This is a genomic window from Achromobacter sp. 77, assembly GCF_020541125.1.
GTDB classification, from domain to species: Bacteria; Pseudomonadota; Gammaproteobacteria; order Burkholderiales; family Burkholderiaceae_B; genus Achromobacter; species Achromobacter mucicolens.
On sequence record NZ_CP059848.1, the window covers coordinates 4407233 to 4633584 of the forward strand.

The following is a 226352-nucleotide window of genomic DNA, read 5'->3' on the forward strand; positions in this document are numbered from 1 at the left end:
GATGCCCTGGAAGTTGGCCAGGCCAGGAATGACGCGAAGGTTCATGGTGCAGCAGGACGACCTGAAAAAAGGACTCCCACACGACGCGGGACGACCACCAAGCCTAAACCAACTCGCTCAAGGGCGGTGCAAGGTAAATCAATCCGGGTGTCTGACACCTGCCGGCCGTCAGACACCCGTCACACCGCGGGATCAGCCCGCGGCGCGGTCTTGCAGCACTGCCACGGCGGGCAGGGTCTTGCCTTCCAGGAATTCCAGGAACGCGCCGCCGCCGGTCGAGATGTAGCCGACCTGCTCGCCGATCTTGTACTTGGCGATGGCGGCCAGGGTGTCGCCGCCGCCGGCGATCGAGAAGCCTTCGGAGTCGGCGATGGCGCGGGCGACCACTTCCGTGCCATTGGCGAACTGGTCGAATTCGAACACGCCCACCGGGCCGTTCCAGACGATGGTGCCGGCCTTCTTGAGGATCTCGGCCAGTTGCGCCGCGGTCTGCGGGCCGATGTCCAGGATCATGTCGTCGTCGGCCACGTCGGTGGCCGCCTTCACGGTGGCCTCGGCGTCGGCGCCGAACGACTTGGCGCACACCACGTCAACGGGAATCGGCACGGCCGCGCCGCGCTTTTTCATGATGTCGATGACGGCGCGGGCCTGTTCGACCTGATCGGGCTCGGCCAGCGACTTGCCGATGGACAGGCCGGCGGCCAGCATGAACGTATTGGCAATGCCGCCGCCCACGACCAGCTGGTCGACCTTGTCGGCCAGCGATTGCAGGATGGACAGCTTGGTAGACACCTTGGAGCCGCCCACGATCGCGACCAGCGGACGCTTCGGTTCGTGCAGCGCGCGGCCCAGGGCATCCAGTTCGGCTTCCAGCAGCGGGCCGGCGCAGGCCACGGGGGCAAAGCGCGCGATGCCGTGCGTGGTGGCTTCAGCGCGATGCGCCGTGCCGAAGGCGTCGTTGACGTACACGTCGCACAGCGCGGCCATCTTCTTGGCAAGCGCCTCGTCGTCCTTCTTTTCGCCGACGTTCACGCGGCAGTTTTCCAGCAGCACGACCTGCCCGTGATCGACCTTCACGCCATCGACCCAATCGCGCACCAGCGGCACGGGCATGCCCAGCAGTTCGGACAGGCGCTGGCCGACCTTGGCAAGCGAATCGGCGTCAGTCAAGACGCCTTCTTTGGGGCGGCCCAGGTGGGACGTGACCATCACGGCGGCGCCGGCGTCCAGCGCCAGGCGGATGCCGGGCACCGAGGCGCGGATGCGGGTGTCTTCGCTGATGCGGCCGGCGTCATCGAACGGGACGTTCAGGTCGGCGCGGATGAACACACGCTTGCCGGACAGGGCGCCGGCCTTGGCCAGCGCGGACAGGGTTTGGACCTTGGACATAGTTGGATTCCTTCGGTAGGCGAACAAAGGGGACGAACCCATTTTCCGCAATGGCGGAAAACAAATCCGTCCCCTTATGGACTGGCGGCGTGCTTACTTGGCCGACATCAGCGCGACAGTGGTGTCGAGCATGCGGTTCGAGAAGCCCCACTCGTTGTCGTACCAGGACGAGACCTTGACCAGACGGCCCGAGACCTTGGTCAGCGACGCGTCAACGGTGCTGGAGGCCGGGTTGTGGTTGTAGTCGACCGAGACCAGGGGTTCGGTGTTGTAGTCCAGGATGCCCTTGAGCTCGCCTTCCGAGGCGGCTTTCAGGATGCCGTTCACTTCTTCGGCGGTCGTGTCGCGGCTGGCCACGAACGACAGGTCGACCAGCGACACGTTGATGGTCGGGACGCGAATGGCGTAGCCGTCCAGCTTGCCGTTCAGTTCCGGCAGGACCAGACCCACGGCGGCGGCGGCGCCGGTCTTGGTGGGGATCATGCTCATCGTGGCCGAACGGGCGCGGCGCAGGTCTTCGTGGTAGACGTCGGTCAGGACCTGGTCGTTCGTGTAGGCGTGAACGGTGGTCATCAGGCCGTTTTCCAGACCCAGCTTGTCGTTCAGCGGCTTGACCAGGGGGGCCAGGCAGTTGGTGGTGCACGACGCGTTGGAGATGACGGTGTCGGTCGACTTCAGCACGCCGTGGTTGACGCCGTAGACGATGGTGGCGTCGACATCCTTGCCGCCGGGGGCCGAGATGATGACTTTCTTGGCGCCGCCCTTGATGTGCGCGCCGGCCTTTTCCTTGGTGGTGAAAAAGCCCGTGCATTCCAGGACGACGTCGACCTTCAGGTCGCCCCACGGCAGTTCGGCCGGGTTGCGGTTGGCCAGCACGCGGATCTTGTCGCCGTTGACGACCATGAACTCGCCGTCGACTTCGACGGTGCCCGGGAACTTGCCGTGGGCGGTGTCGTAGCGCGTCAGGTGCGCGTTCGTCTTGGGATCGCCCAGATCGTTGATGGCGACGATTTCGATATCGTGCTTCTTGCCACCTTCGTAGTGGGCACGCAGGATGTTGCGGCCGATGCGACCGTAACCGTTGATGGCGACGCGAATGGTCATGACTAAGCTCCTTTTTTACAAAACTTGCTTGACGGTCTCGGCCACCTTGTCGGCGGTCAGCCCGAAGAACTTGAACAGGGCGCCGGCCGGCGCGGACTCGCCGTAGCGGTCGATGCCGACCACGGCGCCTTCCAGGCCCACGTACTTGTGCCAGAAGGCGGTGACGCCGGCCTCGACGGCCACGCGCGGCAGGCCCTTGGGCAGCACGGATTGCTTCCAGGCAGCGTCCTGCTTGTCGAAGACGTCGGTGCTGGGCATGGAGACCACGCGCACGGCGATGCCTTCCTTGGCCAGCTGCGCCTGCGCGTCCAGCGCGATGGCGACTTCAGAGCCGGTGGCGATGATGACGGCGCGGGCGCCTTCGGCGTCGCGCAGCACGTAGCCGCCGCGGGCGATGGCGTCGACGGTGGCCGCGTCGCGCTGCACGAAGGGCAGGTTCTGGCGCGACAGCAAGAGGGCCGTCGGGCCGCCGTCATGCACGTCCATGCCGATGCTGGCCGGACGCGTCACGGCGGCGTTCCAGGCCACGGCGGTCTCGGCCGTATCGCAAGGACGCCACAGCGACAGGTTGGGGATGAGGCGCAGGCTGGCCGCGTGCTCGATCGACTGGTGGGTCGGGCCGTCTTCGCCCAGGCCGATGGAGTCGTGCGTGAACACGTGGACGACGCGCTGCTTCATCAGCGCGGCCATGCGGATGGCGTTGCGCGAGTAGTCCGAGAACGTGAGGAACGTGCCGCCGAACGGCAGGTAGCCGCCATGCAGCGCGATGCCGTTCATGATGGCGGCCATGCCGAATTCGCGCACGCCGTAGTTGATGTGGCGGCCGAACTGGATGCCCTTGTCGCCGGCGCGAACGGCGCCAACGCCCTTCCAGTCGGTGAAGTTCGAGCCGGTCAGGTCGGCCGAGCCGCCCAGCATTTCCGGCAGCATCGGCGCCAGCGCGGCGATGGCGAATTGCGAGGCCTTGCGGGTGGCGACGGTCTCGCCCTTTTCCAGCGTGGCCGACAGGAAGGCCTTGAACTGGGCCGCGTAGCCCTGGGGCATCTCGCCCTTCATGCGGCGCGTGAATTCGGCGGCTTCGGCGGGGAATTCGGCGGCGTAGGCATCAAAGCGCTTCTGCCATTCGCCCTGGGCTTCGGCGCCCTGCTTGCGGCCGTCCCAGCCGTCGTAGATGTCTTGCGGAATCTGGAAGGGTTCGGACGACCAGCCCAGCGCGGCGCGCGTGGCGGCGATTTCGTCCTTGCCGAGCGGCGCGCCGTGCACGTTGTGCGTGCCGGCCATGTTGGGCGAACCCTTGCCGATCACGGTACGGCAGACGATCAGCGTGGGCTTGTCCGACTGCGCACGTGCGGCCTTGATGGCGGCGTCCACGGCAGCCACGTCATGACCGTCCACGCCGCGGATGACGTTCCAGCCGTAGCCTTCGAAACGCTTGGCGGTGTCGTCGGCGAACCAGTGCTCGACGTGGCCGTCGATGGAAATGCCGTTGTCGTCGTACAGCACGACCAGCTTGCCCAGCTTGAGCGTGCCGGCCAGCGAGCACACTTCATGCGAGATGCCTTCCATCAGGCAGCCGTCGCCGGTGAACGCGTAGGTGTGGTGATCGACGAGCGTGTGGCCCGGCTTGTTGAATTCGGCGGCGAGCAGCGCTTCGGCGAGCGCCATGCCCACGGCGTTGCCCAGGCCCTGGCCCAGCGGACCGGTGGTCGTTTCCACGCCCGGGGTGATGCCCACTTCGGGGTGACCCGGCGTCTTGGAATGCAACTGGCGGAAATTCTTGAGTTCTTCGATCGGCAGGTCGTAGCCCGTCAGGTGCAGCAGGGCGTAGATCAGCATCGAACCGTGGCCGTTGGACAGCACGAAGCGGTCGCGGTTGGCCCAGGCGGGATCCTTGGGATTGTGGCGCAGGTTGCCGGCCCACAAGGCTTGGGCGATTTCCGCCATGCCCATGGGAGCACCCGGATGCCCGGAGTTCGCTTGTTGCACGGCATCCATCGCGAGGGCGCGGATGGCATCCGCCAAGGCAAGTTTAGGGGCGGTCGGATTGCTCATTCGGAAGGCTCTTTGAAACTGGCGCGCCTAAGAAGAAATAGGGCCAGTTGAGTAGGTTGCGAAGCAGGTGATTTTAGCATCAGGGGATTTCCCGGAGGCCATCGGCCGGATGCCCTATGTAATCGCGGGTTTCAGGGCGATCGGCAAGCAATGGTAGGCTACGCGTACTCCGTCAGTCCCCTGTCATTTCGAGTCCCCTTCCCCATGCCCGCCCCCCGTTTCTACTGCGACGCCCCGCTGGCCGCCGGCGCCCGCATCGCCCTGCCGGAAGCGCTTGCCCATCACGCGCTGCGCGTGCTGCGCCTGCGCGCCGGCGAAACCGTCACCCTGTTCAATGGCCAGGGCGGCGAATACCCCGCGGTGCTGGAGGTCGAGGGCAAGGCCGGCTTTGCCCAGCTGGGCGACTTCAACCCTCGCGAAGCCGAACTGGGCGGACGCATCACGCTGGCCCAGGGCCTGCCCTCGGGCGACAAGATGGATTGGGTGGTGGAAAAGGCCGTGGAACTGGGCGCGGCCCGGGTCAGCCCGATCGCGGCGCAGCGCAGCGTGCTGCAGTTGTCGGGCGCGAGGCTGGAAAAGCGTGTCGGGCACTGGCAGCGCATCGCGCAATCGGCCGCCGAACAATGCGGCCGCAACCGCCTGATGGCCGTGGATGCGCCGCAGTCGCTGGACGATTGGCTGGGCCAACCCGCTGACGGATTGCGCGTGCTGTGCCACCCGGAAGCCACCGACGACCTGGCCACGGCGCTGCAAGGCGCATCGGATCAGACGTCCATCACCCTGCTGGTCGGCCCGGAAGGCGGCTGGTCGGACAAGGAACTGGAAGCGGCCCGCAAGGCCGGCGTGCGCGCCGTGCGCTTTGGCCCCCGGGTGCTGCGCACCGAGACGGCCGGCCTGGCGCTGCTGTCGGCGGTCAGCGCCCTGCGCGGTTGGTAGGTCAGTCGTTTTCGCCGTAGGGCGCCGCGGCCACGCCGGGCTCGGGATCGGGATGCTTGCCGGCGTGCTCGATCACATACGCAAACACGCGGCCGTTTTCATGCGCGAAATCCGCCGCGTCGGAGCAGACGGTTTCGATGCGGCCGGCGTCTTCCGCCAAGGCCGGGTCGCCGGAATGCAGGCGATACAGCCACAGCACCACGCCGGATTTGTGGTCCAGCACCGTGTCGCACAGGCAATCGTAGAGCGCGTCCAGGTTGCCGCCGAAGTATTCCGGGAAATCCACCGCCTTGACGATGGCGCGCAAGACCGCCGAGCGGCTGCGGCAGGGGTCGCAATTGGCAACAAACAAGGACAGGCCAAGCTCATGCGCGGCGTCCACCACGGCCTTCTTGTCCAGCCCGTCGTGAGCCAGCGCTCCGCCGCGCATCAGCTGCCGCTGCAAACTCGATTGGCCATTGCGCGTCATGCCTGAGCCTCCCTGAAAAAGGCGATCACTTCGTCGTTACGTCGCATCGTATCGGCATAACCCAGTTCGATCAATCGCTTGGTGTAGCCGGCTTCGAACAGCAGGTAGGACATCAGCGCCCCTCCCCCCGGACGGTGTGGATCGGACGATACACCGAGTACGCGGAAAAGCGCACGCGCCTGTGCCGGCATGTCGTGCAAATGCTCAAGCGCCATCAGATCCAGCGACTGGCTGGGGGTGATGGTCAGCACCTCGATGCGGCGCACGGCGGGCGGCACGCCCTTCGGGTCCGCGTGGTCCATCAGGTAGTTGATGCGTTCCAGGCGCTCGACATCCGCCGACAGGCCGTCAAGGAAGATGCTGGACAACGCATGTCCGCCCACCTGCGCCAGCGACGGATACGGGGGCGAATCCTCGCGATTTTCCGGATGGGTGTCGTCGCGGTAGCCGGTGCCGATCACCAGCACTCGGTGCGCGCCCAGGTGGATCGCCGGACTGATCGGCGCCAGCTGGCGCATCGAGCCGTCGCCGCACCATTCGCCCTTGCCGTGAACCTGCACCTGACGCGCCGGAAAGACGAAGGGAATGGCCGACGACGCCATCAGGTGCTCGATGCCGATGGGCGTGGGGATCGCCAGCCGCAGGTAGCGGTGCCAGGGCTCGATGGGGGTGTGCGCCTGATAGAACGTCAGGTGCTCGCCGCTGGTGTAGCCCGACGCGGTGATGGCCAGCGCGGACAGCGACCCGCCTTCCAGGTTGGCGCGCAGGTTGTGAAAGTCGAGCACCCGCTCCAGCAGCCCTTGCATGGGGGCATTGTCCAGCAGCGAGTGCGGGCGCTTGCGCGTCAGGCCTGAATACATCCAGCCCAGCGACAAGAGGCCCAGCCATCGCACGCCGGTGCGGATGAGGCCCGGCGCGTCGGCCCGGTAGATCATGTCGGTGTTCAGCGACGACCACAGGCGGCGGATGCGCCGCACACCCAGATGCGGCCGGTCGGCGCGGCAGGCCAGCGCGGCGGCGTTGATCGCGCCGGCCGAGGTGCCGCAGATGATGTCGAAGGGGTTCTGAAAACGGGAGTGCCAGTCGGGGTCCAGCAGCTCCATGATGGCGCTGAGCACCCCCACCTGGTACGCGGCGCGTGCGCCGCCGCCCGTCAGGACCAGGCCGGTGGGCGTGCGCGGGCACGACCCGCCGGCCGGCTTGACTTCAACGCGGTGTATTGACATCGACCACCGTCATCGCGGTCATGTTGACGATGCGGCGCACGGTGGAGCTGGAGGTCAGAATGTGCACGGGCGCGTTGGCGCCCAGCAGGAACGGCCCCACCGCCACGTTGCCGCCCGCGGCCGTCTTGAGCAGGTTGTACGCGATGTTGCCCGAGTCCACGTTCGGACACACCAGCAGGTTGGCTTCGCCCTTGAGCGTGGAGGACGGCAGGATGCGCATGCGCAGCGCCTCGTCCAGCGCGCAGTCGCCGTGCATCTCGCCGTCGATTTCCAGGTCGGGATCCATCTGGCGCACCAGCTCCAGCGCGCGGCGCATCTTGGCGCCCGATGCCGAACTGCCCGATCCGAAATTGCTGCGCGACAGCAGCGCGGCCTTGGGCGCCAGGTACATGCGGCGCATCTCGCGCGCGGCGGCCACGGTGAATTCGGCGATTTGCTCGGCCGTCGGTTCGTCGTTCACGTGCGTATCCACCAGCACCACCGTGCGCTCGTTGAGCAGCAGGATGTTCATGGCGGCGTACACGTTGTGGCCGGGACGGCGGCCGATCACTTCGTCCACGAAACGCAGGTGGTCGTGATACGCGCCGACGGACCCGCAGACCATGCCGTCGGCATCGCCCAGGTGCACCATCATTGCGCCGATCAGCGTCATGCGGCGGCGCATTTCCACACGCGCCATTTCCTTGGTGATGCCACGGCGGCACATGCGTTCCCAATACGTCGTCCAGTATTGGTGGAAGCGCTCGTCGTATTCGGGGTTGGTGACTTCGACGTCCTCGCCCAGGCGCAGGCGAAGGCCCAGCTTTTCGATGCGGGTCAAGAGCACCGAAGGGCGGCCCACCAGGATCGGACGGGCCAGGCCCTCATCCACCACCACCTGCACGGCGCGCAGCACGCGCTCGTCTTCGCCTTCGGCGAACACGATGCGGGCGGGCCCGCCTTCGCGCACGATGCGCTTGGCCGCCGAGAACAGCGGCTTCATGAACGCGCCGGAGTGGTACACGAACTGCTGCAGCTGTTCCTCGTAGGCTTCCAGGTCGGCCAGCGGACGGGTGGCGACGCCGCCTTCCATCGCGGCCTTGGCCACCGCCGGCGCGATGCGCACGATGAGGCGCGGATCGAACGGCTTGGGGATCAGGTATTCGGGGCCGAACGAAATGTCGAACGTGCCGTAGGCCGCGGCCACGACTTCGTTCTGCTCTTCTTCGGCCAGGTCGGCAATGGCATGCACCGCCGCCATTTCCATCTCGCGCGTGATGGTCGTGGCGCCCACGTCCAGCGCGCCGCGGAAGATGTACGGAAAGCACAGCACGTTGTTGACCTGGTTCGGGTAATCCGACCGGCCCGTGGCCATCACCACGTCGTCGCGCACGCCGTGCGCCACTTCCGGCAGGATTTCCGGCGTGGGGTTGGCCAGCGCCAGGATCAGCGGACGCGGGCCCATGGCGGCCACCATTTCCGGCTTGAGTACGCCGCCGGCCGACAGGCCCAGGAACACGTCGGCGTCCTGGATCACTTCGGCCAGCTTGCGGGCGTCGGTCTTTTGCGCAAAGCGCGCCTTGTCCGGGTCCATCAGCGTAGTGCGGCCTTCATAGACTACGCCTTCGATGTCGGTCACCCAGATGTTTTCCAGCGGCAGGCCCAGGTCCACCATCAGGTCCAGGCACGCCAGCGCCGCAGCGCCCGCGCCGGACGTGACGACCTTCACCTGCTTGATGTCCTTGCCCACGACCTTCAGGCCGTTGATGAAGGCCGCCGACACGCAGATCGCCGTGCCGTGCTGGTCGTCGTGAAAGACCGGAATGTTCATGCGCTCGCGCAGCTTGCGTTCGACGGTAAAGCATTCCGGCGCCTTGATGTCTTCAAGGTTGATGCCGCCGAAGGTGGCTTCCAGGCCGGCGATGATCTCGACCAGCTTGTCCGGGTCGGTTTCGTTGATTTCGATGTCAAAGACATCCAGGCCGGCGAACTTCTTGAACAGCACGGCCTTGCCTTCCATGACCGGCTTGGAGGCCAGCGCGCCGATGTTGCCCAGGCCCAGCACCGCGGTGCCGTTGGTGATGACGCCCACCAGATTGCCGCGGGCGGTGTAGCGGTACACGTTGGCCGGGTCGGCCACGATTTCCTCACAGGCCGCCGCGACGCCGGGCGAATACGCCAGCGCCAGATCGCGCTGGTTCGTCAGTTGCTTGGTCGGCGTGACCGAGATTTTGCCGGGGCGCCCGTGCTCGTGATATTCAAGGGCGGCTTTGCGAAGGTTGGCATCCATAGGGCGGCTACTGGCTAGAGTGTGTGACACGAAAGAGGGAGGAATTCTATTCCCATGCCGGGCGGCGCGATACGCGGGCCTCGCGCTTTCTTGAGGTCGAGCGCCGAAATCTTACAGTAAGCTGAACGTTTTTCAGACGTCCGGCCACTGGAATTCCGGGAAGCAGCCGTCCGGATCGAACAACGTCTTGACCCGTCCGTCCAGCCGGACAGTGGCCAGCCCAGGGGCCGCCGGCCCGGGGCGGGAAGCGGGCTCGTCCGCCGCCTGAACGTCGTTGCCAGGCGGCACGTCGGTCAACATCGCGCCTTGCAACCAGGCGAGCGTGCCACCGTGGCCCAACAGCAATTGCGCCAGATTGACGGTGGCCGGCGCCTCGGGCTTGAGCGCATCCAGCCGGTAGCGGCCCAGCCAGTGATAGCCGTCATTGGTGGCGAACGCGTCGCCGCCGGAGGCCAGCTGGAACAGCGCGGGCACCAGGCGCTGGACGGTGGCCGAGCGCAGCGGCTGGACATCTGCCTCGCCAAACGCCCCCAGCGTTTCCTCGACGCCATCGGCCAGCAGCACGTCCGCCGCCGCCAAGCCCGAGGCCGCGCAATGGCCCGCCGGCCAGGCAGCCGGCGCCGCCACCCATTGAGCCAGCGTCAGGTCGCCCGGCAGTCCGGCAAATTGCCGCAGGCCGGCGCTGGCCAGCTCGGCCAAGGTCACGCCCGGCTGCGCGTGCCAGCGAGGCGTGTCGCCCGCCAGCCGCGTCAACCCGGTCAGCAGCACGGGATCGACCCGCAGGCGAGGCCGGGCCGAGGGCGCGAACGGTCCCGCCGCGCCCTCCAGTTCCAGGACGACCCGGTATTCGGCGCACAATTCGCGGGCCTGCACGACGTCGGCGTCGCGAACGGGCGTCAAGACGGCGCACGTGCCGTCTGCGCCGCCCTCGCCCAGATTGCGGACCTTGCCCTGGCACACCAGCGCCAGGCGTTGCACGAAGGCCGCCCACGGCGTCTGGACGGGCCGACGTCCCAGGAGGAAGGCGCGCCGGGATGGCTGCATGACTACAATTCCTTTTTTGCTAGATGACGCTTTCGAGATTCCGATGCCCCGCCTTGCCACCCGCACTCACGATTTCCTGACATTCCAGGTGATGGAACTGTTCAAGCAGGCGCAGGCGCTGCAGGCGGCCGGAAGAGACATTATCAGCCTGGGCATCGGCGAACCGGACTTTACCGCGCCCCCTCAGGTCGTGGAAGCGCTGGACCGTGCCGCGCGCGCAGGCCTGAGCGGCTACAGTCCGGGCGCGGGGATCGCCCCGCTGCGCGAAGCCATCGCGCAGTTCTACCGCGACCAGTTCGGCGCCGCCATCGATCCACGCCGCGTCATCGTCACCGCGGGCGCCTCCGGCGCCCTGACGCTGGCTTGCGCGGCGCTGGTCAACACGGGCGGCGAGGTGCTGATGCCCGATCCGTCCTATCCCGCCAACAGCAATTTCGTGCTGGCCGCGGGCGGCGTGCCCCGCCTGATTCCCAGCACGGCCGACAAGCGCTTCCAGTTGTCCGCCGACGACGTCGCGCGCCACTGGACGCCGGCCACGCAGGGCGTGATGGTGGCCTCGCCCAGCAATCCCACCGGCACCTCGATCGCCCACGGCGAACTGGCCGAGCTGCTGGCGCAGGTGCGTGCCCGCGACGGCTTTGCCATCGTCGACGAAATCTATCTGGGGCTGTCGTACGACGGCCAGCCCCGCTCGGCCCTGACGCTGGACGACGACGTCATCGTCATCAACAGCTTTTCCAAGTACTTCCACATGACCGGCTGGCGCCTGGGCTGGATGATCGTGCCGGACGACATGGTCGCGCCGGTGGAAAAGATTGCCTCCAGCCTGGCGATCTGCGCGCCCACGCTGGCCCAGCACGCCGCGCTCGCCTGCTTTACTCCCGCCGCGCTGAAGATCTTCGAGCACCGGCGCGAGGCATTCAAGCAGCGCCGCGACTACCTGCTGCCGCAATTCGAACGCCTGGGCATCGACGTGCCGGTCAAGCCGGATGGCGCCTTCTATATCTATGCGGATATCAGCAGCCTGGGCATGGACAGCGCCGCGTTCTCGCAACGCCTGTTGCTGGAAGCGGGCGTGGCCGCGGTGCCGGGCCTGGACTTCGGACCGGCGCACGCCGCCCACACCATGCGTTTTTCCTACGCCACCGGACTGGATCGCCTGGAAGAGGCGGTGGCCCGGATGGGCGTGCTGCTGCAACGCTGACCGGACGAAATAAAGCGCGCCCCAATGGGGCGCGCCTGTTGCCGGAGCAGGACGCAGGATCAGTCGCGCGCCAGCGCGATGCCCGAGGCGAGCGCCAGGCGGCGGCGTTCCGCCTGCACCTTTGCCCCGTAGCCGTTGTCGTCCGGACCGGTGGACCCCACGTAACACGCCAGGCCGCCGTCCACGGAACCGCGGCGGTTGATGCAGTCGCGCAGGATCGTGGCGCCCACGCCGATGTTGGCAACCGGGTCGAGCGGGTTCTTGCCGACCGCGTCGAACTTGTCCTGGTGCACGCTGGTCATGACCTGCATCAGGCCCTGCGCGCCCACGTGGCTTTCGGCCAGGGGGTTGTAGCGCGATTCGATGGCGATCACGGCCAGGACCAGCAAGGGATCAAGCTGCTTTTCGCGGCTGACCTTGTACACGGTGTTCAACAGCGGGCCGGTCGCGTCATACGCGACCTTGTATTTGCGCGAGATATAGTTGCGCAGTGCCTCCGCCTGTGGCCCCGTGGCCGCCGAAGCGGTCTTCTTGGGCGCGGGCGGCGCGAGTCGGGCCGGTCCCAGCATGCCGGTGGCGTTGCTGATAGGGGCGGCGGGTACGGCCATGGCAATTGCCGACGACGTGTCGGCACCCAGTTCGGAGCCGGCTTCGGATTCGGAGCTGGCCTGCATGGATGAAGGCGCGAGGGCGGTCAACAAGGCTTTGTGCACTTGCAATGCCTGGTCGCGCAAACCAGGCAGGGCGAATCCCATGCTTACCGTCACAATGACCGCAATGCCCAGATAGACAGAGCAAATGCGCAGGGATTCGGCAAGATATTGGTGCACTCCTTGGGCCATGTTCCTGAACAGGCTGGCCACTGACGCATCGGGCATAAAACCTCCTGCGTAAAAAAGAGGGAGTCAATGTTAACCTCTCTTTGAACCTGAAATGTAACCAAATCGCTGGGATCTGTAGTGAAATACCGCGACCTTAGAGACTTCATCGCCCAACTTGAACGCATGGGCGAGCTCAAACGCATTGCTGCGCCGGTGTCGACGCAGCTTGAAATGACGGAGATTTCCGACCGCGTGCTGCGGGCCGAAGGCCCCGCCCTGCTGTTCGAAAACGCCCGCCACAATGGCCAGCCCGCGCAGATGCCGGTGCTGGCCAATCTGTTCGGCACCCCCGCGCGCGTGGCGCGCGGTATGGGCGCCGACGACGTCAGCGCGCTGCGCGACATCGGAGAGCTGCTGGCCTCGCTGCGCGAGCCCGAAGCGCCCAAGGGCCTGCGCGATGCGCTGGCCAAGGTGTCGATGCTGAAGTCCGCGCTGTGGGACATGAGCCCCAAGAACGTCAAGAGCCCCGCCTGCCAGGAAATCGTCTGGGAAGGCAAGGACGTGGACTTGACGCGCCTGCCCATCCAGACCTGCTGGCCGGGCGACGTGGCGCCGCTCTTGACCTGGGGCCTGGTGATCACGCGCGGCCCCAATGCCAAGCGCCAGAACCTGGGCATCTACCGCCAGCAGCTGCTGGGGCCGAACAAGCTCATCATGCGCTGGCTGTCGCATCGCGGCGGCGCGCTGGATTTCCGCGACCACGCGATCGCCAACCCCGGCACGCCCTTCCCCATCGCAGTGGCGCTGGGCGCCGATCCGGCCACCACGCTGGGCGCCGTCACGCCGGTGCCGGACAGCCTGTCCGAATACCAGTTCGCAGGTCTGCTGCGCGGCTCGCGCACCGAAGTCGCGCAGGCGCTGGGCAGCAACCTGTCCGTGCCGGCCTGGGCCGAGATCGTGCTGGAAGGCCATCTGCTGCCCTCCTCGGACCCGCGCGCCAACAAGCCCGTCGTCCCCGAAGGCGTCAATCCGCCGCCCGACACCGGCTACGAAATGGCGCTGGAAGGCCCGTACGGTGACCATACCGGTTACTACAACGAGCAGGATTGGTTCCCGGTCTTCACGGTCGAGCGCATCACGATGCGCCGCAATCCCATCTATCACTCCACCTACACCGGCAAGCCGCCCGACGAGCCCGCCGTGCTGGGCGTGGCGTTGAACGAGGTCTTCGTGCCGCTGCTGCGCCGCCAGCTGCCGGAAATCGTGGACTTCTATCTGCCGCCCGAAGGCTGCAGCTACCGCCTGGCCGTGGTGTCGATCCGCAAACAATACGCGGGCCACGCCAAGCGCGTCATGTTCGGCCTGTGGAGCATCCTGCGCCAGTTCATGTACACCAAGTTCATCGTGGTGGTGGACGAAGACATCAACCCGCGCGACTGGAAGGAAGTGGTCTGGGCGATGACCACCCGCATGGACCCGGTGCGCGACACGCTGCTGGTGGAGAACACGCCGATCGACTATCTGGATTTCGCCTCGCCGGTGTCCGGCCTGGGCGGCAAGATGGGTCTGGACGCCACCAACAAGTGGCCGGGCGAAACCAACCGGGAATGGGGCACGCCCATCACGATGGACGCCGACGTCAAGAAACGCGTGGACGACATGTGGGGGCAGTTGGGGCTGTAGCCAACTGCACCGCGCGCAAATAACAAAGCCCCGTCAACGGGGCTTTGTCTTTTCAGCTGGCGTCAGTTCAATCGCGTTCCGGATCATCATCCTGGCGCATGCCGCGCACGGCCTTCAGGATCTGCCAGCCCACGAACGCGCCGCCGGCAAGTTTGAGCAGTTTGCCGCGCTTGCCGCCACGCATGAACATGGCGGACAGCGACGAACTGATGATGGGATAGCGCCGCGCCAGCGTGATGGCCTGCAAGGCCCAGCGGGACGCGCCGCCCGATGCCAGGCCCGGCAGCATGCCGCGGATGAGCGCGCTGGGTTCCAGCCTGCGCCCGGCCGACACGATGTTCTGCGCCAGCGACTCGCGCTCGATTGCCGCGCGGGCGCGCAAGAGTTCGATGCGCACGGCGCGGTCGACGGTGGGAGATCGTTTGTGCATGACTCAGAACCCCTCGCGCCGGCGCACCGCCGTCTCGTCGTCGGCTTGGGCTTCGCGCACCCTGTCCAGCAACTCCGCATCGCGGCCCAGCTCTTCGAGCGTGGCCGAAAACGGCGCCGGTCCGTAGACGAGTCCGTGGCGCACCACCAGCAGCAGCACCACGCCAGCAACACCATAGAACCCCGCCAGCAGGCCAAGGGCCAGATAGCGGTCTTCCGTGGGCCAGAACGCCACGGCGATGGTGATGGTGGCCACCAGCACCGCCAGCGTCAGAAATAGCAGGGCCGCAAACGCCAGGCCCAGCAGCTTGAGCAGGCGCGCCTTTTCGTCCGCGGCTTCAAGAGCCAGCAGCTCCAACCGCGTGCGCATCAGCCCGACCAGGCTGGAGGCAACACCGAATACAGTTTTTCTTAGACCCATGGCTGAAAGAACGCCGGGCGGCAGGCAGCGGCGTGTCGCCGTGCCTGCCGCCCGGACATCCTGCCCTGTCAGCGGCGGCTGATCAGCAAGCCGAGCAGCAGGCCGGTCACGCCTGCCACCCCGATGGCTTGCCAGGGATTGTCGTGCACGTAGTCATCCGTCGCGCGGGCAGCCTTGCGGCCGCGTTCGAGAACGGCATCCTGCGCTTCGTACAGCGCCTCACGCGTGCGCCGCAGCGACGTCAGGGCGCGGTCGCGCAGTTCGTTGGCCTTGTCGCCGGTGCTGCTGGCGGCTTCGCGCAGCAGGCTTTCGGCGTCGTTCAGGCTGGTCTTGACACTGTCGATCAGTTTTTCTTTTGCGACGTCTTCGGATTTTCTCGTTGCCATTTTCTGAGCTCCTGTTGTGTGTCCATGACGAGACGATGATACCAGCGGCCAAGCGGGCGCAAACGCCCGCTTGCTACCGGGTGCTACTTGATCTGCGTAATCTCAACGGCGGACTTCACGCCGCCCTGGTCGATGTCCTGCTTCATCACCAGATTCACGGCCGGGCAATACCAGTCCGTGACCGTCGTGTTCATGCCGGGAATGGGAATGGTCAGGCCCTGGAACGTGGCCATCGTGGGATCCGAATTGCGGGTATAGGTGATCGGGTGGCAGGACTGCTTGCCCAGCGCCGTGGTCAGCGCAGTCTTTTGGCCGACGGTTTTTTCGCCGATGCGCACCGTGGTGCTGGGCTGGCCGCCAACGGGCGCTTCCTTGCCGATCTTCAGGCGAAACGACGAGCCGGGCAGCTTCTGACCCGAAGCCAGTTTGCCGTCGTAGGCAAAGAGGCCGAGCATGCGCAGGTCGAACTGGCCTTCCGAGGGTTTGGGCGCTTCGCCGGCGGTGGCGTAGCGCAGGAAGGTGGCCTGGCCGCCCTTGACCGTCATCAGGTAATCGAGCTTGGATTTGCCGGGCGGCAGGCCTGCGTAGCTGAACGTGGCCAGGCCCTGCACGCGCGCGCGGCAGTTGTCGCCATTGCTTTTTGTAACCTCGGCAAAAGTCAGGTCGGCGCCCAGCGCCAGATTGCCCGTGCCGGTCAGTTGGACCGCGCCGCCGTCGTGCATGAATTGCGCGTCGCACACGCCGGCCTGCACCGAGGCGGCCGCGCCCAACGCGCCGGCCGCTAGAACCAGGGATGCCATTTTTCGCATCGTCGTCACAAGCCACTCCAGAAAACGGAAAATGCCGTCCCCGCCTTGAGGGACGGCTGGCTTGATACTACACCGGTTGCCGCGCGCGGCGTATGTCCGAACGTGTCGTCACGCAAGCGCCGCCGCCGGGGCGCGCGTCATCAGCGACCTGATCTCCGGCACACACGAGCCGCAACCGGTACCGCAGCCCAGCGTGTCCTTCAGCGCCGCCAGATCGCAACCCTGCTCGATGCCCTTCAGGATGGCCGCTTCGCTCACGCCGTTGCAGACGCAAACCGTCCGGGAGCGCGCCGCGCCCGCGACGCGTCCCATCAGCAGCGCCGCGGCGCTTGCGGGCGCCTCACCGCCTGCCGCCCAGGCCAGCAACGCTTCTTGCGCGCGCAGGTCGCCCGTCAGCAAAAAGGCGCGCAACACGCCCTGCCCGGCCGCGACACGGCGCAGGCAGCCGCGCGCGGGATCGTCGTACGCGACCTCCGGGCGCCGCAGGTCCAGCGCGTCGGCCAGCTCATGCAGCACGGCGGCATCCGGCACGACGCGGCTCGCCAGCCGTAGCCGCACGCCCCCGGCGCCCGCCGGCAGCACGACGGCGTAGTCGAAACGGCGCAGCCACGGCGCAAGCCGGGCCCGCAACGCCACGGCGTCGCCCTGCCGCCAGGCCGCGGCCTGCCACGCAAGCCCGGCCGGTTCCGCGCGTAATGCCGTGAACTTGAGCTCCGGCTGGCGCGAGACGGGATCGGACGCAGGATTGGTCAGGGCGTTCACGCCCAACCCGGCCAAGAAGGCGCTGCCCCAGTGCATCGGCACAAAAGCGTGCCCCGGCCGCAGCGTGTCGTCCGCCTGCACCGGCAGCACCAGACCGCCGCGCCGCGAGTCCAGCCGGGCCAGGTCGCCGGCCGCAAGGCCAAGGCGGCGCATGTCGTCCGGATGCAGCGACACCCAGGGCTCCTCGACGTGCTGGATCAGCGCCCGGGCAAGCGAGGTGCGCGCCATGGTGTGCCAGTGATCGCGCAACCGGCCGGTGGTGAGCTGCAGCGGATAGTCTTCCGAGACCGTTTCGGCCGTCGGCCGCCACGACACGTCGCAGAATCGGGCCCGGCCGCTCGCCGTGGGAAAGACGCCGTCGGCATAGAGGCGCGGCGTGCCCTGTCCGGCGCGATACGGCCACTGCTGCGGTCCGCCCGCTTCCAGAGCGGCGTAGTCCAGCGTGCTGTAGTCCAGGTCCCGGCCGGCGGTCATGCGCGCGTGTTCGGCAAAGACCTCGCTTTCATCGCGATAGTCGAAGAGGACCGTCTTGTGCGGCGCGATGCGCGAGGCCAGCCGTAGGGCGACCGCCTGCGCCAGCCGCCAGTCCGGCTGCGCGTCGCCGGGCGGCGCGATCGCCGCGCGGACCCGGCTGATGCGCCGTTCGGAATTGGTCACGGTGCCGGACTTCTCGGGCCAGGTCGCCGCCGGCAACACCAGGTCGGCATGGGCCAGCGTCTCGGTGCCGGCATACGCCTCCTGCACGATCACGAATTCGGCGCGCGCCAACGCGGCCCGCACGCGCGCCTGATCGGGCAGCGACTGCGCCGGGTTGGTCGCGGCAATCCACAGGACCTTGATGCGCCCGTCCGCCACCGCGTCAAACATATCGAGCGCCGTGGCGCCCGGCACGTCGGGCAGGCTGTCCACCCCCCACAGCCGCGCGACCTCGGCGCGGTGCGCGGCGGACGCCGGATCGCGATGGCCCGGCAGCAGCGTCGCCATGCCGCCGGCCTCTCGGCCGCCCATGGCATTGGGCTGTCCGGTCAGCGAAAACGGCCCCGCGCCGGGACGCCCGATCTGCCCCGTGGCCAGATGCAGGTGAATCAGCGCCGCGTTCTTGTCGGTGCCCGCGACCGACTGGTTCAAGCCCATCGTGTACAGCGACAACGCCGCGCCCGCCTGGCCGAACCAGCGCGCAGCCCGGACGATGTCGTCTGCCGGCACGCCGCAGAGGCGTTGCGCCGCCTCGGGCGTGACGGTCTGCACGCGCGCCCGCAGCGCCTCGAAGCCCTCCGTATGGCGCGCAATGTAGTCCTCGTCGGCCAAGCCTTCGCGCAGCATCACGTGCAGCATGGCATTGAAGAGCGCCACGTCCGACCCCGGCGCAATCGGCAGATGCAGGTCGGCAAACGCGGCCGTGTCCGTGCGGCGCGGATCGGCCACGATCACCTTCATGTCCGGACGCTGCGCGCGTGCGGCTTCCAGCCGCCGGAACAGCACCGGATGCGCGTAGGCCATGTTGGACCCGGCGATCAGCACCGTGTCGGCCAGCTCCAGGTCTTCATAGCAGGCGGGCGGCGCGTCCGCGCCCAGCGTGCGCTTGTAGCCCGACACCGCGCTCGACATGCAGAGCCGGGAATTGGTGTCGATGTTGTTGGTGCCCGCCAGCGCGCGCGCCAACTTGTTGAAGACCGCGTAGTCTTCCGTCAGCAACTGGCCCGACAGATAAAAGCCCACCGAATCGGGCCCATGCTTGGCGATCGCTTCTGCCAGCCGGTCCGCGGCCATGTCCAGCGCGGGCGTCAGCCCGATTTCCCGCAGCGGCTCGCCACGGGCCTCGCGCCATTGCGCCGACAGCACGCGCGCGCCATCGCGCCGCACGGTGTCGCCAAGCGCCAGGCCCTTGCTGCACAGGCGCCCGCGATTCGCCGGATGCGAGTCGTCGCCGCGCACGCCCGCCACCGCGCCGCCGCGCACCTGCACGCGCACCCCGCAGCCCGTGCCGCAATAGCAGCAGATGGACGCGACCTCATGCGCCGCCTCACTGACGATTTCAATCCGTCGCGCCATCGGCATGTCCATGTCCTACTCCCTTGCCGCGCCTTCGCCAAGCATGAGCTGCTCGCGCAGCACGCCGATGCCGGCTCCTTCACGGATGAGCCGCATGTACCACGCGCTGTCCGCCGTATCGCCGTACAGGCAGGCGCCCACCAGCCGGTCGTTCTGTATCACTAGCTTCTTGTAGACGCCGCCCGGCATGTCGGCCAGCGTGATGGTCTCGGTCTGCGCGCCGCCCGCGAAATCGCCCGCGGAAAACAGGTCGATGCCGGTGACCTTGAGCTTGGTCGACGTGACGCTGCCTTCGTATCGGCCGATGCCATGTTGCGCAAGGTGATTGGCCGCGACCTTGGCCTGCTCGAAAAGCGGCGCCACCAGGCCGTATGCCGTGCCGCGATGGCTGACGCATTCGCCCACCGCGTAGATGCGGGGGTCGAACGTCTGCAAGGTGTCGCTGACCACGACGCCGCGATCCACATGCAGGCCGCAGCGTTGCGCCAGCTCGGTGTTGGGTCGCACGCCCGCGGCCATCACCACCAGGTCGGCGGAGACTTCGGAGCCATCCGCGAAGCGCACCGCGCGCACGCGCCCGTCCGGCCCGCCGAGGATCGCCTCGGTCTGGTGCTGAAGCAGGAACGTCAGGCCGCGGGCCTCCAGGCTTTCGCGCAGCAGCGCGGCGGCCTCGCCGTCCAGTTGGCGGTCCAGCAACGCCGCGCCCAGATGCACCACCGACACGGCCATCCCACGCGCCGCCAGGCCGTTGGCGGCCTCAAGCCCCAGCAAGCCGCCCCCGATCACCACGGCGTGGCGGTATCGCGAGGCGGCGTCGATCATCAGGTTGACGTCGCCAATGTCGCGAAACGCCACCACGCCCGCCAGGTCGTGACCCGGCACCGGCAGGATGAAAGGCTTGGACCCGGTGGCCAGCAACAGCCGGTCGTAAGGCGTGCGGGTGCCGTCGTCGGCCACGACCATCCGCCGCGCGCGGTCGATGCCGGTCACCGTGCACTGGCGCCGCAGGCGGATGCCGTGGCTGGCATACCAAGCCTCGTCGTTCAGCACGATGTCCTGCAGCGTGCGCTCGCCGGTCAATACCGGCGACAGCAGGATGCGGTTGTAGTTGGTGTGGGGCTCGGCGCCGAACACCGTGATGTCGTAAAGATCGGGCGCGAGCTTGAGCAGCTCCTCCACGGTCCGGATGCCGGCCATGCCGTTGCCGACCACGACCAGCTTCTGTCTGGCTTGCATGACCGCCCCCTTACGCGGCGGCGCGCGCCGCTGCTGCGCCGGCTTCCTGCAACGGCGCGGCCACGACGGCAAGCGCGGCGTTGGCCTGGACCGCGGTCTGGGAACGCTCGGGATTGCCGTGCCGGCGATGCAGGAAGTCCACCACGCCCGCGCGGCAAGCCAGGTACGTCGGATCGTTGGCCAGCCGCACGCGGTCGCGCGGCCGGGGCAGCGGCACCGGCAGGATCTCGCCGATGGTCGCGGCCGGGCCATTGGTCAGCATGACGATGCGGTCCGACAGCAGCACGGCCTCGTCCACATCGTGCGTGACCATGATGGTGGTCGTGCGGGTCTTGGCCACGATCTTGAGCAGCTCGTCCTGCAGATGCGCGCGCGTCAGCGCATCCAGCGCGCCGAACGGCTCGTCCATCAGCAGCACGCCGGGTTCGATCGCCAGCGCGCGCGCGATGCCCACGCGCTGCTTCATGCCGCCGGAGATCTCGCGCGGCAGCTTGTTCTGCGCCGGCAGCAGGCCCACCAAGTCCAGGGCGGCGCGCGTGCGCTCGGCCAGCTGGGCGCGCTTTTCCGTGGCGCCGAACACCCGCTCGACCGCCAGGTGCACGTTCTGGAAACACGTCAGCCAAGGCAGCAGCGAATGGTTCTGGAACACCACCGCCCGGTCCGGACCCGGGCCGGTGATCTCGCGTTCGGCGCACAGCAGCACGCCGCTCGTCGGCCGGGTCAGGCCGGCGATCAGGTTGAGCAGGGTGGACTTGCCGCAGCCGGAGTGGCCGATCAGCGTGATGAACTCGCCCTGCTCGACCGTCAGGTCGATGTCGCGCAGCGCCACGAAGGCGCCCTTGCGGGTGTCAAAGGTCTGTCCCACGCGCTCGATGCGTACGAATTTCTTCATGGCGCTATTCCTCGGTGTAGGTGAAACGGCGGGCCAGCGCGACCAGCAGGGTCTCCAGCAGCAGCCCCACGATGCCGATCACGAAAATGGCGATGACGATGTGCTCGACCTTCAGGTTGTTCCACTCGTCCCACAACCAGAAGCCGATGCCCGTGCCGCCCGTCAGCATTTCGGCGGCCACGATCACCAGCCATGCGGTGCCGATGGACAGCCGCACGCCGGTCAGCATGTAGGGCAGCACCGCGGGCAAGAGCACCTTGGTCGTGACCTTCCATTCGGACAGGTTCAGCACGCGCGCCACGTTCAGGTAATCCTGCGGCACGCGCGACACGCCCACCGCGGTGTTGATGATCATCGGCCAGATCGAACAGATGAAGATGGCCCAGATCGCGGCTGGATTGGCCGCCTTGAACAGCAGCAGCCCAAGCGGCAGCCACGCCAGCGGCGACACGGGCCGCAACAGGCTGACGATGGGCGAGAACATCGCGCGCACCGCGGCGTAGCGGCCGATCGCAAAGCCCACGGGGATGCCGACCAGCGCCGCCAGCCCGAATCCCGCCGCCACGCGTTCCAGCGAGGCCAGCAGGTTCCAGCCGATGCCCTTGTCGTTCGGGCCGTTGTCATAGAACGGATCGGCGAACAGTTCCACGGCCGCATGCCACGTGACCCCGGGCGTCGGAATCTCCGGGATGCGCATCGCCACCACCTGCCAGACCAGCACAAAGAGCGCAAAGCCGGCAACCGGCCCCACCACGGCCTTCAACGCCGATTCCAGGCGTTCCCGCCACAGCGCGGCAAATTCGGTGCCGCGGCTTGTCATCGTTACGGTAGACATCGCCAGTCCCCTTCTCGTAGCGGCCGTTAGGCCTTGACCTTGAAACCGTCGGCATAGGCCGCGGGATTGCTGCCGTCCCACACCACGCCGTCGATCAGCGTGGACGTGCGCGATTCACTGGCAGGCAGCGCCACGCCCGCGGCCTGCGCCGCCTGCTTGTAGAGGTCGATGCGGTTGATCTGCGTGGCGACCGCCTGGTAGTCCGGGTGTTCCTTGAGCAAGCCCCAGCGCTTGTGCTGCGTCAGGAACCACATACCGTCGCTCAGGTACGGAAAGTTGGCGGCGCCGTCGGCGTAAAAGCGCATGGCGTGCGCGTCCGACCATTTCTTGCCCAGGCCGTCGTCGTACTGCCCCAGCATGCGGTCCACGATGCCGCTGGCGTCCGTGTTGACGTAGGACTTGGCGGCGATGGTCTCGGCCGTCTTGCGGCGGTTTTCGGGCGACGCGTCGATCCACTTGCCGGCTTCCAGGATCGCGGCCGTGACGGCGCGCGCGGTGTTCGGGTTGCGGTTCACGAAATCGGCGCTGGCGCCCAGGACCTTCTCGGGATGGTCCGTCCAGATGCCCTGCGACGTCACCGTGGTGAAGCCGATCTTGTCCATGATGGCGCGCGCGCCCCACGGCTCGCCCACGCAGTAGCCATCCATGTTGCCCACCCGCATGTTGGCCACCATCTGCGGCGGCGGCACGGTGATCACCTTGGCGTCCTTCATGGGATTGATGCCATGTGCCGCCAGCCAGTAATACAGCCACATCGCGTGCGTGCCGGTCGGAAAGGTCTGCGCGAACGTGTATTCGCGCTTGTCCGCGGCCATCAGCTTGGCGAGCGATTCGCCGTCGCGCGCCCCGGCTTCCAGCAGCTTGTTCGATAGGGTGATGGCCTGTCCGTTCTGGTTCAGGCTCATCAGCACGGCCATGTCCTTCTTCGGTCCGCCGATGCCCAGGTGCACGCCGTAGACCAGGCCATACAGCACGTGCGCCATGTCCAGCTCGCCGTTCATGAGCTTGTCGCGCACGGCGGCCCACGAGGCTTCCTTGGAGGGCGTGATCTTGACGCCGTATTTCTTGTCGATACCCAGCACCGACGCCATCACCACCGATGCGCAGTCGGTCAGCGGGATGAAGCCGATCTTCACCTCGGTCTTTTCCGGCGCGTCGGTGCCCGCCGCCCACGCGCCGGCGCGCACCAGCGGGTCGACCAATGAAAGCAGACCGGCGCCAGCCACCGCGCGCGCCGTGCCGCTGAGCCATTTGCGGCGGCCGGCATTGGCGGTCATGTCGGCGCGGGCGGCGTCGGTCGAGGGACTGCGGGTCATAGGCGTCATGCGAGGCTCCTTGCGGGTGGCGGCAAAAAAAAACGTTCCGCGCGCCACGGATCTCTATCCAGTGGCGCAGCGGAACGTCGTTGTCCCTGGCCGCGTGATGCGGCGCGTTGCGTCGGGCGACCGCCGTTGGCCGCCCCGACTTCACTCAAGCAATCGCCGTGCCAGATTTCTGACGGTCTGCGCAAACCGCGCCGCAGCCCGCGCCAGCGCTTGCGATGCGCCCAACCCGCGCGGGTCTGGCGTCGCCGGGCTGAATCAGGGGCGGAGCCAACTTGGTGCGCAGTACGATGCCGCACCGCACCATCGCTGTGCGGCGCGCGCCCCGCCATCGTGCGCGCGCGCCCCGCGCCGCGCGCGGCGACGATGGCATGGAACTTGCATCAGTCATCGCACAGGGGGTGTTTCATGTTGAAGGTCATGCTGCTCAACGATGGCGAGGGACGCGCGGCGTCGCTGCGGCAAACGCTTGCCGCGGCGGGCGTGCACGTCGTGGCCGAGGTGGCGCCCGGCACGGACCTGGCCGCCAGCATCGCGCAGTCCGCCGCCGACGTGGTGCTGATCGACAGCGATGCCCCCGGCCGCGACACGCTGGAGAACATCTGTGTGGCCAGTTCGCACAGCGACCGCCCGGTCGTGATGTTCACCGACGACGGCAATCGCGAAACCATCCGCACGGCCTTGCGCGCAGGCGTTGCCGCCTACGTGGTCGGGGACGTGCCGGCCGCCCGCATCGAACCCCTGCTGACCGTGGCGATCGAGCGCTTCGCCATGGAAAAAACCCGGCGCGAGGAATTGCGCGAGGCGCAACTGCGGCTGGCGGACCGGCAGTGGGTGGAAAAAGCCAAGGGTATCCTGATGAAGACGCGCGCCGTGACCGAGGACGAGGCCCACCGGCTGCTGCGCGAGCGCGCCATGCAGAGCCAGAAGCGGCTGGGCGAGGTCGCCCGCGAGGTCGTCGAGATGAGCCAATGGCTGGGCAGCGCCTGACGGGCCGCCAAATAAGTTATGGCTATATGAATTAAAGAAATCAAAAGTTGTGGGGATGAGAGCCCGTCCCTATCATCGACCCACATTGAGCCGGGTGCGCCCGAGGCTGGCATACATGAAGCTTTTCCCGATTTTTGCCGATCTGACAGACCGGCTGGTACTCGTTGTTGGCGGCGGCGCGGTCGCCGAGCGCAAGACCCTGGCCCTGCTGGAAGCCAGCGCAAACGTGGTCGTGGGCGCGCCGGCACTGACGCCCGCGCTGGCGGCGCTTGTGTCCGAGGGCCGCGTGCGCCACCTGCCCGGGACGTTCAACCCCGATTGGCTGCAAGACGTCTGGCTGGTGGTGGCCGCCACCGACGATCGGTCGGTCAATGCCGCGGTGTCCCAGGCCGCCGAGGCGCGACGTATTTTCAGCAACGTGGTGGACGACCCCGAACTGTCGTCCTTCCAGGTGCCGTCCATCGTCGACCGCTCCCCCGTCATCGTCGCCATTTCGTCGTCGGGCGTGGCGCCCGTGCTGGCGCGCCGCATCCGCGAACGCATCGAGTCGCTGTTCGACCACACGCTGGGCCAGCTGGCCGGCCTGGCCGCCGTCTACCGCAAGCGCATTCGCGCCAGCCATCCCGACCTGGGCGCGCGCCGACTCTTCTACGACTGGCTGCTGGACGGCCCGGTGGCGGGTTTTCTGCGCCAGCAGCAGCCGGCGCAGGCCGAGGCCGCGCTGGCCGACGCGTTGGCCGCGCCGATTGCGCCCGCCGAGGGCAGCGTCGTGCTGGTGGGCGCGGGGCCGGGCGATCCGGGCCTCTTGACGCTCAAGGCCTTGCGCGCGCTGAACGAAGCCGATGTCATCCTTTACGACCGTCTGGTCAGCGACGAGGTCATGTCGCTGGCCCGGCGCGACGCCGAACGCGTGCCCGTGGGCAAGCTGCCCGGCGAAAACCACCACGCCACGCAGGCGCGCATCCATGGTCTGCTGGTGGAATACGCGCAGGCGGGCCGCCGCGTGGTGCGGCTCAAGGGCGGCGACGCCTTCATTTTTGGGCGCGGCGGCGAGGAACTGGAGTTTTTGCGCGCGCATGGGGTGCGCTATGAGGTGGTGCCCGGCATCACCGCGGCGCTGGCCTGTGCGGCCTATGCCGGCATCCCGCTGACGCACCGCGAACACGCCCAATCGGTGCGCCTCATCACCGCGCATTGCCGCGAAGACGAAGACAACCTGGATTGGCCCGCGCTGGCGCGCGAAAAGCAGACCTTGGCGTTCTACATGGGGGTGGGCCAGCTTGATCTGCTGACGCAGCGCCTGCTGCGCCACGGCCGCTCGCCTGACACGCCGTTCGCGCTGGTCGAGAACGGCAGCCGGCCCGAACAGCGCGTGGTGTCGGGACGGCTCGCGCAACTGCCGGAACTGGCCCGCGACCATGCCGTCCGCTCTCCCGCCCTGCTGATCGTGGGCGAGGTCGCCGGCCTGGCGCCCCAATTGCACTGGTTCGGCCAGCATCTGGGGCAGCCGGCGCTGACGGCCTAGAACCGCCGTCCGGCGCGGCATCGGCGCGGCGCCGGTTCTTCACGGCCGATGTCCCTGGCGGGCACGGCCGCATGGGGCTTCAGCCCTTTTGCTGCGTGCCGAAGATGCGGTCGCCGGCGTCGCCCAGGCCCGGCATGATGTAGCCGTGCTCATTCAGACCCTCGTCGATGGACGCCGTGTAGATATGCACGTCCGGGTGCTTGTTGAGCACCGCGTCGATGCCCACGGGCGCCGCCACCAGCACCAGCGCGCGGATCTCCTTGCAGCCGGCGCGCTTGAGCAGATCGATGGCGGCAACCATCGAACCGCCGGTGGCCAGCATCGGATCGACGATCAGCGCCAGGCGCTGGTCGAGTTCGCCCACCAGGCGTTCCAGATAGGTGTGCGCTTCCAGCGTCTCTTCATTGCGGGCCACGCCCACGACGCTGACCTTGGCGCCCGGAATCAGGCTCAGCACGCCATCCAGCATGCCGATGCCGGCGCGCAGGATGGGCACCACGGTGACCTTCTTGCCGGCGATCTTCTCGACTTCGACCTGCCCGCACCAGCCCTCGACCGTGGCGGGCGCCAGCGGCAGGTCCTTGGACGCTTCGTACGTCAGCAGCGCGCCCACTTCCTGCGACAGTTCACGGAAGCTCTTGGTACTGAGGTCGGCGCGCCGCATGATCCCGAGCTTGTGGCGGATCAGCGGATGGCGGATTTCGTGCACGGGCATGTGCGTAACTCTCCAGAGTATTTGTTGGTCAGAATGCTTTCGGCCTCAGGCGGACCCGGCGCGGCGCAGCGCACCTGCGCCGCCCGCTCGCGAGCCACACGAGAGGATCGTAATCGTTTTAAGCCCGCCCCGCCGCCGGGCCGCCCCAAGGCGGGGCAGCCCCCTTGGGGGGCAGCTAGCGCATGAAATGCGCGCGGCGTGGGGGCCTTTCCTCCGGGCCGCCCCAAGGCGGGGCAGCCCCCTCGGGGGGCAGCTAGCGCATGAAATGCGCGCGGCGTGGGGGCTCACATTCATTGTTCGGCGAGCCAGGAGATCAAGGCGTCGTCAAAGGCGCGGACGGCGCCTGCCTGCTCGTGGTTCACGATGCTGACGACCACGTAGCGCTTGCCGCTGGCCCCCAGCACGTAACCGGCGATCGAGCGCACGTCGCGCAGCGAGCCGGTCTTCAGGTGGGCCATGCCGAGCGTGCCGTTGCCCTTCAGGCGGCGGCGCACGGTGCCGTCCACGCCGGCGATGGCGAAGGACGAAATGTATTCCGGCATCACCGGCGAATTCCAGGCCACGGTCAGCATCGACGCCAGGCTGTCCGCCGACACGCGGGCGTCGCGCGACAAGCCCGCGCCGTTGTCGATGACCAGCTCGGGCATATCCAGTCCCTGCTTGGCCAGCAGCTGCTTGGCCACTTCCTCGCTGCTGCCGACGGTGGCCGGACGGCGGCCCCGCTCGGCGCCCAGCGTCAGCAGCAGGGTGCGCGCCATGACGTTGTTGCTGCGCTTGTTGATCTGGCGGATCGCCTCGGCCAGCGTGGGCGAGTCGTGCGAGGCCAGCACCACCGCGTCGGCCGGCACCATGCCGGACCGGACCTGTCCCTTGAACGTGCCGCCCAGCTCCTTCCAGAGCATGCGGAAGACCTCGGTGGCGTATTCGGGCTGCGACAGCGCCAGGCGATACAGGCTGAATTCGCCGCAGGAACCGGCCACCTTGCCGTTGACGCGGATGGTGACGCCCTGCTGGGTGATGAGCGGGTCGGTCGTGACCACCGGCGGGCCCGGACAGCGCACATCGCTCCATTCGACCTGGCCTTCGATTTTCAGGCCCGGCAGCGGCGGGTCAATCAGCGGCACCCACTTGTTGGCGACAGGGTCCGGCGTGAACAGCAGCCGCAGCGCGCCAAAGCCCACCATCAGCGCGTCCGGGCTGGCGTTGTAGGCCCGGTCGGGCGCGCCGTCGAATGCGCCCGGGTCGGTCGCGACCTGGCCGAAGATGCTGCGGTCGATCACGAGATCGTTGATCTGCTTGACCCCGCGCAGGCGCAATTCGCGCAGCAGCGTCCACAGGTCCTGCATCAGGAATTGGGGATCGCCGCCAGCCCGCAGGTACAGCGGCCCGGCCAGCACGCCCTTGGCGTCGGGACGCGCGCCGGGCGCCGTCATGAATTCGGTGCGCCAGACGTAATTGGGGCCCAGCTCGGACAGCGCCGCCCAGGTCGTGACCAGTTTCATCACCGATGCGGGATTGCGGGCTTCCTTCGCGTTGAGCGCCACGAGCCGCGGCCCCCCGACCTCCTGGACCACCAGGGACAGCGAGCTGTCCGGCAGCTTGCTCGCCTTCCAGGCCTTGACCACATCGGGGGGCAATCCCGGGACCTGCGCAAAGACGGCGTGCGCGGCCAGGGCCAGGACACCGCCGGCCAGCCATTGCTTCAGTCCGCCCACCCGCCTGATCACTTGTCCCGTCATGCCACGCCCACCCGGTTGCTCGTCCAGCAAAACCGAGAGCATACAAAACCTGGGCGGGTTGCGGGCGGCGCGAGGCCGCCCTGAGCGGCGGAGAAGACGCATTTATTTGCGCCAGCCCCTGTTCCGCCCCTATTAACCGTCCCCATTACAATAGCCGGTTGCCCCAGACCCGCCCGACGGGTCCCACTCATCCCGATACCCGCGTGACCCAGTCCTTCACCGTTTCCGATTTCGACTACGAACTGCCGCCCGAGCTCATTGCGCAGACGCCCGCCGCCCAGCGCACGGGCAGCCGCCTGCTGCACCTGGATGCCGCCAGCCAGCTCCATGACCGCCAGTTCGCCGACCTGACCTCCCTGCTGCGTCCGAACGACCTGCTGGTGTTCAACGACACCCGCGTCATCAAGGCGCGCCTGCCCGGCCACAAGATCACCGGCGGCAAGATCGAGGTGCTGGTCGAACGCATCACCGAGCCCGACCGCGTCCTGGCGCACGTGCGCGCCAGCAAGTCGCCGGGCCCCGGCATGGTCCTGCGCCTGGCCGACGCTTTCGAGGGCACCGTGCTGGGCCGCGAGGGCGAACTTTTCGACATCCGTTTTCCGGGCCCCGTGCTCGACCTGCTGGACGCGCACGGCGCCACGCCGCTGCCGCCCTACATCACGCATGCGGCGGACGCGGGCGACGACGACCGCTACCAGACGGTCTACGCGCGCGAACCCGGCGCGGTCGCCGCGCCCACGGCCGGCCTGCACTTTGACCAGCCGACGCTGGATCGCCTGGCCGGGCTGGGCGTGGCCCGCGCCTTCGTGACGCTGCACGTGGGCGCCGGCACCTTCCAGCCAGTGCGCGTGGACAACCTGGCCGACCACGTCATGCACGCGGAATGGTTCACGGTGCCCCAAGCCACCGTGGACGCCATTGCCGCGGCCCGCGCCCAGGGCGGACGCGTGATCGCCGTCGGCACCACCAGCGTGCGCGCCCTGGAATCGGCCGCCGCGCAGACCGAGGGCCAAACCGCCCCCGGCGTCCCGCTGGCCACCGCCCAGGGCGACACGCGCCTGTTCATCACCCCGGGCTACGCGTACCGTGTGGTGGACGCGCTGGTCACCAACTTCCATCTTCCCCAGTCGACCCTGCTGATGCTGGTGTCGGCGCTGGCCGGCGTCGAGCCCATCCGCCGCGCCTACGCCCATGCCGTCGCCGCGCGCTACCGCTTCTTCAGCTATGGCGACGCCATGTTCATCGAAACCCCTGCCTCATGACCGGACTCCACTTCGAACTGCTCGCCACCGACGGCGGCGCCCGCCGCGGCCGCATCACGCTGAACCACGGCGTGGTCGAGACCCCCATCTTCATGCCGGTGGGCACCTACGGCAGCGTCAAGGCGATGATGCCGCACGAGCTCAAGGAAATCGGCTCGCAGATCGTGCTGGGCAACACCTTCCACCTGTGGTTGCGCCCGGGCACCGAAATCATGGAAAAGCATGGCGGCCTGCATGGCTTCATGCAGTGGGACAAGCCCATCCTGACCGACTCGGGCGGCTTCCAGGTGTTCAGCCTGCAGGGCATGCGCAAGATCACCGAGGAAGGCGTCAAGTTCGCCTCTCCCATCGACGGCGCGCGTCTGTTCCTCACGCCCGAAGAATCGATGCGCATCCAGCGCTCGCTCAACTCCGACATCGTCATGGTGTTCGACGAGTGCACGCCCTATGAAATCGATGGCCGCCCCGCCACCGTCGAAGAGGCCGCCCGGTCGATGCGCATGTCGCTGCGCTGGGCGCGCCGCTCGCGCGACGAATTCGACCGCCTGGGCAACCCGAACGCCCTCTTTGGCATCGTGCAAGGCGGCATGTACGAGTCGCTGCGCGACGAATCGCTGGCTGGCTTGCAGGAAATCGGCTTTCACGGCTACGCGATCGGCGGGCTGTCGGTAGGCGAGCCCAAGGAAGACATGATGCGCATCCTGGCGCATGTCACGCCCAAGCTGCCCGCGCAGGCGCCGCGTTACCTGATGGGCGTCGGCACCCCCGAAGACCTCGTCGAGGGAGTGAGCCGCGGCGTCGACATGTTCGACTGCGTAATGCCGACCCGCAATGCGCGCAACGGCTGGCTGTTCACGCGCTTTGGCGACGTCAAGATCCGCAACGCCAAATACCGCGACGATACCCGTCCGCTGGACCCGAGCTGCAGCTGCCATACCTGCGGCAATTTCTCGCGCGCGTACCTGCACCACCTGCAGCGGGCCAATGAAATCACCGGCGCGCGCCTGAACACGCTGCACAACCTGCACTTCTATCTGACTATCATGAAGGAAATGCGCGAGGCCATTGCAGAAGGCCGTTTTGACGCCTGGCGCGCCCAGTTCGCCGCGGACCGTGCCCGCGGCATCGAGTAGCCGGATAAAAAAGCCCCGCCAGGGGCTTTTGCCGGCGGGTTTCGCCCCCATTTGACCGGGCAGCCGCCGCTGCAAGCGGAAGCCGCCTTGTCGCCTGGGATGACACCCTAGTTAAAGGCTGGCGATAACCTATATACAATAGTCGGCTTGCCCTATCCATGGCTCGCGCGGGGATGGGCGCATCAAAAACATAGCGATAAACCCAAACAGACTCAAACGCAGGAGAATTCAATGTCCGTTATCGATACCGCCAGCCTCGTCGTGGCCCAGGCCGCCGCTCCCGAAGGCAATGCGCTGATGGGCATGCTGCCCATCATCCTGATGTTCGTGATCCTCTACTTCCTGATGATCCGTCCGCAGATGAAGCGCCAGAAGGAACACCGCAACCTGATCGCGGCCCTGGCCAAGGGCGACGAAGTCGTCACCGCCGGCGGCCTGCTCGGCAAGGTCACCAAGGTCAACGACAGCTACGTCACCGTCGAAGTCTCCGAACTGGCCGACAAGCCCGTCGAAGTCATCATGCAGAAGTCGTCGGTGTCGACCGTCCTGCCCAAGGGAACCATCAAGGCCCTGTAAGCGTCCCAGAAGAGCCCCATCGGGGCTCTTGTCCTAGAAGGCGCCTACCGCCGCCCGCCGCGTTTCGCCCGGGCGGCCCTTTCATCTCTTTCAATGAAGTAGCCGGCAATGAACCGCTATCCCCTCTGGAAGTACATTACGGTCCTGGTCGCGGTCCTCATTGGCCTGCTGTACACGCTGCCCAATTTCTACGGCGAGTCACCCGCCGTTCAGGTGTCCAGCGCCAAGGCCACGGTCAAGGTCGACACGACCGTGTTGGCGCGCGTGGAACAGATCCTGGCCGATGCCAAGATTCCCAACGACGGCGCCTATTTCGAACTGAACGGCACGCTCGGCACGGTTCGCGCCCGCTTCCCGTCGACCGACGTGCAGCTGCAGGCCCGCGACCTGATCGAAAAATCGCTCAACACCGTTCCCGGCGACCCGCAATACACCGTGGCGCTGAACCTCTTGCCCGCCTCGCCGCCCTGGATGCGCGCGCTGGGCTGGTTCGCCCCCAAGCCCATGTACCTGGGCCTGGACTTGCGCGGTGGCGTGCACTTCCTGCTGCAGGTCGACATGCAGGGCGCCCTGACCGCCCGCTATGATTCCCTGGCTGCCGACGTGCGCTCGGTGCTGCGCGACCAGAAGATCCCCGTGGCCGGCGTCGAACGCTCCGGCATGGGCATTGCCGCCACCTTCGCCACTACCGACGACCGCGACCGCGCCATCTCGACGCTGCGCTCGCGCCTGCCCGATCTGGAATTCACCGAACGCGAAGAAAACGGCAAGCAGCTGCTGATGGCCGCCCTGAACCCGGCCGCCGTCACGCGCGTGCAGGATTCCGCGCTCAAGCAGAACATCAACACGCTGCACAACCGCATCAACGAGCTGGGCGTGGCCGAACCGGTCATCCAGCAGCAGGGTTCGGACCGCATCGTGGTGCAGTTGCCCGGCGTGCAGGACGTGGCCAAGGCCAAGGAACTGCTGGGCCGCACCGCCACGCTGGAAATCCGCATGGTCGACGACTCCCCCGCCGCGCAGGCCGCGTTGCTGGGCGGCAGCGTCCCGTTTGGTCTTGAGCGCTACAACGACCGTGACGGCCGTCCGATCCTGGTCCGCCGCCAGGTCATCCTGACCGGTGAAAACCTGCAGGACGCCCAGCCCGGCCGCGATTCGCAGACCCAGCAGGCCGCCGTCCACCTGACACTCGATTCCAAGGGCGCCCGCATCTTCCGCGACGTCACCCGCGACAACATCAACAAGCGCATGGCCATCCTGCTGTTTGAAAACGGCAAGGGCGAAGTGGTCACCGCGCCCGTCATCCGCGGCGAAATCGCGGGCGGCCAGGTGCAGATCTCGGGCAGCATGACCTCCGAGGAAGCCGCCGACACCGCCCTGCTGCTGCGCGCCGGCGCGCTGGCCGCGCCGATGTCCATCATCGAGGAACGCACCATCGGCCCGAGCCTTGGCGCCGACAACATTTCCAAGGGCTTTTACTCGACGCTGTACGGCTTCCTGGCGATCGCCGCGTTCATCATCATCTACTACCACCTGTTCGGCGTGTTCTCCACGATCGGCCTGACGCTCAACGTGCTGCTGCTGCTTGCGCTCCTGTCCATGCTGCAGGCCACGCTGACGCTGCCCGGCATCGCGGCCATTGCGCTGACACTGGGCATGGCCATTGACTCAAACGTGCTGATCAACGAGCGCATACGCGAAGAACTGCGTGCGGGGGCCACACCCCAGCAGGCCATCCATCACGGTTTCGAACGCGCGTGGGGCACCATTCTCGACTCGAACCTGACCACGCTGATCGTGGGCCTGGCGCTGCTGGCGTTCGGTTCGGGCCCGATCCGGGGCTTCGCGGTGGTTCACTGCCTGGGCATCCTGACCTCGATGTTCTCGTCGGTCGTGGGCGTGCGCGCGCTGGCCAATCTGTACTACGGCCGCAAGAAGAAGCTCACCTCGATCTCCATCGGCGAAGTCTGGAAGCCGAAGGCAAACTGAAAATAAGGCGGACGGCCCCGGCCGTCCGCCACAGAAAAGAACCGAAGGCGAAAAATGGAATTTTTCCGGATTCACCGCACCATCCCGTTCATGCGCCATGCGCTGGTGCTGAACATCATCAGTCTCGTCACCTTCCTGCTGGCGGTCTTTTTCATCGTCACCCGCGGCTTTCACCTGTCGATCGAGTTCACCGGCGGCACGGTCATGGAAGTCAACTACGCCCAGACGGCGCAGCTTGAAAACGTGCGCGGCGTGGTGTCCAAACTGGGCTACACCGACTTCCAGGTCCAGAACTTCGGCACGTCGCACGACGTCATGATCCGCCTGCCCCTGCAGGAAGGCCAGACGTCCGCCACGCAAAGCGAAACCGTCATGGCCGCGCTGAAGGCCGCCGATTCGGGCGTGGAATTGCGCCGCGTCGAATTCGTGGGCCCGCAGGTCGGCCAGGAACTGCTGCACAACGGCCTCATGGCGCTGCTGGTCGTGGTGATCGGCATCATGGTCTACCTGGGCTTCCGCTTCGAATGGAAGTTCGCGGTGGCCGGCGTGATCGCCAACCTGCACGACGTGGTCATCATCCTGGGCTTCTTCGCGTTCTTCCAGTGGGAGTTCTCGCTGGCGGTGCTGGCCGGCGTGCTGGCCGTGCTGGGCTACTCCGTGAACGAATCCGTGGTCATCATGGACCGGATCCGCGAAAACTTCCGCAAGTACCGCAAGGCGGACGTGCACGAAGTCATCAACAGCGCGATCACCCAGACCATCTCGCGGACCATCATCACCCACGGTTCGACCCAGATGATGGTGCTGGCCATGCTGTTCTTCGGCGGCCCCACCCTGCACTACTTCGCCATGGCCCTGACCATCGGCATCTGGTTCGGCATCTACTCGTCGGTGTTCGTCGCCGCCGCGCTGGCCATGTGGATGGGCGTCAAGCGCGAAGACCTGATCAAGCCGGTCAAGAAGGAAGGCGAAGAAGGCGAAGTCGCCTGATTGCCCCGGCCCTGACACCAAGAACCCGTCGCTTGCGACGGGTTTTTCTTTTGGGGCACGGGCAGGTGCGGCGAGCACGAATAGTCCACCCCACCGTTTTTGGTTAGTTTGTCCGATCCCCCGCCACGGCGGTTGATTTGTATATCCGAACAGGTATATCGTGTGGACAGAAAAACCCAAGCTTCTCTACTGGGAAGGATCTTCCAGAAAGGACTTCAAGGCGTTCCCGCTCCCCGTGCAAAAGCGAATGGGAATGTCGCTGTACACCCTGCAATGCGGCCGTTGGCCCGATGCTGCAAAAGCCATGAAAGGGCTGGGGCCGGGCGTTTATCAGCTTGCCGAAACCGAGCGAGGCAATGCGTATCGGACTGCCTACGCAATGAAGATCGACACCGCCATCCATGTACTGCATGCATTTCAGAAAAAATCCAAGTCGGGCATCAGCACGCCCCAGGCCGACCTTGATCTCATATCAAGCCGGCTGAAGCGTGCAATGGTTCGGCAACATCCCCACCGGAGCGCTCCATGACCCGCACGCCCCATCCCGGCACGCAAAATGTGCTCTATGACCTTGGCTTTGACGACGCGGCCGAGTTGACCGCAAAGGTCCAGCTGGCCATCAGGTTCAACGATTTGATCGATCAGCGTGCCCTGAGCCAGCGGGAGGTCGCTGCGCTGACCGGAATGACGCAACCCAAAATCTCTCAAATGCGGCGGTACAAGCTCCAGAACATTTCCTTGGAACGGGTGATGCAGGCGCTGGTATCGCTGGATCAGCATGTTGAAATCCGTGTGCGCAAAGCCCGCCGATCTGACGCGGCCGGCATCTCCGTCGCGGCTTGACACCAACACCGAACCGGACGAACGAGCGCGCATTCGTTACCATGCCCCTCATGAAACTCACCATCGACCACCTCGTCATCGCCGCCGCGGACCTCGCCAGCGGTACCGAATATGTCGCCGGACTGCTGGGCATCGCACCGCAGGGCGGCGGCGCGCATCTGCGCATGGGCACCCATAACCGGGTGCTGGGCATGGCGGACGGCGTGTATCTGGAAGTCATCGCGATCGATCCCGACGCGCCGGCGCCCGAGCGCCCCCGCTGGTTCGGGCTGGACCAGGGCGACGTGCGCGCGCGTCTCGAACAGGGACCGTTCCTGGCGCACTGGGCCGCGCGTGTCGAGGCGCCGCTGGACCTGACGCGCATGCAGGCCGAGCACCCCGACCGGCTGCCGCCCGCCATCGCCATGACGCGCGGCGACCTGCGCTGGCGCCTGACCGTGCCGGAAGACGGCAGCCTGCCGGCGTGGCGCGAGGCCGGCTACGAAGCTGGCGAAGGCCTGCTACCCACGCTGATCCAATGGGACGTCGAGAATCCGCCCGGTGCGACCCTGCCGCGCCAGCCGCTGCGCTTGCTCCGCCTGACCGGCTGCCATCCCCGCGCCTCGCTGCTGCGCCAGGGGTTGGCCTGGATGGGCGCGGATAGCCTGATCGACGTCGAGCAGGCCGACGGCCCGCCCCGCCTGCGTGCGCGGATCGAAACGCCGTCCGGGGTCAAAGTGCTGGCCTGACACGCGCGCGCCGGCCCCGTTTTAAACCGGCATTCCGTCACTGGACGCCGTCACCGGACGCCGTCCCCGGCCCCCGTCACCGGACGAAAAAAAGGCCGCGGATTCCGCGGCCTTGTCTGCTTCACAAGCCCTGCCTCAGGCCTTCTTCCACCAGCGCCACGGGGTGCGCAGCGGCCATTGGTACTTGCTGCCGAGCACCCGGGGGGCCAGATAGTGGCCGACCAGCACGGCGATGCCGCCGGCCGTCATCACGTCCGACAGATAGTGATCCAGGTTCACCAGCCGGCTGATCGCCACCAGCGCCGCCAGCAGCAGGAAAATCCAGCGCCAGCGGGGCGCCAGGATGCCCAGCACCACCGCCACGGCAAAGGCGGCGTAGGTGTGGCTGGAAGGAAAGGAATTGAACTGCTGGGCACGGGAAAACGATTCGCCCAGGCCGTAGATACCCTGTTCGAAATACAGCTCGGGGCGCGCGCGGGCCACGGAGCGCTTGAGCACCAGCACCACCAGCCCGCCCACCGCCATCGTCGAGAGCATCAGAAGGCTGCCGCGCGCCATGGCGGCGTAGCTGACACGCAGCGGATTGCGCCACCCGCGCGACAGTCCCACCAGGCCGATCACATAGAACGCCAGCGCCATGGCGATGTAATGGCCGCTCTCGCCCAGCTCGCCCACCCATTCAAACGACTGGTCCACGCCAGCCGACACCGATTGCTGGATCCAGATTGCAAGCGGCAGGTCGACCCACAGCGCGCAGGCAGCCGCGGCCAGCGCCAGCGCGCCTGCCAGCAGCGCCCACACCGACGTGGGATAGGGATTTCGGTATTCGTCCTGGACGGCGGAACCGGCGCCGCCATCGAGGGACGGAGTGGCTGCCGCAGGCGTGAGGCGATTGGAATTCATCGGTTCCGCACGAGCATAAAAAGGAGATCTTGCCGGCGCCACCCGGCGCTCGGACCGCTATCGTAACGGCCAACGCGCGCCCGACCAAGAAACAATTTTTGGGCAAGGGTTAAAATTCCGCCTTTCCCCTCTTTCCAGCCCCCGGGATCTACACCCGTCACGGCGATCATCATGCAAGAAACTTCTCTCAAGCGCGCGGGCAATGTCCCCGGCGAAACCCGCGACGGCGGCTCCCCCGTCCTGCCTTCGGCCGTTCCCGGCGCCGGCTCCCCCCGCAAGCTGTACATCCGCACCTTCGGCTGCCAGATGAACGAGTACGACTCGGACAAGATGGCAGACGTGCTGCGCGAGGATCAGGGCGGGCTCGAACTGACCGACAACCCCGAAGAGGCCGACGTCATCCTGTTCAACACCTGTTCGGTGCGCGAAAAGGCGCAGGAAAAGGTGTTTTCGGACCTGGGCCGCGTGCAGCACCTGAAAAAGACCAATCCGAACCTGGTCATCGGCGTGGGCGGCTGCGTGGCCAGCCAGGAAGGCGAAGCCATCGTCAAGCGCGCGCCGTACGTCGACGTGGTGTTCGGCCCGCAGACGCTGCACCGCCTGCCCGACCTGATCAAGCGCCGCCGCGACGAAGGCCGCTCGCAGGTCGACATCAGCTTTCCCGAGATCGAGAAATTCGACAACATGCCGCCGCCGCGCGTCGACGGCGCCACGGCGTTCGTGTCCATCATGGAAGGCTGTAGCAAGTACTGCAGCTTCTGCGTCGTGCCTTACACGCGCGGCGAAGAGGTCTCGCGTCCGTTCGACGACGTGCTGATCGAAGTGGCCGACCTGGCCGACCAGGGCGTCAAGGAAGTGACGTTGCTGGGCCAGAACGTGAACGCCTACCGCGGCCGCATGACCGATTCCGACGAGATCGCGGACTTTGCGATGCTGCTGGAATACGTGCACGAGATCCCCGGCATCGAGCGCATCCGCTACACGACCTCTCACCCCAAGGAAATGACCCAGCGCATGGTTGACGCCTACGCCCGCCTGCCCAAGCTGGTCTCGTTCCTGCATCTGCCGGTGCAAGCCGGCAGCGACCGCGTGCTGGCCAGCATGAAGCGCGGCTATACCACGCTGGAATTCAAGTCGGTCGTGCGCCGCCTGCGCGCCGCCCGCCCGAATCTCACGCTGTCCTCCGACTTCATCGTGGGCTTTCCCGGCGAGACCGAGGAAGACTTCGAAAAGACGCTCAAGCTGATCGAGGACGTCGGCTTCGATACGTCGTTCTCGTTCGTGTATTCGCGCCGCCCGGGCACCCCCGCCGCCGACCTGACGGACGACACGCCCCAGGACGTGAAGCTGCGCCGCCTGCAGCGCCTGCAGGCGCTCATCAACGAACAGGCGGCAACCATTGCCCGCAACATGGTGGGCACGCGCCAGCGCCTGCTGGTGGAAGGTCCCTCGCGCCGCGACCCGAACGAACTCATGGGCCGCACCGAAAACAACCGCATCGTCAATTTCCCCGCGCCCGCGCGGCTCATCGGACAAATGGTCGACGTCATCATCACCGAGGCGCACACGAACTCCCTGCGCGCCCGGGTTGCCGACGTGGACCGCACATCGCAAGAGGCTGAATGACCACTCCCCGCTCCCGCGCGCGTCGCAGCATGCCCGTCATCGTCACCCTGGACGGCGACAACACCCACCTGGCCAACCTCTGCGGCCCCCTGGACGAAAACCTGCGGCAGCTTGCCGACGGCATGACGGTCAAGCTGTCGCGCCGCGGCAGCCGCGTCACCATCGAAGGCGAGCGGGCCGAACTGGCCGGCCGCATCCTGCGCCGGTTCCACGAACAGGCCGTGCACCGCGCCCTGTCCATCGACGACATCCAGCTGGGATTGGTCGAGATCGGCGTGGGCCGCCAGGAAGACAAGCTCAAGGAAGAGCAGGCCCAGGAACTCGATGCCCTGCCCGCCCTGGACGACGAAAGCGACGGCATCGCACTGCGCACCAAGCGCAGCGACCTGCGTCCGCGCACGCCGCGCCAGCGCGACTACCTGAACAACATCCTCAAGCACGACATCACGTTCGGCGTCGGCCCCGCCGGCACGGGCAAGACCTGGCTGGCCGTGGCCTGCGCCATCGACGCCATGGAGCGCGACACGGTGCAGCGCCTGGTGCTGACCCGCCCCGCCGTCGAAGCCGGCGAACGCCTGGGCTTTCTGCCCGGCGACCTGGCGCAGAAGGTCGACCCGTACCTGCGCCCGCTGTATGACGCGCTGTACGACCTGATGGGCTTCGAAAAGGTGCAGCGCCTGTTCGAAAAGCAGACCATCGAGATCGCCCCCCTGGCCTACATGCGCGGGCGCACGCTGAACCACGCCTTCGTCATCCTGGACGAGGCGCAGAACACGACGCCCGAGCAGATGAAGATGTTCCTTACGCGCATCGGCTTTGGCAGCAAGGCGGTCATCACCGGCGACCCCTCGCAGGTCGACCTGCCGCGCGGTCAGGTCAGCGGGCTGGCGCATGCGGTGAAAGTGCTGCATGACGTCCAGGGCATCGCCACCACCAAGTTCACCAGCCGCGATGTCGTGCGCCACCCCCTGGTCGCCCGCATCGTCGACGCCTACGACCGCGCCGCCGAAGATGAAGCCTGAGCTGTCCCTGTCCGTGCAGTACGGGGTCGAGGAAGCTCGCCTGCCCCGCTGGCGCCTGCGCCGCTGGGCCGAACGCGCGCTGGGCGCCGCCCATGAAGACGGCCTGGTCGCGTTCTCGGCCGCCGAACTCAGCCTGCGGCTGGTCGGCGCGGCCGAGGGCCGCCGCCTGAACCGCGACTTCCGCGGCCGCGACTACGCCACCAACGTGCTGACCTTCGAGTACGGCGTCGACCCGCTGGGCGTGGCCCGCGGCGACATCGTCATGTGCGTGCCCGTGCTGGTGCGCGAGGCCCGCGAACAGCGCAAGCCCTTGCTGGACCACGCCGCCCACCTCACCATCCACGGGGTGCTGCATTCGCTGGGCTACGACCACATCAAGGCGCGCGAGGCCAAGCGCATGGAAGCCCTGGAAACCGCCACCCTCGCGCAAATGGGCATTGCCGACCCCTACGTCGCCGCCTGAGCGCGGCGGCTCCGGGTCAACCCTGAGAAATTGCCGGAAAATGGCGTGCAGCAAGGCGCAGATCGCGTCCAATGCACCCATTTTCCCGGCTGGCGTTACAAACGATGGGCCAGTATCGGTTATGCTGGCTCCTCCATAACTTGTCCTCCCGGACGATGTCTGACCCTTACCCTGCTCCCGAAGCGACTTCTGCTCGCTCTGCCAAACCCGCCACCAAATCCCTCCTAGACCGCCTGCTTTCCCTTGTGCGCCGAGAGCCCGAGGACCGCGAAGGCATCAAGGCCGTCCTCGAAGCCGCGCACGAGCGCGATCTGCTCGACGCGGAGTCGTACAAGATGATCAAGGGCGCGCTAGCCGTGTCCGAGGGCACTGTCGGCGACATCATGGTCCCGCGCTCGCGCATGGATCTGCTCGATGTCACGCAGCCCATTCCCTACCTGGTGGCCTCGGTGATCGAAACCGCGCATTCGCGGTTCCCCGTCTACGAGGGCGATCGCGACAACATCATCGGCATCCTGCTCGCCAAGGATCTGCTGCGCTGCATGCTGGAACCCAACATCGACGTGCGCTCGCTGGTCCGCCCGGCCGTTTTCATTCCCGAATCCAAGCGCCTGAACGTGCTGCTGCATGAGTTCCGCGCCAGCCGCAACCACCAGGCCATCGTCATCGACGAGCACGGCGGCATTTCCGGGCTGGTCACGATGGAAGACGTGCTGGAACAGATCGTCGGCGACATCGAAGACGAGTTCGACGAAACCGAGGAAGACTCCATCTTCCCTGAAGGCGAAAACCAGTGGCGCGTGCTCGCGGCCACCGACATCTCGCACTTCAATGAAGTATTCGGCTGCCAGTTGCCCGACGACGAGTACGACAGCGTCGGCGGCTGGATGGGCGGTCAGCTCGGCCGCATCCCGCGCCGCGGCGACCACGCCGACATCGAAGGCCTGCGCCTGGAAGTGGCGCGCGGCGATGCCCGCCGGGCCATCTGGCTGCGCGTCAAGCGCCTTGCCGCTCCGCAGTCCGCAGCACCCGCCAACGACGCATGACCAGCACTGCGCGCAGCCGACTCCTGCGCGGCGCCGCCGGCCTCGTGCTGGCGGGCGCCGTCCACGCCCTGACCTTTGCCCCCGGCCCGCTGCCCGGATGGGCGCTGGCGTTCACCCAGATCGCCGCGCTGGCGGTGCTGGCCCGCGTCACGCTGTACGCCCCGTCTGCCCGTCAGGCTTGGCTGCGCGGCTGGCTGTTCAGCTTCGCCAGCTATGCGCTGGGGCTGTACTGGATCTTCATCAGCCTGCACCGCTACGGCGATCTGGCCGCGCCGCTGGCGGTTGCAGCGGTGCTGGCGCTGTCGGCCTTCCTGGCCCTGTTTCCCGCCACCGCCAACGCGCTGGCGCGCCGCTACGCGCCGCTGGCCCCGGACGCCACGCCGTCCCGCATCCTGACCGCCACACTGGCCTGGGCCGCGATGTGGGCCGCGTTCGAATGGCTGCGCGCGGTGTTCCTGACCGGCTTTCCGTGGCTGAACATCGGCTACGCGCAGGTCGACAGCCCCATCGCGGGCTGGGCGCCGCTCGTCGGCGTGCACGGCATGGCGTTCCTGGCCGCGTTTATCGCAGCCGCCGCCGCGAGCCTCTGGCAGCCCTCCCGCAAGGCCGGCGTGGCCCCGCGCCACGCGCTGGCCGCCGGCATCGCACTGGCGCTGGCCGGGGCGGGCTGGCCGCTGTCGCGCATCGACTGGTCGGCGCCCGTGGGCGACCCGCTGAACGTGCGCCTCGTGCAGGGCAACATCGGACAATCCCAGAAATTCGATCCGGCTCTTCTCGAGCAGAGCGTGCGGCGCCACCTTGATCTGACGGCCATGCCGCCCGCGCCCGGCGTGCCCGCGTCGCAACTGATCATCCTGCCCGAAACCGTGCTGCCCATCTTCCAGGATCAGCTCGATCCGCGGGTCTGGGAGGTCTGGCGCGACCTGGCCCGCCAGCGCAACACCGTCATCGCGATGGGCGTGCCGCTGCACGATCGCGTGGACGGCCGCGAACGCTACACCAACAGCGTCATCGGCTTTGACGGCGCCACGCCGGTCGAACAGCTGCTGGGCGGCAATACCGCCATGCGCTACGACAAACGCCATCTCGTGCCCTGGGGCGAGTACGTGCCCCCCGGCTTTCACTGGTTCGTCGAGATGCTCAACATTCCGCTGGGCGACTTCGACCGGGGCGGCGAACGCCAGACGCCCTTTGCCGTCGGCGGCCAGCACATCGCCTTCAACATCTGCTACGAAGACCTCTTCGGCCCCGACCTGCTGCCCGCCTTGCAGCCCGGTACCAACGGCGAGCCGGGTGCGACCATCCTGGTCAACGTCAGCAACCTGGGCTGGTTCGGCGACAGCTGGGCGCTGCGCCAGCACTTGCAGATCGGCCGGCTACGCACCATCGAAACCGCGCGTCCGATGCTGACCGCCACCAATACGGGCATCACCGCGGCCATCGATGCGAAGGGCCACGTTGCCGCCCAACTCGCGCCGCTGCAGGCGGGCGTGCTGCCCGTCTCCGTCCAAGGTATGACGGGGCTGACGCCCTACGCGCGTTTTGGGGACAAGACCGCGCTCGCGCTGATCGGCCTGGCCCTCATTGCCGCGGTGGGCAGCGCCCGCCGCCCGCGCCGCGGCTGATCCCGGCTCACGCAAACAGGTTCGCGGGCAGCGAGCCTGTTTCGTCGGGCGGCGCCAACGGTCCGCTTCCCGCTCCCGTGGTTTCGATCGCCTCGGCAATGGCTTGCATGTCCTCGGCGTCCAATTCCAGCTCGGCCGCGCCGATCACGCCATCCACCTGCGATGCGCTGCGCGCCCCCACAATGGCGCCCGTCACGCCCGGCCACGCCAACGTCCAGGCCGCTGCCGCGGCAGCGACGGTGGCGCCATGCCGTTCCGCGATCGGCTTGAAGGCATCGGCCAGGGCCAGATTGCGTTCCAGGTCCGGTGAGCGGAAATCCGCGTGCCGGGACCGCCAATCGTCCGGCGGCAAGGCCCGTGCACGCGCGGCGCTGAACTTGCCGGTCAGCAGGCCCGAATGCATGGGGCTGTACACGATCACACCCGTGCCGTGTGACGCGCACCAGGGAATCAGGTCGCTGGCCGCAGTACGCTGGATCGCCGAAAACGGGGGTTGCAGCGTGTCCACGTGTCCCAGGTATTCGGCGGCGCACAACTGCGCCAGGTTGTGGTTGGATAGTCCGACAGCCCGGACCTTGCCCGCCTGCTTGAGGTCCAGCAACTCCTGCCAGTACGCCTCCAGCGGTGTGCCGTCGCCCGCAGGCCAGTGCATCTGGTAGAGGTCGATGCGCTCGACGCCCAGCCGCCGCAGCGACCCCTCCAGCTCGCGCCGGATGCTGGACGGGGCGCCGGTGCGCCGCGGCATGGCCTGCGGCTGCGCCGCCGACCACGTCAGGCCGCACTTCGTGAAGACATAAGGGCGCTCGGCGGCCGGCATCTGGGCCAGCGCCTGGCGCACGATGTCCTCGGAATGGCCCAGCCCATACACCGCAGCGGTATCGATCCAGTTGATACCGCGGTCGACCGCATGCCGGATCGCCTTGATGGATTCGGTGTCTTCCTGCGGCCCCCAGCCCACCGCCCATCCATTGCCGCCCATCGCCCAGGCGCCCAGGCCGATGCGCGTGATCTCCATGTCCGTGCGGCCCAGCGCGACGGTGGGAAAGGCGGTGCTGCTCATGGAGAAGTGCTCATGTGTCGATGTCCTTGCCGGTCTGCGGCAGCTTTTCGTGCGGCTCGCCATAGGGCGATCACGTATAAAAAACGCGTGCCTCGCAAAAAAATCAGCCGGGTACGATAGCCCTTGCACAAGCCGTTGATTTTATTGATTTCTGCCTCAATCGACCACGGCTTGCCGCGTGGTTTTCGCGCAAAACAATGCCCTTCCAACGGCTATCCATCCCTCTTTTTTCGCAACTTTTTTGTTTTTTGCCATGAAGCGACTTGCACACCAAATTTAGTTCGTGCATAATCTCGTTTCTTCGCCAACGGCACTAAACAAAACCGGCAACGAAACAGCAAAAAACGCGCTTTAAACAGCAAGTTTCTAGCAAAAACGTTGAACGGATTGATTAGCGGAACGGGGGTATAGCTCAGCTGGGAGAGCGCTTGCATGGCATGCAAGAGGTCAGCGGTTCGATCCCGCTTACCTCCACCAGTCCAAAGCGAAGAGTAGTACAGCAAGTCCAAGTCCCCTTCGTCTAGAGGCCTAGGACATCACCCTTTCACGGTGAGTACAGGGGTTCGAATCCCCTAGGGGACGCCAGTCTTCTGGCATGCAGTAGAAGTGATGCAGTTGAAGTGACAATGTAGTTGAGTTAAGCCGCTGCGGAGCGGTAGTTCAGTTGGTTAGAATACCGGCCTGTCACGCCGGGGGTCGCGGGTTCGAGCCCCGTCCGCTCCGCCAAAAGCTCTCTCGCTCAGAGTCTTTCAAGAGCTCCGTTTTCGGGGCTTTTTTGTTTTATAAGTGTGAGACCTTGTTGTTTGAAGTTTGGGACAGCAGGACGCCCTGGGGGTATAGCTCAGCTGGGAGAGCGCTTGCATGGCATGCAAGAGGTCAGCGGTTCGATCCCGCTTACCTCCACCAGTCGCAGTACAGTAGTAAAGTTGTTAGTTCCGGGTCCCCTTCGTCTAGAGGCCTAGGACATCACCCTTTCACGGTGAGTACAGGGGTTCGAATCCCCTAGGGGACGCCAGCTTGCGCTGGCAAGCAGTACAAGCTGTCTTGACACCACAGCCGCAGTAAAGAAGTTTGAAGACATCAGTAAGCCGCTGCGGAGCGGTAGTTCAGTTGGTTAGAATACCGGCCTGTCACGCCGGGGGTCGCGGGTTCGAGCCCCGTCCGCTCCGCCAAGCACATTGCGCTTACCAAACGCTGCTCGCAGCACGCATCGAAAGCTCCGGATTCCGGAGCTTTTTGCTTTTGCGGATCTGCTTCAAGGCGATGCGTTCGCGGAGCAATCCCCTCCCGCTGTACCCCTTCCGCGAGACTCGTCCGTTTTGACCTCTGGACAGCACCGGCGCGCGGCTTCATGCTTGCGCGTACACGCCATGCGAAGAGAAAAGAGGCCTACGTGACCCCCAACGACGCCGCACCCCAAGCACATCGCCAACACCTGCAAAGCATCATTGCGGGCCTGAACGAGGGCATCATCCTGCTTGAGGCCGACGGCTCGATCGCCTGGGCCAACGCCAGCGCACTCGCGCTGCACGGCGCCAACGCCATCGAAGAGCTGGGCGGCACGCCCGCCGGCTACCGCAAGCGGTATACGCTTACCTACCGCAATCATCACCGCGTGCCGGCCCGCCAGTATCCAATGGACCGCCTTGCGGCGGGCGAAGAGTTCGAAGACCTGCTGCTGGATCTGGGCCGCAAGGACGACGACGAATTCACGCGCAACCTGATGGCGCGCGGGCTGGACCTGGATGACGGCGGCCCCATTCCGTACCGCGTGCTTATCCTTCACGACCAGACGGCCCAGGTCAATGCCGAGGAACGCTTCGAGCGCACCTTCTCCGCCAATCCGGCGCCAGCGCTGATCTGCCGGCTTTCCGACCTGCGCTACGTCAAGGTGAACCAGGGGTTCCTGGAGATGACGGGCTATTCGCGCGACACGGTGCTGGGCAAATCGGCCTACGAACTGGACGTGCTGGACGGCAGCGACGACAAGGAAACCGCCGTGGCGCGGCTCAACGAAGGACAGACCATTCCGCAGCGCGAAGGCGTGCTGAAACTGCCGGATGGCACCAGCAAGTTCGTCATGGTGGCGGGCCAGCCCATCGACATGCACGACGAACCGTGCATGCTGTTCACCTTCATCGACCTGGAAGGCCGCAAGCGTACCGAAGAAGCCTTGCGGGAAAGCGAAGAGCGCTTTTCCAAGGCGTTCCAGCTGGCGCCCGTGCCGATGGCGGTCTGTGACGGCGACACCCTGAACGTGCTGAACCTGAATGACGCCTTCGCGGCGGCCACCGGCCTGTCGCTGGACGACAAGGCGGAACAGGACCTCGTCGAACTGGGGCTGCGTCCGTACGAAGGCATGCTGGCCGGCCTGAAGCGCGGCGAAAGCGTCCGCAACCGCGAAGCCGTGATGATTGCGCGCGACGGCGGCGAGCTGGACTGCCTGGTGTCGGCCGAACCGGTCATGATCGGCGGGCTGCGCCGCGTGCTGATCGTCATGCAGGACATCACCGAGCGCAAGCGATCCGAGATCGAACTGCTGACCGCGATCGAGGCAGTGATGCAGGACACTTCCTGGTTCAGCCGCGGCATCATCGAGAAACTGGCGCAACTGCGCCAGCCCGCCCCCGCCACGCGCGACGTGGCCGAACTGGCGCAGCTCACCTCGCGCGAGCGCGAAGTCCTTGGGCTGTTGTGCCAGGGGCATGACGACGACGGCATCGCCAAGGCGCTCAAGCTGTCGCGCAACACCGTGCGCAATCACGTCGCCACGATCTACAGCAAGATCGGCGTGCATCGGCGCAGCGCCGCCATTGTCTGGGCACGCGACCGCGGCATCACCGGACACGAAAGCGCTCGCAACCGCGATAAGCAGACGAAGTCCTGAGACCGGCGGAGGGCGATTTACAATTTGAATCAAAATATTCACCCCCTCGGCGTCCCCGAAGATGCCATCGCTTTAGAACTCGTGGCCGCCCAAAAGCGGCCATTTTCATTGATCGCCCTGCCAACCCGCCCCTAAATCCGCGCTTATCACCCGCATTGCGCAAATCGGCCGCCCCTTCTTACGATCCGCCGATCCAGCCCCTGGCCCACTGGCCACCGGGGCGAGATCCGGCCACGAACGAAGGAGCCCCCGATCATGCAGACTGCGACCATTCCCGTTCCAACGGTGCCCAAGCGCCCGCCCGCCTCGGCATGGAGCACCGACGCCATCATGGCGCTCTACGAGCTGCCGTTCATGGATTTGATGCACCGGGCGCAGCAGACGCACCGCGCCCATTTCGATCCGAACGTCATCCAGCTGTCCAGCCTGCTGTCGATCAAGACCGGCGGCTGTCCCGAGGATTGCGCGTATTGCCCTCAGTCCTCGCACTACGACACCGGCGTGGACGCCGACAAGCTGATGCCCCTTGAGGACGTGGTCGCCGCGGCGCGCGCGGCGCAGGCGGGCGGCGCCCAACGATTCTGCATGGGCGCAGCGTGGCGCAGTCCCAAGCCGCATCACCTGGATGCCGTGGCCGAGATGGTCAGCGCCGTCAAGGCGCTGGGCCTGGAGACCTGCGTGACGCTGGGCATGCTGAAAGACGGCCAGGCCGAGCAGTTGAAGGACGCCGGTCTGGACTACTACAACCACAACCTGGATACCTCGCCGGCGTTCTACGGCAAGATCATCTCCACGCGCACCTACCAGGACCGCCTGGACACGCTGGACCGCGTTCGCGACGCCGGCATCAGCGTATGCTGCGGCGGCATCGTCGGCATGGGCGAATCGCGCCGCGAGCGCGCCGGCCTGATCGCCCAGCTCGCCAGCATGGAGCCCTACCCCGAGTCCGTGCCGATCAATAACCTGGTTCAGGTCGAAGGCACGCCGCTGTCCGCCGTGGAGGCGCTGGATCCGTTCGAGTTCGTCCGCACCATCGCGGTGGCGCGCATTGCAATGCCGCGCGCCGCGGTCCGCCTGTCGGCCGGACGCGAGGCCATGGACGACGCGCTGCAGGCGCTGTGTTTTCTGGCGGGCGCCAATTCCATGTTCTACGGCGACGCGCTGCTGACCACCGCCAACCCGCAGATGGCCGCCGACCAGCGCCTGCTCGATCGCCTGGGCATGCGGGTCGACGCGGCCGCCCACGCCCACCACGAGGGGCCGGCATGCCCCTGACCCCAGGCCTTCTCTATCTCGCGGCCAGCGTCGCCTGCAGCGTCACGGTGGCCGTCATGCTGAAACTGGCACGGCGTTGGCAGGTGGACGTGCGCCAGGCGATCGCCATGAACTACGCCGTGGCCGCCCTGCTCTGCTGGCTGGTACTGCGCCCCGACCCGGCGCGCCTGCTGGCGCCGCAAACGCCGTGGCTGGTGCTGGCGGCGCTGGGCGTGCTGTTGCCCAGTGTCTTTCTGGCGATGGCCGCGGCGCTGCGGCATGCGGGCATCGTGCGCAGCGATGCCGCGCAGCGCCTGTCGCTCTTCATTCCGCTGCTGGCCGCGTTCGTGCTGTTTGGCGAGCCAGTCACGGGCCGCAAGCTGGCCGCGATCCTGCTGGCGTTCACCGCCCTCTTCTGCCTGTTGCGCCAGCCGCCGCGCATCCGCCTGTCCGAGCGCACGGCTGCGGGCGACAACCGCGCCATGTGGCTCTGGCCGCTGGTGGTGTGGGCGGGCTATGGCGTGATCGACATCCTGTTCAAGCAGGTTGCGCGCACCGGCACCGCGTTTGCGGGCGGCCTGCTGCTCGCCTTCCTGATGGCGGGCGCGCTGATGCTGGCGTATCTGCTGTGCCGCCGCGTGCGCTGGCAGGCGCGGCATCTGGCCGCGGGCGTGGCGCTGGGGCTGGCCAACTTCGGCAACATCCTGACCTACGTGCGCGCACACCAGTCGCTGCCCGAGCATCCCGCGCTGGTGTTCGCGTCCATGAACATGGGGGTGATCACGCTGGGCACCCTGGTCGGCGCCCTGGCGTTTCGTGAACCGCTCACGCGTCTGAACCTGCTGGGCATCGCGCTGGCGTTGTCCGCCATCGTGCTGATGACGCCCTGGTAGGCGGGATTCAGGTGCCCGTGCGCCGCTGGCGTTCGGGCTCGGCCTCAGGGGTTGCATCCGGAGTTGAATCGCCTGCCGCACCTTGCGTGGCATTCGCCCCGGCGTCCGGTCCCGCCACCGGATCTGCAAAGGCGCCCATTGGCGCGTCGGCAGCAAGGGGGTCGGCTGGGGCGGGTTCCGCCGCGGCCTCGGGCGGCGCCGGCGCCGCGGACGGATCGGGCTGCACCATTTCCATGGCGATGTCGTTCTCGGGGTCCACCCGCGGATCCAGCACCGCCGCCGCCGGCGAGCTTTGCAGGGTGTCGGGCATCGGCACGAAATGCGTCGGCGCCTCGTCGACCTGGTGCGCGCCCGTGACGCGCGTCGGCCGCACCTGCCAGACCAGAATCACGGCGCAAGCCGAGATGAACACGTAATACATGGCGGGGCCGCCCAGCGACATCATCCAGCCGGCGATCATGGGTCCGACGCAGGCGCCCAGGCCGTACGTCATGAGCAGCACCGCCGACAGGCTGACGCGGCGCTCGGACTCCACGTGGTCGTTGGCAAACGCCGCGCCCAGCGGATACAGCGTGAACTGCAGGATGCCGAAGATGCAGGACATGGCGACCAGCGCCCAGAACGGCAACGCGATCCAGCCCCACATGACGGCGGGCAGCAGGACCAGCAGCAAGGCGTTGAACCGGATGAGACCGGCGCGATTGATGCGGTCGGACAGCCAGCCCATCGGCCATTGCGACAAGAGGCCCGCCGTGACGGCGGCGGCAACGAAGATGGCAGCCTGCGAGGTGGACAGGCCGTTCTTGGCGCCGTAGACCGCCGCCAGGCCATAGAACGCGCCGGACAGGTTGCCCGCCACGAAAAGGACAGTCATGGACAGCGGCACGCGCCGCATGAAGAACCGCACGTCCAGCGGCGCGGGCAGCGGCGTGGGCGGGTGCGAGCGCGCCGTGACCGCGAGCGGCACCAGGCACAGCACCAGGCACATCGCAACCAGGGTGAGCGGACGCAGGTCGAGCGTGGCGTAGGCGGTGAGCGCCAATTGGCCGAGCACGGTGCCCAGGCCGGAAACGACCATATACACGGAGAACACGCGGCCGCGCTGGTGGTTTTCGGTCTGCTCATTGAGCCAGCTCTCGATCACCATGAACTCGGTCACCATCACGATGCCGGAGATGACGCGGAACACCAGCCACAGCGGCATGGAATCGACCAGCGTCTGCGCCAGGATCATGCTGGTGGCGATGGCCGCACAGGCAACGAAGGCGCGGATGTGACCGACGCGGATGATGAGCTTGTGTCCCAGCCGCGCGCCGCAGACAAGACCCAGGTAGTAGCCGGCGATCAAGGTGCCGATCCACACCTCGCTGACGGACTGCGCAGTCAGGCGCAGACCCATGTAGGTATTGAACAGACCCGTGCCGATGAGCATCAGCAAGGTCGCAAAATAAAGCGACGAGAACGATGAGATCGTGGAGAGCATGGCGTGGACAACCGCTGCTGGCTTTCAGCGCCGCGGGCCGCCGGGGCGGCCCGCAACACTGGCGGTAAAACAGGAACCTGCGGGGATCAGGCTTGCGAGAGCATGGTGGCCGCGTCGCTGACTTCGAACTTGCCAGGCGCTTCCACGTTCAGTTGCTTCACGACGCCGTCGACGATCAGGGCGGAGTAGCGCTGCGAGCGCACGCCCATGCCGCGCTGGACCAGGTCCAGTTCGAGGCCGAGTTCCTTGGTCCACAGCGCGGAGCCGTCGGCCAGCATGCGGACCTTGCCGTCGGTCTTCTGTTCGCGGCCCCAGGCGCCCATGACGAAGGCGTCGTTGACGGACACGCACCAGATCTCATCGATGCCCTTGGCCTTGAGGGCGGCGGCCTGTTCGACGTAGCCCGGCAGGTGCTTGGCCGAGCAGGTGGGCGTGAAGGCGCCCGGCACGGCAAACAGCGCGATGGTCTTGCCGCGGGTCAGGTCGGCGACCTGGAACGCGTTGGGGCCGAGCGAGCAGCCGGCGGTTTCGGTTTCGATGAATTCGGTCAACGTGCCATCGGGCACGCGGTCGCCGACTTTGATCGTCATGTAGATCTCCAGGATGAAAGGGGGCAATGCATTGAGGCAGGATCGCCTCACAGCCCCCATCATAGTTCGTGCGCGGCCGGCTTGCTGCCTTTGGCGTAAGCACGAAAAGAAGATGAACAGTTCGAAACGACTCCACACGGCAGCCTCACGGAGAGGAAACGCGCGCTTGCCATAATGCCGTGGTAATGACATCGCCCGCCGCGGCCATGAGAGGCACTGCGCCGCGAATCGGGCCTTACAGGGAGATTTCGATGCGAAGATTCCTGACCGCCCTGACCTTGACCCTGGCGGCAGCCGCCCCCGTGATGGCGGCCCCCGACGCCGCCGAGCAGGCCCAATACGATTCGTTTGTCGTGGCCGCCGGCGCATCAAACGGCGCCGCGCGCGCGTGCGGCGCGTCCGAACCCGACCTGGCGCAGCACCAGGACACGGCGCGCAAGAATCTCACGCGCTATGCCGAGGAGTATGGATTTGCCGCCAGCGGGTATGACGCCGAGTTTGCCAAGGGGCAGGCCGAGGGCAAGACAATGATGGAAGACATGAAGCGGTCCGGCGTCGATGGCTGCCGGGGCGTGCTGGGCGGGTTTCAGACCGAACGGGTGATGAAGTACGAGGATATGAAGCGCGCGCTGGCAGAGGTCAGCGACGGGCTGCCGGGGGAGAAGGCGCGGTAGCCCGTGGGCTCAGCCCGCGCCGCCCTTCCCTTACAACCCGTTCTGCTTGAACCAATCCAGCATCCGCGTCCACGCCTGCTCCGCTTCTGCCTTGCGATAGGACGGGCGGTAGTCCGCGTGGAAGGCGTGGCCGGCTTCGGGGTAGATATCGATGCGGGAGGCCTTGGCGGCGGCGGAGCCCTTGGCCAGTTCTACGCGCATGCGGTCGACGTCAGTTTGCGAGATGCCGGCGTCCTTGCCGCCGTAGGCGCCCAGGACGGGGGCCTTCAGGTCATTGACGATGGCCAGGGCAGACTTGGGCTTGAGTTCGGAGGGGTCGCCCGCCAGTTGGCCGTACCAGGCGGCGCCGGCCTTGAGTTTGGGGTTGTGGGCGGCGTAGAGCCAGACCTGGCGGCCGCCCCAGCAGAAGCCGACGATGCCCAGGCGGTCCGGGTTGCCGCCATGCGCCGCCGCCCAGGCGGCGGTGGCGTCCAGGTCGGCGGTGACCTGTTTATCCGGGACCTTGCTGACGACCTCGGCCTGCAGTTTGGGGATTTCGGTGTACTTGGACGGGTCGCCCTGGCGCACGTAAAGTTCCGGCGCGACGGCGAGGTAGCCCAGGTGCGCCAGGCGCCGGCAGACGTCCTGGATGTATTCGTGCACGCCGAAGATTTCCTGGACGACGAGGATCGTGGGCAGGTTCTTCTTGCCTTCCGGCGCGGCGCGGTAAGCGGGGATCTTGCCGTCGGAAGTGGGGATCTCGACCTTGCCGGCCACGAGGCCCTTGGCGTCCGTGGCGATGGCAGTCTGTGCCGCCACCGGGCCTGCCGCCAGCGAGAAACCCGCCGCCGCGGTGGTAGCGAGAAAGCCTCGGCGGTCCAGCCGCAAGGGCGGAAGCAGGCTGTCGAAGTGCGCGTCCTGGTCTTTCATCGAAAAATCTCCGGGTAAAAGACGGGCACGGCGGGACGCGCCTCGCGTCCCTGCCGGGGCCTGCCGAGTTCACTTCAGGGAGAAGTCCACGCGCGAGGGTTGCCCCTCGTCCTTGATGCCATCGGCGTCCAGCTGCGGCGCGACGATGAACACGCGATCCGCGAGTCCTTCCTGGGCTTGCAACTTCTCATAAACCGCCTGCGCGCGGGCATCGGCCAATTGGCGCAGCTGATCCTCGCCGACGGGGGCCGCCGCGCGCAGCATCGCTTCCATCTGCGCGGCCGGAATGGTTTTGGCCATGCCGATGAAATTGCGCGGCTTGTCCTTGAGGTCGGTGTCATCGTAGACGGCTTCAAGGTATTTGGCACGTTCCGCCCCGGAGACCTCAACGCCCTTGGGGTCGGGCTTCTTGCCGCGCGGCGCGACGTCTGCGGCCTTGGCGGCGCGGATCTTGGCGTCGACCCAGGCCTGGCGCAGGCCTTCCGTGTCGGTCTTGGGATCGGCGCGGCCGCTGATGTCCAGCTTCAGGGCCGGACGGTCGGCAAGCGCCTTGGTGAGGGTCTCGATGCGCTGCAGCGAGTCTTCGGTCAGCACGGCGCTGCCCGGCGCGAATTCGACATAGGACAGCTCTTCGCCGCCGCCGAACGCGGACGCGAGCAGGCTGAAGGGCGAGGTCACCGCCTTGACCACCAGGTTCATCAGCACGCGCACGACGATGCCGCCGACCGAGAACTCGGGGTCGTCGAGCGAGCCGGAGATCGGCAGGTTGATGTCGATGTTGCCGCGCGAGTCCTTCAGCAGCGCAACGGCCAGCAGCACGGGCAGCTTGGTGGCGTCCGGGCTGTTGGTCTTGTCGCCGAAGGTGAGCTGGTTGAGCACGACGTGATTGGTCGCCTGCAAGGCCCGGTTCTTGATCTTGTATTCCAGGTCGACCGACAGCTTGCCGCGCTTGATCGGATAGCCCACGTACTTGGCCGAATAGGTGTTAAAGCGCGGCAGGTCGACGCCCTTGGCCGAGGCCTTCAGGTCCAGCGTCAGGAACTTGGCGAAAGGCTGCACGATGCCGCTGATCGAAAGCGGCGCGGTCGTGTACACGCGCCCCGTGACCTTGACCTTGGCGGGCTGGGGATTGGTGGAGGAAACGGCGGTGATGTCGCCCTCGATGCTGGACAGTTCAGCGACGTAGTTCGGCTTGACGAAGCGGTCGGTGAAGGTCATGCGGCCGCGGGTCAGCGTGACGCTGTTGACCGAAATGTCCGGCATGGCGGCCGCGCCGCTGCCCTTGGCCGGCGCAGTGGCCGCGGGCAGCGGGGCCGGGGGCTCGGCGCTGCGGCCGGGTGTCTGGGTGTCTTGCGTGATCGAGCCGCCGGCCTGTCCGGGCGCGGCCACCAGATCCATGACGTTGAGCCGGCCCTGCGCGTTGAGCAGGATGCGGCCGTAGAAATCTTCCAGGGCGATATCGCCCAACCGCGCGCCGATCTTGTCGCCCGCCACGGAGATGTCCATGCCGGTAAAGCCCAGGCGCTTCCAGTTCAGGAAGTCGTCCTTGTTGACGCGGTCCTGCAGGTCCAGGTCGGTGATGTCGACGCCGCCCTTCCAGCCGGCCTTCATTGGCGCACTGCCGGCGGCGGCGGTGAATTCGGCGTTGCCCTTGGCGCTTAGCGTGACGGCGCGGACGGTGGCGTTCAGGCTGGAGGCGAAGTACGGCGCGAAGCTGGCGACGTTCAGGTTGGACAGGTCGACCGCGGTCTTGAGCGTGAGCGGCTGCGGCGTGAAGACCCCTTTGAGGTCCAGCTTGCCGTCGCCCTGGACGCCGGCTGCGGCCACCGTGAAGTTGCTGGGGCCCGGCCCCAGGGCTAGACGATCGGCCGTGATGCGAAGGGACTGCATGGCGATGTCCAGCACCGGCTTGAGCGATTCGTCGCGGGCCTTGAACTGCGTCAGGTCGGCCTGCACGGCGGTGGCGGACGCATCGATCGCACCGCCCTTCTCGCGCACGTGCAGCTGCGCGGTGGCGCCCAGCCGGCCGTCGAGCAGGGTGATGGGCGCCGCGCTGCGCACGGCCGGCGCCAAGGGCGCCAGCGCGATGTTGCCCAGACGCACGTTCATGTCGAGCGACAGCGGCTTGATGACCAGCGGCCCCTTGGCGCGCAGCCAGCCGCCGTCGGTGCTGTTATCCATGGTCAGCCACAGGTTGATGGGCTGGTCCGGCGGCTGCGGCAGCGCCACGCCTTCGACGGTGGCGGCCAGGCCCGCCATCACATAGTCCAGCTTGCTGACCGCATCGGTGACGTAGACCTCGCCTTCATGCAGGTTGAAGGCGTCGAGCACGACCTTCCATTCGGCGGGCGCGGGGGGTTGCCCGGGGGCCGGCGTGGCGGACGCTTGATCGGCGGGCGCCGTGGCTGCCTGGTCTGGGCGCGGTGCCGGGGCTTGAGCGGCCGGCGTGGTGGGCGCTTGAGCGGCCGGCGCGGCGGGCGCTTGACCGGCTGGCGCAGGAACCGGCTCAGGCGCGCCGGCCGCGCCCGGCGCAACCTGCGGCCCGCTTGCGGCGCGCGGCTTCAGGCCGCTGGCCTTGCGCATCTCGTCCCGCACGGGCGTGGCCGTCGGTTCCACGCCGCCCAGCGCCTTCAATCCCGCGACGACGTCCTGCCAGTTCAGGTGTTCGTTGGCGTGACGACGCACATGGATTTGCGGCGCCCAGAGGCCGACCTCGCCGATATACACCTGGCGGGCAATGGGCTCCAGTTCCAGCCGGCTGACGGTCAATGCGCTCCAGGCGGCCAGATTGCCGCCGGACGGGTCGCGCACGTCCAGGCGGCGCAACCCCAGGTCGCCGACGATGCGGATCTTGGGCGGCGCGTCCTTGGGCTGTTCGAAGACGACCTGCAGATTCGAGTCGAGCAGCGCGCGCTCGACCTTGAAGGGAAGCGGCATGGGCCAGACGTCGGCCCACTTCTCGAGCTGCAGGCCGTCGAAGGCCACGCGGAGCGTGGACGAGGGAACCACATCGAACGGCCGCGCCACGCCGGTCAGGTCGAAGGGGCTGCCGTTGATGCGCAGGTGCAGGCGCGGCTGCACGTCGATGTCGGTGGCGTAGCCGAAGGTCGAGATGAACGGCACGCCGATGGTGAACTCGTCCACGACCTGCTTGCGGCCGGTGACCTTGTCGTCCAGCGTGATGGCGCCGTCCTCGATCACCATGTTGTTGAGCGAAAAGCGCGGCAACCCTTCGTCCGGCTTGGGCGGCTCTTGGGGCTTGGCGGCGGCCAATTCGGCCACGCGTTGTTCTATGTCAGAGAAATTGAAGCGCAGGACGTCTTCGCGGACGATGGCGATGTTAGGCTGCCGAAACGTCAGACGGTCGACCACCGGCGCGAACCAGAACAGCGATGTCCACGACGCGCTGGCATCCAGTTCAGCCAAGGTCAACAGCGGCGTCTGCGAGCCAGGCTGCGCCACGGTCAGGTCTTGCGCGCGGACGGTCAGCGTGAACGGATTGAAGGTGATCTTGCCCACGGAAACGTCGCGCCCGATCATCTTCGCGACGTCATCGGTCAGCACGCCGTGCAGCACTTTCGGCACCTGCCACGCTGCCACGCCAAACAGAATCAGCACGAACGCCACAATACCCAGGAGAATCTTGCCGGCGCGTCGGGTGAACCGTAGCTTGGGCATCCGCACGGGCATTGAAAGTCTCCTGATACACATTGAAGGCGATCCAACCTTCCTCTGACTGCTGGCGCGATTATCGCGCCCCCTTAACTGCTCGTCTATCATAGGCGGAACAGCGGACCCCGCCGGCCAGCCCGGCCCCGCTCTTTTCATTCATTAACAATTCTTGATCCCGATTTCCATGTCCGAGACCACCCCCACCTTGAGTCACCTGGACGAAGCCGGCCAGGTCCGCATGGTCGACGTCATCGCCAAGACGGACACCGAGCGCGTGGCGGTCGCCGCCGGCAGCATCCGCATGAACGCCGTCGCCTATGGCCTCTTGACCCAACCCGGCCAGGGCAAGGGCGAGGTGCTCAACACGGCGCGCGTGGCCGCGATCCTGGCCGCCAAGCGCTGCGCCGACATGATTCCCCTGTGCCACAGCCTGCCGCTCGCGTTCGTCGGCGTGGAATTCGCCTTGAACGACGCCGAGCATCGCATCGACATCCTGGCCACCTGCCGCACCAGCTACAAGACGGGCGTCGAAATGGAAGCCATGATGGCGTGCAGCGTGGCCGCGCTGACCATCTACGACATGTGCAAGGCTGCCGACAAAGGCATCGTGATCGAACAAGTTCGCCTCAAGTACAAGGCGGGAGGTAAAAGCGGTGAATGGCGCAACGATTAATCTTCTGTACTTCGCGCGCGTTGCCGAACTGGTCGGCAAGCGCACCGAAACCTGGCCCCTCGCGGGCGAATCCACCGGCGCGCAGTTGCTGGCCGCGTTGGGCGAACGCTATCCCCAATTGGAACCGGCCACGCGCCTGAAGCTGGCCATCAACCAGACGCACGCCAAGCCCACCGCCCCGATCCGCGCGGGCGACGAGGTCGCGGTGTTCGAACCGGTCACCGGAGGCTGACGCCATGATCCGCATCCAGGAAGCCGACTTCGACGGCGCGGCGCTGACCGCCGCGCTGCGGGAATCCGCCGGCCCCGGCGTGGGCGGCATCGTGACGTTCGTGGGCTACGTGCGCGACTACGCGCCCGATAGCCCCACCGACACGCTTTTTCTCGAACACTATCCGGGCATGTGCGAGCGCGAGCTCGAAGACATCGCCGCCACGGCCCGCGCGCGCTGGAATCTGGCTGGCACGGTCATCGTGCACCGCGTCGGCGCGCTGCACCGCAACGCGCAGATCGTCTTCGTGGCGGCAGCAAGCGCCCATCGCGGCGACGCCTTCCGCGGCTGCGAATACATCATCGACGCGCTCAAGACGCGCGCGCCCTTCTGGAAGCGCGAGACCCTCGCCGGCGGCGACAGCTTCTGGGTGGAACAGCGCCAATCCGACCAGGACCGCACGGACGCCTGGGATGAAGACACTGCCGACAATAAGGAAAATCCATGAGCGAAGCCACCCCGGTCCCGCTGGGCTGCGGCGTACTGACCATTAGCGACACCCGCAGCGCAGGTGACGACACGTCCGGCAATCTGCTGGCGCACAGCCTGGCGCATGCCGGCCATCAGTGCGTGCGCCGCGACATCGTGCGCGACGACATCTACCAGATCCGCCGCGTCATCAGCGACTGGATCGCCGACCCCGAGGTGCAGGTCATCCTGACTACCGGCGGCACGGGCTTCTCGCATCGCGACCACACGCCGCAGGCCATCCTGCCGCTGCTGGATCGCGAGATTCCGGGTTTCGGCGAACTCTTCCGCCAGATTTCCTACACCGAGATCGGCAGCTCCACGATCCAGTCGCGCGCGTTTGCCGGGTCGGCCAACCAGACCCTGATCTTCTGCCTGCCGGGCTCGAACAACGCGTGCGAGACCGCCTGGACCAAGATTCTGCGCGAGCAGCTCGACAGCGGCCACGGCCCCTGCAATTTCGCCTCGCAATTTTCGAAACGCGAACAAGAAGCCTGACCCATGCTGGATTTCGATCAAGCCCAGACCCTGCTGGCCAACGCCGCCGCCCCCCTTCAACGCACCGAGCACGTCGAACTGGCACAGGCCAGCGGCCGCGTTCTGGCCGCGCACCTTGACGCCACCGTGGACATTCCACCGGCCGACAACAGCGCCATGGACGGCTATGCCCTGCGCCTGGCCGACTGGCACCCGCAAGCGCGCCTGCCGATTCAGCAGCGCTGCTACGCGGGCGACGTGCCCGAACCGCTCAAGCCAGGCCAGGCCATTCGTCTATTTACCGGCAGCGTGATACCGGCGGGCGCCGATGTGGTCGTCATGCAGGAAGACACCACCGAAGCCGACAACCACGTCCAGATTTCGCGCGAACCCCGGCTGGGCCAGCACATTCGCCGCCGCGGCGAAGACACGATGGCGGGCGCCGCGCTGCTGCCGGCGGGCACGCTGCTGCAGGCCGCGCACGTGGCGCTGCTGGCCTCGCAAGGCATGGCAACGATTCCCGTCTACGGTCAGCTTCGCGTCGGCATCCTGACCACGGGCGACGAGCTCGTCCTGCCGGGCCAGCCGCGCGCCACCGAACAGATCTACAACTCCAACGGGCCGATGCTGGCCGCGATGGTGCGCGGCATGGGCGCCCTGCCCGTTCACGTGCTGCACGCCCGCGATACCGAAGCCGATCTGCTGGACGCCTTCAAGACCCTGCTGGCCGATTGCGACCTCGTGCTGAGCGTGGGCGGCGTGTCGGTGGGCGAACGTGACCTCGTCAAACCGGCGCTGGCCGCGCTGGGCGGCGAACTATCGCTGTGGAAGGTGCGCATGAAGCCCGGCAAGCCGGTGGCCCTGGCGCAGATCGACGGCAAGCCGGTGGTCAGCCTGCCTGGCAATCCGGTGTCGGCCTATGCCGTGTTCGCCACGCTGGTGACGCCGCTGATGCGCCGCATGCAGGGCCGCGAAGACATCTTCCCGCCGGTCAGCCAGTTGCCGCTGCGCACCGCGCAGCCGCGCCAGGACAGCCGCGAGGAATTCCTGCGCGTGCAATGCCGCGTGGCCGACGAAGGCGGCAGCGAACTCGTGCCGTACGGCCATCAGGGATCGGGCGTGATCAGCTCATTGCCGTGGTCCACCGGCTTGGCGCGCCTGCCGGCCGACGTGCTGGTGCAGGACAGGGACACGGTTTCGTATTACGACCTGCGTCACTGGCTGGCGTAGCGCTCGGCCAGCGCCAGGTCTTCTGGGGTGTTGACGTTCATGAAGGCATGCGGCGGGCAATCGTCGAACACCGCTTCGACCGCGCCCGCCCTCGCCTGCCAGAGACCCACCTTGCGGTCGCCCGACCGCAGATATTCCAGCAGGTTCGGCAGCAACGACGTGCGCAGCGCCATGCAGGCCGAATGGCGCTGGCCGTTGGCTGCGGCATAGGCCAGCGGCGCATCGGCCGCGGCAGCCGCGGCGATCAGGCGCGCGGCCAGATCTTCCGGCAGGAAGGGCGTATCGCAGGGCACCACCACCAGCCACTGCGCGGCGGATTCGGGCGGCGCTGCAGCCGACGCCTGCAGCGTCTGCAGCGCCGTCGCGATACCCACCAGCGGACCCTGCCAGGCGCCCAGTTCGCGTTCGCCATCGGCAACGACGTCGCCATACTGCGCGTAACGTTCCGGGTGCCGGTTGGCGCTGATGATGAGGCGGCCGACCTGCGGCGCAAGCCGGCGCGCGATGTGCGCGACCATGGGTTCGCCGTGCAGCGCGACCAGTCCCTTGTCCTGATGATTCATGCGGGAACCCTGCCCGCCGGCGAGGATCAGGCCGGCAAGCCCGTCGCGTTGAAATTCAGCCACCGATGTAGCTCATCTCGATCTTGCGCGATGGGTCCGCCATGTTCTGGCCGCGCAGTTCGGAATAGTTGTCGCCGCGCGCCGACCAGATGCCCGCCAGGATGCGCGCCAGTTCCTCGTCCGTCGCGCCATCGCGTAGCGGCGCGCGCAGGTCGTGGCCTTCGTGGGCGAAGAGGCACAGGTAGAGCTTGCCTTCGGGCGACAGGCGCGCCCGCGTACAGCCGCCGCAGAAGGCGTGCGTGACGCTGGAGATGACGCCGATCTCGCCGCCGCCGTCCACGTAGCGCCAGCGTTCGGCGACGCGCCCCATTTCGACCGATTCCACGGGTTCCAGCGGATACACGGCGCCGATGCGATCCAGCACTTCGCGCGATGGCACCACTTCGGCGAGATTCCAGCCGTTGCTGTTGCCCACGTCCATGTATTCGATGAAGCGCAGGACGTGGCCGCTGTGGCGAAAGCGTTCGGCCATGGGCAGGATCTGCCCGTCGTTCAGTCCCTTGCGCACCACCATGTTGACCTTGACGGGCGCCAGGCCCGCGTCCGCCGCGGCGTCGATGCCGCGCAGCACGTCGTCCGGCGTGAAGCCGCTGTCGCTCATGCCCTGGAACATGGCGGCGTCCAGCGCGTCCAGGCTGACAGTCACGCGCGTGAGCCCGGCGCTTTTCAGCGCGGCGGCCTTGCGCGCGAGGACGCTACCGTTGGTGGTGAGGGTGAGGTCAAGCGGCCGGCCTTGCGGCGTGCGCAGTTCGGCCAGCATGCCGACCAGGTTTTCGATGTGCTTGCGCAGCAGCGGCTCGCCGCCGGTCAGGCGGATCTTTTCGACGCCCAACTGCGTGAAGATGCCGGCCAGCCGGCTGATTTCTTCGAACGACAGCAGCGCCGAATGCGGCATGAAGCTGTAGCTGCTGTCAAAGACCTCGCGCGGCATGCAATAGGTGCAGCGGAAGTTGCAGCGGTCAGTGACGGAAATGCGCAGGTCGCGCAGCGGACGCGCGCGCTGGTCCAGCGCGGGCTGCCCGTGCGGCGGAAGTTCGCCGGACGCGAGGGAAGCCCGTGGCGAACTCCGGTGATCGGCAAGGATTATCACTTTGCTCATTGGCACATCATATCCCGGCGGATCGCGGTGCGCGTCCTCGCGGAAAGGCCTCTTCCAGGGTCTGCAGCCGGCCGGTGTCGCGGGCGTCGTAGCCGACAAGCTGGCCCACGTAACCGACATAGTCCGGGCCGCGCATGATGGACAGCAGGTCCTGCATGGCGGGCGTGTCCAGCGACGCCTTGCGGATGGCAAAGAAATAGCGCTCACGCACCAGCGGAATGAAGTCCAGCCCGAAGCGGCAGGCGGCCGTCTCCACGCCGACCCCTGTGTCCGCCATGCCGCTGGCAATGTGCGCCGCGATTGCCATGTGGGTGAATTCGTTGGTTTCGTAGCCCTGCACTTCGCCGATGGACACGCCGGCGCGCTGCAACATCAGGCCGACCAGATAACGCGTGCTGGAGCCGATCTGCCGGTTCACGAAGCGCACGTCGCTGCGGGCCAGGTCCGCCATGCCGCGGATCTGCTTGGGATTGCCGGCCGTGACGAACAACCCCGTATTGCGCACGGCCAGGTGGATGAGCATGTATTCGTCGGCGTTGAGCCACTGCGCATAGCGTTCCATGATGGGGGATTCGAAATCGCCCAGCGGCACCTGAAAGCCCGCGAGGTCGCATTCGTGCCGTTCCAGCGACGCCAGGGCCTCGATTGCGGTGCGATAGCGCAGTTCCAGGCCGGGCGTGCGGTTGCCCATGTGCTGCATCAGGGATTCCACGGCAAAACCGTGGCTGGCGTGCAGGCGCAGGTGCGGGCCGCTTTCGGGCAATAGGCGTTCAAGCTCTTCCTGCAATTCGGAGGCCATGCTGTCCAGCGTGGGCATCAGCCGCGCCTCGATGCGGCGGTTGGCCCATAGCAGCCGCTGCGCAAAGGGCGACAACTGCGTGCCCTGGCGGCGGTTGGTGATGAGCAACTGCGTGCCGAAGATGGACTCGAAGCGCCGCAACACGCCCCACGCGTGCCGGTAGGACAGGCCGCAGGCGCGGCAGGCGCCCGCGATGTTGCCGGTGGCGTCGATGGCCGCCAGGAGCGCAAGCATGTCCTGCAACGGCACGGGCGTCGCCTCGTCGTCTCCGCCCAATGTCCATTGCGGCCGCAGGCCGATTCGGAACTTATATGTCATTTATTTCTTATTGAAGGCGTTCAAGTACCTCGTTAGAGTACACAAATAACGCGGCGGACGGGCAATTAATATGTTTTTTAAAGCATATTATCTGCTGACAGGTCCAGACCGGCACAAGCCCCCGTTGATGGGGTCACGCAACACAGGAGGAGACCGACGTGCACCTGCGCGAGGCAAAATCCGATCTGGCATCCAGCGGTGGCGCCCGGGGCGGCAAGCTGGCCCTGGACGCCGCCCAGGCATCCACCACCCCGGCCATCGCGGCCACGGCCCGCATCCTTGCCCGGCTGAAAGACCAGCCCGGCCCGCTGCTGCCGGTGCTGCATGCGGTGCAGCACGAACTGGGCTGTATTCCAGCCGAGGCGGTGCAGACCATCGCCGAGGCCCTGAACCTCTCCCGCGCCGAAGTCCACGGGGTCATCACGTTCTACCCCCATTTCCGCACCGAGCCGGCCGCGCGCCACACGCTGGAGGTCTGCCGCGCCGAAGCCTGCCAATCCATGGGCGGCGAACGCCTGGCCGCCCATGCGCGCGCCGCGCTGGGCTGTGATTTCCACGCCAGCACCCCGGACGGCAACTTCACGCTGGAGCCCGTGTATTGCCTGGGCCTGTGCGCGCAGTCGCCCGCCGTCATGATCGACGGCCAGCCCCACGCCCGCGTTACCGAAGCCAAGCTGGACCGCCTGCTGGCCCGCACGCTGGAGGACACGCCATGAGCGCCCCCGTCGTCATCTACGTGCCGCGCGACGCCGCGGCGCTGGCCATGGACGCCGATACCGTTGCCCGCGACATCGAGCGCATGGCCGATCAGCGCGGCCTGTCCGTGCAGGTGGTGCGCAATGGTTCGCGCGGCCTGCTGTGGCTGGAACCCCTGGTTGAGATCGCCACGCCGCAAGGCCGCATCGCCTATGGGCCCGTGCAGCCGGAAGACGTGGCCTCGCTGTTCGACGCCGGCTGGCTGACGGGCGGCGAACACGCGTTGCGCCTGGGCCTGACCGAGGAAATCCCCTACCTCAAGCACCAGGAGCGCCTGACCTTCGCCCGCGTCGGCGTGATCGATCCGCTGTCCCTGCAGGACTACGCCGCGCATGGCGGGTTGCAAGGCTTGAAGCGCGCGCTGGCCATGGCGCCGGCGCAGATCGTCGACGAAATGGTGGAATCCGGCCTGCGCGGCCGCGGCGGCGCGGCGTTTCCCACCGGCATCAAATGGAAGACCGTGGCGGGCACGCCCGGCGACACCAAGTACATCGTCTGCAACGCCGACGAAGGCGACTCGGGAACCTTTGCCGACCGCCTGCTGATGGAAGGCGACCCCTACGTCCTGATCGAAGGCATGACGATCGCGGGCCTGGCGGTCGGCGCGACCTACGGCTACATCTACGTCCGCTCCGAATACCCCCACGCCATCGCCACGCTTGAAGCCGCCATCGCGCGTGCCCGCAGCGTCGGCTGGCTGGGCGACGACGTGCACGGCAGCGGCCGCCGCTTCGACCTGGAAGTGCGCAAGGGCGCCGGCGCCTACATCTGCGGCGAAGAAACCTCGCTGCTGGAAAGCCTGGAGGGCAAGCGCGGCGTGGTGCGCGCCAAGCCGCCGCTGCCCGCCATCTCGGGCCTGTTCGGCAAACCCACCGTCATCAACAACGTCATCTCGCTGGCCACCGTGCCGATCATCCTGGCCAAGGGCGCGGCGTATTACCGCGACTACGGCGTGGGCCGTTCGCACGGCACGCTGCCCTTCCAGCTGGCCGGCAACCTCAAGCAAGGCGGGCTGGTGGAAAAGGCCTTTGGGCTCAGCCTGCGCGACCTGCTCTACGAATTCGGCGGCGGCAGCGCGTCCGGCCGGCCGCTGCGCGCGGTGCAGGTGGGCGGTCCGCTGGGCGCCTACCTGCCCGAGTCGCAATGGGACGTGCCGCTGGACTACGAAGCCTACATCCAGATCTCGGCCATGATCGGCCACGGCGGCCTCGTCGCTTTCGACGACACCGTGGACATGGCGCGCATGGCGCGTTACGCCATGGAGTTCTGCGCCATCGAGTCCTGTGGCAAGTGCACGCCGTGCCGCATCGGTTCCACGCGCGGCATGGAAACCATCGACAAGATCGCGGCCGGCAGCCAGAGCCGCGAACAGCGCGAACAGCAGGTGCATCTGCTGCGCGACCTGTGCGACACGATGCTTGGCGGTTCGCTGTGCGCGCTGGGGGGCATGGCGCCCTACCCGGTGCTGTCCGCGCTGAACCATTTTCCGCAGGACTTCGGCATCGAGTCCTCCCTGTCTGCCGCCCACGCGGCCTGAACCCGAGACCGCCATGCTAGAAACCGTCATCAAGCGCGATCGCGACATGGGCACGCCGGCGCGCGTGTCCGAAAAGACAGTCACCCTGATCATCGACGGCCAGGAAGTCACCGTTCCCGAAGGCACGTCGCTGATGCGCGCGGCCGCGGACGCCGGCATCAACATCCCCAAGCTCTGCGCCACCGACAGCCTCGAACCGTTCGGATCGTGCCGCCTGTGCCTTGTGCAGATCGAAGGCCGCCGCGGCTATCCCGCGTCCTGTACGACGCCCGCCGAGAACGGCATGGTCGTCTTTACCGAAACGCCAAAGCTGCACGACCTGCGCCGCGGCGTGATGGAGCTGTACATCTCGGACCATCCGCTCGATTGCCTGACCTGCCCGGCCAACGGCGATTGCGAACTGCAGGACATGGCCGGCGTCGTGGGCCTGCGCAACGTGCGCTACGGCCAGGACGGCGCCAACCATCTGAAGGCCGAGAAGGACGAGTCCAACCCCTACTTCACGTTCGACGCATCCAAGTGCATCGTCTGCAACCGCTGCGTGCGCGCCTGCGAGGAAACCCAGGGCACATTCGCGCTGACGATCTCGGGCAAGGGTTTCGACTCGCACGTATCGGCCGGCCAGGACCAGCCGTTCCTGGATAGCGAATGCGTATCCTGCGGCGCCTGCGTGCAGGCCTGCCCCACCGCCACCCTGCAGGAAAAGACCGTCATCATGATGGGCCAGGCCGAGCACTCGGTCGTGACGACCTGCGCCTACTGCGGCGTGGGTTGCGGCTTCAAGGCCGAAATGAAGGGCCAGGAAGTGGTGCGCATGGTGCCGTGGAAGGACGGCCAGGCCAACCGCGGCCATTCCTGCGTGAAGGGCCGTTTTGCCTGGGGCTACGCCACGCACAAGGAACGCGTGCTCAAACCCATGATCCGCAAGCACATCACCGATTCTTGGAAGGAAGTGTCCTGGGACGAGGCGATCAACTATGCGGCCTCCGAATTCCGCCGCATCCAGGGCCAGTACGGACGCGATGCGGTCGGCGGCATCACGTCCTCGCGCTGCACCAACGAGGAAACCTGGCTGGTGCAGAAGCTGGTGCGCGCCGCCTTCGGCACCAACAACGTCGACACCTGCGCGCGCGTGTGCCATTCGCCCACCGGCTATGGCCTGAAGCAGACGCTGGGCGAATCGGCCGGCACGCAGACGTTTGACTCCGTCATGCACACCGACGTGGTCATCGTGATGGGGGCCAACCCCAGCAGCGGCCATCCCGTCTTCGCGTCGCGCTTGAAGCGCCGGCTGCGCGAAGGCGCACGGCTCATCGTCATCGATCCGCGCCGCATCGAACTGGTCAGCTCGCCGCACATCAAGGCCGACTTCCACCTGCAGGTGCGGCCGGGCACCAACACGGCGCTGCTGTCCTCGCTGGCGCATGTCATCGCCACCGAGGGCCTGGTCGCCGAGGACTTCGTGGCCGAGCGCTGCGAAGAAAAGGCCTTCAAGGAATGGCGCGACTTCGTGTCGCTGCCCGAGAACTCGCCGGAAGCCATGGAAGAAATCACCGGCGTGCCCGCGCAGGCGGTGCGCGGCGCGGCGCGCCTGTTTGCCACCGGCGGCAATGGCTCCATCTACTACGGCCTGGGCGTCACCGAGCACAGCCAGGGCTCGACCACCGTCATGGCCATTGCCAACCTGGCGATGGCCACCGGCAATATCGGCCGCGAAGGCGTGGGTGTGAATCCGCTGCGCGGCCAGAACAACGTGCAGGGATCGTGCGACATGGGCTCGTTCCCGCACGAACTGCCCGGCTACCGCCACATCTCGGACAACGCCGTGCGCGCCCAGTTTGAAAAGGACTGGGGCGTCACGCTGCAGCCCGAACCAGGCTTGCGCATCCCCAACATGTTCGAAGCCGCGCTGGGCGGGTCTTTCAAGGGCCTGTACTGCCAGGGCGAAGACATCGTGCAGTCCGATCCCAACACGCAGCACGTGGCGGCATCGCTGGCGGCCATGGAGTGCATCGTCGTGCAGGACCTGTTCCTGAACGAGACCGCCAAGTACGCACACGTGTTCCTGCCGGGTTCCTCGTTCCTGGAAAAGGACGGCACCTTCACCAACGCCGAACGCCGCATCTCGCGCGTGCGCAAGGTGATGGAACCCAAGAACGGCAAGTCCGACTGGGAAGTGACGGTGGCGCTGTCCAACGCGCTGGGCTACCCGATGAACTACAAGCACCCGCGCGAAATCATGGAAGAGATCGCGCGGCTGACGCCCACGTTTGCCGGCGTCACGTACGACAAGCTGGACAAGCTGGGCAGCCTGCAATGGCCGTGCAACGACGACGCGCCGGAAGGCACGCCGATCATGCACATCGACCAGTTCGTGCGCGGCAAGGGCCGCTTCATGATCACCAAGTACGTGCCCACCGACGAGCGCAGCACGCGCCGCTTCCCGCTGCTCCTGACCACGGGACGCATCCTGTCGCAATACAACGTGGGCGCGCAGACCCGCCGCACCCCCAACGTGATGTGGCACGGCGAGGACGTGCTGGAAATCCATCCGCAGGACGCCGAGGACCGCGGCGTGGCCGAAGGCGACTGGGTGGGCATCCAGAGCCGCGCCGGGGAAACCGTGCTGCGCGCCACGCTGACCGACCGCGTGCAGCCGGGCGTGGTATACACCACGTTCCACTTTCCCGAGTCCGGCGCCAACGTCGTCACCACCGACAGCTCCGACTGGGCGACCAACTGCCCCGAATACAAGGTCACGGCCGTGCAGGTGACGCGCGTGTCGCAACTATCGGAATGGCAGCGGCAATGGTCGCGATTTGCGGACATCCAGCAAAAGCTCCTGCGCGAACGCTCGCGCGAGAGCGAGGCCGCGCTGACCGGGAAGTAACCGACAGCCAGCCAGGGATCCCATGCCTACGCCGACCACCGCCCGCCCCGACTGCACGCCGACCCAGGTCATCCGCGTGCACTCGGGGGTCATCGCCCCCGACGCCGAGACCGATTACGTGGCCGAGGAAACGCCGGTGGCGCTGGAATTCAATGGCATCAGTCACGCCACCATGCTGGCCACGCCCGCAGACCTGGAAGACTTTGCCGTCGGGTTCTCGCTGTCCGAAGGCATCATCGGCAGCGTGAGCGACGTGCGCGGCATCGACCTGCTGCCGCAATGCGGCGGCATCGTCGTGCAGCTGGAGATCTCGTCCGCCTGTGAAATGCGCCTGAAGACGCGGCGCCGCGCCATGGCTGGGCGCACCGGCTGCGGCCTGTGCGGCGTGGAAACCCTGCCCGAGGTGCTGCGGCCCGTGGCGCCGGTCGCCAATGGGGCGCCGGTGCGCATCAAGTCGGTGCTGGCCGCCATGCGCGACATGCGCGGCCGCCAGACGCTGCACGACATCACGGGCGCCACGCACGCCGCGGGCTGGGCGGGCGCCGACGGCGCCGTGGCGCTGGTCCGCGAAGACGTGGGCCGCCACAACGCGCTGGACAAGCTGGCCGGCGCGCTGGCGCGCCAGGCGGTCAACGGCGCCGACGGCATCGTCGTGGTGTCCAGCCGCGCCAGCTTCGAGATGGTGCAGAAGACGGCCGCGGCCGGGGTTGCGGTGTTGGCTTCGGTATCCGCGCCCACCGCGCTGGCCATCCGTCTGGCCACCGACGCCAACGTCACCCTGCTGGGCTTCACGCGCGATGGCGACGCCGCCATCTACACCCACCCCAAACGCATCCTTACCTGAACCGGACGCAAGACAGCAATGGAAATCGTCAACCTGATCCGCATGGCCAACCGCATCGGCCAGTTCTTCGACGCCATGCCGGACCGGCCCGAGGCGCTGGAAGGCGTCACCAACCACATCCAGAAATTCTGGGAACCGCGCATGCGCACCGAACTGCTGGATTTCCTGGCGCGCAGCCCGGACGGCGACGCCGGCGAGGAACAGCTGCACCCGCTGGTGCTGCAGGCGGTCACCCAGCATCGCGAGCGGCTGACGCCGCTTGCGCGCGTCGCATAGCGCACCCGGACCGCCCGCGCGGCGGATCACCCGCAGTGGCAGGACAGCAACAGATCCATAAAAGAGGCGGCGGGACCGGGCACTTCCGGCCCACGCACGCTATAAAGCCGCACCCCTGAGGAGACATCATGGAAAGTAGCGCCACCCTGGACCTGCCGGGCTCCCGGCCGGGATTTTTCGGCAAAGAACGCACCATCGCGGGACCGGGCTTCTCGCGCTGGCTGGTGCCCCCCGCCGCGCTGGCCATCCACCTTTGCATCGGCATGGCCTACGGCTTTTCGGTGTTCTGGCTGCCGCTGTCCAAGGTGGTGGGCGGGGCCAAGCCGCTGGCCTGCCCGCCCGACATGAGCCTCGTGGCCGAACTGTTCACCACGAGCTGCGACTGGAAGATCTCGACCATGGGGTGGATGTACACCCTGTTCTTCGTGCTGCTGGGATGTTCGGCCGCGTTGTGGGGCGGCTGGCTGGAACGGGCCGGCCCGCGCAAGGCCGGCGTCGTGTCGGCGCTGTGCTGGTGCGGCGGCCTGGTCATCTCGGCCATCGGCATCTACCTGCACCAGATGTGGATGCTGTGGCTGGGCTCTGGCGTCATTGGCGGTATAGGGCTGGGCCTGGGGTATATCTCGCCGGTGAGCACGCTGATCAAGTGGTTTCCGGACCGCCGCGGCATGGCGACGGGCATGGCCATCATGGGCTTTGGCGGCGGCGCCATGATCGGCGCGCCGCTGGCCGACATGCTGATGCGCCACTTTGCCACCCCGACCTCGCCGGGCGTCTGGCAGACCTTCCTGACCATGGCACTCGTGTACTTCATCTTCATGATGTCCGGCGCGCTGGGCTACCGCGTGCCGCCCACCGGCTGGAAGCCCGCCGGCTGGACGCCGCCCGCCAAGCAGGTCAACAACGTCATGATCACGCAGCGCCACGTGCACGTGAAGCGCGTCTGGGGCGTGCCGCAGTTCTGGCTCGTGTGGTGGGCGCTGTGCCTGAACGTCACGGCGGGCATCGGCATCCTGGGGATGGCTTCGCCGCTGCTGCAGGAAGTGTTTGGCGGCGGTCTGATCGACAAACCCGAACTGGGCTTCGGCCAGCTCGACAAGGACCAGCTCGCGGCCATCGCCGCGATTGCCGCCGGCTTTACCGGTCTGCTCAGCCTGTTCAACATCGGCGGCCGCTTCTTCTGGGCCAGCCTGTCCGACAAACTGGGCCGCAAGATGACGTACTTCGTCTTCTTCGTCCTGGGCTTCGTGCTGTACGCCGCCATTCCGTGGACCGCGCACATGGGCGCGCTGGCGCTTTTTGTGGCGGCGTTCTGCGTGATCCTGTCGATGTACGGCGGCGGCTTTGCCACGGTGCCCGCCTACCTGGCCGACCTGTTTGGCACCCAGATGGTCGGCGCCATCCACGGCCGGTTGCTGACCGCATGGTCCGCGGCGGGCATCTTCGGGCCGGTTCTCGTCAACTACATCCGCGAATACCAGCTGTCCATCGGCGTGCCGCGCGCCCAGGTGTATGACATCACCATGTACATCCTGGCCGGCATGCTGGTCGTGGGCTTCCTGTGCAACCTTGCCATCCGCCCGGTCAACGCCAAGTACTTCATGACCGACGAGGAACTGGCCAAGGAAAAAGCGCTGGCGCACGAGCGCGCCGTGGCCTCCGAAACCCACGGCGTGGGCAGGTCGAACTTCCGCACGCCGCCCGCGCTGATCGCCTTTGCATGGGCTTGCGTCGGCATTCCGCTGGCCTGGGGCATCTGGATCACGCTGCAAAAGGCCGTCGTGCTGTTCCACTGACCCCGCCATGCCGCGGCGCCCGGTGCGCCGCGCGACGGCCCCAGGGCGCGAAGCTGCTACATTGGCAGCCCGCGCCCTTCTCTTTTATGTGCCTTTCCCCATGATCCTGCCCTTCCCCCCATTCCCCGCCGGAGCGACCTCTTGAACGCGCCCGAACTGCACTGGGAAGAAAACGGCGTCGCCCGCTCGGCGCGCTGGCACTCGGAAACCGGCGCCACGCCGCCCAAACGCGTCATCGTCGCCGACGACACCCTGACCGCGGACATGGCCTACCGCCACGCGTGCGAGGGCGTGGGCCTGCTGTGGCGCGGCGACTTCCAGAACGCGCGCCAGCTGTTGCAGGCCATCACCCGCCGCGTCGACAAGCGTCCGCGCAAACCGGTAGAAACCCAACTTGAGGCCTTCAACCAGCATCGTCAGGTCCAGTCGCAGCGCGCCCGCATCCTGGGCATGCTGCTGATTCCCTTCGACGCCGGTCATACCATCCCCCTGCGCCGCGCGCCCGACGCGCATCTGGCCTGCGAAGCCGCGAACGTGCCGGGCGATACGCCCTACGTCGCGTCGCTGCGCGAACTGCTGGGCCTGATCGGCGCCTACGAATGGCGCAGGAAGGGCGTGGAGATTCCCGCCCTGAACAACCGCATCCACCCGCACTACGGCGTGTTCTCGCCGGTGCGCGGCGAATACGTGGACCTGATCGCCAACACGCCGATGCCGCGCGGCAGCGTGGCCTTCGATATCGGCACGGGCACGGGCGTGCTCGCCGCCGTCATCGCCCGCCGCGGCGGCAAACGCGTCGTCGCCACCGACATGGATCCCCGCGCGATTGCCTGCGCGCGCGAGAACCTGGAACGCCTGGGGTTGTCCGGGCAGGTCGAGGTCGAACAGACCGACCTCTTCCCCGAAGGCCGCGTGTCGCTCATCGTCTGCAACCCGCCCTGGCTGCCCGCGCGGCCCAGCTCGCCGCTGGAACATGCCGTGTACGACCCGGACAGCCGCATGCTGCGTGGCTTCCTGAATGGATTGAAGGACCATCTGACGCCGAACGGCGAAGGATGGCTGATCCTGTCGGATCTGGCCGAACATCTGAGGCTGCGCACACGCGAGCAACTGCTCGCGATGATCGAGGCCGCCGGCCTGCGCGTGATCGAAAAACTGGACACGCGGCCCGTGCATGGCAAGGCCCGCGACGCGAACGATCCGCTGCATGCGGCGCGGTCCCGGGAGATGACATCGCTGTGGCGATTGGGCGCGGCGTGAGCCTGACGGCTCAGCCTGCGCGCATCAACGAAAGAGGTGCAGCGCGCCCAGCGCCAGAATCAGCGCCGGCGGCATGACCACGATGCCCAGCCGCAGGAAACTGAGCGCGCTGATGTGCATGCCCTCGCGGCGCACCGCCAGCAGCCACAGCAGGGTCGCAAGCGATCCGCTGACGGACAGGTTGGGGCCCAGGTCGATCCCGATCAGCAGCGCCGCGGTGGTGGCGCTGGGCAGGTCGGCCATGCGCGCCAGCGTGCCCGCCATCAGCCCGGCCGGCAGATTGTTGATGACGTTGCCCGACAGCGCGGCGCCCACGCCGCCCGCCCATAGCGCCGCGTCCGCGGACAGGCTGCGCATCAGGTTAGCCAGGTCTTGCAGCACGCCGCTGGCGGCCATGCCCTCGACCAGCACGAAAAGACCCGCCACCAACGGCAGCACGCCCCACGCCACGCCTTTGATGAGGCGAATCGGGCTGGATCGCGTGACCGCCAGCACCAGCGCCGCCGACACGCAACCGGCGATCAGCGTGGGCAAGCCCAGCCGCTGGCCAAGCGCCGAGGTGATGAGCAGCGTGCCTGCGGTGATGGCCACGCCCAGCGCAGCCATACGCAGCGGCAAGGTCATGGGCGGCAGCGGCGGCGACGGCTTCAAGGGCTGGCGCAGGTCATGGCGAAACACCAGCCGCAACGTCACGTAGGTGGCGCCGATGGCCAGTGCGGACGGCAGGGCAAAGTGCGCCAGCCACGGCCCCAACGCAGGCATGCGGTCGCCGAAGACGACCAGGTTGGCCGGATTCGAGATCGGCAGCACGAAGCTGGCTGCATTGGCGATAAAGGCGCAGACATACAGATACGGCAACGGCGGCGCACCGACGACACGCGTCACCGCATAGACCGCGGGCGTCAGCACGACGGCCGTGGCGTCGTTGGACAGCAGCACGGTAACCCCGGTGCCCACCAGGAACACCAGGTCGAACAGCCGCCGCGCTGACCCGGCGGCGTGATCGGCCGCCAGCACGGCCACCCAGTCGAACAGGCCTGCCTGCCGGGCGACCTCCGCCACCAGCATCATGCCGATCAGGAACAGATAGACGTCGGTGCCTTCCAGAATGGCGCCGCCGGCCTGCCGCGCAGGCAGCAAGCCCAGCACCACCAGGGCGACCGCGCCGGCCGTTGCCCACACGTACTCGGGCAGCCGCCAGGGACGAAAGAGAATGGCCATGGTGGTCGCGGCGGCAATCAACCAGATCACGGCATTGGATAGCGACATGCTTTCAGGAATGCATCAAGGAAGTGAAGAGGAAGCCGGCGCGGGGGCCGATGTGGCGGACGCGCGCGTCTCCGGCAAGACCAGCAGGGTCACGCAGGCCAGCGCGGCAATGCCGGCCAGCGCAAGAAACGCTGCACTGTAACCCGCGTGCTGAACGATCACGCCAGCGAGCCCGTTGCTCAGTGCGGCGCCGATGCCGAATACCGTGGTGACGGCGCCCAGGCTGGCGTTGAAGCGGCCCGTGCCCTGCGTCAGGTCCAGCACCATCAAGGGCAGGACGGCGCCGAAGATACCCGCGCCAATGCCGTCGAGCAACTGCACGCCCACCAGCCACGCGGTGTCGTCGGAAAACGTGTACAGCACCCCACGCAGCGGCAGGATGAGAAACCCGATCAGCAGCAGCGGCTTGCGTCCCCATTGGTCTGCGTACCGCCCGACGGCCATCGCGGCGGGAATCATCACGAACTGCGCCGCGACGATGCAGACGGCGGTCAGCGGCGTGGCGAGCGCCGGGTTTGCCAGGGCGAGCTTCTGCCCGACCAGCGGCAGCATGGCCGCATTGGCCAGGTGAAACAGCGCGCAGCTCAAGGCCAGCAGCAGGAGCGGCCGGTTCGAGAGCAACTGGCGCAGCGGCACGGGCTGCGCATGCGCCTCCGCATTGGCGCTCTCGGCCAGGCCGCGCGCCTTGTCCGGATCGATATGCGCGGGGATGCGCAGGGTGGCCGCCAGGCTGGCCAGCGCCATCGCTGCCATCAGGTAGAACACCGCGACCGGTCCCCAGACGTACGCCAGTCCGCCCGCCAGCAGCGCCGCGAATCCGTTGCCGGCGTGATTGAACGATTCGTTGCGCGCGATGCGCGCCGTGAAGGCGCGGGCCGTGGTCAACCCGAGCGTGATGCCGGCAATGGCGGGCGCGAACACCGACGACGCGACGCCGGCGACCGCTTGCGTCAACGTGACCCAGGCGAAGTTCGGGCTGGCCAGGACGGCCATGCTGGCCACCGTCACCAGCACGGCGGCGGCGATCAGCAGCGCGCGCTTGTTCGACGCGCGGTCCACCAGCGCGCCCGCCGGCGTCTGCGCCGCCAGCGCGGCCAGCCCGGAGATCGTCATGACAAGCCCGATGCTGTCGGGCCGCCAATGGTGGACGGCGAGCAGGTAGATTGCCAGGTAAGGCCCAAGTCCATCCCGCACATCGGCCACGAAAAAATTCAGCCAATCGAGAGGACGCGTCGCGGGTGATGGAGAGTGCAAGGCAACCGTGTGAACGTGGATACCGCATGCGCGGCTAGCGGGAATGGCGCATGTTAGATCACAACGATCCGGGAGTCAGCGACATTGCGCTACGGCGCTCGCGCGTTCAACTCAGTGACAGTTTCACGGCGGCGGCGCGTCATCCGGCGCGGTCATTCGTCCCGCGCGCCGCACCCCGCTGGGCGGCTGGCCATAGGCGCGCAGGAACGCCCGCCGCATGCGGTTGCGGTCGGCAAAGCCGGTGTCCCGCGCCACGATGTCCAGCGAATGCCGTCCGGCTTCGAGCATGGCGCGAGCCGCTTCCAGCCGCAGCAGCTCCACCACCTTGGCGGGGGAATGCCCCGTCTCCTCGCGGAACACACGGCTGAACTGCCGCGGCGACAGGCGCGCCGCCTCGGCCAACTCGTCCACCGTCAAGGGATTACGCAGGTGTTCCTTGGCATAGACCAGCGCCCGTTGCACCCGGTCGGAGCGCGGTTCCAGTTCCAGCAAGGCGGAAAACTGGGATTGGCCGCCCGGGCGCCGGTGATAGACGACCAGCCGCCGTGCCACATCGCGGGCTAGCGCCGCGCCGTGGTCGTCTTCGATCAGCGCCAGGGCGAGATCGATGGCGGCCGACATGCCGGCGGACGTCCAGATGTTGCCGTCACGCACGAAAATGCGGTCGGGGTCGACGCGCACCTCGGGAAAACGGTCCTGAAGAGTGCGCGCATGCGCCCAATGGGTGGTGGCCGTACGGCCATTCAAGAGACCCGACTCGGCCAAGACAAAGGCGCCCGTGCACACGCCCGCGACCCGCCGCGCTTCGGTGGCGGCGCGCGCCACGTAGCGCGCCAGGCCGGGCGTGATTGGCCGGGGCATCAACTCGCCCGCCACGATCAGGGTGTCGGGCATGACGCCCAGGGCCACCGTCTCGATGCCCGCGTTCATGGTCGAGCGGATGATGCCGCCGCCTTCCGACAGGATGGTCACGCGGTATCCGTCGCGCTCCAGCGCGATGTTGGCGAACTCGAAGGCCGCCAGCGCGGCCAGGCCCATCACCTGGAAACCGTCTTCGAGAATGAGGCCGATCTGGCGCATGAGCGTATCCGTGACAGGAAATGACGGATATAGGCTATTAAAGCCATCGGCAGACGTCAATGAGCGAATCGTTTCTAAGGCGACAACCGCCCCATTCCACGGGAAGCTTTTCAGTCCGGCCGCCAGGCTGGACCAAGCCTCGCAGAACCTTATGTCTTAAATCGACGCTTTATTGACATTTGAGCCAAAACCGATCTGCCGCATAGTGGCTGCACCGCGATCTGATTCCAATGCAGACGCTCCCCCCACCGAGGCACCCGCATGCAACTGACCCAGAACACCATCTTCATCACCGGCGGCACCTCCGGCATCGGCCGCGCGCTGGCCGTCGCCCTTCACGACCTGGGCAACAAGGTCATTGTCGCCGGCCGCCGGCAGGCGCTGCTGGACGACATCGCCGCAGCGCATCCGGGCATTGACGGCATCGCGCTGGATATCTCCGACGCCCAGGACATCGAGCGCGTCGCCAAGACGCTGATCGCAACATATCCGTCGCTGAACGTGCTGATCAATAACGCCGGCATCATGCCGTTCGACGACCCCTCGTCCACGATCGACGACGCCGTGTCGCAGCGGATCCTGGAAACGAACCTGCTGGGTCCGATCCGCCTCACGTCCGCGCTCATCGAGCATCTGAAGGGCCAGCCGCGCGCGACGATCATTCACAACACGTCGATCCTCGCCTACGTGCCGATCGCCTCGAACGCGGTGTATTCCGCCTCCAAGGCCGCGCTGCATTCGTACGCGCTGTCGCAACGGTTCATGCTGCGCGACACCAACGTCACGGTGCAGGAAATTGCGCCGCCGTGGGTCGATACGGACCTCATCAAGAAAAGCGGCGATCCGCGCGCCATGCCGCTGGATGCGTTCATCGCCGAGACGATGCAAGGGCTGGGGTCCGACGCGCCCGAGGTGCTGGTCCAGGCCATTCGCCCGCTGCGCGACAACCCTGGGTCGAATGAGCACGCCTTCGTGCATGCGTTCAACCAAAGCCTGGTGGACGAACCGATTCCGGTCTGACGCGGCCGGCACGCGGCGCCCCCGTGGGCGCCGCCCCCTCTGGAAAGATCCCATGACAACAAAATTGGATATCGCAAGCTCCGGGCCGGCGGGCACAGCCGCGGCAGCGAGCCGCAGCGCAGAACTGCTGCCGGCCGGCTTTCTGGCGCTCGGCACCTTCGCCATCGGCACGGAAGGTTTCATGATTGCACCGCTTTTGCCGACGATGGCGGCGGATTTCCGTATGACGGTCCCGCAGATGGCGTCGCTCATCGTGGTGTTCACGCTGACGCTGGCGGTCAGCTCGCCCATCATGACCGTCCTGACCGCACGTTGGAATCGCCGCGCGGCCCTGCAGCTCGCCATGGGATTGTTCGCTTTGGGCAACGTGCTTGCTGCCTGGTCGCCCACCTTCTGGACGCTGATGACGGCGCGGGTCGTCATGGCGGTGGCAGCTGGCTTGTACGTGCCCGGCGCAAATGCGCTGGCCGGCGTAATCGTAGCGCCTGAAAGGCGGGGCAAGGCGCTGGCCATCGTCAGCGCCGGCATGACGTTGGCCATTGCGCTAGGCCTGCCGCTGGGCGCGGTGGCCGGTCACTTTCTGGGCTGGCGCGCCACATTCTCCATCGTCGCGGTGATGAGCCTGGTGGCCATCGCCGGCATCGGGGTGGGCATCGCCGCCGATGCAGGAACAGGTATTGCGGTCGCAACGTTTCGGCAGCGTCTTGCAGTCGTGCGCCAACCGTCGATACTGCGATTGCTGTCGGTCAGCCTTTTCTGGGCGATTGGCGCGTTCACGGCATACCCGTTCCTCGCACCGTACTTGGCAAGCGTGCTGGGATTTCGAGACGCCGCCATCAGCGCGACGATATCGCTCTGGGGCGTGGCGGCCGCGCTCGGCGTGACAACGGGCGGTGCGCTGACCGACAGGCTGGGCGCAAATCGCGTGGTACAGGTGTCGCTGACCATGCTGGGACTGGCGTTCCTGGGATTGTCGCTGGCAACGGCGCTGCCTGCGTCCGCCGCGCGAGCCCCCGTGTTGATCGCCGTGTTCCTGTGGGGCTTCACAGTCTGGTCATTCTTTCCCGCGCAGATGGCACGCCTTATCGGCGCGGGGGCCCCGGGACAGGCGCCGGTTGCACTGGCGTTGAATACGTCGACGATGTATTTCGGCTTTTCGGTGGGCAGCGGGCTGGGCGCCGCCATCCTTGGCGCCGGTGCAATTTGGGCAATTGGACTGGTGGCCGCGATGGCGCAGGCCGCGGCGTTTGTGTGGGATAAGCGCCGCCAGATTCCGGGGCAGGACGCAGCACCCCTCGATCCTACGCCCGCCCCGCCGCCACGTTCACGCTGATCGCGATGATGAACACGTTGAAGAAGAACGCGATGACGCCGTGCGTCATCGCCATGCGGCGACACCGGCGGTTGACGATCTGCACGTCTGAAACCTGGAAGGTCATGCCCAGCACCAGCGAGAAATACGCGAAGTCCCAGTAGTCGGGCTCGTCCGTGCCCGGAAAATCCAGGCCCTTGTGCATGGCGTTTTCATGCCCGTAATACCCGTGCGCATAGTGCAGCGCGAAGATCATGTTCATGTAGAGCCACGACAGCACGATGGTCACGGCCGCGGCCAGCATGTCGACCACCGCGCCCACATTGTTCTGCGCGCGCATTTCCACCCACAACGAGACCAGCACCATGCAGGACAGCGCGACGCTGCTCCAGAGGACGCCGCCGCGCCCGACGTCGTGCTGGCGGGCGTGCCGGCGCATGGCGGCGGCGCTGGTGCGTCCGAACACACGGGCGGTCAGGATCAGGAAGATCAGCGCCCCGGCGTCAAAGCCCAGCAGGATGGCCAGACTGGGCGGCAGGCCGGCTGCGTACAGCCCGCCCGCGACCGCGAGCAGCAGGCCGGCGCACAGCATCAGCCGGCGATGGGCATGGAAGAACGGCAGCCGGTCGGCGTTCGAGGCGTTTCCGGCGCTGTCATCTTTGAGCGGCTGCATGGCGGGCTCCTGTCTGCGCCGCGGGGCCGGGGCGTGTTGCCCGTGGCGGTCCCGCGATAGGTCCCTACGCTAACCGATACCCAGCAAACCGGCCAGCGCGCCGCCGAACAGCAGCCACAGCGGATGTATGCGCGTGCCGCTGCCCAGGATGGCGACGACGGCGGTGATCGCGCCCAGCAGCCAGGTGTGCACGGACGCCTCGGTGATGAGCGAGGCGCTGGCGGCGACCAGCCCCACGGTCATGGGGAAGATGCCCGCCTGGATGACGCCGCGCCACGGGCGGTCCTTGAATTTTTCCCACAGGCCCAGCGCGAGGACGGTAATGAGGGACGACGGGCCGAACTTGGCGATGGTCGTGGCCAGCAGGCCCGGCAGGCCGGCGACGTGCCAGCCCACCAGCGTGACGACCATCAGGTTGGGCCCCGGCGCGGCCTGGCCCAGCGCGAAGAGCGCGGAGAAGTCGGCGGCCGTCATCCAGCCGTGGACCTCGACGACCTGGCGCTGCATCTCGGGCAGGATGGTGTTGCCTCCGCCGAAGGCCAGCACGGACAGTTCGGAAAAAATGAGGACAAGGGCGACAAGGGTATGGATCATCGGCGTTGCCTCCAGACCATCAGGATGCTGAGCGGCGTCAGCACCAGCATCGTGGGCAGAAGCGGGATGCGCAGGACGGCGATGGCGATGAAACAGGCGGTGGCGACCACACCCGCAAGCCAGTCGCGGCGCTTGACGACCGGCATGCCGATCTTGACCGCCATGGAGATCAGCAGCCCGGCGGCGGCCGCCGCCAGGCCGGCGAACAGATGCTGGATGTCGGGATCGTTCTGGAAACGGTCATAGACCATGCCTAGCATGACGACGATGATGGACGGCGCGAGGATCAGGCCCATCAGCGCGGCGAACGCGCCGCGCGGGCCGCGGAATTTCATGCCCAGGGCGACGGACAGGTTGATGATGTTGCCGCCCGGCAAGAATTGGCACAGGCCCAGCAGTTCGGTGAACTCGGCGCCGGTCAGCCAGCGGTGCTTTTCGACGACCATGCGCCGCGCCAGGGGCAAGGCGCCGCCGAAGGCGGTCAGGCCCAGCATCAGAAAACCGTGGAACAGCTGGCCGCAAGTGGGGGGAGGCCGTAAATCGGCCTCGTCGGTGGAGAGTGCTGCGTTCGTCATTGTTGTGGCCGGCGCGGAACCGGCTAAGGGAGCTGGCGCGGGGAACGCGCCAGGGGTGGATCACGAGATTGCAGGCTACTCCTCGCGTCAGATAATGTCTAATATATGACTCGTCAAATACTCATATCTACAAAATATGGCAAGCGTTGATTTGCGGCTGTTGCGGTACTTCCTGGCCGTCGCCGAGGAATCCCATCTGACCAAGGCGGCGGCCCGGCTGGGCATCCGCCAGCCGCCGCTCAGCCAGCAGATCCGCGTGCTGGAGGCGGAGCTGGGCGTGACGCTCTTTCACCGGCTGCCGCGCGGCATGGAGCTCACCGAAAGCGGGCGCGCGCTGCTGGAAGACGCGCGCAACATCATCGCCCTGGTGGACCAGGCCGTTGACGGCGTGCGGCGCGTGTCGCAGGGCGAGGCGGGCCGCTTGACCGTGGGGTTCACGGGCTCGGCGGCGTTTCATCCGTTCGTGCCGTCGGTCATCCGGCGTTTCCGCGAAAGCGCGCCGCACGTGCATCTGGTGCTTGAAGAAAGCAGCACGGGCGAGCTGCGCGAGGCGGTCGCCGAGGGGCGCATCGATGTCGCGTTCATCCGCGGCGCGCATGGCGCGGACCCCGGCGTGCAGATGGAAACCGTGCTCGAGGAAGCCATGCTGGCGGCCTTTCCGGCCGACCACCCGGCCGTCAGGGGCCGCGCGCGCAAGCGCATCTCGCTGTCGGAGCTGGCGGACGAATCGCTGATCCTGTACCGGCGTCACAGCGGCCCGGGGCTGTACGACGCCATCATCAGCGCATGCCGCGCCGAAGGCTTCAGCCCCCGGGTCACGCAGGAAGCGCCGCGCATGCTTTCCACCCTGAGTTTTGTCGCCGCGGGACTGGGCGTGTCGCTGGTGCCCGCGTCGCTGCGCCGCGTGAACATCGAGGGTGTGGTGTACGTCAGCGTCACCCATCCGGCGGCGCTGCGCGCGCCGCTGAACCTGATCTGGCGCGACGCGCCCCTATCCGGCGCCGCCCGCAAGCTGATCGACGAAGCGCGGCGCCAGCGGGACGAATCCCGGGCGGGCAAAAGCCCCTGACGCGGGGCCCGCCTTTGGCCACCCCTTTGGCCCCCCCTGCCCCGGCGCTACACTTGCCGCCACCGCATCCTGCAATGACCCACGGCTTTCCATGCATTCCGAATCCCCCATCGGCGTATATGACTCCGGCGTCGGCGGGCTGAGCGTCGTCCGGGCGATCCGCGACCTGCTGCCCCACGAACCGCTACTCTACGTGGCGGACTCCGCCCATGTGCCCTACGGGGAAAAGACCCAGGCCTTCGTCGAGCAACGCGCCTGCGCCATCGCGGACTATTTCGTGTCGCAGCGCGCCCGCGCCATGGTGGTGGCCTGCAACACCGCCACGGCCGCGGCGATCGCGCTGCTGCGCCAGCGCCATCCGGCGCTCATCATCATCGGCGTCGAACCGGCCATCAAGCCCGCCGCGCACCTGACGCACACGGGCGTGGTGGGCGTCTTCGCCACGACCGGGACGCTGGCCAGCCCCAAGTTCGCCGCGCTGGTACAACGCGAGGCGCCCGAGGTTCGCATCGTGCTGCGGCCCTGCCCGCAATGGGTGCGGCTGGTCGAGCAAGGCGTGCTCTCGGGCCCCGAAGCCGCCGAGGCCGTGCGCGGGCCGGTCGCCGAACTGCGCGAGGCCGGGGCTGACGTCCTGGTGTTGGGCTGCACGCACTTTCCCTTCCTGCGCGACGTGATCCAGGACGCCGCCGGCCCCGGCGTGCCGCTCTTGGAGACGGGCGCCCCGGTGGCGCGCTGGCTGCGCCACCAGCTGCATGAACGCGGCCTGCTGGCGACCCAAGGCCCGGGCGCCCTGCAGTTGCAGACCACGGGCGAGGCCGACGCGCTGGCGCAGCTGGCAAGCCGCCTGCTGGGTACGCCCATGCCGGCCGGCACGGTGCCCGACGCGTGGCGGGGACTGCGCCCCGTTTGATCTGCCGCAGCGCCGGGAGGCGCCGGCGGGGCGAATGTGAGATACAGTGGAACGCACGCCCCCACGGCCCGCAAGGAGACGCCATGAAACGCATCCTGATTCCCGTCGATGGTTCGGAAACTTCCCTGAACGCGGTCAAGGCGCTGCTCGATGCGCGCCGCTACGACCCGGTCGAACGCGTGGACCTGCTCACGGTCCAGATGCCCTTGAAGGCCGGCGCGTTCGGCAGCGGCCTGTCGCAGGAAGAGATCGATGCCTATCACCACGAGGAAGGCGAGGCCGCGGTGCAGGCCGCCAGCGCGCTGCTGACGCAGGCCGGCGTGCCGTTCGACGTACACATCGAGGCCGGCGCGGCTGCCGAGACCATTACGCGCGTGGCCGATGAAACCGGCGCCCACGAGATCTTCATGGGGACGCGCGGCCTGGGTTCGGTGTCGGCGCTTTTCATGGGGTCGGTCGCCACGGGCGTGCTGTCCCTGACCGAACTGCCCGTCACACTGGTCAAGTAAGGAGCCGCCATGCTGAACATTCTGGTTCCCGTCGACGGCTCCGACAACGCGGACCGCGCCGTCGACTATGCCCGCCGCCTGGCGCAGGGCGCAACATCCGCGCGCATCCACCTCATCAACATCCAGACGCCGCCGCGCGGGCGCGCCGGGTTGTCGCGCCTGATCACGCAGGACATGATCGACGACTTCTATGCCCGCGAAGGCCGCGAAGCCACGGAAGCCGCGCGCAAGCTGCTGGACACGGCCGGCGTGGACTACGTCAGCCACGTGGTCTTTGGCAACGCGCCCGCCGAAATCGCCGGCTATGCGCAGGACCACCGCTGCGCCCGCATCGTCATGGGCACGCGCGGCAACGGCAAGCTGACCAACATCCTGATCGGCTCGGTGGCCAATCAGGTGGTGCAGCTGGCGCAGGTGCCGGTCACGCTGGTGAAGTAAGCCCGCCTGGGTATGATGGGGCGACTTGCAAGCCCTGGAGTCCCCATCATGGTCAACCTGCGTTTCGCGCTGGCGGCCGCCCTGGCGCTGACGTTGCTCAGCGCCTGCGGCGAGGTCGCCAAGCTGCCCGTCGAAGCCGGCATGGGGCCCGCGCCTCAGCTGCCGCCCCCCAGCACCACGCTCATCCCCACGGTGAACACGGCCAAGGCCGTGGGCTGGAAACCGGGCGCGCAGCCGCAGCCCGCGGACGGCCTGACCGTGACGGCGTTCGCCGCCGGGCTGGATCATCCGCGCTGGCTGTACGTGCTGCCCAATGGCGACGTGCTGGTCGCCGAGACCAACGCGCCGCCCAAGCCCGAAGACGCGCCGGGCGGCATCAAGCAATGGGCCGCCGGCCTGGTAATGAAACGCGCGGGCGCCAAGACCGACAGCGCAAACCGAATCACGCTGCTGCGCGATGCCGATCACGACGGCGTGGCGGAAACGCGCACGACGCTGCTGGAAGGATTGAATTCGCCGTTCGGCATGGCGCTCGTCGGCAACCAGCTGTACGTGGCGAATGCCGACGCCGTCGTGCGCTTTCCCGTCGAACCGGGCCAGACGCGCATCACGGCGCCGGGCGTCAAGGTCACCGACCTGCCCGCCGGCCTGAACCACCACTGGACCAAGAACCTCATCGCCAGCCCGGACGGCTCCCGGCTGTATGTGTCCGTGGGGTCCAACAGCAACGTGGGCGAGAACGGCATGGACATCGAGGAAGGCCGCGCCGCCATTTGGGAGCTGGACGTGGCCAGCGGGCAAAAGCGGCGCTACGCCACGGGGCTGCGCAATCCGGTCGGCATGGCCTGGGCGCCGGACGGCAAGACGCTGTGGACGGCCGTCAACGAGCGCGACGAGCTGGGCAGCGACCTCGTGCCGGACTACATGACCTCGGTGCGCGACGGCGGCTTCTATGGCTGGCCGTACAGCTACTTCGGCCAGCACGTCGATACGCGCGTGCAGCCGCCGCGGCCCGATCTCGTCGCGCAGGCCATCGTGCCCGATTACGCGCTGGGCCCGCACACCGCATCGCTCGGCCTGGCGTGGTCGGGCGGGACCACGTTGCCCGAGCCCTATGCCCACGGCATGTTCGTGGGCCAGCACGGCTCGTGGAACCGCGATCCGCGCAGCGGCTACAAGGTGATCTTCGTGCCCTTCGATCAGAACCAGCCCGGCGGGCCGGCCAGGGACGTACTCACCGGCTTTCTGGACGAGAACGGCCAGGCGCAGGGCCGGCCGGTGGGCGTGGCGATCGACAAGCAGGGCGGCCTGCTGGTGGCGGACGACGTTGGCAATGTGGTCTGGCGCGTGGCCGCCAAACCGTAGACGGGCCCCCGCGCAGGTGCTGCGCGCAGCACCTGCCCGCCCCTACAATGGCCGATCCCGAATTCCAGACTGGAGCGAGCATGAGCACGGAAAAAGTGGCGATCCTCACGGCGGCCGGCAGCGGCATGGGTGCGGCGGCGGCGCGCAAGCTGGCGGCGGACGGATACCGCGTGGCCATCCTGTCGTCGTCCGGCAAGGGCGCGGCACTGGCGCAGGAACTGGGCGGCCTGGGCGTCACCGGGTCGAACCGCTCGCCGGAAGACCTGTCGCGCCTGGTGGACGCCACCCTGCAAAAGTGGGGCCGCGTGGACGCGGTGGTCAATAGCGCCGGACACGGCCCCAAGGGCCCGCTGCTGGAACTGAGCGACGACGACTGGCACCTGGGCATGGAGTTCTACCTGCTGAACGTGGTGCGCATCACCCGCCTGGTGGCGCCGGTGATGAAACAGCAGCAATCCGGGGCCATCGTCAACATCTCCACCTACGCCACCTTCGAGCCGGAAGCGCTGTTTCCGACGTCGGGCGTGTTCCGCGCCGGGCTGGCCGCCTTCACCAAGGTGTTCACGGACGAGTACGCGCAGTACAACGTGCGCATGAACAACGTGCTCCCGGGCTTCATCGACAGCCTGCCCGAAAAGGAAGACCGCCGCGTGCGCATCCCGATGGGCCGCTACGGCACGGCGCAGGAAGTGGCGGACCTGATCGCGTTCCTGGCGTCGAGCGCATCGTCCTACATCACTGGCCAGAACATCCGCATCGACGGCGGCATCACGCGCTCCGTGTGACGCGCGCAGGATCGCCGGCCTCATGCGTTTGGCGTAGTCCCTCGTCCGAATGACGGTATTGAAGGCCCCGGCGGGCTTTTAGTACCGTAGGTTTTCACATTCGACGAGGTGTTTGGCGCATGTCCGCTACATCGTCAGCGGCTGCGCCGCAGTCCGCCCCCCCGACTCCCGGCCAAGCCTCGCGCTTTCTGGCGCAGGCCACCTTCGGCCCCACGCCGGCCGACATCGACGCCGTCGTGCGGGTCGGCTATGCCGCCTGGCTGGACGCCCAGCTCGACATGCCGCCATCGCAGACGCATTTCGACTGGCTGCTCCAGAAGAACCGCAACACCGAGGCCTTCAAGGGCAACGGCATCAATGCGCCGCTGGAATCCACGCTGTGGCGCAAGTTCATCAGCGCGCCCGATCAGGTGCGCACGCGGGTCGCGTTTTCGCTGTCGGAGATCTTCGTCGTCGGCGTGTCCGCCATCACGGCGTCGTGGCCGCTCTTCGGCGCGGCCGGTTTCATGGATCTGCTGGCCAGGCACGCCCTGGGCAATTACCAGGACCTGCTGACCGCGGTGACGCAGAACCTGTCGATGGGCTGCATGCTGACCTATCGCGGCAACCGCAAGGAAGACCCCAGGACGGGCCGCCATCCCGACGAAAACTACGCGCGCGAGGTGATGCAGCTGTTCAGCATCGGCCTGCTGGTGCTGGAGCAGGACGGCACGGTCAAGCTCGTCAACGGCGCGCCCGTGGAAACCTACACCAATGCCGACGTGCAGGGGCTGGCCAAGGTCTTTACCGGCTGGGACATCAACGGCCCGGAAACGGACGTGGAGTTTCACCGCCGCCCCATGGCGCTGAACAACGCGCTGCACTCGATGTCGGAGAAGCGCTTCCTGGGCGCGGTCATCCCGCCCGGCACGGATGGCCACCTGTCGCTCAAGCGCGCCATGGAGGTCATCAGCGCCCATCCCAACGTGGGGCCCTTCATCGGCATGCAGCTCATCCAGCGCATGGTGACCAGCAATCCCAGTCCGGCGTACGTGGGCCGCGTGTCAGCCATGTTCGATGACGACGGGAAGGGCCAGCGCGGCAACCTGAAGGCCGTGGTGCGCGCGATCCTGCTGGACCCGGAGGCGCGCCAGCCAGACCTGAGCTCGCCCTATTGGGGCAAGGTGCGCGAACCGATCCTGCGCTTTTCGGGATGGGCCCGCGCCTTCGGGGCGGATTCGACCAACGGGGAATGGGCCATGCCCGACACCACCGACAACACGATCCGGCTGGCGCAGAGCCCGATGCGGTCGCCGTCGGTGTTCAACTTCTTCCGGCCCCGCTACGTGCCGCCCGTCACCGAGCTTGCGCGCAGCCACCTGGTTGCGCCGGAGCTGCAGATCACCGACGAGACCAGCATCGCGGGCTATTTGAATTTCCTGGCCATCTACGTGGACCGCGGTTGGGAGGACCTGCAGACCGCCTACACACCCGAGATCGCGCTGGCCAAGGACCCCGAGGCGCTGGTGGCGCGCGTGGTGCTGCTGCTGGCGGGCGACGCCTTCAGCGCGCGCACGGCGGCCACCATTGCCAAGGCCGTGGCCACGTTGCCGCCGGACCGCCCGCGCGACCGAGTCCGCGCCGCCATCATGCTGGTGGCCGCCACCCCGGAATACCTGGTGCAGAAATGACAGACCGCCAAGGCCTCGACCGCCGCAACTTTCTCCTGCGCGCCATGGCGCTGGGCGCAACCCGCGGCGCCGCTCCGCTGGCGCTGAACCTGGCCGCGATCGGCGCCGCCGCGGCGCAATCCGCCCCGCCCGCATACAAGGCGTTGGTCTGCGTCTTCCTGTACGGCGGCAACGATCCGTACAACACGCTGGTCCCCTACGATCCGTCGTCGTATCGCGCCTACGCCGCCGCGCGCGGCGACATCGCGCTGCCGCGCGACGCGCTGCGCGCCACCGTGCTGCGCGGCAAGGCGGACACGCAGGGCGGCATGCAGTTCGCCCTGGCCCCCGCGCTGGCGCCGCTGGCCCCGCTGTACGAACGCGGCGAGCTGGCCGCGCTACTGAACGTCGGTCCGCTGATCGTGCCCACCACCAAGGCCGAATACATCGGCGCGCGCGTGCCGCTGCCGCCCAAGCTGTTCTCGCACAACGACCAGCAGTCGGTCTGGCAGGCGCTGGCGCCCGAGGGCGCGTCCTCGGGCTGGGCGGGCCGGCTGACCGATCTTTTCGCGGGCGCGAACGCACACCGCACCTTCACCGGCATCACGGCGGGCGGCAGCACGGTGCTGCTGGCCGGCCGCAAGGTAGCGGGCTATCGCGTGGGCATCAACGGTTCCACGCAGATCGACCTGCTGCATCGCGACATGTATGGCTCCAGCGCCTGCACCGCCCTGCTGCGCGAACTGATCACCGAGCGGCGCGAACACCTGATGGAGCGCGAGATGTCGCGCATCGCCACCCAGTCCATCTCAGCCGACACGCGCCTGCGCGCCGCCTTGGCCGACGTCGCCGTGCCCGGCGACTTTTCGTCGCCGCTCGCGCAGCAGCTGCGCATCGTGGCGCGCATCATCGCGGCCCGCGACACGCTGGGCGCGCGGCGGCAGGTGTTCTTCGTCTCGCAGAACGGCTATGACAACCACACGGGCCTGTCCGACACGCACCCGGCGTTGTTGAAGGAACTGGGCCAGGCGCTGGCGGCATTCCAGAACGCCCTGTCGGACATGGGCGTGGCCGATCAGGTCACCACCTTCACGGCCTCCGAATTCGGCCGCACGCTGGGATCCAACGGCAACGGCTCGGACCACGGCTGGGGCGGGCACCACTTCGTGCTGGGCGGCGCGGTCAACGGCGGGCGCTGCTACGGCGCCCACCCGGAAATCGCACTGAACGGCCCGGGATTCGTGGACAACGGCCGCCTGCTGCCCACGACAGCAGTGGATCAGCTGGGCGCGGATTTGGGCGCCTGGTTCGGCGCCAGCCGGGACGATCTGCGCACGGTGTTTCCGAACCTGCGGCACTTCGGGCCGGAGCCGTTGGGGATGTTGACGTCTGCGCCGGTCAAGTCTGAAGCTTAGGAGCAAGAGAGTAAGCGCATTGCACCAGCTTCTTCGCAACCGCCTCATCCACCGGTTTCATGCCATACGACCAGAGCTCGAGCATCCGGCCAATATTGCGCACCGCCTCCTGATCTTGATTGACGGACACGAACGCCTCCGCGCAATCAGCGGTCTTGAGCAGCGCCGCGCCAAGATGCTTTCGCCAGTGATTCTGTCTTGCAGACGAAACGTCGCAGACCAAGCCTAACCGCTTCAAGGCGTCGGCGGTTGGCCATCGCTTCGTTCCTCCCAGCGTAAGCGCCATGCCGTCGTTGGCGTCGCCGTGGTTATCGCGAGGCGCGTACACCGACATCGTCAACATGTCATATACGGGGGCCAACGTGGGTATCGCGCCGGGTTCGTACAACAGTCCAAAATTCTTCAGGTGCGCATCGCCGTTTCTGATGGACGCGGCCAGCAGGTACTGCGCATAGAACTGATCGCAAGCAAGTTGTCCCGCAAGTCCAGGACAAAACGCGCGGATGGTCCGCACGATACGCTCTGCAGAGCCACTGAACTTATCCCGGGCCGGCTGGCCGGTCAGTGCGCACATATCCTCAAAGCCAAGCGCTTTTCCCGCGGCATCAACATCAAAACGTCTAACCAAGAGGCGGCTGAAGTCCGACGCAAGATGGGTTTCGGGCACGTTAAGTCCCATCTCTCGCGCCGCCATCATCCCAAAATGTTCCATCAAAACGATATCTGCGCGATCGGGATCATTCAATTTGACGATCCACTGGTCGACGGCGATGGTGCGCTTGACGCCATCCTCGCCGACAGGACTGCGGGCGAGGAACTTCAAAAATCCTCCGGACACACCCGGGCCGTGACGGTCCTCGCCCAAGTAATGGCGCACGATGCCTTTCAAGTCCGACGACAACAGGCTTTGCAGCGACTCGTGGACGCTTCTTCGCGAAGGCTTGCCGCCTGCAGGCACGGCTTTGAGCTGTCCTATCAGGTTCTCGCCAACAATCGACAACAACTCCATGTCGCCAAAACTCGAAAAGTTCTTGGCGAAGAACCGTTCGAGTGTTTGCCGCAATGCCCCTTCGGGCAACGAGACCTGAAACACAGGAAACAGAAACGGGCTTGTCCAGCTTTCCGTGCGCGGAGGCATCAGTAACGAGACGGCCAACTCTCTGGGCGTATCGGGCAAATAGGTAAACACGAAGGAAGTGATGCCGGTTTGGTCCAGCACCCCTACCTTCGTCTCCTGTACGTAGATATCCAACGTCATGATTCACGCCCTTCGCGCGAGCGGCGATACGCCATTTCATTTTCGGCGAACACGTCTTCCAGCGTGGGCGGCGCGTATTCTGCCGGGACGACCTTCAACTCCAGGTCCAGGACGCGCATAAGGCGGCGCAACGTCGAGACATTGCAATCGCCACCGCCTTCGATGGCTACCAGTGCCCGTCGGCTGATGCCTGCCAGCTCGGCGAGACGCGCCTGGGTGTACTTGCGGTCCCGCCGGGCCTTGACCAGCGCGCCAATCAGCGGGTCCTTCATGTCAGCAGTCATAGGTCACCGGAAATGTGAAGTATAGGTATCAATTTATCGCTAATGGGCACGTTTGTGAAGCGTACTACCCATTTCACACCCCTTCCCTCGCATCGGAACATTCCAGGACCAAATAACCCCGGCGCCTGGCGCGCCGCCGCGCAACGGCTAGCGTCCCCCCCACTTCCGATCTATAACCTCAGACACCCCGCTCCGCCATTCGGCGGCGCGCGCGTTTCCACGGTCCTTGCGCATCGCACCATGAACTTGCCTCCCGATCTGGCGCTCCAGCCCGCCACCGAAGAAGACGTGCCGTTCCTGCTGGCCCTGCGCAAGCGCACGATGACGGCGCATCTGGAGCGTGCAGGCGTGTCGCTGGACGATGCCGGGCACCTGGCGCGCATCCAGTACCACTTCGATGACGCCCAGATCGTCTGGCTGGGCGGGCGGCCCGCGGGGCTGTTCAAGCATTACCGCGATGCCGCCGGCTGGCGCATCGTGCAGATCCAGATCGATCCGGATTTTCAGGGCCAGGGGCTGGGCCGCCGGCTGGTGGCCGGCGTGCTGGACCGCGCGGACCAGGAAGGGGCGCCCGTCACGTTGAGCGTCCTGAAAGGCAATCCCGCCCGGCGGCTGTACGAGGCGTTGGGCTTTACCCCTGTCATGGAGACCGAGCTGGAGCACGAAATGCGGTATGACCCCGGCGCCGTCCGGCCGGGTGGTTGAGCCCTTTGCGGCACATTTTTTCCGGACCGCGGGAATAAAGCGGCTCCGGCTGGCGTCCGTAGAGGGCAGTCCCCCACAATCCTCCCCACCTACGAGGCACACCATGCGCAAACACACCGCCGCGGCCCTGGCTCTCGCCTGCGCCGCCCTGTTCTCGGCCGGCGCCCACGCCCAGGCCGTCAAGACCCAGGACGGCATCCTGGTCAATAGCGCCGGCATGACGCTGTACACCTTCGACAAGGACTCCGCGGGCAAGAGCGCCTGCGTCGACGCGTGCGCGAAGGCCTGGCCGCCCGCCATGGCCGCCGCCGACGCCAAGCCGATGGGCGACCTGACGGTTATCACCCGCGACGACGGCAGCAAGCAATGGGCCTTCAAGGGCAAGCCGCTGTATCTGTTCGCCAAGGACACCAAGCCGGGCGACAAGACTGGCGACAACTTCAAGGAAATCTGGCACGTCGTCAAACCCTGATCCGGACACCTGCCTGATCAGCCCATGCGCGCCGAAGACGAAGCCCAGATCCTGGCCTGCATCCCCAGCCTGCGCCGCTATGCGCGCGGGCTGACGGGCGACCCGGATCGCGCCGACGATCTGGTGCAGGACACGCTGGAGCGCGCATGGAGCCGCTATTCCCGCTGGCAGCGGCGCGGCGAGCTGCGTGCCTGGATGTTCGGCATCATGCACAACCATTTCATCGACGGCGTGCGCGCCGCGGGCCGGCGCACCGACCAGACGGCGCCCGGCGACCTGCCCGATGCGCCAGTGCGCGCCACCCAGACCGACCAGCTCGAAGTGCGGGACCTGGACCGCTGCCTGCTGGCTCTGCCGGCGGAGCAGCGCGAGGTCCTCTTGCTGATCGCCGTCGAAGACCTGTCCTACCAGGAGACCGCACGCATCCTGTCGGTGCCGATCGGCACCGTCATGTCGCGGCTCTCGCGCGCCCGCGAAAAGCTCGGCGCGCTGATGCAGGGCCGCGAACCCGCCAGACGGCTGCGGCCCGTTCCCTCCCCGCGTGAAATGCCATGACCGACAAACGCCTCCATCCGGTTCCCGCCGCGGGCACGCCCATCACGGAAGCCGACCTGCATGGCTATGCCGACGGCCAGTTGTCCGCCACGCGCCGCGCGGAAGTGGCCGCATTCCTGGCCGCGCACCCGCAGGACCAGACCCGGGTGGACGAGTGGCAGGCGCAGCGCCGCGCGCTGCACGCCCTGCTGGACCCCGTGCTGGACGAACCCCTTCCCTTGCGCTTGCCGCTGCGCGCGCCGGCTCGGACCTGGCCGTGGCGCGCGTTGGCGGCCAGCGTGGCCGTCGCCGTGGTCAGCGCCAGCGCGGCCTGGATGCTGCGCGGCGCCGTGGATGCGCGCCATCTGCAGACGGTGCTGGCCACCGCCAGCCCGGAGCGGGCGGCTGGCGGCTATGCCCAACGCGCCGCCATCGCCCACGCGGTGTATGCGCCCGACATGGGCCGGCCCGTCGAAGTCAGCGGCGAAAACGAGAAGGCGCTGGTGACGTGGCTGACCAAGCGAATGGGCGCGCCGATGCGCGCGCCGTCGCTGTCGAAAACGGGTTATGAACTCATCGGCGGACGGCTGCTGCCGGGCGGCGCCGGTCCGGTGGCGCAGTTCATGTATGGCGCGGCCGATGGCCAGCGCCTGACGCTGTACGTCACCCGCGAAGCTGCGGGCGGACAGACCGCCTTCCAGTTCACGCAGGAAGGCCCCGTGCGGGTGTTCTATTGGGTCGAAGGCGAGTTCGGCTACGCGCTCTCGGGCGCCGTCAGCCGCGACGAACTGCAGCGCGTGTCGCAAGAGGTCTACCGCCAGTTGCAGGGCTAGGCGAGCGGTGGGCGGTGACCTGCGGGCTGCCGCTCAGCCCGCGCTGGCGCGCGCCTCGTGCAGCATGTGCAGCGTGATCTTGCGCACCTCGGCCTTGCTCATGTCGATGTGCGACCGCAGCATGCGCGCGGCCTCCTCCGCCCGGCGCGCCAGGATCGCCCGCAGGATGGCCGCGTGTTCGTCGTAGGTGGCGTCCACGCGGAAGTCCTTGGTGAAGTCCAGCCGCCTGACGATGCGGATCTTCTCCGTGACGTCGCGGTGGATCTGCGCCATCTCCGGATTGCCTGCCGCGGCCACCAGCGAGCAGTGGAAAGCTTCATCCAGCTGCGCCACCAGCCGGCCGTCCAGGATGCGCTGCGGCGCCGGCACCAGCCAGACGTCCGTCAGCGCGCCCAGAATGCCGGCCGGATCCATGTGTTCGCGGGCGCACAGCTTTTCCACGGCCGCCTGCTCCAGCACCACGCGCACGTCGTACAACGCCTCGAAGCGTTCGAAGTCGAACGGCCGCACCTGCCAGCCGCTGCGCGGCCGGGCCAACACGAAGCCTTCGCGTTCCAGCCGCGCCAGGCCCAGCCGAACCGGGGTGCGGCTCACGCCCAGGCGCGCCACCAGGTCGGCCTCGGTGAAGCGTTCGCCGGGCAGCATCCGAAAGCCGAACAGGTCATCCTTGATGCGCTGGTAGACCTGATCGGCCAGCGAGCCGGCAAGGGCCGGCGCGGGGCGGAGGGCGGGCCCGGCCTGGACGGCTTCCAGCCGCATCATCCGGTCACGACGCACGTGGCGTCTTCGGTGATCACGACCAGCGGATCGCCCGCGTTGACGGGCTTGCCGGGCACGCAGCGGATGGCGGACACCGTGCCCGACGCCGGCGCGATGACGGACAGCTCCATCTTCATGGCCTCGACCACCACCAGCGTGTCGCCGGCCGACACGCTCTGCCCCACCTGGACCGGAATCTTCCAGATGTTGCCGCACATGTCGGCGCTGACCAGCCGCTCGCCTTCGCGCAGCACGGTCTCGGCCTCGGGTTCGGCGGCAGGCGGTTCGGCCGCCACGTCCTCGGTCTTCCAGAGCGCCACTTCGGCATCGAACGCCGTCTTCTGGCGCGCCTGGAAGGCGGCGATGCTGTCCGCCTGCTCGGCCAGGAAGCGGCGATGCGCGGCGAAGTCGAACACTTCTTCCTCGATGCGGACGGTGGCACGGCCTTCGCGGAAGTCCTCGCGCAGGACATCCAGTTCCGCCTCGGTGACGGGATAGAAGCGCACCTGGTCGAAGAACCGCAGCAGCCACGGCTTGCCGTCCTGGAACACCGGGTTCTTCAGGAACTTGTTCCAGATGGGCAGCGTGCGGCCCACGAGTTGATAGCCCCCGGGCGAGTCCATGCCGTAGATGCACATGTACACCCCCCCGATGCCCACCGTGCCTTCGGCGGTGAAGGTGCGCGCGGGGTTGTACTTGGACGTCAGCAGGCGGTGACGCGGGTCGATGGGCACCGCGCACGGCGCGCCCAGATACACGTCGCCCAGGCCCATGATGAGATAGCTGGCGTCAAAAACAATGCGGCGCACCTCGTCGCGCGCGTCCAGCCCGTTGATGCGCTGGATGAAGTCGACGTTGTTCGGCAGCCAGGGCGCGCTGGCGCGCACCGTTTCCTGATAGCGCTGCACCGCGCCCAGCGTGGCGGAATCCTCGAAGGCCATCGGCAGGTACACGACGCGCGTGGGCACCTTCAGCGTGGCCACATCGGCCAGCCCTTGTTCGATCTCCAGCAGCTTCGCAATCAGCGCGCCCTGCAGGATGACGCGGCTGTCGTAGCGGATCTGCAGCGAGCGCACGCCGGGCGACAGCTCCAGCACGCCGTCAACCGGATCCGCATTGAGCGCTTCCATCAGCAGGTGGATGCGCATGCGCAGCGCCAGGTCCAGCACGTTGTCGCCGTATTCCAGCAGCAGATAGCCGTCGCCGGCTTGCCGGTACGACACCGACGGGCGCGCCCCGTCGGCGGGCAGCGCGGCGATGATGGTCTCCGAGACCGTCGCCGGCACGGGTGCGGGCTCGGTCGCGGCGGGCGCCGCGGGCGCCAGTTCGGCGATGCGGCGGTCCTGCGCGGCTTCCAGTGCCACGGCCTGCGGGTAATCGATGCGCACGAAGCGGATGCGGTCGCCGGGCTTGACCTGCCCCACCTTCCACAGCTCGGCACGCGCGATGGTGACGGGACACACGAAGCCGCCCAGGCTGGGGCCGTCGCGCGTCAGGATCACGGGACTGTCGCCGGTGAAATTGATGCTGCCAATTGCGTATTCGCAATCGTGGATGTTGGACGGATGCAGGCCGGCCTCGCCGCCGTTTTCCCGCGCCCACGTGGGCTTGGGACCGATCAGCCGGACACCCAGGCGATTGGAGTTGTAGTGCACCTCCCAGTCGGCCGCAAAGAAGGCGTCGATGGCGTCGGGCTGAAAAAAGTCGGGCGCGCCATGCGGGCCGTACAGCACGCCGATCTCCCAGGTGTTGCCGTATTCGGGGATCAGCGCGGCGGGTGCGGCCTGCGGCAGCGTCTCGGGCGGCGCGGCCGTGGCGCCCGCCAGTTCGGGACGCACGACGGGCAGCATGTCGCCCACGCGCAGCGTGCGGCCGGCATGGCCGCCAAACTGGCCCAGCGCAAAGGTGGACCGGCTGCCCAGGTACACCGGCACGTCCAGCCCGTTGCGCACCGCCAGGTAGCTGCGGCAGCCGGACAGCGCGCGGCCGGTGGCCAGCACCTGTCCGGAAGTGACAAAGATGGGCTGCCACATCGGCACCGGCTCGCCATCCAGCGTGGCCGCGCACGCCGCGCCCGTCAGCGCCACGACGGCATCGCCGTGAAAGCGCAGCGTCGGGCCGATCAGCGTGGTCTCGATGCCGGCCGCGTCCGGCGCGTTGCCAACGATGCGGTTGGCCACGCGAAACGCGTAATCGTCCATGGGGCCGGAGGGCGGCACGCCGATGTCCCAGTAGCCCGCGCGGCCGGGATAGTCCTGCACGCTGGTGTAGGTGCCCGCTTCGAGGACCTCGATGGCCGCGGGGCGGTACGCAAAGCCTTCCAGAAACCGCGTGGACAGCTGGCCGGCGCGAAAGCGCGCATCGGCCACGATCTGGCGCAGGTAATCCAGGTTGGTCGCAATGCCGTGCAGGCGCGTGCGCGCCAGCGCGTCGGCCAGCTTGTCCAGCGCGGCCTCGCGCGTTTCCGCATGCACGATCAGCTTGGCCAGCATCGGGTCGTAGAACGCGGGCACGTCGGTGCCGGTCTCGACCCAGCCATCGACCCGCACGCCGTCCGGGAACGACACGTCGGTCAGCACGCCGGGCGATGGCTGGAACTGGCGCAGCGGATCCTCGGCGTACAGGCGCACTTCGATCGACGCGCCTTGCGGGGCGCGCGACATGGCGGCGTAATCCAGCGGCTCGCCCGCGGCAACGCGCAGCATGCACTCCACCAGGTCCAGACCGGTCACGGCCTCGGTCACCGGGTGCTCGACCTGCAGCCGCGTGTTGACTTCCAGGAAGTAGAAGCTGTCGCGCGCCGGATCGTAGATGAACTCCACCGTGCCGGCCGAACGGTAGTTCACGGATTCACCCAGCTTGACGGCGGCATCCAGCAGCGCGGCGCGCGTGGCGGCAGGCAGCAACGGCGCCGGGGTTTCCTCGATGACCTTCTGGTTGCGGCGCTGCACCGAGCAGTCGCGTTCGCCCAGCGCCAGCACGCGGCCCGCGCCGTCGCCAAAGATCTGCACCTCCACATGCCGCGCGTTGTCCACATAGCGCTCGATGAACGCACCGCCGTCGCGAAAGAAGTGTTCGCCCATGCGCTGCACGCTGTCGAACGCGACGGTCAGTTCCGCCTCGTTCTCGCAGCGCGACAAGCCGATGCCGCCGCCGCCCGCCGTGCTTTTCAGCATGACCGGATAGCCGATGCGTTCGGCCTGCGACAGCGCCTCGCCCAGGCTGGACAAGAGACCGGTGCCCGGCGTCATCGGCACGCCCGCGTCAGCCGCCAGTTCGCGCGATCGGTGCTTCAGGCCGAATTCGCGAATCTGCAGCGGCGTGGGGCCGACGAAGGCAATGCCGGCGGCCTCGCAGGCTTCGGCGAAGTCGGCGCTCTCGGACAGAAAGCCGTAGCCGGGGTAGATCGCCTGCGCGCCGTGCGCGCGCGCCGCCTCCAGCAACAGATCCATGCGCAGGTAGCTGTCGGCGGCCTTCTCACCGCCCAGCGCCACGGCCACGTCGGCCTCGCGCACATGCGCGGCATTGCGGTCCGGATCGGAATAGACGGCCACGCTGCGGATGCCCAGCCGCTTGAGGGTGCGGATGGCGCGGACGGCGATCTCGCCGCGGTTTGCAATCAGAACGGTATCGAACACGATGCGACTCCCTGGGGTGAGGCGGGTTATCGGGTGGCGGCGTTCAGGCTGGCCAGGTAGGCGCGCCAGCCGCCGAATTCGGTGATGTCCCGCGCCCCGTCCAGGCCGCGCGGTTCGCAGATGAAGCCCTTGACCAGGCGCCCGTCGGCCAGCTCCAGCGTGCCGATGCCCAGCGGCGCGGGAATCTCGGCCACGAACGCGCCAAAGGCCGTCACGGGCACGTCCCACAGCTCGACTTCGATGGCAGCGCCGCTGTCCATCTTCACCAGGCCCGGCTTGGGCGGCGTGGTGTTGGCCAGCGCGAAGAGCCGGTAGTCGCCAGCCGTTGAGGTCTTCTCCACGAACACCGCGTGGCGCGAGGTGAGCTGATGATTCAGCGGCATGCCGGTCAGGTGGGCGCCCACCACCGCGACGCGCACGGTGTCCGCGGACGGCGCGCCATCGGCCGCCAGCGCAGGCAGCGGCGCGCCCGTCGCGCCCAGCGGCAGTCCGCGGCGCGCCTGCCATTGCCTGCCGAACTGCGCCAGCGCGCGATCCTGCCACGCCAATCCGATCAGCGTGATGCCCGAGGGCAGGCCATCGGCGCGCATGCCGGCGGGCACCGCCAGCGCGGACAGGTCGGCCAGATTGGCGAAGTTGGTGTAGACGCCCAGGCGGGAATTGAGCGTGACGGGGTCCGCTTCCAGCTGGGCGATCGTGTAGATGGACGGCGAGGTCGGCACGACCAGCGCGTCAAAGCCTTCGAGCGCGCGGTGAATCTGGCGGGTCAGCTCGGCGCGGCGGTACTCGGCCTTGAACGCGTCCAGCGCGCTGTAGTTCGCGGCCTGCTCGACGATGCCGCGCACGACCGGATTGATGGCGTCGGGGTCCTCGTTCCACAACGCCTGGACCGCGGCAAAGCGTTCGGCCACCCACGGTCCCTGGTACAGCAATGCCGCCAGTTCGCTGAACGGCGCGAAGTCGATGGCTTCGACCTGGGCGCCATCGGCGCGCAGCGCGCGCACGGCGTCCTCGAACACGGCGGCGGCTTGCGTGTCGCCAAAGAATTCCAGCGACGCCGGCACGGCCAGCCGCGGCGCCTTGGGCCACGGGCGCGCCGCGCCCGCCGGCACGCTGCGCGAATAGGGATCGGCGTCGTCATACCCGCCGGCCACCTGCGCAACCTTGTCGGCGTCGTCCACGGTCAGCGCGAAGATCGACACGCAGTCCAGCGTGCGGCACGCCGGCACCACGCCCGCGGTGCTGAGCCAGCCCTTGGTGGGCTTGAGCCCGACGATATTGTTGAAGCCCGCCGGCACGCGGCCCGAGCCCGCCGTATCCGTGCCCAACGAGAACGCCGCGATGCCGCGCGCAACCACCGACGCTGAGCCCGAACTGGAGCCGCCGCTTACGTAATCGGGATTGAACGTGTTGGCCACGGCGCCGTGCGGCGAGCGCGTGCCCACCAGGCCGGTCGCAAACTGGTCCAGATTGGTCTTGCCGATAAGGATGGCGCCGGCTGCGCGCAGGCGGCGCACGACGGTCGCGTCTTCTTGCGGCGTGTAGGCGAACGCGGGGCACGCCGCGGTGGTGGGCCAGCCCGCCGCATCGATGTTGTCCTTGATGGCAAACGGCACGCCATACAGCGGCAGGCGCGAGATGTCGCCGCCCGCCGCGGCCAGCAAGAGACGCAGGCCGTCGAGCTGCTCATCGAGCTGAATGCGGTCCACGCGCCGGATCCAGGCGTTGTCCTTGTCTGCGGCGCCGCCGGGCTCGGCGGCGTAGCCGGCCAACAGCGCCTCGGGCTGCGCCCCGCCGCGATAGGCGGCCTGCCATTGCGCGATGGTCCAACCGGCGGGTTGCTTCTGCGTTGCTGCGGCATTCATGCTGGAATCCTTTCTTGTATACAAGTACGGATTCCCAAGCAATCTGCGTGCCATGTTGGCCGCGCGCGTCGCTTTCCCTCTGACGCGCGGCCAGACCGCCCGCAAGCCGCCGATGCCGGTTCCAGCATCGGGGCACGCGCCGCACCGGGATCGGGCGCATCGCGCACCGGTTTTGTGCAGACGGCACCGTTCTGATCGCACGCGCGCCACGCCCCGGCCGCCACGCGTCTTCGCGTAAACCCACCCCCTTCATACAGCAGCGTGCAGCGTTGCCAGCACTTGGCACACGTTTTGCTTTTGACTCCTGTGCGACTGCTTTTTCTGAACGTTCTCGCCGGCCCGGCCGGCCTATTCCATCCAGGAGCCACCATGAAACGCAGACTAGCCCTTAAGCAACTGACCGCCGTGAGCCTGTTGGCCATGACCGGATGGATGCCGCAGGTTCACGCCGCCGAGGACACCATCAAGGTCGGCATCCTGCATTCGCTCTCGGGCACCATGGCCATCTCGGAAACGTCGCTCAAGGACGTGGCCCTGATGACCATCGACGAGATCAACGCCAACGGCGGCGTGATGGGCAAGAAGCTCGAAGCCGTGGTCGTCGACCCCGCGTCGAACTGGCCGCTGTTCGCCGAGAAGTCGCGCCAGCTACTGTCGCAGGACAAGGTGGCCGTGGTCTTCGGCTGCTGGACCTCGGTATCGCGCAAGTCGGTGCTGCCGGTGTTCAAGGAACTGAACGGCCTGCTGTTCTACCCCGTGCAATACGAAGGCGAAGAGCTGGAGAAGAACGTGTTCTACACGGGCGCCGCGCCCAACCAGCAAGCCATTCCCGCCGTCGAATACCTGATGAGCGAAGACGGCGGCGGCGCCAAGCGTTTCGTGCTGCTGGGCACCGACTACGTCTACCCCCGCACCACCAACAAGATCCTGCGCGCCTTCCTGCATTCCAAGGGCGTGAAGGACAGCGACATCGACGAGGTCTACACCCCGTTCGGCCATTCCGACTACCAGACCATCGTCGCCAACATCAAGAAGTTCGCCACCGGCGGCAAGACCGCGGTCATCTCCACGATCAACGGTGACTCGAACGTGCCCTTCTACAAGGAACTGGGCAACGCGGGGCTGAAGGCCACCGACGTGCCGGTCGTCGCGTTCTCGGTGGGCGAAGAGGAACTGCGCGGCGTGGACACCAAGCCGCTGGTTGGCCACCTGGCCGCCTGGAACTACTTCCAGTCCGTCAAGAACCCCGTCAACGACGCGTTCATTGCCAAGTGGAAGGCCTACGCCAAGGCCAAGAACCTGCCCAACGCCAACACCGTCGTGACGAACGATCCGATGGAAGCCACCTACATCGGCATCCACATGTGGAAGCAGGCCGTCGAACAGGCCAAGACGACCGACGTCGACAAGGTGATCGCGGCGATGGGCGGCCAGAAGTTCAACGCGCCGGACGGCTACACCATCGAGATGGACAAGACCAACCACCACCTGCACAAGCCCGTCTACATCGGTGAGATCAAGGCGGACGGCCAGTTCAGCGTGGTCTGGAAGAGCAAGGGCCCGATCCGTGCCCAGCCGTGGAGCCCGTACATCCCGGGCAACGAAGGCAAGCAAGGCCTTTAGTCTCAACATCAAGGAAAAGGCAGCCATGCGCATCGCGGCAATCGCACACTTCTTGCGTCGTTTCCTTCTGGCATGGCTGCTGGCCGTGCCGGCGCTGGCCGCACCCGCGGCCGCCGCCGGCGTGGACCAGACCCTGCTTGCGCCGCTGGCCGGCGACGACACCGACGCCAGGCTGCAAGCGATTGCCGCGCTGGGCCAACTGCCCGATCCGGGCGCCGCGGCGGTGCTGCAGGCGCTGGGTAGCGACCAGCTCTACGCCACCGCCGACGGCCGCGTGCTGATCGGCAAGAGCGGCACGCGCGCCATCGACCCCGCCACGGGCACGGCCGTGGACCTGCCTGCGGATGCGGGCACGATTTCCATCAACAACCGTCTACGCCGCGCCATCGAGGCCGCGCTGGCGGGATCGCGTCTGTTCTCCGACGACGCCAACGAACGGCTCGCCGCGGCCCGGCGGCTGCAGCAGACGGGCGACCCCGCGCGCCTGCCCATGCTGGAAAAAGCGCTGGCGGCGGAAAAGAACGAGGCCGTGCGCGATGCGCTGCTGATCGCGCAGGCCAATCTGGAATTGAAAAGCGAAGACCCCGCAAAGCGCCGCCACGCGGTGCAGGTGCTGGGCGACACCCGAAACGCCGCCTTCCGGCCCACGCTGGCCGCCCTGACGCAGGAGCGCGACGGCACGTATGCGGAGCCCGACGCCGGCGTGCGCGAGGCGGCGGCCACGGCCCTCAAGCAGATCGACCGGCACCTGGCCACGATCGAATGGGCCGGCAATCTGTTTTACGGCGTCAGCCTGGGCAGCGTCCTGCTGCTGGCAGCGCTGGGTCTTGCCATCACCTTCGGCCTGATGGGCGTCATCAACATGGCGCACGGCGAGCTGCTGATGATTGGCGCCTACGTGACGTATGTCGTGCAGACGCTCTTTCGCGCGTGGCTGCCGGGCTGGCTGGACTGGTATGTGGTGGCCGCCCTGCCGCTCGCGTTCGTCGTGACGGCGCTGGTCGGCATGGCGCTGGAGCGCACCGTGATCCGCTGGCTGTATGGCCGTCCGCTGGAGACGCTGCTGGCCACCTGGGGCATCAGTCTGATGCTGATGCAGGGCGTGCGGTCGCTCTTCGGCGCGCAGAACGTCGAGGTCGGCAATCCCAGCTGGATGTCCGGCGGCGTGACCGTGCTGGGCGGGCTGGTGCTGACGTACAACCGGATCGTCATCATCGGCTTCGCATTCTTTGTGGTCTTTCTGGTGTGGGCGCTCTTGAACCACACGCGGCTGGGCCTCTTTGTGCGCGCCATCACGCAGAACCGGCGAATGGCCGACTGCGTGGGCGTGCCGACCGGCCGCATCGACATGCTGGCCTTCGGCCTGGGCTCGGGCATCGCCGGGCTGGCGGGCGTGGCGCTCTCGCAACTGGGCAACGTGGGGCCCGACCTGGGCCGCGGCTACATCGTGGACTCGTTCATGGTGGTGGTGCTGGGCGGCGTGGGCCAGCTGGCCGGCACGGTCATCGCCGCGCTGGGCCTGGGCGGCGTGAATAAATTCCTGGAGCCTTACGCGGGAGCTGTCATGGCCAAGATCACCATCCTGGTGCTCATCGTGCTGTTCGTCCAAAAGCGGCCGCAAGGCCTGTTCGCCCCCAAGGGCCGGAGCGTCGAATGAAACAGACCGCGCTGACCGACCTGAACCTGCTGGCGCGCCGCCCGCTCTTCTCGAGCCGGGTGTGGGCCGCGCTGGCTGCGGGTGTTGTCCTGCTGGCCCTCCTGCCGCTGATGAATCTGTGGTTTCCGCCGGGCCATACGCTGCACGTGTCGGCCTATGCCGTGGCTTTGCTCGGCAAGTTCATGTGCTACGCCATGGCGGCGCTGGCGCTGGACCTGGTGTGGGGCTATGCGGGCATCCTGTCGCTGGGCCATGGCCTGTTCTTCGCGCTGGGCGGCTATGCGCACGGCATGTACCTGATGCGCGCCATCGGCCGCGACGGCGTCTACCAGAGCGACCTGCCCGACTTCATGGTGTTCCTGGACTGGAAGACCTACCCCTGGTACTGGTCTTTCACCGAGCACTTCTGGTACGCGATGCTGCTGGTGGTGCTGGTGCCCGGCGTGCTGGCCTTCGTGTTCGGCTACTTTGCGTTCCGTTCGCGCATCAAGGGCGTGTACTTCTCGATCATCACGCAGGCGCTGACCTTTGCCGCGATGCTGCTGTTCTTTCGCAACGACACGGGCTTTGGCGGCAACAACGGCTTTACCGACTTCAAGCGCATCCTGGGCTTTGACATCACCGCGCCGGGCACGCGCGCCACGCTTTACTGGGTGACGCTTGCGGCGCTGGCGGGCGCGCTGATCCTGGCGCGCGCGGTCACGCAAAGCAAGCTGGGCCGCGTGCTGACCGCCGTGCGCGACGCCGAGAGCCGCGTGCGCTTCATCGGCTACGACCCGCTGGGCTTCAAGCTGTTCGTGTGGACGCTGTCGGCCGTGCTGTGCGGCATCGCGGGCGCGCTGTACGTGCCGCAGGTGGGCATCATCAACCCGGGCGAAATGTCCACCGAGAACTCCATCGAAATGGTGATCTGGGTGGCCACGGGCGGGCGCGGCACGCTGATCGGCCCCATCATCGGCGCGGGCGCCGTCAACGGACTGAAGACCTGGTTCACCAGCGTGCTGCCGGAATACTGGCTGTACGCGCTGGGCCTCATCTTCGTGCTGGTGACCCTGTTCCTGCCCACCGGCATCGTCGGTCTTGCCCGCCGCATCGCGGCCCGCATCCAGGAGAAGAAGGCATGACCACCACGCACACCGAATCGGCCATGCTGGACGGCGGCCCCAGCGGCGACGCCGGCTACGGCCGCGTCAGCCCCAAGGGCCTGGACACCAGCCACGGCGCGATCCTGTACCTGGAAGGCATCACGGTCAGCTTCGACGGCTTCAAGGCGCTGAACGACCTGACGCTGGACATCGGCGTGGGCGAGTTGCGCTGCATCATTGGCCCCAATGGCGCGGGCAAGACCACGATGATGGACGTGATCACCGGCAAGACGCGGCCCACGTCCGGCACAGCCTACTTTGGCCAGAGCATCGACCTGACCACGCTGAGCGAGGCGCAGATCGCGCACGCCGGCATCGGCCGCAAGTTCCAGCGCCCCACGGTGTTCGAGCAGCACACCGTGTTCGAGAACCTGGAGCTGGCCATGAAGACGGACAAGCGCGTGCGCCCCACCCTGTTCTCGCGGCTGACCAGCGAACAGGCCGACCGGATCGGCGAAATACTGGACCTGATCCGGCTGCGGCCCGAGGTCTGGCGCCCCGCGGGCCTGCTGTCGCACGGGCAGAAGCAGTGGCTGGAGATCGGCATGCTGCTGATGCAGGAACCGCAGCTGTTGCTGCTGGACGAACCGGTGGCGGGCATGACCGACGCCGAAACCGAACGCACCGGCGAACTCTTGAACGAACTGCGGGGCCGCCATTCCCTGATGGTGGTGGAACACGACATGGACTTCGTCAACCAGATCGCCGGCGACGGCAAGGTCACCGTGCTGCACGAAGGGTCCGTGCTGGCCGAGGGGCCGATGAGCCGCGTGCAGGCCGACCCGCGCGTGATCGAAGTCTATCTGGGGCGCTGAACATGCTGGACGTAAGCACGATCGACCAATACTACGGCGGCAGCCACACCCTGCGCGGGGTGTCGCTGTCGGTGCGCCAAGGCGAATGCCTGGCGCTGCTGGGCCGCAATGGCGTGGGCAAGACCACGCTGCTCAAGTGCGTGATGGGCGTGTTGCCCGTGGCGCGCGGCGGCATCACGTTCGACGGCGCCGACATCACCCGCCTGGCGCCGCACCAGCGCGCCGCGCGCGGCATGGCGTATGTGCCGCAGGGCCGCGACATCTTTGCGCGGCTGACGGTCGAAGAGAACATTCTGATGGGCATGGCGACCCAACCCGCGGCCCGGGCCCGCCGCATCAAGGAAGAAGTCTTCGAGCTTTTTCCCGTGCTGAAAAGCATGCTGTCGCGGCGCGGCGGCGACCTGTCGGGCGGGCAACAGCAGCAGCTGGCCATCGCGCGGGCGTTGGTGGCCGAGCCCAAGCTCATCATCCTGGATGAGCCCACGGAAGGCATCCAGCCGTCCATCATCAAGGACATCGCGCGCGTCATCCACATGCTGCGCCAGCGCGGCGACATCGCGATCCTGCTGTGCGAACAGTATTTCGACTTCGCGCGCGAATTGGCCGACCAGTTCGTGGTGCTGTCGCGCGGCGAGGTGGTGGCCCGCGGCGGGCGCGACACGATCGACGGCGAGGACGTGCGGCGGCATCTGTCGGTTTGAGGGGCGCCGCGGCGCTAATCGTTTGGCGCCGCGGATGGACTATGCTCCGGGTCTGCTGGCGCGCATTTGCATCACGCATTGGCATCGCGCATTGGCATTACGCAACACCCGAACAGGAGCTCTCATGTCCGACGTCACCATCTACCACAACCCCAAGTGCGGCACCTCGCGCAACACGCTGGGCCTGATCCGCAACGCAGGCATCGAGCCGCAGGTCGTGCTGTACCTGGAAACCCCGCCTTCCCGCGACACGCTCAAGGCGCTGTTCAAGCAGGCTGGCATCGGCGTGCGCGATGCGCTGCGCGAAAAGGGCACGCCGTATGCGGAACTGGGGCTGGACGACACGTCGCTGTCGGACGACGCGCTGCTCGATGCGATTGAACAGCATCCCATTCTTTTGAACCGCCCGTTTGTGTCGACGCCGCTGGGCGCGAAGCTCTGCCGGCCATGCGAAGGGGTGCTGGACATTCTTCCGTCCCCGCAGCAGGGCGCGTTCGCCAAGGAAAGCGGCGAGCCCGTCATCGACGCGCAAGGCAATCGCATCCAGAAGTAAAAACGGCCGCATCGAAGCGCTTTGCAAGGGAACTGACGGGTACGGTCATTACCATCGCGGCAACCGAATTATTACGCCGCGATGACGTGTCATGGATTTCCTGGAAAGCCTCAATCAGTCCCTTTTTCTTTCGATCAATGCCGACCCCGCCACGCCCGCGTGGCGGATCCACGCCGCCATGCTGGTGGCAAACAAGCTCATCCTGCTGGTTCCGGGCGTCATGGCCGCCGTGTGGCTGTGGGGCAGACAAGCCCAGCGCAGCCTGATGCTCAAGGCGCTGGCCAGCGTCGCCGTGGCCCTGGGGCTCAGCTACGTGTGCGGCGCGCTATGGCCGCATCCGCGTCCCTTCGTGATCGGCCTGGGCCACGTCTTTTTCGCGCACAAGCCCACATCGTCGTTCCCCAGCAATCACACGATCATCATCGCCGCCTTCGCCTTCGCGCTGATCCTGGACCGGCGCTGGGCGGGATGGGGCTGGCTCGCGTTGGCGGGCGCCTTGCTGGTGGGGACGTCGCGCGTGTATCTGGGCGTGCATTTCCCGCTGGATATCGCGGGCGGGTTGCTGCTGGCGCCCCTGGCTGCGGCCATCACGGTGCCGGTGTGGCAACGCGCGGGCGAACCGCTGACGGGCGTGGCGCAGGCGGTGTACCGCAAGGTGCTGGCCCTGCCGATTGCGCGCGGATGGATCCGGGCGTAACGGGGGCCGCGACAGCCGTCGCGGCCACCCTGCCGCTTAATTGATCGCGACCTTGGCTTCCTTGACCAGCTTCGCGTAATTGGTGGTGTCGGCGCCGATGCGCGCCTTCATCTCGGCGGGCGTGTCGCCGATCGGCACCGCGCCGATCTCGGCCATGCGCCGCGTGAAGTCCGGCGAACGGATGATCTTCACCATCTCGGCATTGAGCCTGTCGACCACGTCCTTGGGCGCCGCCGCGGGCGCCAGCACGCCGAACCACGTGCCCATGTTGAACGGCTTCAGGCCCGCCTCTTCCATTGTCGGCACGTCCGGCAGCGCGGCCGAACGCTGGTTGGTGGTCACGGCCAGCGCGCGCAGCTTGCCGCTCTGGATGTGCGCAAGCACCGGGGTGATGGTGTCGAACGACATGTCGATCTGGCCGCCCAGCAGGTCGGTCGTCAGCGGCCCGCTGCCCTTGTACGGCACATGCAACAGCTGCACGTTGCCTGCGCGCTCGAATTGCGCGCCGATCAGGTGCTGGCCCGTGCCCATGCCGTTGGACCCGTAGGTCAGCTTGCCGGGCGAGGCCTGCGCCAGCTTCAGCAGCGAAGCCACGTCCTTGGCCTGCAGTTTGGGATTGACGACCAGCACATTCGGCACGAGCGCCACGGTGGTGACCGGTGCGAAGTCCTTCTGGAAGTCGTAGTTCAGGTTCTTGTACACGCTGGTGGCGATGGTGTGATGCACCGCTCCCATCAGCAGCGTGTAGCCGTCCGGCGCGGCCTTGGCCACGTAGTCGGCGCCCAGCGTCGACCCCGCGCCCGGCTTGTTCTCCACCACCACCGGCTGACCCAGGCTTTTGGCCAGCTCCTGCCCCAGCGCGCGCGCCAGCACATCCGTCGTGCCGCCGGCCGGAAACGGCACGACCAGGTTCACCGGGCGCGTCGGATAGGACTGCGCCTGCGCGCCGCCCGCGAGTGAAACGCCGATCAGGCAGGCGAACGCCAAGGCGCGCGCCGTCATCGCTTTCTTTTGCATGAGTTGTCTCCTGACTACGAATGAGCTTCGCTTGTTGTTGTATTGGCCGCCGCAGGCGTCGGATCTGATGTCCTCGTACCTGCACCCGGAATCCCGCTACGCCGCCTTGGCCTGCGCCGATTCGGACAGCTTTTTGCATACTGCGTTGGTCACCTGCTCGGTCGTCGCGCGGCCGCCCAGGTCGCCGGTGTGCAGCGCGGGATCGGCGGTGACGCTTTCGATGGCCTGCATCAGCCGTGCAGCCGCTTCGGTTTCGCCCAGGTGCTCCAGCAGCATCACCACCGACCAGAATGTTCCGACCGGATTGGCCAGGCCCTTGCCCATGATGTCGAAGGCCGAGCCGTGGATGGGTTCGAACATCGACGGATAGCGCCGCTCGGGATCGATGTTGCCCGTGGGCGCGATGCCCAGGCTGCCGGCCAGCGCCGCCGCCAGGTCGCTCAGGATGTCGGCGTGCAGGTTGGTGGCAACGATGGTGTCCAGCGACGCAGGTCGGTTGACCATGCGCGCGGTGGCCGCATCGACCAGTTCCTTGTCCCAGGTCACGTCCGGAAACTCGCGGCTGACCTGCACGGCGATCTCGTCCCACATCACCATGGCATGGCGCTGCGCGTTGGACTTGGTGACGACGGTCAACAGCTTGCGCGGCCGCGACTGCGCCAGCTTGAACGCAAAGCGCAGGATGCGCTCGACGCCGGCGCGGGTCATGATCGATACGTCGGTCGCGGCCTCGATAGGATGGCCCTGATGCACGCGGCCGCCCACGCCGGAGTATTCGCCTTCGGAGTTCTCGCGCACGATCACCCAGTTCAGCTGTTCGGGCGTGCAGCGCTTGAGCGGCGCGTCGATGCCCGGCAGGATGCGCGTGGGACGCACGTTCGCGTACTGGTCAAAGCCCTGGCAGATCTTCAGGCGCAGGCCCCACAGCGTGATGTGATCGGCGATGTCGGGGTCGCCCGCCGAGCCGAACAGGATCGCGTCCTTGTCGCGCAGCGCGTCCAGCCCATCGGCCGGCATCATGACGCCATGCTTGCGGTAATAGTCTCCGCCCCAGTCGAAATCCTGGAACTCGAAACGCAGCCCGCCCTGGGCCGCGAGTTCCTGCATGACGCGCTGGCCGGCGGGAATCACTTCCTTGCCGATGCCGTCGCCGGGGATGGTTGCAATGCGATAGGTCTTCATGGTGCCAGCGCTCCGTGCGGGGTGAATGCTGCTGGCACTGTACCGAGCGCGGCGCGTGGCGCACGCGCCCAGATTCACAACATTTTCAACCTGAAGTTGAAAGTGCCCGCGCGGCCGCGACCGACTGTTGCGCGCTGCGCCAGCCCGCCTCGTGCGCCAGCAGCCAGCGCTTGCGGGCCAGGCCGCCGCCGTACCCGGTCAGCGCGGCGTTGGCGCCGATCACGCGGTGGCACGGAATCACGATGCCCACCGGATTGGCGCCATTGGCCAGCCCGACCGCGCGCACCGCCGTGGGCCGCGCGATCCGCGCGGCAAGCGTGCCGTAGCTGATGGTGCAGCCGCCGTCGATGCCCCGCAGCGCGTGCCAGACCTGCTGCTGGAACGGCGTGCCGCCAAAGGCGACCAGAAGCGCCGAGATGGCGTCCACATCGCCGTCGAAATACGCTTGCAGCGCGCGGCTAGCCTGCGAGGGCTGCGCGGCGCTCTGCAGTTGCACCGCGCCCCGGCCATATTGCCGCTGCAACAGCAGGTGCATGCGGGATTCGTAGTCTTCCCAGTCCACGGCGCGCAGGTGGTCCTGCGCATCCGTCAGCACGAGCATCCGGCCGATGGGCGTGGACACGCGTTCGAGCAGAAAGGTGTGTACCGGCATGATGCCGCTCCGCAAAGGTGTGCAAGCCGCCAATATAGACCTGCCGCCGGACCGTGCGCTGGCGGTTTTCGGACAGCTGTGTGACATTCACATCCCCGTCCGAAATCCGCTAGATCTTGTCCGCCCGGCGGCGTTAGCATCGCCTCATGAACCTGAACCACGATGCCTGCTACAGCGCCATCCAGGTGCGCGACGCCCGCTACGACGGCCGCTTCTTCACGGCCGTGAAAACCACGCGCATCTACTGCCGGCCGGTCTGTCCGGCGCGCACGCCCCTGTCCAAGAACGTCACGTTCTTCTCGACCGCCGCGGCCGCGCAAGAGGCGGGTTTCCACCCCTGCCTGCGCTGCCGTCCGGAAACGGCGCCCGAATTGGGCCCTGGCCACGAACTGCCGGCCAGCGTGACGCGCGCGCTGCAGCGCATCGAACTGGGTGCGCTGGACGAGGCCGGCGTCGACGTGCTGGCGCAGCGCCTGGGCATCGGCGAGCGGCAGTTGCGCCGCCAATTCCGCCAGCATCTGGGCGCCTCGCCCGTCGCATTCGCACAGACGCGCCGCGTGCTGCTGGCCAAGCAGCTCATCCACGAAACGCAACTTCCCATGGCCGAGATCGCGTTCGCCGCCGGCTTCGGCAGCATCCGCCGCTTCAACGAGGTGTTCCTGGACCTGTTCGGCCGCGCACCCGGCGAATTGCGGCGTTCAGGCAAGCCGGAAGTGCCCGCGGGTCGGGACGGAGAAATCAAGCTGTTGCTGCGTTATCGCCCGCCCTACGACTGGGACGCCATGCTGGCCTTCCTGCGGCTGCGCGCGATCCCCGGGGTGGAATCCGTGACCGGCGACACCTATGCGCGCACCATCAGCCTGGACGGCGCGCAGGGCACGGTCTCGGTCCGGCCGGGCGCCGGCGACGCGCTGCACGTGACGGTGCGCTTTCCCCGCCTGCAATCGCTGCCCGCGATCATTGCGCGCCTGCGCCGCGTCTTTGATCTGGCCAGCGACCCCACGGCCATTGCCGCGCAGTTTTCCACCGATCCGGTCATGATGGCGTTGATGCAGGCGCGGCCGGGTTTGCGCGTGCCGGGCGCGTGGGACGGGTTTGAACTCGCCATGCGCGCGGTGCTGGGCCAACAGATCACGGTGGCCGCGGCCATCCGGCTGGCCGGCAAGCTGGTGGCGGCGCACGGCGCGCCGCTGACGCAACCGGACGGTGCGCTGACCCATGTGTTCCCCGAGCCCGCAACGGTGGCCGCCGCCGAGCTGGCATCGCTGGGCATGCCGCGCAGCCGCGCGGCGACGTTGTCGGCGGTGGCCGCAGCCGCCGTCGCGGACCCGCATCTCTTTGACGCCGCCGTCGATCTTGAAGACGCGGTGCGGCGGCTGCGTACGATACGCGGCGTCGGGGAATGGACGGCGCAGTACATCGCGCTACGGCAACTGCGCGAACCGGATGCGTTTCCGCATGCGGACATCGGCCTGATCCGCGCACTGGAAAAGCTGGAATCCCGGCCCTACACGCCCGCACAGCTGCTGGCGCGGTCCGAGGCCTGGCGGCCGTGGCGCGCCTATGCGGCGCAGCACCTTTGGACGGCCTGACCACCGCTCGGGCGGCCGGCCTTCACCAACGCCCGTCCGAGCCTTCGCCAAAATACGCCACCAGAAAGTCGACGAACACGCGCACCTTGGCGGACAGGTGATGCCGTTCGGGGAACACCGCGTAGATGTCCGCCTGCGGCAGCGCATAGTCTTCCAGCACCTGCACCAGACGGCCGCTGCGCAGGTAGCGGGCCAGATCCCATTCGGCGCGTTGCAGGATGCCCAGGCCCGCCAGCCCCCAGGTCAGCGTGACCTCGCCGTCGTTGCTGCTGAGATTGCCGCGCACCTTCACGGTTTCACTGCGCCGGCCGCGGGTGAACCGCCACAGGCCATAGGCCGCCTCGTTCTGGCGCAGCACGATGCACTGATGCCGCGCCAGGTCGTGCGGCGTGGCCGGCGTGCCGTGTTTTTTCAGATAGCCGGGCGAGGCGCAGACCAAGCGGCGGTTGGGCGCAATCTTGCGCGCGATCAGGCTGGTGTCGGGCAGATCGCCGAAGCGCACGGCGACGTCGAAGGCCTCGCGCACGAAGTCGGCGGGCCGGTCGGTCAGTTGCAATTGCAGCGAGACCTCGGGGTATTTCTGCGCGAATTCCGCGATGGCGGGCGCGATGTAACTGCGCCCGAAGCCGAGCGGCGCATTGACCTTGAGCAGCCCGCGCGGCGCGGCCTGCCGGCTGGCGATGAGCGCATCCAGATCGTCGATTTCGCCCAGGATGCGGCGGGCGTTTTCCAGGTAGACCTCGCCCTCGGCGGTAAGGCTCAGGCGCCGCGTGCTGCGGTTGAACAGCCGCACGCCCAGCCGCGCCTCGATCTGCGCGAGGCGCTTGCTGACCGCGGCGGGCGTGACGTCAAGCTCGCGCGCCGCGGCCGACATGCCGCCCGCGCGCGCAAGTTCCACGACAAGAAGCAGCTCGCCGGAATGGCCCATCGGCGTGGACCGGCCGCTCAGTCGCGGAAGTTCTCGAACTGCAGCGGCAGGTCGACGTCGGTCTTTTTCAGCAACGCGATGGCGGTCTGCAGGTCGTCGCGCTTCTTGCCGGAGATGCGCAGCTTGTCGCCGTTGATCTGCGATTCGACCTTGAGCTTGGCGTTCTTGATGGCGGCAATGAGCTTCTTGGCCACGGGCTGTTCGATGCCCTGCTTGATCGTGACCTTCTGGCGGGCGCCGCCCAGGTTTTCGAGCGGGTCGGCCACATCCAGGCAGCGCACGTCGATGCCGCGGGCCGACAGGCGGCCGCGCAGGATGTCCAGCATCTGCTTGAGCTGGAACGCGCTGGACGCGACCTGGGTCACGACGAAGCCTTCGAGTTCGAACTTGGCGTCCGTGCCCTTGAAATCGAAGCGCGTGGCCAGTTCGCGGTTGGCCTGGTCGACGGCGTTGGCCAGTTCGTGTTTGTCGACTTCGGAGACGACGTCAAAAGTAGGCATGACACGGGATCCTGTGAAAATTGGCGGAAAAATGCAATGCCCGCCATTTTACCGGCCTCGCGCGCGGCGTCACGCCGTCACGCCATCACCACCAGCAGGCGCTCGGGTTGCAAGGGATGCGGCATGACGTGGGCGTCGATGCCGTAGGCCAGGAACAGGTTCCGCGGGGTCAGCACCTGCGCCGGCGCGCCCGCCGCAATGGCGCGGCCGCCGCACAGCAGCAACAGGCGGTCGCACCAGCGCGCCGCCAGGTTCATGTCGTGCAGGATCACCAGTACCCCCGTATCGCCATCGTGGGCTAGACCCGCCGCAACCCGCAGCAGGTCGCCCTGGTGCTTGGGGTCCAGGCTGGCGGTGGGCTCGTCCAGCAGCAGATAGCGCGGTTCGCCCTGCCCGCGCGCCGCCTTGCACTGCACCAGCACCCGGGCGAATTGCACGCGCTGCTGCTCGCCGCCGGACAGCTCGGGGTAACGGCGCGCGCGCAGATGCGCCACGTCGGCCCAGCCCAGCGCCTGCTCCACCAGCGCGTCCACCTGCGCGGGCGACAGCTCCGGAAACGGATAGGCGCCCATCCCCACCACCTCGCGCACGTCCAGATCGAAGCTGAGCCCGGGCTTTTGCGGCAGCACCGCGCGCAAGCGGGCCTGCTGGCGGTGCGCCAGCCGCCGCACGTCGGCATCGCCCATCCGGACCGTGCCCGAATCGGGCGCCAGTTCGGACGACATTGCCCCCAGCAGCGTCGACTTGCCCGCGCCGTTGGCGCCCAGCAGGCCCACCACTTCGCCGGGCCGCACCGCCAGCGACACCTTGTCCAGGATGCGGCTGCCCCCGCGCGTCAACACCAACTCATCGGCCGCGAGCATCATCCATGCCTCCGGCCACGCGCCAGCAGCCACAAGAAAAAGGGTCCGCCCACCAGGCTGGTCACCAGCCCGATCGGCAGCTCGGCCGGCACGACGGCCACGCGCGCCAGCCAATCCGCCAGCGTCAGCGCCAGCGCGCCGCCCAGCACGCACGCGGGCAGCAGCCAGCGGTGGTTGGCGCCCAACGTCATGCGCACCAGATGCGGCACGACCAGGCCCACGAAGCCGATGCCGCCGGTTGCGGCCACCAGCGGGCCCACGATCAGCGCGCACGCCAGCACCAGTTGCGCCCTGACCCGCTTGAGCGCATAACCCAGGTGCTGCGCTTCACGTTCGCCCAGCAGCAACGCGTTCATCACCCGCCACTGGCGCATCAGCCACCAGGACATCGCCAGCACCCACGGCCCAAGAAAGGCTAGCAGCGTCCAGTTGGCGCCGGCCAGGCTGCCCATGGTCCAGAACGTGAGGTCGCGCAGTTGCGCGTCATTGGCCACGAACGTGAACAGGCCAATCATCGCGCCTGCCACCGCGTTGATGGCGATGCCCGCCAGCAGCAGTCCCGCCATGCCGGGCACGCGCCGGCCCAGCGTGTACGCGCAGAAGGTAGCGAGCAGACTGCCCGCAAAGGCGGCCGGCGCCAGCACCCAGAAGCCGCCCGCGGTCAGCACGATGGCGGCCACCGCGCCCAGCGATCCGCCCGCCGAAATGCCGATGAGGCCGGGCTCGGCCAGCGGATTGCGAAAGAGCGCCTGCATCGCCGCGCCTGAAATGGCCAGCGCCGCGCCCGCCACCATGGCAAACAGCACCCGGGGAAGCCGGATGTCGATCAGGACATTGCGCCACAGCGCATCGTCCGGCGCGGGATTGCCAAACAGCAGCGCGGGCATGTCGCGCAGCGGAATCTGCACTGCGCCGCTGGCGCTGGCGGCCAGTGCCACCCCCACCAGCACGGCGCCCAGCACGGCCAGCGCCATCGGTGCCGAGACGCGCTTGGCGCTAGCGCCCCATGACACCGGCCGCCTCCCGCTTGAGTTCGGTCAGCGCCAGCGGCAGGCGCGGGCCCATGCCCAAGAGGAGCAGGTCGTCCATGACAATGACGCGCTTGCGCGCCGCGGCGGGCGTGGAAGCCAGGCCGGGCAGCGCCAGCAGCTTATCCACACCGCCGGACGCGTCCAGCGACGTCCGCGTCACCACGATGATCTCCGGCGCCAGCGCGCTGACGGCCTCGGCAGAAAGGGGCTTGTAGCCGTGCTGGTCCTTGAGCACATTGGCCAGGCCCGCCATCGTCATGACCTCGTTGGCCGCCGTGCCGCCCCCGGCGCCTTGCAGCGTGCCCGTGCGGTTGATGACCAGGATCGCGCGGGCGCCGGTGGCCGGAATCGCCTCGACCGCCTTCAGGTCGCGCGTGATCTCGGTCACCAGCGCGTCGCCGGCCGGGGCCACGTCCAGCGCCTCGGCGATGTTGCGGATGCGGGCCTTCAGCGAGTCCACCGACGGCGCGTCGGGCACCGTGACGATGCGCACGCCGACGTCGGCCAGACGCTTGAGCGCATCGGGCGGGCCGGCCTGCTCGGACGCCAGGACCAGATCCGGCTTGAGCGCCAGCACGCCTTCCACCGGCACCGCGCGGTAATAGCCGACGCGCGGCAGCTTGGTCGCGGCCTCGGGGTACAGGCTGGACAGATCGTCCCCCACCAGCTTGCCGCCCTGCCCAAGCTGATACACGATCTCGGTCACACTGCCGCCCAGCGTCACCACCCGCGTCGCCACCCGTTCGGGCGGCGACGCGTGCGCGCCCGCCGCCAGTAACCAGGCCGCCACTGCCAACCATTTCTTCATCGCTTTCGCTTCCTTATGCGCTCGGGGCTCAAGCGGCCAGCGGCGCGCTGCACAGGCCGACCATCATTTCGCGCCATTGCGGGATTTCCGGCTGGCCGGGCTTGCGTTCGCCAAAGAACTGCACGATCAGGTCGCCCGTGCTGGCATACACCTCCAGCGAGGTGACCCAACCGTCCGTCGTGGGCTTGTTGACCACCCACGCCGAGGCGATCGCGGTGGTGTCCAGGTGCAGGTTGAACTTGGGATCCAGCACGTTGAACCACGGCCCCGTGCGGCGCAGCGACTGCACCGGTCCGGAATGAATCTGGATCATGCCGCGGTTGCCCACGAAGCACATGATGCGCAGGCCCGATTCCGAGGCGGCCTGCAGCATGCGCTCGACGGCGTCGGCCGGCACCGGCTGCGCCAGGTCTTCACCCGCGGCCGACAGCGCCGCCAGGCGCGACACCTTGAACTTGCGCAGGAGCGGAAAGAACTCGTGCGTGTCCTTCATCGCCAGCCAAGCCTCGCGCCACGCTTGCGCGTCCTCGACCTGCGCGGCGTCCGAAGGTGGCGCGTAGGCTTGCGTGACGGGCCACTGCGCCTGGCCCGCAAATCGCGCAACCAGCGCGTCCCACGCGGCGGCATCCGTGCCGTCGGTGCGGTAGACCTTGTGCACCGCCACGCCCGCGCCGTCGAAGAATTGCAGGCTGCGGCGGCCGTCCTGCTCGACCGACCAGGCCGACTTCCAGGCGGTAAAGAAAACGCGCAGGTCGATGTCCGGCCCCAACACCAGGCCTACCGGACCGTCGGCCTGGATGTCCTCATACCGGCCGTGGCGCTCGTGCACACACCAGTCGTTGCGCGTCAGCGCCATGACTTCGCCCAGCGTGCCCAGCTCGCGGAAGATCTCCTGCGGCGTGCCAATGAGCGCCGTCGCCTGTACCCCGCCACAGCCCGCGGCCACCCATTCGGCCTCGGACACGCCCAGGGCTTGCGCCAGATTGCGGGCGCGCAGCCCGGGTTGCGAGGCGGCCAGCGCCTCGTTGCGAGCACGCAGTTGCTCTGCGCGGATGGTGAAATCGGTAGTCGTCATCGTAGGCCCTCCGGCCAGTGCAAAACACATTGCTGAAAACCGCCGCCGGGTCCGGTCAGCGCCGAATGGCGGCGGACCGAACTCAATATTGATACGTCAGCGAGACGCGCACGCTGCGTCCCGGTTCCGTGTACCAGTCCACCGGGCGCGGAATCGCGGTGGCGCCAGCGGTCGGCACGTTGATGGCCTCCCAGTACTTCTTGTCGAACAGGTTGAAAACGCCCGCCTGCACCTGCAAGCCCTTCACCGCGGCGGGACGCCAGTAGCCCATCAGGTCGACCACGCCATAGCCAGGCGCCTTGAAGTCGGGATTGGGCGCGTCGGCCGACGCCTCGGGGTACTCGACCTTATTGCGCTGCATCGCCGTGGTCAGCATGGCGTCCACGCCCCACACGTCGCGGCCATACCCCACGCCCAGCACCGCCTTCAACGGCGCCACGGAATTCAGGTACTGCCCCGTGCCCTCGTCCTTGCCCACTGCCCACGCCAGCGATCCCCACGTGCGCCAGCCCGGCGCGAACTTCCAGTGCGCGCTTGCCTCGGCGCCGTAAATGCGGACCTTGGCGCGGTTGACGTTGCCCGTCACCCCCAGCGGATACTGCCCTGCCCAACCCGGCTGCCACTGCGGCGAACTGGCGTTGAGCGGCACATCGCCATCGATGAAGTTCTGATAGCGATTATCAAAGAACGATACTGCACCGCCCAGGTCGTCGGACCCCATCTTGGCGCCCAGTTCCCAGCCCCTGCTGGTCTCCGGTTTCAGATACGGATTGCCCACGCGCAGATAGGTGCCCGGGCCGCCATAGTTGGTGTAGAGCTGCGTGGCGCTGGGCGCCTTGAAGCCGTAGGCGTACTGCGCATAGAGGCTGAGCTGCTCGGCCGCCCGCCACGTGCCCAGCAGCTTGGGCGAGAAGCGGCTGCCGCTGTTGCTGGGCGGCAGCGCGCCCGCGTTGGGATTGCTTTCGTAGCCGGCCGTGGACTGCGGCCGTTGCTCGTAGTGGTCGTAGCGCAAGGCGGGGGCCAGCGTGTAGCGCCCGTCGGCAAAGCTGAACTCGTCCTGCACCCACAGCGCCCACTGGTCGCCCTTGGATTGCGGCACGTCGGCCTGATTGGTATGCAGCATGTCGCACGCACGCGGACCGAACGGCGCGGGTGTGCCCGGACGGATCACCGGGCAATTGTCATAGCCGCTGGAGTTCTGCTCGGTCTTGTTGCCGTACCACTCGCCGCCGAACGACCACAGTTGCGACACCGACGCGCCCGCGATGCGCTTGGTCAATTCCGTGCTGGCGCCAAAGAGCGTCTGCTGGATCGAGTTGCTGCGGCCATACGGCCCGTTGGGAAAGCCGTAGCGGAACGGATCGCCCGGAATAATGCGAGCACGCGCGTCGACGCCGCGGATGCCGGTCAGCGAGTTGTCCAGGCGCACGCGCTGCCAGTACACGACGGCGTGGGCCGTGTCGATGAGGCCGCCCGAGTCCGGCGCCGTGTACGTGTAGTCGAACGACACCCGCTCGCGTTCGGTTTCCTTGCGCGTGCTGTTTTCGCCGATGAGGTAGCTGGTGCCGGGGCCTTGCTCCCACAGGTTGTCGATGTCGGCATTGCGTTTGAAGTATTCGCCCGTCAGGCCGAACAGATGCGCGCCGTCCACCCGTTGCTGCAGCTTCATCAGGAAGCTGCGCTGGTCGTAATCTTCGGGGCTGGGCTCGCTGCGGGTGGCGCCGTAGCCGCCGACGTCGCCCCGGTTATCCAGCTCGTGACCGTTGCGCACACCCGCCTGCACCAGCCAGAACGTGTTGCTGTGGATCTGCCCGGCCAGCGCGGCGTTGGCGCCCCAGCTGTTGTCCGCGGAGTCGAAGTCGGTCTTGGCCAGCGCGCCGAAGGTCTTGCCGCCGCTCAGCAAGTCCGCGGGATTCAGCGTGTGCAGGTCAGCGATGCCCGAGATGGCGCCGGAGCCGCCGCCGGTCGCGTCCGCGCCACGCACGATGTCCAGGCGCGACAGGCTGTTGAAGTCCACGGCCTCCAGGCCGCCCTTCACGCCGCGCGCGCCGTCGTCCAGCCAGGGCAGGCGGATGCCGTCCACGCGGGTCAGCACGCGGTCCTGGTCCAGACCGCGGATGTTGATGCTGTTGGTCGTGCGATTGAAGTTCACGCCCGGTTCGGCGCGCCGGCCCAGGTCGGTCCAGTTCCGAATCTGCAGATCGTCCATGCGGCGGCGGTCGGTGCTGGTGTCCCAGGCCGGCGTGAGGACGGCGGCCTCGCCGTCGATCCGCACCGGCGCAAGCTGCGTCACGCCGCCCTGCGGCAGCGCTTGCAACACGAAGACGCCCGCGCTGCGTTCCTGCACGCCCAGTCCGCTGCCGGCCAGGAGACGCGAGAACCCCTCATGCACGGAATAGGCCCCCTGCAATCCCGCGGTGCGCCGTTGACCCACCAGCGCCGAATCGAACAGCACGGTCACGCCGGCGCTGTCCGCAAAGCGTGGCAACGCATCCGCCAGCGCCCCGGCCGGGATGCTGTAGCCGCGCATGCCGGCCTGCGCCGCCGTGGCCCCCTGCGCCTGCGCGGCGGACATCGGCAGCATCGCGGCGGATGCCGCGCACAAGGCCAGCGCCGCGTGCACGGCGGCGGTCAGACGGGTCAGCCGGCATTGCGCGCCTCGGGCTGAACGGGAGCCGCTTGCGCGGCCGGCGGGGTAGTAAGCCATGGTCGTCCTTTCGATCCAACAGGTATCGGCATCTGTGTGCCCATACAGACCATGACCCTCGTGAAATCAAAACCGGACAACAATGTGCGAAAAAATTTCGGTGCGCTGAAAATCGCGCCCGCCAACACGACCCGCGAGCGGCCTGTCATGTCTTCGCCCGGCCTCATGCCGCGGCGTCGCGCGGCAGGATCGTCACCCAATACGGCGTGCGGTAACGCACCTGCACGGGCAGGGTCGCGGGCAGCGCAGCGAGCACCGCATCGGTGTCGTGCAACTGGAAGGCGCCAGAAATGCGCAGGTGCGCGATGTCGGGATCGCAGCGCACGATGCCCTGGCGGTAGCGGCCCAGTTCGGCCGCAAAGGCATCCAGCCGCAGCGCGCTGGCGTACAGCACGCCGCGCAGCCAGTCGCTGGCGTGCGGGTCCGCGGGCGTGGCCACGGCCACGGACCCGGGCGACAGCTGGCTCTGCTCGCCGGCAGACACGTCGACGTAATGCCCTGGCTGCCCGCTGCTGGCGACGCGCACGCGCCCTTCCTGCACGCTGAGCTGACAGCGTCCACCCTCCTGGCGCACGCAGAAGCGCGAGGCCTCGGCTTCGATATCGCCCAGCCGCGTGCGCACGATGAACGGGCGCGGATGGCTGGCGGGATCGGCCACCGCGTGCACGGCGATCTCGCCGCCGCGCAAGCGCAATAGCCGCGTCGCGTCGTCGAACAGCACGTCGACGGCGCTGGAGGTGTTCAGGTGCAGCGTCGACCCGTCGGCCAGCATCACGTCGCGCCGCTCGCCCGCGGCGCTGCGGTAGTCCGCGCGCCAGTCCAGGGGATCGGCCCGCCATGCGGCCCAGCCTGCCGGCCCCGCCACGATCAGGGCGATCAGCGTCTTCAGGGCGGCGCGGCGGGACTTCAGATCCGGGCGATTCAGCGCCGCCATGCCCAGCGCCGACGGAATCAGCCCGAAGCGCGCATTCACGCGTTGCGCCCGCTGCCAGGCATGTTCGTGCTCGGCCTTGCTGGCGCGCCATTGGGCGCAGGCATGGACGTCGGCGTCGGTGGCGCGTTCCGAGCTCAGGCGCAACAGCCAGCGCGCGGCCTCGCGCGCGACATTGCGTTCGACGGCAGGCAGCTCGCCCGCCGGATCGGCCTGCGCGCTCACATCACCGCCATGATGCATTGCTCGAGTCCCTTGGTGATGTAGCGGTGCACGGTGCGCAGCGACACATCGAGCCGGCTGGCGATCTCGGCGTGGCTCAGCCCCTCCAGCTGCGCCATCAGGAACGCCTGGCGGGCGGGCAGCGACAGGCCGGCCAGCATTTCTTCGATCTCCTGCAGCGTCTCCAGGATGATGAGACGCTGCTCCGCGGACGGCGCCAGCGCCTCGGGCATCAGCGCCAGCGCCTCCATGTACGCCTGCTCGACCGAGCGGCGGCGATGGTGGTTCAGCAGCAGGCGCTTGGCGATGGTGGTCAGGTAGGCGCGCGGTTCACGCAGCGCATCCAGTTCGTGCCGGTGGCGCAACACGCGCACGAACGTGTCCTGCGCAAGATCGGCGGCATCGAAGCTGTTGCCCAGTTTGGCGCGCAGCCAGCCATGCAGCCATCCGTGATGGGCGCGGTACAGCAGGTTGACGGCGTCGCCCGAGGCGAGCACGGAATTCGGCACGGATGGCTCCCTGACTCACAACTGCAAAAAATCACAACTACAAATAGAAATCAATCTCATTCTAAATGCAAAACCATGATCCAGGTCAAGTCCGCGCGCCGGCTTCGCGCCATATATCATCCCAACCACACGCGCCGCCTTCCGTGGCGCCGCTTTCTACAGGCTGATCCCCATGCTCTACGCCGTCCTGCAATTCGTCCACGTCATGGCCGTGATCCTTTGGGTGGGCGGCATGCTCTTTGCCCACTGTTTTCTGCGGCCGGCGGCCGCCAAGCTGGAGCCTCCCGTGCGGTTGCCGCTCATGGCATCGGTGCTGGGGCCGTTTCTGAACGCCGTGCTGGGGGCCATCGTCCTGATTCTGGTGACGGGCGCCTGGATGATCGGCGCGTCGGCCAGCCAGGCCGCCCAGACCGGCGGCGCGTTCTTCATGCCCCGGAACTGGACGCTGATGGCCAGCGGCGGCATCGTGATGATCGCGATCTTCGGCCACATCCGCTTCGCGCTGTACAAGCGGCTGGCCGCGGCCGTGGCGGCGTCCGACTGGCCGGCGGGCGGCCGGGCGATGGCCGGCATCCGGCGCTGGGTCGGCGTGAACCTGCTGCTGGGCATCGCCATCGTGGGCGTCATGTTCCTGGGCTAGCGAAGGGGCGTGCCGCCCCCCGGACCGATCGGACAATTGCCGGTTGCCATCGGAAATCTTGGCCTTGGTGCAATACGCCGTACATCCCCGTTGGCCACACTGCGGATGACTCTCGCGGGTCACGTCCACAACAACAGGGAACACCCATGATCAAACGTGCATTGCATCTGGCCGCCATCGGCCTTCTCGCCGCCACCGGCGCCGCCCACGCCGAGCCCATCGACAACAGCGCCCTCGCCCAACCCGGGTTCCGCGTGCACCAGGCCACCTACGGCGTGGTTTACCGCCTGCCGGCCGAGGTCAACGCCATCCTGGACGCCAAGGTCAACGGCACCCTCAAGCAGGACCTCATCGCGCTCGGCCTGAAAACCGAGGCCGACACGCCCAACCTGCCGCACGTGACCGTGGTCCACATCCATAACGCCGATCCGCAGACGCCCGCGCGCATGCTCAAGGCGCTGCCCAAGCCGCCCGGACCGCTGCCCCTGACGCTGAAGACCTTCTATCCCACCGAGGCCGCCAAGGGCGCGGGCCATCCGTGGTGGCTGGACCTGGGCGTGGTCAAGAGCGGCCAGGGCTTCGAGGACATGATGCGCTACAACACCGTGGCCACCGCCGCTCTTGCCCCGCTGCGCGACGGCCCGCTGCCGCGCGTGACGGGCCCGGTCTACGCCAAGATGAGCGACGCCGGCAAGGAGCTGGTCAAGACGCTGGGCGTAAGCGGCGTGAACACCGTGCAGGACGGCAAGGAAGTGCGCGCGCACAACCCGCACACCACGCTGGTCTACAGCATGACGCCCTACGACGCGCGCCTGCAGGAAGCCATGAAGGCCGAATCGGACAAGTTCAACGCCGTGCTGCCCGACGGCATCCAGACCACGTTCAAGGACGTCTCGATCGTGGAGATCGGCTTTGCCGGCAACGTCGTGCGTGAGATCTACCGCGTCAGCCTGGAGGACGGGTCGGTGCTGGACGTCGCGTCGGGCAAGCCGGTCCGCAACTAAGGCCGCGCAGGTAGGGCTGGCAAACGGCGTTGAAGGTCGGGGACGATCCGCGGCAGACTGTTCCCGCCTGCTGCCATTTCGTGGCAGTATTGCGCCGTCCGCCCCGCGCCCGCCCCCATGTCCCGCACTGAACGCCTCCTGGACCTGCTCCAGACCCTGCGCCGCCACCGCCTGCCCGTCAGCGGCCATCGGCTTGCGGCCGAAATGGGCGTCAGCCTGCGCACGCTGTATCGCGACATCGCCACCCTGCAATGCCAGGGCGCCGAGATCGAGGGAGAACCCGGCGTGGGCTACGTGCTGCGGCCCGGCTTCATGCTGCCGCCGCTGATGTTCAGTACCGAAGAGATCGAGGCGCTGGTGCTGGGCACGCGCTGGGTGGCCCGCCGCTCGGACGAGCGCCTGGGGCTGGCCGCCAGCAATGCGCTGGCCAAGATCGGCGCGGTGCTGCCGCAGGAATTGCGCGACGAGCTCGACGCCATCCCGCTGCTGGTCGCGCCCAGCGCCGTGGCTGTCACGGATCGCGTGGACGTGTCGCTGATCCGCCAGGCGATCCGCGGCGAACAGAAGCTGGAAATCACGTACCGCGATGACAAGGGAGCGGATTCCAACCGCATCATCTGGCCGTTCGCGCTGGGCTTTTTCGACAGCGTGCGGCTGGTGATGGCCTGGTGCGAATTGCGCGGGGACTTCCGGCATTTCCGCACCGACCGCATCGCGACGCTTACAGTTGCAGGCCGATATCCCAGGCGCCGCCACATCCTGCTCAAGGAATGGCGCGCGCTCGACCACGAGGCCCGCAAGAATTGATACCGACTACTGCCAAAATCTGACAGTACCCCTGCCTATCATGAGCGCATTCCCCCCCCCTGGAGCGCATCATGTCAGACACCAATTTCGTCATTCTGTATGTGGAAAAACCGCAGGCCAGCGCCGCCTTCTACAGCGCGCTGCTGCAGCGCCCGCCCGTTGAATCCTCGGACACCTTCGCGCTGTTTGCGCTCGACTCCGGACTGATGCTGGGGTTGTGGTCGCGCTACACGGTGGCGCCCCCCGCGGCCGGACGCGGCGGCGCGTCCGAACTGGCATTCACCGTGGCGGATGCCGACGCGGTCAACCAGCGTCATGTGGACTGGAGCCTGCGCGGCCTGCCCATCCTGCAGGCGCCTACCGACATGGACTTTGGCCGCACCTTTGTGGCGCTGGATCCCGACGGCCACCGCCTGCGGGTTTTCGCCCCCGCGCCGGAACCGGCTGCCGTCCGGACAGAGCGCGCGGTCGCCGCCGTTTGACGGCATTTTGACGGCCGTATTGGCCGCAAACGGCCGCTTGACGGCAGACGGCCGCGCCCTTGAGCGCGGCCGCCGATAATGCATCACGCACGCTGACGGCGCGCGTTCATGGCCACCGCTTCGCCGCGCTTCTTGAACAGCAGGTAATACGCCGCGGCCAGCAGCACAAGGAACGGCACGCCAAACACCAACGTCAGCTTGAAGACGCTGGTGAAGTACGTGGTCACCAGAATCGCCAGCATCGCCCCCGCGCCCAGCAGCGTCAGCACCGGAAATCCCGGCATGCGGAATGACAGCTTCGCGCCGCCCTCACGCACCCAGCGGCGGCGAAAGAAGTAATGCGTCACAAAGATCATCATCCAGGTAAAGAGCGCACCGAACATCGAGATGGCCATCATCAGCGTGAAGGCCGTTTCCGGATACAGCACATTCAACACCGTGGCGATGGCGATGCCGCTAGTGGACAGCAGCAACGCGTTCAGCGGCGTGCCGTTGCGGGACAGCCGGCCCATCGCCGACGGCGCGTGGCCCGCCCGCGACAAGCTGAACATCATGCGCGTGGTGATGTAGAGCTGGCTGTTCATGGCCGACAGCGCAGCCACCAGCACGATGAAATTGATGACGCCTGCCGCCCCCGGAATATCCAGCACCTGCATCACCTTCACGAAGGGGCTGCCGTCCTTGCCGGCTTCATTCCAGGGCACGATGGCCAGAATCAGCGCCAGCGTCAGCAGATAGAACACGACCAGCCGGACGATGGTGGCGCGAAACGCCTGCTTGACCGCACGTTCCGGGTCTTCGGCTTCGCCGGCCGCCACGGCGATCATCTCGACGCTCAGATAGCTGAAGATCGAGATCACGACCGCGATCCACATGCCCCACACGCCGTTCGGAAAAAACCCGCCATGCCCGGTGTAGTTCGCGGTGCCGTACTGCGGATCACCCCAGACCACATAGGCGCCCAGGATGATGAACCCCACGATGGCGCTGATCTTGATGGTCGAGAACCAGTATTCGATCGTGCCGAACGCCTTCACGCTCAGGGCATTGATGAGGATGAGCGCCGCCGAAAATACGCAGACCCACTGCCATCCCGGCACACTGGGAAACCAGAAGGCCATGTACTTGGCCACCGCCGTGACCTCGGTGCCCACCGCCAGCACCACGCAGGACCAGTACGCATAACGCACCAAAAAGCCCGCAAGCGGGCCGATGTAGTGCTCGGCGTAAGCGCCGAACGAGCCGGACGTGGAATGCGCGACCGTCATTTCCGCCAGGCAGGCCATGAGCAGCAGCGTGATGACGCCGCCAATGGCATAGCTGATAAGCACGCTGGGACCGGCAAAGCCGATGGCGAATTTGCTGCCCAGGAACAGCCCCGTGCCGATGGCCCCGCCGATGGCGATCATGCTCATCTGGCCGGACGTCAGCCGGCGCTTGAGTCCCTGTTCGCGTTCGGCAATCTGGCCGAACCCCTTCTGTTGTTGCATTGTCTCCTCCTGTACTGCGCATTCTTGTTGGATGTACGGCCCCCGGGGCCGGCGCGATGAGGCCCGATTTCCGGCGATCAGGTCACGGCGGACCGCTGCTTGAACTCGGGCTTGTCCCATTCCCGGTTGTCCAGCACGTCCTTCAGGATGTCGACCGCGTCCCACACGTCGGCATAGCCGAAATACAGCGGCGTCAGGCCGAAACGCAGGACCTCGGGCTCGCGGTAATCGCCGATCACGCCGCGCGCGATCAATGCCTGCATGACTTCAAAGCCGTTGGGATGGCGAAAGCTCACGTGGCTGCCGCGATCGGCATGCGTGCGCGGCGTCACCAGCGTCAGCGGGTGGCCGGCGCAACGCGATTCAACGAGGTCGATGAAAAGGTCGCCCAGCGCCAGCGACTTCTTGCGGACTTCGTCCATGCCGGCGGCGTGCGCCACGTCCAGGCCGCACTCGACCAGCGACAGCGACACGATCGGCTGCGTGCCGCACAGGTAGCGGCGGATGCCGCCCGCGGGCTCATAGGCCACGGCCATGTCAAAGGGGCGGCTGTGTCCCCACCAGCCGGACAGCGGCTGCCAGAAATCCTTGGTATGGCGCGGCGCGACCCAGATGAAGGCCGGTGAACCCGGGCCGCCGTTCAGGTACTTGTACGTGCAGCCCACCGCGAAGTCGGCGTTGGCGCCATTCAGGTCGACGGGCACCGCGCCGGCCGCATGCGCCAGGTCCCAGATGGCCAGCGCGCCGCGTTCGTGCGCCTTCGCCGTCACGGCGGCCATGTCGTGCATCTGGCCGCTGCGGTAATTGACGTGGGACAGCAGCATGACGGCGACGGAATCGTCCAGCGCCTTGTCCAGAGGCAGGTCGTCGTCGATCAGGCGCATTTCGTAGCCCTGCTGCAGCAGGTCGATCATGCCCTGGATCATGTAGAGGTCGGTGGGGAAGTTGTCGCGCTCGGACAGGATGACGCGGCGCGCGGGTTGTTTGTGCTGCTGGATGCGCAGCGCGGCGGCCAGCGCCTTGAAGATGTTGAGCGACGTGGTGTCGGTGACGACCAGTTCGCCCTCGCGCGCGCCCAGCAGGCGGCCCAGCTTGTCGCCCAGGCGCGCCGGCAGGTCGAACCACCCCGCCGTGTTCCAGCTGCGGATGAGGCCGTTGCCCCATTCGTCCGCGATGACCTGCGCGGCGCGGGCGGCGGCGGTCTTGGGCAGGACGCCCAGGGAATTGCCGTCCATGTAGAGAACGCCGGGCGGCAGATCGAATTGTTCTTTCACGCGGGCCAGGGGGTCCTGGCGATCGGCGTTGACGCAGGCTTCACGAGTGTTCATGTTCCGTTCCTTCCAACTGGATTCGGGATACATGCTATCAGCGCACTCGGTCCGAAAAATTGCAAAATCGGTCGTGACTTACCCGAGTTTTCCGCATTAAATTGCATTCACCATCATTTTTTCGAACTGGATTGCGCCATGCAGATCGACGCCATAGACCAGCGCATACTTGCCCGCCTGCAGGAGGACGGACACCTCAGCAATCAGGACCTGGCCGAACAGGTGGCGCTGTCGCCGTCCGCATGTCTGCGCCGCGTGCGCGCGCTTGAAGAAGCCGGGCTCATCCGCGGCTACCGCGCGGTGCTGGACGCCGAAAAACTGGGCTTCGAGCTGGAGGCCATCGTCCATGTGTCGCTGGACCAGTCGCGCGCTGGCTGGCACGAGGAATTCATGGCGGGCATCGCGCTGCACGACGAGATCACCGAAGCCTGCATCGTCACAGGCGCGTCCAATTACATCCTGACCGTGCGCACCCGCAACCTGGCTGCGTTTTCGAATTTTGTCGAAGACAAGCTCAGCAAGATCCCGGGCATGCGCGATCTGTGCTCGCACATCGTCATGCGCAAGGTGAAGAACCGCGAGGGCATGCTGCCGCTGGCAGCCTGGCGATAGCGGTTTCCTTCCGGCGTCCGCAACCGGAACGCGCTATACCGGCGCGTGCTCCAGAAACCCGAACACCGTCACGAAATGGCAGGCCGTGCCCGCCATGACGAAGAGGTGCCAGATGCCGTGCGCATGCCGCCAGCGCTGGTCGTTGGCGTAGAACAGCGTGCCGCAGGTATAGATGGCCGCGCCCGCCAGCAGCCACGTCAGCCCCGCCGTCGACAGCGCCCCCGCGATTGGCGCGGCGAAGGCCACGCCCAGCCAGCCCATCGCCAGGTACAGCGGCAAGGCGGGCGGCGCGTTGCGCGCCCACCAGAGTTCGCGGCTGATGCCCACGAAGGCCAGCAGCCAGATCGCCACGCCCATCGCGGCGCCCCAACGATGGTCCACGGGGCCAAACGCCAGCGGCGTGTACGTGCCGGCGATCAGCAGGTAGATGGCGCAGTGGTCCGCCTTGGCCCACATTTCCTTGCGGCGCCCCCGCGAGCAATGAAACAGCGAAGACGACGCATACACCGCGATCATCGACGCCGCGAACACCGCGCAACTGATGATCTGGCGCGTGTCCACCCGCAGCTCGGCCGCGCGCGTGATCAATGCGCCGGATGCCAGCACCGCCAGCGCCAGCCCGGCCAGATGCGTCACGCCATTGAGTCGTTCGCCTTCCTGCATGTGCGCCCCCGCGCCGGCGGCATGCCGGCGCCTGTCATCATGGCGCGCTTATATGACAGCGGCGGGACAGCGGCATCACCCCACGAAATCCACCGCGGCCGGATAGCCTTCGATGGCGCGCGCGGCCAGGACTGCGCGCTGCACCGCGATCGCCATCGCTTCGGCCGCCATGACGCCCAGCAGCATCACATTGGCCGTCCTGCCCGACGCGCCCGTGCCCAGCGCAAAGATCGTGTCGCCGTCGAGCATGGTGTGGATGGGGTTGATCGTGCGAGCCAGGCCGTCATGCGCCATGCCCGCGATCTTCTGGGCTTCGGCCTTGGTGAGCCGCGCATCGGTGGCCACCGCGCCAATGGTGGTGGCCGCGCCCGCGCGCATGGACTTGGGCAGATCGCCCGCCAGGATGGCCGCGCGGGTGTCGTGCAGCGTCCTGCCGTCCGCCGTGCGCGCGCCGGCCAGGATGCGCCCGGTGGCCGGGTCCAGCACGTCGCCCACCGCGTTGACCGCGACAATTGCCCCCACCGTCACGCCCGCCACGGTCAGCGACGCGCTGCCGATGCCGCCCTTCATGGCGCGCTGGGGACCATATAGCTTGCCTACCGTCGCCCCCGCCCCCGCGCCCACGTTGCCTTCCTGGGGTGCGTCGGCGGTGGCGGCCCGGCAGGCCTGATAACCCGCGGCGGCATCGGGCCGCACCGACGCGTCGCCCACGCCCAGGTCGAACAGCACCGCGCTCGGCACGATGGGCACGAAGGCCACGCCCACATCAAAGCCGATCTTCTTTTCTTCCAGATACCGCATCACGCCCGAGGCTGCATCCAGCCCGAACGCGCTGCCGCCCGTCAGCACGATCGCGTGCACCTTGTCGACCATGTTGATCGGATTGAGCAGGTCGGTCTCGCGCGTGCCCGGCGCCGCGCCGCGCACGTCCACGCCGCCCGTCGCGCCCGCGTCGGCAATGATGACCGTGCAGCCGGTGGGCCGGCGCGTTTCCGTGTAATGCCCGACCCGCAACCCCGCCACGTCGGTGATGCTGCCGCCGCCCGGCAGCGCCGCCGCGCCGCCGGCGCCTTGCGCGGGCATCGATCCCGCCGCCGCCGCGCCCGCGGCCACCATCATGAACGCACGCCTGTTCCATTGCTGTTGCACATCCGTCTCCATCAAGGTAATGCCTGAAGGATCCCGGGCCGACTGCGCCGGGCGTTGGTAACGCTATATGACCTGCGGCTATATTTTTACTATTCCTTATGCTTTGTGGAAAAATAGGCCGGTTGTTAGAGTGCCGCTACGCCGGAGGGCATTGCAGGCCCACATGCTCTCCACAGTGATCATCCGTGGAGCATTGCCATGAAACTCTTTCGTACGCTTTTCATCGCCGGCCTCGTCCAGGTCGCCGCCCTGTCCGCCGCCCATGCCCAGTCCGAACTGGACCAGATCAAATCCGCGGGCGTCTTCAAGATTGGCACCGAAGGCACCTACGCGCCGTTCACCTTCCACGATGCATCCGGCAAGCTTACCGGCTTTGACGTGGACATCGGCCGCGCCATCGCCGAGCGCCTGGGCGTGAAGGCGCAATTCATCGAAGGCAAGTGGGACGGCCTGATCGCCGGCCTGGACGCCAAGCGCTACGACGCCGTCATCAACCAGGTGGGCATCACCGATGCGCGCCGCGCGAAGTACGACTTCTCCGATCCGTACATCTCGTCGGCCGCCGTGCTGATCGTGCGCGACGACAACACCAGCATCAAGTCCTTCGCGGACCTGAAGGGCAAGAAGTCCGCCAACACGCTGACCAGCAATTTCGGCAAGCTGGCGCAGAGCCACGGCGCGGAAGTGGTCGCCGTGCAGGGCTTTAACGAAGCCATCGATCTGCTGACCTCCGGCCGCGTCGAGGCCACCGTCAACGACAACCTGTCGTTCCTGGACTTCAAGAAGCAAAAGCCCAATGCCCGCGTGAAGATCGCGGCCACGGACAAGACGGCGGAGTTCAGCAACTCGGGCGTCCTGATCCGCAAGAACAATCCTGAGCTGCAGGCCGCCATCAACAAGGCCCTGGCCGACATCAAGGCGGACGGCACGTACAAGACCATCTCGGTCAAATACTTCGGCACGGACCTGTCCGCGCAGTAAACCTCTGGAGCGCCCATGACGCTGCCTCCTTGGCTTCACGCCTTCCTGCCGGACTGGCTGCTGGCAAAAATAGGCGAATGGTCGGTGCCGGCCTGGGTGCAGCTGATGGCAGATTCGTTCTGGCCGCTGCTGCACGCGGGGCTGGTGTTCACGGTGCCGCTCACGCTGATGTCCTTTGCGCTGGGCCTGGCGCTGGCGTTCGTGGTGGCGCTCATCCGCCTGTTCGGCCCCGCGCCGCTGGTGGCCGTGGTGCGCTTTTACGTCTGGCTGATCCGCGGCACGCCGCTGCTGGTGCAGCTGTTCGTGATCTTCTATGGCCTGCCGAGCGTGGGCATCGTGCTGGACCCGCTGCCCGCCGCGCTCATCGGCTTCACGCTGAACGTCGGCGCCTACAACTCCGAGGTGATCCGCGGCGCGATCGAATCGATCACCAAGGGCCAATGGGAAGCGGCCTATTCGCTCAGCATGACGCGCGGCCAGGCCCTGCGCCGCACCATCCTGCCGCAGGCGGCCCGCGTGGCCGTGCCGCCGCTGTCCAATTCCTTCATCGCGCTCGTCAAGGACACCTCGCTCGCCGCCGTGCTGACGGTGCCCGAGATTTTCCAGGCCGCCCAGCGCATCGCCGCGGTCACGTACGAGCCGCTGATCCTGTACACCGAGGCCGCGCTGATCTATCTGGCGTTCAGTTCCGTCCTGTCCGCGGCGCAGGTGCGGCTGGAGCGGCGCTTCGGCCAGCACGCGATGTTTAGCGAGAAGACCCGATGATCCGGCTTGAAAAAATCGAAAAGTCCTTCGGCGGCAATCCCGTGCTCAAGCAGGTGGATGTGCAGATCGACGAAGGCAGCGTCACCGCCCTGATCGGCCCTTCCGGCAGCGGCAAGAGCACCCTGCTGCGCTGCGTGAACCTGCTGGAAGTGCCGGATCGCGGGCGGCTGGAGATCGGGCCGGAAACGGTCGACTTTGAACCCGGCCGCAAGCTGACGCGTGAACAGGTCCAGGCCGTGCGCATGCAGACCGGCATGGTGTTCCAGAACTTCCAGCTCTTTCCGCATCAGACCGTGATCGGCAATGTGATGGAAGGGTTGGTGACGGTCCAGAAATGGCCTGCCGATCGTGCGCGGGCGCGGGCGGAGGAATTGCTGCGCAAGGTGGGGATGCTGGAAAAGGCCGACGCGTGGCCCGCAAACCTGTCCGGCGGCCAGCAACAGCGTGTGGCGATCGCCCGGGCGCTTGCGCCCGCGCCGCGTGTTCTGCTGTGCGATGAGCCGACGTCGGCGCTGGACCCGGGTTTGGCGGCGGAAGTCGTGGACGTCCTGCGCCAGCTGGCCGCGGAAGGCATGACGATGCTGATGGCCACGCATGATTTGCGGCTGGCAGCGAGCGTGTCGCGGGAAGTGGTGTTTTTGCTGGATGGCGTGGTGGTCGAGGCCGGCGACTCCCGCACGGTGTTCTCACAGCCTAAGGATCCGCGCACGGCGACGTTCATCTCGACGCTGACGCAGGAAGCGCCGTAGATATGTGGGTCTCGAGGGTCTCGGTGTCTGACACCCTCTGCGAGGCTGCCGCGAGTTGACGGTCGTCTCCCCAGGGTGTCAGACACCTGCCGCAAGCCGACACGCCACCGCGAGCTCCAGGGTGTCAGACACCTGCCGCAACGCGCAGATGGCAGCCTACTTCGGCGGCAGCGAGCCCGCCGGGTCGACCGCCTGGCCGTCGTAGCGCAGTTCGAAGTACAGCCCGACCTGCTTGCTGTCGCTGTTGCCCATCTCGGCGATCTTCTGTCCTTGCGTCACGCGCTGGCCTTCCTTGACCAGCAGCTTGCTGTTGTGCGCGTAGATGCTGAGGAAGTTGGCGTTGTGCTTGACGATCACCAGATGCCCGTAACCGCGCAGGCCGCTGCCCGAATAGGCCACGGTGCCCGGGGCCGCCGAGACGACCGGCGTGCCGGCGGCGTTGCTGATGACGATGCCGTTCGAGCCCGAACCGTCGTAGCCGCGCGTGACCTTGCCCTGTGCGGGCCAGACCAGCGAAATCGCGCCGGGCGGCGCCGTGCGCCGCTTGCCGGGCGACGCGGTGGCGCGCGGCGCGGGTTTGGGTTTGGTGCTGGCCTTGCTGGGCGGCGAGGAGCGCGCCTGCCCGGCGGGCGGCTCGACCCGCAGCAGCTGGCCGACTTCGATCGTATTGGAGTTCGACAGATTGTTCCACCGGACCAGATTACTGACCGTGGTGCCCTCCTTGCGCGCAATCTGATAGAGCGTGTCGCCCGACTGGACCCGGTAATACCCAGGCTGGACCTTGGTCGTGCCGCACGCGGTCAGCAGCACAAGTAATGCCGCCATCAACGCGCCCAACCATAAGCGCGTATAGGGCCCGGCACGCCCCCGTCCGGCGGGCGGTGCGCTGCTGGACAAATTGGAAATGGGCAAGGTCGAAGCGGACACGGTCGAAACGGACAAGGTCGGAACGGACACGCTCGAAACGGACAAGGAAAGCTCTGAAACCTGGGGCACGGGGTCGCGTGTCGGAAAGAAGTGCGTTCAAGGGTACCAAGAAATCGGGACCGCTTGGCATAGAATGCCTCTCATGTCTTACGCGACCCGGTCTTACCCGACCCGCCTCCTTAGCACGCTGCGCGCCCTGCGCGCCGACGGCGTGCTGTGGCTGGCGCTGCTGGCCCTGGCGCTGCGCGCGCTGGTGCCGGCCGGTTATATGCCGGACACCCGCGCCCTGCATGACGGCCGCCTGGAAGTCACCTTCTGCTCGGCGGCGGGCAACCTGTCGGCGATCAGCCTGGCGCTCTCCGCCGAAGGCGGCAAGGCCGGGCACGACACCGCCAATACCGGCGCCCAATGTCCCTTCGGACTGCTCGCCCACGTCACGCCCGCCACCGCGCCGCCCATGGTGCCGCTGCTGCTGACGGCAGCCGTGCACGCCCCGCCCTTCTCCGCTCACCGCGCGCTGCCCGCGCAGCCCGCCCACGGCCCCCCCCTCGGATCGCGCGCCCCACCCTCGCTGGCCTGACCCCGTCCCGGATCTTCCGTGCCCCTTGCGCATCCGCAAGGGGCACGGACTGCCCCGCCGCGCGCCCCGGCTGCGCGGCCGACTCGTCAATCCAGAGGTACCCATGAATTCGCTGTTTCCCCGCGCGTCCGCCGGCGCGCCGAGCGGCGTCGCGCCCGATCCGCGGCGCCGTCTGCTGCTTTCCGCCCTGGCCCTGCTGCCCCTGGCCGGCTGCGGCAAGGACACCCCGCCCCTGCACGGCATGGATCTGTCCGGCATGCCCACCGGCGACTTCCAGTTGCAGGACACCGACGGCCAGACGCGGCGGCTGGCCGATTACCAGGGCCACCCCATCATGCTGTTCTTCGGCTTCACGCAGTGCCCGGACGTCTGCCCGACCGCGCTGACCCGCGCCGTCGAGATCAAGTCCCTGCTGGGCGCCGATGCGGACAAGCTGCGCGTGCTGTTCATCACCGTGGACCCCGAGCGCGACACGCCCGAGATCCTGCGCGCGTATACCCAGGCCTTCGATCCCGGCTTCATCGGCCTGCGCGGCACGGCCGAACAGACCCGCGCCGCCGCGCAGTCGTTCAAGGTGTTCTTCCAGAAGGTCCCCACGGGTTCCTCCTACACCATGGACCACACCGCGCTGACTTACGTTATCGATGCCCAGGGCAAGCTGCGCATCGCGCTGCGCCACGAACAAAGTGCCCAGGACAGCGCGCAGGATCTGCGCACCGTCCTCTGACCCGATATCCAAGGAAACGCTCATGAAGAAGATTTCGATCAAACCCGTGGCCGCCGCGCTCGCATTGGCGCTGGCCGGCTTTGGCCCGATGGCGCTGGCTCAGAACGCCGGACTGACCGTGGAGGACGCATGGGTGCGCGCCACGGTGCCCAATCAGCACGCGACCGGCGCGTTCATGCGTCTGACCGCCGCCGAATCCGGCCGGCTGGTCGGCGTGGAGTCCCAGGCCGCCAAGCACGTGGAAGTGCACGAAATGGCCATGCAGGACAACGTCATGAAGATGCGCCAGGTGGCGGGCATCGATCTGCCGGCCGGCAAGGCGGTGGAACTGAAACCGGGCGGCTACCACGTGATGCTGATCGACCTGGCCAAGCCCATCGCGGCCGGCGACCATGTCGCGCTGACGCTGATCGTTGAAGACGCCGCCAGGCAGCAGCGGCGCATTCCCGTGGACGCGGTGGCGCGGCCGCTGAACGCCACCGCCGCGCCGGCGGCGAGCCACGGCCACTGATCTCTATATAGTGGCCCGTGCCGCATCGCGGCACGGGCGCCATTCAGTCAGACCGGTGATATCAGGGACGCATAACGCCGGGCATGGCCCGGCGGCTGGCTCCGATTCGCCATACAATGCCTGCACATCCGCCGCCCGCGCCCACCCGGCCAGGCGGCAGCCGGCCACCGCCGCCGCGCTCAGGATGCCAGCGTTCCGCGCAGCCGGGCGCCCGTAACTGCCGGCAGGCTGGCCGGCGCCTCTGTATCTGGATATGCCCGGTAGTTCCGCCTTTTCATTCCTGCGTACCCTCTGCAGCCTGCGCTGGCTCGCCATCGCGGGCCAGGCCGCCACCATCCTGCTGGCCAGCAGCCTGCTGCGCCTGGATCTGCCGCTGGAACCGTTGTGGCTGGGCGTGGGTCTGTTGATCGGTTTCAACGTCTACGCCAGCCTGCGCCTGCGCCACCCGCGCGACCTCTCCCACGCCACCGCCTTCGGCCATCTGTTCGTCGACATGGCGGTGCTCGCCTGGATGGTGGGCTGGAGCGGCGGCATCAGCAACCCGTTCGGGACGATGTTCCTGATCCTGACCGCCCTGGCCGCGCTGGCGCTGCCGCGCAACTGGGCGCTTGCAGCCGCGCTGGCCGGCGTGCTGGGCTATGGCGCCGCCGCGATCTTCGGGCAGCCCCTGCGCGGCGACGTCGATCCCCACAGCCTGCTGCTCTGGGGCCTGGGCGCCAATTTCCTGATTTCGGTGGTGGTGGTGCTGGTGTTTTCGACCCGGCTGGCCGCCGACATGCGCGCCCGTGAGCGCGAGCTTGCCCGCCTGCGTGAACGCTTCACCCGCAACGAGGGCATCGTCGCCCTGGCCACGCACGCGGCCGCCATGGCGCACGAGCTGAACACGCCGCTCGCCACCATGACGCTGCTGACCGACGAGATTGCCGCCGAAGTCCAGGACGACGAAGACCTGCGGGCGGACGTCGCCACCCTGAGCCAGCTTCTGGCCCTGTGCCGGGAACGGATCCGCAATCTGGCGGTCCCAACCGCCGTGGATCTGGTTCGCGTGGTGGGGCAATGGCGCCTGATCCGCCCGACCATCGACCTGCAGCGCTCGGGCACGTTGCCCACCAGCCTGCGCGTCGATCCGGCCATCGCCCACCTCTTGCAGGCGCTGCTGAACAACGCCGCCGACGCGGGCGAGGCCGCCGACGCGCCCCGCGTGGACCTGCACCTGGAATACGGCTACGGCGCCCTGCGTGGCGAAGTCCGCGATTACGGACGGGGTTTCGACCCCGACCATGCCATGCTGCCGGCGACCAGCCTGTTCAACAGCGGCAAGCCGGGAGGACTGGGCGTGGGCCTGGCCCTCTCGCATGCCACGGTGGAGCAGCTGGGCGGCGAAATGACCATGACCGCGGCCGAAGGCGGCGGCACCCGCATCCGCTTTTATTTACCTCTCGGCAACCCCGGGACCTGAATGTGATGAATGCAAACGATCTTGGCCTGCTGATCGACGACGACGAACTCTACGTGCGCACCCTGCAACGCAGCCTGTCGCGCCGCGGTCTGGAAACCCGCACCGCCACCGGCATCGCCGAGGCGCTGCGCGTGGCCGAAGAAATCCGTCCGGCCTTTGCCCTGGTCGACCTGCGCCTGGGCGAAGACTCCGGCCTGACCCTGATCCGGCCGCTGCGCGCGCTGCGCGAGGACATGCGGATTCTGCTGGTCACGGGCTACGCCAGCGTGGCGACCGCCGTGGAAGCCATCAAGCGCGGCGCCGACGACTATCTGCCCAAGCCGGCCACGGCGCCCATGATCCTGCGCACGCTGGGTCTGGTGAAGCCAGAAACGGTTACGATCGAAACGACCATGACCCCATTGCACCGCCTAGAATGGGAGCACATTCATCAGGCCCTGCACGAGACCGGCGGCAATGTTTCCGCCGCGGCGCGCCTCCTGGGCATGCACCGGCGCTCGCTTCAGCGCAAGCTGGCAAAAAAACCGGGGCCGGAACGCGAAGTCATCGCGGATTGAATGCTGCGGGGCGACACATCTTTACAACACCCCCGTGTGCAGGTGCGACATATCGTCGCACCCCACCCCCTCCCCTCGGGGCGTCTGCTCCCCTAGGAAAACCCTGAATCCGACGCCATTGGGCCGGATTCCTCCCAGGCAATGCGACCATTCGTCGCACGCTTGACCAAAATCAAACCGATAGGATGGAGGTTGCTGCCTGGCAGCATTCCAGTCTGCTGCTTTGCAGCATTTCCCACCTTTCCATCCAAGGCTGTACGTGAAACACCCCCTCCTTGCGACCCTTACGCGCATATTTGGCGTCGGCGCGGTCATGCTGCTTGGCGGCTGCAACATGGAAATCCTCTCCCCCAAGGGAGATATCGGCATCCAGGAAAAGACGTTGCTGCTGACGGCGACCGGGCTCATGCTCATCGTTGTCATTCCCGTCCTCATCATGATCGTGGCTTTTGCGTGGAAGTACCGCGCTTCCAACACCAAAGCCGACTACCAGCCCAAGTGGGCTCACTCCACGGCAATCGAAGCCGTCGTCTGGACCGTCCCTTGCATCATCGTGGCGATCCTGGCCGTGATCACCTGGCGCTCCACGCACGCGCTGGATCCCTACAAGCCGCTCGTGTCCGAACACAAGCCGGTGACCATCGAGGTGGTCTCCCTGGATTGGAAGTGGCTGTTCATCTACCCCGAGTACGACATCGCCACGGTCAACGAGATCGCGTTCCCCGTGGACGTTCCGGTCAACTTCCGGATCACGTCGGCATCGGTGATGAATTCCTTCTTCATCCCCCAGCTCGGCAGCCAGATCTACTCGATGGCCGGCATGGAAACCAAGCTGCACCTGAACGCGCGCGAAATCGGCACCTACGCCGGCATTTCGGCCAACTACAGCGGCGGCGGTTTCTCGGGCATGCGCTTCAAGGCCCACGCCATGTCGCAGGAAGGATTCGACAACTGGATCAAGGAAGCCAAGGCTTCTCCCACCGCCCTGACCCCCGAGGTCTACGCGGAACTGACCAAGCGCAGCGAGCGCAATCCGGTCGTGAAGTACTCGTCGGCGCCGCCCGCCATGTTTGATTTCATTCTGGGCAGCACGATGACCAAGATGGCCGGCGTGGACTCCGCCACGTGCACCTCCACGTCGAATAATCTGATCGCAGGAATCAACTAACAATGCTCGGGAAACTCACCCTCGAGGCCATTCCGTACCATGAACCTATCGTCATGGTTACGCTGGCCGCCGTGTGCCTGGGAGGCCTAGCGGTCTTCGGCGCCATCACCTACTTCAAGAAGTGGAAGTATCTCTGGACGGAGTGGCTCACCACCGTCGACCACAAGCGCATCGGTGTGATGTACATCATCGTTGCGCTCATCATGCTGCTGCGCGGCTTTGCCGACGCCATCATGATGCGCACGCAGCTTGCCGTCGCGTCAGCAGACTCGGCCGGCTTCCTGCCCCCGCACCACTACGACCAGATCTTCACCGCCCACGGCGTCATCATGATTTTCTTCATGGCGATGCCCTTCATCACCGGGCTGATGAACATCGTCGTGCCGCTGCAGATCGGCGCCCGCGACGTGGCGTACCCGTTCCTGAACTCGCTGAGCTTCTGGCTGTTCGGCGCCGGCGTCGCGCTGATGATGATCTCGCTGTTCGTGGGCGAATTCGCCGCGACCGGCTGGCTCGCGTATCCGCCGCTGTCCGGGCTGGACTACAGTCCAAGCGTGGGGGTGGATTACTACCTCTGGGCGCTGCAGATCTCCGGTCTGGGAACAACGCTTAGCGGCATCAACTTCATCGTCACCATCCTGCGCATGCGCGCGCCTGGCATGACCCTGATGAAGATGCCGATCTTCACGTGGACCTCGCTGGTCACCAACGTCCTGATCGTCGCCGCCTTCCCCGTGCTGGCCGCGACGCTGGCGCTGCTGACGATGGACCGCTACCTGGGCACGCACTTCTTCACGAACGACGGTGGCGGCAACGTCATGATGTACGTGAACCTGATCTGGATCTGGGGCCACCCCGAGGTCTACATCCTGGTGCTCCCGGCTTTCGGCGTGTATTCGGAAATCGTTGCCACGTTCGCCCGCAAGACGCTGTTCGGCTACAAGTCCATGGTCTACGCCACGGCCGCCATCGGCGTGCTGTCGTTCCTGGTCTGGCTGCACCACTTCTTCACCATGGGTGCGGGGGCCAACGTCAATGCCTTCTTCGGCATAGCGACAATGATCATCTCGATCCCGACCGGGGCGAAGATCTTCAACTGGCTGTTCACCATTTACCGCGGCCGCCTGCGCATCACGACGCCGGTGCTGTGGACGCTGGGCTTCATGATCGTCTTCGTCATCGGCGGCATGACCGGCGTGATGCTGGCCATCCCCGGCGTGTCGTTCGTGCTGCACAACAGCCTGTTCCTGATCGCGCACTTCCACAACACCATCATCGGTGGCGTGGTGTTCGGCTGCATCGCCGGCATGATCTACTGGTTCCCGAAGGCGTTCGGCTTCACGCTGAACGAACGTCTGGGCCGCTACTCGTTCTACTGCTGGTTCGTCGGTTTCTTCCTGGCCTTCATGCCCCTGTACATCCTGGGCTTCAAGGGCATGACGCGCCGCCTGAACCACTACGACAACCCCGAATGGCAGCCGTACCTGCTGGTCGCGCTGGCTGGCGCCGCGCTGATCATGCTGGGCATCTTCTTCCTGCTGCAGCAAGTGTTCGTCTCCGTGCGTCAGCGCAAGCAGAACCAGGACGTCACCGGCGATCCCTGGGATGGCCGCACCCTGGAATGGTCGATCTCCTCGCCCGCGCCTTTCTACAACTTCGCCCACGTTCCTCACGTCGATGAACTGGACCAGTTCTGGGAAGACAAGCAAAGCGGCAAGGCCTACAAGCGCCCGGCCAAGTACGAAGACATCCACATGCCGAAGAACACCGCCGCTGGTGTCTGGATTGGCGCCTTTGGCCTGGTCATGTGCTTTGCGCTGATCTGGCACATCTGGTGGCTGTCGATCGCCGGCCTCGTGGGCATGATCGGTTCGTTCATCGTTCGCGCCTATGACCGCGACGTCGACTACTGGGTCCCGGCCGCGGAAGTCGAACGCATCGAAAACGCTCACTTTGACAAAATGCAGAAGGCCGCCTGAGCCATGATTCAAGCCGTAGCCACTCACCCCCACGCGGGTCACGACGATCACGCGCATCACGACGATGGATCCAAGACCGTTTTCGGTTTCTGGGTCTATCTGATGAGCGACTTGCTGATCTTTTCGGTGCTGTTCGCCACGTTCGCGGTGTTGTCCAACGCCACCGCGGGCGGACCGTCCGGCAAGGAACTGTTCGACCTGAACTTCGTCCTGGTCGAAACGCTGTTGCTGCTGGTGTCCAGCTTCACCTTCGGCATGGCCAACCTGAACGTGCACGCCAACAACAAGAGCCGTGCCATGGGCTGGTTGATGGTCACGTTCCTGTTCGGCGCGGGCTTCATCGCGATGGAAATCTATGAATTCCATCACCTGATCAGCATCGGCGCCGGTCCGGGCCGCAGCGCCTACCTGTCCGCGTTCTTCACGCTGATCGGTACGCACGGCCTGCACGTGACCTTTGGCCTGATCTGGATCATCGTCATGCTCGACATGATCCGCCGCCATGGCCTGGACTCGATCAACAAGCGTCGTCTGGCGTGCCTGAGCCTGTTCTGGCACTTCCTGGACATCGTCTGGATCTGCGTCTTCACCTTTGTCTACCTCCTGGGAGCCCTCTGATGTCGCACTCCGCTGCGGCCGCACACGGCCACGACGATCACGCCGCCGACCACGGCAGCCTGAAGTCCTACATCATCGGTTTCGTGCTCTCGCTGCTGCTCACCTTCGGCTCGTTCGGCCTGGTGATGCACGGCGCGCTGTCCCACACCGCCACCATCATTGGCGTGGTGGCGCTGTGCATACTCCAGCTGCTGGTCCAGCTGGTGTACTTCCTGCACATGGGCGCATCGAAGTCGTCCCGCGACAACCTGGCCACGTTTGTCTTCACCGTGATGATCATCTTCATCATCGTCGGTGGTTCGGCCTGGGTGCTGTACAACATGAACGTCAACATGGGCCACGCCATGTAAGACGGCCTGCCGTTCAGGCAAGCAGAACAGGCGCCCTCGGGCGCCTGTTTTTTTTGCTGCGCTCAAATGAAAGCCACGACCGCGCGTGGTGGGGAACACGGCGGCGGTGCGCGGCGCTGCCGGCGCGCCCGCGTGGGTCAGCGCGCCGGGCCGGCCGCAGTAAGGGTCACGTCGGCGCGACGCGCCAGTTCCACAGCCGTCACGCCAACGAAGGGCTGCACGCGCGCGGCCTGGTTCAGGTCGCACCCCGCCGGGCCTGCGGCCGAGTCGAGCACCTGCTTGACCGCGCGTCCGCCCATCGGGCTCACCGGACCGCTATTGCCCAACTGCCAGGCCAGCACATCCGCCACGGCCATGCCGCAACGCGCCGGCGTCCGGGGCCTGCCGCCGTATTCCAGCAACAAGCGCACCTTGTTGTCCTTGCCCAGGCTCAGCATGGTCACGAGCGGCAGCGCGTCCGGCGCGGCAACGCCTTCCAGCCGCAGGTCCGGATCGCTCCGGTCCGTGGGGTCCGCCCCCACCTTCAACCAGGCCTCGTACAGATCGTCGGGCAGCCACGGCAGGCCCAGCGGCGCGATCCGGTTGCGCAGCGGCACCGCCGCGTCCGCCGCGGCCGCAAGCGGCACACCCGCCGCCACCAGGCGGTCGGCGGTGGCGCGCAGCCGCACGCGCTGGCCGTCCCACGCCGCGCTGTTGCCGTCGGCCACCGCGCGTTGCTCCGCGCGGTTCCACACCGACAGCAGGCTGGACAGCGGCTCCGTGGACAGCGGCGCCTGAGGCGGGCGCGCGGCCTGCATCAGTTGATCGATCAGACCCGGCTGAAGATAGCGGGCCGCCAGCGACAGGCCCTCGTCCAGTCCATTGCGGTCCGGCTTCTCTTTCGTCGCGCCGTAGCCGCCCACCGCGGGATCGGCCCCGTGCGCCAGCGCGAACGTCACGCGCTCGGGGACGGGATAGGTCGCGGCCGGCGTCAGGTCGCCGCCCGGAAATTCACGCAGCGCCGAGAGCAACGGCGTTTCCCACATGGGACTGTTTCCGTAATACATGCGGATATACGCGGCATTGATGTCCGCCCCGCGCGCGAGCAGCTTTTCGGCGAACCAGAAGTTCTTCGGGGTTTGCAGCGCCGCGTGCAGCAGCGAGCGCCCGTTCTTTTCGCGCGCGTTCGGATTGGCGCCCTTTTCCAGCAGGTAGACCAGGTTGTCCTTGCCGTCGCTGTAGTAAGAGATGCGGCGCATCAGCAGCGGCGTGCCGTTGGAGTCCAATGCATCCACCGGCGCGCCCGCGGCAATCAGCATGTCGGCCAGCGCGTAGCGCTCTGCGGCCGGGCGGGTGTCCTTGGCGTCGGGCAATGCGCTGGCCACCAGCGAGAACCCATTGTCAGGGCCATCCGCCTTCGCGCCCGCATCCAGCAGCGCGCGCACCATCTCGAGCTGTTTGCGCGACACGGCCACGGCCAGCGCGGACCTGCCGTATTCGTTCACGCCATCCGGATCCTGACCGCCGGCAAGCTCGGCGCGCACCGCGTTCACATCACCGGCCTGGATCGCCTGAAAGATCGCCAGGCGCGGGCGGCAGGCATTCGCATCAAGCGCCGGGGTTTCCAGCGCGGCGCCGATGCGGGCAGCAACGTTGCCGGGAATGGCTTCCTTGGCCGCAAGGCGCCGCGTGCAATACAGCCGGTAGTCCTCGCGCGCCAGCGCCTCGTAGTAGGCGCGCTCATCGCGCGACGTCTCGCGCCGCTTCCAGCGGGCGTCGGCGCGGTTCAGGTAGGCGGCGGTGCGCGACGGATCGCGCCGCAGCACGTCGGTCAGGATGCGGTCCGCCTGCGCCGTGTCGCCCGACTCGGCCAGCCAGAAGCCGTAGTCGTTCAAGGCGGTCGTCATCTCGGCGTCCTTGCCGGCCGGATCGATCTCGCGATAATCCTGCGCCATCACAAACCGGCGCAGATCGGCCAGCGCCCGCTGGAACTCGGCCGTCTTGGCGCGCGGAATGGCGCGCGCCACCTGATGCAGGGTTCGGAACGTGGCCGTCACATCCGGCGCCGTCTGGTGCTCGAAGCGCACCTGCGCGGGAAACGCGTCCAGCCGCGAGGGATACTCGCGCAGCACCGCCTGCAGCGTCGTCATGGCCTGCGCCCGGCGCGGCTCGTCCCACGGCCGGCCGCTCGTGACCACGGCAAGCTGCACGTCCGCATTCACGGATGCAGCCTCGCCCTTGCCGTCCACCAGAAACCCTATGGCCTTGCCCGCCGGGGTGCGGCGATCGGCCAGGCCGACCCAATAAAAGGCTTCGTCTGCGCGCGGCGACCTGACCGCCACATTCTCCTCACGCGAGGCCGTCCAGCCTTCGGGGTCGATCACCAGCGGCTGCGACCGGAAATCCAGCCGGAAGTCCTTGCCCCCCTCGCGCACATAGCGGTACAGGTACAGGCGGTTCTCCATCTGCCCGACAAGCACCACGTCCTTGACGTTCTCGGTACCCCAGACCCGGCGCTCGGGTTCGCGCAGCGGATAGCGCGACAGGCGGATCGATTCGATGACCGCGCCGATGTCGGATGCCAGGGCCGGTGGCGGCGCTGCCGCCATGCCGGCCAGCGTCAGCGCGACGGCGCCAAACAGACGGGTGACAACGGGGCGGAACGGGCGCGGCATGTAGAGGAAACGTCGGCAATGGAAGGGATGCCGATGATACCTGTCCCCGCCAGACACCCTCGGGTATGTCCCAACGGGGATTGACCCGTAGATGGCACAAACCCGCCGATTATTCGTTATATAGTCGCCCCTACATTGTTTAGTTAACACCTTAGCAAACCGTTTCCGCAGCAGATCATCATGGACGCCGAGCCCGTGCCGCCCTTTACTCCCGACTCCCGCATCGCCGATCGGGCCCAACGGTTTGCCGACGCCTTGTTGCGTCACGCGCCGCCCGTCCATCCCGATGCCGGCTTTTTTGCCGCGGTCCTGGGCACCAGCATCGCGCACGAGGACCTTGCACGCAGCGGCTTGTCGCCCGCCGAACTGAAGGACCTTCTGGACTATCTGTTCCCCGGCGCCCTGACCGGATTCGACACGTCCCTGTCCGCGCTGCGCGAACAGTTCGCCGCCTATGTGGGCAAGGGCGCCAGCGATCCGCAACCCGGGTTCACGCTACTGATGCGCGTGCTGCTGGACGCCTACCGCGCGCCCGGCCCCGAGACGACCCAATGGGTCAGCAGCATCCTCGCGCACGCCTGCCTGCGGCCCGATCACCTGTGGCGCGACCTGGGCCTGTCCGGACGCGAAGACGTCACCGTGCTGCTCGCGCGCCACTACCCCGGGCTGGTGAGCCGCAACGTGGACAACATGCGCTGGAAGAAATTCCTGGCCTACTCCGCCTGCGAACACGCCGGCCTGCCGGCCGCGGCCGCGCCCGGATGCGGCGACTGCGAGGACAGCGAGTTCTGCTACCGGGCCGCGGCATAAGCAGCGGGGCGAGCCATATTTGACCCGCCCGGGCCAAATATGGCCCGGTCTCTTATCTTATGAATCAACGGCTTACGATGAACCGGGTCAAAACTGGCCCGGCTCATCGCGCAAACCCGCGCGTGGCCGGACAAAGACGGCGGCCCGCGTGCAACGCATTCGGCGCTTTTTGTTCGTAGCGCGTTGATTTCACTGCAGTATTTTTCGCTTCGCCAAACCTGGCACGGATTTCGCATATGTCGTTGCATCCCACCTTCGGGATGCTTCTGGCCCCACCGGGCCCAACGACGACACAGGAATCCGTCATGCCTACTCCCGCCTATATCAGCATCACCGGCAAGACCCAAGGCAACATCACCCAGGGCGCCTTCACCGCCGACTCGGTCGGCAACGTCTACGTGGAAGGCCACGAAGACCAGATCCTGGTGCAAGAGATCGAGCACCGCGTCAACACCCCGACCGACCCGCAAAGCGGCCAACCCTCCGGCCAGCGCGTGCACAAACCCTTTACGTTCACCAGCGCGCTGAACAAGGCGACGCCGCTGCTGTACCAGGCCCTGGCCGCCGGCGAAATGCTGCCCAAGGTCGAAGTGAAGTGGTACCGCACTTCCATTGACGGCAAGCAGGAGCACTTCTTCACCACCGAACTGGAAGACGCCACGATCGTGGACATCACCAGCGTCCTGCCGCATGCGCAGGACCCCAGCAAAGCGGACTACACCCAGCTCATCAAGGTGGCCATGGCGTATCGCAAGATCACCTGGACGCATGCGATCGCCGGCACGGAAGCTTCGGACGACTGGCGCAAGCCGCTGGAAAGCTAAGCCGGGCGAGCCGGGCCGCGCCAGTCGCCGCACGGCCCGGCCCCTTCGCGCTCATCGCGCCTCACAGGCGCCGGAGTTGCCCACACCGGTAATTCAGTCCTCTTCTTGACCATCTGCGGCCATAACGATTGCCCCAATCGTCATGGCCGCACAGGATACCGAGATGCCCCGTTTATCCGACATGCGGTTCACGTTCGCCCCCATCGCTGCCAGCGCCAACTTCGAAGTGATCGAATTCACGCTCGACGAAGCGCTCTCCTCGACCTACCAACTGCGCGTGGAGCTGTCCAGCTTTGACCCCGCGGTGGACTTTGGCGCGCTGCTGGACCAGCCTGCGCTATTCACGATCTGGCGCGGCGACACGCCCGTGCGGCACGTGCACGGCGTCGTCACCGGTTTCGAGCAAGGCGATACCGGTTTCCGAAGGACACGCTACCGCGCGGTCGTCGAACCAGCCTTGGCGCGCACGGCGCTCTGCTCGGACTGGCGCATTTTCCAGCAGCAATCCGTGCCCGAGATCCTCGAGCAGATCCTCAAATCCCATGGCATCACCGACTACGAACAGGTCGCTACCAACGAGCACCTGGCGCGCGAGTACTGCGTGCAGGCGGGCGACAGCGACCTGCAGTTTCTCGATCGACTCGCCGCTGAAGAAGGCTTGTTCTACCGGTTTGTCCATTCGGACCACGGCCACCGCCTGATCCACGGCGACCGCATCTACGTGCACGGGACGATCGAAGGCGGTCCCGTGGCTTACAACCCGACGCCCGGAGGCGACCAGCCGGAACCCGCACTGCACCGCTTCACCTACGCCGAGCACGTGCGCACCGCGCGACAGACCCACCGCGACTACACCTACACGCATCCGCAGTACGACCAGGAACACTCTTCGGTCGCGCGCGACATGCCCCATCACTCCACCCGCTACGAACGCTACGACTATCCCGGCCGCTACAAGCGCGACGAAGCCGGCAAGCCCTTCACCCAAAGCCGCCTGCTGGGCCTGCGCCGCGATGCGCGCATGGCCACGGTCGAGGGCGACGACGCGCGGCTCGTGCCCGGCGTCGCGTTCGACCTGACCGGCCATCCGCGAGAGGACTGGAACCACGGCTGGCGGCCGGTGCGCATGCGCCATCACGGCGTGCAGCACACGAGCCAGCAGGAAGAAGCCGCAGAAGCCCTGCAAGGAACCCAGTACCGCTACACCGCCGACATCATCCCGGACCGCGTGGACTGGAAGCCCGAACCCGCTCGCAAACCCCGCATCGACGGCCCGCAAATCGCGTCGGTGGTGGGTCCCGCCAACGAAGAAATCTACTGCGACGACTACGGCCGCGTGAAGGTCCAGTTCCCGTGGGACCGCCTGGGCAGGCACGACGAACACAGCTCCTGCTGGATCCGCGTCTCGCAAAACTGGGCGGGCGCCGCTTGGGGCCACATGGCGATTCCGCGCATTGGACAGGAAGTGATCGTGGACTTTCTGGATGGAGATTGCGATCAGCCCATCATCATCGGACGCACGTATCGCGCGACCAACCTGCCCCCCTACGAATTACCGCAGCACAAGACGCGGATGACGATCAAGAGCAAATCGCACAAAGGCGACGGGTACAACGAGCTGCGTTTCGAGGATGAACTGGATCAAGAAGAGATCTACGTTCATGCGCAGAAGGACCAGAACATTCACGTCAATCACGACGAGACGACGTTTGTGGGAAATGACCGCAGCGAAAGCGTCGGTCGTGACGAAATGCTGAGAGTCGGACAGGACAGGCAAGACCGGATCATGCGCGACGAGCGCATCGATGTTGGCCAAGACCGGCATCTGATCGTCAAACGCGATCAAATCATCGTTGTTGAACGAAGCCAGCAGGTGTCGATCTCCAAGGATTACCTAGAGGAAATTGGTAACCATCGAGTGGAGCGGATCGCAGCGGACTACAAGACGACAGTGGGAGGCCACATCGAAATCGACGTCGAAGGACATCATAGACTTCGAGCCGCCCAGATGGCCTCTATCACGACACAACATCATGAAGTCCATGCGGACTCGATACGCTGGAGCACGCCCGGCGGCGTTCTCTCGTTGGATTCTGGAGGTCTGAAGTTCAATGGCGCGGCCGTCAATTTCAATGCGGGCAACATCGATCTGTCGGGCGGGCAAGGCGGAGTTCCCCTCAACCTCGACGGAATGCCCATCGTGGGCGAACCGGTGTGCGTTGGGTGTTGGATCAAAGCTGCCGTCGATCACAGCCCGGTGGTGAAAACATGAGCGAGCTGAGTCGGAAACTCTTCACCGAGCTGTCGGCACCAGGGCCGCAGCGCCACCTGATCGCGGTAAGCGACATCGCCGGACTGGACGATTCAATGCGCCATGCGGTGAACGATCTATTCGGCGGCCGCTGTTATCCGCTACTACAAAACGAGAAATGGGCTGCGCTGCGCCCCTACTCGCCGCTTCTTCTTGCAGCTCGCTCCACGACTCTCGCAGATTGCGGCAACCTGATGGAAGCGTTTCACGGCCGCCTTCTCAATGCTCTACAGGGGTGGATCATCAGCACACAACCGGCCGACGCACTGGCAACCCATCTTAGCGATGCGACGCTCGCGAGGGGGCCCGACGGTTGCACGTACTTGCTGCGGTACTACGACCCTCTGGTGCTGCCGATACTTCACCAGAGGGCGGATCCAGGCTGGTGGAACTCCTTTGTCGCGCCGATTGTTTCTTGGTGGGTGCCGGGGGCCAACGTGGAGCGCCGGCTGTGGGGTCGTGTTCCGGGTCATGGCGCCCGAGCCGGCAACACCTTTCCGCTGGAGATGCTGACCATGGACGCCGACCTGTGGCAAGCGTTGGCTGAAGACCCATTTCCACATCGCTTGCTCAGAGAAGCACAAACACACGAACCGTCCCTGTTCGACACGGATTGCCGGTACGTCAGGCTTGCGCGGGTTCGAACACACCTGAAAGCGGCAGAAATGCTGCGCCTGTCATCGTCTGAAGACCTCCATGACTACGTCTTCATGGCGTTGAGCCGGCCCGCTCAGCAGCTGAGGGATGACTCGCAGTGGCAACTAGCGCTCCAAATGGCCGCATCGGGCAACGGACGGCTCGGCGCAGCGTATCTGGCGCTTGTCAGTCAGAAAACCTGAATCTTAAAAAATTCGACAATTTCTATGACCAACTCCACCGACGCTATCGAGAGGTTGGTTTTATCCAGCGGCAACGCTGCAAATCGGAATCCCGCAAACACGCCAACGGGCCCCTGCGTGGGATGCAAGCGCTCGGTAAAGATACTACCGCTTCGATACGGCGTTATCGCCAGCACGGATGTGTCTGCGCTGAAAATACTGGCCCCAGATCGGCCCCCTACCCTCGGAAAGGCGCTTGTGCCCAAATTGAGCACGCCGCGCTATGCCATACGCTGGCTCCGAGAGGGATACGTATACGTGCTTACCAAGCGGATTGGTGGACACTTCACGTGCGAGGCGGCTTATCAGGTACACGCGAGCGGCCTACTGCACCCCGTGTGGCCCGACAATCCCGGTGTACCTCGGACGGGCATTGCCGCGCTCGGATCATGGACCATCACCCTTCCAGACCCCGAGGATGTGGAGGAATCGCGATTCCTGTTTTCGAGAGATCCACTGAGCCCCGTCATCTTGGCACGCTATCGCGATATCAGCGCCTTCCGCAATCGCTTGCAAAAGTTCGACGTTCGGGGTCTCGTTCAAGGATGCAGCGTTTATCACGACGTCCTTGCTCCAGATGAGATCCCCGCCAGAGTCGCCGAGTATCTCGCAAGCTCCAATCCGGCTACCCAAAACGCGCTGGAAGATCAGGCGTTTCCGCCTTTTCGGAGCGGACTCAATCCTGGTGCCGCCCCGGCCGACATGGGTTCGATCTTGACCAGCGTTCATCGGGAGCTGTGCGTAGACCAAGGGTTCGCCTTTGTCCTGGAGGATGCAATCGGCATCGCGCAGGAGCTCAATACTTGGCGCAATGACGCGGTCGAAAAAATGCGCCCCTGGCTGGAAACGAAAGACCACGAGGGTATCAGTAACGAACGCCGTTACGCCGTGGCCCAGGCACTGGACAACGTCAAGTCCGCAATGCAGAAAGGTCACCTGGCGCGTGCGACACGGCGAGGTGAGCGGCTATTGGAACAGGTCACGAAAATCAACGCTGGGTACCCACCCGGGTTGCAGTTTGGAGGTCAATACCAGCATCTTTATACGCCCGAACGCGTACGAGAGATCGCAGCCAAAGAATCGGCGACTGCCTTCGATAGGTATCAGAAGCTTTTGGACTGGGATACCGCCAAGGCAGGTGTACAGCGCGAATTTCATCAACGCGACAAAGCGGTCCAGCAAGAAATGGATGCGCGTAGCGCGGATCACCTGGCCTGGATTGCAAGTCCGGCGATGCTCGCCGCGCTTGACTTGTACGACCGGGACGAGCCAGTGTGGGGGATGGCCTTTGCTGAACAGATCGGCCTGAGCGTGATTGGTCTGAACGGATGCCCTGATGGCAACTCACATCTGGAAAGCTGGTGGACCGACACCGAGATTGGACCGGGAAATTTGGGGCTGCGCGCGATGACGCGCAATCAGATTGCCATCGAGGTTGAAACAAGGATGGCACTGGCAAAGGCTAAAGCGGACGACGTCTTGACTGTTGATAACGCCGCCTTGCTGCTCGGTACGGCGGGGGAACGTTTTAAGAATTTGGCTGACCTTATTGCGAAGTCGGATGCGGCAGTCGACGCGGCTAGAAAGGCAGGCACTCACGCTTGGTTCACCGGCAGGCCACTGGGGCACGTTTTTACGCTCTTCGCGCAGCTCAATCAGTTCGTGCTCAAGCAAGTGCCAGGCAACGCCGTTGACCGCCGATTACTTGTTCCCTTTATGGGCCTGATGCACGCCCAATTGGGGCGTGCAGCAACGAACATACGGCTTCAAGACCTGGCGCATGCGGGTCAGGCTGCCAGCGCGTCGCGCGTTTCCGGTCAGTTGAATGCACATATCGGACGCGCCCGAGAAGCGCTTGCGCGCGAATTCCAGACCGGAGGTAACAGCGAGTTCTACAAAATTCGAGGCGGGGCAATCATCGCGCTTATCGAGGCCGTCTTGCTCCTGGCCAAGGGTAGCGCCTCTGACAAGGACACACGGCAGTGGGCGGAGTTGACTGCCGCAGGACTGACAACGGCGGCCGCAGGTTTCGAGTTGGCTGCGATGAGCGTGGGATCGGTGGCTGCAAGGTATGGTGCGCATACAGTGGCCGGCAGGGGAGCAAGGATTGCCTTAGGCGGCCTCAAGCTGGCAGGCGGAGGATTAGCCACCATTGGAGGGGGGATTCTGGTCGCATTGGATGTCGCAGAAGTGCGGAGAGCCTTTGCCCAAGGCAAGTCAACGTTGGGCTTAGCGTACGTCGCGCACGCCGTTGTAGCCATGGGCATTACCGGAATCTCCGCGTCCATATCGCTATCGACCTCCGGCCCGCTACTCCGTTGGATCCTTCTAAACACGGAGCGGCAACTCCTTCGAGCCGCCCTGCCCGTACTCATTCGCCAAGCAGAGAGCCTCGCAGCCGTCCAAATTTCTGCATTGCTCGGTTTAGCGTTGGGATGGAGCACAGCCATAGGTCTGTTGATCACCGCGGCGATTTGGGTGTTAGAGCCAGACGAGATGGAAACATGGTGCGCCCACTGCTGCTTCGGCTCGCGCTCGCAGGATAGTTTTGCCAAGCCATTCGTAGACGAGGCGACCGAACTACGAAAATTGTATGAAGCTTTGAGGACGGTGAGCTGAATGTATTTTATCGAAGCGCAGGCCTGGGCAATGCAGACAACGGCAACATTACGTGGGGAGTATGAGGATGCCATTAAGGTAGCTACAGCGGATGAAAAGGAGCTTAAGGCCAATATCGGAAAAGAATTTGTACGGGAGATCGGCATTGATGAGAAAGTCAGCGAGCATCCCAGTGCTACAGGCTCGATCTACGCGTTTAACGATATCTATATCGAGCTTCGAGCTGGCGCACTTCAAGATAAGCGTGGTTTCCTTACGCTATTCACTTTACCGGCGCTCTATCTAGTGTTGACGCTGCTGGAGATGAGTACCATCTTCAGCACAGTGTGGTGGACTCACGTCTATCCATGGTCGAGCAGGCCGGCAGATGCGGGCGACTACATTGCCGCTCTTGCGTTGCCCCTGATAACGCTGGCGCTGATTCTCGTGCTTCGTCGATTTGCATGGCGCTGGCTACGCCTCGAAAACTTTGTTCAACGCCGTCTGCTGATCCGCTTCAATCGCATTACTCGCCAGGTGTATCTGCACCGTCCTCGATACGCAGGTGGAATTGCGGTCCTCGCATGGGAACAGGTCTCGGCGGAAGCTGGGGTGGGCAAGCCTGAGGTTGCCGGCACGGGCACTCAGCTTTTGCTGGCCTGGACGCAGGACATGACGGGACTGCCTCACAGTCACCTCATGTTTGTGGGCAAGACGGCCGATGGGACCAGTGACTTGGTCAATCTCTGGGAGTTCATTCGGCGATACATGGAAGAAGGCCCCGATTCCGTACCGCGCCCCCGCAGACTGCTGACCAAGCTGCCTTGGCCTTGGCTGTCGCTCGCGGCCCCCTGGAGCTTCCTTAAGCCGCTCTGGCGAGCTGGCCAGCGGCGGCTAGTCGTTTGGCTGTCGGTGTTGCTATCTCCCGTCATGTTGATTCACGCAGCAGGGCATTGGATTTCGCTGCTCCTGTGCTGGGAGCCGCGCTGGCCCAAGATCATTCGCCAAGCGGGACTGCCAGGAAAACCGTGCCCCCCCCTGTCGGTGGCAGCCGACTGGCCACCTGTTCCCCCACCGACGAACGCTCCTCATCCCCATACGGGGCGTCCATGAACAAACCATTTGTTGTGTTGAGCGATTCGACCACACACGCCGGGAAGGTGGTCTCAGCGACGACCGGCTTCACCGCAGGAGGCTCGCCCGTGGCAGGGCATGGAGATGCCGTTCAATGCCCCCTCCACGGTGCCACTTCAATCATTGCTAGTTGCGCCGGCTTCCAAAGTAACGGCAAGACCCCTGCCCGCGAGGGTGACAGCACTTCGTGTGGCGCCATACTAGTTGCGTCTCAGCGCGGCGTGAACGCAGGAAGCTAGCCGTACTGGAGGGCAAAGACTGATGCCGCACCCAAAACCCCTACTCACGTTTCAACAAATGCTGGCCAACCTGAAGGCGCGTCCGGATTGGCAGGCGCTTCCAGACATACGGGTTGCCATGTGGCCGCAGCAGGTCAGCTTCTGCGACGACATCTCGGACGAACGGCTATTCAACGAACAGTACATTGAAAGTCGCCTATTTGCAGGAAAGGCAGCGTTCGTTCTCTACCTATTGTGTGGTGCCACATTGGCCTCGCTCGTTTGCTTCGCCTATGACGCATGGCTGAGCCATTCTGCGGGCAGCACGCTCTACAGCTTTCTTTCCAAGAGCTGGATATTGCTGACTTTCGCCGCGTTCACAGGCGTTTTGGCGATTGCGCTCCTGAAGCTGGAGCCGATATGCGTGCGCTTTAATCGCCAAGCTCAGGTCGTTCACATCTACAAGGGGCGGAAAAGCGCAGCAACGGTTGCATGGAGAGACGTGCATCCTTTCACCGAATTCAGTCCGTCCGCAGACGGCAAGTTTGCAATCAACCTCGTGTTTCAAACGGGGCCGACTGCCTTCACGATGGCTTCTGGCGCGTTCGACATCGGCGACGAGTCGGCGTTCGTCGACAACCTCACCCGTCTCGAATTCCTGCGACGCTACATGGCCGAAGGCCTGTGCGCGATCCAACCCGATCCGGCACGTACACCCTACAGGCCCAGCGGCTTTTCCAAGGCAGTCACGTTCAAGGAAGATGGGCTGCTCACTTATCTCTTCGCGATCCTGCTGGTGAAGCCCGCCTACTACCTCGCCGGCGGCCCCTTAATCGATCGCCATCTAGTCCGTCGCACGGCGAACGTCGAGTGGCCCGAGGAGGTGGAGCGCTTGTGCTCGCCGGGCGCTGATGTGACCGGTTATGACGCCACGCCCGTGCAAGCGAGCAGGGACGTCTTTCACCGCTTCAATGGCCGCGGATTCGACTTGGTAAATCTACAAGGCGAAGTGATTGGTTGAGCACTCGTTACCTCACCCCAAAATCAATTTTCCGCCGACCGGCCTTCCTCATATCGCCACTAACGGATTCTGTTCGGCTTAGCGCTTTCACGGAACCACAGCCGCCATCAGAGATGACCCACCAATGACCGAATTGCAGCCGACCCACAGCTTCGATGAGATGCTGGCAAATTTGAAAGCCGCACCAGATTGGCAACAGCTTCCCGATATCCGCCTTGCAATGTCGCCGCAGCGCGTCAGATTCGTAGACGATGTATCTGACAAGACGATGTTTAACGAGCGTTACATGGAGAGTCACGTCTTCGTTGGGAAAATGGCATTTGCGCTATACGGGACGTGCGGCGCGTTCGTCGCTACATCAACGGTCCTGGCTATTGCCATTACGCATGATGTCCTTGCGAAAAAAAGTTTGGGCGACATCGCTTTCCAGTACGGCATAATGGTTGTCTTCGCTGTCCTGATGGTCGCATTGGCATACTTTTTCGGCAGATCCGAGCCGGCTTGTGTTCGGTTCAATCGGCAAGCCCAGTTGGTCCACATATATCAGAGCCCTGGAAAGGCGATCACCGCCGCATGGCGCGAGGTTCATCCTTTTACCAAGTTCAGGCCACCCGGCGAAGGTTCGTTTTCGCTCAAACTCGTCTTTCGCATCGGCACCGCAGATTGGGTGGTAGCTCCAGGTGCATTCGATTTTGGTGACGACTCGTCCTTATCAGACAACCTCCTTCGCCTGGAATTTCTGCGCCGATACATGGCCGAGGGCTTAGGTTCCATACAGCCAGATCCGGCGCGCAGTGCGTACAAACCCAGCGGGTTCTCAAAAGCCGTCTCGCTTAAAGATGACCATCTGATCACGGTTCTGTTTGCAAAACTCGTGGCCCTGCCCGGCTACTACCTGGCCGGCGGCCCGCTCATAGATCGATATCTTTTGCGCCGTGCCGCGAATCTGCAGTGGCCTGCCGAAGTCGAACAGCTTTGCGCCCAAGGCGCCGACCTGAGCGGTTATGACACGACGCCCGTGCAAGCAAACAAAAGCATATTCCACCGATTCAACGGTCAAGGCTTCGACCTGGTCGACATCAATGGAACCGTGCTCGGCTGAACGACATACATAGATTCCCTCCGCCATGTATCCGGCGCATTACCTAACAGCATCGGAACTATCCCGGAAGGACTCATGCAACTCGTCCTGTCTGCTTCATGTCGGCAGCGCAGACACCGCGCCTGCGCAGCGGGCGTCCGGTTCCAAGAACGCGCACCCATTCGCCACTTCGACGCGAACTAGCTCATGTCCAACCAAAATGCTCTGCTCACTTTTAAAGAAATGCTGTCCAACCTGCGGGCACGATCAGACTGGCAATCGCTACCTGATATCCGTATCGCAATGTGGCCTGGCCAGGTGAGCTTTTCCGACGATCTCTCAGATCGGAGTCTGTTTAACGAGCGATACATAGAGAGCCGGATCTTCGTCGGAAAGCTGGCCTTTGTTCTCTATCTCGTATCCGGCGCATTCATTTTCACGACGAGCGCGTTCGTGTGGCTTATGTTCGACTGGATATCAGGCGGCGGGTCTGTGGCAGAGGGGCTGGTGCTGCACTGGGACATGGGCGCCTTTGGACTGTTCAGCCTCGTTTTAGGATATGCGCTAAGCAGAATTACACCTGCTTGCGTCCGGTTCAATCGCCAAGCTCAGGCCGTTCACATCTACAACGGAAAGAACAAGGCAACTACGGTTTTGTGGCGAGACGTCCACGCGTTTACCGAATTCAGCGCGTCCGCGGACGGTAAGTTCACCCTTCGACTCGTGTTCAAGACGGAACCCTCCGGCCTCGCCATGACCTCCGGCGCTTTCGATGTGGCTGATGAGTCAGCGCTCGTCTCGAACCTCACCCGCCTCGAGTTCCTTCGTCGCTACATGGCCGGAGGCCTTGCATCCATTCAGCCCGATCCGCATTGCGTTTCCGCCCAGCCAAGCGGGTTCACACCGCCCGTCATGCTGAAAGACGACGGTTTGATCGAGTTCCTCATCGCAAAATTTGTAGTGCTGCCGGCGTACCTATTGGCGGGCGGCCCGCTGATCGATCGTTATCTGCTGAGGCGCGCTGCCGACGCTCAGTGGCCAGCCGAGGTTGAACGCCTTTGTGCCACAGGAGCCGATCTGAGCGGCTACGACACGGCTCCCGTGCAGGCCCATGAACACGTGTATCACCGATTCAACGGCCGAGGATTCGACTTGGTCAATTCGCAAGGAGCTCCATGCAACCCATCGTCCTAGTCGGCCATCACCACGCCTGCCCCACTCACGGCCGCGGCACTGTCATTACCGGCGCCGCGCAAGCCCACGTCAACGGCCGCCCCATCGCGCGGGTCGGGGACAAGATCAGCTGTGGGGCAGTGATCGTGACGGGGTCGCCCACTGCCACGCTGGAGGGACGGGCCATCGCCCGGCTGGGCGACACCACGAGCCATGGTGGCGTATTGGTCGAGGGAGAATCGGCGTGGCTGGTGGACTGAGCGCATCAAAACCGATAAGTCGCCCCCACCCCAACGCCCGCATTCCGGCCGGGCGCCGGTTCGTAGTAGCGTCCGTTCGCTTCGTTGACGATCACCGAACCCGCGTAGTCGCGATCGAACAGGTTGTCGACGCGCGCATAAGCGTTCAGTTTCCACTGGCCCACCTGCTTCACGTAGCCGACGCTGGCAGCGGCCACGAAGTAGGCGGGTGCGTCCGCGTTGTTGGCGTCGTTGACGTAGATCTTGGACAGGTAGCGGCCTTCCACGCCTGCTTGCCAGCCTTCGGGCGGCGCCCAGGCCAGGGACGCGAAGGCCGCCTGGCGTGCGATGCCCGGGATCTTGTTGCCCGCGCGGATGTTGCCCGAACCGTCGTCGGCGTAGCGGGCGTTGAGCAGCGTGTAGGCCACTTGCGTGCGCCAGTGCTGCGCGAATTCCCCGGACCAGCTCAGTTCCAGGCCATCGCGGCGTGTGCGGCCGGCGTTCTGGTAACTGGTGCGGCCGCCTGAACTGCCGGCGGAGACGATCTCGTCGTCGGTGCGGGTATGAAAGACCGCGGCCGTCAGCAGGCCGCCAGCCATGCGCGCCTTGATGCCGGCTTCAAGGTTGGTGCTGACCGACGGCATCAAGCCGAAGTTCAGGCCCGGGTCGCCGTCGGGCCGGTACGAGATTTCGTTCAGCGTCGGCGTCTCGAAGCCGCGACCGTACGAGGTGTAGACGCTGACGTCGTCATTGACGGCGTAGCGCAGCGCGGCGACGGGCAAGGCCTTGCGGTAGCGCGCGCTGCCGCTGTCGTCGGCGTTGCCGGGGGTGATGTAGTGGTCGTCGGAATCGAAGCGGACCGTGCTGTATCGCAGCCCGGCGTCCAGCGTCCAGCGGTCCGCGAAGTTCCAGGAGGCCTGGACATAGGGGTCGGCGTTGTAGACGCGGTTGGTCTCGTCGCGCCGCAGGGTGCCCTGCACGCCGAGTTGCCGGCTGGGGCCCGCGCCGGTGAAGTTCTGGTAGCCCTTGCGGTCTTCCTGCATGGCGTCGTAGGCAAAGCCGCCGATCAGGGTCAGCGCCCGGCCGCCCAGGGCAAGCTCGGACGTCCAGCGCACGTCGGCGCCGCCGTATTCGCGTTTGAGGTCGATGACGCCGCCGGCTTGCGTGGCCGGGATTTGCACGGCCGGTGGAATCGACTGGTACTGCGTCGTGTCGCGCTGGCCGTAGTAGACCATCACGCGCAGCGCGTTGCGGCCGTCGACCTGGTGGTCGAAGACCAGCCCGCCCTGCGTCTGCTTTACCGTCTTGCGCGTGTTGTATTGCTCGGCAAGCGGCGCGCTGCGCGGGTCGTCCTGGAACTGCTGGTAGGTCAGGCCCAGCGGATCCTGCGCCTTCAGGTCGACGCTGTTGACGACCAGCGTCAGGCGGCTGTCGTCATTCAGTTGCAGGCCGAGCTTTGCATTGCCCAGATTCTTGCGGGCGGCGCTGTGGTCGCGATAGCCGTCGGTGGTGAAGCGCGACAGGTCCAGCACATAGTCCAGTTGACCGGCGCCCGTGCCCGACACCCCGCTTGCCATCGCGCCATAGCGCCATGTGCCATAGCTGCCGCCCCAGCCGCTGGCGGTGATCTCGGGCGGGTCGGCGCCGTCCTGCGTGAAGACCTGGATGACACCGCCGGAAGAGTTGCCGTACAGCGCCGAGAACGGGCCGCGCAGCACCTCGACGCGGTCGATGGAGCCGATGTCGATATTGGAGGTCTGCCCCTGGCCATCCGGCATCGTTGCGGGAATGCCGTCCACGTAGAGGCGCACGCCCCGCACGCCAAACGTGGAGCGTGCGCCAAAGCCGCGGCTGGATATCTGCAGGTCTTGCGCGTAGTTCTGGCGGTTCTGGATCTGCAGGCCCGGCACGCTTGCCAGCCCTTCAGACAGGTTGATGCCCGGCTGCTGCCAGCGCATGGCGCTGCCTTGGACGACGTCGACCGAAGCCGGCGTCTCCAGCACCTCGGTGCCCAGCCGTGTGCCGGTCACCACCACCGGGGCCAGCGTGTCGGCCTGCGCCAGCACGGTGGCAGCCGGCGCAAGCGCCAGTATTGTGCCCGCCGTCCACCGCCAGGTCCCGCTGTCCCGCCATTGCCGCTGTACCAAACTTCTCTCCTGTGCCTGGGCGGGAATGGGTTCTAATACCCGCCATGGAAAATACGCAAGACATTGAACGCCGGCTGTTGGACCTGGAGGTCAAGGCCAGCTTCTCGGATGATCTTCTGGAGCAGTTGAACCAGATCATCGTCCGCCAGCAACAGCAGATCGACCGGCTCATGCGCGAGGTCGCCGACCTGCGCCAGCAGGCGCCCGAGGGCGCAGCCCCTTTTCGCAGCCTGCGCGACGAACTGCCGCCGCACTACTGATTGCGAAGCCTGAAGGCGCTGCAGCCTGGTCATCCTACCCAAGGGCCCTGACTGGCGCATCCGCCATAGGGGCGCCCGCGCCCGCAGCGAATATCGTGCCCGCTGCGCGGGGCCATCGGGTTCGTGGCCACGGCTCGTCGAAGCTGGCGGGGCGCGTCGGCGACGCTGACACTATCTCACGACCAAACGTTCCATCAGCGGCATCAAAGCCTGAAATACGGCCAGAATTTTCCATTGATGGAATTATCTTTTACGGATATCCGGGTTTATCCGCATTCTAGATCGGCGCAAGATTCAGCCATCGGGAAACAGCAACGAACCACGACGGAAAGGCCGCCGGATTCGCTCCCAGGCTCTAGAAATCGGAGGTTTACCATGAAGACCCTTGCTACCGCTGTGATGCTTTCGCTGGCTGCACTGAGCGCCGGCGCCTACGCCTCGCCCAACATCGAACCCAACAACGTGCCCTTCCAGGGTGTCTATGGCACCCCCTACGAAGGTCCGACCCGCGCCCAGGTGCAGGCCGAGCTGGCCGCCGCGAAGGCCGCCGCCAAGGCCGCCGGGATCAACACCAACGCCGAACCGAACAACACGCCCTTCCAGGGTGTTTACGGCACGCCGCACACGGGCAAGACCCGCGCCGAGGTCCAGGCCGAACTGGCCGCCGCGAGGGCCGCGGGCCAGGTGTCCAACGTGGAACCGAATGACATGCCGTTCGCGGGCGTGTATCGCGGCAACTGAAGCGGCGCAGATTTACCCTCCCCTTGTTGTATGTTGGCCGCCCGGTTGGGCGGCCTTTTTTTGGCGTACTATCGGCTCAGATTCATGATGCAGACTCGCTTACCGCCAAACCGGCTGTTCACACCAGGGAGCCCATCTTGATATACCCCCGCGTTCTTGCCGCGTTGCTGCTGTCGGGCGGCATGGCGTCGGTGGCGGTTGCCGCCCCGCCCGTCATGCTCAACGACGCCCTCATCACCCAGATATCCAAGGCCGACCGCGCCTCGTTCCACGAGGCCGTGGCGCAAGCGCTGAACAGCTCGGCCGACGGCCAGAGCACCGAATGGAAAAGCGCGCACCAGCCCAAGCGTGCGGCGCCGATCACGGTGCAGCTGACTCCCAAGCAGACCACCCGCGCCGGCAACGACCGGGTTTGCCGCTTCCTGGTGGGCAACTTTGCGCGGACCAGCACCTCGGAAACGTGGCAGTTCTGGTTCTGCAAGCAGCCCGACGGCACCTGGAAGGCCAGCGCCAACTAGGCCGCCCGGCGCCCCCCGGAAGAAAAATGCGCGCCAGCCCCGTAAGGGGTGGCGCGCATTGTCATGCCCGCGCAAGACGCGCGGGCCGGTAAAGGCCGATCAGGCGCCTTCGACGCGGTTGGCGTCCAGCACGGTCATGGCCGTCATGTTGATGATGCGGCGCACGGTGGAGCTGTTGGTCAGGATGTGCACGGGGGCATTGGCGCCCAGCAGGAACGGACCCACCGCCACATTGCCGCCCGCGGCCGTCTTGAGCAGGTTGTACGCGATGTTGCCCGAGTCCACGTTCGGGCACACCAGCAGGTTGGCTTCGCCCTTGAGCGTGGAGGACGGCAGGATGCGCATGCGCAGCGCCTCGTCCAGCGCGCAGTCGCCGTGCATTTCGCCGTCGATTTCCAGTTCGGGCGCGGATTCGCGGACCAGTTCCAGCGCGCGGCGCATCTTTTCTCCGGAGGCCGAGCTGCCCGAGCCGAAGTTCGAACGCGACAGCAGCGCGACCTTCGGCGCCAGGTTCATGCGCGCCATTTCCTGGGCGGCCATGATGGTGAATTCGGCGATCTGCTCGGCCGTGGGATCGTCGTTCACGTGCGTGTCCACCAGCACCACCGTGCGCTCGTCGAGCAGCAGGATGTTCATGGCGGCATACACGTTGTGGCCGGGGCTGCGGCCGATCACTTCGTCCACGAAACGCAGGTGGTCGTGGTACGCGCCCACCGTGCCGCAAACCATGCCGTCGGCATCGCCCAGGTGCACCATCATCGCGCCGATCAGCGTCAGGCGGCGGCGCATTTCCACGCGCGCCATTTCCTTGGTGATGCCGCGGCGGCTCATCAGTTCCCAATACGTCGTCCAGTACTGATGGAAGCGCTCGTCGTATTCGGGGTTGGTGACTTCGACGTCCTCGCCCAGACGCAGGCGCAGGCCGAATTTTTCGATGCGCGAGAGCAGCACGGCGGGACGGCCCACCAGGATGGGACGCGCCAGGCCTTCGTCGACGATGACCTGCACCGCGCGCAGCACGCGTTCGTCTTCGCCTTCGGTGAAGACGATGCGCGCCTTACCGCCCGAACGCACGATGCGCTTGGCGGCCGAGAACAGCGGCTTCATGAACGCGCCCGAGTGATACACGAACTGCTGCAGTTGTTCTTCGTAGGCTTCCAGGTCGGCCAGCGGACGCGTCGCAACGCCGCCTTCCATCGCGGCCTTGGCCACGGCGGGCGCGATGCGCACGATGAGACGCGGATCGAACGGCTTGGGGATCAGGTATTCAGGGCCGAACGAGATGTCATACGTGCCGTAGGCCGCGGCCACGACTTCGTTCTGCTCTTCTTCGGCCAGGTCGGCGATGGCATGCACCGCCGCCATTTCCATCTCGCGCGTGATGGTCGTGGCGCCCACGTCCAGCGCGCCGCGGAAGATGTACGGAAAGCACAGCACGTTGTTGACCTGGTTCGGGTAGTCCGACCGGCCCGTGGCCATCACCACGTCGTCGCGCACGCCGTGCGCCACTTCCGGCAGGATTTCCGGCGTGGGGTTGGCCAGCGCCAGGATCAGCGGGCGCGGGCCCATGGCGGCCACCATTTCCGGTTTCAGCACGCCGCCGGCCGACAGGCCCAGGAACACGTCCGCGCCGCCGATCACCTCGGCCAGCTTGCGGGCGTCGGTCTTTTGCGCAAAGCGCGCCTTGTCCGGGTCCATCAGCGTGGTGCGGCCTTCATAGACCACGCCTTCGATATCGGTGACCCAGATGTTTTCCAGCGGCAGGCCCAGGTCGACCATCAGGTCCAGGCATGCCAGCGCCGCGGCGCCTGCGCCGGACGTGACCACCTTGACCTGCTTGATGTCCTTGCCCACGACCTTCAGGCCGTTGATGAAGGCCGCCGACACGGTAATGGCGGTGCCGTGCTGGTCATCGTGAAAGACCGGAATCTTCATGCGCTCGCGCAGCTTGCGCTCGACGGTGAAGCATTCGGGCGCCTTGATGTCTTCGAGGTTGATGCCGCCGAAGGTGGCTTCCAGGCCGGCAATGATCTCGACCAGCTTGTCCGGGTCGGTCTCGTTGATTTCGATGTCAAAGACATCCAGGCCGGCGAACTTCTTGAACAGCACGGCCTTGCCTTCCATGACGGGCTTGGAGGCCAGCGCGCCGATGTTGCCCAGACCCAGCACCGCGGTGCCGTTGGTGATGACGCCCACCAGGTTGCCGCGCGCCGTGTAGCGGTACACGTTGGACGGATCGGCCACGATTTCCTCGCAGGCCGCCGCCACGCCGGGCGAATACGCCAGCGCCAGGTCGCGCTGGTTGACGAGCGGCTTGGACGCCACGACAGAGATCTTTCCCGGGGTGGGGAACTCGTGATAGTCCAGGGCTGCCTGGCGGTCGGAGGGGTTGTTCATGGGCTGTGGCCTCGCTGTCTTGAATGAGCAAAATTCTAGGCGCTAAGACATAAGGCGATCATTCGGATTTAATATTGTTCCATTATGTTTTCCTAATGCCTTGTCTATGACAGCCTTCGATCCGGATGCCGTCTTCCGGAAACTGACCTCGCGCCTGAAGATGCGCCACCTGATGCTGCTGCTGCAAATCGAGCAGCACGGATCGCTGACCCGGGTGGCCGAACACATGGCGACCAGCCAGCCGGCCGTGACCAACGCACTGGCCGAACTGGAAAGCATGTTCGGCGTGCCGCTGTTCGACCGTTCCGTGCGGGGCATGACGCCCACGCCGATGGGCGCAGTGGTGCTGGCGCGCGCCCGCGGGCTGGTGCACGATCTGGGGCATCTGGTGCAGGAAATGGAAACGGTCGCGGCCGGGCACGCCGCCCACCTGCACATCGGCGTCATCCCCTTCGTGTCGGGCCAGATGCTGTCGGCGGCCATCGGCCGCACGCTGCCGCAGGGCCGGCAGCTCACGGCCACCATCCACGAAGGCCAGGGGCCAGCCCTGCTGCGCCAACTGCGTGACCACACGCTGGACGTGGTGGTGGGCTGGGCCACGCCTTCGGTGGACCTGACCCATATCGGCTTCGAGGTCCTGTATCACCAGCAGCCGCGCCTGATCGCCAGCCGCCGGCTGGCCGCGCGTCTGGGCCGGTCGCGCCTGGAATGGAACCGGCTCGCCGACCTGGACTGGATCCTGGGCACGCCGGGCAGCCCGATCCGCGAGCAGGTGGCCGACATCTTTCTGCGGGCCGGCCTGGCGCCGCCGCCGCCGTCCGTGCAAAGCGACTCGTCCAAACTGATTGGCGAAATGATCGTGGCCAGCGACCGCGCCGTCACGATCCTGCCGGCCGACATCGCGGACGAGCTGGTCCGCATCGCGGGCGCGGCCATCGTGCCGTACTCGTTCGATTGGACGCTGCCGCCGATCTCGCTTTTCACGCGGTCCGATGGCTTGCGGCGCAACGTCGAAGCCCTTTTCGCCGCCGCCTTGCGCGAGGTCTATCTGAAGGGCGCCCGCCCGCCGCTGTGATCGTCCACGGGCAGTTGGCCGTCGTATCATGGACGCCGGACTGACGCGTGCGGCCCCCGACCCCCGGCCCGGCCACGGCGCCGGTCCTCCCGGGAGGCCGTCGCAATGACGCAGGCGCACACGCAGGCTCCGCAAACTCCTCGCCCCTGGCACCAGCTCTCCGTCGACGAGACGCTGGACGCGCAGGTGACCAGCCCGTCGGGCCTGACGCAGGACCAGATCCGGCGCAGACAGGAAGCCCACGGCCTGAATGCCCTGCCCCCACCCGCCCGCCGCAGCGCCTGGCTGCGCTTTCTGGGCCACTTCAACGACGTACTGATTTACATCCTGCTGGCCGCGGCCGTGGTGACGGCGTTGATGGCCCATTGGCTGGACACGATCGTCATCCTGGCCGTGGCCGTCATCAACGCGGTCATCGGCTACGTGCAGGAAAGCCGCGCCGAACGCTCGCTGGACGGCATCCGCAACATGCTGTCGAACCACGCCCGCGTGGTGCGCGACGGCCAGAAGGAAGAGATCGACGCCCGCGACCTGGTGCCGGGCGACATCGTGATCCTGCGGCCCGGCGACAAGATCCCGGCCGACGTGCGGCTCTTTGACACCCACAACTTCCGCGTCGAAGAATCGATGCTGACCGGCGAGTCCACCGTCGTCGAGAAGCACGATGCGCCGCTGCCCGGCGAGGCGCCGCTGGGCGACCGCCTGAACCTGGGCTTCTCGGGCACGAACGTCAGCGCGGGCAACGCGCGCGGCATCGTCGTGGCCACCGGCAGCGACACCGAGATCGGCCACATCAACCGGATGATGAGCAACGTGCGGACGCTGCAGACGCCGCTGCTGCGGCAGATGCAGCTGCTGGGCAAGCGCATCTTCCAGGTGGTGCTGGTGATGGTGGCGGCGCTGTTCGTGCTGGGCCGCTACGTGCTGGACATGCCCCTGCCCGACCTGCTGTTGTCGCTGATCAGCATCGCGGTGGCCTCGGTGCCCGAAGGGCTGCCGGCCATCATCTCGATCATCCTGTCGCTGGGCGTGCAGCGCATGGCGCGCAATCGCGCCATCATCCGCAAGCTGCCCACCGTGGAAACGCTGGGCGCGATGACGGTGATCTGCTCGGACAAGACCGGCACGCTGACCATGAACGAAATGACCGCCAAGAATGTGCTGCTGGCGCAAGGCGTCTATCGCGTGTCGGGCGACAACTACCGCCCGGTCGGCGAGGTCACCCGCGAGTCCGACGGCATGCCGGTGGACTGGAGCCAGGAGGACGCGCTGACGCGCTTCGTGCGCGCGGCGGCCATTTGCAACGACAGCCAGCTGCACGAAGACGGCGACGGGCAGTGGCGCATCGTGGGCGGGCCCACCGAAGGCGCGATGATGGTGCTGGCCGCCAAGGCGGGCCAGGGCCTGGATGGCGTGGCCAAACATGGCAAGGTGCCGTTCGACTCGGGCTACAAATACATGGCGCGCCGGTGCGACGACCACGGCCAGAACGTCATCTACGTCACCGGCGCGCCCGACGTGCTGTTTCAGCTGTGCGCGCAGGAACAGGGCGAAGACGGACCGCAGCCGTTGCGGCTGGACTACTGGGAAAGCGGGCTGCAGGCCTTTGCGCACGAGGGCCTGCGCACGTTGGCCGCCGCCTACAAGCGCGGCGCCGCCGGCGCCACGGCGCTGGACCATCCGGATTTCCAGACCGGCCTGATACTGCTGGGCGTGGCCGGCATCATGGATCCGCCCCGGCCCGAAGCCATCGAGGCCATCGCGCAGTGCAATCAGGCCGGCATCCGCGTGAAGATGATCACCGGCGACCATCCGGAAACCGCGCTGGCCATCGGGACGATGCTGGGCATGACGCACGTCAGCGAGGCGGTGACCGGCGCGCAGCTGGAGCAGACCAGCGACGAAGCGCTGGCTGCGCTGGCGCGCGACCACGACATCTTTGCCCGCACCAGTCCCGAGCACAAGCTGCGCCTGGTGCGCGCGTTGCAGGCGATGGGCGAAGTGGTCGGCATGACGGGCGACGGCGTCAACGACGCCCCCGCGCTCAAGCAGGCGGACGTGGGCGTGGCCATGGGCATCAAGGGCACCGAGGTCACCAAGGAAGCCGCCGACATGGTGCTGGCGGACGACAACTTCGCCTCGATTGCCTACGCGGTGCGCGAAGGGCGCCGCGTCTACGACAACCTGAGAAAGACCATCCTCTTCATCCTGCCGACCAATCTGGCGCAAGGGCTGCTCGTCATCGCGGCGCTGCTGGCGGGCGCGCAGGCGCCGCTGACGCCGCTGCAGATCCTGTGGATGAACATGGCCACCTCCATCACGCTGGCCTTTGGCCTGGCGTTCGAACCGGCCGAGCCCGGGGTGATGCAGCGCGCGCCGCGCGATCCGGCCAAATCCATCCTGGACGCCTTCGCCATCTGGCGCATCGCCTTCGTGGGGCTGCTGTTCATGGCGTCGGCCTTCGTCATTGAAAAGAGCCTGATCGCCGCCGGCCGCGATCCGGACTTCATCCGCACGGTCATCCTGCAGACGCTGGTGACGGCGCAATGGACCTACCTGTTCAACTGCCGTCTGCAGGACCGCTTTCCGCTTACGCCCAGCATGTTCCGCAACAAGGCGCTGTGGCTGGTGACGATCATGCTGGGCGTGCTGCAAGGCGCGCTGATCTACCTGCCCGTGATGAACCGCGTCTTTGGCACCGTGCCGCTGCCGCCGGAGTACTGGACGCTGACGCTGGTGGCCGCCGGCATCCTGTTCTGCGTGGTCGAGGCCGAGAAGCTGGTGCTGCGCATGTGGCGGGCGCGGCGCGACCGCGTGGCGCTGGCGCAGCGCCCGGCGGGGTGAGGCGCCGGCCCACGAAAATGCCAACAAATGTAAAGCCCGCGGCCGCAAGGCCGTGTGCGCTCCTATACTTGCGCCCGCCAAGTTTCACGCAGGAGGGCACGCAGCGTGTTCACCATCTCGCCAATCCTTGCGAGCCGCCGCGCGCTTACCGCCGTGGGCATCGCCGCGCTGACCGCGCTTTCCGGCTGCAGCTCGATGCTGGGCGAAGGCACGGGCGCCGCGGCCGGTATCGCCGGCACGGCCATCGCCAATAAAGTCACGGACAACGCTACCGTCGCCACCGGCATCGGCCTGGGCGTGCAGGCCGGCGCCAAGGCCGCGCTGGCCTATGCGCAGCGCCAGACCCGCGGCGAAGAACAGGACGCCATCGCCAAGGCCGCCGGCCCGCTCGCGGTGGGCAAGGTCGCCAGTTGGAACGTCAAGCACAAGCTGCCCATCGAAGACGACGCGCGGGGCCAGGTCACAGTCAGCCGGCTGATCGGCGGCGGCGATCTCCAATGCAAGGAAGTGGTGTTCTCGGTGGACACCCCCGCCGACAAGCCCGGCGCGGATCCCGAGCGCGAGTTCTACGTCACGACCGTCTGCCGCGACGGCGAACACTGGCGCTGGGCCAGCGCCGAGCCGGCGACCGCCCGCTGGGGTTCGCTCCAGTGACGCGCGCGCTTGGGATGCTGGCGCTGGCCGCCAGCCTCGCGCTCGCGGGCTGCCAGAGTTCGTCCATCGGTCCGGCCACGGGCGCCGTGGTCGGCACGCTGAGCGGCGCGGCCACGGCCAATCCCGTCGCCGGCTTCGCCATCGGCGTTTCGGTGCAAGCCGCGGTCGACGCCACGGTGAAGTACGTATTGCGCGAGTGGAAGAACGACCAGCAGAACGTGATGGCCAACGCGGTGGGCGCGCTGCCCCTGGGCGAAGTCCGGCAATGGCAGGTCAAGCGCACGCTGCCGGTGGGCAACGAGCGCGGCAGCATCCAGGCGGTGCGCGACATCAAAACGCCGCTGGCGCATTGCCGCGAGGTGCTGTTCACGGTCGAGGTCGAAGGCGCCGCTCCGGCCTACGCCAGCACGATCTGCCAGCGCCCGGACGGCCAATGGAAGTGGGCCGCTGCCGAGCCCTCGGTGGCGCGCTGGAACGGGCTGCAATAGCCCGCTTGATCGCGGCGCAAGCGGCGGGCGATACTGGCCGGAATCTCCCGCGTCATCGCCGCCCACGTTCGCCCATGCCCGCAGGCCAATTCCTCATGCAACGCAGCGCCATCGCCGGCGTGCAGGCCGTTTCCGCCTGCAGCGGGCACGCGTTTGCGCGCCACACGCACGAGCAGTTCGGCATCGGCGTGATGCGCGCGGGCGCGCAGGTGTCGCACAGCGGGCGCGGCCAGGTCCAAGCCGGACCGGGCTACGTCATCACGGTCAATCCGGGCGAGGTGCACGATGGCGCGCCCCTGGGCGGCGGGGCCCGCGCCTGGCAGATGCTGTATCTGGACTCCGACGTGGTCCACGCCTGCAGCCAGGAGATCGCGGGCGCCTCGCGCTACGAATTCGAGCACCCCGCCCGCGAACAGCCGGCGCTCGCGCGCGCGGTTCTGGCGCTGTATGCGCAGGGGACTTCCGGCGCGCCGGCGCTGGCGTGCGAGGCGCTGCTGCTGCGCGTGCTGGCGCAGGCCGGCGGGCCGCGCGGGGCGCCCGAGTCTGCGTCCGGCCGGGAAGGCGTGCCCGCGTCCTTGCGCCATGCGCTGTCGCTGATCGACGACGATCCGGCCGCCGCCCTGTCGCTGGCCGACCTGGCTGGCGTCGCGGGGCTCTCACGCTACCAGGTGCTGCGCGCCTTCACGCGCGCGACGGGACTGACCCCGCATGCCTACCAGACGCAGCGCCGCCTGCTGCTGGTGCGCCGCCTGATCCGGCAGGGCCTGGCCCTGGCCGATGCGGCCGCGCTGGGCGGATTTGCCGACCAGAGCCACATGACGCGCACCTTCGCCCGCGCCTATGGCGTGTCGCCGCGCCGGTATGCCTTGGCGGCCGCCTGACCCTGCAATTTCGTTCAAGACCGACGCCGTCCCGCCCGCTTACGCTGCGCTTTTCCACAAGGGAGAAGACGCGCGATGGCGATCAGCAAGCAACGGCTCGGGTATCTCTATCTGGCGGGGGCCATGGTGCTGGTGGGCAGCACCGTGACCGCCAGCAAGATCATTGGCGCTGGCCTGCCGCCCTTCACCGCGACCGCGCTGCGCTTTGCCATCGCGCTGCCGTGCTTCGCGCTGCTGATGGCCGCGTCGGGCGCGCGCATGCCCCGGCTGGACCGCCGCGACTGGCTGCTGCTGACCTTGCAGGCCGTGGCGGGCAGCGTGGGGTACACGACGCTGCTCATCGCGGGATTGCAGCGCACATCGGCGGTGGACGGCGGGGTCATCCTGGGGACGCTGCCGCTTGTCACCGCCGCGATTGCCGTGCTGCTCTTGGGCGAGCGGCCGGGCAAGGCGGCCTTGGCGGCGATCGGCCTGGCGGCATTCGGCGTGTGGTTGATGTCGGGCCATGCGGCCGGACCCGGCAAGGCAGGATCGCTGGCGGGTAATGCGCTGATCCTAGGCGCCGTGGCCTGCGAGGGGCTCTTCATCCTGTTGAACAAGCGCCTGCGCACGCCCGTTGCGCCGCTGGCGCTGTCGACGCTGATGGCGGCGTTTGGTCTCGTATTCTCGGCCGCGGCCAGCCTTGCGGAGGCGCCCTGGACGCTGACATTCACGCAGGACGCGGTGGCGGCGGTGGCGTACTACGCGCTTGTGCCCACGGTGGGCGGCTTTCTGCTCTGGTATGCCGGGGCAGCGCGCGTGCCCGGATCGGAAGCGGCGCTGTTCACCGCGCTGGCGCCGGTATCCGCCGTGCTGCTGGCCGCCGGCGTGCTGAAAGAGCCGCTGTCGGCCGCGCAGATCGCCGGCATGGGCTGCGTGCTGGGCGCGGTCGTGATGCTGGGCGGCACGCGGCGGGCGGCTGCTACCCCCGACTGAAGGCCAGCGCGAACTCGTCGGAAAAGATGTCGGCCAGCGCGTGCCGCAGGGCCGCGGCGCGCTCGGCGCCGTAGGCGGCCTCGAAACGGTTCTGCGCGTCTTTCCACAGGCGGCGCGACTCGGCCAGCTTGGCGCGGCCGGTCTCGGTCAGTTCGACCCGGCGGCTGCGGCCGTCCAGCGGGTCGCGCATCATGCGCACGTAGCCGTCGCGCTGCAGGGGCTTGAGATTGTGAGCCAGCGCGGACCGGTCCAGCACCATTGCGCGGGCCAGATCCGTCATCGAGGGCGAACCTGCGCGCGCGATGTGCACCAGGATCGAATGCTGCGACACCTTCAGCCCGCAGGGCGCCAGCACCGTGTCGTACAACTGGGACACGCGGCGCGTCGCCTTGCGCAACGCCGCGCCGTTGCAGATGAGCGGATCCGGAGGAACGGCGGGGCCAGGGAGCGGGGCGTCGGACATGGCGAGCGGCTAAGGAAGGTGTGCGGGCAAGGACATAACGCTAACGCCGGGGCAGGCCCCGCGTCCAGCGCGATATTGACAGATATTGGCATATGCACGTAAATTTTGCCGACCCCTTTTACCGGCCCGTCCCATGACCGCGACCGTTCCGCCTCGCCCCGCCAATGCGCGCTTGCAGGCCATGCTGCACGCCCCCATCGCGCCCACGCTCGCGCGGCTGGCGTGGCCCAACATCCTGATGATGCTGGCGCAGTCGTCCACCGGCCTGATCGAAACCTGGTTTCTCGCGCGGCTGGGCACGCCGGTGCTGGCGGGCGTGGCGCTGGTCGTGCCGGTCCTGATGCTGATGCAGAACATGTCGCAGGGCGCGATGGGCGGCGGCATATCCGCGGCGGTGGCGCGGGCGCTGGGCGGCGGCCGGCAGCAAGAGGCGGATCAGCTCGTGCTGCACGCGGTCGTGCTCAACGCCTTGCTGGGGGTCCTGTTCTGCGTGCTGCTGCTGGCCTTCGGTCCGGCGCTATACCGGGCGCTGGGCGCCGAGGGCGCGGCCCTCGACGCGGCGCTGGCCTATTCCAACGTCATCTTTGGCGGCATCGTGCTGATGTGGCTGATGAACGCCTTCGCCAGCGCCATCCGGGGCACCGGCAACATGCTGGTGCCGGGCGCGGTCATTTGCGGCGGCGCGCTGCTGCTGATTCCCCTGTCGCCGTGCCTCATTTTTGGCTGGGGCCCCTTCCCCGCGCTGGGCGTGGCCGGCGGCGGCTGGGCGCTGGTGACCTACTACGCGGTGGGCGCGCTCATCCTGGGCGCGTACTGCGCCAGCGGCCGCAACGCGGCGCGGCTCGTGGCCAGCCGGCTGCACGTGACGCTGATGCGCAACATCCTCAGCGTGGGTGCGCTGGCCACCATCAACCCGCTGCTGACCAACGCGCTGGTGGCCCTGACCGCCGCATTGGTGGGCGCCTACGCGGGCGAGGCGGCCGTCGCGGGTTTCGGGGTGGCGGTCCGGCTTGAATACCTGCTGATGCCGATTGCATTCGGCCTGGGCGCCCCCATGGTCGCGATGGTGGGCTCCAACATCGGCGCCGGGCAGCCCGAGCGCGCCATGCGCATCGCCTTGACCGGCGGGGCGATGGCCTTCGTGCTGGCCGAGGCGATCGGGCTGGCCGCGGCGTGCTTTCCAGAGGCATGGCTGCGTCTCTTTGGCGCGCAGGATCACATGCTGCAGGCGGGCGCCGACTACTTGCGCACGGTGGGCCCGGTGTACGGGTTCTTTGCGCTCGGCTTTTCGCTGTACTTCGCGTCGCAGGGCGCGGGACGGCTGAAGTGGCCGTTGACCGCGGGATTCCTGCGGCTGCTCATCGGCATCGGGGCGGGCGGCATTGCGCTGCACCTGACCGGGTCGCTGACCGTGTTCTTCGTGATTGCGGCCGTGGCAATGTGCGTCTACGGCCTGGTCATTCTGGCCGCCGTCGCGTCGGGGTCCTGGTTCGGCCCCGGGCACCTGCCGGGGCGCCGGCTGTTCGCGCGGTGATGCCTGCCGGCGCATTTTCCGGCGCATCGCGCAACGCATACGCCACCAGCTCGTCCGCGTAAGCAGGCAGATCGTCGCGCACGCACAGCACCAGGTCGCGCGCGGCCCAGGGATCGGCCAGCGCCACCCGGCTCACGCCCGCCGCGCGGCCATAACGCAGCGCCGCCGCCCGCGGCACGACGGCCACGCCCACGCCCTGGCCCACCATCCGGCACACGGCGTCAAAGCTGCGCAGCCGCACGCGATAGGACAGGGGCCTGCCGCTGCGGCGCGCATGATGCGCAATGTGTTCCTGCAGCGCGCTGCCCTGCACCAGCCCCACGAAGTCATGCCCGGCCACGTCCTGCAACAGCACCTGCGGCTGCGCCGCCAGCGGATGGCCGCGCGGCACGATCAGCGTCAGCGGATCGTGCCGGAATATGCGCGTGCGCAAGCCATGCAGATCGGCCGAGTCCGCCAGCACCCCGATGTCGCACGCGCCCGCCCGCAGCGCGTCGGCGATCTCGTGGCTGAGGCGCTCTTCCAGGTCGACGGAAATATGCGGGTGGTCCTTGAGGAACGCGCCGAGCACGGGCGGCAGGTATTCACTGAGCGCCGTGGTGTTGCACAGCACGCGCACGTGCCCCTTCAGGCCAGCCCCATAGTGGTCGAGTTCGCCGCGCATGCGGTCGATCTGACCCAGCACCAGCCGGGCATGGTGGACCAGCGTGCGCCCGGCGGGTGTGACCTGCACGCCGCGCGGCTCGCGCACCAGCAGCGGCACGCCCAGCGCGTCTTCCATCCCGCGGATGCGCTCGCTGGCCGAGGCCAGCGTCATGTGCGAACGCGCCGCGCCCGCCGTGATGGAGCCGGTTTCGTGCACATTCAGAAATAGGCGAAGGTCGGTCAGGTCGAAACGCATGGAAAAAAGCGTAGCACGCGAGCCTCAGGCGCATCCATAGCCTGGGTAAGCCAGATCCCGATAGGCGTAGCGGGACGCGATCGGCAGAATGCGTTCATCCCCTTTCAGAACAGGCGCAAAACATGAACCTCGCACCCTTGCGCATCCGCGCCGCGCGCTGGACGGGCGCGGCCGCGATCGCACTCGCGCTGCCGGCCTCAGGCGTGGCCGAAGCGAACAACGGCCTTGGCGGCGCCATCACGCCCGCCCAACAATACGCGCTGGCGCTGGAAGCGCAGACCCAGGGCGATCATGCCGCGATGCTGGCGTGGCTGCGCGCCGCGGCGCGCGGGGACCACGCGCCCGCGCAACGGATGCTGGGCGTCGTCCTGATCGCAGGCCCGGCGTTATATGGTCCATCGCTGCCCGCCGATCTGTGCGAAGGACGCGCGTGGCTGCTGCGCGCCGCCCGCCAGCAAGAAGGCCCGTCGCAGGATGTGGCCTATGCCTTGTTCGGCCGCCCCAAGGATGCGCTGACCGCGCACTGCGAGCCCGCATGAATCTCTTGGACCCGGTTTTGCTGGCCGCCGTTGTCGCGGTGTTCGTCCTGGCGGGCGTGATCAAGGGCGTGGTCGGCCTGGGCCTGCCCACGATTTCGATGGCGTTGTTGGCGCTGGTGATGGCGCCCGCGCAGGCGGCGGCGCTGCTCATCGTGCCGTCGCTCATCACCAACCTGTGGCAGGCGAGGCCGTGGGTCACGCTGCGGGCGGTGCTTCGCCGGATCGCGGGCATGCAGGCGGGCATCTGCGCCGGGACGGTGGCGGGCGCGCTGTGGCTGGGTCCGCCTTCGGGCGAGTGGGCGGGCATCTGCCTGGGATTGGCGCTGGTGGCCTATGCCGGGTGGGGACTGTTTGGCACGCCGCCCACCGTGCAGCCCCGTCACGAACCCTGGCTGGGCATCGCCACCGGCGCCGTCACTGGCGTCATCACGGCGGCCACGGGCGTCTTCGTCATTCCCGCCGTGCCGTATCTGCAGGCGCTGAACCTGGAAAAAAACGCGCTCATCCAGGCCATGGGAATTTCGTTCACGGTGTCGACCGTGGCGCTTGCTGCGGGGCTGTGGCTCAACGGCGGCTACACGGCCGGCGCGGCAAGCGCGTCCCTTCTGATGCTGCTGCCCGCGCTGGCCGGCATGGCCTTGGGGCAGCGCTTGCGCAACCGGATGTCCGCGCGCACCTTCAAGCTGTGCTTCATGGTCAGCCTGGCGCTGCTGGGCGCCTATCAGGCCGGACGCGGCCTGCTGGGCCTCTAGGCGGCAAGCCGACGTGCGTCGGCAACACCGATCGACACCGACATCTCGCGCCAGCGCGCCAGCTCCTGCTGCACCGACTGGATCTTGCTGCGCGCCTGGTCGAAGGAATCGCGGCCCAGGAACAGATGCAGCGGCGCGTATTGCGCCTGCGCGGCATCGATCAGCGCTTGCGCCGCCTTGGCCGGGTCGCCGCTCTGATCCCAACCCTGCGCGCCGCGCGCGGCCAGTTCCGGCGATGCCTCGGATTCACTGGCGCGCATCGCCCCCGGATAGACGAGCGAAACGCGGATGCCGAGCGGGGCGGCTTCGGCGGCCAAGGATTCGGTCAGCCCGCTGACGGCGAACTTGGCGGCGCTGTAGGCGCCCCATTCCGTCGTGCGCCCGTCGAAGCCCAGGATGGACGAAATGTTGAACACATGCCCGCCGCGCTGCGCGCGCAGGCGCGGCATCACGGCGCGGATGACGTTCAGCACCCCGAACACGTGGGTATCGAACGTGCTGCGCAACTGCGCGTCGGTCAACCTGTCGAGCGCGCCCTGCACCCCTTGCCCGGCGCCATTCACCACCACGTCGATGCCGCCGAACGCGGCGACGGCGGCATCGACCGCGCGCCGCGCCGCGCGCTCGTCGGCCAGGTTGACCGTCAGCGGCAGGAACCGGCCTTCCAGCTTGGCGCCCACCGCCTCCAGCAACGCATCGCCATCACCTGAGGTGGCGGCCACCTTGTGTCCCTGGTCCAGCAGCATTTTGACCAGGGTGACGCCCAGGCCGGCCGATACGTCCGTCACCAACCAGATTTTTTCGGTATTCATGCGATTCCCTTCCCTTGCTTGCGGCGGCCGGCAAGATGCCGTGCCGCCCGGCCGATGCCGCCGCCCTTGGCAAAACCACCGCCGGCGCAGCCCTGGACAGGATAGTAAGAATCGCCCGCGCGGGCGTACAGGCAGGATCTTGCGCGAAACCTGCCTATTTCTACGGCAATGCGTTATGGCGGATAATCCGTCTGTTTGCCGCCGCCTTGCGCGGCGGATCATCACGGGGGCAACCGCCCCCGCTGCTTTCGGAGTCAGCTATGTATCGCGGCATTGAGGCGATCGAACACTTCATGGAATCCATCGGCCTGACCTGGCGGCCCGGCCAAGCCGAACGCGCCGAACTGCGCGTCAGCTACCGCATCGGCAACACCCGCCCGCTGGGCATCGACCGCACGCTGGTGGAATTCCACTGCGATGCGAAGCGCGCAAAGGTGTGGGTGCCGGAGTTCTCGCGCACCAGTTTTCACCAGTGGTTCGAAGTGCCTTACCAGGAATTCGAGTTCACGCCGGGCGGCTCCATGCTGAAGATCAAGGCCGCCGCCCGCGGCAACGCGCCGCCCTACAGCGTGGGCATCAAGCCGCTGGCCTGATCGCCCCGCCCCGAACGCCGCTCATAGCTGCTTGTACATGATCGTCGTTCCATCCACCTTGTCCGGGTCGAGCGGATCGCGCGCAAAGCCTGGAATCACCCCCACAGTCTGGTAGCCCAGCGACGCATACAGCGGCTCGGCCGAGTCGCCCGTGCGCGTGTCCAGCGTGAGCAGGCTGCGATGCAGCCGCCGCGCCATGTCCTCGACCTCGCCCATCAACCGCCGCGCAATGCCCTGGCGCCGGAAATCCGGATGCACCAGCAGCTTGCGCACCTCGGCGCGGTGCGGCTGATTCGGCGGCGTGTCCACATCCAGCTGCACGGAACCGGCCACCCGCCCGTCCACCCGCGCCACCCACAACTTGACCGCGCCGCTTTCCACGGCCGGCAGCACCTTGCGGCGCCAGAACGCCTGCGCGTCGTCATGGCTGTACGGCAGCACGAAGCTGACGCTGGCGCCGCCCTTCACGCACGCGTGCAGCAAGGTGGCGAGGTCGGACACGGCGGCTGCGGCGGCGTCGGCCGGCAGCAGCGTCAACTCAAGATTTGAAGGCGTCATGGGGGCTCAGACAATGAATAGCAGGTAGCGGGCGCCGCGATGCGGCGGGGTGACGAAGGTGCTGGCGCCGAATAGCTGGTAGCGCAGACAGTCGCCCGGCAGCAGGCGGTGCGCCTGCCCGTCCACCGTGACGGACAGCTCGCCGTCCAGCATCAGCAGATGGTGTTCAAGACCGGGCCGGGGGGATTGCTCGTAATGGATGCGGGCATCGGCAGCCAATTCGCAAGCCAGCACCTCGCCGGCCAGGCGTTGCGAGGGCGGCGACACGGAACGGCGCGTAAAGCCCACGCTGTCGTCCACCCACACGGACTGCGCGGCTTCCGGCACGCAGGCGGCAAAGTCGTCCTCGACCATCAGCATGAGGCGCGACATGGTCATGCCATGGGCGGCGCACAGCTTGCCGAGCACGCTGGCGGTGGGACTGACCTCGCCATTCTCCAGCCGGGACAGCGTGGCGCGGCTGATGCCGGCCCGGCCGGCCAGATCGTCCAGGGACCAGCCGCGTTCCTGGCGCAGCGTTTTGAGCCGCGCGGCAAGACGAAGATCCAGCCCGGCGTCGGCGGAAGCGTTTATGTTTTCCATATTTGGGAATTTATTCCGTATATGAAAAACCGTCGACTGCGTGGTTTCCCCAATGCGCGATTCGTTCGGCCGCCGGACACTACGGAGGACCCGCGCAGGATTCGGCACAATAGCGGTCATGCAACTGGGCAAACTCCTCTACATGACCATCCTTTGCGCGTTGACCTCCGGTTGTTCCCTTCCCTCGCTCGACAAGCGCAGCGTGTCGCAGGCGCTTCCCGAAGATCAGGCCCAGACCACGCCGCTGGGACAGGCGATTGCGCCGCTGGCCGCCGCGCATCCCGGCAAATCGGGCATCCATGCCCTTGCCAACCCGCTGGACGCGTTCGCCGCCCGCATGATGCTGGCGCGCGCGGCCGAGCGCAGCCTGGACGTGCAGTACTACATCTGGCACGACGACATGACGGGCATCATGCTGTTCGAGGCGCTGCACGAGGCCGCCGATCGCGGCGTGCGCGTGCGCCTGCTGCTGGACGACAACGGCACCGCGGGGCTGGACCGGACGCTGTCCGCCCTGGATGGGCATCCGAACATCGAAGTCCGCCTCTATAACCCGTTTGCGGTGCGCTGGCCCAAGCCGCTCGGCTACCTGACCGACTTCAACCGGTTGAACCGCCGGATGCACAACAAGTCGTTCACCGCCGACAACCAGGTCACCATCGTCGGCGGCCGCAACATCGGCGACGAATACTTTGGCGCCACCGACGGCGTCGTGTTCACGGACATGGACGTGCTGGCCATTGGGGAAACGGTCAGCGACGTGTCGGCCGATTTCGACCGCTACTGGTGCAGCGATTCCGCTTATCCCGTGGAAGGCCTGGTCAAGAAGGCGGCCTCCAACGAACTGGAGGAGCTGGAGGCCGATGCTGCCACGGTCGAGCGATCGCCGCAGGCCGCGGCCTATGCCCAGGCCATGCGCGACCTGCCGTTCATCCGCCAGTTGCTCAGGGGCGAGCTGCCCCTGGAATGGTCGACGACACGCATGGTCAGCGACGATCCCCGCAAAACGCTGGGCACCGCGCCGCCCGAGGCGATGCTGCCGCACCAGCTGCACGACATCGTGGGCGTGCCGGCCAAGGATCTGCTGCTGGTGTCGCCCTACTTCGTGCCCACCGCCGCCGGCACGCGCGCGTTCGCCAAGATGGCGCGCAACGGCGTGAGGGTGCGGGTGCTGACCAACGCCCTGGAAGCCACCGACGTGGCGGTGGTGCATTCCGGCTACGCCAAACGCCGCAAGGATCTGCTGGCCGCCGGCGTCGAGATCTACGAAATGAAGGGCGCGTCGCACGGCGTCGAACGCAACCGAAGCATGGGCCCCTTCGGCAGTTCGGGCTCCAGCCTGCACGCCAAGACCTTTGCCGTGGACGGTGAACGCGTCTTCGTGGGATCGTTCAATTTCGACCCGCGTTCGGCGCGGCTGAACACCGAGCTGGGCTTTGTGATCGACAGCCCCGCATTGGCCCGCGGCATCGAGAACGCATTCGACACGGAGCTGCCCCGCACCGCCTACCGCGTCCGGCTGGACGACATGGGCAAGCTCTATTGGCTGGAGGAACGCGACGGCCAGACGGTGCGGCACGACCGCGAGCCGGGCGCCACCCTGCTGCAACGCGCGACCGTGTGGTTTGCATCGATGCTGCCGCTGGAACCGCTGCTCTAGGCGCCCGCAACAAGCGGAGTGGCCTGCGCACGCGCAAGGCGTAGACTGGACGCAGCGATACTCCCTTTTTTTCCGATCATGACCCTGACGCCCGCCGACGCCTTGCTCGCGCAGCAAGACTGGACCCGCGCCGCCGCAGACCTCGACGCGCACGGTAATGCCATCCTGCCCGCCCTGCTGACGCCCGCGCAATGCAATGTGCTGTCCAATGCGTACGACCAGGACGACCGCTACCGCAGCCGCGTCGTGATGGCGCGCCACGGATTCGGACGCGGCGAATACAAGTATTTCCGCTACCCCTTGCCCGGCCCGATTGCCCGGCTGCGCGGCGCGCTGTATGCCCGGCTGGCGCCCATCGCCAACCGCTGGAACCGCCAGATGGGCATCAACGTGCAGTACCCGGCAGACCACGCCGGCTTTCTGGCGCGGTGCCACGCGGCCGGACAGCGCCGGCCGACGCCGCTGATCCTGCGGTACGGGCCGGGCGACTACAACTGCCTGCATCAGGACCTGTACGGCGAACACGTCTTTCCGTTGCAGGTCGCGCTCTTGCTGTCGGCGCCCGGCGTGGACTTCACGGGCGGAGAATTCGTCATGACCGAGACCAGCAGCCGCGAGCAGCGCGCCGACGTGCTGCCCTTGCAGCAAGGCGATGCGCTGATCTTCACGGTGAACCAGCGACCCGTCGCGGGCGTGCGCGGCTGGCGCAAGGCGGCCATGCGCCACGGCGTGAGCGAACTGCGCTCGGGCCGGCGCCACACACTGGGCATCATCTTTCACGACGCGGTGTGACATGACCTCGACCCTGGACCTATTCGGCGGCGACGATCCCGCCCAGCACGGCCGCGTGGCGCTGGGTGCGCAATCGGTGGTGTTGCGCGGGTTTGCGCTACCCGCCGTGGACGCGCTGCTGGCCGGCGTGGACGACGTGATCGCGCAGGCCCCATTTCGCCACATGGAGACGCCCGGCGGCTACACGATGTCGGTGGCGCTGACCAATTGCGGCGAGCTGGGTTGGACGACGGATGCCCGCGGTTACCGCTATAGCCGCATCGACCCCGTGTCCGGCCAACCCTGGCCGGCGATGCCGCGGGCCTTCAGGCAGCTGGCCGAAGACGCGGCGCGGGAAGCCGGCTTTGCGGACTTCGCGCCGGATGCGTGCCTGGTCAACCGTTACGCGCCCGGCTCGCGCCTGTCGCTGCATCAGGACCGCAACGAACGCGATTACGGCGCGCCCATTGTCTCCGTGTCGCTCGGCATGCCGGCGATGTTTCTGTTCGGCGGCGACGACCGCGCGGACCGGGCCGCGCGGGTGCCGCTGTTTCATGGCGACGTCGTCGTGTGGGGCGGCGTGGACCGCCTGCGGTTTCACGGCGTAATGCCGCTGAAAGACCTGCCGCATCCGCGGCTGGGCAGCCAGCGCATCAACTTCACGATCCGCAAGGCGGGTTAGGCGCGCGGCGGCCATGGCGTGGCCGCACGCCTTGCGGCGACGCGGCAGGACGCGCATGCTGGCCGTCCGATGCCCGCAACATGAGGGTTCACCATGTCTGGCGGCGGCTGCGCGGCGGCCCTACTATGGCGCACCCTCTGGTCCAACCCGTCGGACACCCATGCGTACCCGCACCGCCATCGCCCTCATCTGCACCCTGACCTGCGCGCCCGTTCTGGCGGCCACACCGCCCGACATCATCGAGAACTCGCTGGGCATGACGTTCGTGCGCGTGCCGGCGGGCACGTTCCAGATGGGCAGCGACGAAGACCCACGCACGCTGGCCGCCGCCTATCCGCAGTATCCGCCGGAGCGCCACGCCCAGCTCTTTGACGAAGCGCCGGTGCACACCGTCCGCATCACGCGGCCGTTCTACCTGGAACGCACCGAAGTCACGGTGGGCCAGTTCCGCCGGTTCATCGAAGCGTCCGGCTACGTGCCGGAGTCCGAGGCCGACGGCACGGGCGGCTATGGCTACAACGCCGCCTACGACCCGGAAACGTCTGCCTCGGGCGACGCCTTCGAAGGCCGCGACCGCCGGTATTCGTGGCGCAATCCCGGATTCGCGCAGGGCGACGATCACCCGGTCGTGAACATCAGCTGGAACGACGCCACCGCGCTGGCGCAGTGGCTGACGAAGACGGAGGGCCGCGTTTACCGCCTGCCCACCGAGGCCGAATGGGAATACGCCTGCCGCGCGGGCACGCGCACCCGCTACCAGAACGGCGACGACCCGGCCGCGATGCCGGACGTGGGCAACGGCTTCGATGCCGACGCCAGCCCGCTGTGGCCGAAATGGCAGGCCTTCGCCTCGCCACGCCACGACGGCAACACCTTCACCGCGCCCGTCGCCAGCTACGCGCCCAATGCATTCGGCCTGTACGACATGCACGGCAACGCCTGGGAATGGGTGGCGGACTGGTACGGCGAGGACTACTACGCCAAGTCCCCCACGGACGACCCGCAGGGCCCGGACACCGGCAACGTGCGCGTGCGGCGCGGCGGCTCCTGGCACACCTGGGCGCTGTACACGCGCGCGTCGTACCGCAACTGGAACACGCAGGAAACGCGCTATCCCCTGGTCGGCGTGCGCCTCGTGCGCGAAGCCCACGCCGCCGACTGAAGAAAAAGACTGTCTGGTGGGTTAGCATGGCCGCACGATCCATTTGAAGAGAATCCTGACATGCACACGCTGGGCCGTCTCGTCCTGCTTGTAAACGACTACGACACCGCCATCGCCTTCTACCGGGACAAGCTCGGGATGGAGGTGTCTGTCGACATGCCTGTCGGCCAGCAGCGCTATGTGCACCTGCGCCTGCACGATCAGCCTTCGGTAGGCGTGTGGCTGCTGCAGGCCCAGACGCAGGCGCAGCGCGATCGCGTGGGCGACCAGACGGGTGGCCAGCCGGTGGGCGTGTTCTACACGGACGACGTGCTGCGCGATCATGCCCACTTTGCGGCCAAGGGCGTGCGCTTTACCCGCGAGCCCGTGCACGAGGAAACCGCCGCCTACGCGCACTTCATCGACCTGTACGGCAACGAGTTCGTGCTGGTGCAGTTGAAGCAGCCGGCCTGAACCATCTGACGCGCCGCCACGTGCAGGCCTACGGCATGGCGCCCGACCGCTGGCGGCGGATGCTGCACGCCTGAGGCGCGGCGCCGGCAGGAACCCGGCAGACCTGCTCGATCGTACAAGACGAGATGCCCGGCCCCGCCGTATCGTGGGGTTCTCCCATCCCGAGGCAACGCCATGTCCGCTCCCGCCCCCATCAATCTGGCCGCCAAACTGGCCCTCATCCACGACCACTGGATGCCCAAGGTCATCGCCGAGATGAACGACTACCAGTTCAAGCTCGTCAAGCTGAAGGGCGACTTCGTCTGGCACGCGCACGCCGACACGGACGAGACGTTCATCGTCATCGCCGGCCGGCTGCGGATCGCGCTGCGGGACGGCGAGATCGACCTGGGTCCTGGCGAAATGACGGTGATTCCCAAGGGCGTCGAGCACAAGCCCTGTGCGCCGGAAGAGGTGCAGCTCATGCTGATCGAGCCGCGCGGCGTTGCGAACACGGGCGACGCGGGCGGTGAGCGCCGCGCCCCCAACGACGTATGGATCTGAACGCGGAGCTTTGCTAACGTGACGCCTCAACAGGAGGAAACCATGTCCAAAGTCATGCTGGTCACCGGCGGCAGCCGCGGCATCGGCGCCGCCATCGCGAAACTGGCCGCCCGCCGCGGCTACGCGGTCGGCGTCAACTACCACGCCAATGCTGATGCGGCGCAAGCCGTGGTGGACGAGGTCGCGCGCGGCGGCGGCAAGGCGGTTGCCATCCCGGCAGATGTGGCCGACCAAGATCAGGTGGTGCGCATGTTCCGCACGCTGGACGAGCGCCTGGGCCGCATCGACGCGCTGGTCAACAACGCCGGCATCCTGGAAAAGCAGATGCGCGTCGAAGACATGGACGCCGCCCGGCTGCACCGGGTGCTGTCCACCAACGTGGTCGGGGCATTCCTGTGCGCGCGCGAAGCGGTGCGGCGGATGTCGCCGCGCCACGGCGGCCAGGGCGGCGCCATCGTCAACGTGTCCTCGGCCGCGGCCCGTCTGGGTTCGCCCAACGAATACGTGGACTACGCCGCGTCCAAGGGCGCGATGGACACGCTGACCATCGGCCTGTCCAAGGAAGTTGCACCCGAAGGCATCCGTGTGAATGGCGTGCGCCCGGGCACGATCTACACCGAGATGCACGCCAGCGGCGGCGAACCGGGCCGCGTGGACCGCCTGAAAAGTGTCATTCCGCTGCGCCGCGGCGGCACGGTGGAAGAAGTGGCCGGGGCGGTGATGTGGCTGTTTTCGGACGAGGCGGGCTATACCAGCGGATCGTTCATCGAGGTGTCGGGCGGCAGCTAGCGCGCCGCCCGGCAAGCTTGTGCCGGGCCGCATCCGGCATCCGGCCACGCCTGCAATGCGGGACGGCTACTTGTCGTCCGTGGAAATCACAGGCTTTGCCTGCTTTTCAGAAATCCGCGCTTCGACGCGGCGCAGCACGGCCAGCACGAAAAGCGCCATCAAGGTGCTGACGACAGCCGTGGCCTCGCGTCCCATGCCCGCGGCCACGCCGATGGCGGCGGTCATCCAGATGCTGGCCGACGTCGTCAGCCCGTGGATTTCGCGCTCGGCGCCCAGCTTGATGATGGCGCCCGCCCCCAGAAAGCCGATGCCCGCGATCACGCCTTGCAGCACGCGGCTCAGGTCGCCGACGTCCATGCCGCCCTGCAACGGCACCAGCACGAAAATGGCCGCGCCCAGCGCGACCAGCATATGTGTGCGCAACCCGGCCGCCTTGCCGCTGCGTTCCCGTTCGTAACCCAGCAGGCCGCCCAACAGAACGGCCATGCTTAAGCGCAGCACGATGCGCGTTGCCTCTGCCACATCGGGAATATCGGCAAATTCAGTGCGCACGGCAGTCCAGATTTCCAGCCAGATTTGCGACATCGACGCGTCCTTGGATCCGAGGAGAAACCGAGCATAGCAGGCGGCGGGCAGTCCGCCACGCCGGGAAGCGCGCGTGCGGCGCGGCCGTTGCGTATCAGGCGGCGGCCTGCCAGCCCGCCAGCAGCGCCGGCAGCGCGCGCATGTCGGTAAAGACGTGCGCCACGCCCACGCTGCGCAGCGCCTGTGCGCCGCTGTGGCCGGGTTCGCCCGGGCTGTAACCGAACACGGTGGCGCCGGCGGCCACGCCCGCCGTCGCGCCGGTGACGGTGTCTTCCACGATCGCGCAACGCGTCGGATCCACGCCAAGCGCCTGCGCGGCCGCCAGGTACACATCCGGGAAGGGCTTGCTGCGCGGCATTTCGTGGCCGCTGAAGACGCGGCCCTCGAAGCAGTCTGCAATCCCGACCTTGACCAGTTGCAGCTCGACCTTGCGCCGGTCGGCCCCCGAGGCCACGGCAATGCGTCCGCTCAGCGCCTCGTGCAGCGCGCGCACGGCATGCGGCGCGCCGGGAATCTCGAGCAGGTCGCGGTCCAGCGCGTCGTTGCGGCGCTGGCGGAACTGGTCGAACCACGCTGGCGTGATCGTGGCGCCGGTACGCGCCTGGATCAGCGGCAGTTCGTCCTTGACCGCCTTGCCCGTGAAGATCTCCATCGTCTCGGCGTGCGTGATGCCCCAGCCCAGCTCATTGAGCATCTCGGTCAGCACGCGGCTGGTGATGGGTTCGGAATCGACCAGCACGCCGTCGCAGTCGAACAGCACGGCGTCAAAGGGAAAATCAGTCATTGGGGGCAGCGAAGGGAGTGTCCATGAAGCGGGTAAGCATACTGCACGGCCACTGCCTCCCCGGGTGGCCGGGCCGCCACGCAGCAAGCGGCGGAGTGCCCGGGCGGGCGGGAGTGGCTAAGCTGTCGTTTCGACCACCAACTGACCATGACCATGCCCGCCTCCCGGCCGCTCGGCCACTACGACTGGACTTGCGTTGTCCAGGACCTGACCGCGCAGGGCTGGACGATGCTGCCCGGGCTTTACGCGCCGGACGACGCGCGCGCGCTGGCTCACGCTTTGCCGCAGTCCGGCCCCCTGCCCGACCCGTTGCCCGCGCCGCTTGCCCGCCTGCGCGCCGGCCTCTACGACCGCCTGCTTCCCATCGCGCGCGCGTGGGCGGCCGCGCTGGACCGGGACGCCTCGTATCCCGACGCGCTGGCCGCCTACACGCAAATGAACCGCCAGGCGGGCCAATCGCGCAGCCTATCCGCCCTCCAGCGCCTGCCAACGGACGGCTACCAGCCACTGCTGCAGCACGCCGACGGAACCTGCGTATTTCCGCTGCGGCTGATCGTCCTGCTGTCCGAACCCGGTGTTGACCACACGGGCGGCGAACTGGTCATGACCGAGCAGCGCCCTCGGATGCAGTCACGTCCCCTGGTGCTGCCGATGGGATTGGGCGACGCGGCGGTGATCGCAACGTCGCACCGGCCCGTGCAGGGCGCGCAGGGCATCTACCGCGTCACGGCGCGCCAGGCGATCAGCCGCGTGCGCAATGGCGAACACGTCAGCCTGAATCTGATGCTGCACGAGGCGCCGTAGCCGCACACCACGCAGCGGCCCGGCGCGTGCGCCGATCAATTCTCGGCCGTGATGTTGCCGTCGGCCACGACCTTGGCAAACACCGCTGTCTGCGCCTTGATGAATGCCCGGAATGCATCCTGGCTCATGGGCTGCACTTCGCCGCCCAACTCGCGGATGCTGGCCACGAATTTCTCATCCTTCAGCGCGCGGCCGATGGCGGCTGCCAGCTTTTGCTGCACCTGCGGCGGCGTGCCCGCCGGCACAAACACGCCAAACCAGTTTTCCAGCGCGTAGTCCTTGAGCGGCGCGTACTCGGCCAGCGCTGGAATGTCCGGCGCAAACGACGCGCGCTTGGCCGACGTCACGGCCAGCGGCTTGACCTTGCCGCTCTTGATGAAGGGCAAGGCGCCCGCCAGGCTGACGAAGGTGAGGTCCACGCTGCCCGCGGCCACGTCCACCAATTGCGCCGCGGCGCCCTTGTACGGCACGTGAACCATCTTGATGCCCGCCAGCGACTGCAGCAGCTCGCCGTTCAGGTGCTGCGGATTGCCCACGCCGCTGGTCGCATACGTCAGCTTGTCGGGATGCGCGCGGCCATAGGCGACCAGCTGCTCGACCGAGGCGACCGGCAGCTTGGGATTGGCGACCAGCACGTTCGGCACACGCGCGATCAGCGCGACGGGCGCCAGGTCTTTTTCGGGCTGGTACTGCATCTTGGTCTTGAAGACGAGGGGATTGATGGCGGTCTCGCCGGCCGACCCCAACAGTAGCGTGGCGCCGTCCGGCGCGGCGCGCACGACCGCCGCCGCGCCCAGCATGCCGCTGGCGCCGGGCTTGTTCTCCACGACGACGCCCTGCGGCAGTTCGCTGCGCAGCCGCTCGGCCAGCAGACGGCCCATGCCGTCCACGCCGCCGCCCGCCGCAAAGGGGACGATCAAGGTGATCGGCCGGTTCGCCGGCAGGTCGGCGGCGTGCAAGGGGGATGAGGCGGCGAACGCCAGGGCCGCGGCAGCGGCCAGGATGCGAATAGGGGGCATGGTTTTGTCTCCGATGGGGCCAGCGTCATTGCGCGGCCGGGTTTTTCCTTAATTGCATTTTATGCAGTCAATATGCAAAACTGGCAGCTATGGAAAACACCAATGCCCCGCTGCGCCGCACGCACTTCACCCTGGACGGCACCCGGTACACCTGCCCGGACCTGCCGGCCGAGTTCGGCGCGGACTATTTCCGGTTGCCGGTGGTGCTGCGCCTGCTGCTGGAAAACGCGCTGCGCAACATGCAGGGCGCCGAGCGCGACGCCGCCGTGGCCGCCCTGTTCGGCTGGCTGGCGCACGGCACCAGCGACGCCGAGATCGCCTTCCAACCCGGCCGCGTCCTGATGCACGACACGACCAGCACCCCCGCGCTGGTCGACATTGCCGCAATGCGCGATGCGCTGGCTGAGGCCGGCGTCGATCCGGCGGTCCTGAACCCCGTGCTGCCGGTTGACGTGTCGGTCGACCACTCGCTGGCCGTCGAGGCCTATGCGCGCGCCGACGCGGCGCAATGCAACCTTGACCTTGAATTGCGCCGCAACGCCGAGCGCTACCGCTTCCTGCGCTGGGCCTCCAAGGCGCTGACGAATGTGCGCATCCACCCGCCGGGCACCGGCATCATGCACACCATCAACCTGGAGCAGCTGGCCACGGTGGTCTGCCAGCAACCCGGCCCCGACGGCATCGCGCTGTATCCCGACATGATGATCGGCACCGACAGCCACACGCCGATGATCAACGGCATCGGCGTGCTGGGCTGGGGCGTGGGCGGACTGGAGGCGCAGACGGTCATGTTCGGCATGCCGACGATGCTGCGCATTCCCGATGTGATCGGCGTGCGGCTGACCGGTGCGCTACAGCCGGGCGTGACCGCCACCGATCTGGCGCTGACCGTCACGCAGCGCCTGCGCGCCATCCACGTCTCCGGCGAATTCGTCGAATTCTTCGGACCGGGCGTGGCCACGCTGCCCGCCGGCAGCCGCTGCGTCGTCGCCAACATGGCACCCGAGTACGGCGCCACCACGGGCTACTTTCCGATCGACGGGGAAACGCTGGCCTACCTGCGCCAGACGGGCCGCGACGAGGCGCAGATCGCCCGCATCGAGGCCTACGCGCGATGCACCGGCATCGCGCTGGATGCGAACGCCGAGCCGCGCTATACCCGCGTGGTCGACCTTGCGCTGGACGCCGTGCAGATGCACGTGGCGGGCCCCAAGCGCCCGCAGGACCTGCACCCGTACGGCCGGACCCGCGCCATGCTTGCCGCGCTGGATTTCAAGCCCCGCACGCAAGCGGACCTGCCCCGACACGCCATCGCCATCGCCGCGATCACCAGTTGCACCAACACATCCGATCCGCGCCTGCTGACCGCCGCCGGCCTCTTGGCCCGCAAGGCGCGCCAGGCCGGCTTGCGGCCGCCGGCGTGGGTCAAGACCTCGCTCGGTCCGGGCTCGCCGGCCGCCGCCGATTATCTGGCACGCGCGGGTCTCCTGGACGACCTGGCCGCCGTGGGTTTTGACATCGTCGGCTACGGCTGCACCACCTGCATCGGCAACTCGGGCCCGCTGCCGGCCGTGGTGCGCGATGCCCTGGCCGACGGCGCGATCCACCCCGTCGCGGTGCTGTCCGGCAACCGCAATTTCACGGGGCGGATTCATCCCGACCTGGACCTGGGCTTTCTGATGTCGCCGCCGCTGGTCATCGCGTTCGCGCTGGCGGGCGACGCGGAACGGGACCTGAGCCGCGACCCCGTCCAGGTGACGCCCGACGGCCGCGCGGTGCATCTGGCGGACCTGTGGCCGACGGAAGCGGAGATCGATGCGGCCCTGGCCGCGGGGCAGCGTCCCGGGGACTATCGCGCGGCCTTCAAGATCGCCAGCGCGAATCCCGCCTGGCAGGCCCTGCAATCGCCTGCATCGGCGCGGTTTCCGTGGGACCCTGCCTCGACCGCGCTGCGCCGGCCGCCGTTTGCCAGCACCGAGGGGGGCAGCCAGCTTGGGCGCTACACCGCGTATCCGCTGCTGGTAGTGGGCGACGACGTCACGACCGACCATCTGTCGCCCGCCAGCGCGATCCCGCCCGACAGCCTGATCGCCGACTTCCTGGTCGAACGCGGCGACGACCGCAATGACCTGAATGTGTTCGCCTCCCGCCGCGGCAATTGGGAAGTCATGATGCGCGCCGCGTTTTACAGCAAGAGCCTGACGAATCTGCTCTGTCCGCCGGCGCCCGTGGGCCACACCCTGCATGCGCCCAGCGGCAGACTGGAACCCATCTGGGAGGCCGCCGCACATTACGCCGAGGCCTCACAGCCGGTGGTGCTGGTGGCGGGCGCGCGCTTCGGCACGGGCTCGTCGCGCGACTGGGCGGCCAAGGGCCAGCGCCTGCTCGGCATCCGTGCGGTGCTGGCCGTCAGCTTTGAACGCATCCACCGGTCCAACCTGATCGGCATGGGCATCCTGCCGCTGCGCCTGCCGGACGGCGTAACGCCCGGCACCCTGCGGCTGGAACCGGGCGACCGGATCGACATCGATGCCGACGCCGCCGCGCTGACGCCCCGCGCCGCCATCCCGGTGCGCATTCTGCGCGCACAGGGCGGGACCGAACCGCTGACCGCCATCGCCGCTGTCGAAACGCGGCTGGAGATCCGCCTGTTGCAGTTGGGCGGCGTCATTCCCGCTATCCTGTCGGACACCCTGTCATCGGCCGTCCGCCACCCATGAGCGCGCAAACCAATACCGTCACGAAAATCCTGGACCTGATCCGGGAAGACCGCCTGCTGGAGGGCGCGCACCTGCGCGCGCAACAAATCGCCGACCGCCTGCGGCTGTCGCGGTCGCCGGTCAACGATGCGCTGGGCATCCTGGCGCAGCACGGCGTCGTGGCGCGCAAGCCCAACCGCGGGTATTTCCTGTTGCGCGACTTCGACGCGACGGGCGACGCCCCCGCGGACATCACGCCCCCGTCGGCGGACGACATCGTCACGCAGACGTACTTCGCGCTGGCCGACGAACTGCTGCGCGGCGAATTGCCCATGCAGTGCAGCGAAGCGCTGCTGCGCACGCGCTACGCGCTTACGCAGGCGCAGACCCAGGCGCTGCTGGCCCGCATCTCGCAGGAGGGCTGGGCGCAGCGCCGGCCGGGCTACGGGTGGGAATTCTCTTCCATGATGACCACGCCCGACAGCCTGCTGCAGTCTTACCGGCTGCGCCTGGCGCTGGAGCCGGCGGCGCTGCGCGAACCGGGCTTTCACATCGACAAATCCGTGCTGGCGCGCTGCCGCGCCGCCGAACTGCACCTGCTTGAGGGCGGGATTGCCACCGACACCGCCGATCAGCTGCATGATCGCGGCGTGCGATTCCACGAGTCGCTGGTGGAAGCCTCGGGCAATCCGTTCTTCATCGACACGATCAAACGCGTCAACCGCGTGCGCCGCCTGCTGTCGTACCGCTCGATGCAGGACCGCAGCCGCTACAAGCAGCATTGCGATCAGCACCTGGCCATCCTGGACCTGCTGGAACGCGAGCGCAACGACGAAGCGGCCGACGCGCTGGCCGCCCATCTGCGCAGCACGCTCGACAACCTGGCCCGCATCAGCGGCATCCTGACTTCGTAGGCCGCGCGGGGCGCGGCCGCTTTCAACTGGCAGAAAAGAGGCTCGCGCCATGCATGTCTACATCGGCTCCCGGACCACCCGGGAACGCAACGCCCGCGGCGAGGGCATCAGCGTGTACGACTACGCGCCCGGCGCGGGAACGCTGACGCTCAAACAGGTCGTGGGCGGGTTGCACAACCCGTCGTATCTGTTGCCGCACCCCACCCTTGCCGTGCTCTACACCGTGCATGGCGACAGCAGCGAGGTCAGCGCCCTGCGCCGCGATCCGCGCGATGGCACGCTGACGCCGTGGCACACGCAAGGATGCGAAGGCCGCAATCCCGTGCATCTGGCGTTGGGACCCTCGGGCCGCTACCTGATGGTGTCCAACCACCTGACGGGCACGCTGGCGGTGCTGCCGGTGGCGGCGGACGGCGCGTTGCAGGCCGTGGCGCAGACCGTGCCGCTGGCCGGCGAGCCGGGCCCGCACCGCAAGGAACAGCCGTTTTCCAAGCCGCATTTCAACGTGCTGGACCCCTCGGGCCGGTATGTCGCGGTGCCGGACAAGGGACTGGACAGGGTCTTTCTGTATGCGGCCGACGCGCGCGGCCTGGCCGCGCAGCCCGCCAGCGCCGTCGCCACGCGCGAGGGCGCGGGGCCGCGCCACGCCGTCTTTCATCCTTCCGGCCAATGGCTGTATGTCGTCAACGAACTGGACAACACCGTCACCGCGTACGCCGTGCAGGAAGGGGTCTTGCTACCCTTTCAAGTGCTGCCCACCCTGCCCGACACCTACACCGGCAACAGCCGCGCCGCCGGCATCGCGCTCGGCGCGGGCGGCCTGCATCTGTATGCGTCGAACCGGGGCGGCGACAGCATCGCGGTGTTCAGCGTGGATCCGGCCAGCGGACGGCTCGCACCGGTGCAGCACGCCCGCACCCACGGCCGCACGCCGCGCTTTTTCACACTGTCGCCCGATGGCCGGTTTCTCTTCGCGCTGAACGAAGACAGCGACACGCTGCAGCGCTTTCGCGTCGATCCGGCGCGCGGGACGCTGACGCATGACGACTACGCGCTGCCCGTTGGCAGCCCGGTATGCATGGTGTTCGCTGGCCCCTAGAAGTCCATCGACGCCGACAGCATCACGGTGCGCGGCACGCCTTGCGAGATCGTGCCGTACGACGCCACGCCGGACCAGTACGCGCGGTTGAACACGTTGACCACATTGGCGCGCAGCGTGACGTCCCGGCCCTGCACCTTCAGGGCATAGCGCGCGCCCAGGTCGAACGTCGTCCACGACGGCACGGACTGCGTGTTGGCCTGGTTGATGTATTCGCGGCCGGTATAGACCATGCCGCCCGTCAAGGTCAGCCCGGTCACCCACGGCGTATCCCACTCGGCGCCCAGATTGACCGCGACGGTCGGCACGCCCACCGGCCGGTTGCCCAGCGTGGCCGCGCTGCTGGTGCGCGTCAGCTCGGCATCCAGCAGCGTCACGCCGCCCAAGAGGCGCAGGCCGCGCAACGGCTCGCCGGACACATTCAGCTCCAGCCCGCGGTTGCGCTGCTCGCTGTCGGCGGCATACACCCCGTTCGTAAGCTGCCCGCTGGGCTTGGTGATCTCGAAGGCGCTCAGCGTCACCATCGCGCTGTCCAGCTCCACCTTGACGCCCACTTCCTTCTGCTTGGCCTTGTAGGGCTTGAAGACCTCTCCCGCATTGATGGCGGTGGCGGGCGCCACGTCGCCCTTGCTCAGGCCTTCGATGTAGTTGGCGTAAAGCGATACGTTGTGCCAGGGCTTGATGACCAGGCCCGCCAGCGGCGTGGTCGCGCTTTCGTCGTAGCTGACGGTGCGCACGCCCGTGGCGCCATTGAAGTTGCGTGACTCGATGCGCTGGTGGCGCAGGCCCAGCGTCAGTTGCGCGCGCTCGTCCAGGATGCTGAGCGTGTCGGCCAGCGCCAGCCCGGACAGATCGGACGAGGACACCTTGGGCACGTTGGCCGGTGCGGGAATATGCTGCTCGGGACGGGTGATCGGACGGTAGATGTTGGACGTGAGCGGCGTGCCGTTCACGCTGGCCTGGCTGTTGCGGTCGCTGTACAGGCTGCCCATGAAGCTGACGGCGTGGCGCACCGGCCCCGTGTCCAGTTTGGCGCGCAGCCCGGCGTTGTAGGTGCTGCGGTCGACCTGGAAGCGGAAGTTGTTGGGCGTCACCACCGTGTCGCCGGCCTCGTTCACGATGGTGGGCGTCTGGTCCGACAGGCGCGAGACCGCGGTGTCCGAACCGCCCGCGTCCGCAAAGACGGTCAGCCGGTCGCTGATGTCGTACTCCACGCGCAAGAGCGCCGACTGGCCGTCGGACTTCCACCATCCCCACGGCTGCGTGGCATTGCGGCGGCCGTCCGCCGCGCGGGGCACGGCAATCCCGGGCGCCACCAGGAACGGCCGCGTCGGGGCGTCGATCTTCTCGTGCTGCGTCAGCAGGTCCAGCGAGGCGCGCAGCCGTTCGCCCTGGTAATCCAGCGACAGCGCGCCGATGGCCGTGCGCGAGGACATGTTGTCCAGCGGCGTATCGCCCTGCCGTTGCATGCCGTTGACCCGCACGCCCCACTCGCCAGCGTCGCCAAACCGGCGGCTCAGGTCGACCCGGGCGCCGAACTGCGAGTCGCCGACGTAATCGGCCGACACGCGGGTCAGGTCCTCGGGCAGCGCGCGTTTGGGCACCATGTTGATCACACCGCCCACGCCGCTGTTTGGCGACATGCCGTACAGCAGCGCCGCGGGCCCTTTCAGCACTTCCACCCGTTCGATGTAGTCGGTGAAGACGTGGTAGTTGGGCGCCACGCCGTAGACGCCGTCGAAGGCGATTTCACCGAGGTTGCCTTCCCCGATTGGAAAGCCGCGGATGTAGAACGAGTCGGTCACGCCGCCGATCTGGCCGGTAAAGCGCACCGACGGTTCGACGGTCAGCGCATCGGCCAGCGTCACGGCCTGACGGTTCGCCAGCAATTCCGACGTATAGCTGGTGACATTGAACGGCGTATCCATCACGTCGCGATTGCCCAGAAGGCCCAGACGCGCCCCGCGCGCCACCTGGCCGCCCGCAAATTCGGCGGGCAGCGCGGACGGGCTCACGCCTGTCCCGGCCACGGTCACCGCGGGCAGCACGGTGGTCTCTCCGGCGGCCACCGGCAGCTTGCGCAGCGAGTACGCGCCGCCGCCTTGTTCCGCCAGCGCATAGCCCGACCCCGACAGCAGGCGGGCGAACCCTTCGCGCACGGTGTACGCGCCCTGCAAGCCCTCGCTATGCTGGCCCGCCACCAGGGCGGGATCGAACGACAGCGGCACCCCCGCGGTGGCGGCAAACTGCGCCAGCACGTCGCCCAGCGGTCCGGCCGCGATGGCGTAGGACTTGCGCGCGGCGGCAGCGGCGGGCTCGGCCGCGTGTGCCGGCGCCAGCGTTCCCGTGGCCGCAATCAGCGCCAGCCCAAGGCCGGCGGCCCGGACAAGCGACGCCGCTGGCGACAGAACAGCAAGGCCGCGCGGCAGGCGGGGCGGACGGGAGAGTCGGGAAACCATCAAGCGATCCTTCGTGGGTATGGGGTGGCGCGCATGTCGCGGCGGTTCACCCGGTACACCGGACGAAGCGGAAAAAAGTGTCAGCCGATCGGCAATTAATGTGTAACGGCAGCGCGCGGCGCGACCGTGATCCACCACGGCGTCACTTGGCTCACCCGCACCGGCAGCGTCTTTTCCAGCAGGCGCAGGCTGGCGTCGATGTCGTTCAACGGGAACGCCCCCGACACCCGAAGCCCCGCCACCGCAGGATCGCAACGCAGCACGCCGTGGCGGTAGCGGCCCAGCTCGGCCACCAGATCGGCCAGCCGCCAGTTGCGCGCGGCCAGCATCCCGTCCGCCCACGATGCCGCCAGCGGATCGGCGGAGACGGGCGCGGCGGCCCCCTCGGCGGAAAAGATGGTCTGTTCGCCCGCGGCCAGCACCAACGGGTTTGCGCCTTCCCGGGCAGGCCGGACCTCGACCGCGCCCTCGTACACCGCCACGCGGACGCGGGCGCCCTCGTCGCGCACCATGAAGCGCGTTCCCAGCGCACGCAGCACGCCCTGGGTCGTCTGCACAAGGAAGGGGCGCCGCACGGGCGCGGGATCCTGCCCCGTGGTCAGCAGGATTTCTCCCGCGCGCAGCCACAGCACGCGTTGGGCAGGGGTGTAGTCGACGTCCACGGCGCTGGCCGTGTTCAGCACCAGCTGCGTGCCGTCGGCCAGCGCGATGCGGCGCTGCTCGCCCGTGGCCGTGCGCAGGTCCGCGCGCCATTCGCGCCAGGGCAGTTCGCGCGCGCCCATCCAGGCCGCCGGTCCCAGCACCAGCAACCCGGCCAGCGCCCGCACGGCCTGCCGGCGCCCGGCGCGGTGCGCCTGGCGCAACGTCTGCCCGCCGATGTGCGGCGGGACCTGGCCGAAGCTGCGCAACATCGTCTCGGCGCGTTGCCACGCGGCTTCGTGATCGGCGCTGCGCGCCCGCCAACGGTCCAGCGCCGCGCTATCCGCCGCCGACAGCGTCTCGGACTGCACGCGCACCAGCCAGCCGGCCGCCTCTTTAAGGATGGCGGGGTCGATGACCGCGTTCATGCCGCATCCGCCTGATAGGCGATCAGGCAGGCGGCGAAAGCAGCCTGCATATGGCGCTTTACGGTCGAGAGCGACACGCGAAGCTGCCGGGCGATCTCGTCATAGCGCATGCCGTCGAACTGCGACAGCAGGAAGACCTCGCGAGTGCGGGACGGCAGCGCATGCAGGGCGGCGTCGATGGCGTGCAATGTCTCCAGGATGAGTGCGCGCGCCTCCGGCGAGGGGGCTTCTGCAGGCGGCACTTGCGCGACCGCGGCCAGGTAGGCGTCTTCGACCGACCGGCGGCGCCAATGGTCCGCCACCAGGCCCTTGGCGATGTGGGCCAGCAGCGCGCGCGGCTCGGCGCCGGGGTCTTCCCGGCGCCGGCCGGCCATCAGCCGCACGAACGTGTCGTGCGCCAGATCGGCGGCATCGAAGGAACTGCCCAGCTTCTTGCGCAGCCATGCCGAGAGCCAGCCGTGGTGTTCGCGATAGAGCTTCGTGACGTTGTCGGCGGATGGGATTAGCGGCGCAGGCAAGGCGCACCTCGGCTTTCATGCAAATAGGAATTGTTTTTATTCTATACGAGCCGTCCGCACCCGCGCGTGCTTCGGGTCGGTGAGATAGAATCGGACACCTTCCCGCCACAGCCACGAGTGCCATGCCGAACGCCCCGTCCATGCCTCAGTTCCTTGCCAGCGGCGGGCAAATGGGCGCCCGGGTCGCCAGCCATGACTGGTCGGCCACCCCGCTCGGCCCCCTCTCCACCTGGTCCGCTTCCCTGCGCATTGCCGCGGGCATGGTGCTGTCTTCCCGGTTCCCGTCCTGTCTGGTGTGGGGGCCGGACCTGATCTCCATCTACAACGACGCCTTCGTGCCCATCCTGGGCGCCAAGCCCGACGCATTGGGCCGCCCGTTCAGTGATGTCTGGCGCGAAGCCTGGTTCCAGATCGGCCCCATCGCCGAACGCGCCTTTGCCGGCGAGGCCACCTTCATCGAGGACTATCCCGTCGAGCTCGCGCGGTACGGCCGCCTGGAGTTGGCGCACTTCACGTTCTGCTATAGCCCGGTCCACGACGAACACGGCAAGGTCGTCGGCATGATCGACACCGTCATCGAGACCACCGCGCGGGTCGAGGCCGAAAAGGCCCAGGCCGATGCGCTGCGCCTGACGGAAAAGGCCCTGCGGCAGAGCCAGAAAATGGAAGCCATCGGCCAGATGACCGGCGGCGTCGCGCACGACTTCAACAACCTGCTGACGGGGATTTCGGGCAGCCTGGAACTGCTTTCGCAACGTCTTGCGCGCGGCCTCACCGACGACCTCGACCGCCACATCGCCGTGGCAAAAAGCGGCGCCGAAAAGGCGGCCGTCCTGACGCGGCGCCTGCTGACCTTCTCGCGCACCCACCCGCTCGAGCGCACGGTGGTGGACATCAATGGAGTCATCGCCGGCATGGAAGCGTTGATCGCGCGCAGCGCCGGATCAGCCGTCACGCTGGAAATGGACTGCGCGCCCCGGTTGTGGCCCGTCTGGGTCGACTCGCACCAGCTCGAGAACGCCCTTCTGAACCTGTGCCTGAACGCGCGCGACGCCCTCGACGCGTGCGGCGTCTTGCGCATCGAAACGCGCAACGTCACGCTGGACGCGCAAGCCGCAAGCGACCGTGGCCTGCAGGCCGGCGATCACGTGCTGCTGCGCGTCTCCGACACGGGCTGCGGCATGACGGCGGAAACCGTGCAGCGCATGTTCGAACCCTTCTACACGACCAAGCCGGCCGACCGCGGCACGGGCCTGGGCCTGTCGCTGGTGCACGATTTCGTCCGGCAATCGGGCGGGCACGTGCAGGTGCGTTCCCAACCGGGCCAGGGTACCGACATCGACCTGTTCTTCCCGCGCCACGGCGGCGCCGAGATCGACATGGCCTCGGCCGTCGCGGCGGCGGCCCAGCCGCCCCGCGTCCTGCAAGGCGGCACGGTCCTGTTGGCCGAGGACGACCCCGCGGTACGCGAAGTCACGGCCGAAGTGCTCAGGGAAATGGGCTACGACGTGATCGAGGCCACCGATGGCGCCAGCGCGCTGCGGCAACTGACCGCCCTGCCGCGGATCGATCTGCTGGTCTGCGACCTGGCGCTGCCGGGCGGCGTGAACGGCCGGCGCGTGGCGGAAACCGGCCGCGCGATGCGGCCCGGCATGAAGGTGCTGTTCATCACCGGCTACGGCGAAAGCGCCGAAGGCGCCAATGTTCCGGCCAGCGACGCGCCGGTGCTGCTCAAACCCTTCATGCTCGATGACCTGTCGAGCCAGGTGCATGCGTTGATGCGCTGACGGGGCGGCGCTCAGGGGTGCCGGCCCCGCGTCGTGCGGATCCAGAACAGACCGGCCGCCGACAACAGCATGGCGCACAGCAGATACGCAAAGCAGATCAGCAGGCCGAAGAAATAGTAGCGGTCATAAACGCTGGCCGCCCACCATGCCGTGCCGCCATAAATGGCCATCACGATGAACGGCAGCCACAGCACAAGGATGCCTGCGCGGCGCCAGCCCGGCGTGTTCAGGCGGGGAAACCTGCCGGCCTTTGCGCGCAGCACCAGGGCCAGCGCCGACAGCGCCGGCAACAGGAAGGCCAGCACCGCCAGCACCAGCAGGCCGGCATCCAGGAACGTGGCAACAAACTCGCGCAAAATCAGCTCCTTGCACGACGCGCATCGGTGGCGCCGTCCAGGACGGTTATACACGAGCCGCCGCGCGCATCCTTACAGCCTTGGCGCGTAGCGCACCGTCAGCATCACGTTGCGCGGCTCGCCGTAATAGTTGTTGCTGGACAGTGTGTTGTAGGAAGGCACGTAATACTTCTTGTCGAACACGTTGTTCACGTTCAGGCCGAAGCTCAGTTCCGGCGTGGCCTGGTAACCCACGCGCGCATTCCAGATTGTGAATCCCGCCAGCTTGAACGCACGGTCCGAACTGATCGTGGCGGTCTGCGTATTTACGCCGGCGCCCACGCTCAGGCGGTTCAACGCGCCCGGCAGCCTGTAATTGGCCCACAGTCGCAGCATGTGCTTGGGCGTCCAGGTGCTGAAGACCTTGCCCTGGTTGTCCGGATCTTCCAGGAACTTCGTGGTGTTGTAGGCATAGCCCGCATACAGTTCCAGCCCCTTGACCACCTCGCCGGAAATCTCGGCTTCCACGCCCTGGCTGCGGACCTTGCCGGCCGCGCGCGAGCAGTACCAGCCATTGCAGGCAAATCCGGCGTCGTAATCGTTGACGGCGCGGTTCTTGTGGTCGTAGCGGAACAGCGCAAGCAGGGCGTTGACCCGGCCGTCCGCCAGTTCGCCCTTGACGCCGACCTCGTAGTTGTTGCCCTCGATCGGCTTGAGCAGGCTGCCCGATACGGTGCGCTGGGTCTGGGGCTCGAACACCGTGGTGTAGCTGCCGTAGACCGACCAGTTGTCGGTCAGCGAATACACGATCCCGGCGTAGGGAATGAAACGGCCAGACGTGGAGGATGTCGTCGTGTCGCCGCCCCCGCTGTAGCTGTAATCGAACCAGCCGACGCGACCGCCGCCGATCAGCGCCAGGGATTGGGTGGGCTTGACGCGCCACGTGCCATAGACGCCCTTCTGCCGGATGTCGTAGGCGCTGCGCGAATCGTAGCCGCTGGCCTGGGCGATGGAGTCCATGTCCTGCCATGGACGGTGGTGATCAAGATCGAAGATATTGCCGCCGCTCTCCCAGGCACGGGTGAACCGGTCATTCGTCGTGAGCTTGGAATAGTTGGCGCCAACCACCACCTCCTGCGCCATGCCCCAAGCGTCGAAGTCGCCCGCCACCGACATGTCCATCCCGCGCTGGCGGCTTTTGAAATCCACGCCGAAGTTGCCGTAGTTCAGACCGCTGCCGTCGCGCTGTACGGCCCCGGCAACGCGCTGGTGCACGGTCGTGTTGTCTTCGTCCATCGCCACGCCGGCAACCCTGAAACGCCACGATGCGTTCAAGCGATGCGTGACGTCGGCATTGAAGATGGTCTGGTCGTTGGTGGCGCGGTTCCAGGTCGAGCCGGTGAACGTCGAGCGCGGCAGATCGATGCTGCCACCGTCTTCGAACCGCGGATAACCGACGAACATCGGCCGCGACCGGCTGTACCGGTTGCTCACGCCAAGGCCTACCGTCGTCGCCTCGGTAACGTCGAAATCCAGCGCGGCATACAGGTTGCGCGTCTTGTCCCACACGTAATCGATGTACGAATGGCTGCGATCCTCGTCCAGCACGACCCGCCCGCGCAGCGTGCCCGATTCATTGAGCGGGCCGCCTGCATCCAGCGTCAAGCCATAGTGATCCCACGACCCGGCCTTGCCCGTCACGACCACCGACGGCTCCGCGCCACCCCGCTTGCGCACCAGGTTGATCGCGCCGCCCGGGCTGCCCGCGCCTTGCAACAGGCCGGCTGCGCCGCGCAGGATTTCCACGCGGTCATAGAACACCAGCGAGTCCTGCTCCCAGTTGCCCAGGCTGTAGCTGTTGCGCAGCAGGGACACGCCATCGTATTGCAAGAGGTCGACGGGAAAACCTCGGGAATTGATCGCGACGCCGGCGCCCACGCCCTGCACGCCCACCATGCCCGCCGTGTTGTTGACGGCGTCGGGCAGGCTGGTCATGTCCTGGTCGTCCATCCGCTGGCGCGTCAGCACGGTGATGGATTGCGGAATGTCTTTCAGCGCCTGCGCCGTCTTGCCGATGGTGACCGCTGGCGACGTATACGAACCCGTCCCGTCCGTCGTGGTGTTGTAGGTGCCCGTCACCATCACGGGCGCCAGTGTCGCGGTCGTCTCGGCGGGCGCCTGCCGCAGGCGGTATCCGCCCTCGGCGCGGGCCACCGCCTGCAGTCCCGTGCCCGCCAGCAGGCGTTCCAACGCGGCCTGCACGCCATACGTGCCCGTCAGACCCCGCGTCATGGCGCCGGCCGTCAGACCGGGATCGGACGCCACCATCACGCCCGCCTGCACGCCAAACGTGCCGAGCGCCGCGCTCAGCGGACCGGCGGGAATGCTGAACGCCACCGTGCGCTGCGCCGGGGCCTGGGTCTGGGCGTGCACCGGCGCTGGCGCCAACACGGCCGCCGCAACCCAGGGCGCGAGACGGCGCAATGCGATGCTCAGCGCCGTGCGCCGCAGGGATGGACGGACAAGGGCCGCGGCGCTCGCGGCGCGGACAGGACGAGGTGACATGAAAGGGTTCCCAGGCTCATGAAGGATCGGCGCAGCCTCAAGACACGGGCTGCTTTTCCTACATGAAGCGCGAGATCGGGATATCCGCCGTTGCGGTTACAAAAAAGCCCGCTGCCACCGGGAATCGCCCTGCAACGAGGCGGCTCACGTCCGGCTCACCGTCACCCAGTAGCGGGTGTAGCGGCGCACCCGCACCGGAAGGATTTCCTCAAGCATGGCCAGCACCTTGTCGGTGTCAGCCAGCGGGAACGCGCCCACCACACGCAGCCCGGCCGCCTCGCCGGTGCAATGCAGCAGGCCCGGCCGGTAGCGTCCGAGTTCATTCAGGAATTCCGATAAGGGCATTTCATTCGCGATCAGCATGCCGTCAAGCCAAGCGGACGCGCCCGGTTCCAGCGTCCGCGCCGCAAAGCCGCCGTCCACGGTGAATTCCGCCTGTTCGCCCGCCCGGACGCGCCGCGGCGCCGCGTCCGGCGCCAAGCCGCGCACGTCCACCGCGCCTTGCAGCACCGCCACCCGCATGCGGCCCATTTCCAGATCGCGCACCACAAAGCGTGTGCCCACCGGCGTCAGCACGCCGCCGCGCGTGCGTACGCGGAACGGCCGGCCATTCGCGTCCGGCGCAGTTTCGATCAGGATCTCGCCTTGCAGCAGCACCAGTTCGCGTTGGCTGGCGGTATAGCGCAGGTCGACCGCAGTGCCTGCGTTCAACTGCACCTGCGTGCCGTCGGGCAGCGTCACCGACCGGCGTTCACCGGTGCCGGTGCGCAGGTCCGCGGACAACTGGCGGATCGTTTCACGCTCGCTGATGGCCCAGCCGCCCAGGCCCATGCCAACGGCCGCCACCATCAGGCGAATCGCCGTGCGACGCGATTGGATCAGCGGCGCCTGCGCCAGGGTGCGCGACGCCACCGACGGCCCGGCCTGCGCCACGCCCGCCGCCACGTCGCGCGTCAATGCGCCAAGCCGCTGCCAAGCCAGCTCGTGGGCGGGCGCCGCCCGACGCCATTGCTCGAAGCGATCCCGGTCTGCGGCGCTGACATCTTCGCGCAGACGCGCCCACCAGTCCGCCGTTTGCCGGATCACCTTGGGGTCGATGGCGCCCGCCTCGGGTGCGTGCGGCCGCAGCAGCTTGGCGTTGTCCATGGAACCGGGACTCAGCCGTACACGGCCGTGTAGCAGTGCACCAGCGCGCGCGCCAGCGACTTCTGCACGGCGTTGGGCGTCAGGCCCAGGGCCTTGCCGATCTCGGCATAGGAAAGGCCGTCGATCTGCGCCATCAGGAAGATCCGGCGGCTGGTCATGGGCAGGGTGTCCAGCAGTTCGCAAACCTCGGCAAGCGCCTCCAGAATCAGGGCGCGGGCCTCGACCGAAGGCTCGACCGCCACGGGCTGCAGCGCCAGCGTCTCGGCATAGGCGGCCTCCAGCGCGGCGCGGCGTGCCCGGCCGATCAGCAGACGCGTGGCGATGGTGCGCAGATAGGCGCGCGGCTCATTGAGCGGTTCGCGGACATTGGCGCAGATCAGTCGTTCGAACGTGTCGTGAGCCAGGTCGGCCGCGTCCGACGCATTGCCCAGCTTGCGTTGCAACACGCCACGCAGCCACTGGTGATGGGCTTGGTAAACGGACTGCACCTCTGCATGAGAGGCAAACGAGGAGGATGGCATGACGGTGCGGCCCGGCGTCACCGCCTGAGAGCAAAGACAAGATGAAAATGATTCGCAATTATAAGTGCGGTTTTCGTCTTTGCAAGGCGTGGCCCGCCGGCAGCCGTCTGGCCGCGCAGCCTAGTAATCCATCGGCACGTGGCTCTGCGCGGCGCGGATCTCCTGCAGATGCCGTTCGGCCTCCTGGCGCTCGACGGCGGGGGGCAAGGCGCGCCAGCTCACCAGGTTGCCCGGTGTCTTCACGGGCATCCACCCCAATACGCTGTACAGCGAAATCGCGGTGCCGCCCGTGTCCAGCCGCGTCTCGTAATAACCCTGACGATCCGGCACGGTATCGCCGGGCGTCCAATCCAACTGAGACATCCAGGTCTCCTCCTGGTGAAGCGTGTGCGCTAGGCGCCGCCGTCTACGAAAGAGCGGCGTTCCTCCGATCGTATAGCGTCCGGCCAGACTTGTCCCCGGTCAAAAAGCCGGGACAACGCATTATTGACAGAGGGGAATCCCTAGGCCGACCGCATTTTTTTGGATTGCTAAAGCCCGATTTCAGGCGCTAGCATGCGGCAACGGATTTTTACCCGCCGGACGGACACGGGCCGCCCGCTCCCCCTGCGCCCCTACGACGGCAATGCCGAAATCGATCTTCCCGCAGTACCCGAGGGATCGGCTGGCCGCTTTGGCAAGCGCCAATTCCCTGCGCGCCATCCGCGAAGGCCTGCTTTGGGCCATGCCCTGCCTGCTGGTGTCCGCGCTGTTCCTGGTGCTGTCCGTCTGCGCCCGGCTGCTGGGCCTGCCGGGCGGCATTGCCGATGCCCTGGCCGACCTGCACGGCGCGCTGTCCGCCGTCATGCCGCTCCTGGCCGGCACGGCCATCGGCTACATGCTGTCGATCCGCCACCGGCTGCCGCACCTGCCCACCGCGTTGCTGTGCCTGTGCCTCGTTGTCATCGCCGAACGCCTGCTGGCGCCCTACCCCCGCGCGGCGTCCACGCTCACGCTGTTCATCGCGATCGTGATCCCGATCGCGGCCGTGCCGCTGATGGCCTGGCTGCACCGGCGCCGCTGGACGCAGCTTGCGCCGGACGGACTTATCGGCGAGAACGTGCGCGACTCGCTGAACATGATCGTCCCCGGCCTGCTGACCGCCGGCCTGGTGATGGCGGCGTTGTCTGCCGCGCTCTCGATCCCGGCGGTGGCGCAGGTCGACATCCCGCTCAGCATGGCGTCTCTGGACAGTCCGTACAGCGCCGGCGCGATCGTGGCCGCGTTGAATTCGATGTTCTGGTTTTTCGGCATCCACGGCGCGCACGCCATGGCGCCGATCATGGACGTGCTGGACCAGGCCACGCGGCTCAACGCCACCAGCGTCGCCGCCGGCTACGAAGGTGCTATGCGCTGAACGGCACGCTGCTGGGCGCCTTCGTCTTCATTGGCGGCTCGGGTGCGACGTTGTCGCTGGTGGTGGCGATCCTGCTGTTCTCGCGCAGCGATTCGCTGCGGGTACTGGCGCTGCCAAGCATCCCGTATCGCTCCTGAACATCAACGAGATCCTGCTGTTCGGCGCCACGCTGACCTCGCCGGCTTACCTGGACAGGTTGATCAAGGTGCTGGACCAGACGCGGGGCCAGGTCTCGGTGGAGGGGCGCACTGGTGATGAGCGGCCTCTTGCGGTTCTGCGAGGCATTGAACCTGCAGATCATTGTCGAGGGCGTGGAAACCGATGGTCAGTTGTCCGCGTTGGCGTCCAGCGCGGAGATCATCGTGCAGGGCTGGTACTACAGCAAGGCGGTGTCCGGCGAGCATGTCGTGGACTTCGCGCGCCGGCGGCAGGAAGGGCCTGCCCTGCCGGCGAACCTGCCCGAAGCAAAGGCTATTTGATGCCGATGAACGGCAGCGCCGCGCCCGGCACCTGGGTGGACGGCAGCACGCCATCCCACTTTTCCACGGCGTTCAGGCTGACGAGGTTGGTGTTGGCGGCCAGTGCCTCGGCCTTGGCGCGGATCGAGGCTGCCTCGGCTTCGCCGCGCATGCGGATGCCGTCGGCTTCCGCGGTGAACTGCTGACGGCGCGCGTCGGCTTCGGCCTTGGCCTTGACCACCTGGATCTCGGCGGTGATCATCGCCGTTTCCTTTTGCTGGCGCGTGGTTTCGATCTGCACCTGGGCCAGCATGCGCTGTTCGATCGAATGCTCGTAGGCCTGCGAGAACCCCACTTCCTCGATCTGAACGCCCACCACCTGGACCGGCGCACCTTCCATCGTCTTGAGGACGGCGTTGTTCACATCCAGGCCGAGCTTCTGGCGCTCCTGGATGGCGCGCACGGCCGTGTACTGGCCGAACACATTCTTCACCGCGTCCGGCGTCTTGCGCTCGAGCACGCGCATCTGCAGATTGGCGATGGTGCCGTATTCGGAATAAAGCTCTGCGACGTGCTCGGCCGGCACGCGGTAGGTCACCGACACGCGCAGCGTGGCCGGCTGCTGGTCATAGCTGTAGGCCTCGAGCTTTTCAAACACGAAAGTGTGGTCGCGCACGGACACCGTCATCACGTTGTCGATGAACGGCGTCTTGAAATCCAGGCCGGGTTCGGCCACGCGCACCAGCTTGCCGTTGCGCAGCACCACGCCGCGCTCGCCCTGATCCACCTGGAACCACGAGCCGAACGCGATGAACAGGATCAGCAGAAAGATGAGCGCGGTGCCAATGGCGAATGTCAGTTTGCGCGGCTTGACCGCGCCGATCGTCTTGACCATCTGGATATCTGTCGGCTTCATCTTCACTTCCAATCCCTGTCTGTTCTTTTGCGTTTACGGTCCGAGAGCACCGCTGCGATGCCGCGCGCGAGCAGATAGGCGATGACCGCCGCCCCCACCAAGATCAGGAAATACCGCATCGAGCGTCCCCCCCGGGAAAGAAGGACGGGATTCTAGCCCGCAACGGGCGCGCTGCCGCAGGCGGGTGTCAACGTAATGTGGCGATACGTTTCCGAACGTTTCACGCAGCGGAATTTCGGCTGATTTACGCCCCGTACCAGCGCAATCCCAAGCGGGACAGCGGATCGGGATAGTCCCAGAACGCGTGGTCCAGCGTCTCCATCTCTTCCTGCTCCGCCTCGGTCATCGCCCCGTAGATATCGTTGAGCTGCACCACCTCGGGCGAGGCCTCGAAACGGTCGATCAGCGCGCGCATGCGCGAGAGCACGTCCAGCATGTGCACGGCCCCGATCTTGCGCAGCGCCTGCAAGGCCAGCTGGCAGGTCTCGTCGCCCCAGTTGCACAGAAACTGCATGAAGCCGCCATTGTTGATGTCGGCCTCCATCCGCCACAGCGCAACCAGTTCCTGGTCGGTGGGCGACAAGCGGTCAAGCTTCCATCCGGCTGCCTGCAACGCCGCCATGGCCTGCTCGTATCGCAGGTCCCACAGCAGATCGTGCACGTTGAGCATGCCCTGCGGCACCGGCGCGGCCAGCGCGGGCCACACGACGCCGTGCCCGTCATCCACCAGTTGCCACGCCTGCCGCGCCTCGGGCGTGGCCTCATGCAGGCGGATATGCCGCCGGATCGGCTCGCTGACCTCGCGGCCGTCTGCAAGCGTCAACAGCACGTGCGTATCGGTCAACGTCAGGGCAGTGATGCGGTAGTCGGGAGTCGGCATTGCAAGGGTCCGGCATGACAGGAAAGCGCAAGACCCTACCGGATCGGCGCGGCGCTGTCGAGGCGCGCCCGTTGCCGGGGCGCATCGCGCCGCATCCTGTTACGGCTCCCTGTTCACCCATCTGCTACGTTAAACAGGACCGCGCCGGGGTCCCATCCGGCGCGCTTGTCGGAGACCGACCATGCCCCGCCCTTCCGAGTCCGCTCCCCTCATCGGAGTGGTCCCGCCGTACATGCTGGACCGGCTTGCGCAGCACACCGATGCGCGCGTCAGCATGCCTGCCGTCAAGACGATGATCATCGATCAGCAGCAGCGCAGCCTGCGCGAGATGGCGGGACAGCCGCCTCGCGCAACGCTCGCGCCGGCGCGCCAGGTGGCGCCGGCGGGCACGCCCGACCGCGCCGTGCACGACGCCGGCAACGGCACCACACTGCCCGGAAAGCTGGTTCGCGCCGAAGGCGCACGACCCAGCGGCGACCCCGCGGTGGACGAGGCCTACGCGCATCTGGGCTCGACCTACAAGCTTTTCTGGAATGTGTACAAGCGGCACTCCATCGACGCGCATGGCCTGCCGCTGATCGGCACGGTGCATTACGGCGAGGACTACGAAAACGCCTTCTGGAACGGCGCGCAGATGGTGTTCGGCGATGGCGACGGCGAGATCTTCAACCGCTTCACCGTCGCGGTCGACATCATCGGCCACGAGCTCACCCATGGCGTGATCGACACCGAGGCCGCCCTCCTCTACCAAGGCCAGCCCGGTGCGCTGAACGAATCGCTGTGCGACGTGTTCGGCGCGCTGGTCAAGCAGTATTCGCTGGGGCAGACGGCCCGGGAGGCGGACTGGCTGGTCGGCCAGGGTCTCTTCACGGAAAACGTGCAAGCGCGCGCGCTGCGCTCGATGGCCGAGCCGGGCACCGCGTACGACGATCCGGTGCTGGGCACGGACCCCCAGCCCGCGCACATGCGGGACTACGTCGATACGCCGCGCGACAACGGCGGCGTGCACATCAACTCGGGGATTCCGAACCGCGCGTTCTATCTGGCCGCCACGGCGCTGGACGGCAATGCGTGGAACGGCGCGGGGCACGTCTGGTACGACACGCTGTGCGACAAGCGCCTGCGCCACGATGCCGCGTTCAAGGATTTTGCGGGCCTGACGCTGCTGGTCGCCGGCGAGAAACACGGAGCGGACGTGCGCCGCGCCATCGACGAGGCCTGGAAGGCCGTAGGCGTGCTGCCATGATCGAACTGCCGCCCCTCGACCTTGCCCAGCTCGTGCGCCTCAGCCGCGAGGGCGGCCTGGCATACCTGCCCGGCCTTGCCCAGCCGCGCCGTATCGACATGGCCACCTGCCCGCCTGGCGTGCGGCAGGAGGTCTGCGACGCGATCCTGCATGCCGCCCCGAAAGCCATGCCCGGCAGCGCCGGCGCGGGCGGCGATCAGCGCTACTTCCACGTGGAAGTGGAATTCGAAGGCGCGGATACCGCGCGGGTCACTTTTGACGTGCCGGAGGCCGATGCGCCGGAAACGCTGGTGCGTCTTTGGAAGCGCCCGCCCGGCCAATCTGAATAGCGCGCCCCGCATACAGCCCGGTCACCGCCATGACGGCGCACAACGCCGCGCACACGCCCAACGCGGCGCCCCACCCGCCCAGCTTGTCATGCAAGCCGCCAACCAGCGCGGGGCCGGTCGCGGCGAACAGGTAGCCGGCACATTGCGCCATGCCCGACAGCGCCGCGGCCTGCTGCGCATGGCTGGCGCGCAGTCCCACGAACGCCAGGCCCAAGATGATGCCCGCGCCGGTGCCCAGGCCCAGCAGCGCGATCCACAACGCGCCCCACGTGGGCGCCGCGATCAGGCCCGCGAACGCGACGCACGACGCGCCTGCCGCGCAGAACGCCGCGACCCGCTGGTCCCTCAACCGGCGCAGTAGCGGCGCCATGAACAATGCGGGCGCCGCGGACGCGAGCTGCATGAATCCATGCAGCGATCCGGCGCGTTCGGCCGAGTAACCCGCGTCGCGCAAAATGGCGGGCAACCAGCTCACGGCCACATAGAACACGAAAGAATTGATGCCCAGGAACACGGTGACCTGCCAGGCCAGCGGCGAACGCCACAGGCGCACGCCGTGCGGCGCGTGGGCGGTGGTCGCGGCGGGCGGCGTGTGGCCCGCAAGCTGGGGCAGCCACAACAAGAGGCTGATCAACGGCAGCGCCAGCATGCACAGCGTCGAAAACCGCCAGCCGCCCAGGGGCAGATTGGCAAGCGGAATCGCAACGGCCGAGGCCAGTCCCGCCGCAAGACCCATCGTCAGCACGTAGGCCGACGTCAGCCCCGCCAGGCGCTGCGGGAAGTCGCGCTTCAACAGGCTGGGCAGCAGCACGTTGCCCAACGCGATGCCCGCCCCGATGATGGCCGTGCCCGCGTACAGCCCCACCGCCGCGCCCATCGTGCGGATCACGATACCCCCCGCGACGAGCAGCATCGCCGCAAAGAGCGTGCGCTCCAGGCCAAACCGGCGCGCAAGCCCCGCGGCGAACAGCGACACCCCCGCGAAGGCCAGCAGCGGCAGCGTGATGAGCATGCCGGCCGCCGCGGACGACAGGTCCAGCTCGGCGCGGATCAGGCCAATCAGCGGCGGCACGCCGGTGAACGGCGCGCGCAGGGCCATCGCAATGCAGAGAATGCCCAGGATCAGCAGCGCCGGGCGGCTGGGTGGCGTCGAAGGACGGGATACGTGCATGGTCACTCGGGCGTCGGCAAAGGGAAACGGAAAGGCCACCAGCTTACGCGCCGCGCGCCTTACCGAATTTCGAGATAATGACAACCTTTCCCGCAATTCGGCCACATTCCCCCTTTGCAGCGCCGACGCCCATGCGCACGCCCGACACGCCGCCCGCCCCCTTCGATCCCGATTCCGCCACGCAATGGGCGTTCGCCATGCCCGTGCATGCGGCCGAGCAGGACAACGAATCGCCGACGCACCGGCATCACATGGGCCAGCTTGTCCTGGCGCTGCGCGGCGGCGTCACCTGCTCGGTGCCGCAAGGCCTGTGGATGGTGCCGCCGCAGTGTGCGGTCTGGATCCCCGGCGGCGTGCCGCACAGCAACCGGGTCACGGCCAATGGCCGCGTCTGCTTCCTGTTCGTGCCGGCCGACGCGCCGCGCCTGCCCACGGCATGCTGCACGCTGGCCATCACCCCGCTGGTGCGCGAACTGGTCGTGCACCTGGCCAACCTGGCGCCTGCCGACGCGGCGGCGCCCGCCAACCGCAGACTGGCCGACGTGCTGATGGACCAGCTATCGCAGATGCCCACCGAGCACCTGCACCTGCCCATCTCGGATCATCCGCGCCTGCGCGAAATCGCCGGCGCGTTGAACGCGGATCCGGCGGACCGCAGCACCGTCGCACAGTGGGGCAAGCGCGTCGCCATGAGCGAACGCACGCTGGCACGGCTGGTGCAGCAGGAGGTCGGCATGAGCTTCGGCCGCTGGCGCCAGCAGCTGCACATCATCCTGGCGCTGCAACGGCTGTCGGCGGGCGTGTCGGTGCAGCGCACGGCCGAAGACCTGGGCTACGAGTCGGTCAGCGCCTTCATCACGATGTTCAAGAAGACGCTGGGCAAGACGCCCGCGCGTTACTTCGCGGACAAGAGCGACCCGCAGGCCACGCCGCCATGAACGCGCGCGCGGGCTACGCCTGTCTGGAACCGGCCACGATGAACAGGCGGGGAAATGGCAGCAGCACGGTGCCGTCGGCCAGCGCCGGATAGGCCTGCTCGATCAACGACTGATAGCGCGCCAGGAAACTGGCCTGCTCGGCGGCATCCAGCTTGTCCAGATAGGGCCGCAAGGCCGTCCCCTTGAACCACTCGACCACGGCGGCGGCGCCCGCGAGCGGATGGTGGTAGGTCGTGCGCCACACGTCCAGCGTGCCGCAATGCGGCTTGAGAAGTTCGTAATACCAGGCCGCGCTGTGACGCGGCGGATGCTTGACGCCGCCCGTCTTGGCCGCCCAGGGCGCCTCGCCCGCCACCTGCCTGGCCAGACGATGCGCGGGTTCTTCCAGGTTGTCGGGCGTTTGCACCGCCAGGCTGCCGCCGGGGGCCAGCTTGGCCACCAGCGCGGGGTACAGCGTCTCGTGGTCGGGCACCCATTGCAGCGCGGCGTTGGCAAGGATCACGTCGTAACGCTGCGGCGGATTCCACGTGGCGATGTCGGCCAGTTCGAACGACAGCGCCGGCAAGCGCTTGCGCGCCGCATCGATCATGTCCTGCGAGCTGTCCATGCCCGAGATCTCGGCGTCCGGATAGCGGCTGGCCAGCACTTCGGTGGAATTTCCCGGCCCGCAGCCCAGGTCCACGGCGCGCTTGACGAGCAGATTGGGCAGGGCCGCCACCAGGTCCCGCACCGGGCGGGTACGCTCGTTTTCAAAGGCGGAATACTGCTTGGCGGACCAGCTGTTCATGATCGTTCCTTGCGTGGCGATGGGGGTAGCGCCGACTGTACGCCTCGCCTTTTCCGCTGACAAATTCATCGTGGCGTCGCTTGCCATATCGGCTGCATATGGACTGCACAAAAAGGCCGCCATAAAAAAGCCCGCCGGTTGTCGCCGGCGGGCGGTTGGAAGGCGGGACGCCAGGATTACTGCGGCTTCAGTTCATCCGAGCGGGTTTTCCACAGCGAGAACAGCACGCCGCCAAGGATCAGGCTGAAGGTCACGCCCAGCGAAATCGCGGGAGGCACCTTGCCGATGAAACCGACCAGGAAGATCTTCGTGCCGATGAACACCAGGACCAGAGCCAGCGCGTACTTCAGGTAATGGAAGCGGTGGATCATCGCCGCCAGGGCAAAGTACAGCGCACGCAGGCCCAGGATCGCGAAGATGTTGCTCGTGTACACGATGAACGGGTCGGTCGTGATGGCGAAGATCGCGGGCACCGAGTCCACGGCAAACACCAGGTCGACAAACTCGATCAGCACCAGCGCCAGCAGCAGCGGCGTCGCGTAACGCACCTTCTTGGACGTGGCCGGGTCAACCTCGGTCACCATGAACGCGTTGCCGCGCAGGTCGTCCGTGACTCGCATGTGACGCTTCAGGAACTTCAGGATCGGATTCGTGGCGATGTCAGGCGTCTGGTCCGCGATCATCCACATCTTGATGCCCGTGAACACCAGGAACGCGCCGAACAGATACAGCAGCCAGCCGAAGTTGCTGACCAGCGCGGCACCCAGGCCGATCATGGTGGCGCGCAGCACGATCACGCCCAGGATGCCCCAGAACAACACCCGGTGCTGATACTGGCGCGGGATCGCAAAGAAGCTGAAGATCAGCGCGATCACGAACACATTGTCCATGGACAGCGATTTTTCGATCATGAAGCCCGTGTAGTAGGCCATGCCGCTTTCCGCGCCCATGTTCCACCAGACCCAGCCGCCGAACAGCACGGCCGCGGTGATGTAGCCGGCAGACAGCAACAGGCTTTCGCGCACGCCGATCTCGCGGTCTTCCTTGTGCAGCACGCCCAGGTCAAAGGCCAGGAGGCTGACGACGATACCGATGAAGAGCAGCCAGCTCCAGGTTGGAGTGCCAAGGAAATCGGCGTTGAAGAAGGTGATCAAAGTGTCCATGATTGCCCCGCTAGATTCGAAGGTGCCCATGATCCCGCTGTGCCTGGAATGGAGAAATCAGCCTGAAAGTGAGTTAAGGTTCGAAAAAACCGAAGTGAGCCGACATCCATGCTGAACTACCGCCACCTGTATTACTTCTGGATGGTTGCCAAGGAGGGCGGGTTTTCCCGCGCCGCCGAGCGCCTGGACATGGCCATCCAGACGATCAGCGCCCAGGTCCGGGAACTGGAAAAAAACCTGGGCCATCAGTTGCTAAAGCCAGCCGGGCGTGGCGTGGCGCTGACCGACGCCGGCCAGGCGGCGTTCGCCCGCGCCGAGGAAATCTTCCAGATCGGGCAAGTGCTGCCGCAGGAAGTGCGCGCGGCCGCCACCAAGCCCGTCGTGCGGCTGTCGGTGGGCCTGTCGGACGGCATCTCCAAGCTGGCGGCCCACGCCTTGCTGGGCCCCGTGCTGCACACGCCCGATCTGCACCTGACCTGCCATGAAGGCGAAGTAGAGGAGCTGCTGGGCGAGCTGGCGCGGCATCACCTGGATCTGGTGCTGGCCGGCCAGGGCGCCCCCGCCAACCCCAACCTGCGGCTGACCAGCGACCGCCTGGTGTCCTCGCCCGTGGACTGGTACGGCCCCGCCAAGCTGGTGCGCAAGTCGGACACGCTGGATTTTCCGCGCTGCCTGGAGCGGCTGCCGGTGCTGCTGCCCACGGGTCACTCGGTGCTGCGACAGACGCTGGACCGCTGGTTTGCCGAACAGAACGTGTATCCGAACGTGGTGGGCGAATTCGAGGACAGCGCGCTCATGTCGGTATTCGCGGCCCGGGGCCTGGGCGTGTTTCCCCTGAGCCGCCTGGGCGGGGACGACGTCGCGCTGTTGCGCGGTCTGCGGCCGCTGGCGCGCTGCGAGGACGTGCACGAGGAAATCCACGCCATCCGCAACCGCCGCGGCCAGCACCATCCCCTGGTCCGTGAGATCCTCTCCCAGGCCAAAACTTCGGTTTTATCTTAATGTTTGTCACATCCACTCTGGTTTTTCGGAAATAGAATCCCCGCTATCGTGGCGGTTCTTTTTGAGTCATCGGAGTACCACATCAATGAAGAAAATCATCTGGCTCGCTTTTGCCGTCCTCGCGGCGCTCTGGACCGGGCTGGTGGCGCTGACCCTGCAACTGACCGACTGGGTGCTGGCCACCATTGCCACGACACAGGTGCCCGGCACCGCCGTCGACACCTCGCAATGGGTTGCGCCGGCCTGGGCGGCCCCCTGGGTGGATCCGGCATGGCTGGAATCGCTGCAGGGCGGCCTGGTCTGGGCCGCGCAGGGTCTTAACCAGGTGCTGCCCTTCGCAGGCAGCCTCGGCACGCTGATCTCCGTGCTCGGCTGGATCTTCTGGGGCTTCATCATGGCCGGCCTGCTGGTGGTTGCCCTGATCTTGCACTGGCTGGCTGGCAAGCGCGAGCAGCAGGCCCCGGGGCGGCAAGTGGTGTAAAAAGGGGGCAGGCAACGCGCCGCCCGGTACGCTGCCCTTACCCGGAGCGTGCCGTGCTGTCTCGATCTACCCGCTGCCTGACCCTGCCGTTTTCGGCGCTGCTGGCCTGCGCCGGCGCGGCGTCCGCCCAGGCAGCGTCTCCCCACGGCGTGGCGGTCTGCACCGTGACGGGAACATCGGGGCAGTACAGCGTGCGGGTGCGCAACACCAGCGACAGGACGCTCTCGCACGCCGACGTGGTGGGCGTGCACCTGGATGCCGCCGGCCAGGGCGGCGCGCAGGTCACCGTCAACCTGCAGGACGTGCCGCCCGGCAAATACAAGACCGCCGTGCTGGCGCGCCCTGGCGAATCCGCGGCGCTGGTCAGCATCGCCACCTACCAGACCATCGACGGCGTCGACACCCCCCAACAGGAACTCTACGCAGGCAAGGTCGCCCACGTCGCGCATGGCTCGGCCCTGCAATACACGTTGGCGCCGCTGGCCTTGCGCGGCTGGACGGTGGCCTATGGCACGGCGCAGAGTCCCAAGCTGGAACCCGGCAGCGCCGTGCTGCTGATCTATCCCGCCCGCACGGGCAAGAAACGCGACGTCACGCGACCCGACGCCGGGCGCGCGCCGGCGGACGTGGTGCCGCTTGCGCCCTGCCCCGCCGTTCGCGGGAACTAACCGCGGTCCTTGACCGCGATCACGTGCCGCTCAAGAGGTCGCGCTCGTTCAGGAGCGCATAGACGATCTCGGGCCGGTTGTCGAAACCGCGCCGAATCGCAGCGGGCAGCGACGCCCGCGTCTTGCGGCACAGGCCGGGCAATTCTTCCAATTGAATCGAGATGCCGCGCGAGGTCCGCACCTCGTTTTCGCTGGGTGTGATGTGGATCACGATGCCAAGCTGGGCCTGGATGCGGCCTTGCATGGCCCGCAGGTCGTCCAGGCTGGTGATGTTTTCCAGCCGCGCGACCAGGCGTTTTTCTTCTTCCCGGGTCAGCCGCAGGACGCGCAGGTCGGAAGCCGGATTGGCCAGCAACCGGTCCCGGTCGCACACACAGGCGCCGGGAGGGCATTCTTGGCGGATGGGAAACGGCAGGTTCATGGGGACGGTGCGCCAGCCACGACGGCGCGGGACGGTATCTTCCGGATTCTAACCAGGATGAACGACCGCCCGCCCACGCGCACTGCTCGTTTACCCGCAAGCGCGGGCCGCACCCGCCCCTTTTCCTCTACCAGTAATAGTTCATGCTCAGCATCGCCTCGCGCTCCATGCCGCGGAACGTGTAGGTGTAGTAACGCTTGTCGAATACGTTGTTCACGTTCAGGGCGATGCGGTAGCGCGGCGTTTCATAGGCGATGGCAACGTCGGCCAGCGTGAAGGCCGGGTTGTATTGCGTGGTGCCGTCCGCCGCGGTGTTCAGCGGCGCCTTGCCGCGATAGCGCAACCCGCCACCCAGCATCAGGCCCTGAACCTGCTGCGGCCGGTAATCCAGCCACAGGCTTGCCGTCTGACGCGCGGTCTGCGTGAGTTGGCGGCCCACGTCCTGCAGGCGGTTGCTCTTGGTCGTGCGTGGGTCGATGTAGGCGTAGCCGGCCATCACGCTGAGTTCACGCGAGAGCGGAAACTTGGCCTCCAGTTCGACGCCGGTGGAACGCACCTCGCCCGTCTGCACGCTGAATCGCGGATGGTCCGGATCCTGCGTTGTCACATTGGTCTGGCGGATGTCGAAGACGGCTGCGGTCAACAGCGCATCCGTGCCGGGCGGCTGGTACTTCACGCCGACTTCATACTGCTTGCCCTCGCGCGGCTTGAACGCCGTGCCGTCGAACTGCTTGCCCGTGATCGGATCGAACGCCGTCGAATAGCTGACGTACGGCGCCACCCCGTTGTCAAAGAGATAGAGCAGGCCCACGCTGCCGGTGGTGGCCGAGTCGCTGATACGCGGTTGCGTGATGCTGGTCTGGGTAGTGCGCACGAAGTCGCGGCGCAGGCTCACGTTGCCGACCCAATTGTTCCACTTGAGCTGGTTCAGCGTGTAGATGCCGGTCTGCTTCAGGTCCGTGCGCGACGGGTCCAGCTCGGGATAATCGATGTTCTGGCCATAGACCGGCGCATAGATGTCCAGGTTGGGCACGTCCCAGCCAAAGCCCAGCGCATCGTTCTCCTTGTAGCGCAGGTAGTCCACGCCCAGCGCAAAGGTGTGCTGCAGGCCGCCCCACTTGAAGTCGCGAGACGCGCGGCTGTCCACGGCGAAAGTCTTGCCGTTGGTGCGTTGGGCGAGGCTGCCGCGCGTGACCGTGCGCCGGTCATCCAGCAGGTCCATCGCGTAGATGTGCCGGTAGTCGATGTCGATCTCGGAATAGCGCAGGTTCTGGCGCAGACGCCAGCCGTTGTCCGTGTCGTGCTCGAAGGCGTAGCCGATGGACTTCGTGTCGCGGTCGAAGCGGTCGAAATCCGGATCACCCGCGGTGCGGCTGAGCGGCAGGTCGCCGATCTCCGGATAGGTATACAGATTGGGCCACCAGCTCTTGGGCGTCGCACGCTCCTTGGAGTATGTGCCCAGCAGGGTCACCCGGGTCTGGTTCGTGATGTTCCACAGGATCGAGGGCGCCACGGATATCCGGTCGTCGCGCGAACCGTCCGTGCGGCCGTCGCTGTCGCGGCCCAGCACGTTCAGGCGATACAGCACCTTTCCTTCGCCGTCGAAAGCACCACCCAGGTCTGCCGTGAGCTGACGGCGGTTGTACGTGCCGTAGCTGGCGCCGACGCTGTTGACGTGATCCGCGGAGGGCCGCTTGGAGACCACGTTGATGACACCGCCCGGCCGCCCCTGGCCGAACAGCACCGACGCGGGCCCCTTCAGCACTTCGATGCTGTCGAGCTCTTCGATGTTGTCGTTCCAGGACGCATAGGTGCCGGTCGACAGCTGCTTCAAGCCATCCTTGAAATAGGCGCTGCCGTCGCTGAAGCCGCGAATGACGGCGCCCGTCATCCGCGCATCGCTCGAGCCCGACACCTCCGTCTGCACGCCGGGCGTGTAGGCCAGCGCGCTTTCCAGGTTGCGCGGCGCCTGCACCTTCAACTGCTCCTGCGTCACGATCGACACCGAACGCGGCGTCTCGATCAGCGGCACGTCCAGCTTGCCGCTCTGGCTGGACAGGGCGACGTAGCTGTCCGCCGTTCCCACCGCCACGCCATGCACCGTCACCGGCTCGAGCTGCGCGGAGCCGCCGGACGGCGCGGTCAGGGATACATTGCGGCCATCCCGCTGGAAGGCAATGCCGGTGCCCGCGAGCAACCGGCGCAGCGCCTCGTCCGGCGTCAACTGTCCCGCTACCGCCGGCGCGGTGCGGCCACGCACGGTCTCGGGCAGATAGAAGATCACCAGCGACGCCTGCTCGCCCAACTGCAGCAGGGCATCGCCCAGCGGCTGCGCCGTGATGCTGATCTGCACCGGCGCGGTCTGCGCCACCGCATCGTTGGGCATGGCGCCCCACGCCAGTGCCAGGGAAATCGCCAGCGCGCCGCCCGCGCCGTGCGCACCGCGCCTTGCGGCCTTACGCGCCGCTGCGCGCTGCTTAACTTGCTTGTCCATCATCAGAAGAAAATTCCGGTACAACTGCCCGCGCTGTGAGCGCCCGACACCCTTGGCCAAAGGTTGCTTCCAGGGTCGATCGGCATCTCGCGTACGACCCCTTTCATCGGATAGACGCCGCAAGCCGGAAAAAACCGGAATGATTCTCGATAGAATATTTGAAACAAAATAATTCTGAACACCGACGATCGCCCCTTCGCTTCCGAAAGCGGGAGTGGCCAGCAGCGGCGCTAGCGCGGCGCCAGGACTGCGCCGCCCCCGGCCGGATACAGCACGATCACCGGGGCGATGTGAGGCAGCACGTCCAGCACCGATTCGGGCTCGTCGATAGGCAGGGTGCCAGCCACGCGCAGTTGCGCAAGCTTGCGGTCGTCGATCCGCAACGGATTGCGCAGGTAGCGGTTCAGCTCCGCCACCACCTGTGCCAGCGGCGTATCGCGGAACACGAGCCGGCCGCGCTGCCAGGCCGTGATCGCCGCCACGTTTTCCTGGTGCGGCGCTTCCAGGGGCCCGCCGGGCGCGTAGCGCGCGGCGTAGCCTGCCGTCAGGTGGCGTGTGGTCCTGTTCCACCATGCGCCAGCGGAGAACGCCACGCTGCCCTCGTCCACCGCCAGCGCCACGGCATCGCCCTCGCGCCGCACATTGAAACGCGTACCCGTCACCCGCACCTGTGCCGCCCCTGCATTCACCGTAAAGGGCCGCGCCGCGTCCGGACTGACCGTGAACAACGCCTCGCCCGCCAGCAGTTCGACCTCGCGCCGGTCCGCGTACAGCGCGACCCGCAATTGCGTGTCGGTGTTCAGCTCCACGAGGGAGCCATCGGGCAAGGCCACGCGCTTGCGCTCGCCCCGCGCGGTCGCCAGCGATTGCGAGAAATCGGGCGACGGCGACCACAGCCGCGGGGCAATCACACCGGCAGCAAGCGTCAAGGCACAGGCCGCCGACAGCCCCACGGCGAACCTGCGGCGGCCTGGCCGGGCGGGCGCCTCGTCGGACCGCGCCAGGATCTCGCGCATCTCGTCTTGCGGCAGGCTATCCGCGACACGCCACACGGCCTGCATCGCGCGGTACTGGCGCGCGTGTTCCGGGTCCGCCGCCAGCCACGCGTCGAACGCGCGACGTTCTGCCCCATCCAGCGTGCCCAGTCGCTCGCGCGCGAACCAGTGCGCCGCCTGGTCGCGCGGCGTCGCAGGCGTGCGGGAGGCGTCCACGCGGGAATCAGTGCGGGGCATGATCTTGCAACCGGTCATGGATATGGGTCAGCGCGCGCTTCATGTGTTTTTCGACCATGCTCTGCGTCAACCCGAGTTTCTCGGCGATTTCGGCCTGGGTGTAGCCTTCGAGCTTGTTCCATAGGAACACCTGCTGGCATTTGAGGGGCAGCTCGGCCAGCGCCGACTTTAGCGCATCGGCAAGCTGCGCCGCGCGTATCGAGGACTCCGGATCCGCCTGGACGGGATGCTCGGCATCCGACAATGCATCCAGGCTCAGCACCTCGCGCCGCGACTGTCGGCGGAACTCGCCATTCAGACGGTTCTGGCTGGCGCCATAAAGGTAGGCCTTCGGGTCCAGCACGGCGGATTCGCCATTGCGCAGCATATTGGCCACGACGTCCTGCGCGGCATCCTCCGCGTCGTGCCGGCTCGTGCTGCGCCGGGTCCACGTCCCGATCAGCTCGCGGTAATGCGCGAGCCAACCTTTTTCGGAGGGCGGTGGACGGGACATGGAGAGCAGCAGAAAATCGCAGGCGGAAAGGGTCGCATTATCAATCATGATTCTCATTACGACAAACGAGACCTCGACGCCCTTTGCCGTAAGCTCCTGCCCTCGCCTTCCCTCCGGCATACGCCATGACATTTTCGATCTACCGATTTGCGACTCGCGCCGTGATGATTCTGGCCGCGCTGGTGCTGCTGGCGGCCTTTGCCCTGGCCGCGACTGGCCTGGTGACCGGCGCACGCCACGCGGACGTGGCCGTCGTGCTGGGCAACAAGGTCGAACCCGGCGGCCAGCCCTCGCCGCGCCTGGCCGCGCGGCTGGACCGCGCCTACGACTGCTATGCCGCCTCGCAATGCCGCATTCTGTTCGTCAGCGGCGGCGTGGATCCGGCCGGCACGGACGAAGCCGCCGCCATGCGCGACTACCTGCTGGCGCGCGGCGTGCCCGCGGACCAGATCGTCGTCGACAGTGCGGGGGTGGACGCGTGGGCCACCGCCCGTCACGCCAGCGCCTACATGCGCGAACACGGCTACACACGGGCCCTGGCCGTGACGCAGTATTTCCATGTGCCGCGCACGATGCTCGCGCTCAAGCGCCAGGGCGTGGCCGATGTCGGCGGCTCCTATCCGGCATTTTTCGAAATGCGCGACCTCTATTCCGTTTTCCGTGAACTGCCCGCCGTGGCGCTGTATATTTTCCGGCCGCTATAAGGGCGAACCATCAGGGCGCATCCGCCCGCCTGATCCATCCAGGACTTCCCATCGTGCTGATCTTCCACAACCCCGTTCACAACAAACACAGCGGCCGCCACGAAATGTTCCGCGGCAAACTGGTGCCCTGCCATGAAACGCCGGCAAGGCTGGCGTTCGTGCTGGACGCGCTGCGCCAGCGCGGCATCGGCGAACTGCGCGTGCCCGGCAGCCCGGACATGGATCTCATCAAACGGGTGCACACGCCGAGTTATGTGGACTTTCTGGCAAGCGCCTGGAACGAATGGCTGGCGCTGGATCCGGCCAATGCCGATATCGACGTGCTGCCGTCGATCTGGCCGGTGCGCGGATTTCGCCACGACATCGAGCCCACCAATTTCGCGGCGCGCGTGGGCCTGTTCTCGTTCGATAGCGGCTGTCCGCTGACGGCCGGCACGTGGGAAGCGGCCACCGCGGGCGCCGCCTGCGCCATCGACGCCGCGCGCGCCGTATCCCAGGGCCAGGGCCTGCGCGCGGCAATGGCGTTGACCCGGCCGCCCGGCCATCACGCCGGTCCGGACTTCTTTGGCGGCTATTGCTTCCTGAACAACGCGGCCCTGGCGGCGCAGGCGCTGCGCGACGCGGGCGCACAGCGCGTGGCCGTGCTGGACGTGGATTATCACCATGGCAACGGCACGCAAAGCATCTTCTACAACCGTGGCGACGTGCTCACCGTGTCGGTCCACGGCGATCCGACCACCGAGTATCCGTTCTATCTGGGCTATGCAGACGAGCGCGGCGAAGGCGCGGGCCAGGGCTGCAACCTGAACCTGCCGCTGCCCGCCGGCAGCGACTTCGCGGCCTGGACGGCCGCCTTGCAGCAGGGGATAGACGCCGTGCGCGCGTTCAAGGCCGACGCGCTGGTCGTCGCGCTGGGCGTGGACACCTACGAAGGCGATCCGATTTCGAAGTTCAAATTGAAGAGCGCCGACTATCTGCAGGTCGGTCAGATGCTGGCTGGGCTGGGGCTGCCCGTGGTGTTCACGATGGAGGGCGGCTATGCGGTCGCGGACGTGGGCATCAACGTGGCGAATGTGCTGGAAGGGTATCTGGGCTGAACCGTCTGGAAGGTCTGAAAGGTGTCTGACACCCTATGCACACCGCGGCAAACCCGAGACCGTCTCCCCAGGGTGTCAGACACCGCTGCGAAACCGCAGCACCCATTCAATCGCGCGTCTCAAGCACCTTGTTGATCCGCAGCGCCAGCAGCGTGCACGCCACGCCCGACAGCAGGTACACGCTGACCGCCACCAGCCCGAATCGCGCGGACAGGCCCAGTGCCACCACCGGCGCGAACGCCGCGCCGACCAGCCATGCCATGTCGGACGTCAGCGCCGCGCCGGTATAGCGGAACCGGCGCGTGAAGTTGGCGGTGACCGTGCCCGACGCCTGGCCGTAGGACAGTCCCAGCAACGCGAAGCCGATCAGAATGAACGCGTCCTGCGCCTTCGGGCCACCGCCCAGCAGCCAGGGCGACACCACCGCAAACACGCCGATCAGCATGGCCAGCAGCCCCAGCGTCGTGCGCCGGCCGATGCGGTCGGCCAGCCATCCGGAGGCGATCGTGCCCAGGATGCCGATCACCGATCCAATGATCTGCACGATCAGCACATCCGAAATCTGTTGCGTGCCGCTGACAGCGATCCACGACAGCGGAAAAACGGTGACGAGGTGAAACAGCGCATAGCTGGCCAGCGCGGCGAAGGCGCCGATGAAGAGGTTGTAGCCTTGCTGGCTGACGATCTCGCGGATGCTGATGGGTTCGAGTTCGCCTTCTTCAAGCAGCTGCGTGTATTCCTCGGTCACGACCAGCCGCAGCCGCGCAAACAGCGCCACCACGTTGATGGCAAACGCCACGAAGAACGGATAGCGCCAGCCCCACTCCAGAAAGTCCGACTGCGTGAGCGTCACGTGCAGATAAAGAAAAAGCGCGCTGGCCACCATGAAGCCGACTGGCGCGCCCAGCTGTCCCATCATCGAATACCAGCCGCGGCGATTGGGCGGCGCATTCAGCGCCAGCAGCGATGGCAGGCCGTCCCACGATCCGCCGAACGCCAGCCCCTGCAGGCAGCGGAACACGGCAAGCAAGGTGATCGCATGCACGCCGATGGATTCATAGCCCGGCAGAAACGCCATGCCCACGGTCGCCGTGCCCAATACGAACAAGGCAACGGTCAGCTTGGTGGCGCGGCCCCAACGGCGCTGAATCGCCATCGACACGGCCGTGCCGATGGGACGCATGATGAAGGCAAAGGAGAAGATGACGAAGGCCCAGAGCGTGCCTTCCAGCGGGGCTTCGAAGGGAAAGAACACCTTCGGAAAAACCAGAACGCAGGCGATGCCGAATACGAAGAAATCGAAGTATTCCGAGGCGCGTCCCACCACCACGCCCACGGCGATCTCACCAGGCGCCACCTTGGCGTGGCTGGTCCCGCCGCTGATCGCCCCAGGTCCGGAAACGGGAGAGGGATGACCAGGATATTGCGTGGTGGTCGACATGGATTCGCTCGCAAAAAAAGGATCTGAATACGCCTTGTCTACGATCTTGCAACACACCTGCATGACAGTACGCGCATCATGCCGCGCGCCGCAAGCCTTACGGCCCAGGACGCCTCCGCATGCGCGGCCGTGCATACTTTTGCTCTTTTTACCCTAGATTTTTCGCGGCTTCCAGCGTAGTGTTTCGTTTACTTCGCACGGTTACGTTTCGGGGTATGACTATGTCGTCCTTCGCAAGGCTTCGCGGATTGATCCTGTTTGCCGCCCTGCCGCTGCTCGCCGGGTGCAATGCGGTCTTGCTCTCGCCGTCGGGCGACGTGGCCGTGCAACAACGCAACCTGATCATCATCTCCACCGGCCTGATGCTCATCATCATCGTGCCGGTGATCATCCTGACCTTGCTGTTCGCATGGCGCTATCGCGCCAGCAACAAGGACGCCGCCTACGATCCCGACTGGAACCACTCCACCATGCTGGAGCTTCTGATCTGGGCTGCGCCGCTGCTCATCATCATCGCGCTCGGCGCACTCACGTGGGTCAGCACCCACCAGCTCGATCCCTACCGCCCGCTGGCGCGCCTGTCCGAAGGCCGCGAGGTGCCGCCCAACACCAAGCCGCTGGTGGTCGAAGTGGTCGCGCTGGACTGGAAGTGGCTGTTCCTCTATCCCGAGCAAGGCGTGGCGGCGGTAAACGAAATGGCCGCGCCGGTGGATCGTCCCATCCAGTTCAAGATCACCTCGTCATCGGTGATGAATTCATTCTTCGTGCCCGCGTTGGCCGGCCAGATCTACGCGATGCCCGGCATGCAGACTACGCTGCACGCCGTCATCAATCACCCCGGCGAATACGAGGGCCTGTCCGCCAACTACAGCGGCTCGGGGTTTTCCGGCATGCGCTTTCGCTTCCATGGCCTGGACCAGAAAGGCTTTGACGACTGGGTCGGGCAGGCGCGTAAGTCGCAAGCCACACTGGACCGCGCGGCGTACCTGAAACTTGAACAACCCAGCGAGCGCAACCCGGTGCAGCTTTACGCCACCGTTGCGCCGGGCCTGTTCGACGCCATCGTGAACCGCTGCGTCGAGCCCAACCGCATGTGCATGCGCGACGCGATGGCCATCGACGCCCAAGGCGGCGCCGGCATTCCGGGCGCGCACAACCTCACTACCCTGGATCCTCAGACGCGCGAGCGCCTGGGGCTCACCGAAATGCCGCCGCGCAAGTACGTGGGCGCCATGTGCACGGCCTCCGAAGGTCTGGTGCTGTAGCGCGGCAGGTTTTTCGGCACGGCACGTGCGCCATGTAAACGCGGTCTTTTTGCTGGAATCGAGATGCCTGATCAACCTGACCTCACCAAGCTGATCTTCGGCCGTCTGACCTGGGACGCCATTCCTTACCACGAGCCCATCCTGCTGGTCACATTCTTCGTGGTGGCGATCGTCGGCATCGTCGTGCTGGGCTCCGTCACTTACTACAAGAAGTGGGGCTACCTGTGGCACGAATGGTTCACCAGCATCGACCACAAGAAGATCGGCATCATGTACGTGATCCTGGGCATCGTGATGCTGCTGCGGGGCTTTGCCGACGCCATCATGATGCGGGCGCAGCAGGCCGTGGCCTTTGGCGATTCCACCGGCTACCTGCCGCCGCACCATTACGACCAGATCTTCACGGCGCACGGCGTCATCATGATCTTCTTCGTGGCGATGCCGCTGGTCACGGGGTTGATGAACTACATCGTGCCGCTGCAGATCGGTGCGCGCGACGTCGCGTTTCCGTTCCTGAACAACTTCAGCTTCTGGATGACCGCCGGCGGCGTGATCCTGGTGATGATGTCGCTGTTCGTCGGGGAATTTGCCCGCACCGGCTGGCTGGCGTATCCGCCGTTATCCGGCATCCTGCACAGTCCGGATGTCGGGGTCGATTACTACATATGGGCCTTGCAGATAGCGGGGGTGGGCACATTGCTATCCGGGGTGAACTTGCTGGTCACCATCGTGAAGATGCGCGCGCCCGGCATGAAGATGATGCGCATGCCCATCTTCACGTGGACGGCGCTGTGCACCAACGTGCTGATCGTGGCGGCCTTTCCGGTGTTGACGGCAGTGCTGGCCCTGCTGTCCATGGACCGCTATGTCGGCACCAATTTCTTCACGGCGGACTTTGGCGGCAACGCCATGATGTACGTGAACCTGATCTGGATCTGGGGCCACCCCGAGGTCTACATCCTGATCCTGCCGGCGTTCGGCATCTTCTCCGAGGTGGTGTCCACCTATTGCCGCAAACGCCTCTTCGGCTATGCATCCATGGTGTACGCCACGGTCGTGATCACCGTGCTGTCGTACCTGGTGTGGCTGCACCACTTCTTCACCATGGGGTCCGGCGCCAGCGTGAACTCGTTCTTCGGGATCACGACAATGATCATCTCGATCCCGACCGGCGCCAAGATCTTCAACTGGCTGTTCACCATGTATCGCGGGCGCATCCGGTTCGAAGTACCGATGCTGTGGACGCTCGGGTTCATGGTCACCTTCGTGATCGGCGGCATGACGGGCGTGCTGCTGGCCGTGCCGCCCGCCGACTTTGCGCTGCACAACAGCCTGTTCCTGATTGCGCACTTTCACAACGTGATCATCGGCGGCGTGCTGTTCGGACTGATGGCCGGCATCACCTACTGGTTCCCCAAGGCGTTCGGCTACAAGCTCGATCCGTTCTGGGGCAAATGCTCGTTCTGGTTCTGGCTGGTGGGCTTTTACGTGGCCTTCATGCCGCTTTACGTGCTGGGCCTGATGGGCGTGACACGCCGCGTGAACCACTTCGAGGACATGTCGCTGCAGATCTGGTTCCAGATCGCGGCCTTTGGCGCGCTGCTGATCGCATGCGGCATCGCCAGCTTCATCATCCAGCTCGTGGTCAGCTACCGCCGCCGCGACCAGTTGCGCGACACCACCGGCGATCCGTGGGATGGCCGCACGCTCGAATGGTCCACGTCGTCGCCCCCGCCCGTGTACAACTTTGCGTTCACGCCACGCGTGCATGACCTGGACGCCTGGTGGCAGATGAAGCAGCACGGCTACCAGCGTCCGCAGCAGGGCTTCATTCCGATTCACATGCCGAAGAACACGTGGGCGGGCATCGTGCTGGCCGGGATCAGCGTGGTGCTGGGCTTTGCGCTGATCTGGCACATGTGGCCGCTGGTGGTGCTGGCGTTTGCCGCGCTGATCCTGGTGTCGATCATCCATACCTTCAACTACAAGCGCGACTACTACGTGCCGGCCGAACAGGTCGTCGCCACGGAAGACGCCCGCACAAGGCTGCTAGCGCAACATGTCTGATACCCTCGCCCACCCCATGCCCGGCGGCGCCGCGCCGGCCCAGGAACCGGTCTTCTACGTTCCTGGCGAACACCATCCCAAGAACGGCACGCTGCTCGGATTCTGGATCTACCTGATGAGCGACTGCCTCATCTTCGCGTGCCTGTTCGCGGTCTACGGCGTGCTGGGCCGCAGCTTCGCGGCCGGGCCGTCCGGCGCGGACCTGTTCGACCTGCCGCTGGTGGCGGTGAACACGACGCTGCTGCTGCTGTCGTCCATTACGTACGGCTTTGCCATGCTGGAAATGCGGCGCAACCGCATCGGCGCCACGCAATTGTGGCTGGCGGTCACCGGCATCCTGGGCCTGGGCTTTTTGTCGCTGGAAATCTACGAATTCTGGCACCTGATCCACCAGGGCGCGGGCCCGCAGCGCAGCGCCTTCCTGTCGGCCTTCTTTACGCTGGTCGGCACGCACGGGCTGCACGTCACCTTCGGCATCGTGTGGCTGGTGACACTGATGCTGCAGGTCCGCCTGCACGGCCTGATCCCGGAAAACCGCCGCCGCCTGATGTGCCTGTCGATGTTCTGGCACTTCCTGGACCTGATCTGGGTGGGCGTGTTCACCTTTGTGTACCTGATGGGAGTGCTGCCATGACGTCGCACATGGATAACCTGGCTGACACCGGCCACGGCGGCCATCACGGCCACGATCATCACGATGGCCACCATGACGATGACGACGCCGCCGCCCACGGCACCTTCAAGAGCTACATGACCGGCTTCGTGCTGGCGGCCATCCTGACGGCGATCCCGTTCTGGCTGGTGATGGACCGGGTCATCGACAGCTCGCGCGTCACCGGCCTGGTGATCCTGGCGTTCGCCGTCGTGCAGATCGTGGTGCACATCGTCTACTTCCTGCACATGGACACCAAGTCCGAAAGCGGCTGGAACATGTTGGCGTTAATATTCACGCTGGTGCTGGTCGTGATCACGCTCAGCGGATCCATCTGGATCATGTATCACTTGAACTCCAACATGATGCCCATGTCCCCGCATGACATGCGCAAGATGCCCTGATGGCAGCAGTCAAAGACATTTCTTCACGCGACACCTCCCGACATCCGCGCAGCAAGGCAACCCTGGTCATCCTGGGGTTGCTGGCTGTCGCCCTCTTTGCCGGGCTTTGCGCCCTGGGCACCTGGCAGGTGCACCGGCTGGCCTGGAAGCGCGCCTTGATCGCGCAGGTGGATCAGCGGGCCCACGCGCCCGCCACGCCCGGCCCCGGCAAAAGCGAATGGGCGCAATTGACCCAGGACAACGCGGAATACCGCCACGTCACCGCCGCCGGCACGTACCACTTCGACAAGCAGACGCTGGTGCAGGCCGCGACCGAACTGGGCAGCGGCTATTGGGTCATGACGCCGCTGCAATTGGCGGACGGCGGCACCGTGCTGGTCAACCGCGGCTTCGTGCTGCCGGCTTGGCGCAAGGACCCGGCCAATGCCGCCCAGCCCGCCGCCCCGGGCCAGGTGACGGGCCTGCTGCGCATGGGCGAGCCGGCCAGCGGCTTTCTGCGCAACAACGACCCGGCCGCGAACCTCTGGTATTCGCGCGATCTGCCCGGCATCGCGGCGGCGCGCGGGTTGACCGACGTGGCGCCCTACTTCATCGATGCGGATGCGGCGTCCAGCCCCGGCAAGGATCCCGCGCGGGAACCGGTGGGCGGCCTGACGATGCTCAACTTTCCGAACAACCATCTGACGTACGCCATCACCTGGTATGCGCTGGCGCTGATGGTGATCGTGGGCGTGGTGATCTTCGTGCGCGAGGAAAAGCGCGCGCGCCGGCCGGGCTGATCCGCCGGCACGCAAACACAACGGCGCCCCCAAGGCGCCGTTATTGTTTCCAAGACGGTGTCAGACACCCGGCGCAGATGGTCGTCAACTTGGGGGAACGGAGCAGTGGGTGTCTGACACCTTATCTGCCGCTTGGTGCCTGCCTCGACTGCAAGGTGTCTTGCAAGGTGTCTGACACCCGTCAGCAACGACCGTCAAGTTGAGCAGGCACCACATGGGTGTCTGACACCTTGCCCCACGAAGACCGGTATCGCCAACAACAACGGCGCCCGCTTGGGGCGCCGTTGTCGTTTGATCTCCCGTGCAACCGCCGGCGGGATCAGCAGGCCGGCCAGCGGATGCTGCCCGCCTCGGGGCACACCCACGATCCCTGCAGCCGCGCCCGGATCTGGGCCAAGCTTTGTTCGACCAGCAGCTCGCCGTCGCGGAACACCGGCACCAGCGCCCCGCCCGCCGCCTGCTCGGGCGTCTGCTGATCGTGCAGCACGTAGCCGCTTGGCGTCTCTTCCACGCGCAGCAGTCCCTTGGCGGACTTCTTCACGCCGGAGTCGGTGACCGGGTCCTTGACCAGTTCCTGCGGTTCGCCGTTGACTTCGGCGTATGTGGCCTTCAGCGCCCAGCCGAAGGTGTCGCGCGTCAGGTACTGATAGGTGTATGACCCGATGCCCAGCACCACGTTGCCCGAGGCAAAGCCCTTGCGCTCCAGCCGCACCAGGATGTCGCGCGCCCGGGTTAGCGTGATGGAGTCGCCGTAGATCAGGCCGACGTGCGGATCCAGCAGCTTGTAGCCGCGCTCGGTCTCTACCCCGCCAAAGGTGTCCCACAGGCATTGCACGGCGCCCTTCACCTCGGCGGCGCGAAGGGCTTGCCGCGCGCTGGCGTCTTCACCCAGCAGCCAGTAGTTGCCGGTGGCCGCATCGCGCACGGCCTCAAAGCCCGCGGCTTGCGCCGCTTGCAAGGCAGCGCGGTCGTCTACGCCCGGCACATCGGTGCAGAAGTAGCCGGTCAGGATCTTCACGGGATCGCCCGAGTCCGGGCGGAACACGACCTTGGCGTTGCCCAGCGCATCCGGCTCGCGGCTCATGATCTCGGACTTGAGTGCCGCGGCAAAATCCGTGACCACCTGCCAGAAGTCCCAGGTGTCCGACACCACGGACACGATGCCCGCCGGATAGACCTGCTTGACCAGGCGGCGGATGGTCTCGATCTCGCCTTCCTTGCTGCCCAGGCACATCACGGAGTGTTCGGTCGCCGGCACCGAGCCGCCGATGAGTTCCCGATCCGAATCCGCGAGGTAAAGGTCTTCGAGGTAATCGATGGCCGGGATCGTGTCAGTGCCGGTGAAGGACAACAGGTGGCCCGCGCCGCACTTGCGCGCGTCGTACAAGCCGGCCATGCCGCGCATCGAGAAGTCATGGCCCTGCCAGTCCACGAACGCCATCGGGCTGCCGGTCAGCTGCGCGAAGTAGGTCAGCAGCTTGCGGTATTCGAAGGCGATGGTGGCGACCGTGGACGGCTTCCAGGATTCGCAGCTGAACAGAGTTTCGATGTAGGTCACCAGCCAGGCGAATTCCGGCTGGGTGTTGATGAAGGTGACGGGCGGCACGCGGATGTCCACGCGGGCGCCTTCGGGGACCGAGCGGATTTCCAGCGGCAGGTAGCCCAGGTCGTGCAGCGCCTGCAGGTGGTCCACCGTGACCGCGCCCTTGCCCAGCGCGTTGTCCACGCGGCGCTGGTACTGGCGCACCGCCGTCGCGGCCGGCTTGCCGAAGAACTCGCGGTTGAAAAGCCCGATCAGGATTTCCTTGATGAAGCCCTGCAGGCCGAACCAGACGATCTTCTCGTCGAACAGTTCGGGCAGCACCGGCGCCAGGCGCGCGGAACGCGGCGTGAAGTTGGCAAGGATCTTGTTGGTGCCCTTGGGGTACTGGAAAGGGTGGCCGGTCTTGTAGAAATCCGCCTGCAGAAAGGGATTCAGGCCGTTCTTGAGCGCGGGGGCCAGGGTGTCGGGGGCATTCATGGCGTTTTCCTTCTTGGCTGCTTAGTTGACCAGGACGGCTGCGGCGGCGCCCGGCACAGGGGCGTCTTCGGTGCGAGTCCAGTCGTAGGCGGTGAAAATCTCGGCGTAGTTGGCCTTCAGTTCGGTCAGACCCTTGCTGAAGATGCCGTGCGTGACATACAGGTAAAGCGGCTGGCGGGTCTTGCCGCGCAGGGCGGCGGCCAGTTCCAGGAACGTGCGTCCGCCGTCGCAGATGTCGTCGACCACCAGCACCGGCTGGGCCGGGATATCGTCGGGCACGCGGGTTTCAGTAATGCGGCCGGTCTGCGGATCGCGGACCTTTTCCGCGTAGCGCACATCCGCCACGCCCAGCGCCTTGGCCAGCGCCTGCACCCGCTTGCGGGCGCCGGCGTCCGGCGCCATCAGCGTGACGCCTTGCGCAAAGGCCGGGGCGGCCAGCGCCTTTTTCAGGAAGGCGGCGGCATCGACGACCCGAACCCGCGCGAGCAGCGCCGGCGTGACGTCGCTGTGGGGTTCGACGATGGTGACGGTGGCGTACTGCTGGTCGTTGATCAGCTTGCAGAACACCGCGGCGCCCAGCGCCTCGCCCGGGTTGCACACGCGGTCCTGGCGGGCATACGGCACATAAGGCATGTCCAGGTGCACCGGCACGGCAGGATTCAGGCGGCGCAGGGCATCGGTCAACAGCAACAACTGCATCACGTCGTCGGCCGACTTCAACAAGGCATGGATGCGAAATTCGCGGGCGGCGTCCGCCTGCTCGCGCAGCCCGGCCGGAATGGTGACCTGCATTTCGCCGCCTGGAAACCGGAACGCTGCCGGCGTATCGGTCAGGCGTTGTCCTTCAATGACCGCAGTAATGGTGAACATGATCGTCCCTTAGTGGCATTTCAAAACTAAGTGACGCCAGTATAAGCCTACTTATTGTCGTTGTGCAACTATCTTTGCGTTTGAATGGGCGCGCTCATGCATCACCCGACGCTGCGGTCGAAAAACGTGAAGTCCTTCAGCCGGTACAGGCGCGCCGGCCGCTGCGCGCCGCCGACCTGCTCGTCGGTGGCCTCCAGCGCGCCCCACGCTTCCATCTTGCGGCGGAAATTGGACTTCTCGAGCCGGGTCTGCAGGATCGCCTCGTAGGTGTGCTGCAGCTGAGTCAGCGTGAAGCGCTTGGGCAACAGGAAGAACGGCAGCGTGGAATAGGTGGACTTGCTGCGCAGGCGGTCCACGGCCGCCCGGACGATGGCGGCGTGGTCGAACGCCAGCGGCGGCAGCGCGTCCACGCTGACAAAGCGGAACTCGGCGCGCGTGGCGGCGGCCAGTTCGGCGGCGGGCACCAGGGCCACGTAGGCCACCGACAGCGACCATTGCCGGGGGTCTCGATCCATGCCCGAAAACACCTGCAGCTGCTCAAGGTAGCGCGGCTCGAAACCGGTCTTTTCCCGCAACACGCGCCGGATGCTGTCTTCGGTGGACGCGTCCTCGTCGGCGTGCACCACGCCGCCAGGCAGCGCCATCGCGCCCTGGAAGGGCTCGCGGTCGCGCTGGTGCAGCGCGACTTCCAGGCCGGATTCGCGCAGGGTGAGAAGGACGGCGTCGACGGTGACGAGCGGCTGGGGAAATTCCAAGACGAGGGTTCCAAGATTCGGGTTTTGGGCAAGATGCCACTATGACGGATCCAGGTCAATCCGGCCCCGATCCGCCTGCGCAGGTTTCGGGCGCGTGCGCCACTAGAACAACTTCGAATTTTGGCAAAAATTGACGGCGGATAACGACAATTAACGCATTGTTCTACACTATGCCCCGAGGAACACCGCCGGGTTGATGCTTGGCGCCGTGTTCCTTTTGCTTTTTCTTCAACTGCAACACAGGAGTTTTCCGGATGAAAAAGACGCTGCTCGCCGCGGCAATGCTGGCCTCTTTCGCAGGCGTTGCCCAGGCAGAACCGTCAGTCACCCTCTACGGTGTCATCGACACCGGCCTCGGCTACAACAAGATCAAGGGCGATGGCTACAGTGGTTCCAAAGTCGGCATGATCAACGGCATCCAGGCCGGCTCCCGCTGGGGCCTGCGCGGATCCGAAGATCTGGGCGACGGCCTGCGCGCCGTCTTCAAGCTGGAAAGCGGCTTTGACTCCGCCAACGGCAGCCGCGGCCAGTCGGGCCGCCTGTTCGGCCGCCAAGCCACCATCGGCCTGGCCAACGACGCCTGGGGCTCGCTCGAATTCGGCCGCCAGGCCACCGTCGGCTCCAACTACCTGGCCGACATCGATCCCTTCTACACCAGCTACACCCAGTCCAACCTGGGCCTGGGGTTCAGCGCGGCCAACACCATGCGCTGGGACAACATGGTCATGTACCGCACCCCGTCGGTGAACGGCTTTGAATTCGCCGTGGGCTACTCGTTCAGCGTGGACGACACCACGACGGACCAGACCGGCTTCAAGACCGCCGACAACACCCGCGGCATCACGACCGGCCTGCGCTACGTGCAAGGTCCGCTGAACGTGACGCTGACGTATGACCAGCTGAACGGTTCCAACCGCGGCACCATCGACAAC

214 protein-coding genes, 6 tRNA genes and 1 pseudogene (2 of these 221 running past the window's edge) are annotated in these 226352 nt (G+C 66.8%); 131 read left to right on the forward strand and 90 right to left on the reverse strand.

The features are described 5' to 3' along the window. The 4 genes from H4P35_RS20465 to tkt all read right to left on the reverse strand — a co-directional run. On the reverse strand, positions 1–45 hold the start of the coding sequence (locus H4P35_RS20465; RefSeq protein ID WP_226846720.1) for a SulP family inorganic anion transporter. 1644 nt of this gene lie to the left of the window's left edge; the window shows 45 of its 1689 coding nt (coding positions 1–45); it begins with the start codon at positions 43–45; its stop codon lies beyond the left edge, outside the window. 147 nt (positions 46–192) lie between these two features. Next, complete coding sequence (locus tag H4P35_RS20470) at positions 193–1389, reverse strand: phosphoglycerate kinase (RefSeq protein ID WP_056326655.1); 1197 nt, start codon at positions 1387–1389, stop codon at positions 193–195. A 93-nt stretch (positions 1390–1482) separates the two neighbouring features. Further along, positions 1483–2493: a type I glyceraldehyde-3-phosphate dehydrogenase gene (gap, locus tag H4P35_RS20475; protein WP_056326654.1), complete on the reverse strand. Its 1011-nt coding sequence runs from the start codon at positions 2491–2493 to the stop codon at positions 1483–1485. A gap of 15 nt (positions 2494–2508) precedes the next feature. Beyond that, positions 2509–4545, reverse strand: coding sequence for a transketolase (gene tkt / locus H4P35_RS20480; protein ID WP_226846722.1), 2037 nt, complete (start codon positions 4543–4545; stop codon positions 2509–2511). Positions 4546–4749: 204 nt separating this feature from the next. Between tkt and H4P35_RS20485 the strand changes: the two genes are divergently transcribed. Further along, positions 4750–5481 (forward strand): 16S rRNA (uracil(1498)-N(3))-methyltransferase, encoded by a 732-nt coding sequence (locus tag H4P35_RS20485; RefSeq protein ID WP_180098085.1) that lies wholly within the window; start codon positions 4750–4752, stop codon positions 5479–5481. 1 nt (position 5482) lies between these two features. On the opposite strand, the gene H4P35_RS20490 is transcribed toward H4P35_RS20485, so the two are convergent. The 4 genes from H4P35_RS20490 to H4P35_RS20505 form a co-directional block, all read right to left on the reverse strand. Continuing rightward, on the reverse strand, positions 5483–5950 hold the full coding sequence (locus H4P35_RS20490) for a barstar family protein (RefSeq protein WP_056326651.1): 468 nt from the start codon (positions 5948–5950) through the stop codon (positions 5483–5485). Then, positions 5947–7176 (reverse strand): patatin-like phospholipase family protein, encoded by a 1230-nt coding sequence (locus H4P35_RS20495; RefSeq protein ID WP_062838766.1) that lies wholly within the window; start codon positions 7174–7176, stop codon positions 5947–5949. Before H4P35_RS20495 ends, H4P35_RS20490 begins: the two co-directional genes overlap by 4 nt. Continuing rightward, on the reverse strand, positions 7157–9445 hold the full coding sequence (locus H4P35_RS20500) for an NADP-dependent malic enzyme (protein WP_152382296.1): 2289 nt from the start codon (positions 9443–9445) through the stop codon (positions 7157–7159). The genes H4P35_RS20495 and H4P35_RS20500 overlap by 20 nt, the downstream gene beginning before the upstream one ends. Before the next feature lie 132 nt (positions 9446–9577). Beyond that, the gene (locus tag H4P35_RS20505) at positions 9578–10489 is read right to left on the reverse strand and encodes an FAD-binding protein (protein WP_226846724.1); all 912 of its coding nucleotides are present in this window, start codon (positions 10487–10489) and stop codon (positions 9578–9580) included. A gap of 43 nt (positions 10490–10532) precedes the next feature. On the opposite strand from H4P35_RS20505, the gene H4P35_RS20510 reads away from it, so the two are divergent. Beyond that, entirely contained in the window at positions 10533–11693 is a 1161-nt protein-coding gene (locus H4P35_RS20510) for a pyridoxal phosphate-dependent aminotransferase (protein WP_226846726.1), read from the forward strand. A gap of 59 nt (positions 11694–11752) precedes the next feature. Here the strand turns inward: H4P35_RS20510 and H4P35_RS20515 are convergent, their stop codons facing one another. Beyond that, positions 11753–12571 (reverse strand): lytic transglycosylase domain-containing protein, encoded by an 819-nt coding sequence (locus tag H4P35_RS20515; RefSeq protein WP_226846728.1) that lies wholly within the window; start codon positions 12569–12571, stop codon positions 11753–11755. An 81-nt stretch (positions 12572–12652) separates the two neighbouring features. Between H4P35_RS20515 and ubiD the strand changes: the two genes are divergently transcribed. Further along, the gene (gene ubiD, locus H4P35_RS20520) at positions 12653–14197 is read left to right on the forward strand and encodes a 4-hydroxy-3-polyprenylbenzoate decarboxylase (RefSeq protein WP_056326642.1); all 1545 of its coding nucleotides are present in this window, start codon (positions 12653–12655) and stop codon (positions 14195–14197) included. Between the two features lie 67 nt (positions 14198–14264). Here ubiD and H4P35_RS20525 read toward each other — a convergent pair whose 3' ends face one another. From H4P35_RS20525 to H4P35_RS20565, 9 genes and pseudogenes are all read right to left on the reverse strand, one after another. Then, a complete protein-coding gene (locus H4P35_RS20525) occupies positions 14265–14627 on the reverse strand; it encodes a hypothetical protein (RefSeq protein ID WP_056326640.1) in 363 nt (120 codons plus the stop codon). Positions 14628–14630: 3 nt separating this feature from the next. Continuing rightward, complete coding sequence (locus H4P35_RS20530) at positions 14631–15047, reverse strand: phage holin family protein (protein ID WP_056326639.1); 417 nt, start codon at positions 15045–15047, stop codon at positions 14631–14633. A 68-nt stretch (positions 15048–15115) separates the two neighbouring features. Continuing rightward, on the reverse strand, positions 15116–15433 hold the full coding sequence (locus tag H4P35_RS20535; protein WP_056326638.1) for a YqjD family protein: 318 nt from the start codon (positions 15431–15433) through the stop codon (positions 15116–15118). Positions 15434–15516: 83 nt separating this feature from the next. Continuing rightward, positions 15517–16242: a hypothetical protein gene (locus tag H4P35_RS20540; RefSeq protein WP_226849506.1), complete on the reverse strand. Its 726-nt coding sequence runs from the start codon at positions 16240–16242 to the stop codon at positions 15517–15519. A 108-nt stretch (positions 16243–16350) separates the two neighbouring features. Continuing rightward, entirely contained in the window at positions 16351–19068 is a 2718-nt protein-coding gene (locus H4P35_RS20545; protein ID WP_226846730.1) for a nitrate reductase, read from the reverse strand. Positions 19069–19089: 21 nt separating this feature from the next. Next, positions 19090–20292 (reverse strand): annotated as a pseudogene (locus tag H4P35_RS20550) (NAD(P)/FAD-dependent oxidoreductase); the annotation flags it as partial. Positions 20293–20302: 10 nt separating this feature from the next. After that, entirely contained in the window at positions 20303–21184 is an 882-nt protein-coding gene (locus H4P35_RS20555; RefSeq protein WP_180098078.1) for an ABC transporter ATP-binding protein, read from the reverse strand. A 4-nt stretch (positions 21185–21188) separates the two neighbouring features. After that, positions 21189–22019: a nitrate ABC transporter permease gene (gene ntrB / locus H4P35_RS20560; protein ID WP_226846732.1), complete on the reverse strand. Its 831-nt coding sequence runs from the start codon at positions 22017–22019 to the stop codon at positions 21189–21191. Positions 22020–22045: 26 nt separating this feature from the next. After that, complete coding sequence (locus H4P35_RS20565) at positions 22046–23344, reverse strand: CmpA/NrtA family ABC transporter substrate-binding protein (protein ID WP_226846734.1); 1299 nt, start codon at positions 23342–23344, stop codon at positions 22046–22048. 405 nt (positions 23345–23749) lie between these two features. On the opposite strand from H4P35_RS20565, the gene H4P35_RS20570 reads away from it, so the two are divergent. Together H4P35_RS20570 and cysG are read left to right on the forward strand one after the other, a co-directional pair. Continuing rightward, positions 23750–24331, forward strand: coding sequence for an ANTAR domain-containing response regulator (locus H4P35_RS20570; RefSeq protein WP_056326624.1), 582 nt, complete (start codon positions 23750–23752; stop codon positions 24329–24331). A 115-nt stretch (positions 24332–24446) separates the two neighbouring features. Next, positions 24447–25856, forward strand: coding sequence for a siroheme synthase CysG (gene cysG / locus H4P35_RS20575; protein ID WP_226846736.1), 1410 nt, complete (start codon positions 24447–24449; stop codon positions 25854–25856). Positions 25857–25935: 79 nt separating this feature from the next. On the opposite strand, the gene upp is transcribed toward cysG, so the two are convergent. Together upp and dacB are read right to left on the reverse strand one after the other, a co-directional pair. Then, positions 25936–26571 carry a uracil phosphoribosyltransferase gene (upp, locus tag H4P35_RS20580; RefSeq protein ID WP_056326620.1) on the reverse strand — a complete coding sequence of 212 codons (636 nt, stop codon included), beginning with the start codon at positions 26569–26571 and terminating at the stop codon, positions 25936–25938. Between the two features lie 290 nt (positions 26572–26861). Next, positions 26862–28310, reverse strand: coding sequence for a D-alanyl-D-alanine carboxypeptidase/D-alanyl-D-alanine-endopeptidase (gene dacB, locus H4P35_RS20585; protein ID WP_226849507.1), 1449 nt, complete (start codon positions 28308–28310; stop codon positions 26862–26864). 203 nt (positions 28311–28513) lie between these two features. Here dacB and queA point away from each other — a divergent pair, with 203 nt between their 5' ends. The 8 genes from queA (at position 28514) to H4P35_RS20625 (ending at position 35831) form a co-directional block, all read left to right on the forward strand. Continuing rightward, positions 28514–29572 (forward strand): tRNA preQ1(34) S-adenosylmethionine ribosyltransferase-isomerase QueA, encoded by a 1059-nt coding sequence (gene queA, locus H4P35_RS20590; protein WP_226846738.1) that lies wholly within the window; start codon positions 28514–28516, stop codon positions 29570–29572. Next, positions 29569–30705 (forward strand): tRNA guanosine(34) transglycosylase Tgt, encoded by a 1137-nt coding sequence (gene tgt / locus H4P35_RS20595; protein WP_226846740.1) that lies wholly within the window; start codon positions 29569–29571, stop codon positions 30703–30705. Before queA ends, tgt begins: the two co-directional genes overlap by 4 nt. A gap of 231 nt (positions 30706–30936) precedes the next feature. Continuing rightward, a complete protein-coding gene (yajC, locus tag H4P35_RS20600) occupies positions 30937–31281 on the forward strand; it encodes a preprotein translocase subunit YajC (protein ID WP_042794815.1) in 345 nt (114 codons plus the stop codon). A 108-nt stretch (positions 31282–31389) separates the two neighbouring features. Further along, the gene (gene secD, locus H4P35_RS20605; RefSeq protein WP_226846742.1) at positions 31390–33270 is read left to right on the forward strand and encodes a protein translocase subunit SecD; all 1881 of its coding nucleotides are present in this window, start codon (positions 31390–31392) and stop codon (positions 33268–33270) included. 54 nt (positions 33271–33324) lie between these two features. Continuing rightward, positions 33325–34260, forward strand: a complete 936-nt coding sequence (gene secF, locus H4P35_RS20610) for a protein translocase subunit SecF (protein ID WP_056326612.1) — start codon at positions 33325–33327, stop codon at positions 34258–34260. A gap of 253 nt (positions 34261–34513) precedes the next feature. Then, a complete protein-coding gene (locus H4P35_RS20615; protein ID WP_342032960.1) occupies positions 34514–34789 on the forward strand; it encodes a type II toxin-antitoxin system RelE/ParE family toxin in 276 nt (91 codons plus the stop codon). Next, complete coding sequence (locus tag H4P35_RS20620) at positions 34786–35103, forward strand: helix-turn-helix domain-containing protein (RefSeq protein WP_056326611.1); 318 nt, start codon at positions 34786–34788, stop codon at positions 35101–35103. The genes H4P35_RS20615 and H4P35_RS20620 overlap by 4 nt, the downstream gene beginning before the upstream one ends. Before the next feature lie 50 nt (positions 35104–35153). Beyond that, positions 35154–35831, forward strand: coding sequence for a VOC family protein (locus H4P35_RS20625; protein ID WP_226849508.1), 678 nt, complete (start codon positions 35154–35156; stop codon positions 35829–35831). A gap of 135 nt (positions 35832–35966) precedes the next feature. On the opposite strand, the gene H4P35_RS20630 is transcribed toward H4P35_RS20625, so the two are convergent. Then, positions 35967–36734 (reverse strand): phosphatase PAP2 family protein, encoded by a 768-nt coding sequence (locus H4P35_RS20630; RefSeq protein WP_226846744.1) that lies wholly within the window; start codon positions 36732–36734, stop codon positions 35967–35969. A gap of 171 nt (positions 36735–36905) precedes the next feature. Here H4P35_RS20630 and miaB point away from each other — a divergent pair, with 171 nt between their 5' ends. The 5 genes from miaB (at position 36906) to lnt (ending at position 42516) form a co-directional block, all read left to right on the forward strand. Then, entirely contained in the window at positions 36906–38360 is a 1455-nt protein-coding gene (gene miaB / locus H4P35_RS20635) for a tRNA (N6-isopentenyl adenosine(37)-C2)-methylthiotransferase MiaB (RefSeq protein ID WP_142053770.1), read from the forward strand. Beyond that, positions 38357–39382 (forward strand): PhoH family protein, encoded by a 1026-nt coding sequence (locus H4P35_RS20640; protein ID WP_142053768.1) that lies wholly within the window; start codon positions 38357–38359, stop codon positions 39380–39382. Before miaB ends, H4P35_RS20640 begins: the two co-directional genes overlap by 4 nt. Further along, positions 39372–39845, forward strand: a complete 474-nt coding sequence (gene ybeY, locus H4P35_RS20645) for an rRNA maturation RNase YbeY (protein ID WP_056326604.1) — start codon at positions 39372–39374, stop codon at positions 39843–39845. The genes H4P35_RS20640 and ybeY overlap by 11 nt, the downstream gene beginning before the upstream one ends. Positions 39846–40000: 155 nt before the next feature. Continuing rightward, positions 40001–40891 (forward strand): HlyC/CorC family transporter, encoded by an 891-nt coding sequence (locus H4P35_RS20650; protein ID WP_056326602.1) that lies wholly within the window; start codon positions 40001–40003, stop codon positions 40889–40891. Further along, positions 40888–42516, forward strand: a complete 1629-nt coding sequence (gene lnt / locus H4P35_RS20655) for an apolipoprotein N-acyltransferase (protein ID WP_226846746.1) — start codon at positions 40888–40890, stop codon at positions 42514–42516. Before H4P35_RS20650 ends, lnt begins: the two co-directional genes overlap by 4 nt. Before the next feature lie 7 nt (positions 42517–42523). Here the strand turns inward: lnt and H4P35_RS20660 are convergent, their stop codons facing one another. Next, positions 42524–43531 carry an aldo/keto reductase gene (locus H4P35_RS20660; RefSeq protein WP_226849509.1) on the reverse strand — a complete coding sequence of 336 codons (1008 nt, stop codon included), beginning with the start codon at positions 43529–43531 and terminating at the stop codon, positions 42524–42526. A gap of 446 nt (positions 43532–43977) precedes the next feature. On the opposite strand from H4P35_RS20660, the gene H4P35_RS20665 reads away from it, so the two are divergent. From H4P35_RS20665 to H4P35_RS20705, 9 genes are all read left to right on the forward strand, one after another. After that, a tRNA-Ala gene (locus tag H4P35_RS20665) sits at positions 43978–44053 on the forward strand. 32 nt (positions 44054–44085) lie between these two features. Further along, positions 44086–44161, forward strand: a tRNA-Glu gene (locus H4P35_RS20670). A gap of 64 nt (positions 44162–44225) precedes the next feature. After that, a tRNA-Asp gene (locus H4P35_RS20675) sits at positions 44226–44302 on the forward strand. Between the two features lie 104 nt (positions 44303–44406). Continuing rightward, positions 44407–44482, forward strand: a tRNA-Ala gene (locus H4P35_RS20680). A gap of 33 nt (positions 44483–44515) precedes the next feature. Continuing rightward, positions 44516–44591: transfer RNA gene (locus H4P35_RS20685), tRNA-Glu, on the forward strand. 80 nt (positions 44592–44671) lie between these two features. Continuing rightward, a tRNA-Asp gene (locus H4P35_RS20690) sits at positions 44672–44748 on the forward strand. Positions 44749–44969: 221 nt separating this feature from the next. Then, positions 44970–46463 (forward strand): helix-turn-helix transcriptional regulator, encoded by a 1494-nt coding sequence (locus H4P35_RS20695; RefSeq protein WP_226846748.1) that lies wholly within the window; start codon positions 44970–44972, stop codon positions 46461–46463. 255 nt (positions 46464–46718) lie between these two features. Then, a complete protein-coding gene (bioB, locus tag H4P35_RS20700) occupies positions 46719–47738 on the forward strand; it encodes a biotin synthase BioB (RefSeq protein WP_226846750.1) in 1020 nt (339 codons plus the stop codon). Beyond that, positions 47735–48610 carry a DMT family transporter gene (locus H4P35_RS20705; RefSeq protein ID WP_226849510.1) on the forward strand — a complete coding sequence of 292 codons (876 nt, stop codon included), beginning with the start codon at positions 47735–47737 and terminating at the stop codon, positions 48608–48610. Before bioB ends, H4P35_RS20705 begins: the two co-directional genes overlap by 4 nt. 7 nt (positions 48611–48617) lie before the next feature. Here the strand turns inward: H4P35_RS20705 and H4P35_RS20710 are convergent, their stop codons facing one another. Together H4P35_RS20710 and H4P35_RS20715 are read right to left on the reverse strand one after the other, a co-directional pair. After that, the gene (locus H4P35_RS20710) at positions 48618–50093 is read right to left on the reverse strand and encodes an MFS transporter (RefSeq protein WP_226846752.1); all 1476 of its coding nucleotides are present in this window, start codon (positions 50091–50093) and stop codon (positions 48618–48620) included. Between the two features lie 86 nt (positions 50094–50179). Continuing rightward, on the reverse strand, positions 50180–50683 hold the full coding sequence (locus H4P35_RS20715) for a peroxiredoxin (protein WP_056326595.1): 504 nt from the start codon (positions 50681–50683) through the stop codon (positions 50180–50182). Between the two features lie 251 nt (positions 50684–50934). Between H4P35_RS20715 and H4P35_RS20720 the strand changes: the two genes are divergently transcribed. Beyond that, entirely contained in the window at positions 50935–51357 is a 423-nt protein-coding gene (locus H4P35_RS20720) for a hypothetical protein (protein WP_180098065.1), read from the forward strand. Positions 51358–51387: 30 nt separating this feature from the next. Here the strand turns inward: H4P35_RS20720 and H4P35_RS20725 are convergent, their stop codons facing one another. Both H4P35_RS20725 and H4P35_RS20730 read right to left on the reverse strand, forming a co-directional pair. Then, the gene (locus tag H4P35_RS20725; RefSeq protein ID WP_152382315.1) at positions 51388–52266 is read right to left on the reverse strand and encodes a dienelactone hydrolase family protein; all 879 of its coding nucleotides are present in this window, start codon (positions 52264–52266) and stop codon (positions 51388–51390) included. A gap of 69 nt (positions 52267–52335) precedes the next feature. Continuing rightward, the gene (locus tag H4P35_RS20730) at positions 52336–55956 is read right to left on the reverse strand and encodes a DUF748 domain-containing protein (protein WP_226846754.1); all 3621 of its coding nucleotides are present in this window, start codon (positions 55954–55956) and stop codon (positions 52336–52338) included. Positions 55957–56122: 166 nt separating this feature from the next. On the opposite strand from H4P35_RS20730, the gene moaC reads away from it, so the two are divergent. The 5 genes from moaC to glp are packed head-to-tail and all read left to right on the forward strand — an operon-like array spanning position 56123 to position 59057. Beyond that, on the forward strand, positions 56123–56611 hold the full coding sequence (gene moaC, locus H4P35_RS20735) for a cyclic pyranopterin monophosphate synthase MoaC (RefSeq protein WP_056326583.1): 489 nt from the start codon (positions 56123–56125) through the stop codon (positions 56609–56611). Next, positions 56592–56843, forward strand: a complete 252-nt coding sequence (locus tag H4P35_RS20740) for a MoaD/ThiS family protein (protein WP_056326580.1) — start codon at positions 56592–56594, stop codon at positions 56841–56843. The genes moaC and H4P35_RS20740 overlap by 20 nt, the downstream gene beginning before the upstream one ends. A 4-nt stretch (positions 56844–56847) precedes the next feature. After that, positions 56848–57330, forward strand: coding sequence for a molybdenum cofactor biosynthesis protein MoaE (locus H4P35_RS20745; protein WP_226846756.1), 483 nt, complete (start codon positions 56848–56850; stop codon positions 57328–57330). Then, entirely contained in the window at positions 57327–57848 is a 522-nt protein-coding gene (gene moaB / locus H4P35_RS20750) for a molybdenum cofactor biosynthesis protein B (RefSeq protein WP_223572461.1), read from the forward strand. The genes H4P35_RS20745 and moaB overlap by 4 nt, the downstream gene beginning before the upstream one ends. 3 nt (positions 57849–57851) lie before the next feature. Then, positions 57852–59057, forward strand: a complete 1206-nt coding sequence (gene glp, locus H4P35_RS20755) for a gephyrin-like molybdotransferase Glp (RefSeq protein ID WP_226846758.1) — start codon at positions 57852–57854, stop codon at positions 59055–59057. On the opposite strand, the gene mobA is transcribed toward glp, so the two are convergent. The 3 genes from mobA to H4P35_RS20770 are packed head-to-tail and all read right to left on the reverse strand — an operon-like array spanning position 59042 to position 61896. Continuing rightward, a complete protein-coding gene (gene mobA, locus H4P35_RS20760; protein ID WP_255616293.1) occupies positions 59042–59620 on the reverse strand; it encodes a molybdenum cofactor guanylyltransferase MobA in 579 nt (192 codons plus the stop codon). The two genes, glp and mobA, sit on opposite strands and share 16 nt — an antisense overlap. A 55-nt stretch (positions 59621–59675) precedes the next feature. Continuing rightward, positions 59676–60779, reverse strand: coding sequence for a GTP 3',8-cyclase MoaA (gene moaA / locus H4P35_RS20765; protein ID WP_226846762.1), 1104 nt, complete (start codon positions 60777–60779; stop codon positions 59676–59678). A 7-nt stretch (positions 60780–60786) separates the two neighbouring features. Continuing rightward, positions 60787–61896 carry a substrate-binding domain-containing protein gene (locus H4P35_RS20770; protein WP_226846764.1) on the reverse strand — a complete coding sequence of 370 codons (1110 nt, stop codon included), beginning with the start codon at positions 61894–61896 and terminating at the stop codon, positions 60787–60789. Positions 61897–62054: 158 nt separating this feature from the next. Between H4P35_RS20770 and H4P35_RS20775 the strand changes: the two genes are divergently transcribed. The 7 genes from H4P35_RS20775 to H4P35_RS20805 all read left to right on the forward strand — a co-directional run bounded on the left by H4P35_RS20775 (position 62055) and on the right by H4P35_RS20805 (position 71255). Beyond that, positions 62055–62612 carry a formate dehydrogenase subunit gamma gene (locus tag H4P35_RS20775; RefSeq protein WP_226846766.1) on the forward strand — a complete coding sequence of 186 codons (558 nt, stop codon included), beginning with the start codon at positions 62055–62057 and terminating at the stop codon, positions 62610–62612. Further along, complete coding sequence (locus H4P35_RS20780; protein ID WP_226846767.1) at positions 62609–64189, forward strand: NADH-quinone oxidoreductase subunit NuoF; 1581 nt, start codon at positions 62609–62611, stop codon at positions 64187–64189. The genes H4P35_RS20775 and H4P35_RS20780 overlap by 4 nt, the downstream gene beginning before the upstream one ends. A gap of 13 nt (positions 64190–64202) precedes the next feature. Continuing rightward, on the forward strand, positions 64203–67079 hold the full coding sequence (fdhF, locus tag H4P35_RS20785; protein WP_226846769.1) for a formate dehydrogenase subunit alpha: 2877 nt from the start codon (positions 64203–64205) through the stop codon (positions 67077–67079). Positions 67080–67101: 22 nt separating this feature from the next. Then, complete coding sequence (gene fdhD, locus H4P35_RS20790) at positions 67102–67923, forward strand: formate dehydrogenase accessory sulfurtransferase FdhD (protein WP_226846771.1); 822 nt, start codon at positions 67102–67104, stop codon at positions 67921–67923. 18 nt (positions 67924–67941) lie between these two features. Continuing rightward, positions 67942–68199: a formate dehydrogenase subunit delta gene (locus tag H4P35_RS20795; RefSeq protein WP_063952051.1), complete on the forward strand. Its 258-nt coding sequence runs from the start codon at positions 67942–67944 to the stop codon at positions 68197–68199. Positions 68200–68327: 128 nt separating this feature from the next. After that, positions 68328–69995 carry an OFA family MFS transporter gene (locus H4P35_RS20800; RefSeq protein WP_226846773.1) on the forward strand — a complete coding sequence of 556 codons (1668 nt, stop codon included), beginning with the start codon at positions 68328–68330 and terminating at the stop codon, positions 69993–69995. A gap of 141 nt (positions 69996–70136) precedes the next feature. Then, positions 70137–71255: a class I SAM-dependent methyltransferase gene (locus H4P35_RS20805; RefSeq protein ID WP_226846775.1), complete on the forward strand. Its 1119-nt coding sequence runs from the start codon at positions 70137–70139 to the stop codon at positions 71253–71255. 24 nt (positions 71256–71279) lie between these two features. On the opposite strand, the gene H4P35_RS20810 is transcribed toward H4P35_RS20805, so the two are convergent. The 3 genes from H4P35_RS20810 to H4P35_RS20820 all read right to left on the reverse strand — a co-directional run bounded on the left by H4P35_RS20810 (position 71280) and on the right by H4P35_RS20820 (position 74858). Beyond that, a complete protein-coding gene (locus H4P35_RS20810; RefSeq protein ID WP_226846777.1) occupies positions 71280–72524 on the reverse strand; it encodes an arsenic transporter in 1245 nt (414 codons plus the stop codon). Between the two features lie 15 nt (positions 72525–72539). Beyond that, positions 72540–73727, reverse strand: a complete 1188-nt coding sequence (locus H4P35_RS20815; protein ID WP_226846779.1) for an MFS transporter — start codon at positions 73725–73727, stop codon at positions 72540–72542. 174 nt (positions 73728–73901) lie between these two features. Next, entirely contained in the window at positions 73902–74858 is a 957-nt protein-coding gene (locus tag H4P35_RS20820; protein ID WP_062838730.1) for a GlxA family transcriptional regulator, read from the reverse strand. Positions 74859–75119: 261 nt separating this feature from the next. Between H4P35_RS20820 and H4P35_RS20825 the strand changes: the two genes are divergently transcribed. Beyond that, complete coding sequence (locus tag H4P35_RS20825) at positions 75120–75878, forward strand: SDR family oxidoreductase (protein WP_226846781.1); 759 nt, start codon at positions 75120–75122, stop codon at positions 75876–75878. 52 nt (positions 75879–75930) lie between these two features. Next, complete coding sequence (locus H4P35_RS20830; RefSeq protein ID WP_175155142.1) at positions 75931–77211, forward strand: MFS transporter; 1281 nt, start codon at positions 75931–75933, stop codon at positions 77209–77211. Here the strand turns inward: H4P35_RS20830 and H4P35_RS20835 are convergent. The 3 genes from H4P35_RS20835 to H4P35_RS20845 all read right to left on the reverse strand — a co-directional run bounded on the left by H4P35_RS20835 (position 77180) and on the right by H4P35_RS20845 (position 79032). Further along, positions 77180–77863 carry a DUF1345 domain-containing protein gene (locus tag H4P35_RS20835; protein ID WP_226846783.1) on the reverse strand — a complete coding sequence of 228 codons (684 nt, stop codon included), beginning with the start codon at positions 77861–77863 and terminating at the stop codon, positions 77180–77182. The two genes, H4P35_RS20830 and H4P35_RS20835, sit on opposite strands and share 32 nt — an antisense overlap. A gap of 69 nt (positions 77864–77932) precedes the next feature. Beyond that, positions 77933–78457: a chromate transporter gene (locus H4P35_RS20840; RefSeq protein WP_062838727.1), complete on the reverse strand. Its 525-nt coding sequence runs from the start codon at positions 78455–78457 to the stop codon at positions 77933–77935. Then, entirely contained in the window at positions 78454–79032 is a 579-nt protein-coding gene (locus H4P35_RS20845) for a chromate transporter (protein WP_152382335.1), read from the reverse strand. Before H4P35_RS20845 ends, H4P35_RS20840 begins: the two co-directional genes overlap by 4 nt. Positions 79033–79168: 136 nt before the next feature. Between H4P35_RS20845 and H4P35_RS20850 the strand changes: the two genes are divergently transcribed. From H4P35_RS20850 to H4P35_RS20885, 8 genes are all read left to right on the forward strand, one after another. Next, a complete protein-coding gene (locus H4P35_RS20850; protein WP_180098052.1) occupies positions 79169–80101 on the forward strand; it encodes a LysR family transcriptional regulator in 933 nt (310 codons plus the stop codon). 91 nt (positions 80102–80192) lie between these two features. After that, on the forward strand, positions 80193–81011 hold the full coding sequence (gene murI, locus H4P35_RS20855) for a glutamate racemase (protein ID WP_226846785.1): 819 nt from the start codon (positions 80193–80195) through the stop codon (positions 81009–81011). Positions 81012–81094: 83 nt separating this feature from the next. Further along, the gene (locus tag H4P35_RS20860; RefSeq protein ID WP_152382338.1) at positions 81095–81520 is read left to right on the forward strand and encodes a universal stress protein; all 426 of its coding nucleotides are present in this window, start codon (positions 81095–81097) and stop codon (positions 81518–81520) included. A 9-nt stretch (positions 81521–81529) separates the two neighbouring features. Then, positions 81530–81958, forward strand: coding sequence for a universal stress protein (locus H4P35_RS20865; RefSeq protein ID WP_226846787.1), 429 nt, complete (start codon positions 81530–81532; stop codon positions 81956–81958). A gap of 48 nt (positions 81959–82006) precedes the next feature. After that, positions 82007–83323, forward strand: a complete 1317-nt coding sequence (locus tag H4P35_RS20870) for a sorbosone dehydrogenase family protein (protein ID WP_226846789.1) — start codon at positions 82007–82009, stop codon at positions 83321–83323. An 80-nt stretch (positions 83324–83403) separates the two neighbouring features. Continuing rightward, positions 83404–84108, forward strand: a complete 705-nt coding sequence (locus H4P35_RS20875) for an SDR family oxidoreductase (RefSeq protein WP_062838720.1) — start codon at positions 83404–83406, stop codon at positions 84106–84108. Positions 84109–84227: 119 nt separating this feature from the next. Then, complete coding sequence (locus H4P35_RS20880) at positions 84228–85778, forward strand: DUF1800 family protein (protein WP_226846791.1); 1551 nt, start codon at positions 84228–84230, stop codon at positions 85776–85778. Next, on the forward strand, positions 85775–87172 hold the full coding sequence (locus H4P35_RS20885) for a DUF1501 domain-containing protein (RefSeq protein ID WP_226846793.1): 1398 nt from the start codon (positions 85775–85777) through the stop codon (positions 87170–87172). The genes H4P35_RS20880 and H4P35_RS20885 overlap by 4 nt, the downstream gene beginning before the upstream one ends. Here the strand turns inward: H4P35_RS20885 and H4P35_RS20890 are convergent. Continuing rightward, entirely contained in the window at positions 87156–88430 is a 1275-nt protein-coding gene (locus H4P35_RS20890) for a type II toxin-antitoxin system HipA family toxin (protein ID WP_226846795.1), read from the reverse strand. The genes H4P35_RS20885 and H4P35_RS20890 overlap by 17 nt on opposite strands. Further along, the gene (locus H4P35_RS20895) at positions 88427–88702 is read right to left on the reverse strand and encodes a helix-turn-helix domain-containing protein (RefSeq protein WP_226846797.1); all 276 of its coding nucleotides are present in this window, start codon (positions 88700–88702) and stop codon (positions 88427–88429) included. The genes H4P35_RS20890 and H4P35_RS20895 overlap by 4 nt, the downstream gene beginning before the upstream one ends. A gap of 252 nt (positions 88703–88954) precedes the next feature. On the opposite strand from H4P35_RS20895, the gene H4P35_RS20900 reads away from it, so the two are divergent. The 4 genes from H4P35_RS20900 (at position 88955) to H4P35_RS20915 (ending at position 91258) form a co-directional block, all read left to right on the forward strand. Next, positions 88955–89419 carry a GNAT family N-acetyltransferase gene (locus tag H4P35_RS20900; protein ID WP_180098045.1) on the forward strand — a complete coding sequence of 155 codons (465 nt, stop codon included), beginning with the start codon at positions 88955–88957 and terminating at the stop codon, positions 89417–89419. Between the two features lie 103 nt (positions 89420–89522). After that, on the forward strand, positions 89523–89891 hold the full coding sequence (locus H4P35_RS20905; RefSeq protein ID WP_062838716.1) for a hypothetical protein: 369 nt from the start codon (positions 89523–89525) through the stop codon (positions 89889–89891). 24 nt (positions 89892–89915) lie between these two features. After that, positions 89916–90446, forward strand: a complete 531-nt coding sequence (locus tag H4P35_RS20910) for an RNA polymerase sigma factor (protein WP_180098043.1) — start codon at positions 89916–89918, stop codon at positions 90444–90446. Beyond that, a complete protein-coding gene (locus H4P35_RS20915) occupies positions 90443–91258 on the forward strand; it encodes an anti-sigma factor (RefSeq protein WP_175235002.1) in 816 nt (271 codons plus the stop codon). Before H4P35_RS20910 ends, H4P35_RS20915 begins: the two co-directional genes overlap by 4 nt. Positions 91259–91291: 33 nt before the next feature. Here the strand turns inward: H4P35_RS20915 and H4P35_RS20920 are convergent, their stop codons facing one another. The 3 genes from H4P35_RS20920 to atzF are packed head-to-tail and all read right to left on the reverse strand — an operon-like array spanning position 91292 to position 97520. Beyond that, positions 91292–92020, reverse strand: a complete 729-nt coding sequence (locus tag H4P35_RS20920) for a GntR family transcriptional regulator (RefSeq protein WP_180098225.1) — start codon at positions 92018–92020, stop codon at positions 91292–91294. Then, on the reverse strand, positions 92017–95655 hold the full coding sequence (gene uca, locus H4P35_RS20925; protein ID WP_226846799.1) for an urea carboxylase: 3639 nt from the start codon (positions 95653–95655) through the stop codon (positions 92017–92019). Before uca ends, H4P35_RS20920 begins: the two co-directional genes overlap by 4 nt. Positions 95656–95681: 26 nt before the next feature. Continuing rightward, positions 95682–97520: an allophanate hydrolase gene (gene atzF / locus H4P35_RS20930; protein WP_226846801.1), complete on the reverse strand. Its 1839-nt coding sequence runs from the start codon at positions 97518–97520 to the stop codon at positions 95682–95684. 369 nt (positions 97521–97889) lie between these two features. Here atzF and urtA point away from each other — a divergent pair, with 369 nt between their 5' ends. From urtA to H4P35_RS20965, 7 genes are all read left to right on the forward strand, one after another. Next, positions 97890–99143 (forward strand): urea ABC transporter substrate-binding protein, encoded by a 1254-nt coding sequence (gene urtA, locus H4P35_RS20935; protein ID WP_063952076.1) that lies wholly within the window; start codon positions 97890–97892, stop codon positions 99141–99143. Between the two features lie 25 nt (positions 99144–99168). Continuing rightward, positions 99169–100800 carry an urea ABC transporter permease subunit UrtB gene (gene urtB, locus H4P35_RS20940; RefSeq protein ID WP_226846803.1) on the forward strand — a complete coding sequence of 544 codons (1632 nt, stop codon included), beginning with the start codon at positions 99169–99171 and terminating at the stop codon, positions 100798–100800. After that, the gene (gene urtC / locus H4P35_RS20945) at positions 100797–101924 is read left to right on the forward strand and encodes an urea ABC transporter permease subunit UrtC (RefSeq protein ID WP_217618362.1); all 1128 of its coding nucleotides are present in this window, start codon (positions 100797–100799) and stop codon (positions 101922–101924) included. Before urtB ends, urtC begins: the two co-directional genes overlap by 4 nt. Continuing rightward, positions 101921–102760, forward strand: coding sequence for an urea ABC transporter ATP-binding protein UrtD (gene urtD, locus H4P35_RS20950; RefSeq protein WP_226846810.1), 840 nt, complete (start codon positions 101921–101923; stop codon positions 102758–102760). The genes urtC and urtD overlap by 4 nt, the downstream gene beginning before the upstream one ends. 2 nt (positions 102761–102762) lie before the next feature. Beyond that, positions 102763–103461 carry an urea ABC transporter ATP-binding subunit UrtE gene (gene urtE, locus H4P35_RS20955; RefSeq protein ID WP_175155154.1) on the forward strand — a complete coding sequence of 233 codons (699 nt, stop codon included), beginning with the start codon at positions 102763–102765 and terminating at the stop codon, positions 103459–103461. Between the two features lie 124 nt (positions 103462–103585). Then, positions 103586–104014, forward strand: coding sequence for an arsenate reductase (glutaredoxin) (gene arsC, locus H4P35_RS20960; protein WP_056326445.1), 429 nt, complete (start codon positions 103586–103588; stop codon positions 104012–104014). Between the two features lie 91 nt (positions 104015–104105). Then, positions 104106–104711 carry a phosphatase PAP2 family protein gene (locus tag H4P35_RS20965; RefSeq protein WP_226846820.1) on the forward strand — a complete coding sequence of 202 codons (606 nt, stop codon included), beginning with the start codon at positions 104106–104108 and terminating at the stop codon, positions 104709–104711. Positions 104712–104747: 36 nt separating this feature from the next. On the opposite strand, the gene H4P35_RS20970 is transcribed toward H4P35_RS20965, so the two are convergent. From H4P35_RS20970 to H4P35_RS20980, 3 genes are all read right to left on the reverse strand, one after another. Then, positions 104748–105728 carry a tripartite tricarboxylate transporter substrate binding protein gene (locus H4P35_RS20970; RefSeq protein WP_226846822.1) on the reverse strand — a complete coding sequence of 327 codons (981 nt, stop codon included), beginning with the start codon at positions 105726–105728 and terminating at the stop codon, positions 104748–104750. A 96-nt stretch (positions 105729–105824) separates the two neighbouring features. Further along, a complete protein-coding gene (locus H4P35_RS20975; protein ID WP_056326436.1) occupies positions 105825–106910 on the reverse strand; it encodes a tartrate dehydrogenase in 1086 nt (361 codons plus the stop codon). Between the two features lie 85 nt (positions 106911–106995). Beyond that, on the reverse strand, positions 106996–107562 hold the full coding sequence (locus H4P35_RS20980; RefSeq protein ID WP_226846824.1) for a methylated-DNA--[protein]-cysteine S-methyltransferase: 567 nt from the start codon (positions 107560–107562) through the stop codon (positions 106996–106998). 146 nt (positions 107563–107708) lie between these two features. On the opposite strand from H4P35_RS20980, the gene H4P35_RS20985 reads away from it, so the two are divergent. Beyond that, positions 107709–109154 (forward strand): AlkA N-terminal domain-containing protein, encoded by a 1446-nt coding sequence (locus H4P35_RS20985; protein ID WP_226846826.1) that lies wholly within the window; start codon positions 107709–107711, stop codon positions 109152–109154. Between the two features lie 22 nt (positions 109155–109176). On the opposite strand, the gene H4P35_RS20990 is transcribed toward H4P35_RS20985, so the two are convergent. The 9 genes from H4P35_RS20990 to H4P35_RS21030 form a co-directional block, all read right to left on the reverse strand. Continuing rightward, complete coding sequence (locus tag H4P35_RS20990; protein ID WP_063952084.1) at positions 109177–110082, reverse strand: LysR family transcriptional regulator; 906 nt, start codon at positions 110080–110082, stop codon at positions 109177–109179. A gap of 17 nt (positions 110083–110099) precedes the next feature. Then, positions 110100–110582 (reverse strand): YajQ family cyclic di-GMP-binding protein, encoded by a 483-nt coding sequence (locus H4P35_RS20995; RefSeq protein ID WP_056326426.1) that lies wholly within the window; start codon positions 110580–110582, stop codon positions 110100–110102. A gap of 77 nt (positions 110583–110659) precedes the next feature. Next, positions 110660–111448: a heme ABC transporter ATP-binding protein gene (locus H4P35_RS21000; protein ID WP_226846828.1), complete on the reverse strand. Its 789-nt coding sequence runs from the start codon at positions 111446–111448 to the stop codon at positions 110660–110662. Beyond that, positions 111445–112419: an iron ABC transporter permease gene (locus tag H4P35_RS21005; RefSeq protein WP_056326421.1), complete on the reverse strand. Its 975-nt coding sequence runs from the start codon at positions 112417–112419 to the stop codon at positions 111445–111447. The genes H4P35_RS21000 and H4P35_RS21005 overlap by 4 nt, the downstream gene beginning before the upstream one ends. 22 nt (positions 112420–112441) lie before the next feature. Continuing rightward, a complete protein-coding gene (locus H4P35_RS21010) occupies positions 112442–113284 on the reverse strand; it encodes a hemin ABC transporter substrate-binding protein (protein WP_226846830.1) in 843 nt (280 codons plus the stop codon). Positions 113285–113312: 28 nt separating this feature from the next. After that, positions 113313–114359, reverse strand: a complete 1047-nt coding sequence (locus H4P35_RS21015) for a hemin-degrading factor (RefSeq protein ID WP_226846832.1) — start codon at positions 114357–114359, stop codon at positions 113313–113315. Between the two features lie 82 nt (positions 114360–114441). Continuing rightward, on the reverse strand, positions 114442–117066 hold the full coding sequence (locus H4P35_RS21020; protein ID WP_370638937.1) for a TonB-dependent hemoglobin/transferrin/lactoferrin family receptor: 2625 nt from the start codon (positions 117064–117066) through the stop codon (positions 114442–114444). 163 nt (positions 117067–117229) lie between these two features. Next, positions 117230–118240 (reverse strand): FecR domain-containing protein, encoded by a 1011-nt coding sequence (locus tag H4P35_RS21025; protein ID WP_226846834.1) that lies wholly within the window; start codon positions 118238–118240, stop codon positions 117230–117232. Next, complete coding sequence (locus H4P35_RS21030; protein WP_062838694.1) at positions 118219–118728, reverse strand: sigma-70 family RNA polymerase sigma factor; 510 nt, start codon at positions 118726–118728, stop codon at positions 118219–118221. The genes H4P35_RS21025 and H4P35_RS21030 overlap by 22 nt, the downstream gene beginning before the upstream one ends. A 172-nt stretch (positions 118729–118900) precedes the next feature. On the opposite strand from H4P35_RS21030, the gene H4P35_RS21035 reads away from it, so the two are divergent. The 4 genes from H4P35_RS21035 (at position 118901) to H4P35_RS21050 (ending at position 121661) form a co-directional block, all read left to right on the forward strand. Next, on the forward strand, positions 118901–119368 hold the full coding sequence (locus H4P35_RS21035) for a CopD family protein (protein WP_056326403.1): 468 nt from the start codon (positions 118901–118903) through the stop codon (positions 119366–119368). 146 nt (positions 119369–119514) lie between these two features. Then, a complete protein-coding gene (locus H4P35_RS21040; RefSeq protein ID WP_226846836.1) occupies positions 119515–120372 on the forward strand; it encodes a hypothetical protein in 858 nt (285 codons plus the stop codon). A gap of 117 nt (positions 120373–120489) precedes the next feature. Beyond that, positions 120490–121179 carry a YafY family protein gene (locus H4P35_RS21045; RefSeq protein WP_056326398.1) on the forward strand — a complete coding sequence of 230 codons (690 nt, stop codon included), beginning with the start codon at positions 120490–120492 and terminating at the stop codon, positions 121177–121179. Between the two features lie 71 nt (positions 121180–121250). Continuing rightward, positions 121251–121661, forward strand: a complete 411-nt coding sequence (locus H4P35_RS21050; RefSeq protein ID WP_226846838.1) for a VOC family protein — start codon at positions 121251–121253, stop codon at positions 121659–121661. A gap of 83 nt (positions 121662–121744) precedes the next feature. Here H4P35_RS21050 and H4P35_RS21055 read toward each other — a convergent pair whose 3' ends face one another. Together H4P35_RS21055 and kynU are read right to left on the reverse strand one after the other, a co-directional pair. After that, complete coding sequence (locus H4P35_RS21055) at positions 121745–123151, reverse strand: amino acid permease (protein ID WP_226846840.1); 1407 nt, start codon at positions 123149–123151, stop codon at positions 121745–121747. 77 nt (positions 123152–123228) lie between these two features. Continuing rightward, on the reverse strand, positions 123229–124479 hold the full coding sequence (kynU, locus tag H4P35_RS21060; protein ID WP_180098024.1) for a kynureninase: 1251 nt from the start codon (positions 124477–124479) through the stop codon (positions 123229–123231). Between the two features lie 138 nt (positions 124480–124617). Here kynU and H4P35_RS21065 point away from each other — a divergent pair, with 138 nt between their 5' ends. Continuing rightward, positions 124618–125091 carry an Lrp/AsnC family transcriptional regulator gene (locus H4P35_RS21065; RefSeq protein WP_152382365.1) on the forward strand — a complete coding sequence of 158 codons (474 nt, stop codon included), beginning with the start codon at positions 124618–124620 and terminating at the stop codon, positions 125089–125091. A 33-nt stretch (positions 125092–125124) separates the two neighbouring features. Here H4P35_RS21065 and H4P35_RS21070 read toward each other — a convergent pair whose 3' ends face one another. Then, a complete protein-coding gene (locus H4P35_RS21070; RefSeq protein WP_056326386.1) occupies positions 125125–125754 on the reverse strand; it encodes a hemolysin III family protein in 630 nt (209 codons plus the stop codon). Positions 125755–125829: 75 nt separating this feature from the next. Next, complete coding sequence (locus H4P35_RS21075) at positions 125830–126915, reverse strand: P1 family peptidase (protein ID WP_226849512.1); 1086 nt, start codon at positions 126913–126915, stop codon at positions 125830–125832. Positions 126916–127101: 186 nt separating this feature from the next. Here H4P35_RS21075 and H4P35_RS21080 point away from each other — a divergent pair, with 186 nt between their 5' ends. The 3 genes from H4P35_RS21080 to H4P35_RS21090 all read left to right on the forward strand — a co-directional run bounded on the left by H4P35_RS21080 (position 127102) and on the right by H4P35_RS21090 (position 129398). Continuing rightward, positions 127102–127884, forward strand: a complete 783-nt coding sequence (locus tag H4P35_RS21080; RefSeq protein WP_063952100.1) for an amino acid ABC transporter substrate-binding protein — start codon at positions 127102–127104, stop codon at positions 127882–127884. A gap of 84 nt (positions 127885–127968) precedes the next feature. Continuing rightward, a complete protein-coding gene (locus H4P35_RS21085; RefSeq protein WP_056327000.1) occupies positions 127969–128649 on the forward strand; it encodes an ABC transporter permease subunit in 681 nt (226 codons plus the stop codon). Continuing rightward, a complete protein-coding gene (locus tag H4P35_RS21090) occupies positions 128646–129398 on the forward strand; it encodes an amino acid ABC transporter ATP-binding protein (protein ID WP_223572538.1) in 753 nt (250 codons plus the stop codon). Before H4P35_RS21085 ends, H4P35_RS21090 begins: the two co-directional genes overlap by 4 nt. A gap of 156 nt (positions 129399–129554) precedes the next feature. On the opposite strand, the gene H4P35_RS21095 is transcribed toward H4P35_RS21090, so the two are convergent. Continuing rightward, entirely contained in the window at positions 129555–130304 is a 750-nt protein-coding gene (locus H4P35_RS21095) for a peptidoglycan DD-metalloendopeptidase family protein (RefSeq protein ID WP_370638986.1), read from the reverse strand. A gap of 163 nt (positions 130305–130467) precedes the next feature. Between H4P35_RS21095 and H4P35_RS21100 the strand changes: the two genes are divergently transcribed. From H4P35_RS21100 to cyoD (H4P35_RS21140), 9 genes are all read left to right on the forward strand, one after another. After that, complete coding sequence (locus H4P35_RS21100; protein WP_226846842.1) at positions 130468–130905, forward strand: DUF2946 family protein; 438 nt, start codon at positions 130468–130470, stop codon at positions 130903–130905. A 103-nt stretch (positions 130906–131008) separates the two neighbouring features. Continuing rightward, positions 131009–131632 (forward strand): SCO family protein, encoded by a 624-nt coding sequence (locus H4P35_RS21105; protein WP_226846844.1) that lies wholly within the window; start codon positions 131009–131011, stop codon positions 131630–131632. A 22-nt stretch (positions 131633–131654) separates the two neighbouring features. Then, entirely contained in the window at positions 131655–132143 is a 489-nt protein-coding gene (locus tag H4P35_RS21110; protein WP_226846846.1) for a copper chaperone PCu(A)C, read from the forward strand. A 253-nt stretch (positions 132144–132396) separates the two neighbouring features. Further along, positions 132397–133602: a HAMP domain-containing histidine kinase gene (locus H4P35_RS21115; RefSeq protein ID WP_226846848.1), complete on the forward strand. Its 1206-nt coding sequence runs from the start codon at positions 132397–132399 to the stop codon at positions 133600–133602. A gap of 5 nt (positions 133603–133607) precedes the next feature. Then, positions 133608–134159 (forward strand): response regulator transcription factor, encoded by a 552-nt coding sequence (locus tag H4P35_RS21120; RefSeq protein WP_180098020.1) that lies wholly within the window; start codon positions 133608–133610, stop codon positions 134157–134159. A 259-nt stretch (positions 134160–134418) separates the two neighbouring features. After that, positions 134419–135327, forward strand: a complete 909-nt coding sequence (gene cyoA / locus H4P35_RS21125; protein WP_063956547.1) for a ubiquinol oxidase subunit II — start codon at positions 134419–134421, stop codon at positions 135325–135327. A gap of 2 nt (positions 135328–135329) precedes the next feature. Beyond that, positions 135330–137306, forward strand: coding sequence for a cytochrome o ubiquinol oxidase subunit I (cyoB, locus tag H4P35_RS21130; protein ID WP_056326363.1), 1977 nt, complete (start codon positions 135330–135332; stop codon positions 137304–137306). Positions 137307–137309: 3 nt separating this feature from the next. After that, the gene (gene cyoC / locus H4P35_RS21135) at positions 137310–137924 is read left to right on the forward strand and encodes a cytochrome o ubiquinol oxidase subunit III (RefSeq protein ID WP_056326361.1); all 615 of its coding nucleotides are present in this window, start codon (positions 137310–137312) and stop codon (positions 137922–137924) included. Continuing rightward, entirely contained in the window at positions 137924–138274 is a 351-nt protein-coding gene (gene cyoD, locus H4P35_RS21140) for a cytochrome o ubiquinol oxidase subunit IV (RefSeq protein ID WP_056326358.1), read from the forward strand. The genes cyoC (H4P35_RS21135) and cyoD (H4P35_RS21140) overlap by 1 nt, the downstream gene beginning before the upstream one ends. A gap of 137 nt (positions 138275–138411) precedes the next feature. Here the strand turns inward: cyoD (H4P35_RS21140) and H4P35_RS21145 are convergent, their stop codons facing one another. Further along, a complete protein-coding gene (locus H4P35_RS21145) occupies positions 138412–140928 on the reverse strand; it encodes an ankyrin repeat domain-containing protein (protein ID WP_226846849.1) in 2517 nt (838 codons plus the stop codon). A gap of 180 nt (positions 140929–141108) precedes the next feature. Here H4P35_RS21145 and H4P35_RS21150 point away from each other — a divergent pair, with 180 nt between their 5' ends. The 11 genes from H4P35_RS21150 to H4P35_RS21200 all read left to right on the forward strand — a co-directional run bounded on the left by H4P35_RS21150 (position 141109) and on the right by H4P35_RS21200 (position 153236). Beyond that, positions 141109–141738: a nitrogen fixation protein NifQ gene (locus H4P35_RS21150; RefSeq protein WP_226846851.1), complete on the forward strand. Its 630-nt coding sequence runs from the start codon at positions 141109–141111 to the stop codon at positions 141736–141738. 305 nt (positions 141739–142043) lie between these two features. Beyond that, a complete protein-coding gene (locus tag H4P35_RS21155) occupies positions 142044–142562 on the forward strand; it encodes an Hcp family type VI secretion system effector (protein ID WP_056326349.1) in 519 nt (172 codons plus the stop codon). A gap of 163 nt (positions 142563–142725) precedes the next feature. Next, on the forward strand, positions 142726–144834 hold the full coding sequence (locus H4P35_RS21160) for a type VI secretion system Vgr family protein (protein WP_226846859.1): 2109 nt from the start codon (positions 142726–142728) through the stop codon (positions 144832–144834). Then, a complete protein-coding gene (locus H4P35_RS21165; protein ID WP_226846861.1) occupies positions 144831–145712 on the forward strand; it encodes a DUF4123 domain-containing protein in 882 nt (293 codons plus the stop codon). Before H4P35_RS21160 ends, H4P35_RS21165 begins: the two co-directional genes overlap by 4 nt. Positions 145713–145736: 24 nt before the next feature. Next, positions 145737–148370 (forward strand): T6SS effector BTH_I2691 family protein, encoded by a 2634-nt coding sequence (locus H4P35_RS21170; protein WP_304518349.1) that lies wholly within the window; start codon positions 145737–145739, stop codon positions 148368–148370. Next, the gene (locus H4P35_RS21175; protein ID WP_226846865.1) at positions 148371–149462 is read left to right on the forward strand and encodes a DUF6708 domain-containing protein; all 1092 of its coding nucleotides are present in this window, start codon (positions 148371–148373) and stop codon (positions 149460–149462) included. Then, entirely contained in the window at positions 149459–149722 is a 264-nt protein-coding gene (locus tag H4P35_RS27285) for a PAAR domain-containing protein (RefSeq protein ID WP_081100938.1), read from the forward strand. The genes H4P35_RS21175 and H4P35_RS27285 overlap by 4 nt, the downstream gene beginning before the upstream one ends. A gap of 58 nt (positions 149723–149780) precedes the next feature. Further along, on the forward strand, positions 149781–150722 hold the full coding sequence (locus H4P35_RS21185) for a hypothetical protein (RefSeq protein ID WP_226846867.1): 942 nt from the start codon (positions 149781–149783) through the stop codon (positions 150720–150722). A 124-nt stretch (positions 150723–150846) separates the two neighbouring features. Next, positions 150847–151824 (forward strand): hypothetical protein, encoded by a 978-nt coding sequence (locus H4P35_RS21190; RefSeq protein ID WP_226846869.1) that lies wholly within the window; start codon positions 150847–150849, stop codon positions 151822–151824. 186 nt (positions 151825–152010) lie between these two features. Continuing rightward, positions 152011–152997 (forward strand): hypothetical protein, encoded by a 987-nt coding sequence (locus tag H4P35_RS21195; protein ID WP_226846871.1) that lies wholly within the window; start codon positions 152011–152013, stop codon positions 152995–152997. Next, positions 152979–153236 (forward strand): PAAR domain-containing protein, encoded by a 258-nt coding sequence (locus H4P35_RS21200; protein WP_226846873.1) that lies wholly within the window; start codon positions 152979–152981, stop codon positions 153234–153236. The genes H4P35_RS21195 and H4P35_RS21200 overlap by 19 nt, the downstream gene beginning before the upstream one ends. A 5-nt stretch (positions 153237–153241) precedes the next feature. On the opposite strand, the gene H4P35_RS21205 is transcribed toward H4P35_RS21200, so the two are convergent. After that, positions 153242–155308: a TonB-dependent receptor gene (locus H4P35_RS21205; RefSeq protein ID WP_226849513.1), complete on the reverse strand. Its 2067-nt coding sequence runs from the start codon at positions 155306–155308 to the stop codon at positions 153242–153244. Positions 155309–155406: 98 nt separating this feature from the next. On the opposite strand from H4P35_RS21205, the gene H4P35_RS21210 reads away from it, so the two are divergent. The 3 genes from H4P35_RS21210 (at position 155407) to H4P35_RS21220 (ending at position 156881) form a co-directional block, all read left to right on the forward strand. Further along, a complete protein-coding gene (locus H4P35_RS21210) occupies positions 155407–155622 on the forward strand; it encodes a SlyX family protein (RefSeq protein ID WP_056326323.1) in 216 nt (71 codons plus the stop codon). Positions 155623–155997: 375 nt separating this feature from the next. Further along, complete coding sequence (locus tag H4P35_RS21215; RefSeq protein ID WP_226846875.1) at positions 155998–156363, forward strand: DUF4148 domain-containing protein; 366 nt, start codon at positions 155998–156000, stop codon at positions 156361–156363. Between the two features lie 137 nt (positions 156364–156500). Next, positions 156501–156881 carry a hypothetical protein gene (locus H4P35_RS21220; RefSeq protein WP_217618678.1) on the forward strand — a complete coding sequence of 127 codons (381 nt, stop codon included), beginning with the start codon at positions 156501–156503 and terminating at the stop codon, positions 156879–156881. A gap of 99 nt (positions 156882–156980) precedes the next feature. Here H4P35_RS21220 and H4P35_RS21225 read toward each other — a convergent pair whose 3' ends face one another. Next, a complete protein-coding gene (locus tag H4P35_RS21225) occupies positions 156981–159278 on the reverse strand; it encodes an NADP-dependent malic enzyme (RefSeq protein WP_180098008.1) in 2298 nt (765 codons plus the stop codon). Between the two features lie 106 nt (positions 159279–159384). Between H4P35_RS21225 and H4P35_RS21230 the strand changes: the two genes are divergently transcribed. From H4P35_RS21230 to H4P35_RS21255, 6 genes are all read left to right on the forward strand, one after another. Further along, positions 159385–160353 carry a LysR substrate-binding domain-containing protein gene (locus H4P35_RS21230; protein ID WP_056326315.1) on the forward strand — a complete coding sequence of 323 codons (969 nt, stop codon included), beginning with the start codon at positions 159385–159387 and terminating at the stop codon, positions 160351–160353. A 105-nt stretch (positions 160354–160458) separates the two neighbouring features. Beyond that, positions 160459–163197 carry a cation-transporting P-type ATPase gene (locus H4P35_RS21235; protein WP_226846877.1) on the forward strand — a complete coding sequence of 913 codons (2739 nt, stop codon included), beginning with the start codon at positions 160459–160461 and terminating at the stop codon, positions 163195–163197. Positions 163198–163302: 105 nt separating this feature from the next. Further along, complete coding sequence (locus H4P35_RS21240) at positions 163303–163851, forward strand: hypothetical protein (RefSeq protein WP_142053641.1); 549 nt, start codon at positions 163303–163305, stop codon at positions 163849–163851. Continuing rightward, positions 163848–164339: a hypothetical protein gene (locus H4P35_RS21245; RefSeq protein ID WP_062839694.1), complete on the forward strand. Its 492-nt coding sequence runs from the start codon at positions 163848–163850 to the stop codon at positions 164337–164339. The genes H4P35_RS21240 and H4P35_RS21245 overlap by 4 nt, the downstream gene beginning before the upstream one ends. A 74-nt stretch (positions 164340–164413) precedes the next feature. Then, positions 164414–165220, forward strand: a complete 807-nt coding sequence (locus H4P35_RS21250) for an AraC family transcriptional regulator (protein ID WP_226846879.1) — start codon at positions 164414–164416, stop codon at positions 165218–165220. Positions 165221–165295: 75 nt separating this feature from the next. Beyond that, on the forward strand, positions 165296–166195 hold the full coding sequence (locus H4P35_RS21255; RefSeq protein WP_226846881.1) for a DMT family transporter: 900 nt from the start codon (positions 165296–165298) through the stop codon (positions 166193–166195). On the opposite strand, the gene H4P35_RS21260 is transcribed toward H4P35_RS21255, so the two are convergent. Further along, positions 166182–166658 carry a MarR family winged helix-turn-helix transcriptional regulator gene (locus H4P35_RS21260; protein ID WP_056326992.1) on the reverse strand — a complete coding sequence of 159 codons (477 nt, stop codon included), beginning with the start codon at positions 166656–166658 and terminating at the stop codon, positions 166182–166184. The two genes, H4P35_RS21255 and H4P35_RS21260, sit on opposite strands and share 14 nt — an antisense overlap. Before the next feature lie 133 nt (positions 166659–166791). On the opposite strand from H4P35_RS21260, the gene H4P35_RS21265 reads away from it, so the two are divergent. Then, complete coding sequence (locus H4P35_RS21265) at positions 166792–168192, forward strand: MATE family efflux transporter (protein WP_226846883.1); 1401 nt, start codon at positions 166792–166794, stop codon at positions 168190–168192. Here H4P35_RS21265 and H4P35_RS21270 read toward each other — a convergent pair. After that, complete coding sequence (locus H4P35_RS21270; protein WP_226846885.1) at positions 168116–169093, reverse strand: LysR substrate-binding domain-containing protein; 978 nt, start codon at positions 169091–169093, stop codon at positions 168116–168118. The genes H4P35_RS21265 and H4P35_RS21270 overlap by 77 nt on opposite strands. Positions 169094–169215: 122 nt before the next feature. On the opposite strand from H4P35_RS21270, the gene H4P35_RS21275 reads away from it, so the two are divergent. Both H4P35_RS21275 and H4P35_RS21280 read left to right on the forward strand, forming a co-directional pair. Next, on the forward strand, positions 169216–169632 hold the full coding sequence (locus H4P35_RS21275; protein WP_226846887.1) for a sel1 repeat family protein: 417 nt from the start codon (positions 169216–169218) through the stop codon (positions 169630–169632). Further along, positions 169629–170384 carry a sulfite exporter TauE/SafE family protein gene (locus H4P35_RS21280; protein ID WP_226846889.1) on the forward strand — a complete coding sequence of 252 codons (756 nt, stop codon included), beginning with the start codon at positions 169629–169631 and terminating at the stop codon, positions 170382–170384. Before H4P35_RS21275 ends, H4P35_RS21280 begins: the two co-directional genes overlap by 4 nt. Here the strand turns inward: H4P35_RS21280 and H4P35_RS21285 are convergent. Next, positions 170381–171196, reverse strand: a complete 816-nt coding sequence (locus H4P35_RS21285) for an SDR family NAD(P)-dependent oxidoreductase (RefSeq protein WP_226846891.1) — start codon at positions 171194–171196, stop codon at positions 170381–170383. The two genes, H4P35_RS21280 and H4P35_RS21285, sit on opposite strands and share 4 nt — an antisense overlap. Before the next feature lie 260 nt (positions 171197–171456). On the opposite strand from H4P35_RS21285, the gene H4P35_RS21290 reads away from it, so the two are divergent. After that, positions 171457–171789 carry a hypothetical protein gene (locus tag H4P35_RS21290; RefSeq protein ID WP_056326291.1) on the forward strand — a complete coding sequence of 111 codons (333 nt, stop codon included), beginning with the start codon at positions 171457–171459 and terminating at the stop codon, positions 171787–171789. 21 nt (positions 171790–171810) lie between these two features. Here H4P35_RS21290 and H4P35_RS21295 read toward each other — a convergent pair whose 3' ends face one another. Next, positions 171811–172347 (reverse strand): GNAT family N-acetyltransferase, encoded by a 537-nt coding sequence (locus tag H4P35_RS21295; RefSeq protein WP_226846893.1) that lies wholly within the window; start codon positions 172345–172347, stop codon positions 171811–171813. 6 nt (positions 172348–172353) lie between these two features. After that, a complete protein-coding gene (locus tag H4P35_RS21300) occupies positions 172354–172929 on the reverse strand; it encodes a helix-turn-helix domain-containing protein (RefSeq protein WP_226846895.1) in 576 nt (191 codons plus the stop codon). 118 nt (positions 172930–173047) lie between these two features. On the opposite strand from H4P35_RS21300, the gene H4P35_RS21305 reads away from it, so the two are divergent. From H4P35_RS21305 to H4P35_RS21335, 7 genes are all read left to right on the forward strand, one after another. Beyond that, positions 173048–174589, forward strand: coding sequence for a phospholipase D family protein (locus H4P35_RS21305; RefSeq protein ID WP_226846897.1), 1542 nt, complete (start codon positions 173048–173050; stop codon positions 174587–174589). Positions 174590–174667: 78 nt separating this feature from the next. Beyond that, complete coding sequence (locus tag H4P35_RS21310) at positions 174668–175381, forward strand: 2OG-Fe(II) oxygenase (RefSeq protein ID WP_128827241.1); 714 nt, start codon at positions 174668–174670, stop codon at positions 175379–175381. A gap of 1 nt (position 175382) precedes the next feature. Then, the gene (gene alkB, locus H4P35_RS21315; RefSeq protein WP_226846899.1) at positions 175383–176042 is read left to right on the forward strand and encodes a DNA oxidative demethylase AlkB; all 660 of its coding nucleotides are present in this window, start codon (positions 175383–175385) and stop codon (positions 176040–176042) included. A 160-nt stretch (positions 176043–176202) separates the two neighbouring features. Further along, complete coding sequence (locus H4P35_RS21320; RefSeq protein ID WP_217618688.1) at positions 176203–177204, forward strand: formylglycine-generating enzyme family protein; 1002 nt, start codon at positions 176203–176205, stop codon at positions 177202–177204. A gap of 60 nt (positions 177205–177264) precedes the next feature. Continuing rightward, complete coding sequence (locus H4P35_RS21325) at positions 177265–177657, forward strand: VOC family protein (protein ID WP_056326283.1); 393 nt, start codon at positions 177265–177267, stop codon at positions 177655–177657. Positions 177658–177831: 174 nt separating this feature from the next. Continuing rightward, positions 177832–178200 (forward strand): cupin domain-containing protein, encoded by a 369-nt coding sequence (locus H4P35_RS21330; protein ID WP_063952381.1) that lies wholly within the window; start codon positions 177832–177834, stop codon positions 178198–178200. Between the two features lie 42 nt (positions 178201–178242). Then, positions 178243–178989 (forward strand): SDR family oxidoreductase, encoded by a 747-nt coding sequence (locus tag H4P35_RS21335; protein ID WP_226846901.1) that lies wholly within the window; start codon positions 178243–178245, stop codon positions 178987–178989. A gap of 66 nt (positions 178990–179055) precedes the next feature. Here H4P35_RS21335 and H4P35_RS21340 read toward each other — a convergent pair whose 3' ends face one another. Both H4P35_RS21340 and H4P35_RS21345 read right to left on the reverse strand, forming a co-directional pair. Beyond that, the gene (locus H4P35_RS21340) at positions 179056–179574 is read right to left on the reverse strand and encodes an MgtC/SapB family protein (protein WP_226846906.1); all 519 of its coding nucleotides are present in this window, start codon (positions 179572–179574) and stop codon (positions 179056–179058) included. A 94-nt stretch (positions 179575–179668) separates the two neighbouring features. Continuing rightward, positions 179669–180358: an HAD family phosphatase gene (locus H4P35_RS21345; RefSeq protein ID WP_226846908.1), complete on the reverse strand. Its 690-nt coding sequence runs from the start codon at positions 180356–180358 to the stop codon at positions 179669–179671. Positions 180359–180505: 147 nt separating this feature from the next. Between H4P35_RS21345 and H4P35_RS21350 the strand changes: the two genes are divergently transcribed. Further along, the gene (locus H4P35_RS21350) at positions 180506–181162 is read left to right on the forward strand and encodes a 2OG-Fe(II) oxygenase (RefSeq protein WP_226846910.1); all 657 of its coding nucleotides are present in this window, start codon (positions 180506–180508) and stop codon (positions 181160–181162) included. A gap of 35 nt (positions 181163–181197) precedes the next feature. Here H4P35_RS21350 and H4P35_RS21355 read toward each other — a convergent pair whose 3' ends face one another. Continuing rightward, positions 181198–182181, reverse strand: coding sequence for a tripartite tricarboxylate transporter substrate binding protein (locus H4P35_RS21355; RefSeq protein WP_226846912.1), 984 nt, complete (start codon positions 182179–182181; stop codon positions 181198–181200). 89 nt (positions 182182–182270) lie between these two features. Here H4P35_RS21355 and acnA point away from each other — a divergent pair, with 89 nt between their 5' ends. From acnA to H4P35_RS21370, 3 genes are read left to right on the forward strand one after another with little or no spacing between them, the layout of a single operon-like run. Next, positions 182271–184901, forward strand: a complete 2631-nt coding sequence (acnA, locus tag H4P35_RS21360) for an aconitate hydratase AcnA (RefSeq protein ID WP_226846914.1) — start codon at positions 182271–182273, stop codon at positions 184899–184901. Beyond that, positions 184898–185794 carry a GntR family transcriptional regulator gene (locus H4P35_RS21365; RefSeq protein WP_226846916.1) on the forward strand — a complete coding sequence of 299 codons (897 nt, stop codon included), beginning with the start codon at positions 184898–184900 and terminating at the stop codon, positions 185792–185794. The genes acnA and H4P35_RS21365 overlap by 4 nt, the downstream gene beginning before the upstream one ends. Before the next feature lie 49 nt (positions 185795–185843). After that, entirely contained in the window at positions 185844–186893 is a 1050-nt protein-coding gene (locus H4P35_RS21370) for a lactonase family protein (protein ID WP_226846918.1), read from the forward strand. Here H4P35_RS21370 and H4P35_RS21375 read toward each other — a convergent pair. The 3 genes from H4P35_RS21375 to H4P35_RS21385 all read right to left on the reverse strand — a co-directional run bounded on the left by H4P35_RS21375 (position 186890) and on the right by H4P35_RS21385 (position 190937). Continuing rightward, entirely contained in the window at positions 186890–189352 is a 2463-nt protein-coding gene (locus tag H4P35_RS21375; protein ID WP_226846920.1) for a TonB-dependent receptor, read from the reverse strand. The genes H4P35_RS21370 and H4P35_RS21375 overlap by 4 nt on opposite strands. Positions 189353–189447: 95 nt before the next feature. Next, the gene (locus H4P35_RS21380; protein WP_226846922.1) at positions 189448–190419 is read right to left on the reverse strand and encodes a FecR domain-containing protein; all 972 of its coding nucleotides are present in this window, start codon (positions 190417–190419) and stop codon (positions 189448–189450) included. Beyond that, complete coding sequence (locus tag H4P35_RS21385) at positions 190416–190937, reverse strand: sigma-70 family RNA polymerase sigma factor (RefSeq protein ID WP_180097983.1); 522 nt, start codon at positions 190935–190937, stop codon at positions 190416–190418. Before H4P35_RS21385 ends, H4P35_RS21380 begins: the two co-directional genes overlap by 4 nt. 140 nt (positions 190938–191077) lie before the next feature. Here H4P35_RS21385 and H4P35_RS21390 point away from each other — a divergent pair, with 140 nt between their 5' ends. Then, on the forward strand, positions 191078–192724 hold the full coding sequence (locus tag H4P35_RS21390; RefSeq protein ID WP_226846924.1) for an ATP-binding protein: 1647 nt from the start codon (positions 191078–191080) through the stop codon (positions 192722–192724). A gap of 11 nt (positions 192725–192735) precedes the next feature. Here the strand turns inward: H4P35_RS21390 and H4P35_RS21395 are convergent, their stop codons facing one another. The 5 genes from H4P35_RS21395 to H4P35_RS21415 form a co-directional block, all read right to left on the reverse strand. After that, positions 192736–193080, reverse strand: a complete 345-nt coding sequence (locus H4P35_RS21395) for a hypothetical protein (protein ID WP_152382409.1) — start codon at positions 193078–193080, stop codon at positions 192736–192738. A gap of 72 nt (positions 193081–193152) precedes the next feature. Then, positions 193153–195624 carry a TonB-dependent siderophore receptor gene (locus H4P35_RS21400; RefSeq protein ID WP_226846926.1) on the reverse strand — a complete coding sequence of 824 codons (2472 nt, stop codon included), beginning with the start codon at positions 195622–195624 and terminating at the stop codon, positions 193153–193155. Between the two features lie 144 nt (positions 195625–195768). Beyond that, on the reverse strand, positions 195769–196770 hold the full coding sequence (locus H4P35_RS21405) for a FecR domain-containing protein (RefSeq protein WP_226846928.1): 1002 nt from the start codon (positions 196768–196770) through the stop codon (positions 195769–195771). Between the two features lie 11 nt (positions 196771–196781). Then, positions 196782–197258: a sigma-70 family RNA polymerase sigma factor gene (locus H4P35_RS21410; protein ID WP_226846930.1), complete on the reverse strand. Its 477-nt coding sequence runs from the start codon at positions 197256–197258 to the stop codon at positions 196782–196784. A gap of 153 nt (positions 197259–197411) precedes the next feature. Next, positions 197412–197654 (reverse strand): hypothetical protein, encoded by a 243-nt coding sequence (locus tag H4P35_RS21415; RefSeq protein ID WP_056326242.1) that lies wholly within the window; start codon positions 197652–197654, stop codon positions 197412–197414. Between the two features lie 262 nt (positions 197655–197916). Between H4P35_RS21415 and H4P35_RS21420 the strand changes: the two genes are divergently transcribed. Further along, positions 197917–198687, forward strand: coding sequence for a PTS transporter subunit EIIC (locus H4P35_RS21420; protein ID WP_226846932.1), 771 nt, complete (start codon positions 197917–197919; stop codon positions 198685–198687). Here H4P35_RS21420 and H4P35_RS27190 read toward each other — a convergent pair. Then, the gene (locus H4P35_RS27190; RefSeq protein WP_255616158.1) at positions 198677–198808 is read right to left on the reverse strand and encodes a hypothetical protein; all 132 of its coding nucleotides are present in this window, start codon (positions 198806–198808) and stop codon (positions 198677–198679) included. The genes H4P35_RS21420 and H4P35_RS27190 overlap by 11 nt on opposite strands. A gap of 133 nt (positions 198809–198941) precedes the next feature. Between H4P35_RS27190 and H4P35_RS21425 the strand changes: the two genes are divergently transcribed. Next, positions 198942–199166 (forward strand): EAL domain-containing protein, encoded by a 225-nt coding sequence (locus tag H4P35_RS21425; RefSeq protein ID WP_226846934.1) that lies wholly within the window; start codon positions 198942–198944, stop codon positions 199164–199166. Here the strand turns inward: H4P35_RS21425 and H4P35_RS21430 are convergent. Both H4P35_RS21430 and H4P35_RS21435 read right to left on the reverse strand, forming a co-directional pair. Further along, entirely contained in the window at positions 199159–200061 is a 903-nt protein-coding gene (locus H4P35_RS21430) for a prohibitin family protein (RefSeq protein ID WP_056326237.1), read from the reverse strand. The genes H4P35_RS21425 and H4P35_RS21430 overlap by 8 nt on opposite strands. Positions 200062–200305: 244 nt before the next feature. After that, positions 200306–200941, reverse strand: coding sequence for a DUF4375 domain-containing protein (locus H4P35_RS21435; protein WP_226846936.1), 636 nt, complete (start codon positions 200939–200941; stop codon positions 200306–200308). A 181-nt stretch (positions 200942–201122) separates the two neighbouring features. Here H4P35_RS21435 and H4P35_RS21440 point away from each other — a divergent pair, with 181 nt between their 5' ends. Further along, the gene (locus H4P35_RS21440; protein WP_180097978.1) at positions 201123–202187 is read left to right on the forward strand and encodes a M4 family metallopeptidase; all 1065 of its coding nucleotides are present in this window, start codon (positions 201123–201125) and stop codon (positions 202185–202187) included. After that, entirely contained in the window at positions 202184–202516 is a 333-nt protein-coding gene (locus tag H4P35_RS21445) for a protealysin inhibitor emfourin (protein ID WP_063952390.1), read from the forward strand. The genes H4P35_RS21440 and H4P35_RS21445 overlap by 4 nt, the downstream gene beginning before the upstream one ends. Here the strand turns inward: H4P35_RS21445 and H4P35_RS21450 are convergent. After that, a complete protein-coding gene (locus H4P35_RS21450) occupies positions 202437–203687 on the reverse strand; it encodes an MFS transporter (RefSeq protein WP_180097977.1) in 1251 nt (416 codons plus the stop codon). The two genes, H4P35_RS21445 and H4P35_RS21450, sit on opposite strands and share 80 nt — an antisense overlap. A 131-nt stretch (positions 203688–203818) precedes the next feature. Between H4P35_RS21450 and H4P35_RS21455 the strand changes: the two genes are divergently transcribed. Continuing rightward, on the forward strand, positions 203819–204625 hold the full coding sequence (locus H4P35_RS21455) for a helix-turn-helix domain-containing protein (RefSeq protein WP_062839716.1): 807 nt from the start codon (positions 203819–203821) through the stop codon (positions 204623–204625). A gap of 13 nt (positions 204626–204638) precedes the next feature. Here the strand turns inward: H4P35_RS21455 and tam are convergent, their stop codons facing one another. Both tam and H4P35_RS21465 read right to left on the reverse strand, forming a co-directional pair. Next, the gene (gene tam / locus H4P35_RS21460; protein WP_056326226.1) at positions 204639–205412 is read right to left on the reverse strand and encodes a trans-aconitate 2-methyltransferase; all 774 of its coding nucleotides are present in this window, start codon (positions 205410–205412) and stop codon (positions 204639–204641) included. Positions 205413–205588: 176 nt separating this feature from the next. Continuing rightward, the gene (locus H4P35_RS21465) at positions 205589–206575 is read right to left on the reverse strand and encodes a TerC family protein (RefSeq protein WP_056326978.1); all 987 of its coding nucleotides are present in this window, start codon (positions 206573–206575) and stop codon (positions 205589–205591) included. Between the two features lie 108 nt (positions 206576–206683). On the opposite strand from H4P35_RS21465, the gene H4P35_RS21470 reads away from it, so the two are divergent. The 3 genes from H4P35_RS21470 (at position 206684) to H4P35_RS21480 (ending at position 208726) form a co-directional block, all read left to right on the forward strand. After that, complete coding sequence (locus H4P35_RS21470; protein ID WP_062839719.1) at positions 206684–207577, forward strand: LysR family transcriptional regulator; 894 nt, start codon at positions 206684–206686, stop codon at positions 207575–207577. Between the two features lie 85 nt (positions 207578–207662). Continuing rightward, positions 207663–208058: a hypothetical protein gene (locus H4P35_RS21475; RefSeq protein ID WP_226846938.1), complete on the forward strand. Its 396-nt coding sequence runs from the start codon at positions 207663–207665 to the stop codon at positions 208056–208058. Between the two features lie 53 nt (positions 208059–208111). Next, the gene (locus H4P35_RS21480) at positions 208112–208726 is read left to right on the forward strand and encodes a hypothetical protein (RefSeq protein ID WP_223572606.1); all 615 of its coding nucleotides are present in this window, start codon (positions 208112–208114) and stop codon (positions 208724–208726) included. A gap of 19 nt (positions 208727–208745) precedes the next feature. On the opposite strand, the gene H4P35_RS21485 is transcribed toward H4P35_RS21480, so the two are convergent. The 4 genes from H4P35_RS21485 to H4P35_RS21500 form a co-directional block, all read right to left on the reverse strand. Beyond that, a complete protein-coding gene (locus H4P35_RS21485) occupies positions 208746–209147 on the reverse strand; it encodes a hypothetical protein (protein ID WP_056326215.1) in 402 nt (133 codons plus the stop codon). A gap of 127 nt (positions 209148–209274) precedes the next feature. Next, the gene (locus tag H4P35_RS21490; RefSeq protein ID WP_226846940.1) at positions 209275–211644 is read right to left on the reverse strand and encodes a TonB-dependent siderophore receptor; all 2370 of its coding nucleotides are present in this window, start codon (positions 211642–211644) and stop codon (positions 209275–209277) included. Between the two features lie 227 nt (positions 211645–211871). Continuing rightward, complete coding sequence (locus tag H4P35_RS21495; RefSeq protein ID WP_226846942.1) at positions 211872–212873, reverse strand: FecR family protein; 1002 nt, start codon at positions 212871–212873, stop codon at positions 211872–211874. Further along, complete coding sequence (locus H4P35_RS21500) at positions 212860–213423, reverse strand: RNA polymerase sigma factor (RefSeq protein ID WP_226846943.1); 564 nt, start codon at positions 213421–213423, stop codon at positions 212860–212862. Before H4P35_RS21500 ends, H4P35_RS21495 begins: the two co-directional genes overlap by 14 nt. 68 nt (positions 213424–213491) lie before the next feature. Here H4P35_RS21500 and H4P35_RS21505 point away from each other — a divergent pair, with 68 nt between their 5' ends. Together H4P35_RS21505 and H4P35_RS21510 are read left to right on the forward strand one after the other, a co-directional pair. After that, positions 213492–214070, forward strand: a complete 579-nt coding sequence (locus H4P35_RS21505) for a YdcF family protein (RefSeq protein WP_226846944.1) — start codon at positions 213492–213494, stop codon at positions 214068–214070. A gap of 53 nt (positions 214071–214123) precedes the next feature. Further along, positions 214124–215167, forward strand: a complete 1044-nt coding sequence (locus H4P35_RS21510; protein WP_304518350.1) for a histone deacetylase family protein — start codon at positions 214124–214126, stop codon at positions 215165–215167. A gap of 106 nt (positions 215168–215273) precedes the next feature. Here the strand turns inward: H4P35_RS21510 and H4P35_RS21515 are convergent, their stop codons facing one another. Beyond that, entirely contained in the window at positions 215274–216608 is a 1335-nt protein-coding gene (locus tag H4P35_RS21515) for an MFS transporter (RefSeq protein WP_056326974.1), read from the reverse strand. A gap of 221 nt (positions 216609–216829) precedes the next feature. On the opposite strand from H4P35_RS21515, the gene cyoA (H4P35_RS21520) reads away from it, so the two are divergent. The 5 genes from cyoA (H4P35_RS21520) to H4P35_RS21540 all read left to right on the forward strand — a co-directional run bounded on the left by cyoA (H4P35_RS21520) (position 216830) and on the right by H4P35_RS21540 (position 221775). Then, positions 216830–217873 carry a ubiquinol oxidase subunit II gene (cyoA, locus tag H4P35_RS21520; RefSeq protein WP_226846945.1) on the forward strand — a complete coding sequence of 348 codons (1044 nt, stop codon included), beginning with the start codon at positions 216830–216832 and terminating at the stop codon, positions 217871–217873. 63 nt (positions 217874–217936) lie between these two features. Next, positions 217937–219940: a cytochrome o ubiquinol oxidase subunit I gene (gene cyoB, locus H4P35_RS21525; RefSeq protein WP_152382418.1), complete on the forward strand. Its 2004-nt coding sequence runs from the start codon at positions 217937–217939 to the stop codon at positions 219938–219940. Then, positions 219933–220574 carry a cytochrome o ubiquinol oxidase subunit III gene (cyoC, locus tag H4P35_RS21530; protein ID WP_063952400.1) on the forward strand — a complete coding sequence of 214 codons (642 nt, stop codon included), beginning with the start codon at positions 219933–219935 and terminating at the stop codon, positions 220572–220574. Before cyoB (H4P35_RS21525) ends, cyoC (H4P35_RS21530) begins: the two co-directional genes overlap by 8 nt. Beyond that, on the forward strand, positions 220571–220996 hold the full coding sequence (cyoD, locus tag H4P35_RS21535; RefSeq protein ID WP_369818574.1) for a cytochrome o ubiquinol/quinol oxidase subunit IV: 426 nt from the start codon (positions 220571–220573) through the stop codon (positions 220994–220996). The genes cyoC (H4P35_RS21530) and cyoD (H4P35_RS21535) overlap by 4 nt, the downstream gene beginning before the upstream one ends. Beyond that, positions 220996–221775: an SURF1 family protein gene (locus tag H4P35_RS21540; protein ID WP_226846946.1), complete on the forward strand. Its 780-nt coding sequence runs from the start codon at positions 220996–220998 to the stop codon at positions 221773–221775. The genes cyoD (H4P35_RS21535) and H4P35_RS21540 overlap by 1 nt, the downstream gene beginning before the upstream one ends. A gap of 319 nt (positions 221776–222094) precedes the next feature. Here H4P35_RS21540 and H4P35_RS21545 read toward each other — a convergent pair whose 3' ends face one another. The 3 genes from H4P35_RS21545 to H4P35_RS21555 all read right to left on the reverse strand — a co-directional run bounded on the left by H4P35_RS21545 (position 222095) and on the right by H4P35_RS21555 (position 225420). Beyond that, positions 222095–223795, reverse strand: coding sequence for a nicotinate phosphoribosyltransferase (locus H4P35_RS21545; protein ID WP_226846947.1), 1701 nt, complete (start codon positions 223793–223795; stop codon positions 222095–222097). Between the two features lie 21 nt (positions 223796–223816). Next, the gene (gene prs, locus H4P35_RS21550; RefSeq protein WP_226846948.1) at positions 223817–224665 is read right to left on the reverse strand and encodes a ribose-phosphate diphosphokinase; all 849 of its coding nucleotides are present in this window, start codon (positions 224663–224665) and stop codon (positions 223817–223819) included. Between the two features lie 101 nt (positions 224666–224766). After that, the gene (locus tag H4P35_RS21555) at positions 224767–225420 is read right to left on the reverse strand and encodes an NUDIX domain-containing protein (protein WP_226846949.1); all 654 of its coding nucleotides are present in this window, start codon (positions 225418–225420) and stop codon (positions 224767–224769) included. Positions 225421–225674: 254 nt separating this feature from the next. Here H4P35_RS21555 and H4P35_RS21560 point away from each other — a divergent pair, with 254 nt between their 5' ends. Beyond that, positions 225675–226352, forward strand: the 5' portion of a protein-coding gene (locus tag H4P35_RS21560) for a porin (RefSeq protein WP_226846950.1). Its footprint extends 429 nt past the window's final position; only the first 678 of its 1107 coding nucleotides appear in the window; its start codon is at positions 225675–225677; its stop codon lies beyond the right edge, outside the window.

Coding starts and splice junctions, on each gene's coding strand:
- H4P35_RS20470 (WP_056326655.1), bottom strand. CDS start 1,389: ATGTCCAAGGTCCAAACCCTGTCCGCGCTGGCCAAGGCCGGCGCCCTG.
- gap (WP_056326654.1), bottom strand. CDS start 2,493: ATGACCATTCGCGTCGCCATCAACGGTTACGGTCGCATCGGCCGCAAC.
- tkt (WP_226846722.1), bottom strand. CDS start 4,545: ATGAGCAATCCGACCGCCCCTAAACTTGCCTTGGCGGATGCCATCCGC.
- H4P35_RS20485 (WP_180098085.1), top strand. CDS start 4,750: ATGCCCGCCCCCCGTTTCTACTGCGACGCCCCGCTGGCCGCCGGCGCC.
- H4P35_RS20490 (WP_056326651.1), bottom strand. CDS start 5,950: ATGACGCGCAATGGCCAATCGAGTTTGCAGCGGCAGCTGATGCGCGGC.
- H4P35_RS20495 (WP_062838766.1), bottom strand. CDS start 7,176: ATGTCAATACACCGCGTTGAAGTCAAGCCGGCCGGCGGGTCGTGCCCG.
- H4P35_RS20500 (WP_152382296.1), bottom strand. CDS start 9,445: ATGGATGCCAACCTTCGCAAAGCCGCCCTTGAATATCACGAGCACGGG.
- H4P35_RS20505 (WP_226846724.1), bottom strand. CDS start 10,489: ATGCAGCCATCCCGGCGCGCCTTCCTCCTGGGACGTCGGCCCGTCCAG.
- H4P35_RS20510 (WP_226846726.1), top strand. CDS start 10,533: ATGCCCCGCCTTGCCACCCGCACTCACGATTTCCTGACATTCCAGGTG.
- H4P35_RS20515 (WP_226846728.1), bottom strand. CDS start 12,571: ATGCCCGATGCGTCAGTGGCCAGCCTGTTCAGGAACATGGCCCAAGGA.
- H4P35_RS20525 (WP_056326640.1), bottom strand. CDS start 14,627: ATGCACAAACGATCTCCCACCGTCGACCGCGCCGTGCGCATCGAACTC.
- H4P35_RS20530 (WP_056326639.1), bottom strand. CDS start 15,047: ATGGGTCTAAGAAAAACTGTATTCGGTGTTGCCTCCAGCCTGGTCGGG.
- H4P35_RS20535 (WP_056326638.1), bottom strand. CDS start 15,433: ATGGCAACGAGAAAATCCGAAGACGTCGCAAAAGAAAAACTGATCGAC.
- H4P35_RS20540 (WP_226849506.1), bottom strand. CDS start 16,242: ATGCGAAAAATGGCATCCCTGGTTCTAGCGGCCGGCGCGTTGGGCGCG.
- H4P35_RS20545 (WP_226846730.1), bottom strand. CDS start 19,068: ATGGACATGCCGATGGCGCGACGGATTGAAATCGTCAGTGAGGCGGCG.
- H4P35_RS20555 (WP_180098078.1), bottom strand. CDS start 21,184: ATGAAGAAATTCGTACGCATCGAGCGCGTGGGACAGACCTTTGACACC.
- ntrB (WP_226846732.1), bottom strand. CDS start 22,019: ATGTCTACCGTAACGATGACAAGCCGCGGCACCGAATTTGCCGCGCTG.
- H4P35_RS20565 (WP_226846734.1), bottom strand. CDS start 23,344: ATGACGCCTATGACCCGCAGTCCCTCGACCGACGCCGCCCGCGCCGAC.
- H4P35_RS20570 (WP_056326624.1), top strand. CDS start 23,750: ATGTTGAAGGTCATGCTGCTCAACGATGGCGAGGGACGCGCGGCGTCG.
- cysG (WP_226846736.1), top strand. CDS start 24,447: ATGAAGCTTTTCCCGATTTTTGCCGATCTGACAGACCGGCTGGTACTC.
- upp (WP_056326620.1), bottom strand. CDS start 26,571: ATGCCCGTGCACGAAATCCGCCATCCGCTGATCCGCCACAAGCTCGGG.
- dacB (WP_226849507.1), bottom strand. CDS start 28,310: ATGACGGGACAAGTGATCAGGCGGGTGGGCGGACTGAAGCAATGGCTG.
- tgt (WP_226846740.1), top strand. CDS start 29,569: ATGACCGGACTCCACTTCGAACTGCTCGCCACCGACGGCGGCGCCCGC.
- yajC (WP_042794815.1), top strand. CDS start 30,937: ATGTCCGTTATCGATACCGCCAGCCTCGTCGTGGCCCAGGCCGCCGCT.
- secD (WP_226846742.1), top strand. CDS start 31,390: ATGAACCGCTATCCCCTCTGGAAGTACATTACGGTCCTGGTCGCGGTC.
- secF (WP_056326612.1), top strand. CDS start 33,325: ATGGAATTTTTCCGGATTCACCGCACCATCCCGTTCATGCGCCATGCG.
- H4P35_RS20615 (WP_342032960.1), top strand. CDS start 34,514: ATGTCGCTGTACACCCTGCAATGCGGCCGTTGGCCCGATGCTGCAAAA.
- H4P35_RS20620 (WP_056326611.1), top strand. CDS start 34,786: ATGACCCGCACGCCCCATCCCGGCACGCAAAATGTGCTCTATGACCTT.
- H4P35_RS20625 (WP_226849508.1), top strand. CDS start 35,154: ATGAAACTCACCATCGACCACCTCGTCATCGCCGCCGCGGACCTCGCC.
- H4P35_RS20630 (WP_226846744.1), bottom strand. CDS start 36,734: ATGAATTCCAATCGCCTCACGCCTGCGGCAGCCACTCCGTCCCTCGAT.
- miaB (WP_142053770.1), top strand. CDS start 36,906: ATGCAAGAAACTTCTCTCAAGCGCGCGGGCAATGTCCCCGGCGAAACC.
- H4P35_RS20640 (WP_142053768.1), top strand. CDS start 38,357: ATGACCACTCCCCGCTCCCGCGCGCGTCGCAGCATGCCCGTCATCGTC.
- ybeY (WP_056326604.1), top strand. CDS start 39,372: ATGAAGCCTGAGCTGTCCCTGTCCGTGCAGTACGGGGTCGAGGAAGCT.
- H4P35_RS20650 (WP_056326602.1), top strand. CDS start 40,001: ATGTCTGACCCTTACCCTGCTCCCGAAGCGACTTCTGCTCGCTCTGCC.
- lnt (WP_226846746.1), top strand. CDS start 40,888: ATGACCAGCACTGCGCGCAGCCGACTCCTGCGCGGCGCCGCCGGCCTC.
- H4P35_RS20660 (WP_226849509.1), bottom strand. CDS start 43,531: ATGGAGATCACGCGCATCGGCCTGGGCGCCTGGGCGATGGGCGGCAAT.
- bioB (WP_226846750.1), top strand. CDS start 46,719: ATGCAGACTGCGACCATTCCCGTTCCAACGGTGCCCAAGCGCCCGCCC.
- H4P35_RS20710 (WP_226846752.1), bottom strand. CDS start 50,093: ATGCTCTCCACGATCTCATCGTTCTCGTCGCTTTATTTTGCGACCTTG.
- H4P35_RS20715 (WP_056326595.1), bottom strand. CDS start 50,683: ATGACGATCAAAGTCGGCGACCGCGTGCCCGATGGCACGTTGACCGAA.
- H4P35_RS20720 (WP_180098065.1), top strand. CDS start 50,935: ATGCGAAGATTCCTGACCGCCCTGACCTTGACCCTGGCGGCAGCCGCC.
- H4P35_RS20725 (WP_152382315.1), bottom strand. CDS start 52,266: ATGAAAGACCAGGACGCGCACTTCGACAGCCTGCTTCCGCCCTTGCGG.
- H4P35_RS20730 (WP_226846754.1), bottom strand. CDS start 55,956: ATGCCCGTGCGGATGCCCAAGCTACGGTTCACCCGACGCGCCGGCAAG.
- moaC (WP_056326583.1), top strand. CDS start 56,123: ATGTCCGAGACCACCCCCACCTTGAGTCACCTGGACGAAGCCGGCCAG.
- H4P35_RS20745 (WP_226846756.1), top strand. CDS start 56,848: ATGATCCGCATCCAGGAAGCCGACTTCGACGGCGCGGCGCTGACCGCC.
- moaB (WP_223572461.1), top strand. CDS start 57,327: ATGAGCGAAGCCACCCCGGTCCCGCTGGGCTGCGGCGTACTGACCATT.
- glp (WP_226846758.1), top strand. CDS start 57,852: ATGCTGGATTTCGATCAAGCCCAGACCCTGCTGGCCAACGCCGCCGCC.
- mobA (WP_255616293.1), bottom strand. CDS start 59,620: ATGAATCATCAGGACAAGGGACTGGTCGCGCTGCACGGCGAACCCATG.
- moaA (WP_226846762.1), bottom strand. CDS start 60,779: ATGAGCAAAGTGATAATCCTTGCCGATCACCGGAGTTCGCCACGGGCT.
- H4P35_RS20770 (WP_226846764.1), bottom strand. CDS start 61,896: ATGACATATAAGTTCCGAATCGGCCTGCGGCCGCAATGGACATTGGGC.
- H4P35_RS20780 (WP_226846767.1), top strand. CDS start 62,609: ATGAGCGCCCCCGTCGTCATCTACGTGCCGCGCGACGCCGCGGCGCTG.
- fdhF (WP_226846769.1), top strand. CDS start 64,203: ATGCTAGAAACCGTCATCAAGCGCGATCGCGACATGGGCACGCCGGCG.
- fdhD (WP_226846771.1), top strand. CDS start 67,102: ATGCCTACGCCGACCACCGCCCGCCCCGACTGCACGCCGACCCAGGTC.
- H4P35_RS20795 (WP_063952051.1), top strand. CDS start 67,942: ATGGAAATCGTCAACCTGATCCGCATGGCCAACCGCATCGGCCAGTTC.
- H4P35_RS20800 (WP_226846773.1), top strand. CDS start 68,328: ATGGAAAGTAGCGCCACCCTGGACCTGCCGGGCTCCCGGCCGGGATTT.
- H4P35_RS20810 (WP_226846777.1), bottom strand. CDS start 72,524: ATGTCGCTATCCAATGCCGTGATCTGGTTGATTGCCGCCGCGACCACC.
- H4P35_RS20820 (WP_062838730.1), bottom strand. CDS start 74,858: ATGCGCCAGATCGGCCTCATTCTCGAAGACGGTTTCCAGGTGATGGGC.
- H4P35_RS20825 (WP_226846781.1), top strand. CDS start 75,120: ATGCAACTGACCCAGAACACCATCTTCATCACCGGCGGCACCTCCGGC.
- H4P35_RS20830 (WP_175155142.1), top strand. CDS start 75,931: ATGACAACAAAATTGGATATCGCAAGCTCCGGGCCGGCGGGCACAGCC.
- H4P35_RS20835 (WP_226846783.1), bottom strand. CDS start 77,863: ATGCAGCCGCTCAAAGATGACAGCGCCGGAAACGCCTCGAACGCCGAC.
- H4P35_RS20840 (WP_062838727.1), bottom strand. CDS start 78,457: ATGATCCATACCCTTGTCGCCCTTGTCCTCATTTTTTCCGAACTGTCC.
- H4P35_RS20845 (WP_152382335.1), bottom strand. CDS start 79,032: ATGACGAACGCAGCACTCTCCACCGACGAGGCCGATTTACGGCCTCCC.
- H4P35_RS20850 (WP_180098052.1), top strand. CDS start 79,169: ATGGCAAGCGTTGATTTGCGGCTGTTGCGGTACTTCCTGGCCGTCGCC.
- murI (WP_226846785.1), top strand. CDS start 80,193: ATGCATTCCGAATCCCCCATCGGCGTATATGACTCCGGCGTCGGCGGG.
- H4P35_RS20860 (WP_152382338.1), top strand. CDS start 81,095: ATGAAACGCATCCTGATTCCCGTCGATGGTTCGGAAACTTCCCTGAAC.
- H4P35_RS20865 (WP_226846787.1), top strand. CDS start 81,530: ATGCTGAACATTCTGGTTCCCGTCGACGGCTCCGACAACGCGGACCGC.
- H4P35_RS20870 (WP_226846789.1), top strand. CDS start 82,007: ATGGTCAACCTGCGTTTCGCGCTGGCGGCCGCCCTGGCGCTGACGTTG.
- H4P35_RS20875 (WP_062838720.1), top strand. CDS start 83,404: ATGAGCACGGAAAAAGTGGCGATCCTCACGGCGGCCGGCAGCGGCATG.
- H4P35_RS20880 (WP_226846791.1), top strand. CDS start 84,228: ATGTCCGCTACATCGTCAGCGGCTGCGCCGCAGTCCGCCCCCCCGACT.
- H4P35_RS20885 (WP_226846793.1), top strand. CDS start 85,775: ATGACAGACCGCCAAGGCCTCGACCGCCGCAACTTTCTCCTGCGCGCC.
- H4P35_RS20890 (WP_226846795.1), bottom strand. CDS start 88,430: ATGACGTTGGATATCTACGTACAGGAGACGAAGGTAGGGGTGCTGGAC.
- H4P35_RS20895 (WP_226846797.1), bottom strand. CDS start 88,702: ATGAAGGACCCGCTGATTGGCGCGCTGGTCAAGGCCCGGCGGGACCGC.
- H4P35_RS20900 (WP_180098045.1), top strand. CDS start 88,955: ATGAACTTGCCTCCCGATCTGGCGCTCCAGCCCGCCACCGAAGAAGAC.
- H4P35_RS20905 (WP_062838716.1), top strand. CDS start 89,523: ATGCGCAAACACACCGCCGCGGCCCTGGCTCTCGCCTGCGCCGCCCTG.
- H4P35_RS20910 (WP_180098043.1), top strand. CDS start 89,916: ATGCGCGCCGAAGACGAAGCCCAGATCCTGGCCTGCATCCCCAGCCTG.
- H4P35_RS20915 (WP_175235002.1), top strand. CDS start 90,443: ATGACCGACAAACGCCTCCATCCGGTTCCCGCCGCGGGCACGCCCATC.
- H4P35_RS20920 (WP_180098225.1), bottom strand. CDS start 92,020: ATGATGCGGCTGGAAGCCGTCCAGGCCGGGCCCGCCCTCCGCCCCGCG.
- atzF (WP_226846801.1), bottom strand. CDS start 97,520: ATGAATGCCGCAGCAACGCAGAAGCAACCCGCCGGTTGGACCATCGCG.
- urtA (WP_063952076.1), top strand. CDS start 97,890: ATGAAACGCAGACTAGCCCTTAAGCAACTGACCGCCGTGAGCCTGTTG.
- urtB (WP_226846803.1), top strand. CDS start 99,169: ATGCGCATCGCGGCAATCGCACACTTCTTGCGTCGTTTCCTTCTGGCA.
- urtC (WP_217618362.1), top strand. CDS start 100,797: ATGAAACAGACCGCGCTGACCGACCTGAACCTGCTGGCGCGCCGCCCG.
- urtD (WP_226846810.1), top strand. CDS start 101,921: ATGACCACCACGCACACCGAATCGGCCATGCTGGACGGCGGCCCCAGC.
- urtE (WP_175155154.1), top strand. CDS start 102,763: ATGCTGGACGTAAGCACGATCGACCAATACTACGGCGGCAGCCACACC.
- arsC (WP_056326445.1), top strand. CDS start 103,586: ATGTCCGACGTCACCATCTACCACAACCCCAAGTGCGGCACCTCGCGC.
- H4P35_RS20965 (WP_226846820.1), top strand. CDS start 104,106: ATGGATTTCCTGGAAAGCCTCAATCAGTCCCTTTTTCTTTCGATCAAT.
- H4P35_RS20970 (WP_226846822.1), bottom strand. CDS start 105,728: ATGCAAAAGAAAGCGATGACGGCGCGCGCCTTGGCGTTCGCCTGCCTG.
- H4P35_RS20975 (WP_056326436.1), bottom strand. CDS start 106,910: ATGAAGACCTATCGCATTGCAACCATCCCCGGCGACGGCATCGGCAAG.
- H4P35_RS20980 (WP_226846824.1), bottom strand. CDS start 107,562: ATGCCGGTACACACCTTTCTGCTCGAACGCGTGTCCACGCCCATCGGC.
- H4P35_RS20985 (WP_226846826.1), top strand. CDS start 107,709: ATGAACCTGAACCACGATGCCTGCTACAGCGCCATCCAGGTGCGCGAC.
- H4P35_RS20990 (WP_063952084.1), bottom strand. CDS start 110,082: ATGGGCCATTCCGGCGAGCTGCTTCTTGTCGTGGAACTTGCGCGCGCG.
- H4P35_RS20995 (WP_056326426.1), bottom strand. CDS start 110,582: ATGCCTACTTTTGACGTCGTCTCCGAAGTCGACAAACACGAACTGGCC.
- H4P35_RS21000 (WP_226846828.1), bottom strand. CDS start 111,448: ATGATGCTCGCGGCCGATGAGTTGGTGTTGACGCGCGGGGGCAGCCGC.
- H4P35_RS21005 (WP_056326421.1), bottom strand. CDS start 112,419: ATGGCGCTGGCCGTGCTGGGCGCCGTGCTGGTGGGGGTGGCACTGGCC.
- H4P35_RS21010 (WP_226846830.1), bottom strand. CDS start 113,284: ATGAAGAAATGGTTGGCAGTGGCGGCCTGGTTACTGGCGGCGGGCGCG.
- H4P35_RS21015 (WP_226846832.1), bottom strand. CDS start 114,359: ATGACGACTACCGATTTCACCATCCGCGCAGAGCAACTGCGTGCTCGC.
- H4P35_RS21020 (WP_370638937.1), bottom strand. CDS start 117,066: ATGGCTTACTACCCCGCCGGCCGCGCAAGCGGCTCCCGTTCAGCCCGA.
- H4P35_RS21025 (WP_226846834.1), bottom strand. CDS start 118,240: ATGCATCATGGCGGTGATGTGAGCGCGCAGGCCGATCCGGCGGGCGAG.
- H4P35_RS21035 (WP_056326403.1), top strand. CDS start 118,901: ATGCTCTACGCCGTCCTGCAATTCGTCCACGTCATGGCCGTGATCCTT.
- H4P35_RS21040 (WP_226846836.1), top strand. CDS start 119,515: ATGATCAAACGTGCATTGCATCTGGCCGCCATCGGCCTTCTCGCCGCC.
- H4P35_RS21045 (WP_056326398.1), top strand. CDS start 120,490: ATGTCCCGCACTGAACGCCTCCTGGACCTGCTCCAGACCCTGCGCCGC.
- H4P35_RS21050 (WP_226846838.1), top strand. CDS start 121,251: ATGTCAGACACCAATTTCGTCATTCTGTATGTGGAAAAACCGCAGGCC.
- H4P35_RS21055 (WP_226846840.1), bottom strand. CDS start 123,151: ATGCAACAACAGAAGGGGTTCGGCCAGATTGCCGAACGCGAACAGGGA.
- kynU (WP_180098024.1), bottom strand. CDS start 124,479: ATGAACACTCGTGAAGCCTGCGTCAACGCCGATCGCCAGGACCCCCTG.
- H4P35_RS21065 (WP_152382365.1), top strand. CDS start 124,618: ATGCAGATCGACGCCATAGACCAGCGCATACTTGCCCGCCTGCAGGAG.
- H4P35_RS21070 (WP_056326386.1), bottom strand. CDS start 125,754: ATGCAGGAAGGCGAACGACTCAATGGCGTGACGCATCTGGCCGGGCTG.
- H4P35_RS21075 (WP_226849512.1), bottom strand. CDS start 126,915: ATGGAGACGGATGTGCAACAGCAATGGAACAGGCGTGCGTTCATGATG.
- H4P35_RS21080 (WP_063952100.1), top strand. CDS start 127,102: ATGAAACTCTTTCGTACGCTTTTCATCGCCGGCCTCGTCCAGGTCGCC.
- H4P35_RS21090 (WP_223572538.1), top strand. CDS start 128,646: ATGATCCGGCTTGAAAAAATCGAAAAGTCCTTCGGCGGCAATCCCGTG.
- H4P35_RS21100 (WP_226846842.1), top strand. CDS start 130,468: ATGTCTTACGCGACCCGGTCTTACCCGACCCGCCTCCTTAGCACGCTG.
- H4P35_RS21105 (WP_226846844.1), top strand. CDS start 131,009: ATGAATTCGCTGTTTCCCCGCGCGTCCGCCGGCGCGCCGAGCGGCGTC.
- H4P35_RS21110 (WP_226846846.1), top strand. CDS start 131,655: ATGAAGAAGATTTCGATCAAACCCGTGGCCGCCGCGCTCGCATTGGCG.
- H4P35_RS21115 (WP_226846848.1), top strand. CDS start 132,397: ATGCCCGGTAGTTCCGCCTTTTCATTCCTGCGTACCCTCTGCAGCCTG.
- H4P35_RS21120 (WP_180098020.1), top strand. CDS start 133,608: ATGAATGCAAACGATCTTGGCCTGCTGATCGACGACGACGAACTCTAC.
- cyoB (WP_056326363.1), top strand. CDS start 135,330: ATGCTCGGGAAACTCACCCTCGAGGCCATTCCGTACCATGAACCTATC.
- cyoC (WP_056326361.1), top strand. CDS start 137,310: ATGATTCAAGCCGTAGCCACTCACCCCCACGCGGGTCACGACGATCAC.
- cyoD (WP_056326358.1), top strand. CDS start 137,924: ATGTCGCACTCCGCTGCGGCCGCACACGGCCACGACGATCACGCCGCC.
- H4P35_RS21145 (WP_226846849.1), bottom strand. CDS start 140,928: ATGCCGCGCCCGTTCCGCCCCGTTGTCACCCGTCTGTTTGGCGCCGTC.
- H4P35_RS21150 (WP_226846851.1), top strand. CDS start 141,109: ATGGACGCCGAGCCCGTGCCGCCCTTTACTCCCGACTCCCGCATCGCC.
- H4P35_RS21155 (WP_056326349.1), top strand. CDS start 142,044: ATGCCTACTCCCGCCTATATCAGCATCACCGGCAAGACCCAAGGCAAC.
- H4P35_RS21160 (WP_226846859.1), top strand. CDS start 142,726: ATGCCCCGTTTATCCGACATGCGGTTCACGTTCGCCCCCATCGCTGCC.
- H4P35_RS21165 (WP_226846861.1), top strand. CDS start 144,831: ATGAGCGAGCTGAGTCGGAAACTCTTCACCGAGCTGTCGGCACCAGGG.
- H4P35_RS21170 (WP_304518349.1), top strand. CDS start 145,737: ATGACCAACTCCACCGACGCTATCGAGAGGTTGGTTTTATCCAGCGGC.
- H4P35_RS21175 (WP_226846865.1), top strand. CDS start 148,371: ATGTATTTTATCGAAGCGCAGGCCTGGGCAATGCAGACAACGGCAACA.
- H4P35_RS27285 (WP_081100938.1), top strand. CDS start 149,459: ATGAACAAACCATTTGTTGTGTTGAGCGATTCGACCACACACGCCGGG.
- H4P35_RS21185 (WP_226846867.1), top strand. CDS start 149,781: ATGCTGGCCAACCTGAAGGCGCGTCCGGATTGGCAGGCGCTTCCAGAC.
- H4P35_RS21190 (WP_226846869.1), top strand. CDS start 150,847: ATGACCGAATTGCAGCCGACCCACAGCTTCGATGAGATGCTGGCAAAT.
- H4P35_RS21195 (WP_226846871.1), top strand. CDS start 152,011: ATGTCCAACCAAAATGCTCTGCTCACTTTTAAAGAAATGCTGTCCAAC.
- H4P35_RS21200 (WP_226846873.1), top strand. CDS start 152,979: ATGCAACCCATCGTCCTAGTCGGCCATCACCACGCCTGCCCCACTCAC.
- H4P35_RS21210 (WP_056326323.1), top strand. CDS start 155,407: ATGGAAAATACGCAAGACATTGAACGCCGGCTGTTGGACCTGGAGGTC.
- H4P35_RS21215 (WP_226846875.1), top strand. CDS start 155,998: ATGAAGACCCTTGCTACCGCTGTGATGCTTTCGCTGGCTGCACTGAGC.
- H4P35_RS21225 (WP_180098008.1), bottom strand. CDS start 159,278: ATGAACAACCCCTCCGACCGCCAGGCAGCCCTGGACTATCACGAGTTC.
- H4P35_RS21230 (WP_056326315.1), top strand. CDS start 159,385: ATGACAGCCTTCGATCCGGATGCCGTCTTCCGGAAACTGACCTCGCGC.
- H4P35_RS21235 (WP_226846877.1), top strand. CDS start 160,459: ATGACGCAGGCGCACACGCAGGCTCCGCAAACTCCTCGCCCCTGGCAC.
- H4P35_RS21250 (WP_226846879.1), top strand. CDS start 164,414: ATGCCCGCAGGCCAATTCCTCATGCAACGCAGCGCCATCGCCGGCGTG.
- H4P35_RS21255 (WP_226846881.1), top strand. CDS start 165,296: ATGGCGATCAGCAAGCAACGGCTCGGGTATCTCTATCTGGCGGGGGCC.
- H4P35_RS21260 (WP_056326992.1), bottom strand. CDS start 166,658: ATGTCCGACGCCCCGCTCCCTGGCCCCGCCGTTCCTCCGGATCCGCTC.
- H4P35_RS21265 (WP_226846883.1), top strand. CDS start 166,792: ATGACCGCGACCGTTCCGCCTCGCCCCGCCAATGCGCGCTTGCAGGCC.
- H4P35_RS21270 (WP_226846885.1), bottom strand. CDS start 169,093: ATGCGTTTCGACCTGACCGACCTTCGCCTATTTCTGAATGTGCACGAA.
- H4P35_RS21275 (WP_226846887.1), top strand. CDS start 169,216: ATGAACCTCGCACCCTTGCGCATCCGCGCCGCGCGCTGGACGGGCGCG.
- H4P35_RS21280 (WP_226846889.1), top strand. CDS start 169,629: ATGAATCTCTTGGACCCGGTTTTGCTGGCCGCCGTTGTCGCGGTGTTC.
- H4P35_RS21285 (WP_226846891.1), bottom strand. CDS start 171,196: ATGAATACCGAAAAAATCTGGTTGGTGACGGACGTATCGGCCGGCCTG.
- H4P35_RS21290 (WP_056326291.1), top strand. CDS start 171,457: ATGTATCGCGGCATTGAGGCGATCGAACACTTCATGGAATCCATCGGC.
- H4P35_RS21295 (WP_226846893.1), bottom strand. CDS start 172,347: ATGACGCCTTCAAATCTTGAGTTGACGCTGCTGCCGGCCGACGCCGCC.
- H4P35_RS21300 (WP_226846895.1), bottom strand. CDS start 172,929: ATGGAAAACATAAACGCTTCCGCCGACGCCGGGCTGGATCTTCGTCTT.
- H4P35_RS21305 (WP_226846897.1), top strand. CDS start 173,048: ATGCAACTGGGCAAACTCCTCTACATGACCATCCTTTGCGCGTTGACC.
- H4P35_RS21310 (WP_128827241.1), top strand. CDS start 174,668: ATGACCCTGACGCCCGCCGACGCCTTGCTCGCGCAGCAAGACTGGACC.
- alkB (WP_226846899.1), top strand. CDS start 175,383: ATGACCTCGACCCTGGACCTATTCGGCGGCGACGATCCCGCCCAGCAC.
- H4P35_RS21320 (WP_217618688.1), top strand. CDS start 176,203: ATGCGTACCCGCACCGCCATCGCCCTCATCTGCACCCTGACCTGCGCG.
- H4P35_RS21325 (WP_056326283.1), top strand. CDS start 177,265: ATGCACACGCTGGGCCGTCTCGTCCTGCTTGTAAACGACTACGACACC.
- H4P35_RS21330 (WP_063952381.1), top strand. CDS start 177,832: ATGTCCGCTCCCGCCCCCATCAATCTGGCCGCCAAACTGGCCCTCATC.
- H4P35_RS21335 (WP_226846901.1), top strand. CDS start 178,243: ATGTCCAAAGTCATGCTGGTCACCGGCGGCAGCCGCGGCATCGGCGCC.
- H4P35_RS21340 (WP_226846906.1), bottom strand. CDS start 179,574: ATGTCGCAAATCTGGCTGGAAATCTGGACTGCCGTGCGCACTGAATTT.
- H4P35_RS21345 (WP_226846908.1), bottom strand. CDS start 180,358: ATGACTGATTTTCCCTTTGACGCCGTGCTGTTCGACTGCGACGGCGTG.
- H4P35_RS21350 (WP_226846910.1), top strand. CDS start 180,506: ATGACCATGCCCGCCTCCCGGCCGCTCGGCCACTACGACTGGACTTGC.
- H4P35_RS21355 (WP_226846912.1), bottom strand. CDS start 182,181: ATGCCCCCTATTCGCATCCTGGCCGCTGCCGCGGCCCTGGCGTTCGCC.
- acnA (WP_226846914.1), top strand. CDS start 182,271: ATGGAAAACACCAATGCCCCGCTGCGCCGCACGCACTTCACCCTGGAC.
- H4P35_RS21365 (WP_226846916.1), top strand. CDS start 184,898: ATGAGCGCGCAAACCAATACCGTCACGAAAATCCTGGACCTGATCCGG.
- H4P35_RS21370 (WP_226846918.1), top strand. CDS start 185,844: ATGCATGTCTACATCGGCTCCCGGACCACCCGGGAACGCAACGCCCGC.
- H4P35_RS21375 (WP_226846920.1), bottom strand. CDS start 189,352: ATGGTTTCCCGACTCTCCCGTCCGCCCCGCCTGCCGCGCGGCCTTGCT.
- H4P35_RS21380 (WP_226846922.1), bottom strand. CDS start 190,419: ATGAACGCGGTCATCGACCCCGCCATCCTTAAAGAGGCGGCCGGCTGG.
- H4P35_RS21390 (WP_226846924.1), top strand. CDS start 191,078: ATGCCTCAGTTCCTTGCCAGCGGCGGGCAAATGGGCGCCCGGGTCGCC.
- H4P35_RS21400 (WP_226846926.1), bottom strand. CDS start 195,624: ATGTCACCTCGTCCTGTCCGCGCCGCGAGCGCCGCGGCCCTTGTCCGT.
- H4P35_RS21405 (WP_226846928.1), bottom strand. CDS start 196,770: ATGGACAACGCCAAGCTGCTGCGGCCGCACGCACCCGAGGCGGGCGCC.
- H4P35_RS21415 (WP_056326242.1), bottom strand. CDS start 197,654: ATGTCTCAGTTGGATTGGACGCCCGGCGATACCGTGCCGGATCGTCAG.
- H4P35_RS21420 (WP_226846932.1), top strand. CDS start 197,917: ATGCCGAAATCGATCTTCCCGCAGTACCCGAGGGATCGGCTGGCCGCT.
- H4P35_RS27190 (WP_255616158.1), bottom strand. CDS start 198,808: ATGCTTGGCAGCGCCAGTACCCGCAGCGAATCGCTGCGCGAGAACAGC.
- H4P35_RS21425 (WP_226846934.1), top strand. CDS start 198,942: ATGAGCGGCCTCTTGCGGTTCTGCGAGGCATTGAACCTGCAGATCATT.
- H4P35_RS21430 (WP_056326237.1), bottom strand. CDS start 200,061: ATGAAGCCGACAGATATCCAGATGGTCAAGACGATCGGCGCGGTCAAG.
- H4P35_RS21435 (WP_226846936.1), bottom strand. CDS start 200,941: ATGCCGACTCCCGACTACCGCATCACTGCCCTGACGTTGACCGATACG.
- H4P35_RS21440 (WP_180097978.1), top strand. CDS start 201,123: ATGCCCCGCCCTTCCGAGTCCGCTCCCCTCATCGGAGTGGTCCCGCCG.
- H4P35_RS21445 (WP_063952390.1), top strand. CDS start 202,184: ATGATCGAACTGCCGCCCCTCGACCTTGCCCAGCTCGTGCGCCTCAGC.
- H4P35_RS21450 (WP_180097977.1), bottom strand. CDS start 203,687: ATGCACGTATCCCGTCCTTCGACGCCACCCAGCCGCCCGGCGCTGCTG.
- H4P35_RS21455 (WP_062839716.1), top strand. CDS start 203,819: ATGCGCACGCCCGACACGCCGCCCGCCCCCTTCGATCCCGATTCCGCC.
- tam (WP_056326226.1), bottom strand. CDS start 205,412: ATGAACAGCTGGTCCGCCAAGCAGTATTCCGCCTTTGAAAACGAGCGT.
- H4P35_RS21465 (WP_056326978.1), bottom strand. CDS start 206,575: ATGGACACTTTGATCACCTTCTTCAACGCCGATTTCCTTGGCACTCCA.
- H4P35_RS21470 (WP_062839719.1), top strand. CDS start 206,684: ATGCTGAACTACCGCCACCTGTATTACTTCTGGATGGTTGCCAAGGAG.
- H4P35_RS21475 (WP_226846938.1), top strand. CDS start 207,663: ATGAAGAAAATCATCTGGCTCGCTTTTGCCGTCCTCGCGGCGCTCTGG.
- H4P35_RS21485 (WP_056326215.1), bottom strand. CDS start 209,147: ATGAACCTGCCGTTTCCCATCCGCCAAGAATGCCCTCCCGGCGCCTGT.
- H4P35_RS21490 (WP_226846940.1), bottom strand. CDS start 211,644: ATGATGGACAAGCAAGTTAAGCAGCGCGCAGCGGCGCGTAAGGCCGCA.
- H4P35_RS21495 (WP_226846942.1), bottom strand. CDS start 212,873: ATGCCCCGCACTGATTCCCGCGTGGACGCCTCCCGCACGCCTGCGACG.
- H4P35_RS21500 (WP_226846943.1), bottom strand. CDS start 213,423: ATGAGAATCATGATTGATAATGCGACCCTTTCCGCCTGCGATTTTCTG.
- H4P35_RS21505 (WP_226846944.1), top strand. CDS start 213,492: ATGACATTTTCGATCTACCGATTTGCGACTCGCGCCGTGATGATTCTG.
- H4P35_RS21515 (WP_056326974.1), bottom strand. CDS start 216,608: ATGTCGACCACCACGCAATATCCTGGTCATCCCTCTCCCGTTTCCGGA.
- cyoA (WP_226846945.1), top strand. CDS start 216,830: ATGTCGTCCTTCGCAAGGCTTCGCGGATTGATCCTGTTTGCCGCCCTG.
- cyoB (WP_152382418.1), top strand. CDS start 217,937: ATGCCTGATCAACCTGACCTCACCAAGCTGATCTTCGGCCGTCTGACC.
- cyoC (WP_063952400.1), top strand. CDS start 219,933: ATGTCTGATACCCTCGCCCACCCCATGCCCGGCGGCGCCGCGCCGGCC.
- cyoD (WP_369818574.1), top strand. CDS start 220,571: ATGACGTCGCACATGGATAACCTGGCTGACACCGGCCACGGCGGCCAT.
- H4P35_RS21540 (WP_226846946.1), top strand. CDS start 220,996: ATGGCAGCAGTCAAAGACATTTCTTCACGCGACACCTCCCGACATCCG.
- H4P35_RS21545 (WP_226846947.1), bottom strand. CDS start 223,795: ATGAATGCCCCCGACACCCTGGCCCCCGCGCTCAAGAACGGCCTGAAT.
- prs (WP_226846948.1), bottom strand. CDS start 224,665: ATGTTCACCATTACTGCGGTCATTGAAGGACAACGCCTGACCGATACG.